At 67.1% G+C, this 226813-nt stretch carries 196 protein-coding genes, 12 tRNA genes, 1 other RNA gene and 2 pseudogenes (2 of these 211 running past the window's edge); 56 read left to right on the forward strand and 155 right to left on the reverse strand.

Annotated elements, in window-relative coordinates; all coding sequences use genetic code 11:
- Positions 1-1180: the 5' portion of a substrate-binding domain-containing protein gene (locus GA0116996_RS07660; RefSeq protein WP_092308957.1), read on the reverse strand. 8 nt of this gene lie to the left of the window's left edge; 1180 of the gene's 1188 nt are visible here — the first part of the coding sequence; its start codon is at positions 1178-1180; its stop codon lies beyond the left edge, outside the window.
- Positions 1181-1288: 108 nt separating this feature from the next.
- On the reverse strand, positions 1289-1948 hold the full coding sequence (locus GA0116996_RS07665) for a TetR/AcrR family transcriptional regulator (RefSeq protein ID WP_092308960.1): 660 nt from the start codon (positions 1946-1948) through the stop codon (positions 1289-1291).
- A 262-nt stretch (positions 1949-2210) separates the two neighbouring features.
- Here GA0116996_RS07665 and GA0116996_RS07670 point away from each other — a divergent pair, with 262 nt between their 5' ends.
- Positions 2211-3086, forward strand: a complete 876-nt coding sequence (locus tag GA0116996_RS07670) for an alpha/beta fold hydrolase (protein ID WP_141693720.1) — start codon at positions 2211-2213, stop codon at positions 3084-3086.
- On the opposite strand, the gene crcB is transcribed toward GA0116996_RS07670, so the two are convergent.
- From crcB to GA0116996_RS07705, 7 genes are all read right to left on the reverse strand, one after another.
- Positions 3068-3448: a fluoride efflux transporter CrcB gene (crcB, locus tag GA0116996_RS07675; protein ID WP_092308963.1), complete on the reverse strand. Its 381-nt coding sequence runs from the start codon at positions 3446-3448 to the stop codon at positions 3068-3070. The genes GA0116996_RS07670 and crcB overlap by 19 nt on opposite strands.
- Positions 3448-3933, reverse strand: a complete 486-nt coding sequence (gene moaE / locus GA0116996_RS07680) for a molybdopterin synthase catalytic subunit MoaE (RefSeq protein WP_092308966.1) — start codon at positions 3931-3933, stop codon at positions 3448-3450. Before moaE ends, crcB begins: the two co-directional genes overlap by 1 nt.
- A 1-nt stretch (position 3934) precedes the next feature.
- Positions 3935-4192 (reverse strand): molybdopterin converting factor subunit 1, encoded by a 258-nt coding sequence (moaD, locus tag GA0116996_RS07685; RefSeq protein WP_092308969.1) that lies wholly within the window; start codon positions 4190-4192, stop codon positions 3935-3937.
- A 41-nt stretch (positions 4193-4233) separates the two neighbouring features.
- Positions 4234-5472, reverse strand: coding sequence for a molybdopterin molybdotransferase MoeA (locus tag GA0116996_RS07690; protein ID WP_092308972.1), 1239 nt, complete (start codon positions 5470-5472; stop codon positions 4234-4236).
- 171 nt (positions 5473-5643) lie between these two features.
- Positions 5644-7089, reverse strand: coding sequence for a threonine synthase (gene thrC, locus GA0116996_RS07695; protein WP_092308975.1), 1446 nt, complete (start codon positions 7087-7089; stop codon positions 5644-5646).
- 21 nt (positions 7090-7110) lie between these two features.
- Entirely contained in the window at positions 7111-8421 is a 1311-nt protein-coding gene (locus tag GA0116996_RS07700) for a homoserine dehydrogenase (RefSeq protein ID WP_092308978.1), read from the reverse strand.
- Positions 8422-8470: 49 nt separating this feature from the next.
- A complete protein-coding gene (locus tag GA0116996_RS07705; RefSeq protein WP_062802206.1) occupies positions 8471-9706 on the reverse strand; it encodes a pyridoxal phosphate-dependent aminotransferase in 1236 nt (411 codons plus the stop codon).
- A gap of 314 nt (positions 9707-10020) precedes the next feature.
- Here GA0116996_RS07705 and GA0116996_RS07710 point away from each other — a divergent pair, with 314 nt between their 5' ends.
- The 5 genes from GA0116996_RS07710 to GA0116996_RS07730 all read left to right on the forward strand — a co-directional run bounded on the left by GA0116996_RS07710 (position 10021) and on the right by GA0116996_RS07730 (position 14402).
- Positions 10021-10404, forward strand: a complete 384-nt coding sequence (locus GA0116996_RS07710; RefSeq protein ID WP_092308981.1) for an Mth938-like domain-containing protein — start codon at positions 10021-10023, stop codon at positions 10402-10404.
- A 143-nt stretch (positions 10405-10547) separates the two neighbouring features.
- A complete protein-coding gene (locus tag GA0116996_RS07715) occupies positions 10548-11012 on the forward strand; it encodes a peroxiredoxin (RefSeq protein ID WP_092308984.1) in 465 nt (154 codons plus the stop codon).
- A gap of 420 nt (positions 11013-11432) precedes the next feature.
- Positions 11433-13136: a PhoH family protein gene (locus tag GA0116996_RS07720; RefSeq protein ID WP_092308987.1), complete on the forward strand. Its 1704-nt coding sequence runs from the start codon at positions 11433-11435 to the stop codon at positions 13134-13136.
- Positions 13137-13266: 130 nt separating this feature from the next.
- Positions 13267-13674, forward strand: a complete 408-nt coding sequence (locus GA0116996_RS07725; protein WP_092308990.1) for a hypothetical protein — start codon at positions 13267-13269, stop codon at positions 13672-13674.
- Positions 13675-13721: 47 nt separating this feature from the next.
- Complete coding sequence (locus tag GA0116996_RS07730) at positions 13722-14402, forward strand: C40 family peptidase (protein ID WP_092308994.1); 681 nt, start codon at positions 13722-13724, stop codon at positions 14400-14402.
- A gap of 69 nt (positions 14403-14471) precedes the next feature.
- On the opposite strand, the gene GA0116996_RS07735 is transcribed toward GA0116996_RS07730, so the two are convergent.
- The 8 genes from GA0116996_RS07735 to GA0116996_RS07770 all read right to left on the reverse strand — a co-directional run bounded on the left by GA0116996_RS07735 (position 14472) and on the right by GA0116996_RS07770 (position 20516).
- Entirely contained in the window at positions 14472-15479 is a 1008-nt protein-coding gene (locus GA0116996_RS07735) for an inorganic phosphate transporter (RefSeq protein ID WP_018007702.1), read from the reverse strand.
- A gap of 13 nt (positions 15480-15492) precedes the next feature.
- A complete protein-coding gene (locus tag GA0116996_RS07740) occupies positions 15493-16119 on the reverse strand; it encodes a DUF47 domain-containing protein (RefSeq protein ID WP_010809517.1) in 627 nt (208 codons plus the stop codon).
- A gap of 190 nt (positions 16120-16309) precedes the next feature.
- Positions 16310-17701, reverse strand: coding sequence for a replicative DNA helicase (locus GA0116996_RS07745; protein WP_018007703.1), 1392 nt, complete (start codon positions 17699-17701; stop codon positions 16310-16312).
- A gap of 172 nt (positions 17702-17873) precedes the next feature.
- Positions 17874-18326 carry a 50S ribosomal protein L9 gene (gene rplI / locus GA0116996_RS07750; protein ID WP_092308997.1) on the reverse strand — a complete coding sequence of 151 codons (453 nt, stop codon included), beginning with the start codon at positions 18324-18326 and terminating at the stop codon, positions 17874-17876.
- A gap of 32 nt (positions 18327-18358) precedes the next feature.
- Positions 18359-18637: a 30S ribosomal protein S18 gene (gene rpsR / locus GA0116996_RS07755; protein WP_006163606.1), complete on the reverse strand. Its 279-nt coding sequence runs from the start codon at positions 18635-18637 to the stop codon at positions 18359-18361.
- A gap of 3 nt (positions 18638-18640) precedes the next feature.
- A complete protein-coding gene (gene priB / locus GA0116996_RS07760) occupies positions 18641-18940 on the reverse strand; it encodes a primosomal replication protein N (RefSeq protein ID WP_092308999.1) in 300 nt (99 codons plus the stop codon).
- Between the two features lie 89 nt (positions 18941-19029).
- Positions 19030-19404: a 30S ribosomal protein S6 gene (gene rpsF / locus GA0116996_RS07765; RefSeq protein ID WP_010809513.1), complete on the reverse strand. Its 375-nt coding sequence runs from the start codon at positions 19402-19404 to the stop codon at positions 19030-19032.
- Between the two features lie 119 nt (positions 19405-19523).
- A complete protein-coding gene (locus tag GA0116996_RS07770; protein WP_092309002.1) occupies positions 19524-20516 on the reverse strand; it encodes an asparaginase in 993 nt (330 codons plus the stop codon).
- A 255-nt stretch (positions 20517-20771) separates the two neighbouring features.
- Here GA0116996_RS07770 and lexA point away from each other — a divergent pair, with 255 nt between their 5' ends.
- Both lexA and GA0116996_RS28230 read left to right on the forward strand, forming a co-directional pair.
- Positions 20772-21425 carry a transcriptional repressor LexA gene (gene lexA / locus GA0116996_RS07775; RefSeq protein WP_092309005.1) on the forward strand — a complete coding sequence of 218 codons (654 nt, stop codon included), beginning with the start codon at positions 20772-20774 and terminating at the stop codon, positions 21423-21425.
- Between the two features lie 114 nt (positions 21426-21539).
- Positions 21540-21710, forward strand: coding sequence for a hypothetical protein (locus GA0116996_RS28230; protein WP_012353085.1), 171 nt, complete (start codon positions 21540-21542; stop codon positions 21708-21710).
- A 51-nt stretch (positions 21711-21761) separates the two neighbouring features.
- Here the strand turns inward: GA0116996_RS28230 and GA0116996_RS07780 are convergent, their stop codons facing one another.
- The 3 genes from GA0116996_RS07780 to GA0116996_RS07785 all read right to left on the reverse strand — a co-directional run bounded on the left by GA0116996_RS07780 (position 21762) and on the right by GA0116996_RS07785 (position 22677).
- The gene (locus GA0116996_RS07780; protein ID WP_244159782.1) at positions 21762-22106 is read right to left on the reverse strand and encodes a hypothetical protein; all 345 of its coding nucleotides are present in this window, start codon (positions 22104-22106) and stop codon (positions 21762-21764) included.
- A gap of 95 nt (positions 22107-22201) precedes the next feature.
- Positions 22202-22270, reverse strand: a tRNA-Ala gene (locus GA0116996_RS28235).
- Between the two features lie 134 nt (positions 22271-22404).
- Positions 22405-22677 carry a hypothetical protein gene (locus GA0116996_RS07785; protein WP_244159783.1) on the reverse strand — a complete coding sequence of 91 codons (273 nt, stop codon included), beginning with the start codon at positions 22675-22677 and terminating at the stop codon, positions 22405-22407.
- A gap of 236 nt (positions 22678-22913) precedes the next feature.
- Here GA0116996_RS07785 and GA0116996_RS07790 point away from each other — a divergent pair, with 236 nt between their 5' ends.
- The 4 genes from GA0116996_RS07790 to GA0116996_RS07805 all read left to right on the forward strand — a co-directional run bounded on the left by GA0116996_RS07790 (position 22914) and on the right by GA0116996_RS07805 (position 25777).
- Positions 22914-23135 carry a DUF2188 domain-containing protein gene (locus GA0116996_RS07790; RefSeq protein ID WP_092309059.1) on the forward strand — a complete coding sequence of 74 codons (222 nt, stop codon included), beginning with the start codon at positions 22914-22916 and terminating at the stop codon, positions 23133-23135.
- Between the two features lie 186 nt (positions 23136-23321).
- Positions 23322-24335, forward strand: coding sequence for a tRNA dihydrouridine(20/20a) synthase DusA (gene dusA, locus GA0116996_RS07795; protein WP_092309062.1), 1014 nt, complete (start codon positions 23322-23324; stop codon positions 24333-24335).
- A 984-nt stretch (positions 24336-25319) separates the two neighbouring features.
- Complete coding sequence (locus GA0116996_RS07800; protein ID WP_183298689.1) at positions 25320-25598, forward strand: hypothetical protein; 279 nt, start codon at positions 25320-25322, stop codon at positions 25596-25598.
- A 103-nt stretch (positions 25599-25701) separates the two neighbouring features.
- A tRNA-His gene (locus tag GA0116996_RS07805) sits at positions 25702-25777 on the forward strand.
- Positions 25778-25861: 84 nt separating this feature from the next.
- Here the strand turns inward: GA0116996_RS07805 and GA0116996_RS07810 are convergent.
- The 3 genes from GA0116996_RS07810 to GA0116996_RS07820 all read right to left on the reverse strand — a co-directional run bounded on the left by GA0116996_RS07810 (position 25862) and on the right by GA0116996_RS07820 (position 29310).
- Positions 25862-26422: an NADPH-dependent FMN reductase gene (locus GA0116996_RS07810; RefSeq protein WP_092309065.1), complete on the reverse strand. Its 561-nt coding sequence runs from the start codon at positions 26420-26422 to the stop codon at positions 25862-25864.
- A gap of 128 nt (positions 26423-26550) precedes the next feature.
- A complete protein-coding gene (locus GA0116996_RS07815; RefSeq protein ID WP_092309068.1) occupies positions 26551-27639 on the reverse strand; it encodes an enoyl-CoA hydratase/isomerase family protein in 1089 nt (362 codons plus the stop codon).
- Positions 27640-27744: 105 nt separating this feature from the next.
- On the reverse strand, positions 27745-29310 hold the full coding sequence (locus tag GA0116996_RS07820; RefSeq protein ID WP_092309071.1) for a methyl-accepting chemotaxis protein: 1566 nt from the start codon (positions 29308-29310) through the stop codon (positions 27745-27747).
- Between the two features lie 232 nt (positions 29311-29542).
- Between GA0116996_RS07820 and GA0116996_RS07825 the strand changes: the two genes are divergently transcribed.
- Positions 29543-30406, forward strand: a complete 864-nt coding sequence (locus tag GA0116996_RS07825) for a sterol desaturase family protein (RefSeq protein ID WP_092309074.1) — start codon at positions 29543-29545, stop codon at positions 30404-30406.
- A 53-nt stretch (positions 30407-30459) separates the two neighbouring features.
- On the opposite strand, the gene typA is transcribed toward GA0116996_RS07825, so the two are convergent.
- A complete protein-coding gene (typA, locus tag GA0116996_RS07830) occupies positions 30460-32280 on the reverse strand; it encodes a translational GTPase TypA (protein ID WP_092309077.1) in 1821 nt (606 codons plus the stop codon).
- A 213-nt stretch (positions 32281-32493) separates the two neighbouring features.
- Here typA and GA0116996_RS07835 point away from each other — a divergent pair, with 213 nt between their 5' ends.
- The 9 genes from GA0116996_RS07835 (at position 32494) to GA0116996_RS07875 (ending at position 42009) form a co-directional block, all read left to right on the forward strand.
- Positions 32494-32985 carry a MarR family winged helix-turn-helix transcriptional regulator gene (locus GA0116996_RS07835; RefSeq protein WP_092309080.1) on the forward strand — a complete coding sequence of 164 codons (492 nt, stop codon included), beginning with the start codon at positions 32494-32496 and terminating at the stop codon, positions 32983-32985.
- A gap of 109 nt (positions 32986-33094) precedes the next feature.
- Positions 33095-34639 carry an AdeC/AdeK/OprM family multidrug efflux complex outer membrane factor gene (locus GA0116996_RS07840; protein WP_092309083.1) on the forward strand — a complete coding sequence of 515 codons (1545 nt, stop codon included), beginning with the start codon at positions 33095-33097 and terminating at the stop codon, positions 34637-34639.
- A gap of 44 nt (positions 34640-34683) precedes the next feature.
- Positions 34684-35934, forward strand: a complete 1251-nt coding sequence (locus tag GA0116996_RS07845; protein WP_092309086.1) for an HlyD/EmrA/EmrK family protein — start codon at positions 34684-34686, stop codon at positions 35932-35934.
- A gap of 2 nt (positions 35935-35936) precedes the next feature.
- A complete protein-coding gene (locus tag GA0116996_RS07850; protein WP_092309089.1) occupies positions 35937-37559 on the forward strand; it encodes a DHA2 family efflux MFS transporter permease subunit in 1623 nt (540 codons plus the stop codon).
- A gap of 181 nt (positions 37560-37740) precedes the next feature.
- The gene (locus GA0116996_RS07855; RefSeq protein ID WP_092309092.1) at positions 37741-38529 is read left to right on the forward strand and encodes an IclR family transcriptional regulator; all 789 of its coding nucleotides are present in this window, start codon (positions 37741-37743) and stop codon (positions 38527-38529) included.
- Positions 38530-38563: 34 nt separating this feature from the next.
- Positions 38564-39280: a dipeptidase PepE gene (pepE, locus tag GA0116996_RS07860; RefSeq protein ID WP_092309095.1), complete on the forward strand. Its 717-nt coding sequence runs from the start codon at positions 38564-38566 to the stop codon at positions 39278-39280.
- Positions 39281-39322: 42 nt separating this feature from the next.
- Complete coding sequence (locus GA0116996_RS07865; protein WP_092309098.1) at positions 39323-40246, forward strand: DUF1177 domain-containing protein; 924 nt, start codon at positions 39323-39325, stop codon at positions 40244-40246.
- Positions 40243-40950, forward strand: a complete 708-nt coding sequence (locus GA0116996_RS07870) for an AroM family protein (RefSeq protein WP_092309101.1) — start codon at positions 40243-40245, stop codon at positions 40948-40950. The genes GA0116996_RS07865 and GA0116996_RS07870 overlap by 4 nt, the downstream gene beginning before the upstream one ends.
- Positions 40951-41016: 66 nt before the next feature.
- Positions 41017-42009: a Bug family tripartite tricarboxylate transporter substrate binding protein gene (locus GA0116996_RS07875; RefSeq protein WP_092309104.1), complete on the forward strand. Its 993-nt coding sequence runs from the start codon at positions 41017-41019 to the stop codon at positions 42007-42009.
- A 59-nt stretch (positions 42010-42068) separates the two neighbouring features.
- On the opposite strand, the gene GA0116996_RS07880 is transcribed toward GA0116996_RS07875, so the two are convergent.
- The 9 genes from GA0116996_RS07880 to GA0116996_RS07920 all read right to left on the reverse strand — a co-directional run bounded on the left by GA0116996_RS07880 (position 42069) and on the right by GA0116996_RS07920 (position 53220).
- Positions 42069-42251 (reverse strand): YgaP family membrane protein, encoded by a 183-nt coding sequence (locus GA0116996_RS07880; RefSeq protein ID WP_092309107.1) that lies wholly within the window; start codon positions 42249-42251, stop codon positions 42069-42071.
- Between the two features lie 191 nt (positions 42252-42442).
- The gene (truB, locus tag GA0116996_RS07885; RefSeq protein ID WP_092309790.1) at positions 42443-43390 is read right to left on the reverse strand and encodes a tRNA pseudouridine(55) synthase TruB; all 948 of its coding nucleotides are present in this window, start codon (positions 43388-43390) and stop codon (positions 42443-42445) included.
- A gap of 81 nt (positions 43391-43471) precedes the next feature.
- Entirely contained in the window at positions 43472-43843 is a 372-nt protein-coding gene (gene rbfA / locus GA0116996_RS07890; protein WP_092309110.1) for a 30S ribosome-binding factor RbfA, read from the reverse strand.
- Positions 43844-43903: 60 nt separating this feature from the next.
- On the reverse strand, positions 43904-46795 hold the full coding sequence (gene infB, locus GA0116996_RS07895; protein WP_092309113.1) for a translation initiation factor IF-2: 2892 nt from the start codon (positions 46793-46795) through the stop codon (positions 43904-43906).
- 90 nt (positions 46796-46885) lie between these two features.
- Positions 46886-48361 (reverse strand): transcription termination factor NusA, encoded by a 1476-nt coding sequence (nusA, locus tag GA0116996_RS07900; protein ID WP_092309116.1) that lies wholly within the window; start codon positions 48359-48361, stop codon positions 46886-46888.
- A complete protein-coding gene (rimP, locus tag GA0116996_RS07905) occupies positions 48358-48846 on the reverse strand; it encodes a ribosome maturation factor RimP (protein ID WP_018007726.1) in 489 nt (162 codons plus the stop codon). The genes nusA and rimP overlap by 4 nt, the downstream gene beginning before the upstream one ends.
- A gap of 303 nt (positions 48847-49149) precedes the next feature.
- Positions 49150-51033 (reverse strand): 23S rRNA pseudouridine(2605) synthase RluB, encoded by a 1884-nt coding sequence (rluB, locus tag GA0116996_RS07910; protein WP_092309119.1) that lies wholly within the window; start codon positions 51031-51033, stop codon positions 49150-49152.
- Between the two features lie 5 nt (positions 51034-51038).
- Positions 51039-51875 (reverse strand): SMC-Scp complex subunit ScpB, encoded by an 837-nt coding sequence (gene scpB / locus GA0116996_RS07915; protein ID WP_092309122.1) that lies wholly within the window; start codon positions 51873-51875, stop codon positions 51039-51041.
- A 586-nt stretch (positions 51876-52461) separates the two neighbouring features.
- Entirely contained in the window at positions 52462-53220 is a 759-nt protein-coding gene (locus GA0116996_RS07920; RefSeq protein WP_092309125.1) for a sulfite exporter TauE/SafE family protein, read from the reverse strand.
- A gap of 77 nt (positions 53221-53297) precedes the next feature.
- Between GA0116996_RS07920 and fnr the strand changes: the two genes are divergently transcribed.
- A complete protein-coding gene (gene fnr, locus GA0116996_RS07925; RefSeq protein ID WP_018007730.1) occupies positions 53298-54023 on the forward strand; it encodes a fumarate/nitrate reduction transcriptional regulator Fnr in 726 nt (241 codons plus the stop codon).
- Positions 54024-54079: 56 nt separating this feature from the next.
- Here the strand turns inward: fnr and GA0116996_RS07930 are convergent, their stop codons facing one another.
- The 18 genes from GA0116996_RS07930 to ugpB form a co-directional block, all read right to left on the reverse strand.
- The gene (locus GA0116996_RS07930) at positions 54080-54325 is read right to left on the reverse strand and encodes a hypothetical protein (RefSeq protein WP_012353116.1); all 246 of its coding nucleotides are present in this window, start codon (positions 54323-54325) and stop codon (positions 54080-54082) included.
- The gene (locus tag GA0116996_RS07935) at positions 54322-54531 is read right to left on the reverse strand and encodes a FixH family protein (RefSeq protein WP_092309128.1); all 210 of its coding nucleotides are present in this window, start codon (positions 54529-54531) and stop codon (positions 54322-54324) included. The genes GA0116996_RS07930 and GA0116996_RS07935 overlap by 4 nt, the downstream gene beginning before the upstream one ends.
- Positions 54532-54575: 44 nt before the next feature.
- Positions 54576-56048 carry a cytochrome c oxidase accessory protein CcoG gene (ccoG, locus tag GA0116996_RS07940; protein WP_092309131.1) on the reverse strand — a complete coding sequence of 491 codons (1473 nt, stop codon included), beginning with the start codon at positions 56046-56048 and terminating at the stop codon, positions 54576-54578.
- A gap of 49 nt (positions 56049-56097) precedes the next feature.
- Positions 56098-57015, reverse strand: coding sequence for a cytochrome-c oxidase, cbb3-type subunit III (gene ccoP, locus GA0116996_RS07945; RefSeq protein WP_092309134.1), 918 nt, complete (start codon positions 57013-57015; stop codon positions 56098-56100).
- A gap of 2 nt (positions 57016-57017) precedes the next feature.
- On the reverse strand, positions 57018-57182 hold the full coding sequence (locus GA0116996_RS07950) for a cbb3-type cytochrome oxidase subunit 3 (RefSeq protein WP_010809472.1): 165 nt from the start codon (positions 57180-57182) through the stop codon (positions 57018-57020).
- 3 nt (positions 57183-57185) lie between these two features.
- A complete protein-coding gene (gene ccoO / locus GA0116996_RS07955; RefSeq protein ID WP_092309137.1) occupies positions 57186-57845 on the reverse strand; it encodes a cytochrome-c oxidase, cbb3-type subunit II in 660 nt (219 codons plus the stop codon).
- A gap of 18 nt (positions 57846-57863) precedes the next feature.
- On the reverse strand, positions 57864-59312 hold the full coding sequence (ccoN, locus tag GA0116996_RS07960) for a cytochrome-c oxidase, cbb3-type subunit I (protein WP_092309140.1): 1449 nt from the start codon (positions 59310-59312) through the stop codon (positions 57864-57866).
- A gap of 151 nt (positions 59313-59463) precedes the next feature.
- Positions 59464-59610, reverse strand: coding sequence for a cbb3-type cytochrome oxidase assembly protein CcoS (gene ccoS / locus GA0116996_RS07965; RefSeq protein ID WP_010809469.1), 147 nt, complete (start codon positions 59608-59610; stop codon positions 59464-59466).
- A 2-nt stretch (positions 59611-59612) separates the two neighbouring features.
- Entirely contained in the window at positions 59613-62204 is a 2592-nt protein-coding gene (locus GA0116996_RS07970; protein WP_092309143.1) for a heavy metal translocating P-type ATPase, read from the reverse strand.
- 104 nt (positions 62205-62308) lie between these two features.
- On the reverse strand, positions 62309-63406 hold the full coding sequence (zapE, locus tag GA0116996_RS07975; RefSeq protein ID WP_092309146.1) for a cell division protein ZapE: 1098 nt from the start codon (positions 63404-63406) through the stop codon (positions 62309-62311).
- Between the two features lie 87 nt (positions 63407-63493).
- Positions 63494-64918, reverse strand: a complete 1425-nt coding sequence (lpdA, locus tag GA0116996_RS07980; protein ID WP_092309149.1) for a dihydrolipoyl dehydrogenase — start codon at positions 64916-64918, stop codon at positions 63494-63496.
- A gap of 102 nt (positions 64919-65020) precedes the next feature.
- The gene (odhB, locus tag GA0116996_RS07985; protein WP_092309152.1) at positions 65021-66271 is read right to left on the reverse strand and encodes a 2-oxoglutarate dehydrogenase complex dihydrolipoyllysine-residue succinyltransferase; all 1251 of its coding nucleotides are present in this window, start codon (positions 66269-66271) and stop codon (positions 65021-65023) included.
- Positions 66272-66358: 87 nt separating this feature from the next.
- On the reverse strand, positions 66359-69211 hold the full coding sequence (locus GA0116996_RS07990) for a 2-oxoglutarate dehydrogenase E1 component (RefSeq protein ID WP_092309155.1): 2853 nt from the start codon (positions 69209-69211) through the stop codon (positions 66359-66361).
- Positions 69212-69539: 328 nt separating this feature from the next.
- Positions 69540-70286, reverse strand: a complete 747-nt coding sequence (ugpQ, locus tag GA0116996_RS07995) for a glycerophosphodiester phosphodiesterase (RefSeq protein ID WP_092309158.1) — start codon at positions 70284-70286, stop codon at positions 69540-69542.
- A 1-nt stretch (position 70287) separates the two neighbouring features.
- Positions 70288-71388 carry a sn-glycerol-3-phosphate import ATP-binding protein UgpC gene (locus tag GA0116996_RS08000; protein ID WP_092309161.1) on the reverse strand — a complete coding sequence of 367 codons (1101 nt, stop codon included), beginning with the start codon at positions 71386-71388 and terminating at the stop codon, positions 70288-70290.
- 10 nt (positions 71389-71398) lie between these two features.
- Positions 71399-72247: a sn-glycerol-3-phosphate ABC transporter permease UgpE gene (gene ugpE, locus GA0116996_RS08005; RefSeq protein ID WP_092309164.1), complete on the reverse strand. Its 849-nt coding sequence runs from the start codon at positions 72245-72247 to the stop codon at positions 71399-71401.
- 11 nt (positions 72248-72258) lie between these two features.
- Positions 72259-73140, reverse strand: coding sequence for a sn-glycerol-3-phosphate ABC transporter permease UgpA (gene ugpA, locus GA0116996_RS08010; protein ID WP_062800547.1), 882 nt, complete (start codon positions 73138-73140; stop codon positions 72259-72261).
- A 160-nt stretch (positions 73141-73300) separates the two neighbouring features.
- Positions 73301-74617 (reverse strand): sn-glycerol-3-phosphate ABC transporter substrate-binding protein UgpB, encoded by a 1317-nt coding sequence (ugpB, locus tag GA0116996_RS08015; RefSeq protein ID WP_092309167.1) that lies wholly within the window; start codon positions 74615-74617, stop codon positions 73301-73303.
- Between the two features lie 194 nt (positions 74618-74811).
- On the opposite strand from ugpB, the gene GA0116996_RS08020 reads away from it, so the two are divergent.
- Positions 74812-75603: an HAD-IIB family hydrolase gene (locus GA0116996_RS08020; RefSeq protein ID WP_092309170.1), complete on the forward strand. Its 792-nt coding sequence runs from the start codon at positions 74812-74814 to the stop codon at positions 75601-75603.
- Between the two features lie 112 nt (positions 75604-75715).
- Here the strand turns inward: GA0116996_RS08020 and GA0116996_RS28645 are convergent.
- The 5 genes and pseudogenes from GA0116996_RS28645 to GA0116996_RS08040 all read right to left on the reverse strand — a co-directional run.
- Positions 75716-75976 (reverse strand): annotated as a pseudogene (locus GA0116996_RS28645) (helix-turn-helix domain-containing protein); the annotation flags it as partial.
- A gap of 161 nt (positions 75977-76137) precedes the next feature.
- Positions 76138-77275 (reverse strand): annotated as a pseudogene (ntrC, locus tag GA0116996_RS08025) (nitrogen regulation protein NR(I)); the annotation flags it as partial.
- Positions 77276-77360: 85 nt separating this feature from the next.
- Positions 77361-78539 carry a nitrogen regulation protein NR(II) gene (glnL, locus tag GA0116996_RS08030; protein WP_092309176.1) on the reverse strand — a complete coding sequence of 393 codons (1179 nt, stop codon included), beginning with the start codon at positions 78537-78539 and terminating at the stop codon, positions 77361-77363.
- A 4-nt stretch (positions 78540-78543) separates the two neighbouring features.
- Complete coding sequence (locus tag GA0116996_RS08035; RefSeq protein WP_167355482.1) at positions 78544-79077, reverse strand: DUF4124 domain-containing protein; 534 nt, start codon at positions 79075-79077, stop codon at positions 78544-78546.
- Positions 79078-79277: 200 nt separating this feature from the next.
- Complete coding sequence (locus GA0116996_RS08040) at positions 79278-80693, reverse strand: 3-hydroxylaminophenol mutase (RefSeq protein WP_092309182.1); 1416 nt, start codon at positions 80691-80693, stop codon at positions 79278-79280.
- A gap of 483 nt (positions 80694-81176) precedes the next feature.
- Between GA0116996_RS08040 and GA0116996_RS08045 the strand changes: the two genes are divergently transcribed.
- A complete protein-coding gene (locus tag GA0116996_RS08045; RefSeq protein WP_092309185.1) occupies positions 81177-81641 on the forward strand; it encodes a rhodanese-like domain-containing protein in 465 nt (154 codons plus the stop codon).
- Between the two features lie 66 nt (positions 81642-81707).
- On the opposite strand, the gene GA0116996_RS08050 is transcribed toward GA0116996_RS08045, so the two are convergent.
- The 6 genes from GA0116996_RS08050 to hrpA all read right to left on the reverse strand — a co-directional run bounded on the left by GA0116996_RS08050 (position 81708) and on the right by hrpA (position 90607).
- Entirely contained in the window at positions 81708-82532 is an 825-nt protein-coding gene (locus GA0116996_RS08050; RefSeq protein ID WP_092309188.1) for a competence/damage-inducible protein A, read from the reverse strand.
- Positions 82533-82544: 12 nt separating this feature from the next.
- Positions 82545-83432, reverse strand: coding sequence for an EI24 domain-containing protein (locus GA0116996_RS08055; protein WP_092309191.1), 888 nt, complete (start codon positions 83430-83432; stop codon positions 82545-82547).
- 149 nt (positions 83433-83581) lie between these two features.
- Entirely contained in the window at positions 83582-84556 is a 975-nt protein-coding gene (locus tag GA0116996_RS08060; RefSeq protein WP_092309194.1) for a sterol desaturase family protein, read from the reverse strand.
- Positions 84556-85404, reverse strand: a complete 849-nt coding sequence (locus GA0116996_RS08065; protein WP_092309197.1) for a polysaccharide deacetylase family protein — start codon at positions 85402-85404, stop codon at positions 84556-84558. Before GA0116996_RS08065 ends, GA0116996_RS08060 begins: the two co-directional genes overlap by 1 nt.
- A 24-nt stretch (positions 85405-85428) precedes the next feature.
- Positions 85429-86415: a YVTN family beta-propeller repeat protein gene (locus GA0116996_RS08070; RefSeq protein WP_092309200.1), complete on the reverse strand. Its 987-nt coding sequence runs from the start codon at positions 86413-86415 to the stop codon at positions 85429-85431.
- Positions 86416-86557: 142 nt separating this feature from the next.
- Positions 86558-90607 (reverse strand): ATP-dependent RNA helicase HrpA, encoded by a 4050-nt coding sequence (hrpA, locus tag GA0116996_RS08075; RefSeq protein WP_092309203.1) that lies wholly within the window; start codon positions 90605-90607, stop codon positions 86558-86560.
- A 23-nt stretch (positions 90608-90630) separates the two neighbouring features.
- On the opposite strand from hrpA, the gene argA reads away from it, so the two are divergent.
- Both argA and GA0116996_RS08085 read left to right on the forward strand, forming a co-directional pair.
- Positions 90631-92103, forward strand: a complete 1473-nt coding sequence (argA, locus tag GA0116996_RS08080) for an amino-acid N-acetyltransferase (RefSeq protein ID WP_092309206.1) — start codon at positions 90631-90633, stop codon at positions 92101-92103.
- A gap of 98 nt (positions 92104-92201) precedes the next feature.
- The gene (locus GA0116996_RS08085; protein ID WP_012353145.1) at positions 92202-92474 is read left to right on the forward strand and encodes an oxidative damage protection protein; all 273 of its coding nucleotides are present in this window, start codon (positions 92202-92204) and stop codon (positions 92472-92474) included.
- Positions 92475-92557: 83 nt separating this feature from the next.
- Here GA0116996_RS08085 and rpiA read toward each other — a convergent pair whose 3' ends face one another.
- Positions 92558-93244: a ribose-5-phosphate isomerase RpiA gene (gene rpiA / locus GA0116996_RS08090; protein WP_092309209.1), complete on the reverse strand. Its 687-nt coding sequence runs from the start codon at positions 93242-93244 to the stop codon at positions 92558-92560.
- 168 nt (positions 93245-93412) lie between these two features.
- Between rpiA and tal the strand changes: the two genes are divergently transcribed.
- On the forward strand, positions 93413-94372 hold the full coding sequence (gene tal, locus GA0116996_RS08095; protein WP_092309212.1) for a transaldolase: 960 nt from the start codon (positions 93413-93415) through the stop codon (positions 94370-94372).
- A 33-nt stretch (positions 94373-94405) separates the two neighbouring features.
- Here tal and GA0116996_RS08100 read toward each other — a convergent pair whose 3' ends face one another.
- The 3 genes from GA0116996_RS08100 to rnr form a co-directional block, all read right to left on the reverse strand.
- Complete coding sequence (locus tag GA0116996_RS08100; protein WP_092309214.1) at positions 94406-95173, reverse strand: SIR2 family NAD-dependent protein deacylase; 768 nt, start codon at positions 95171-95173, stop codon at positions 94406-94408.
- 4 nt (positions 95174-95177) lie between these two features.
- On the reverse strand, positions 95178-95921 hold the full coding sequence (gene rlmB / locus GA0116996_RS08105; RefSeq protein WP_012353149.1) for a 23S rRNA (guanosine(2251)-2'-O)-methyltransferase RlmB: 744 nt from the start codon (positions 95919-95921) through the stop codon (positions 95178-95180).
- Between the two features lie 79 nt (positions 95922-96000).
- Positions 96001-98595, reverse strand: coding sequence for a ribonuclease R (rnr, locus tag GA0116996_RS08110; protein WP_092309217.1), 2595 nt, complete (start codon positions 98593-98595; stop codon positions 96001-96003).
- Positions 98596-98665: 70 nt separating this feature from the next.
- Here rnr and GA0116996_RS08115 point away from each other — a divergent pair.
- The 3 genes from GA0116996_RS08115 (at position 98666) to GA0116996_RS08125 (ending at position 100205) form a co-directional block, all read left to right on the forward strand.
- Positions 98666-98752 (forward strand) — tRNA-Leu (locus GA0116996_RS08115).
- Between the two features lie 342 nt (positions 98753-99094).
- Positions 99095-99529, forward strand: a complete 435-nt coding sequence (locus GA0116996_RS08120; RefSeq protein ID WP_092309220.1) for an Rrf2 family transcriptional regulator — start codon at positions 99095-99097, stop codon at positions 99527-99529.
- Between the two features lie 64 nt (positions 99530-99593).
- Positions 99594-100205: an NAD(P)-dependent oxidoreductase gene (locus GA0116996_RS08125; protein WP_092309223.1), complete on the forward strand. Its 612-nt coding sequence runs from the start codon at positions 99594-99596 to the stop codon at positions 100203-100205.
- An 11-nt stretch (positions 100206-100216) separates the two neighbouring features.
- Here the strand turns inward: GA0116996_RS08125 and GA0116996_RS08130 are convergent, their stop codons facing one another.
- The 16 genes from GA0116996_RS08130 to ndk all read right to left on the reverse strand — a co-directional run bounded on the left by GA0116996_RS08130 (position 100217) and on the right by ndk (position 117709).
- A complete protein-coding gene (locus tag GA0116996_RS08130) occupies positions 100217-100786 on the reverse strand; it encodes a phosphoribosyltransferase (RefSeq protein ID WP_092309225.1) in 570 nt (189 codons plus the stop codon).
- Between the two features lie 126 nt (positions 100787-100912).
- Entirely contained in the window at positions 100913-102253 is a 1341-nt protein-coding gene (locus tag GA0116996_RS08135) for an adenylosuccinate synthase (RefSeq protein WP_092309228.1), read from the reverse strand.
- Between the two features lie 85 nt (positions 102254-102338).
- Entirely contained in the window at positions 102339-103490 is a 1152-nt protein-coding gene (locus GA0116996_RS08140) for an ATP phosphoribosyltransferase regulatory subunit (protein ID WP_092309231.1), read from the reverse strand.
- A 186-nt stretch (positions 103491-103676) separates the two neighbouring features.
- Positions 103677-104585: a protease modulator HflC gene (gene hflC / locus GA0116996_RS08145; RefSeq protein ID WP_092309234.1), complete on the reverse strand. Its 909-nt coding sequence runs from the start codon at positions 104583-104585 to the stop codon at positions 103677-103679.
- Positions 104586-104595: 10 nt separating this feature from the next.
- Positions 104596-105954 carry an FtsH protease activity modulator HflK gene (gene hflK, locus GA0116996_RS08150; RefSeq protein WP_092309237.1) on the reverse strand — a complete coding sequence of 453 codons (1359 nt, stop codon included), beginning with the start codon at positions 105952-105954 and terminating at the stop codon, positions 104596-104598.
- Between the two features lie 175 nt (positions 105955-106129).
- Positions 106130-107395: a GTPase HflX gene (gene hflX, locus GA0116996_RS08155; RefSeq protein WP_092309240.1), complete on the reverse strand. Its 1266-nt coding sequence runs from the start codon at positions 107393-107395 to the stop codon at positions 106130-106132.
- Positions 107396-107626: 231 nt separating this feature from the next.
- Entirely contained in the window at positions 107627-107866 is a 240-nt protein-coding gene (gene hfq, locus GA0116996_RS08160; RefSeq protein WP_012353158.1) for an RNA chaperone Hfq, read from the reverse strand.
- Between the two features lie 210 nt (positions 107867-108076).
- Entirely contained in the window at positions 108077-109420 is a 1344-nt protein-coding gene (gene der, locus GA0116996_RS08165) for a ribosome biogenesis GTPase Der (protein ID WP_092309243.1), read from the reverse strand.
- Between the two features lie 218 nt (positions 109421-109638).
- The gene (gene bamB / locus GA0116996_RS08170) at positions 109639-110814 is read right to left on the reverse strand and encodes an outer membrane protein assembly factor BamB (protein ID WP_092309246.1); all 1176 of its coding nucleotides are present in this window, start codon (positions 110812-110814) and stop codon (positions 109639-109641) included.
- Positions 110815-110881: 67 nt separating this feature from the next.
- Positions 110882-111514 carry a tetratricopeptide repeat protein gene (locus GA0116996_RS08175; protein WP_092309249.1) on the reverse strand — a complete coding sequence of 211 codons (633 nt, stop codon included), beginning with the start codon at positions 111512-111514 and terminating at the stop codon, positions 110882-110884.
- A gap of 58 nt (positions 111515-111572) precedes the next feature.
- Positions 111573-112943: a histidine--tRNA ligase gene (gene hisS / locus GA0116996_RS08180; protein ID WP_092309252.1), complete on the reverse strand. Its 1371-nt coding sequence runs from the start codon at positions 112941-112943 to the stop codon at positions 111573-111575.
- A gap of 38 nt (positions 112944-112981) precedes the next feature.
- Positions 112982-114274, reverse strand: coding sequence for a flavodoxin-dependent (E)-4-hydroxy-3-methylbut-2-enyl-diphosphate synthase (gene ispG / locus GA0116996_RS08185; RefSeq protein WP_018007774.1), 1293 nt, complete (start codon positions 114272-114274; stop codon positions 112982-112984).
- 48 nt (positions 114275-114322) lie between these two features.
- Positions 114323-115324, reverse strand: coding sequence for a RodZ domain-containing protein (locus tag GA0116996_RS08190; RefSeq protein ID WP_092309255.1), 1002 nt, complete (start codon positions 115322-115324; stop codon positions 114323-114325).
- A complete protein-coding gene (pilW, locus tag GA0116996_RS08195; protein ID WP_092309258.1) occupies positions 115317-116096 on the reverse strand; it encodes a type IV pilus biogenesis/stability protein PilW in 780 nt (259 codons plus the stop codon). The genes GA0116996_RS08190 and pilW overlap by 8 nt, the downstream gene beginning before the upstream one ends.
- Positions 116093-117247, reverse strand: a complete 1155-nt coding sequence (gene rlmN, locus GA0116996_RS08200) for a dual-specificity RNA methyltransferase RlmN (protein WP_092309260.1) — start codon at positions 117245-117247, stop codon at positions 116093-116095. Before rlmN ends, pilW begins: the two co-directional genes overlap by 4 nt.
- Before the next feature lie 36 nt (positions 117248-117283).
- On the reverse strand, positions 117284-117709 hold the full coding sequence (ndk, locus tag GA0116996_RS08205; RefSeq protein WP_012353167.1) for a nucleoside-diphosphate kinase: 426 nt from the start codon (positions 117707-117709) through the stop codon (positions 117284-117286).
- Between the two features lie 373 nt (positions 117710-118082).
- Here ndk and GA0116996_RS08210 point away from each other — a divergent pair, with 373 nt between their 5' ends.
- The gene (locus tag GA0116996_RS08210) at positions 118083-118787 is read left to right on the forward strand and encodes a Bax inhibitor-1/YccA family protein (RefSeq protein WP_012353168.1); all 705 of its coding nucleotides are present in this window, start codon (positions 118083-118085) and stop codon (positions 118785-118787) included.
- Positions 118788-118854: 67 nt separating this feature from the next.
- Here GA0116996_RS08210 and rlmD read toward each other — a convergent pair whose 3' ends face one another.
- The gene (gene rlmD / locus GA0116996_RS08215; RefSeq protein ID WP_092309263.1) at positions 118855-120183 is read right to left on the reverse strand and encodes a 23S rRNA (uracil(1939)-C(5))-methyltransferase RlmD; all 1329 of its coding nucleotides are present in this window, start codon (positions 120181-120183) and stop codon (positions 118855-118857) included.
- A gap of 233 nt (positions 120184-120416) precedes the next feature.
- On the opposite strand from rlmD, the gene GA0116996_RS08220 reads away from it, so the two are divergent.
- Positions 120417-121271 carry an endonuclease/exonuclease/phosphatase family protein gene (locus GA0116996_RS08220; protein ID WP_092309266.1) on the forward strand — a complete coding sequence of 285 codons (855 nt, stop codon included), beginning with the start codon at positions 120417-120419 and terminating at the stop codon, positions 121269-121271.
- 22 nt (positions 121272-121293) lie between these two features.
- On the opposite strand, the gene GA0116996_RS08225 is transcribed toward GA0116996_RS08220, so the two are convergent.
- Genes GA0116996_RS08225 through surE form a run of 5 tightly spaced genes read right to left on the reverse strand, consistent with a single transcriptional unit; the run spans position 121294 to position 125954 of the window.
- Positions 121294-122133, reverse strand: coding sequence for a 3'-5' exonuclease (locus tag GA0116996_RS08225; RefSeq protein WP_092309269.1), 840 nt, complete (start codon positions 122131-122133; stop codon positions 121294-121296).
- The gene (rpoS, locus tag GA0116996_RS08230; protein WP_092309272.1) at positions 122130-123317 is read right to left on the reverse strand and encodes an RNA polymerase sigma factor RpoS; all 1188 of its coding nucleotides are present in this window, start codon (positions 123315-123317) and stop codon (positions 122130-122132) included. The genes GA0116996_RS08225 and rpoS overlap by 4 nt, the downstream gene beginning before the upstream one ends.
- A gap of 6 nt (positions 123318-123323) precedes the next feature.
- Entirely contained in the window at positions 123324-124205 is an 882-nt protein-coding gene (locus tag GA0116996_RS08235) for a peptidoglycan DD-metalloendopeptidase family protein (RefSeq protein ID WP_092309275.1), read from the reverse strand.
- Between the two features lie 8 nt (positions 124206-124213).
- Entirely contained in the window at positions 124214-125149 is a 936-nt protein-coding gene (locus GA0116996_RS08240) for a protein-L-isoaspartate(D-aspartate) O-methyltransferase (RefSeq protein ID WP_092309278.1), read from the reverse strand.
- Between the two features lie 52 nt (positions 125150-125201).
- The gene (surE, locus tag GA0116996_RS08245; protein WP_092309281.1) at positions 125202-125954 is read right to left on the reverse strand and encodes a 5'/3'-nucleotidase SurE; all 753 of its coding nucleotides are present in this window, start codon (positions 125952-125954) and stop codon (positions 125202-125204) included.
- Between the two features lie 221 nt (positions 125955-126175).
- Between surE and GA0116996_RS08250 the strand changes: the two genes are divergently transcribed.
- Positions 126176-127150: an NADPH:quinone oxidoreductase family protein gene (locus tag GA0116996_RS08250; RefSeq protein ID WP_092309284.1), complete on the forward strand. Its 975-nt coding sequence runs from the start codon at positions 126176-126178 to the stop codon at positions 127148-127150.
- 223 nt (positions 127151-127373) lie between these two features.
- Here GA0116996_RS08250 and GA0116996_RS08255 read toward each other — a convergent pair whose 3' ends face one another.
- Positions 127374-128432 (reverse strand): porin, encoded by a 1059-nt coding sequence (locus GA0116996_RS08255; RefSeq protein WP_092309287.1) that lies wholly within the window; start codon positions 128430-128432, stop codon positions 127374-127376.
- A gap of 230 nt (positions 128433-128662) precedes the next feature.
- On the opposite strand from GA0116996_RS08255, the gene GA0116996_RS08260 reads away from it, so the two are divergent.
- Both GA0116996_RS08260 and GA0116996_RS08265 read left to right on the forward strand, forming a co-directional pair.
- Positions 128663-129337 carry a response regulator gene (locus GA0116996_RS08260; protein ID WP_092309290.1) on the forward strand — a complete coding sequence of 225 codons (675 nt, stop codon included), beginning with the start codon at positions 128663-128665 and terminating at the stop codon, positions 129335-129337.
- Positions 129334-130737 (forward strand): sensor histidine kinase, encoded by a 1404-nt coding sequence (locus tag GA0116996_RS08265; protein WP_092309293.1) that lies wholly within the window; start codon positions 129334-129336, stop codon positions 130735-130737. Before GA0116996_RS08260 ends, GA0116996_RS08265 begins: the two co-directional genes overlap by 4 nt.
- Before the next feature lie 50 nt (positions 130738-130787).
- On the opposite strand, the gene GA0116996_RS08270 is transcribed toward GA0116996_RS08265, so the two are convergent.
- The 11 genes from GA0116996_RS08270 to GA0116996_RS08320 form a co-directional block, all read right to left on the reverse strand.
- A complete protein-coding gene (locus GA0116996_RS08270; RefSeq protein ID WP_092309296.1) occupies positions 130788-131579 on the reverse strand; it encodes an ABC transporter permease in 792 nt (263 codons plus the stop codon).
- 40 nt (positions 131580-131619) lie between these two features.
- On the reverse strand, positions 131620-132432 hold the full coding sequence (locus tag GA0116996_RS08275; RefSeq protein WP_092309299.1) for an ABC transporter ATP-binding protein: 813 nt from the start codon (positions 132430-132432) through the stop codon (positions 131620-131622).
- A gap of 130 nt (positions 132433-132562) precedes the next feature.
- Complete coding sequence (locus GA0116996_RS08280; protein ID WP_092309302.1) at positions 132563-133606, reverse strand: ABC transporter substrate-binding protein; 1044 nt, start codon at positions 133604-133606, stop codon at positions 132563-132565.
- Between the two features lie 230 nt (positions 133607-133836).
- Positions 133837-134862, reverse strand: a complete 1026-nt coding sequence (locus GA0116996_RS08285; RefSeq protein ID WP_092309305.1) for a Bug family tripartite tricarboxylate transporter substrate binding protein — start codon at positions 134860-134862, stop codon at positions 133837-133839.
- A 51-nt stretch (positions 134863-134913) separates the two neighbouring features.
- The gene (locus GA0116996_RS08290) at positions 134914-135897 is read right to left on the reverse strand and encodes a hydroxymethylglutaryl-CoA lyase (RefSeq protein WP_092309308.1); all 984 of its coding nucleotides are present in this window, start codon (positions 135895-135897) and stop codon (positions 134914-134916) included.
- Positions 135894-137090 carry a CaiB/BaiF CoA transferase family protein gene (locus GA0116996_RS08295; RefSeq protein ID WP_092309311.1) on the reverse strand — a complete coding sequence of 399 codons (1197 nt, stop codon included), beginning with the start codon at positions 137088-137090 and terminating at the stop codon, positions 135894-135896. The genes GA0116996_RS08290 and GA0116996_RS08295 overlap by 4 nt, the downstream gene beginning before the upstream one ends.
- Before the next feature lie 177 nt (positions 137091-137267).
- A complete protein-coding gene (locus GA0116996_RS08300; protein ID WP_012353186.1) occupies positions 137268-138173 on the reverse strand; it encodes a LysR family transcriptional regulator in 906 nt (301 codons plus the stop codon).
- A 74-nt stretch (positions 138174-138247) separates the two neighbouring features.
- Positions 138248-138862, reverse strand: coding sequence for a recombination mediator RecR (gene recR, locus GA0116996_RS08305; protein ID WP_010814257.1), 615 nt, complete (start codon positions 138860-138862; stop codon positions 138248-138250).
- A gap of 7 nt (positions 138863-138869) precedes the next feature.
- Positions 138870-139202 carry a YbaB/EbfC family nucleoid-associated protein gene (locus GA0116996_RS08310; protein WP_092309313.1) on the reverse strand — a complete coding sequence of 111 codons (333 nt, stop codon included), beginning with the start codon at positions 139200-139202 and terminating at the stop codon, positions 138870-138872.
- 68 nt (positions 139203-139270) lie between these two features.
- Positions 139271-141589, reverse strand: a complete 2319-nt coding sequence (locus GA0116996_RS08315) for a DNA polymerase III subunit gamma/tau (RefSeq protein WP_092309316.1) — start codon at positions 141587-141589, stop codon at positions 139271-139273.
- Positions 141590-141709: 120 nt separating this feature from the next.
- Positions 141710-144196: an adenosylcobalamin-dependent ribonucleoside-diphosphate reductase gene (locus tag GA0116996_RS08320; protein WP_092309319.1), complete on the reverse strand. Its 2487-nt coding sequence runs from the start codon at positions 144194-144196 to the stop codon at positions 141710-141712.
- Positions 144197-144363: 167 nt separating this feature from the next.
- Here GA0116996_RS08320 and ffs point away from each other — a divergent pair.
- Positions 144364-144462, forward strand: an RNA gene (gene ffs / locus GA0116996_RS08325) — signal recognition particle sRNA small type.
- 197 nt (positions 144463-144659) lie between these two features.
- On the opposite strand, the gene GA0116996_RS08330 is transcribed toward ffs, so the two are convergent.
- The 3 genes from GA0116996_RS08330 to GA0116996_RS08340 form a co-directional block, all read right to left on the reverse strand.
- Positions 144660-148265: a UvrD-helicase domain-containing protein gene (locus tag GA0116996_RS08330; RefSeq protein WP_092309322.1), complete on the reverse strand. Its 3606-nt coding sequence runs from the start codon at positions 148263-148265 to the stop codon at positions 144660-144662.
- Complete coding sequence (locus GA0116996_RS08335; protein WP_092309325.1) at positions 148262-151135, reverse strand: PD-(D/E)XK nuclease family protein; 2874 nt, start codon at positions 151133-151135, stop codon at positions 148262-148264. Before GA0116996_RS08335 ends, GA0116996_RS08330 begins: the two co-directional genes overlap by 4 nt.
- 151 nt (positions 151136-151286) lie before the next feature.
- A complete protein-coding gene (locus GA0116996_RS08340; protein WP_092309328.1) occupies positions 151287-151559 on the reverse strand; it encodes a hypothetical protein in 273 nt (90 codons plus the stop codon).
- Positions 151560-152032: 473 nt separating this feature from the next.
- Here GA0116996_RS08340 and trxA point away from each other — a divergent pair, with 473 nt between their 5' ends.
- The 6 genes from trxA to GA0116996_RS08370 all read left to right on the forward strand — a co-directional run bounded on the left by trxA (position 152033) and on the right by GA0116996_RS08370 (position 158714).
- Positions 152033-152359, forward strand: a complete 327-nt coding sequence (gene trxA, locus GA0116996_RS08345; protein ID WP_029046118.1) for a thioredoxin TrxA — start codon at positions 152033-152035, stop codon at positions 152357-152359.
- Between the two features lie 180 nt (positions 152360-152539).
- Entirely contained in the window at positions 152540-153802 is a 1263-nt protein-coding gene (gene rho / locus GA0116996_RS08350) for a transcription termination factor Rho (protein ID WP_012353193.1), read from the forward strand.
- A gap of 75 nt (positions 153803-153877) precedes the next feature.
- Complete coding sequence (locus tag GA0116996_RS08355) at positions 153878-154729, forward strand: M90 family metallopeptidase (RefSeq protein ID WP_092309793.1); 852 nt, start codon at positions 153878-153880, stop codon at positions 154727-154729.
- Positions 154730-154925: 196 nt separating this feature from the next.
- Entirely contained in the window at positions 154926-155186 is a 261-nt protein-coding gene (locus GA0116996_RS08360; protein ID WP_012353195.1) for a type B 50S ribosomal protein L31, read from the forward strand.
- Between the two features lie 252 nt (positions 155187-155438).
- Complete coding sequence (locus tag GA0116996_RS08365) at positions 155439-157226, forward strand: ArnT family glycosyltransferase (RefSeq protein ID WP_092309331.1); 1788 nt, start codon at positions 155439-155441, stop codon at positions 157224-157226.
- A gap of 135 nt (positions 157227-157361) precedes the next feature.
- Positions 157362-158714, forward strand: a complete 1353-nt coding sequence (locus tag GA0116996_RS08370; RefSeq protein ID WP_092309334.1) for an MATE family efflux transporter — start codon at positions 157362-157364, stop codon at positions 158712-158714.
- A gap of 233 nt (positions 158715-158947) precedes the next feature.
- Here the strand turns inward: GA0116996_RS08370 and GA0116996_RS08375 are convergent.
- The 7 genes from GA0116996_RS08375 to gltX all read right to left on the reverse strand — a co-directional run bounded on the left by GA0116996_RS08375 (position 158948) and on the right by gltX (position 161604).
- Positions 158948-159024, reverse strand: a tRNA-Asp gene (locus GA0116996_RS08375).
- Between the two features lie 69 nt (positions 159025-159093).
- Positions 159094-159169 (reverse strand) — tRNA-Glu (locus tag GA0116996_RS08380).
- Between the two features lie 105 nt (positions 159170-159274).
- Positions 159275-159350: transfer RNA gene (locus tag GA0116996_RS08385), tRNA-Ala, on the reverse strand.
- A gap of 196 nt (positions 159351-159546) precedes the next feature.
- Positions 159547-159623, reverse strand: a tRNA-Asp gene (locus tag GA0116996_RS08390).
- Between the two features lie 69 nt (positions 159624-159692).
- Positions 159693-159768 (reverse strand) — tRNA-Glu (locus tag GA0116996_RS08395).
- A gap of 66 nt (positions 159769-159834) precedes the next feature.
- Positions 159835-159910, reverse strand: a tRNA-Ala gene (locus GA0116996_RS08400).
- A gap of 293 nt (positions 159911-160203) precedes the next feature.
- On the reverse strand, positions 160204-161604 hold the full coding sequence (gene gltX, locus GA0116996_RS08405; RefSeq protein ID WP_092309337.1) for a glutamate--tRNA ligase: 1401 nt from the start codon (positions 161602-161604) through the stop codon (positions 160204-160206).
- Between the two features lie 261 nt (positions 161605-161865).
- Between gltX and GA0116996_RS08410 the strand changes: the two genes are divergently transcribed.
- The gene (locus tag GA0116996_RS08410) at positions 161866-162795 is read left to right on the forward strand and encodes a patatin-like phospholipase family protein (protein ID WP_092309340.1); all 930 of its coding nucleotides are present in this window, start codon (positions 161866-161868) and stop codon (positions 162793-162795) included.
- 74 nt (positions 162796-162869) lie between these two features.
- Here GA0116996_RS08410 and GA0116996_RS08415 read toward each other — a convergent pair whose 3' ends face one another.
- The 5 genes from GA0116996_RS08415 to GA0116996_RS08435 form a co-directional block, all read right to left on the reverse strand.
- Complete coding sequence (locus tag GA0116996_RS08415) at positions 162870-163550, reverse strand: C40 family peptidase (RefSeq protein WP_092309343.1); 681 nt, start codon at positions 163548-163550, stop codon at positions 162870-162872.
- 408 nt (positions 163551-163958) lie between these two features.
- Entirely contained in the window at positions 163959-165620 is a 1662-nt protein-coding gene (locus GA0116996_RS08420) for an ABC transporter ATP-binding protein (protein ID WP_373861786.1), read from the reverse strand.
- On the reverse strand, positions 165617-166753 hold the full coding sequence (locus tag GA0116996_RS08425; protein ID WP_062800670.1) for an ABC transporter permease: 1137 nt from the start codon (positions 166751-166753) through the stop codon (positions 165617-165619). The genes GA0116996_RS08420 and GA0116996_RS08425 overlap by 4 nt, the downstream gene beginning before the upstream one ends.
- Positions 166750-167799 (reverse strand): microcin C ABC transporter permease YejB, encoded by a 1050-nt coding sequence (locus tag GA0116996_RS08430; protein ID WP_092309346.1) that lies wholly within the window; start codon positions 167797-167799, stop codon positions 166750-166752. The genes GA0116996_RS08425 and GA0116996_RS08430 overlap by 4 nt, the downstream gene beginning before the upstream one ends.
- A 51-nt stretch (positions 167800-167850) precedes the next feature.
- The gene (locus GA0116996_RS08435; protein WP_092309349.1) at positions 167851-169752 is read right to left on the reverse strand and encodes an extracellular solute-binding protein; all 1902 of its coding nucleotides are present in this window, start codon (positions 169750-169752) and stop codon (positions 167851-167853) included.
- Between the two features lie 209 nt (positions 169753-169961).
- Here GA0116996_RS08435 and fabI point away from each other — a divergent pair, with 209 nt between their 5' ends.
- Positions 169962-170750 carry an enoyl-ACP reductase FabI gene (fabI, locus tag GA0116996_RS08440; protein ID WP_092309352.1) on the forward strand — a complete coding sequence of 263 codons (789 nt, stop codon included), beginning with the start codon at positions 169962-169964 and terminating at the stop codon, positions 170748-170750.
- 92 nt (positions 170751-170842) lie between these two features.
- Here the strand turns inward: fabI and GA0116996_RS08445 are convergent, their stop codons facing one another.
- The 8 genes from GA0116996_RS08445 to GA0116996_RS08480 form a co-directional block, all read right to left on the reverse strand.
- The gene (locus GA0116996_RS08445; RefSeq protein WP_092309355.1) at positions 170843-172084 is read right to left on the reverse strand and encodes an MFS transporter; all 1242 of its coding nucleotides are present in this window, start codon (positions 172082-172084) and stop codon (positions 170843-170845) included.
- Positions 172085-172275: 191 nt separating this feature from the next.
- Positions 172276-172725, reverse strand: coding sequence for an ion channel (locus GA0116996_RS08450; protein WP_092309358.1), 450 nt, complete (start codon positions 172723-172725; stop codon positions 172276-172278).
- Positions 172726-172736: 11 nt separating this feature from the next.
- Positions 172737-173786 carry a DUF2955 domain-containing protein gene (locus GA0116996_RS08455; protein ID WP_092309360.1) on the reverse strand — a complete coding sequence of 350 codons (1050 nt, stop codon included), beginning with the start codon at positions 173784-173786 and terminating at the stop codon, positions 172737-172739.
- Complete coding sequence (locus tag GA0116996_RS08460) at positions 173776-174921, reverse strand: HlyD family secretion protein (protein ID WP_092309363.1); 1146 nt, start codon at positions 174919-174921, stop codon at positions 173776-173778. The genes GA0116996_RS08455 and GA0116996_RS08460 overlap by 11 nt, the downstream gene beginning before the upstream one ends.
- Complete coding sequence (locus tag GA0116996_RS08465; RefSeq protein WP_092309366.1) at positions 174918-176474, reverse strand: efflux transporter outer membrane subunit; 1557 nt, start codon at positions 176472-176474, stop codon at positions 174918-174920. The genes GA0116996_RS08460 and GA0116996_RS08465 overlap by 4 nt, the downstream gene beginning before the upstream one ends.
- A gap of 14 nt (positions 176475-176488) precedes the next feature.
- The gene (locus GA0116996_RS08470; protein ID WP_092309368.1) at positions 176489-177592 is read right to left on the reverse strand and encodes an AI-2E family transporter; all 1104 of its coding nucleotides are present in this window, start codon (positions 177590-177592) and stop codon (positions 176489-176491) included.
- Positions 177593-177909: 317 nt separating this feature from the next.
- A tRNA-Arg gene (locus tag GA0116996_RS08475) sits at positions 177910-177986 on the reverse strand.
- 51 nt (positions 177987-178037) lie between these two features.
- Entirely contained in the window at positions 178038-179306 is a 1269-nt protein-coding gene (locus GA0116996_RS08480; RefSeq protein WP_092309371.1) for a GGDEF domain-containing protein, read from the reverse strand.
- A gap of 413 nt (positions 179307-179719) precedes the next feature.
- Between GA0116996_RS08480 and GA0116996_RS08485 the strand changes: the two genes are divergently transcribed.
- A tRNA-Pro gene (locus tag GA0116996_RS08485) sits at positions 179720-179796 on the forward strand.
- 103 nt (positions 179797-179899) lie between these two features.
- On the opposite strand, the gene GA0116996_RS08490 is transcribed toward GA0116996_RS08485, so the two are convergent.
- Together GA0116996_RS08490 and GA0116996_RS08495 are read right to left on the reverse strand one after the other, a co-directional pair.
- Positions 179900-180640: a DNA polymerase III subunit epsilon gene (locus GA0116996_RS08490; RefSeq protein ID WP_092309374.1), complete on the reverse strand. Its 741-nt coding sequence runs from the start codon at positions 180638-180640 to the stop codon at positions 179900-179902.
- Between the two features lie 114 nt (positions 180641-180754).
- A complete protein-coding gene (locus GA0116996_RS08495; RefSeq protein WP_092309377.1) occupies positions 180755-181282 on the reverse strand; it encodes a cyclin family protein in 528 nt (175 codons plus the stop codon).
- A 593-nt stretch (positions 181283-181875) separates the two neighbouring features.
- On the opposite strand from GA0116996_RS08495, the gene infA reads away from it, so the two are divergent.
- The 3 genes from infA to GA0116996_RS08510 all read left to right on the forward strand — a co-directional run bounded on the left by infA (position 181876) and on the right by GA0116996_RS08510 (position 183772).
- Positions 181876-182097: a translation initiation factor IF-1 gene (infA, locus tag GA0116996_RS08500; protein WP_008641674.1), complete on the forward strand. Its 222-nt coding sequence runs from the start codon at positions 181876-181878 to the stop codon at positions 182095-182097.
- Between the two features lie 198 nt (positions 182098-182295).
- A complete protein-coding gene (locus tag GA0116996_RS08505; RefSeq protein WP_092309379.1) occupies positions 182296-182772 on the forward strand; it encodes a SixA phosphatase family protein in 477 nt (158 codons plus the stop codon).
- Between the two features lie 157 nt (positions 182773-182929).
- Positions 182930-183772: a GNAT family N-acetyltransferase gene (locus GA0116996_RS08510; RefSeq protein WP_092309382.1), complete on the forward strand. Its 843-nt coding sequence runs from the start codon at positions 182930-182932 to the stop codon at positions 183770-183772.
- A gap of 69 nt (positions 183773-183841) precedes the next feature.
- On the opposite strand, the gene ppx is transcribed toward GA0116996_RS08510, so the two are convergent.
- Entirely contained in the window at positions 183842-185374 is a 1533-nt protein-coding gene (gene ppx / locus GA0116996_RS08515; RefSeq protein ID WP_092309385.1) for an exopolyphosphatase, read from the reverse strand.
- A gap of 154 nt (positions 185375-185528) precedes the next feature.
- Here ppx and ppk1 point away from each other — a divergent pair, with 154 nt between their 5' ends.
- Positions 185529-187655, forward strand: coding sequence for a polyphosphate kinase 1 (gene ppk1 / locus GA0116996_RS08520; protein ID WP_092309388.1), 2127 nt, complete (start codon positions 185529-185531; stop codon positions 187653-187655).
- Positions 187656-187709: 54 nt separating this feature from the next.
- Here the strand turns inward: ppk1 and phoR are convergent, their stop codons facing one another.
- The 11 genes from phoR to GA0116996_RS08575 all read right to left on the reverse strand — a co-directional run bounded on the left by phoR (position 187710) and on the right by GA0116996_RS08575 (position 199888).
- Positions 187710-189092 carry a phosphate regulon sensor histidine kinase PhoR gene (phoR, locus tag GA0116996_RS08525; protein ID WP_092309391.1) on the reverse strand — a complete coding sequence of 461 codons (1383 nt, stop codon included), beginning with the start codon at positions 189090-189092 and terminating at the stop codon, positions 187710-187712.
- A 112-nt stretch (positions 189093-189204) separates the two neighbouring features.
- Positions 189205-189912: a phosphate regulon transcriptional regulator PhoB gene (phoB, locus tag GA0116996_RS08530; RefSeq protein WP_012353221.1), complete on the reverse strand. Its 708-nt coding sequence runs from the start codon at positions 189910-189912 to the stop codon at positions 189205-189207.
- A gap of 28 nt (positions 189913-189940) precedes the next feature.
- Positions 189941-190645, reverse strand: coding sequence for a phosphate signaling complex protein PhoU (phoU, locus tag GA0116996_RS08535; protein ID WP_018007821.1), 705 nt, complete (start codon positions 190643-190645; stop codon positions 189941-189943).
- A gap of 47 nt (positions 190646-190692) precedes the next feature.
- Positions 190693-191481, reverse strand: a complete 789-nt coding sequence (pstB, locus tag GA0116996_RS08540; RefSeq protein ID WP_018007822.1) for a phosphate ABC transporter ATP-binding protein PstB — start codon at positions 191479-191481, stop codon at positions 190693-190695.
- Between the two features lie 51 nt (positions 191482-191532).
- Positions 191533-192435 (reverse strand): phosphate ABC transporter permease PstA, encoded by a 903-nt coding sequence (pstA, locus tag GA0116996_RS08545; RefSeq protein WP_092309394.1) that lies wholly within the window; start codon positions 192433-192435, stop codon positions 191533-191535.
- Positions 192432-193400, reverse strand: a complete 969-nt coding sequence (pstC, locus tag GA0116996_RS08550) for a phosphate ABC transporter permease PstC (RefSeq protein WP_092309397.1) — start codon at positions 193398-193400, stop codon at positions 192432-192434. The genes pstA and pstC overlap by 4 nt, the downstream gene beginning before the upstream one ends.
- Positions 193401-193517: 117 nt before the next feature.
- Positions 193518-194549, reverse strand: coding sequence for a phosphate ABC transporter substrate-binding protein PstS (gene pstS, locus GA0116996_RS08555; RefSeq protein WP_092309400.1), 1032 nt, complete (start codon positions 194547-194549; stop codon positions 193518-193520).
- A 230-nt stretch (positions 194550-194779) separates the two neighbouring features.
- Positions 194780-196123: a phosphoglucosamine mutase gene (gene glmM / locus GA0116996_RS08560; protein ID WP_092309403.1), complete on the reverse strand. Its 1344-nt coding sequence runs from the start codon at positions 196121-196123 to the stop codon at positions 194780-194782.
- Between the two features lie 61 nt (positions 196124-196184).
- The gene (gene folP / locus GA0116996_RS08565) at positions 196185-196976 is read right to left on the reverse strand and encodes a dihydropteroate synthase (protein ID WP_244159790.1); all 792 of its coding nucleotides are present in this window, start codon (positions 196974-196976) and stop codon (positions 196185-196187) included.
- Between the two features lie 205 nt (positions 196977-197181).
- Positions 197182-199065, reverse strand: coding sequence for an ATP-dependent zinc metalloprotease FtsH (gene ftsH, locus GA0116996_RS08570; protein ID WP_012353229.1), 1884 nt, complete (start codon positions 199063-199065; stop codon positions 197182-197184).
- A 157-nt stretch (positions 199066-199222) separates the two neighbouring features.
- On the reverse strand, positions 199223-199888 hold the full coding sequence (locus GA0116996_RS08575; RefSeq protein ID WP_092309409.1) for an RlmE family RNA methyltransferase: 666 nt from the start codon (positions 199886-199888) through the stop codon (positions 199223-199225).
- Between the two features lie 263 nt (positions 199889-200151).
- Here GA0116996_RS08575 and GA0116996_RS08580 point away from each other — a divergent pair, with 263 nt between their 5' ends.
- Complete coding sequence (locus tag GA0116996_RS08580; RefSeq protein ID WP_092309412.1) at positions 200152-200655, forward strand: YhbY family RNA-binding protein; 504 nt, start codon at positions 200152-200154, stop codon at positions 200653-200655.
- 84 nt (positions 200656-200739) lie between these two features.
- Here the strand turns inward: GA0116996_RS08580 and GA0116996_RS08585 are convergent, their stop codons facing one another.
- The 15 genes from GA0116996_RS08585 to gloB all read right to left on the reverse strand — a co-directional run bounded on the left by GA0116996_RS08585 (position 200740) and on the right by gloB (position 220279).
- Positions 200740-201243 (reverse strand): DUF4149 domain-containing protein, encoded by a 504-nt coding sequence (locus tag GA0116996_RS08585; protein ID WP_092309415.1) that lies wholly within the window; start codon positions 201241-201243, stop codon positions 200740-200742.
- A 55-nt stretch (positions 201244-201298) separates the two neighbouring features.
- Positions 201299-201775, reverse strand: a complete 477-nt coding sequence (gene greA, locus GA0116996_RS08590; protein WP_092309418.1) for a transcription elongation factor GreA — start codon at positions 201773-201775, stop codon at positions 201299-201301.
- A gap of 247 nt (positions 201776-202022) precedes the next feature.
- Complete coding sequence (carB, locus tag GA0116996_RS08595) at positions 202023-205271, reverse strand: carbamoyl-phosphate synthase large subunit (protein WP_092309421.1); 3249 nt, start codon at positions 205269-205271, stop codon at positions 202023-202025.
- An 89-nt stretch (positions 205272-205360) separates the two neighbouring features.
- Positions 205361-206035, reverse strand: a complete 675-nt coding sequence (leuE, locus tag GA0116996_RS08600) for a leucine efflux protein LeuE (protein WP_092309424.1) — start codon at positions 206033-206035, stop codon at positions 205361-205363.
- Between the two features lie 37 nt (positions 206036-206072).
- On the reverse strand, positions 206073-207209 hold the full coding sequence (gene carA, locus GA0116996_RS08605; protein ID WP_062800720.1) for a glutamine-hydrolyzing carbamoyl-phosphate synthase small subunit: 1137 nt from the start codon (positions 207207-207209) through the stop codon (positions 206073-206075).
- Between the two features lie 357 nt (positions 207210-207566).
- On the reverse strand, positions 207567-207977 hold the full coding sequence (locus GA0116996_RS08610) for a RidA family protein (protein ID WP_062800722.1): 411 nt from the start codon (positions 207975-207977) through the stop codon (positions 207567-207569).
- Between the two features lie 46 nt (positions 207978-208023).
- Positions 208024-208449 (reverse strand): acyl-CoA thioesterase, encoded by a 426-nt coding sequence (locus GA0116996_RS08615; protein WP_062800724.1) that lies wholly within the window; start codon positions 208447-208449, stop codon positions 208024-208026.
- Positions 208446-210134, reverse strand: a complete 1689-nt coding sequence (locus tag GA0116996_RS08620) for an AMP-binding protein (RefSeq protein WP_092309427.1) — start codon at positions 210132-210134, stop codon at positions 208446-208448. Before GA0116996_RS08620 ends, GA0116996_RS08615 begins: the two co-directional genes overlap by 4 nt.
- A 69-nt stretch (positions 210135-210203) precedes the next feature.
- Positions 210204-211373 (reverse strand): acyl-CoA dehydrogenase family protein, encoded by a 1170-nt coding sequence (locus GA0116996_RS08625; RefSeq protein WP_092309430.1) that lies wholly within the window; start codon positions 211371-211373, stop codon positions 210204-210206.
- Positions 211374-211379: 6 nt separating this feature from the next.
- Complete coding sequence (locus GA0116996_RS08630) at positions 211380-212231, reverse strand: enoyl-CoA hydratase family protein (RefSeq protein WP_092309433.1); 852 nt, start codon at positions 212229-212231, stop codon at positions 211380-211382.
- 34 nt (positions 212232-212265) lie between these two features.
- Positions 212266-213069, reverse strand: coding sequence for an SDR family NAD(P)-dependent oxidoreductase (locus tag GA0116996_RS08635; RefSeq protein WP_092309436.1), 804 nt, complete (start codon positions 213067-213069; stop codon positions 212266-212268).
- Positions 213066-215420 (reverse strand): bifunctional salicylyl-CoA 5-hydroxylase/oxidoreductase, encoded by a 2355-nt coding sequence (locus GA0116996_RS08640; protein ID WP_092309439.1) that lies wholly within the window; start codon positions 215418-215420, stop codon positions 213066-213068. The genes GA0116996_RS08635 and GA0116996_RS08640 overlap by 4 nt, the downstream gene beginning before the upstream one ends.
- 177 nt (positions 215421-215597) lie before the next feature.
- Positions 215598-217541 carry a propionate--CoA ligase gene (locus GA0116996_RS08645; RefSeq protein WP_092309442.1) on the reverse strand — a complete coding sequence of 648 codons (1944 nt, stop codon included), beginning with the start codon at positions 217539-217541 and terminating at the stop codon, positions 215598-215600.
- Positions 217542-217666: 125 nt separating this feature from the next.
- The gene (locus tag GA0116996_RS08650; protein WP_092309444.1) at positions 217667-219337 is read right to left on the reverse strand and encodes a transglycosylase SLT domain-containing protein; all 1671 of its coding nucleotides are present in this window, start codon (positions 219335-219337) and stop codon (positions 217667-217669) included.
- Positions 219338-219478: 141 nt separating this feature from the next.
- On the reverse strand, positions 219479-220279 hold the full coding sequence (gloB, locus tag GA0116996_RS08655; protein WP_092309447.1) for a hydroxyacylglutathione hydrolase: 801 nt from the start codon (positions 220277-220279) through the stop codon (positions 219479-219481).
- Positions 220280-220291: 12 nt separating this feature from the next.
- Between gloB and GA0116996_RS08660 the strand changes: the two genes are divergently transcribed.
- The 4 genes from GA0116996_RS08660 (at position 220292) to GA0116996_RS08675 (ending at position 222574) form a co-directional block, all read left to right on the forward strand.
- Complete coding sequence (locus GA0116996_RS08660) at positions 220292-221092, forward strand: methyltransferase domain-containing protein (protein WP_092309450.1); 801 nt, start codon at positions 220292-220294, stop codon at positions 221090-221092.
- 81 nt (positions 221093-221173) lie between these two features.
- The gene (rnhA, locus tag GA0116996_RS08665; protein WP_092309453.1) at positions 221174-221611 is read left to right on the forward strand and encodes a ribonuclease HI; all 438 of its coding nucleotides are present in this window, start codon (positions 221174-221176) and stop codon (positions 221609-221611) included.
- Between the two features lie 57 nt (positions 221612-221668).
- Positions 221669-222457 (forward strand): DNA polymerase III subunit epsilon, encoded by a 789-nt coding sequence (dnaQ, locus tag GA0116996_RS08670; RefSeq protein ID WP_244159786.1) that lies wholly within the window; start codon positions 221669-221671, stop codon positions 222455-222457.
- Positions 222458-222499: 42 nt separating this feature from the next.
- A tRNA-Val gene (locus GA0116996_RS08675) sits at positions 222500-222574 on the forward strand.
- A 3-nt stretch (positions 222575-222577) separates the two neighbouring features.
- Here the strand turns inward: GA0116996_RS08675 and GA0116996_RS27935 are convergent.
- Complete coding sequence (locus tag GA0116996_RS27935; RefSeq protein WP_141693721.1) at positions 222578-222811, reverse strand: hypothetical protein; 234 nt, start codon at positions 222809-222811, stop codon at positions 222578-222580.
- Positions 222812-222833: 22 nt separating this feature from the next.
- Between GA0116996_RS27935 and GA0116996_RS08680 the strand changes: the two genes are divergently transcribed.
- Positions 222834-224810 carry a diguanylate cyclase domain-containing protein gene (locus GA0116996_RS08680; RefSeq protein WP_165835125.1) on the forward strand — a complete coding sequence of 659 codons (1977 nt, stop codon included), beginning with the start codon at positions 222834-222836 and terminating at the stop codon, positions 224808-224810.
- A gap of 107 nt (positions 224811-224917) precedes the next feature.
- Here GA0116996_RS08680 and GA0116996_RS08685 read toward each other — a convergent pair whose 3' ends face one another.
- Positions 224918-226657, reverse strand: coding sequence for an ABC transporter substrate-binding protein (locus GA0116996_RS08685; protein WP_425248309.1), 1740 nt, complete (start codon positions 226655-226657; stop codon positions 224918-224920).
- A 120-nt stretch (positions 226658-226777) separates the two neighbouring features.
- A protein-coding gene (locus GA0116996_RS08690; protein ID WP_092309459.1) for a DUF2160 domain-containing protein crosses the window boundary here: on the reverse strand, positions 226778-226813 show its final stretch. 273 nt of this gene lie beyond the right edge of the window; the window shows 36 of its 309 coding nt (coding positions 274-309); its start codon lies off the right edge, out of view — the gene reads right to left on this strand; it ends in the stop codon at positions 226778-226780.

The raw sequence follows: 226813 nt of genomic DNA on the forward strand, positions 1-226813 counted from the left end.
GGTTGCGCACGGGCACGTTCATCTCCTCGGGCCTGATCTCGCGCACGAGCTCGGGCACGCCCCAGGCAAAGGCCGGGTCCACCTTGATCTTGAAGTGGTACATCGACTGCATCGCCTGGTGGTCTTCCTTGCGGAAGGTCATCCTGCCCTTGGGCGTGTCGAACGACATGCCTTCCATCGCCGCGATCAGCTTCTCGGTGCCGGTTTCGCCATGGGTCTTCTTCAGGGCCTCGACCAGAGCGATGCCCGCGCTCATGCCGCCGGCGGTGAAGAAATCGGGCGGTGCCTTGAACTTGCTGTAGTGGTTGGACACCAACCATTCGTTGGCCTTGTTCTTGGGGATGCCGAAATAGTAGTACGTGGCCCCTTCCATGCCCGGGAAGTTCTTGTAGCTGGCCATCGCGGGCAGGATGTTGCCGCCGGTGGCGATCTCGATGCCGTAGCGCTTGGGGTCCAGGTCGGCGATCTTGAACGGGTTGCCGGCGCCGGCCCAGATGATGAAGATCACCTTGCGGCCGGGCTTGTCCTTGAGCGAATCGAATAGCCGCTGCGCGCCCGCGGTGAAGTCCGTGGTATTGGTCGGCAGGTATTCCTCATGCACGATTCTGGCGTGCTTGAGCGCGCCCTTGAAGGCCTTGACGCCGTCGCGGCCGAAGGCATAGTCCTGCGCCAGCGTGGCGATCTGCACGCCCGGCTTGTCCAGCGCCACCGCATTCGAAATCGCGTCCTGCGACGAGTTGCGGCCGGTGCGGAAGATATAGCGGTTCCACTTGTCGCCGGTGATGGAGTCGGCCACGGCGGGCTCGACCAGCAGCACCTTCTTGTATTCCTCGGCCACCGGCAGCATCGCCAGCGCCGTACCGGAGGACGTCGGGCCCACCGCGATGTCGGCGCGGTCGTCGCTGTAGGCCGCGGCCAGCTGAGCCTTGGCCACGTCCGGCTTGCCCTGGGTGTCCTTCTCGATCACCACCAGCTTGTTGCCGTTGACGGTCATGGTGCCGTTGGTGGCGTATTCCAGGCCCATCATCAGGCCGGTCTGGGTCTGCTTGGCATAGGCCTCGAGCGCGCCGGTCTTGTCGTAGACATGGGCGATGCGGATGTCCTTGGCCTGCGCGGCGCCGGCGCCGAGCAGCGCGGCGGCCAGGGCCAGGGCGCGCAGGGCGTGGGGGTTGCGATGCATTGCGGTCTCCTGGGTTCGGTCTCGTTTGTGTTTGTAGGGATGAAACCTGCTGCAACTGCGTGGCATGCCGGCTGCCGGCGCACGCGGGCCGGTACTGCGCAATCGCGCCTATCGCGTTTGGCGCGGTTGCAGGCCATGCGCGATCAAGTCGAACGCGGTGTCGACCACCTTCTCCATCGATGGCGGACGCTTCCAGCGCGCATAGCGCATGCCGAGAAAATTGCTGATGCCGATCAGGCACCAGGCGCGCACCTCGGCATCGCCGGGCACGATTTCGCCCTGCTCTTCGGCGCGGGTCAGGCGCCGGCTGTAGAGCTCGGCGAATACCTGGAAATAGCTGCTGTAGATGGTCTCGTCGACCGAGTAAGAATCCAGCACGATCCGGTACAGGTTCTTATGGCGCGAAACGAAGGACAGGAACGCCTTCAGGCCCAGGCGCTCGGCCTCCATCTGGGTTTCGGCGGCGCCGACGTGCTTGCGCAGGTGCCCGCGCACCAGTTCCAGCATGTGGGCGACCAGCGCGCGGAAGATGTCTTCCTTGTCCTTGAAGTACAGGTAGAAGGTGCCCATCGCCACCTTGGCTTCCTGCGTGATCTCGGAGATCGACGCGGCGTAGTAGCCCTTCTCGCCAAACACTTTCTCGGCGGCGCGCAGCAGCGCCTCGCGTGTCTTCTGCCCGCGCGCGGTCTTGGGCGGGCCCATGCCGCCGGCCGGGCCGGTGGCGTCGACGTCGGCTATGCCGGTGTCGCCAGTCTGGGTGGTGGACATCTTGTCTCCGGTGGCGCTGCGCGCCTTGTCATGGAAATGCCGACCGCTACCTGTATTGCCGGCGCCGGCGGATCGTCGGCAGGCGCCTCCTCGCCCCTGCCGCCGACTTGCCGTCGCCCGGAACCGACATTCAGGCAAAACCTGATATCTGATTCATGTTTCATCGTATAAATTGCCAGGCGTGGATGTCAATAGAGGGGCACCCTCACCCCGGGCGGCATCCGGGACATCCTTTACCCCTCCAGCCAGCCGAGACACGCCGTTGGACGCTTCCGATCCGGTACCCGCCAGCCCCGCCGCGCCCCCCTATGCGCTTTATCCGGCGCGTGGCGCCCTGCCCGGCTGGCGCGAGGCTGGCCAGGGAAGGCCCCTGCTGCTGCTGCACGGCTGGTCTGTCAACGGCGCGGCCTTTGACGGACAGCGCGCGCTGGCGCTGGCCGGCTTTCGCGTGATCGCCCCGGACCATGCCGGGCATGGCCTGTCGCGGCAGCGCGCGGGCGCGACCATCGCGGCGCTTGCGCGCGACGTGGCCGCGCTGGTCGCGCACCTCGGGCTGGATGACGTGGTGGTGGCGGGCTGGTCGATGGGTGCGATGGTGGCCTGGGCCCTGCTCCGCGACCAGCCGCAGCTGCCGCTTGCGGCGGTCGGCAGCATCGACATGACGCCCCGCATGATCACTGACCAGGGCTGGCCGCATGGGCTGCACGGCCATTACGACCTGGCGCTCGCGAGGCAGATGGCGGACCGGGTTCGTGCCGACTGGCTACGGCTGGCGCCGTCGGTGGCTTCGGGCCTGTGGGCGGCGGGACGGCGCCCGGAGGCAGCGGCGACGCAGCGCGTCGCGCACATGGCGCAGCAGTGCGATGCCGCGGCGCTGGCCAGCTTGTGGGAAGACATGGCGCGGCAGGATTTTCGCGACACGCTGCGCGCGGCGCGCTTGCCGCTGTTCCATCTGTACGGTGAGTCCAGCCGGCTGTACGCGCCGGCGGTGGGCATTGCCACGCGGGCCTTGTACCCGGAGTCAGGGTTCAGCGTGGTGGCCGGTGCCGGCCACAGCCCGCATATGGAGCAGGCACCGGCTTTCAATGCCGCGCTGCTGGCCCTGATCCGCGACGCCGATCAGGCCAGCATGCGATAGGTCCAGAGTCCCAGCGCGGTCAGCAGCAATGAGCCGCCGAGATGCAGCAGCAAGTGCATCGCCGCCCAGCCGTAGTCGCCGGCCATCAAGTTCGCCACGACCTCGCTCGAAAACGTCGAGAACGTGGTCAGCCCGCCCAGGAAGCCGGTAATGGCAAACAAGCGCCATTCCGGCGGCAGGCCGGCATGGGTATCGAAGAAGCCGACCGCCAGCCCGATCAGGTAGCCGCCCACCAGGTTGGCCGCGAGCGTGCCGTACGGCAGCGCCGGATTGATGGCATTCCACAGCACCGAGAACCCCCAGCGCAGCCAGGCCCCCGCCGCGGCGCCGACACCGACGGCGACAAACCCCAACGCGCCCATCAGGGCTGGTCCTCGCCGCTGGCGTTGATCGACTCGATGCCCCAGCGCTTCAACGCGTCTTCATCGGTCACCCGTGCATCGACCCAGCGCGCCCCCTCCGGCGTTTCTTCCTTCTTCCAGAAGGGCGCTTCGGACTTGAGGTAATCCATGATGAATTCGCATGCGGCGAAGGCGTTGCCGCGGTGCTTCGATGCCACCGCGACCAGCACGATCTGGTCCAGCGGCAGCAGCGGGCCGACGCGATGGATGACGGTGACGCCCAGCAGCTCCCAGCGCGCGCGCGCCGCCGCCTCGATCTGCGCCAGCGCCTTCTCGGTCATGCCCGGGTAATGCTCCAGCTCCATCGCGCTGACGGCGCTGCCCTCGCTGACGTCGCGCACGGTGCCGATAAAGCTGGCCACTGCGCCGACCTGCGGGTTATCGGCGCGCAGTGCCGCGACTTCGGCGCCGAGATCGAAATCCTCACGCTGCACCCTGACGCTCATCTCAGCCTCCGGTCACGGGCGGGAAAAACGCGACTTCGCAGCCGTCGGCAAGCGCGGTATCGGCGCGGGCAACGGCATGGTCAACGGCCATGCGCAGCGCGCGGCCCTCGGCCAGGGTCTCGGCCCAGGCGCCGCCACGCTGGCGCAGCCACTGGCGCAACTCGCCGACGGTGCGCACCTCGGGCGGCACGTCGGCGCGCTCGGCGGACACGCCGAGCTGCTCGCGCACGCTGGCAAAGAATCGGAGTTCGATGATCATTGCTGCCTTCTATATCCTGGGCATCCTGGTCATGCCGGCCGCTACGCGAGCAGGCCGTCAAACGGAATGAACTGCACAGTGTCGCCGCGCGCGATCGCCTGGTTGGGCGGATTGTCGATCAGGCCGTCGCCCCAGACGGTGGAGGTCAGCACGCCCGAGCTCTGGTTGGGGAACAGCTCCAGCCCGCCCTCGGCATTGAGTCGCGCGCGCAGGAATTCGTTGCGGCGGTCGCCCTTCTTCAGCTCGAAATCGGCGCGCAGCGGCAGGCGCCGCGGCGTCACGTCAGCCACGCCCTGCAGGCGCAGGATGAACGGGCGCACGAACAGCAGGAAGGTCACGAAGCTGGACACGGGGTTGCCCGGCAGCCCGAGGAAAAACGCCGGCTCGCTGCCGCTGCCGACCTGTCCGAATGCGAGCGGCTTGCCCGGCTTGATCGCGATCTGCCACATATCGAGCCGCCCTTCGGCCTCGACCGCGGGCTTGATATGGTCTTCCTCGCCGACCGAGACGCCGCCCGAGGTAATGATCAGGTCATGTCCCTGCGCCGCGCGGCGCAGGGTTTCGCGCGTGGCCGCCAGCGTATCGGGCACGATGCCGAAGTCGCTGACCTCGCAGCCCAGGTTTTCCAGCAGGCCGCGCAGCGTGAAGCGGTTGGAGTTGTAGATCGCGCCCGGCTTGAGTGGCTCGCCGGGCATCGCCAGTTCATCGCCGGTGAAGAACACCGCGACGCGCACGCGGCGCACCACATCCAGCTTCGCCTGGCCGACCGACGCGGCCAGCCCCAGTGCCTGCGGCGTCAGCCGCGTGCCGGCCGGCAGGATCACGCTGCCGGCTTCGATATCCTCGCCGGCGCGCCGCACCCACTCGCCGGATTGCGGCACGTGGTTGACGATCACGTCGTCGCCCTCGGCCGTGCATTGCTCCTGCATCACCACGGCATCGGCGCCGGGCGGAATCAGCCCGCCGGTGAAGATGCGCGCCGCGGTGCCGGGCTCCAGCGCGGTGCCGACATGGCCGGCGGGAATCCGTTGCGACACGCGCAGCCGCGTGCCCGCGGCCGGCACCTCGGCGGCGCGCACGGCGTAGCCGTCCATCGAGGTATTGTCGGCCGGCGGCACCCGCAGCGTGCTCGTTACCGGCGCCGCCAGCACGCGGCCGTTGGCGGCGAGCGTGTCGATCGACTCGGCCTGCGCCAGCGGGCGAGCGGCGCCAAGCAGCGCGTCGAGCGCCTGGGCCATGGTCAGCATCGGGGGACGGGAAGGTGCTGCGGCTTGGGTCATGGTGCGATGTGGGAAAGGGTTGGCCCACGAAAAACGGCCCGCGCATTGCCGGCACCCGCGCGCGGGGCTGGCAATCCGGGGACCGTGGATCGGGCCCGCAGCCTGATTGTAGCGAGTTGGGCCGGACCCGGCACGCGGCGGCGCCGCAGCCACGTGGGCGGCCCCGCGCGCTTACAGGCCGGTGTGGCGGGCGATATAGGCCTTCACCTGCGCGGCGTCGGCCGGCATCACCTCGAAGCGCTGCGGCAGGCTCTCGATGCCCTCGAACTTCGCCGGGCGCTCCGGCTCGTGGCCGAGCGCTTCGCGGATGGTGTCGGCAAACTTGGCCGGCAGCGCGGTTTCCAGCACCACCATCGGCACGCCGGCGCTGAGATGCTCGCGCGCCACCTTGATGCCGTCGGCGGTATGGGTATCGATGGTGACGCCATAGCGCGACGACAGGTCGCGGATGGTCGCCAGCCGGTCCTGGTGCGTGCTGCGTCCCGAGACGAAGCCGAACTGGCGGATGCGGTCGTATTCCGGCGTGCCCGCCAGGTCGAAGCCGCCCTTCTCTTCCACGTCGCGGAACAGCGCCGCCAGCTTGCCGGCGTCCTGGCCCAGCAGGTCGAACACGAAGCGCTCGAAGTTCGAGGCCTTGGAGATGTCCATGCTGGGGCTGGAGGTGTGGTAGGTCTCGGCCGACTTGCGCACGCGGTAGGCGCCGGTGCGGAAGAACTCGTCGAGCACGTCGTTCTCGTTGGTGGCGACCACCAGCTTGTCGATCGGCAGGCCCATCATGCGCGCGATATGGCCGGCGCAGACATTGCCGAAGTTGCCCGACGGCACGCAGAACGAGACCTTCTGGCCGGGACCGGCGGTCGCCAGCAGCCAGCCCTTGAAGTAGTACACCACCTGGGCCACCACGCGCGCCCAGTTGATCGAGTTGACCGTGCCGATCTTCCGGCGCGCCTTGAAGGCGTGGTCGTTCGAGACCGCCTTGACGATGTCCTGGGCGTCGTCGAACACGCCATCGATGGCGATGTTGAAGATGTTCGGGTCCTGCAGGCTGAACATCTGCGCGGTCTGGAACGCGCTCATCTTGCGGTGCGGGCTCAGCATGAAGACGCGGATGCCACGCTTGCCGCGCATCGCGTATTCGGCGGCGCTGCCGGTGTCGCCCGAGGTGGCGCCCAGGATGTTCAGCTCCTGCCCGGCGCGCGCCAGCGCGTACTCGAACAGGTTGCCGAGCAGCTGCATCGCCATGTCCTTGAAGGCCAGCGTCGGGCCGTTGGACAGGCCCAGCAGCTGCAGCCTGGTGCCCCCTTCCTCGCCCAGCGTGCGCAGCGGCGTGATGTCGGCGGTGTTGTCGCCTTCGCGCGCGTTGCAGTACACCTCGGCGGTGTAAGTCTTGCGCGTCAGCGCGCGCAGGTCTTCGGCGGGAATGTCGTCGCAGAACTTGCGCAGGATCTCGTAGGCCAGGTCGGCGTACGGCAGCTTGCGCCACGCCTCCAGCTCATCGGCCGTGACCTGCGGATACTGCGCGGGCAGGTACAGGCCGCCGTCCGGCGCCAGGCCGCCAAGCAGGATCTCGGAAAACGATTGCGGCATCTCGTGGCCGCGGGTCGACTGGTATTTCATGACAATGGTCCGGTCCGGCCCTTAGTTCAGTTCTTCCATGCGCAGGCGCGTCACTGCAGACAGCACGGTGGGCAGTGCCTCGATCTTCGCGATGGCGGCGTTGACGTGCTTCTCGCGCGTGATATGGGTCAGGATGATGATGTCGGTCTGCGGCTCGCCTTCACGCGATTCCTTCTGCAGCATGGCGTCGATCGAGATGCCGCCCTCGGCCAGGATGCGCGTGATCTCGGCCAGCACGCCGGTCTCGTCGGACACGCGCATGCGCAGGTAGTACGAGCTGTTGATCTCTTCGATCGGCAGCACCGGCACGCTCGACAGCTCGTCGGGCTGGAACGCCAGGTGCGGCACACGGTGCCCGGGGTCGGCGGTGTGCAGGCGGGTCACGTCGACCAGGTCGGCGATCACCGCCGAGGCGGTCGGCTCGGCGCCGGCGCCCTTGCCGTAGTAGAGCGTGGCGCCCACGGCGTCGCCCTGCACCAGCACCGCGTTCATCGCGCCTTCCACATTGGCGATCAGGCGCGTGGCCGGCACCAGCGTCGGATGCACGCGCAGCTCGACGCCGTCGTCGCGCCGGCGCGTGATGCCCAGCAGCTTGATGCGGTAGCCCAGCTCTTCGGCGTACTTGATGTCGGTGGCCGACAGCCTGGTGATGCCTTCGACGTGGGCGCGGTCAAACTGCACCGGCATGCCGAAGGCGATCGCGCTCATCAGCGTGACCTTGTGCGCGGCGTCGACGCCCTCGATATCGAAGGTCGGGTCGGCCTCGGCGTAGCCCAGCTGCTGCGCTTCCTTCAGGACCGCGTCGAAATCCAGGCCCTTGTCGCGCATCTCGGACAGGATGAAGTTGGTGGTGCCGTTGATGATGCCGGCGATCCACTGGATGCGGTTGGCGGTCAGGCCTTCGCGCAGCGCCTTGATGATGGGGATGCCGCCGGCCACCGCGGCCTCGAACGCGACGATCACGCCCTTCTTGCGCGCGGCCTCGAAGATCTCGTTGCCGTGCACGGCCAGCAGCGCCTTGTTGGCGGTGACCACGTGCTTGCCGTTCTCGATCGCCTTGAGCACCAGTTCGCGCGCGATGCCGTAGCCGCCGATCAGTTCGATGACGATGTCGACGTCGGGGCGGTTGACCACCGCGTTGGCGTCGCTGACGATCTCCACTTCCCCGTTGGTCAGTTCGCGCGCGCGTTCGGTGTTGAGATCGGCCACCACGGCAATCTCGATGCCGCGGCCGGCGCGGCGACGAATTTCTTCCTGGTTGCGCTTGAGCACGTTGAACGTGCCGCTACCGACGGTACCGATGCCGAGCAGGCCAACTTTGATGGGGTTCATGGACAATCTTCTGAGTTGCTAAGGATGGGTTGCGGCGCGGCCGGAGGAATCAGGCCGCTGCCTTGCCGTGGCGTTTTCGGTACGCCTCGAGGAAGCGCGCGATGCGGCCGATGGCCTCGCGCAGGTCTTCCTCGTGCGGCAGGAACACGATGCGGAAATGGTCGGGCCTGGCCCAGTTGAAGCCCGAGCCCTGCACCAGCAGCACCTTGGACTCCTGCAGCAGTTCATAGATGAACTCCTGGTCGTCCTGCACCGGGTACATCGACAGGTCCAGCTTCGGGAACAGGTACAGCGCCGCCTTGGGCTTGACGCAGGTCACGCCCGGAATCGCGGTGATCAGCTCATAGGCCAGGTCGCGCTGGCGGCGCAGGCGCCCGCCTTCGGCGACCAGGTCGTTGATGCTCTGGTAGCCGCCCAGCGCGGTCTGGATCGCCCACTGGCCCGGCACGTTGGCGCACAGGCGCATCGACGACAGCATGTTCAGGCCCTCGATGTAGTCGATGGCCGGGCGTTTGTCGCCCGACACCACCATCCACCCGGCGCGGTAGCCGCACGAGCGGTAGTTCTTCGACAGGCCGTTGAAGGTCACCGTCAGCACGTCGGTCGACAGCGAGGCGATCGAGGTATGGGTGTTGCCGTCGTACAGGACCTTGTCGTAGATCTCGTCGGCGAAGATGATCAGCCCATGCTCGCGCGCGATCGCGACAATCTCCAGCAGCAGCTCGTCCGAGTACAGCGCCCCGGTGGGGTTGTTCGGGTTGATGATGACGATGGCCTTGGTATGCGGCGTGATGCGCGCGCGGATATCGGCCGGATCGGGCATCCACTCGTTGGACTCGTCGCAGATGTAGTGCACCGGCGTGCCGCCCGACAGGCTCACCGCAGCGGTCCACAGCGGGTAGTCCGGCGCCGGCACCAGCACTTCGTCGCCGGTATTGAGCAGCGCGTTGACGGCCATCACGATCAGTTCGGAGGCACCGTTGCCCACATAGATATCGTCCAGGCCGACGCCTTCGATATTTTTTTGCTGGGTATAGTGCATGATCGCCTTGCGCGCAGCGAAAATGCCCTTGGAATCGGAATAACCTGCCGAATTCGGCAGGTTTCGCATCATGTCCTGCTGAATTTCCTCCGGCGCATCGAAGCCGAACACGGCCAGGTTGCCGATATTCAGCTTGATGATCTTGTGCCCTTCTTCCTCCATCTGCTTGGCCTTTTCCAGCACCGGCCCGCGGATGTCGTAGCAAACGTTATTGAGTTTGTTGGATTTCTGGATGGGTTTCACGGCGATGTCGGGCAAGCGTGGCGTGCCGCGTCGGCGGCACCGGACTGGGAATCGGGGCGATCTGACAGATTCTGAAAGAATGCGGAGGCGCCGTCCGCTGCGATGCAACGCAAATGTGGCAGACAGGGAGGCAAAAGCTATAATTTATCGGATTATGACAGACTTCGGCAGGGATTCTTGCATTGCAGCGTGCGCTGTCCGCGCGCACCGCGGCCGCCTGCCGCTGTCGTCCATCCATTGCCCGCCCGGCCCGCCGGCCCTCCGCTCCGCGGACCCGCCCGCCAGCCCGCGCCGGCCATCGCCGAGATCCCCAAGTGAAACTCCACGCCGACCAGCCCCAGTCGCTCAACACCGTCACGGCCTACGGGCCCGGGTATATCGAAATCAACCTCGTGCGCCACACCAACTCGGTGCTGGTCATGCCAGAGGGCGAAGTCCGGCCCTGGCCGGTCGACCGCTTCGAAGACCTGGAGCCCGCGCATTTCGAGCAGCTGTCCGAACTGGGACCCGAAGTGGTGCTGCTCGGCACCGGCTCGCGGCTGCGCTTTCCGCACCCGCGCCTGACCGCATCGCTGGCGCGCCGCCATGTCGGCGTCGACGCCATGGACATGCAGGCGGCGTGCCGCACCTACAACATCCTGATGGCCGAGGGACGCAAGGTGGCAGCGGTGCTGCTGATCGAGCCCGAGGCCGCCTGACGCGGCCCCCGGCGAAAGTTGAGCAGTCGCCACGCTTGAAGTCCGCGCGAGGCGCCCCAATCTGCTCGCGCTGAGGCGGCAGCCCCTCTCCCGATTCCAACGATCTCACCGATCCCCTGCCCCTCCCCCAAGGAGCCACAAGCATGACCGTCAGTCTCAACAAGGCCATCCCCGACTTCAGCGCGCCGATGACCGGCGACGCCACCTTCCGCCTGGCCGACTACCGCGGCAAGACGGTGGTGCTGTACTTCTACCCGAAGGACAACACGCCGGGCTGCACCACGGAGGCGATGAACTTCCGCGACCAATACGAGGATTTCGAGAAGGCCGGCGTGCAGGTATTCGGCATCTCGCGCGACAGCCTGCGCTCGCATGAAAACTTCAAGGCCAAGCTGGAACTGCCGTTCGAACTGATCTCCGATGCCGACGAAAATGTGTGCACATTGTTCGATGTCATCAAGATGAAAAAGCTGTATGGCAAGGAGCACCGCGGCATCGAGCGCAGCACCTTTGTCATCGACGGCAAGGGCATCCTGCGACACGACCTGCGCGGCATCAAGGTGCCCAACCACGTCGACGAAGTGCTGGAGATCGTGCGCGGCCTCTGACGCATCGCCCGCGCGCCGTTGCCCGTAACGGCTTCGATCCGGACGCGCCGTGGCAAACGTTGGCTGACCCAATTGCCAAACCCAAAACCTTCGGATACATTGGCCCGTAATGAGTTCAGATTCCGGATGCCACGCTGTTTCGACTCCCCGGCCCAGGCGCTTCCTGCCACAGGCCGGTAGCGGACCTGCCATGTCGGCAGTCCGCCCAAGAGCCGCCAACCCTGTTCCGCAGGCATGGCGGCTTTTTTGTTTGCAGCCACGTCTGTCCTCGTCCTTGTCCGTGCCGGGCGCCTCGCGCATGCATGCCCCGGCCCGGGTCCGCCACGCCGCCTTGAACATGTCGCGCTCTGCCGCAGTCGCGCGGCGCCGCGGACCGGACCTTCCCGCCCCCTTCTTGTCCCCCTGAAAGGAAAGCCAAGCATGCCGCTGCCTACCATGCCCGCCAAGCCTGCCCAATTGCTGGACCCGAGCGAGTTCGCTCCGGTCTCCGCGGTGCCTAAGGCCAAAGCCGCCACACAGGGCAAGAAACCTGTGCCGGCGCTCGAGCGCGTGGCATTGCTGGAAACCGGCGACACGCAGGTGCCTGAAGTCAAGGCCCGCGCCGCCGGCGGCACCCGCGCCCGCAGCACCGAGACGCCCGCCGTATCCACGCCGGCCGTCACCGCCGCGCCGGTGAGCCTGGTCAAGCCGTCGACCGGCACCACGCGCCGCGCGCGCAAGGCCGACGGCCCGAGCAAGCTGTTCGTGCTGGACACCAACGTGCTGATGCACGACCCGGCCTCGCTGTTCCGCTTCGAAGAGCACGACATCTATCTGCCGATGATGACGCTCGAAGAGCTGGACAACCACAAGAAGGGCATGAGCGAAGTCGCGCGCAACGCGCGCATGGTCAGCCGCACGCTCGATTCGCTGGTCGGCGGCACCGACGGCGTGCTCGACGAAGGCCTGTCGCTGGCCAGCCTGGGCAACCGCGATGCGCAGGGCAAGCTGTTCTTCCAGACGCGCCTGAACGACATCAAGCTGCCCGAAGGCCTGCCGCAGGGCAAGGCCGACAACCAGATCCTGGGCGTGGTCAGCGCGCTGCAGCAGCAGTATCCCGAGCGCCAGGTGGTGCTGGTGTCGAAAGACATCAACATGCGCATCAAGGCGCGCGCCCTGGGCCTGCCGGCCGAGGACTACTTCAACGACCAGGTCCTCGAGGACAAGGACCTGCTCTACGCGGGCGTGATGCAGCTGCCCGGCGACTTCTGGGCCAAGCACGGCAAGGGCGTCGAAAGCTGGCAGGACCCCAAGTCCGGCGCCATGTTCTACCGGCTCACCGGGCCGCTGGTACCGACCTTCCTGGTCAACCAGTTCGTCTACCTCGAACCCGTGGACGGCAGCCTGCCGCTCTATGCGCAGGTCAAGGAGATCAACGGCAAGACCGCGCTGCTGCAGACCCTGAAGGACTACACCCACCACAAGAACAACGTGTGGAGCGTGACCGCGCGCAACCGCGAGCAGAACTTCGCGCTCAACCTGCTGATGAACCCGGACATCGACTTCGTCACGCTGCTGGGCCAGGCGGGTACCGGCAAGACGCTGCTGGCGCTGGCGGCCGGGCTGGAGCAGGTGCTGGACCAGAAGCTCTACAACGAGATCATCGTCACCCGCGCCACCGTGCCGGTGGGCGAGGACATCGGCTTCCTGCCCGGCACCGAGGAAGAAAAGATGCAGCCGTGGATGGGGGCGTTCGACGACAACCTCGAGGTGCTGCAGAAGAGCGACGACAGCGCCGGCGACTGGGGCCGCGCCGCGACCCAGGAGCTGATCCGCTCGCGCATCAAGGTCAAGAGCATGAACTTCATGCGCGGCCGCACCTTCGTCAACAAGTTCGTCATCATCGATGAGGCGCAGAACCTGACGCCCAAGCAGATGAAGACGCTGGTGACGCGCGCCGGCCCGGGCACCAAGATCATCTGCCTGGGCAATATCGCGCAGATCGACACGCCCTACCTGACCGAGGGCTCGTCGGGCCTGACCTACGTGGTCGACCGCTTCAAGGGCTGGAGCCACAGCGGCCATATCACGCTGGCGCGCGGCGAACGCTCGCGCCTGGCCGACCACGCCGGCGACGTGCTCTGACGCGGACCGCGGGCCCGGGCACCCTTCCATGCGCAAGGGGCCCGGGCCCGCTGTCGTGAGCGGCAAGCGCAATGCGGCTATGATGTCCGCACGTCCGCTCGTTGTCCCGCATCCCCACCTGGAGGCGTCGATGTACCCACAGCATCTCCGCCTGGCCGCGCTGATCGGCGCCGCCATGGCCCTGGCCGGCCCGCTTCAGGCGCGCGCCGCGGCTGACGAACTGGTGATCCGCACCATGGGCCCGGTCAGCTATGTCTGCGGCGGTGTCGCCGAAGACGAGCGCCAGGCCCTGGCCGCGCGCGAGAAGGATTTCAATATCGGCATCCTGTTCACGCAGGGCGCCGCGGGCGAGTTCCTGTCCGATGTCGCGGTCAAACTGGTGCGCGACGAGCAGGAAGTCGCGACCTTTCGCGCCGCCGGGCCCCGCTGCCTGATACGTGCGCCAGAAGGCAGCTACAATATCGAGGCCAGTTACAAGGGCCAGGCCAAGTCGATCAAGGTCAGCACCGGTACGCGCAACGCCCAGCTACGCTGGTAGCGGCAAGGCCTCCGGTGCGCCGGCAGGCTGGCGACCGGAATCCAGCGATGCCATTGCGCCGTACCCGTAGTTCTTACAGTCCTTCCGCACTGCCCGGCCCGCTTGCCCGGGCCGGCCTGCCGCTGCTGTGCGCCGCCGCACTGCTGCTGGCAGCGTGCGCCAGTTCCCCACCCCCTCGCCATGGCAGCTTGCCGCGTACGCCCGGCAAGCCCATGACCGATCCCAGCGCTGGCCTGGAAGAAATCTCGATCCAGGCGATGTCGCTGGTCGGAACGCCCTACCGCTACGGCGGCAACACACCGGATGCCGGCTTCGACTGCAGCGGCCTGGTGCGCTATGTGGTCTCGCGCGCGGCCAATGTCAGCTTGCCGCGCACCACCGAGGCCATGGGCACGCGCGGCAGCTCGCTCGACCGCAGCGAAGTCGCTTCCGGCGACCTGGTGTTCTTCAATACCACCGGACGCACCAACTCGCATGTCGGCATCTATGTCGGCCAGAACCGCTTTGTCCATGCGCCATCGTCCGGCGGCACGGTGCGGCTGGAGGACATGAGCAAGCCCTACTGGGCCTCGCGCTACAACGGCGCCCGGCGCGTGGTTGCCGGTGCGGTCAACCTGCCGCCGACGCCGGCGACACCGGTGCCCGCCCCCGCCCCTGCGCCGCTCGCGCCGGAACCGGCCCCGCTGCCCGACGACGACGATCCCATCGCCGCCTTCGCCAACCGCTGAGCGACCGGCGCGGGCAAATAAAAAAGCCAGGCATTTGCCTGGCTTTTTGCATCAACGGCCAATGCCGGCTTACAGGATATGGCGCCCGATCCACCATGCGATCGCCGCCATGAAGGCCGAAGCCGGAATCGTCAGCACCCAGGCCCAGACGATATTGCCGGCCACGCCCCAGCGCACCGCCGACATCTTCTGCGACGAGCCGACCCCAACGATGGCGCCGGTGATCGTGTGCGTGGTCGACACCGGCACGCCCAGCGCCGAGGCAAAGAACAGCGTCAGCGCACCGCCGGTCTCCGCGCAGAAGCCCCCCACGGGCTTGAGCTTGGTGATCTTCTGGCCCATGGTGCGCACGATGCGCCAGCCGCCGAACAGCGTGCCCATGCCGATGGCCACGTAGCAGCTGACGATCACCCAGGTCGGCGGCGGGTCGCCCGCGAGCACATGGCCGCTGGCGATCAGCAGCATCCAGATGATGCCGATGGTCTTCTGCGCGTCATTGCCGCCATGGCCCAGGCTGTACAGCGACGCCGATACCAGTTGCAGGCGCCGGAACCAGCGGTCGACGCGCGATGGCGGCGTGCGGAAGAAGGTCCAGCCGACCATGACCATCATCAGCGAACCCAGCAGGAAGCCAAGGAACGGCGACACCAGGATGAACGCCACCGTCTTGAGCAGCCCGCTGGCCACCAGCGCGCCGGTGCCGGCCTTGGCCACCGCGGCGCCCACCAGCCCGCCGATCAGCGCATGCGACGACGACGACGGAATGCCGTAGTACCAGGTGATGACGTTCCACGCGATCGCCCCGACCAGCGCGCCGAAGATGACATAGTGGTCGACGACCCCGCCCTGGATGGTGCCGGTGCCGACCGTGGCCGCCACCTTCAGGTGGAACACGAAGATCGCGACGACGTTGCACATCGCCGCCATCGCCACCGCATGGTGCGGCTTGAGCACGCCCGTGGACACCACCGTCGCAATCGAGTTGGCCGCATCGTGGAAGCCGTTCATGAAGTCGAACAGCAGTGCCAGCGCCACCAGCAAGGCGATCACCCACAGGCTCATTTGTATGGTCTGCATGCCGATTGCCGCCTCAGGCGTTTTCCAGGACGATGCCTTCGATGATGTTGGCGACGTCCTCGCACTTGTCGGTGATCGTCTCGAGCTGCTCGTAGATCGCCTTCAGCTTGATCAGGCGCTTGACGTCGGTCTCGTCGCGGAACAGCTTGGACATCGCCGAGCGCATCACGCGGTCGGCCTCGGATTCCAGCTGGTCGATCTGTTGCGCGGTCTTCAGGATGGTGCTGGCGTTGCCCATGTCCTCGAGCAGGCCCACTGCGATCTTGACCTGGTCGCAGCACTGCACGCAGATCGCGGCCAGGCGCAGCGCCTCGTCGGTCAGGTTGGTCACGTCATACAGCGAGATGGTCTCGGCCACGTCCTCCATCAGGTCCAGGATGTCGTCCATGGTCGTGATGAGCTTGTGGATCTCGTCGCGGTCCAGCGGCGTGATGAAGGTCTTGTGCAGCAGGTCGATGGTGTCGTGGGTGATCCGGTCGGCCTTCTTTTCGGTGGCCTGGACGCGCCGGGCATGGGCCTCGGCGTTGGGCAGGTCGTTGACCAGGGCCTGCAGTTCATGGGCGGCGGTCACCGCGCAGTCGGCGTGCTGGTTGAAATATTCGAAGAACTTGCCCTCGGTGGGCATGAATCGGCCGAACATGGAATGTTCCTTGTGGCAGCGTGGTGTCGCTGCGGATGGTGTTGCGGGATTAAGCGGACGCGAGCATGACGGCCGCGGATGGCGGCTGTCATCAAAGCGCAATATTTTACAGGGTTAGCGGGACATTGCCCGCGTATTTGGCACAAACGAGACGGGCAGGCACAGCAAATGGCCGCCCCGCTTGACTTCGTCAGGTGTCGTTGTCGAAGAAGGCCGGGCCGCCGCTGAAGTTGTCGAACTTCGTGAACTGGCCGAGGAAGGTCAGGCGCACGGTGCCGATCGGGCCGTTACGCTGCTTGCCGATGATGATTTCGGCGGTGCCCTTGTCCTGCGAGTCGGCGTTATAGACTTCGTCGCGGTAGATGAACAGGATCACGTCGGCATCCTGTTCGATAGCGCCGGATTCGCGCAGGTCGGACATCACCGGGCGCTTGTTGGGACGCTGTTCCAGGCTTCGGTTCAGCTGCGACAGCGCGATCACCGGGCAATTCAGTTCCTTCGCCAGGCCCTTCAGGGAACGCGAGATTTCCGAAATTTCCGTGGCGCGGTTCTCGCCGCCGCCGGAGCCCGACATCAGCTGCAGGTAGTCGATGATGATCAGGCCCAGCTGCCCGCACTGGCGCGCCAGGCGCCGCGAGCGCGCGCGCAGTTCCATCGGGTTCAGCGCCGGGGTTTCGTCGATGAACAGCTGGGTGTCGTTCATGCGCTGGATCGCATGCGTCAGCCGCGGCCAGTCCTCGTCGAGCAGGCGCCCGGTACGCAGCCGGTGCTGGTCAAGCCGTCCGACCGAGCCCAGCATACGCATGGCCAGCTGCGTGCCCGCCATTTCCATCGAGAACACCGCCACCGGCAGGCCCTGCTCCACCGCCACGTGCTCGCCGATGTTCAGCGAGAACGCGGTCTTACCCATCGACGGGCGGCCGGCGACGATGATCAGGTCGCCCGGCTGCATGCCGCTGGTCATCTTGTCCAGGTCGATGAAGCCGGTAGGCACGCCGGTGACATCGGTGGTCGAATCGCGGTGGTACAGCTCGTCGATGCGCTCCACCACCTGGGTCAGCAGCGGCTGGATTTCCTGGAAGCCCTTCTGCCCGCGCGAGCCCTCTTCGGCGATCGCAAAGACCTTGGATTCAGCTTCGTCGAGCAGCTCGCGCACCTCGCGCCCCTTGGGCGCGAACGCGGCCGAGGCGATATCGTCGGCCACCGTCACCAGCTTGCGCAGCACCGAGCGCTCGCGCACGATTTCCGCGTAGCGGCGGATATTGGCCGCGCTGGGAGTGTTCTGCGCCAGCGAATTCAGGTACGCGAGCCCTCCCACCTCTTCGGCCTTGCCGGCCACCTGCAGCATCTCGTAGACCGTGATCACGTCGGCCGGCTTGGTGGCCGAGATCAACCGGGCGATGCTCTGGAAGATCATCCGGTGGTCGAAACGGTAGAAGTCCGCCTCGGAAAGGAAGTCCGCGATGCGGTCCCAGGCGGCATTGTCCAGCAGCAAGCCACCGAGCACCGATTGCTCGGCTTCGATGGAGTGCGGCGGGACCTTGAGGTTATCGAGTTGGGGGTCGGCGACGGGCGCGTTCATGGGGAGGGATTATAACGGCGGGTGGACACACTTCGCCGGACATTTGGCGACAGCGCCGTCCAGGGCAGCCGGGCAACCGGGCAACAAAAAAGGCAGGAGCCGGGGCTCCTGCCTTCTTGCAATGCCTGCGGGGCTTTGGCCGGCGCCGTGCACCGGCCGGGGCGGCGCGTCCTTAGACGCTCTCGCCCACCACCGACACGGTCACGTCGACCACGACGTCCGTGTGCAGCGCAACGCTGACCGGGTGGTCGCCAACCGTCTTCAGCGGACCGTTCGGCAGGCGAACCTGCGCCTTTTCCAGCTTGTAGCCTTGGCCAGCCAGGGCTTCAGCGATGTCGGCGTTGGTCACCGAACCGAACAGGCGGCCGTCCACACCCGACTTCTGGGCGATCTGGACGTTCAGGCCGTTCAGCTTCTCGCCTTCGGCCTGCGCGGCGGCCAGCTTCTCGGCAGCGGCCTTTTCCAGCTCGGCGCGCTTGACTTCGAATTCGGCGATCGCGCTTTGCGTGGCGCGGCGGGCCTTCTTGCCCGGGATCAGGAAGTTACGGGCGTAACCGTCCTTCACCTTGACGATGTCACCCAGGTTGCCCAGGTTGACGACTTTTTCCAGCAGAATGATTTGCATCGTGTTCTCTCCTTGACGGACCTAGGGCCTGATCAGTTCTTGTGCAGGTCGGTGTACGGCATCAGCGCGAGGAAACGCGCGCGCTTGATGGCCGTATCCAGCTGACGCTGATAGTGAGCCTTGGTACCGGTCAGGCGGGCCGGCGTGATCTTGCCGTTGTCGCCGATGAAGTCCTTCAGGGTGTCCAGATCCTTGTAGTCGATCTGTTCGACGCCAGCCACGGTGAAGCGGCAGAAGCGCTTGCGCTTGAACAGCGGGTTCTGTTGCTGGAAGCGCTTCTTGTTCTTGTTGTCACGTTTGACGAATGCCATGATTCAATCCTTTTCGAATGCTTTACATCCAGTGATGTGAAAGACGAGAGCCTTGCTGTTGCGGTGCTTGCGGGCCAGGAATCCTTCGCAGTCGAGCAACGTGCCGAGCGGTAGCCGCTCCAGACGCTGTCCAACCTGGCCGATCCCCATCGCAGCGATTGCAAACTCGACCTGTCTCGGCGTTTGCGCCTCGACGGCCTCGCCGCTGTACTGCAGGATGCAGTTCACGACGGGGACCCCGGCCGGGGTATAGCGCAGGGCATCGCGTTCCGCCAGGATGGCGGCAAGCCTAAGCTGGTTCAACGCGAGGCCTCTTGCTGGTTGCAATCGTTGCGGTTTCCGCTCGTGCCCCGGCCAACGCTGTCAGCCACGGCGCGCACCGCAGTCCGCACTCAGGCGGCCTGGCCTTCGGTGGTCGTTTGCGCGGCCTTGCGGGCTTCTTCGCGCTGCACTTCCTTCATCATCGGCGAAGGTGCGGTCTCGGCCTTCTTGGTCTGCACGATCAGGTGGCGCAGGACGGCGTCGTTGAACTTGAACGCGTGTTCCAGTTCAGCCAGGGTTTCCTTGCCGCATTCGATGTTCAGGCAAACGTAGTGAGCCTTGGCCAGCTTCTGGATCATGTAAGCCATCTGGCGACGGCCCCAGTCTTCCACGCGGTGAACGTTGCCGTTCTGCGAGGTCACGAGCTGCTTGTAGCGCTCGATCATGGCCGGCACTTGTTCGCTCTGGTCCGGGTGGACGATGAAGACGATTTCGTAATGACGCATTGACGCTCCTTTTGGGATTAGCCACCCGGGCGTCACGAGTCCGGTGTGGCAAGGTTGAATAGCCTTAAATTATAGCCCGCCGAGCGCCAACTACGCAAGCCGCTGATTTCACGGGCAAATCAGGCGCTGGCAAAGACCGCCTGCAGCCGCGCCGGGTCGCGCGCGAGCCCGGCATCCGCCGACAGGGCCAGCGCCAGCAACACGCGCGCCTTGTAGGGATTGAGATCCGCAGCAGACACGAACACACCGTCGGCAGGACTGGGCTGCGGCGGGATCGCCACATGTCCCGCACCGGTACGCGAACTGCGCACCACCGCCACCCCGGCCGCCGCCGCATCGGCGAGAGCCGCTGCCAGCGCTTCGTGGACCGAGCCATTGCCGGTCGCAGCGACGACCAGCCCGGCGGCGCCGGCCTGCACCAGCGCATCCACCACTGCCCTGCCCGGCTGGGCGTAGCTGGCCACGATCTCCACCACCGGCCACGCTGCCGGCATCGGCCCGATTGGAGCAGCCGCCCGCGGCGCACGGGCAAAGCGCACGTAGTCGTCCTGCACGAACCCCAGCGGCCCGCACGGCGAGACAAAGGCATCGACCGCCGACGTATGCGCCTTGGCCACGTCCCGAGCCGCGTGGATCTGCTGGTTCAGTACCACCAGCACACCCTTGCCGCGCGCATCCGGGTGGGCGGCGACGCGCACCGCATCCAGCAGGTTCAGCGGCCCGTCGGCCGACAGCGACGTCGACGGACGCATCGCGGCGGTCAGGACCACTGGCACCGGACACGATTGCGTCAGGTGCAGCGCCATCGCGGTTTCTTCGAGCGTGTCGGTGCCGTGCGTGATCACAATGCCCGCGACTTCGGGCTGCGCCGACCAGTGTTCCACCCGGGCCGCCAGTGTCTGCCACAGCGCGAAGGTCATGTCCTTGCTGTCGACCTGCGCCACCTGCTCGGCCTCGATGCGGGCCAGCGACTGCAAGGGCGGCACCGCCGCCAGCAATGAGGACACCGGCACGGTCGCCGCCTGGTAGCGGGCGCTGCTGGCGGCGCTGCCGGCGGCGCCGGCGATGGTGCCGCCAGTGGCCAATACGACGATGCGAGGCAATTGGGTCATGGGAGCGCGCAACGATTTTGTTCTGGATAAAGGAAAGGCGATTGTAGCGGGCGCACACGCCCCACCGCAGCCGGGATCAGGCGCCTTGGCCGGTGTCCATGCGACACACCTCAAAATTCTGCTTGCACTGACGCCGATACTGTATAAAATCACAGCATACTGTTTAAACATACAGTGCCCGGCCCGCCGGGTGCTGGATAACGGACCAGAGCCTCCATCATCCAGCCCAGCGGCCCTGCACGGAACGGCGATCCCATGGCGACCCTGACACCCCGGCAGCAGCAGATTTTCGATCTGATCCGCAACACGATCCGCCGTACCGGCTTCCCCCCTACCCGCGCCGAGATCGCGGCGGAGTTCGGTTTCTCGTCGCCCAATGCCGCGGAAGAACATCTGCGGGCGCTGGCCCGCAAAGGCGTGATCGAACTGACGCCGGGCGCGTCGCGTGGCATCCGCCTGAAGGTGTCGCGCAGCGATTCGGAAATGCCGGACCAGTTCTCGTTGCCAATGGCCGGCGTATTGCAGCTGACGCTGCCGCTGGTGGGCCGCGTCGCAGCCGGCAGCCCCATCCTGGCCGCCGAGCATATCGACCGCCAGTACCAGGTCGATGCCTCGGTCTTCGATGAGCGTCCAGATTACCTGCTGCGCGTGCGCGGCCTGAGCATGCGCGACGCCGGCATCCTCGATGGCGACCTGCTCGCCGTGCGCCGCGCCAGCGAGGCGGCCAACGGCAAGATCGTGGTGGCGCGACTGGGCGACGACGTCACCGTCAAGCGCCTGCAACGGCGCGGCGGCCATATCGAACTGATTGCCGAGAACCCGGACTTCACCAACATCATCGTCGAGCCCGGTGAAGAGTTCTCGCTGGAAGGCATCGCCGTCGGGCTGATCCGCTCTTCCGGCTTCTAGCCGGGCACCATCGCAGGCGCTTTGCCTGCGCGGGCCTACCCGCTTCCATTGCTTTGCAGACGCCGCCCGGCTTGCCGGGTGTTGACCCCGCTTTGCCTAAAAAGAGGTGCCACCATGCCGCAAATCCACCACGTCGCCGCCCGCCGTCCGGTCAAGCCCGTGCCGTTTCGCCAGAGCAAGGGCGTACGCGTCTACCAGGGTACGCAGCGCCGTACCATGGTCGGCAGCATGGCGGCCATCTGCCGCATGCTGGAACTAGAAACCACCGAAAAGCTGGCCGCCTGACTGTTATTTACGGACGCGGACGCTTGCAGCGTCGCCGGACTTCTGTCGCGCTCAACTACGCGCGCACGCCTTGGCTTCGGCCTCGAGTTCCGTCGGCGTCAGCTGGGGAAACCAGGTATCGGTCTTGCGCAATTCCAGCGCCGTGCCGTCGGCCTGTGGCGTCAGAGAGATCAGGTAGGCGTATTGATATTCACCGCTTGCCGCGCTCTGGCCGATACGGATTTCGATCTGGTTTTTCGCCGGCAACTGGACCAGCGTAGCCTCATCGCCAAGATTGTTGCGCAGGCATTTCGCGACCTCCGCCATCTTGACCGGCGTATACAGGCGCATCGGCGGGCGAGCGCGGACGTCCTTCTCCGAAGTGCCAGTGGCACACCCTGCCACCATGGTTGCCATCGCTGCGCCAATCAGTGCCGTTCGAACCAACATACCACCCCCGGGGAATGCAAAACGGCGCCCTTGGGAGGCACCGTCCTGGAGAATGCATGGGGTGGCTGGATGGGACTCGAACCCACGACGACGGGAATTTGCCATCCCGGCGTCCATCGCCATTGACCCCATTGAAATCAACGCTTTCGGCTTCGCATTGCAGTTTTGCGCGGAGCCGGGTGCGGATTTTAACCCGCGCACGCGCCACGCGCCATCTCGATCTTTGCGCGATTGACCAGCAGCGGCGTTTGGCCCGGCAGGCGGCTTACCAGCGCTTGCACTCGATCTTCTCTTCGAATTCCCCGTCGCGCTCCCACTCGCGCTCGATCAGGCAAGGGCCTTCGCGGTATTTCTGCTTCTGTTCGTAACCGCGCGGCCCACCCTTGCACTTGCGCTCTTCCTTGTATTCGCCATCGCGCTTCTGCTCGCGCTCCACCTCGCAGCCGCCGCTGCGGAACTTCTCCTTGTATTCGCCACCGCCATGGCGATAGCCACCCGGATAATCGCGATCATCGGCCTGCGCCAGCGATGGCGCCATCAAACACAGTAGCAAGGAGACAGCGGCAGCGGGCGTCCGGAGCATGGAGGAAGAAGCAGGAGGGAAATTGCGGCGAGCATAGCAACCGGAGTCGCTGGCCGCTGTATCAAAGCGTTACGCCGCGGCGATCAGCGGAATTCCTCCGACAACGCCCCCGCGCAACGAGGGGTGATAGGCCTCCGACACGGGGTGGCGTCTGCCGCCGCAGCTTGCTTGCGGCGACCTGGGAGCTACCGATGGCAGTATCGAGCATTAGCGTCGTGCCCGCCGAACAAGGCTGGGCACTCGAAATAGACGGCACTCCCGAGCCGCGCGAGTTGTTCCCTACCCTTGAAGCCGCGATCAGTGCGGGCTGGGCACGCGCCCGAAGCGAACGCGTCGAGCTTCATATCCAGCCACTGGCTGGCGGCGTACGCCTGCGCGCGGAGGACAGCAGTCCGGCGAATTTTGCCGCCTAGCCGCTATGGCTCCGGTTATATCGTGGCGCAGCAGACCTTGGCGCGGTAGCCTATACTCACGTCTTCTCGCTGGCCCGCCACGCGCCAGGCCCATGCCGGGGTGAAGTGACCTGCATATGCCACCACGCCAGCCTCCGGGGCCTGCCGACGCTGCCGCATCCGGCCCGCACCCAATTGCCGTATTCCATGAACGTAAATCCCCGCCGCATTTCGGTTGCGCCGATGATGGACTGGACCGACCGTCATTGCCGCATGTTCCATCGCCAGCTCAGCCGCCACACCTGGCTGTATACCGAGATGGTGACCACCGGCGCGCTGCTGCATGGCGACGTGCCGCGCCACCTCGACTTCGATGCGGCCGAGCATCCGGTCGCGCTGCAGCTGGGCGGCAGCGAACCGGCCGACCTCGCCATGGCGGCGAAGCTTGGCCAGCAGTGGGGCTATGCCGAAATCAACCTGAACTGCGGTTGCCCGTCCGAGCGCGTGCAGCGCGGCGCCTTCGGTGCCTGCCTGATGGCGGAGCCGGAACTGGTGGCGGACTGCGTGAAGGCGATGCGCGATGCGGTAGAGGTTCCGGTAACCGTGAAGCATCGCATTGGCATCGACAAGGTCGAGCACTACGATTTCGTTCGCGATTTTGTCGGCAAGGTGGCGCAGGCGGGTTGCGGCACGTTTATCGTGCACGCGCGCAATGCGATCCTGAAGGGCCTGAGCCCGAAGGAAAACCGCGAGATTCCGCCGCTGCGCTATGAGGTGGCATACCAGCTCAAGCGCGAATTCCCGGAGCTCGAGATCCTGATCAACGGCGGCATCGTCAGCCATGATGAAATCGCCGCCCATCTGGAGCACGTCGATGGCGTCATGATCGGACGCGAGGCGTATCACCAGCCGTACATCCTCGCGGAAATGGACACGACGTTTTATGGCGATGACAGTGCGCCGGTGCCGTCGCGGCTCGAGGTCGAACTGGCAATGCAGCGTTATATCGGCGACTTCGTTGAGCAAGGCGGATATATGGGTGCCGTGACACGGCACATGCTCGGCCTGCATCGGGGCATCGCCGGCGGACGTGGCTGGCGCCGCGTGCTATCCGATGCGAAGCGCATGCATGCGGCGCGCACGCGGGCCGACGTCGAGGCACTGTTCGAAGAAGCCCGCACGCATCTGCACCCACACGCGCACGAGCCGCTGGCCGCGTAAGCGCGCATGGCCTCGTGCCGTGCCGAGGCTGTGCTCTAACTTCGAATCGTGAAAATATGCATGGCGGCGCGCGGGTTCCCCGCGCCGCACATGAAGTGCCCGATCGCCTGGAAACCGGCGTCCGGAAAGGGATTCCCCTAATTCGCTGAGTCAGGGCACTTTCTTACACTGTGCCTGCCCTCGAATACAGGGCTTTCTTCAACTGATTATTAGCCCGCTCCGGCGGGCTTTTTTTTCGTCGGCGAGCTCGTGCTTGCGGCATCGCTCTTCGTTTACCCGAATGGTGCATTCCCCCCATGGCAGTTACAGTGCAACGGCCTTCAGGGCATTTGAGATCGCTAAAGTTAAGAGTCCGCGCTGCGGACTCTTTTTTTGCGCGCTCGCCTGGCACCACCCGGACAAACCGATTTGACCAGCCTTCCGGGCAAGCGTTCCATCGGTCACGCAAAATAGATTCCGCTGGCAGCGCATCGCCGCGGCTATCGCGTATGGCTGACGCCGATGTCGAGCGTGCCGTAAGTCGTGATGCCCGATTCCCCGCCGTGGGCCCCGCCGCCCGCTGCGCATCCGCCCAGCAAGGCCGCCAGTGCGGCTACCGCCAGAAACCTCGTCGTCCATCTACACTTGTTCTGCATGGCCCGTTCCCTGCATTCGATCACGTCGGTTGGGCTCGCGCGTGGCCGAGAGGTTCCGTCGCAGGCATGGTGCGGCATGGAAACGTAAGCTGCCTAGGGGAAGGAAAAAGAGGCAGGCGGCCCATGGGGCGGGCCGCCTGACGGGAAGGTCGAGGGGGGTCAATGTCCCTCGGACTCGAGTATCGCTTCGGGCACGTGCCGCATGAACCCTGCAGAGGTAGGGGCTGTGCGCAGCATATTTGGCTGGCGGGCGTGGTCGGAAGTCATCCAGAAGCCGTGATACGATTTCCGCACGCTCCCCAGGCGAGATCAGGCACGGTATGCGGACCGTGCCGGCAGGGGAGGCAGCATGGACAATGACAACGTGGAAAACGAAGCGCCGTTCGGCGTCGTCTATGAAGACTTCAGGGTGATCTGGGTAGCCGAGCAACTCCAGGACGGCAAATGGACCGCGCGCTACTGCTGGTACCCCGGCACCTCGGAAGCCGCGGGCAAGGCGTTGCAGGAAGCCGTGCTGAACGGCAAGTCGCGCCGGCTGCTGGGCCAGTTCGATACCGAAGCCGAGACCATCGCCGCGATCAAGCAGGCGGTGCTGCTCGAGGCCAAGTGGAGCCCGCCCCGCTCATGAGCGATGCTCCTCAAAATTTTTTGTGCGGGATACTAGCCATCTCGAAAATCTGTTTGTATAATCTTGTTTTTCGTCGATCAGCGCTTCGCTGATGACCTCTACGGTGGCTGTAGCTCAGTTGGTAGAGTCCAGGATTGTGATTCCTGTCGTCGTGGGTTCGAGTCCCATCAGCCACCCCAAAATTCCCTGCAAAACGGCGCCTGATCCAGGCGCCGTTTTGCATTTTGGACTCGGCTTTCGCAGGCTGACGCTGCGCGCGGCGCTCAGCGCGGCGCGTTCCGCTCGATCCAAACGCCGAACGTGGTCATGAACTTGCCAAGGAAGCCCTTGGTCGACTCGTTGGCAATGCCGCCCTGCTCGTCGAACAGCTTGTCGACGCCGCTGATATAGGCTTCGGGCTGCTGCAGGATGGGAATATTCAGGAATACCAGCGACTGGCGCAGGTGATGGTTGGCACCGAAGCCGCCGATGGCGCCGGGCGAGGCACTGATGATAGCGCCGGGCTTGCCGTCCCAGACGCTGCTGCCATACGGGCGCGAGCCCACGTCGATGGCGTTCTTCAGCGGCGCCGGCACCGAGCGATTGTATTCCGGGGTCACGAACAGCACGGCGTCGGCGCGGCGGATGCGGTCGCGAAATGCAGTCCAGGCCTGCGTCGGCTTGTCGTCGAGGTCCTGGTTATACAACTCCAGATTGCCGATCTCGACGATTTCCGGCCTGAGCTGTGCCGGCGCAAGCGCGATCAGCGCCTTGGCCAGCTTGCGGTTGTATGACTCCTTGCGCAGGCTTCCCACCAGTACAACGACATCACGAGGTTCACTCATTGCGGCTCCTTTCACGGTGTAGACGGAATGGCACGGGCGGCGCCCGCGCGCGGCATGGCCGTGCGGGGGCGCCAGACCCTGCCCGTCACTCTACCTGAGTCGGCGCCGGCGCGTTCCGTGCAGCGATGTCAGGCAGGCTTGCCCAGTGCCGCCAGCGGGTGCTCCTCCTGGCGCCAGGGGCTGTCGAAGAACGACAGCGCCTTCTCGCGGCTGACTTCGTCGAGCCGCGCGTATTGCCAGCGCGGCTTGTGGTCCTTGTCGACCGCCAGCGCACGGATGCCTTCGACGCCGTCGCCCTTGCGGAACACGTAGTACATCATGTCGAGCTCCATGCGCAGTTCATCTTCCAGCGACATGCTGCGCGCGCGGCGGATCTGCTCCAGCGTCACGCACAGCATCAGCGGCGAACGGCTGCGCAGCATGGCGGCGGTCTGCGCGGCCCAGTCGCCGGGCGCATCGCTGACGGCGGCAAGGATATCCAGCGCGGTGTTGCCGGCGAACAGCTGGTCGATCTGCGGCGACAGCCCGGCCAGCGTGCTTTGCGCGGGCACGCAATCCTCGCGGTGCGCGGCGGTGAAGGTTTCGATATGCGCCAGCACCGCATCGCCGCTGGCAAACTGCTGCGCGCGCAGGGAATCGACCAGTTCCGCGAGACGGTTGCCGGGCAGGTAAGCGTCGGCCAGGCCGGCGTACAAGGCGTCGGCGGCATGGATCACGGCGCCGGTCAGCCCCAGGTATTCGCCGATGCGTCCGGGCGTGCGCGCCAGGAACCAGCCGCCCCCCACATCCGGAAACAGTCCGATATTGGTTTCGGGCATGGCCATCTTGGTGCGATCGGTGACCAGCCGCAGGCGTGCGCCCTGCGAGATGCCCATGCCGCCACCCATCACTACACCGTCCATCAGGGCGATATAAGGCTTGGCGTAGCGGTGGATCAGGAAATTGAGCGCGTATTCCTCGACGAAGAACTGGTCGAGCAGCGGATCGCCGGCATGCGCGGCCTGGTGGAAATAGCGGATATCGCCGCCGGCGCAGAACGCCTTGCCACCGGCGCCGGCCACCACCACGGCGGCGACCTCGGGCGCTGCGGCCCAGTCCTGCAGCGCCCGCGTGATGGCGCGGATCATGTCGAGCGACAGCGCGTTGAGCGCTTGCGGGCGGTTCAGCGTCAGGTATCCGATGCCACCGCGGACCTCGGTCGTGACGAATTCAGTCATGTCGTACTCCTCCAATGCAACTGGCAATTTTACGCCAGTCACCTTGGCAAGCGCACGCTCGTGAGCCGCTTGCGGCGCATGCCGGCACGCATGCGCCCTGCCCGCTCAGGCCAGTCGGAACGTCGCCACCAGCGAGGTGAGCCGCTGCGCCTGCTCTTCCAGCGATGCCGCGGCGGCCGCGGCCTGCTCCACCAGCGCCGCGTTCTGCTGCGTCATGCTGTCCATCTGCGACACCGCCACGTTGACCTGCTCGATGCCGTTGGACTGCTCGTCCGAGGCCGCGCTGATATCGCCGATGATGGCGCTGACGCGCTGCACCGCATCGACGATGTCCTGCATCGCGCGCCCCGCCTCATCGACCAGTCCCGAGCCCTCGCGCACGTTGGCCACCGAGGCACCGATCAGCGCGCGGATCTCCTTGGAAGCGCTGGCGCAGCGCTGCGCCAGGTCGCGCACATCGCCCGCGACCACAGCGAAGCCGCGGCCGTGCTCGCCGGCGCGCGCTGCTTCCACCGCGGCGTTCAGCGCGAGGATATTGGTCTGGAACGCGATCTTCTCGATCACCTCGATGATGTCGACGATCTTGCCCGAGCTGGCGTCGATCGATTGCATGGTATTGACCACGCGCAGCACGGCATCGCTGCCGCGCCCGGCCAGGGTGGCGGCATCCGTGGCCAGCGCGCGGGCCTCGCGCGCGCTGTCGGCATTCTGGCGCACGGTGCTGGTCAGTTCCTCCATGCTCGATGCCGTCTCTTCCAGCGAGGCCGCCTGCTGCTCGGTGCGCTGCGACAGGTCGGCATTGCCGCTGGCAATCTGCTTGCTGGCCGCGGCGATCGAGTCGGCACCGCCGCGCACATCGCCCACCATCGCCACCAGGCTGGCCTGCATCCGGCCCAGCATGCCCAGCATGCGCGCGGTCTCGCTGCGTGCCGCTTCGTCGGCCATCGCTTCGCCGCCGGACGCGGCAACGCTCAGGTCGCCGCCGGCAATCTTTTCGAAGCGCGCAATCGCCGTATCCAGCGGCTGCACGATCGAACGGCGCAGGCGCCATGCCACCACGGTGCTGAACGCCAGCCCCACTGCCAGCACGCACACGGATAGCGTGAACAGGTTGCGATAGCGCTGCTGCGACGCCTCGTAGACCTGCTTCGCGCTGGCCACTTGCAGCTTGTTCAGCTCGGTGTTGACGCTGGTGAAAGCAATATCGAGCTGCGGGATGGTTTCCAGCACGGCCTTCATCACGCCGTCGCGATCGCCGGCATGCAGGGCCGCAATCATGGGCGCCACCCCTTGTTTGAACAACGCATCGCGCTTGGCGGTAACGTCTTCGACTACCCTGGCCTCGTCGGCCGAACGCGGCAGCGCGAGATAGGCCTTCCAGGCCTTCTCCGAATCGCGCGCAAAACCCTCGGCGGTCGCGGCGCGCGCCTTGGCGTCGGCCGGATCGGCGGCAAAGGTGGCCTGGTCCAGCAGCACGCGAACCAGCAACTGGTTCGAACGCGCCTCGGCCAGGTTGACCGCGGCCGACAGCTGCTGCCCGTAGATCTGGTGCGTGGCCTCATTGCTGCGCGACATGCCAAGCCAGCCGACGGCACCGACAATCAGCAACAACAAGTTTGTGACGATCGTGAGAAACCACAATCTGGCGCCGATAGTCGTGTTTTTGAACATGGATGAGGCTCCGCGAGGAAAGAGAGAACTGGAATAAGGCGGCGCGCCGCGCCGTTGCCCTGTCCAACTACGGCGCGCGCGCCGCATCCTTTACCCGTATTGATCGCCTTCACACGCGTGACAGAACTGCATGGCAGTACAGCATCGCCACCAAGTGATGGATTCGGCGCGCCCCCCGCCGTTTGGAGGAAGCCCTCGTGGCAATTTCGCGGCGAACAGGCACACTGCCGGGATGAACACCGCTTCGCTCGATCCCGGACTCGTGCTGCTGGCCTTCGCGCCGGTCTTCGTGCTGACCATCGGCGCCGAAGCGTGGTACTGGGCGCGGCGCGACCCTGCCGTCTACAGCCTGCGCGACACGCTCTCCAACGCCGCGCTGGCGCTGATGCACCAGGCCTCGGATGCATTCTTCCTCTGGCTGATGGTCCGCACCGTCTATACGTGGTGCTACCACCACGGCCTGCAGGCCATGCCGCAGACGCTGTGGTCGTTCGCACTGCTGCTGTTGCTGCAGGACTTCCTCTACTACTGGTTCCATCGCGCCAGCCATCGCGTGCGCTGGCTGTGGGCCTCGCACGTGACGCATCATTCGTCGGAAGGCATGAATTTCTCGACCGCGTTCCGGCAGAGCCTGACCTACCCGCTGTCGGGCATGTGGCTGTTCTGGATTCCGCTGGCGTATATCGGCTTCACGCCGGACTGGGTGATCCTGGCCGTGGGCCTGAACCTGGGCTTCCAGTTCTTCGTCCATACGCGCCTGGGGCAACGCTGGCCGCTGGTCGAGCGGCTGCTGAACACGCCTTCGGTCCATCGCGTGCACCACGCGAAAAACCCTCACTACATCGACCGCAACTATGCCGGCGTGCTGACGGTCTGGGACCGCCTGTTCGGCACCTTCGTCCCCGAGCACGAGGCGCCGGTCTACGGCATCACGCGCCAGGTGCGCAGCCATGACCCGCTGACGCTGACCTTCCACGAATGGCGCGACATGCTCGCCGATGCCTTGCGCGACCGCGACCTGCGCTATCTGTGGAAGCCGCCGGAATGGCGCAGCCCGCGTGCCGCGGTGCCGGCGACGCTGCCGGGCACGCAATAAAAAACCGCGCCTGCAGGCGCGGTTTTTTGTGAGCAGCGTCAGCGTCCGGGCGCTTATGCGCCTTCGCGGGCGGCACGCTTGCGCTCGTGCTCCTTCAGGTGGCGCTTGCGCAGGCGGATGCTCTTGGGGGTGAGCTCGACCAGTTCGTCGTCGGCGATGAATTCCACCGCGTATTCCAGCGACATCTGGATCGGCGGCACCAGACGCACCGCTTCGTCGGTACCCGACGCGCGCACGTTGGTCAGCTGCTTGCCCTTGATCGGGTTCACGACCAGGTCGTTGTCGCGGCTGTGGATGCCGATGATCATGCCTTCATACAGCGCATCGCCCGGCTTGACGAACATGCGGCCGCGGTCCTGCAGCTTCCACAGGGCGTAGGCCACCGCGTCGCCGTCGTCCTGCGAGATCAGCACGCCGTTGTGGCGCTCGCCCAGGCCGCCTTCGCGCACCGGCGCGTAGTCGTCGAAGATATGGCTGATCAGGCCGGTGCCGCGCGTCAGCGTCAGGAACTCGCCCTGGAAGCCGATCAGGCCGCGGGCCGGGATGCGGTACTCGAGGCGGGTGCGGCCCTTGCCGTCCGACGCCATGTCGAGCAATTCGCCCTTGCGGCGGCCCAGCTCTTCCATGATGCCGCCCTGGTGGCTGTCTTCGACATCCACGGTCAGCAGCTCATACGGCTCGCACTTGACGCCGTCGATTTCCTTGAACACCACGCGCGGACGCGACACCGCCAGCTCGTAGCCTTCGCGGCGCATGTTTTCCAGCAGGATGGTCAGGTGCAGTTCGCCGCGGCCCGACACTTCGAAAATGGTGTCGTCGCCGGTATCGGCCACGCGCAGCGCCACGTTGGACTTCAGTTCGCGGTCCAGGCGCTCGCGCAGCTGGCGGCTGGTGACGAACTTGCCTTCGCGGCCGGCCAGCGGCGAGGTGTTGACGCAGAAGTTCATGGTCAGCGTCGGCTCGTCCACCTTCAGCATCGGCAGCGCGTCCTGCGCCTCGGGCGCGCACACGGTGCAGCCGATGCCCAGTTCTTCGATGCCGTTGATCAGCACGATGTCGCCGGCTTCGGCTTCCTGCACGATTTCGCGCTCCAGGCCCTGGAACTTCAGCACCTGGTTGATGCGGCCCTTGATCGGGTTGCCTTCCGGGCCGAACTTGACCACCACGTCCTGCAGCGGACGGGCACGGCCACGCGAGATGCGGCCCACGCCGATCTTGCCGACGTAGCTGGAGTAGTCCAGCGAGATGATCTGCAGCTGCAGCGGGCCGTCGCGGTCGTCGTCGCGCACCGGCACCTTGTCGAGCACGGTCTCGAACAGCGGCTTCATGTCGCCGTCGCGCACGTCTTCGGTCAGGCCGGCAAAGCCGTTCAGGCCCGAGGCGTAGATCACCGGGAAGTCGAGCTGCTCGTCGGTGGCGCCCAGCTTGTCGAACAGGTCGAAGGTCTGGTTGATGACCCAGTCCGGGCGCGCGCCCGGGCGGTCGATCTTGTTGACCACCACGATGGGCTTCAGGCCCAGCGCCAGCGCCTTGCGCGTGACGAAGCGGGTCTGCGGCATCGGGCCCTCGACCGCGTCGACCAGCAGCAGCACGCCATCGACCATCGACAGCACGCGCTCCACTTCACCGCCGAAGTCGGCGTGGCCCGGGGTGTCGACGATATTGATATGGGTGCCGTTGTACTCGACGGCACAGTTCTTCGCGAGAATCGTGATCCCGCGTTCCTTTTCCAGGTCGTTCGAGTCCATCACCCGTTCGGCGACTTGCTGGTTGTCGCGGAAGGTGCCTGCCTGGCGCAGGAGCTGGTCGACCAGGGTGGTCTTGCCATGATCGACGTGGGCGATGATGGCGATATTTCGGATGGCGCGGGTCATTGCTGCGTCTCGCTAAGAACGGGGCCCTCGCATGGAGGGCCGGAGAATCTGAGGTAACCCAACATTCTAGCATGTTGCGGCGCAAGAAGCGTTGACCGGAACCGCCGCTGCCATAGGGAAAATATTTGCGGATTTCGCAATAACCAATTTCCGTTCTTGCGGATCGTTAAACGTGAACATATATTTGCCTCAGCAAACATTGCAACGGCAAAGATGTCACAACCACCCGCTTCCGTCCCGCCCGCCTCGCCCAACCCTCCGGCCGGCTCGTTCGACCCCGCCCAGTACCAGATGTGCGACAGCGTCGGTTACCTGATGCAGCGCGCGAAGAACATGCTGGCGCACGGCGTCGAGCAGGAGGTCAGCAGCCTGGACATCACCCAGGCCCAGGCCAGCTGCCTGATGATGCTGGCCACCGGCCGCGCCTCGACCGTGACCGACCTGGGCCGCGAACTGAACACCGACATGGGCTCGGTCACGCGGCTGCTCAGCCGCATGGAAAAGCGCGGCCTGATCGAGCGCCGCCGCCGCGATGCCGACCGCCGCGTGGTCGACCTGTCGGTGACGCCGCAGGGCCAGGAGCTGGTGCAGCAACTGCCGGCGATCTTTTGCAAGGTCCTGGCGCACCACTTTCGCGGTTTTTCCGAGGACGAGATCCAGTTACTGCGCGGCATGCTGCGGCGGGTCATCGACAACAGCGGGTAGCAGGCTTCGCGCCGGACTTCCGGCACGCCAGATCGTCCGCGCCGGCCATCCCGGCCGGACACCGTCAGCAGCCCGTAGACCCCGTATGGCTCCGCCACGGAGCAACACCATGAAACCAGATTTTTCTTTCCGTTTTTCACAGTCGACCAGTTCGCGCAAGCTGGCGCGCCGTGCCGGCACGCTGGCGCTGACCGCGATCGCGGCCGCGGCGCTGGCCGGGTGTGCCGCGCTTGGCGATTCGCACAGCACCCAGACCATGGCCGGTCCGGCCACCATGGCGACTTCGCAAACCCTGCCCGGCGAACACGGCCAGTGGCCGTCGCAGGACTGGGTCAGCCAGTTCCAGGACCCGCAGCTGAACGCCCTGGTCGACGAGGCCATCCAGGACAGCCCCAACCTGCAGGCCGCATTTGCCCGCGTCGAGGCCTCGCGCGCGATGGCCGAGGCCACCCGCAGCGCGCTGTATCCGCACCTGGAGTTCGAAGGCAGCCTGCTGCGCCAGCGCTTTTCCAACAACGACCTGTTCGAGGGCACGCCGCTGGCGGGCTCGTGGCAGAACCAGTCGCGCCTGCAGGTGGGCCTGTCCTATGACTTCGACTTCTGGGGCAAGAACCGCGATGCGCTCGAAGCCGCGCTCTCCGACGACCGCGCCGCCGAGGCCGAAAGCCAGGCCGCGCGCCTGATCCTGGCAACGTCGATCTCGCGCAATTACGCGCGCCTGGCCGCGCTCTATGCGCAGCGCGACGTGGCCGAGCGCGCCATCGCCCAGCGCCGCGACCTGACCGAGCTGTCGCGCCAGCGCCTGGCCGCCGGCCTGGACACCCAGGTGGAAACCACCCAGGCGCGCGGCACGGTGGCGGCCTCGCAGACAGACTTGCAGCGCGTCGATGAAGAAATCGCGCTGGCCCGCAACCAGCTCGCGGCGCTGCTCGGCAAGGGCCCGGACCGAGGCCTGCAGATCCAGCGCCCGGTGCTGCTGGCGCAGGCCACGCCGACGTTGCCCGACAACCTCACCATCGGCCTGCTGGGCCGCCGCCCGGACCTGGTGGCGGCGCGCTGGCGGGTCGAGGCCGCGTCGAAGGACATCAACGTCGCCAGGAAGGAATTCCTGCCCGACGTCAGCCTGAGCGCGTTCGCCGGCCTGGCCGCGCTGGACCCGTCCAAGCTGCTGATGGGCATCAGCCGCACGTTCGGCATCGGCCCGACCATCCGGCTGCCGATCTTCGAAGGCGGCAGGCTGCGCGCCAACCTGAAGGGCAAGTACGCCGGCTACGACATTGCCGTGGCCAACTACAACCAGGCGCTGGTCGATGCGCTGCGCGAGACCGCCGACACCATGACCAGCATCCGCAGCGTCGACAAGCAGATCCAGACCCAGCGCGAAGCACTGGACCTGGCCGAGCACGCCTACGCGCTGGCCACCACGCGCTACAAGGCGGGACTGGGCACGCAGCTGACCGTGCTCAACGCGGAAAGCAACGTGCTGCAGCAGCGCCGACTGGCGACCGACCTGCAGGCGCGGCGCCTGGACCTGCAGATGGGCCTGATGAAGGCACTCGGCGGCGGCTACCAGGAGCCGGCCGAAGGCCACGGCAGCATCGCCCATGGCCCGGCGCAGCAACCGGACAACACCCAGGCGGGCGCCCGCGGCTGATCCGCGCACCCGGTGATCGCAGACAAAAGTATCCAGAAGACATCATGAGCAACAACCAGCAAGCGGCCGGCACCAACACTCCCCAGCAGGCCACGGCCACTCCTCCCAACGGCAAGCGCAAGCGCCTGCTGCTGTCGCTGAGCGCCGCGATCGTGGTCGCCGGCATCGGCTACGGCGTCTACTGGGGGCTGTATGCCCGCCATTTCGAAAGCACCGACGACGCCTACGTCGCCGGCAACGTGGTCCAGGTCACGCCGCTGGTGGCCGGCACGGTGGTATCGATTGCCGCCGACGACACGCAGCTGGTCACCGCCGGCCAGCCGCTGATCCAGCTCGACCGCGCCGACACGCAGGTGGCGCTGGAACAGGCCGAGGCCCAGCTGGCCCAGGCCGTGCGCGAAGTGCGCACGCTGTACGTCAACAACGGCTCGCTCGCCGCCAACGTGGCGCTGCGCGAAGCGGACGTGGCCAAGGCCCGCGACGACCTGCGCCGGCGCCAGGCCATTGCCGGCTCGGGCGCGGTATCGAATGAAGAGATCTCGCACGCGCAAGCCGCGCTCAAGGGCGCCGAGTCGGCGCTGCTGGCCGCGCGCGAGCAGCTGGCATCGAACAAGGTGCTGACCGACCAGACCACGGTCGAGAACCACCCCAACGTGCAGCGCGCCGCCGCCAACCTGCGCTCGGCCTACCTGTCGTTCGCGCGCTCGGCGCTGCCGGCGCCGGTGACCGGCTACGTCGCCAAGCGCTCGGTGCAGGTCGGCCAGCGCGTGGCCGCCGGCGCGCCGCTGATGGCGGTGGTGCCGCTGGACCAGGTCTGGGTCGACGCCAACTTCAAGGAAGTGCAGATCACGCATATGCGCATCGGCCAGCCCGTGACGCTGGAAGCCGACGTCTATGGCTCCAAGGTCGAATACCGCGGCAAGGTCGCGGGCTTCTCGGCCGGCACCGGCTCGGCGTTTTCGCTGCTGCCGGCGCAAAACGCCACCGGCAACTGGATCAAGGTGGTGCAGCGCCTGCCGGTACGCATCGCGCTGGACCCGCAGCAGCTCAAGGACCATCCGCTGCGCGTGGGCCTGTCGATGACGGTCAAGGTCGACGTGCGCCGCGAGGAAGGCGCCGCCATGGCCGCCGCCGCGCCGGCCAGGCCGATGCAGACCGACGTCTATGACAAGGTGGCGCAGGATGCCGACCAGCTGATCGCGCGCATCATCGCCGCCAACAACGGCGGCCGCGGCGCCGGCCTGTCCTCGGCCAGCGCCGCCCACGCCAAGTCCGGCAAGCCCGCCAATACCTGATCATGGCCACCTCCCCTTCCGCCGCACCGGCCGCGCCCGGGGCGCAGCCAGGCGCCGGCCCGGCGCCGGCGCGGGCCCTGCCGCAGCAGCCGCAGCCGCTGACCGGCGGCAAGCTGGTGCTCGGCACCATCGCGCTGTCGCTGGCCACGTTCATGAACGTGCTGGACTCGTCGATCGCCAACGTGTCGATCCCGGCGATCTCGGGCGACCTGGGCGTGGCGCCCAACCAGGGCACCTGGGTCATCACCTCGTTCGCGGTGGCCAACGCGATCTCGGTGCCGCTGACCGGCTGGCTGACCACGCGCTTCGGCGCGGTGCGGCTGTTCATCACCTCGATCCTGCTGTTCGTGCTGGCGTCGTGGCTGTGCGGCGTCGCGCCCAACCTGGAGACGCTGCTGGCCGCGCGCGTGCTGCAGGGGGCGGTGGCCGGGCCGATGATCCCGCTGTCGCAGTCGTTGCTGCTGTCGAGCTATCCGCCCGCGAAGAGCACCATGGCGCTGGCGCTGTGGGGCATGACCACGCTGGTGGCGCCGATCATGGGCCCGCTGCTGGGCGGCTGGATCTCCGACAACATGACGTGGCCGTGGATCTTCTACATCAACGTGCCGGTGGGCATCGTCACCGCCTACGCCACCTGGGCCATCTACAAGGATCGCGAGACGCCCACCAAGATGCTGCCGATCGACCGCATCGGCCTGGCGCTGCTGGTGATCTGGGTGGGCTCGATGCAGCTGATGCTCGACAAGGGCAAGGAGCTGGACTGGTTCCATTCGACCGAGATCGTGGTGCTGACGCTGGTGGCGATCGTCGGCTTCCTGTTCTTCCTGGCCTGGGAAACCTATGAGAAGCATCCCATTGTCGACATCAGCCTGTTCAAGGGCCGCAACTTCAGTTCCGGCGTGGTCGCGATCTCGGTGGCCTACGGGCTGTTCTTCGGCAACCTGGTGATCCTGCCGCTGTGGCTGCAGACCATCGTCGGCTATACCGCGACCGACGCGGGCATCGTGATGGCGCCGGTCGGCATCTTCGCGATCCTGCTGTCGCCGGTGATCGGGCGCAACCTGCCGAAGATGGATGCGCGCTGGGTGGCCACCGCGGCCTTCATCACCTTCGGCATCGTCAGCCTGATGCGCGCAGGCTTCACCACGCAGGTGGATACCTGGACGCTGATGGTGCCCACGCTGATCCAGGGCGCGGCCATGGCGATGTTCTTCATCCCGCTGACCTCGATCATCCTGTCGGGCCAGCCGCCGGAGAAGATTCCGGCCGCCTCGGGCCTGTCGAACTTTGTGCGGATCACCTTCGGCGGCATCGGCGCGTCGGTCTCGACCACCGTCTGGGAGAACCGCTCGGCGCTGCACCACGCGCAGCTGGTCGAGCAGGTCAACCCCTACAACCCGGCCTACCACGACCAGCTCAACCACCTGATGCAGATGGGCATGAGCCAGGCGCAGGCGGTCGGCGTGATCGAGCGCAACATCACCCAGCAGGCGGCCATGCTCGGCGCCAACGACATCTTCTGGATCTCGGGCATGCTGTTCTTCGTGCTGATCGGCTTTGTCTGGCTGACGCGGCCGGCCAAGGGTGGCGGTGGCGGCTCTGCGGACGCGATGGCGGCGCATTGAGCCTCCGGTTCAGCGATGCATGGAATGGTCCCGGTTTCGGGGCCATTTTTTTTGCCCGTATCCGGCAAGGGAAATTTCCCCTTGTGTTCCGCCATCCATCGCCCTATGATTTGCCGACCGAATTACGGAACCTTGGTTCCAAAAAACGGAACCAAGGCAACGAACGTAGCGGAGAGGCGAAGTGAGCATTCTTGAAGGCGTGGAGAGCGTGCTGGACTTGTTCGGGCACGGCCGCCACGAGATCACGTTCAACGATGTGCTGGATGAGCTGGGCCTGGCCAAGAGCTCGGCGTCGCGCCTGCTCGCACAGATGGTGCGCTACCGGCTGCTGGAGTTGCAGCCATCGACGCGACGCTATCGCCCAGGCGCACTGGTGATCCGCGCGGCACAGGCCGCCACGCAGGCGCACCCCTTTGACGACCAGTGCCGCGAGATCCTCGCCGCCTTGTCGGATTCGACTGGCTTCACGGCCTACCTTTCGATGCTCGACGGCACCGACACCGTGGTGCTGCAGCGCCTGAATGGCAGCAACCCGGTGCAGGTGCTGTCGCCGCCGGGCGCGCGCCGCCCGGCCTTCACCACGGCCATGGGCCGCGTGCTGCTGTCGCGCCTGTCCGAGACCGAATTCAGCGCGCGCTACGGCGCCACCGGCGCCCGCAAGCTGCCCGACGCACCCGCCGGATGCCCCGCCACCGTAGCCGAGCTGCGCGAGCGCGTCGCCACGGCCCGCGCCGAGCGCAGCGCCATCGCCGTCAACGAAGGCATGCCGGGCATCGGCGCCGTTGCCACCACGCTTGCGGATCCGCTCTCTGGCGACGTGCGCGGTCTGTGTCTGTCCTTCACCGCGATGCAGGTCAGCCAGGCCCAGGCCCGCGCGCTGCGGGAAACGCTGGTGCAGGCGGTGGCGCCGCTCGGGCAGCGCCTCGGCGATCCGCTCTGGCTCCATCCCGGCGACGCCGCCGCCCACTAGTCATCCCGGCAGCTCAAACCGCCAGCTCGAACTCATGGAACTCCTGTTACTCAGCAACTCCTCCAGCGACGCGGGTTACCTCGTCCATGCCCACGACGCGATCCGCGAACTGGCCGACGGGCGCACCCGTGCCTGCTTCCTCCCGTTCGCCGGTGTCACGCGCGACTGGGACAGCTACGAAGCCCTGGTGCGCGAGGCACTGGCCCCGGCCGGCATCGCCGCGCACTCGCCGCACCGGCTCGACCATGCGGATTGCGTGCGGGCGGTGGCAGCGGCCGAACTGATCGTCATCGGCGGCGGCAACACCTTCCGCCTGCTGCAATGCCTGCGCGCGCGCGGCCTGCTGCCGGTGATTGCGCGCCAGGTGGCCGCGGGCGCCGCGCGCTATATCGGCTGGAGTGCCGGCACCAATGTCGCCTGCCCGACCATCCGCACCACCAACGACATGCCGGTCGCCGACCCTGGCGGCCTCGACGCGCTCGGGCTGGTGCCGTTCCAGATCAACCCGCACTACTTCAACCTGGTGGTGCCCGGCTTCCGCGGCGAAACGCGCGACCAGCGGCTGGCCGAGTTCACGGTGCTGCAGCCGCAGACGCCGGTGCTGGGCTTGCCCGAAGGCAACTGGGTGCGCGTCTCGGGCGATCGCATGGAGATGGGCGGCGCGCATCGCGCACGCTGGTTCCTTGGCCGGCAGATAGTGGACGTCGCCCCCGGCGCACTGTCCGTGCCGGCCTGTACCGCTGCCATCTGATCCATCGCCATCCCGTAACGCAAGCAAGGAACCCCAAGCAAGATGTCCATCAAGCAGGTGATTGAATCGATCGAGCTGCTGTCCGCGGCCAACGTCGACGGCGCAGCCGTTGCCACTTTGCTGCGCGCCCGCGGCATCCGCGACGTCACGGTGACGCGCGTGGAAGAGAACGGCCTCTACACCGACTTCCTCGCCTGCACCCTGCCGGGCCGCGACCCCGATGCGCCCGCGCTGGGCGTGGTCGGCCGCCTCGGTGGCGTCGGCGCGCGCCCGGCCGTGACCGGCCTGGTGTCCGATGCCGACGGCGCCATCGTTGCCGTCGCCACCGCGCTCAAGCTGGCCGACATGGCCGCCGGCGGCGATGTGCTGGCCGGCCCGGTGCGGATCCATACCCACATCTGCCCGCACGCCGCGACGCGGCCGCACCAGCCGGTGCCGATGATGAAATCGCCCTTCGCCATGCGCACGATGATGTCGCACGAAGTGCATCCCGACATGGCAGCGATCCTGTCGGTCGACACCACGCGCGGCAACCGCTTCGTCAACCGCCGCGGCGTGGCGCTGACGCCGGTGGCCAAGCAAGGCTGGCTGTTGCGCCTGCCGGAGCGGATGCTGGACCTGCTGGGCTGGGTCAGCGGCGAACTGCCGTCGGTGCTGCCGCTGACCACGCAGGACATCACCCCGTATGAGAATGGCCTGTGGCATGTCAATTCGATCATGCAGCCGGCCATCGTCACCGCGGCGCCGGTGGTGGGCGTGGCAATGACCGCGCAGACCACCGTGCCGGGATGTGCCACCGGCGTCACCAACGCCTTCGACATCGATGTGGCGACACGCTTCTGCATCGAGGTTGCCAAGCAGTTCGGCGAGGGCCAGTGCGCCTTCTTCGATGCCGAGGAATGGGCCGAGCTGCAGCGGCGCTACGGCTCGCTCGCGCACCTGCAGACCGTCGGGACCGAAGCATGACCACAGCCGCCCCACGCCTGCCGCGCGTGGCCTTCGTCACCATCGGGCAGTCGCCGCGAACCGACGTGGTACCGCAGATGATGGCCGACCTGGGCCTGCCGGCCGAAGTCGAAGAATTCGGCATCCTCGACGCGCTGGGCCCCGACGAGATCGCCGCGCTGGCGCCCGCCGCCGGCGAGTACCGCTTCGCCAGTCGCCTGCGCGACGGCACGCAGGCGGTGATGGGCAAGCCGGTGGCCGAGGCCATGCTGGCGCGGCTGATGGCCTCGCTCGACGATGGCCGCTTCGACGCGCTGGTGCCGCTGTGCACCGGCACCGCGCTGCCGCCGATGCGCACGCTGGTGATCGAGCCGCAGCAGGTGGTCGATCACCTGACGGTCGCGCTTGGCCAGGGATGCAAGCGGCTCGGCATCGTGCTGCCCCTCGAGGGCCAGGCCGACAGCTTTCATCTGATCAAACCGGTGTCCTGCGAACTGCGCGTTACGCATGCCTCGCCTTATACCGATCCTGGCACCGGCGGCTTCGCTCGCGCCGGCCAGGCCCTGCGCGGCTGCGATCTGGTGGTGATGCACTGCATGGGCTACACCGAGGCGATGCGTGCCGAAGTCGCGCACCATGCCCGCGCCCCGGTGCTGCTCTCTAACCGGATGGTGGCCACGCTGCTCGGCCAGGTGCTGGATGGCCGCGGCCGAAATGGCCTGTGAAATTGCTTACGGGTAAAGGCAAGCCCGCTGACAGATTGCCTGTGACACAGCTGGAGTGGAAGTAACATGGAAAAGGTGGCGAAGTGGATGGGACCGCTGCTGCGCGGCATGGCTTGCATGAGCCTGGTTGCGGTGGCGGCGTCGGGCGCGCATGCGCAGGAATGGAAGCCCGCGAAGCCGGTGCGGCTGCTGGTCGGCTTTGCCCCGGGCGGCTCCGCCGACCTGCTGGCACGGCTGGTGCAAGGTCCTTTGTCAGAAAGCCTCGGCGTGCCGGTGGTAGTCGAAAACGTGCCGGGCGCGGGTGGCAATATCGCCGCCGACAAGCTGGCCAAGGCCTCGCCGGACGGCTATACCATCGGCATGGGCGCAGCTGGCGCGATGGCGGTGACCCACGTGCTCAACCCGAAGGGCACGCCGTACAAGGCCGATGACTTTACCCCCATTGCCATGCTGGCGACGCAGCCCAACGTGGTGATCATCAACCCTGCGCTACCGGTCAAGACGATGGCGGACTTCACCGCGTACGTGAAAAAGACACCGCAGGTCACCTATGGCACCGCGGGCGTCGGCACGTCGAACCACCTGATCGCCGAGACCATGCTGCATCGCCTCGGCATCGACATGGTCCACGCGCCGTACAAGGGCGCCACCCCGGTGATCACCGATCTGATGGGCGGCCATATCGCCATGACCGTCGACAACATCACCACCGCCGCGGCGCTCGCCAAGAGCGGCAAGGTCAAGGCGCTGGCGGTCACGGGCAGCAAGCGCTCGCCGTTGCTGCCCGACGTGCCGACGCTGGCCGAAAGCGGCCTGAAGGATTTCAACATGCCGACCTGGCAAGGCATCTTCGGGCCCAAGGACCTGCCGAAGGCGATCGTGGCCCGCTACAACCAGGCCCTGGTGAAGGCGCTGGCGAATCCGGAAGTCAGGAAGAAGATGGCGGAGTTCGGCTCGGAACCGGTCGGCGACACCCCGGAACACTTCGCCGGCTTCCTGGCGCAGGACCGCAAGATGTGGACCGAAGTGATCAGGACGGCGAAGATCACGCTCGAGTAATCGCCGCAAGGGAAACGGCGCGCAAGCGGCCCCGTCTCCTGGCTCCCGGTCTGTCTACGCTAGCAGCCCTTGCCGAACAACCGATAGGCGGGGCAATAGCCCATCACGCCGGTCAGCAAAGGCACCAGCCCGATCCAGCCCCACAGCGTCCCTGGCCTGATAAAGACCAGTGTGATCAGCGCGGCGCCAACCAGGATCCGGATCGACCGATCCACAACACCAAGGTTCTTGCAGAACAACATGCTTTGCTCCTGTTTGCCAAGTAAACAGAGCGAGCTTGCGCCGCGTCTCGACGGAAGTCCTTGACCAGACCACAACTGGCGCATCATTCGATGCAGGCTTGGACGCGTCCCGGAGCCGCGGAAAAACAAAAAGGCCACGTACCCCGATCGATCCGGGCGCACGTGGCCTCCTGGCTCAGGCAGGACGCTGCCTATAGCTTCACCAATCGTTCAGGGCGCAACGCGCCCTCGCGCATGCGCGCCACGCCCAGCAGCCGCGCGGGCTCGCCGGCATAGACGCGGGCCAGCGCTTCCTCGGCCACGTCGGTACCCGCCGGCAGGTCGCGCCAGGCGATCCGCTGGCCCTGCAGGAAACGCCCCGCCGCGGCTGCGTCCAGATGCACCGGCACACACTTCTGCAGCAAGGCGTCCACCGGCGCAAGCATGGCAGGGCGCTGCGCGTCATCCTGTTGCTCGATCTGCTCCAGCGTGACGGCGCCGTCGAGCGTCAGGTCGCCCACGGCAATCCGGCGCAGCCCGGTCAGGTGCGCGCCGCAGCCCAACGCTTCGCCGATATCCTCGGCCAGCGTGCGGATATAGGTGCCCTTGCTGCAAGTCACCCGCATCGTGAACGACGGGGCCTCGGGCAAGGCGCAGTCCAGCAGCGCGATCGAACGGATCGTGACACGCCGCGCCGCGCGCTCCACGGTCTGGCCGGCGCGCGCGTATTCGTACAGCGGACGGCCGTCCTTCTTCAGCGCCGAATGCATCGGCGGCACCTGCTCGATCTCGCCGACAAAACCTGCCACCACACGCTCCACCGCGGCGCGGTCACAGGTGACCGCACGCACGTCGAGCAGCTCGCCTTCGGCATCGCCGGTGCTGGAACGCGCGCCCAGGCGCACTTCGGCGTCATAGGTCTTGTCCGCTTCGAGCAGGTCCTGCGAGAACTTGGTGGCTTCGCCGAAGCACAGCGGCAGCAGCCCGGTGGCCAGCGGATCGAGCGTGCCGGTATGACCGGCCTTGGCCGCGCGCAACAGGCGCTTGGCGCGCACCAGCGCGTCGTTGGACGACAGCCCCAGCGGCTTGTCGAGCAGCAGCACACCATGGACCTCGCGGCGCGGCAGGCGCGGCGGACGGTTGGCGTTGGAATCGGTCATCGGGAACAAGCGGAAGGCGGGTGCGCAACGCGCGGCGACCGCGCCAGGAAAGCCCATGCCGGCCGGCACGGGCACCCGGCATCAGTCTTCGTCTTTCGAACGCGTGGCGTTCGCTTCGTTGATCAGCCTGGACATCTCGATCGCGTGTTCGACCGAGGTATCGTGATGGAAATGCAGCGTCGGCACGGTATGGATGTGCAGGCGCTTGAACAGCAGCGAGTGCAGGTAGCCGGCCTTCTCGTTCAGGATGGCTTCGGCTTCGGCCGCTTCGGCGCCCAGCACGGTGAAGTACACCTTGGCGTGCGCGTAATCGGGCGTCAGCGTGACGGACTGCAGCGTGACCAGGCCGAGGCGCGGGTCGCGCAGTTCGCGCTGGATCATCTCGGCCAGGTCCTTCTGGATCTGGTCGGAGATGCGGAGATTGCGGGAGGAGATATTGCCTTTCTTGGCCATGCAATACAGTCTGGTCGAGATGACAACGGCAGGCCGAAGCCTGCCGTTGCTTGCGACGCCTTACAGCGTGCGCGCCACCTCTGTGATTTCGTACACCTCGAGCTGGTCGCCTTCCTGAACATCGTTGAAGTTCTTGATCGACAGACCGCACTCGAAGCCTTGCTTGACTTCCTTGACGTCGTCCTTGAAGCGCTTGAGCGAATCCAGCTCGCCGTCGTGGATGACCACGTTGTTGCGCAGCACGCGCACCAGCGAATTGCGCTTGACCACGCCGTCGGTGACCATACAGCCAGCCACCGTGCCGACCTTGGGCACGCGGAACACCTGGCGCACCTCGACCGTGCCGGTGGTGGTTTCGCGCTTCTCCGGCGCCAGCATGCCCGACATCGCCGCCTTGATCTCGTCTACCGCATCGTAAATGATGTTGTAGTAGCGGATATCAATGCCGTTGTGCTCGGCCAGCTTGCGCGCGCCCGCATCGGCACGCACGTTGAAGCCGATGATGACCGCCTTCGAAGCCGTCGCCAGGTTGACGTCGGACTCGGAGATGCCACCCACGCCGCCGTGCACGATCTGCACCCGCACCTCGGCGGTCGACAGCTTCTGCAGCGACTGCACCAGCGCTTCCTGCGAACCCTGCACGTCTGCCTTGACGATCAGCGGCAGCGTCTGGACTTCGCCTTCGGCCATCTGCTCCAGCATGTTCTCGAGCTTGGCGGCCTGTTGCTTGGCCAGCTTCACGTCGCGGAACTTGCCCTGGCGGAACAGCGCGATTTCGCGCGCCTTGCGCTCGTCCGGCAGCACCAGCACTTCCTCGCCGGCGGCAGGCACTTCCGACAGGCCCTGGATTTCCACCGGAATCGACGGGCCGGCTTCCTTGGTCGCCTTGCCGTTCTCGTCCAGCATGGCGCGCACGCGGCCGTAGGCGCTGCCAGCCAGCACCACATCGCCACGCTTGAGCGTGCCGCTGCTGACCAGGATGGTAGCGATCGGGCCCTTGCCCTTGTCGAGCTGGGCTTCCACCACCAGGCCCTTGGCCGGGGCGTCCACCGGTGCCTTCAGTTCCAGCACTTCGGCCTGCAGCGACACCTGCTCCAGCAGGTCTTCGATGCCGGCGCCGGTCTTGGCGGACACCGGCACGAACGGCGAATCGCCGCCGTATTCTTCCGGCACCACCTGCTCGGCCACCAGTTCCTGCTTGACGCGGTCCGGGTTGGCTTCGGGCTTGTCGACCTTGTTGATCGCCACCACGATCGGCACGCCGGCAGCCTTGGCGTGCGCGATCGCTTCCTTGGTCTGCGGCATCACGCCGTCGTCGGCCGCGACCACCAGGATCACGATGTCGGTGGCCTTGGCACCGCGGGCTCGCATGGCCGTGAAGGCCTCGTGACCCGGGGTATCCAGGAAGGTGATCACGCCGCGGTCGGTTTCCACATGGTAGGCACCGATATGCTGCGTAATGCCGCCGGCTTCGCCCGCGGCCACCTTGGTGCGGCGGATGTAGTCCAGCAGCGAGGTCTTGCCGTGGTCGACGTGACCCATCACGGTCACCACCGGCGGACGCGGCAGCAGCTCGGCGTCTTCGTGCTCTTCGCCGTCGACCACCAGCAGCGCTTCCGGATCGTCCAGCTTGGCGGCGTACGCCTTGTGGCCCATTTCTTCCACCACGATCATGGCGGTTTCCTGGTCCAGCACCTGGTTGATCGTCACCATCTGGCCGAGCTTCATCATCTGCTTGATGACCTCGGAAGCCTTCACCGCCATCTTGTGGGCCAGGTCGGCCACGGAGATGGTTTCCGGCACGTGCACTTCGCGCACCACCGGTTCGGTCGGCGCCTGGAAGTTGCTGCGGCTGTCGTCATGCTGCTGCTGACGGCCGCCACGGCCACGCGGGCCGCCGCGCCAGCCGCCCACGCCGCCCGACGAATCGCCGCGCGTCTTCAGGCCGCTGCCCTTCTTGCGGCTGCCTTCGTCCTGCCACGTCGACGAAGTGCCGGCCTTGACGACCTTGCCCTTCTTGTCGGTGGTGGTGGTCGCGGTGGCGGTCACCGGCTTTTTCTCGCCCGGCTTGGCTTCGGTGCCGGCCGGCTTGACCGGCTTGTGCAGGGTACCGGTCTGCTCGGCCTTCTTTTCCTCGGCCTTGCGCTCGGACGGCGCCTTCAGCACGCGTGCCGGCGCGTTCAGCATCTGCTGGATCGCACGGGCTTCGGCTTCGGCAGCCTCGCGGCGCTTGCGCGCGGCGACTTCCTGCTCGGCGCGGGCCTTGTCGGCGGCAGCCTTGGCCTCGTCGGCGGCCTTCTGCGCCTCGGCGCGTTCGGCGGCGACGCGGGCCTTCTCGTCCTCGGCCTTCTTGCGCGAAGTGTCCTCGTTGGCTTCGGTCACGGCGCGCGACGCGGCAGCCTCTTCCTCGGCCTTGCGGGCGGCGAGTTCGGCCTGGCGGCGCTGTTCGGCCTCGAGTGCCTCCTGGCGCGCGCGGCGCTCGGCTTCCTCGCGCTCGGCGGCCTCGCGGGCGGCCTTGGCCTCGGCTTCCTGGCGCGCCAGCAGTTCGGCCTGGCGGCGCTCTTCCGCTTCGCGGCGCGCCTCCTCGGCGGCGTCGACGACCTGGGCTTGCGCCTCGGCGCCATCGGCCTGCTGTTCGGGCGCAGCGTCGTCGCGCTTGATCAGCACGCGCTTCTTGCGCACTTCCACCTGGACCGTGCGGGTCTTGCCGGTGGCGTCCGACTGGCGGATCTCGGAGGTTTCGCGCTTGGTCAGTGTGATCTTCTTGCGGGCGCTGTCGTCGGACTGGCCGTGCGAGCGCTTCAGATAGTCCAGCAGCCTGGTCTTATCCGATTCCGTGATGATGTCTTCTGGCGTCGCTTTGCCCACCCCAGCCGCCTGCAATTGTTCCAGCAGGGCAGCTGCGCTGCGACTCAGTTCTGCGGCCAGTTGGGCAACTGTTGTGCTTGCCATTCAAACCCTTTCAATGCTTGGTTTCTACGTCGGGACAGATTGATGCGGAAAGCGCGCCCGGGCTGGCGTTGGCCGGCCCGGCCGTGTCCCTCAGTTGAACCAATGTTCCCGTGCTTTCATGATCAGCGACTTGGCTTCTTCCTCGCTGACACCGGTCATCTCGACCAGCTCGTCCACGGCCAGTTCGGCCAGGTCGTCACGCGTATGGATATCGCCTTCGGCCAGCTTGCCGATCAGTTCCGGGTTGAGGCCGTCGAGCGAGCGCAGATCCTGCGACACCTCTTCCACCTTTTCTTCCCGGGCCAGTTCCATCGTCAGGAGCGCATCACGCGCGCGATTGCGCAGCTCGTTGACGGTGTCTTCGTCAAAGGCCTCGATCTCCATCATTTCACTGATGGGGACATAAGCCACTTCTTCCAGCGTGGAGAAGCCTTCCTCGATCAGGATGTCTGCGACTTCCTCGTCCACGTCCAGCTTGGACATGAACAGCTTGCGCACGACATCGCTTTCTTCGGCCTGCTTCTGCGCCGATTCTTCCTGCGTCATGATGTTGATCTGCCAGCCGGTCAGCTCGGACGCCAGGCGCACGTTCTGACCACTGCGGCCGATGGAGACGGCGAGGTTCTCCTCGTCGACAACCACGTCCATGCTGTGCTTCTCTTCATCGACCACGATCGACTGCACCTGCGCCGGCGCCAGCGCGCCGATCACAAACTGCGCCGGGTCTTCCGACCACAGCACGATGTCCACCGCCTCGCCGCCGATCTCGTTGCGCACCGCGGTGACGCGCGTGCCGCGCACGCCCACGCAGGTGCCGATCGGGTCGATGCGCTTGTCATGCGCCACCACCGCGATCTTGGCGCGAACGCCCGGGTCGCGGGCAGCCGCCTTGATCTCCAGCAGGCCTTGTTCCATCTCGGGCACTTCGTTTTCGAAGAGCTTGATCAGGAAGTCAGGGGCGGTGCGCGACAGCTCGATCTGCGGGCCACGCGCGGCGCGGTCCACATTCAGGATATAGGCGCGCACACGATCGCCGGTGCGCAGGTTTTCCTTGGGGATGATCTGGTCGCGGGCCAGCAGCGCCTCGACGCGGCCGGACTCGACGATCAGGCCCTTCTTGTCGGCGCGCTTGACCGTGCCGGTCATGATCTTTTCGCCGCGATCGAGGTAGTCGTTCAGGATCTGCTCGCGCTCGGCATCGCGGATGCGCTGGAGGATCACCTGCTTGGCGGCCTGCGCGCCGATGCGGCCGAACTCGACCGACTCGATCTGCTGCTCGATATAGTCGCCCAGCTCGATGCTGGGGTTTTCCTCGCGGGCCTCGAACAGCAGGATCTGCTTGTCCGGCTCCTGCAGGCCCAGTTCGTCGGGAACGACCAGCCAGCGGCGGAAGGTTTCATGCTCGCCCGACTCGCGATCGATCGCGACACGGATATCCACGTCTTCCTCGAAACGCTTCTTGGTGGCCGAGGCGAGCGCCGCCTCCAGGGCACCGAATACCACATCCTTGTCGACGTTCTTCTCACGCGCAAGCGCATCGACGAGCAACAGAACTTCGCGGCTCATTGCTTGTTCCCTTTTCTTTGATTTCCTTTGAAGTCGATCACCGGCACCAGGCGTGCCTTGTCGACATCGGATACGGCAAATTCCAGCAGCGCCGGGCCATCCTTGCCCTCGAACTCCAGGCCGATCTTCTCTTCGCCCGCGGCGCCGGTGGGCTCGCGCAGGATGCCTGTGAAGTTCTTCTGTCCATTGACGGGCAGGCGCAGCGTCACGCGCGCCTCCGCGCCGGCAAAGCGGATGAAGTCGGCCAGCTTCTTCAGCGGCCGGTCCAGTCCGGGCGACGAGACCTCGAGGCGTTCATAGTCGACGTTCTCGACCGTGAACACGTGGGTGAGCTGGCGGCTCACCTTTTCGCAATCCTCGATGGCAATGCCGGTTTCAGGCTGATCGATATAGACACGCAGCAATCCGGCCGGGGCACGCTCGAGCTCGACCAGCTCATATCCCATGCCGCTTAGGGTGGTTTCGATCAAATCTGCCAGATGCACTGTTATCCCGAGTAATGGCCATCAACACCGTGGCAGGCAAACCCGCCGGTGCCGTCCGGGACGACCCTGTTGCAGCGCTGCCTGTCCGCCACCCCTTCCGCCCATGCGGAAGCACCGAAAAACGGGCGAACCAAAAAAAAATGGGCGCAATGCCCATCATTCGCCCATCCTCGGACGAGGATGGCTTTTTGAATAGACTTGAATTATACGCGGATTATGTCGAAAAGGCAAAAGCCAGACATTTACCGCGGGCCGCACGCGGCACCGGCAGGCGCTCCGCCCGCCATGCGCCGCATACGGCGCTTAACGATTGCCGCCGCGGTTGCCACCGCGATTGCCGCCGCCGCCACGCGGCGAACGGTTGCCACCCGACTTGGCTGCCTTCGGCATCACGTTGCCATTGGCTTCGCCGCCGCGGCGGGCCTTGCCCTGCCCCTGGCCGGCCTGGCCTCTCGCACCGCCCATGCCGCCCATGCCGGCGCCACCACCACGTCCCTGGCGCGCACCGGTGCCGCGCCCACCGCCGAGGTTGGCGGCGTGGGAAGTCAGCAGCGTCGGCCCGTGGCTGATATAGCCCATCGACGTCTTCATCGGATCCGGCTGGCTGCTGCGGCTGCCGCCGCCGCGGGCGCCGCCCTGCTCGAAGCGCGGCAGGCCGTCCATGCCGGTATGCATCGGCATGCCTGCAATCGCCGCCTCGGTGCGCTGCTTGCGCCCGCCCACCTTGGTGGCACCCTTGGGCGCCTGCTCGCCCTTGCCCGGCACCTTCAGGCCGACGCTGGTCATCAGCGCCTTGACGTCATTCGGCTCCACTTCCTGCCAGCGGCCGCGCTTGAGGCCGCGCGGCAGCAGGAACTGGCCGTAGCGGGTGCGGATCAGGCGCGACACGGTCAGGCCGACCGCCTCGAACATGCGGCGCACTTCGCGGTTGCGGCCTTCGGTCAGGGCCACGTGGTACCAATGGTTGGCACCTTCGCCGCCACCGTCGGCAATGCGCAGGAAGTTGGCTTCGCCGTCATCCAGCTTGATGCCGTGCAGCAGGCGCTGGCGGTCGGCTTCGGCCAGCTCGCCCAGCGTACGCACCGCGTATTCGCGCTCGACGCCGTAGCGCGGATGCATGAACCGGTTGGCAATGTCGCCCGAGGTGGTGAAGATCAGCAGGCCTTCGGTGTTGAAATCCAGGCGGCCCACCGCGACCCACTTGCCGGTCTTGATGCGCGGCAGGTTGTCGAACACGGTCGGACGACCTTCCGGATCGGACTGGCTGACAATCTCGCCGGCAGGCTTGTGATACAGCAGCACGCGCGGCGGCTTGGTCGACACCTTGCGGTGGATCAGCTTGCCGTTCACGCGGACCTGGTCGGCCGGCAGGATGCGCTGGCCGATATGGGCGGGCAGCCCGTTGACCGAGACGCGTCCCTGCAGGATCAGCTCTTCCATCTCGCGGCGCGAGCCCAGGCCGCCGTCGGCCAGCACCTTGTGCAGCTTGGGCGCGTCGTCGTCGGCGGTCAGCTCGCGCACCGGCTTGGCCTTGGTGCGCGGGATGACGGTGTCTTCACTGTCGTACTGCTCGGAGATGACGAAGCGGAACAGGTCTTCGCTGCTCGCCGCGGCCTTCTCGGCACCGCCCTGGCCCTGGCCCTGGCCCTGGCCCTTGCGCGCAGCCTGCGGCTTGCCGCCATCCTTGCGCCGGCCCTGCTGGCGCGCACCGGTGCCCTGGTTCTCGCCGGGGGTGGCGGGCTTGCCGCCGCGCTGGCCCTGCTTGCGCTTGCGGGCCGGCTGCTCCGGCTTGTCGGCACCTTCGGCGCGGGCTGCGCGGTCGATCTTGTCTGCCTTGCTGCCTCCCTGGCTGCCCTGCCCGCCTTCGCCCTGGCCCGTCTTGCGCTTGCCGCGGCCGCGCTGGCCGCCGCGCCCGGCACCGGCGGCGCCCGCGCTGGCGGCGGCACCCGCCTCGCCGGCATCGCCCTGGCCGGCCGCGCCGGCGCCTTCGGCACCCTCACCGCGGTCCTGCGCCGCCTGCCGGCGCGAAGCCACCAGGTTCCTCAGACCGCGGCGCAGCCCCTTGCGGCGGGGCGCGGCGTCGCTGCCCGTTCCGGGTTCTGCGGCGCCGGTGTCGGCGGATGCGCCCGCATGGCGGGCGTCTTGCTCAACGGAATCAGACAAGATATTCACTATCGGATGTTGCATGTTGTTCAGTTCGGCACGCGCTCGTCGTGCTCGCTCGGGTGCGGCGGGGTGCCGTCGTCAGGCAGCAGCTCGCGCGCCCCGTCCGGAGGGGGTGCAGCCGGTTCGGTGGCATCGCCCGTACCCGCCTCAACCACCGTCTCGGCGGCCGGCTGCGCATCAACGCCATCGGCGCCGTCGTCGCCCACGGGCGCAGGTTCGGCCGCTGGCGATGTGTCGGCCGGCGTGACCGGTTCGGCAAAGGCTTCCTCGTCGGCGCTGGCAGGCTTGTTCGCCGCCAGGTCTTCGAAATTGATCGCCTGCTGCTCCAGCAAGGCGGCCTGCGCCTGCGCCTGGGCGTCTTCCAGCGGCGGCAGCTCGTCCAGCGTGCGCAGCCCGAGGTCGTCCAGGAAGGCCTTGGTGGTGGCATACAGCGCCGGGCGGCCCGGCACGTCGCGATGGCCGATGACCTCGATCCAGCTGCGGTCCTCTAGCTTCTTGATCACTTCGGTGCTCACCGTCACACCGCGGATTTCCTCGATATCGCCGCGGGTCACCGGCTGGCGGTAGGCGATGATCGCCAGGGTTTCCATCACCGCGCGTGAGTATTTTGGCGGTTTTTCCGGATTCAGGCGGTCGAGGTATTCCCGCATTTCGGGCCGGCTCTGGAACCGCCAGCCGCTTGCCAGCGCTACCAGCTCCACGCCGCGCGGGCGCCAGTCCTGGCGCAGCTCGTCCAGCAGCACGCGGATGGTGTCTGCGCCGACGTCATCGTCGAACAGGCGGCGCAGATCGTTGACGCGCAACGGTTCCTGCGCGCAGATCAGCGCCGTCTCGAGGACGATCTTCGCCTCTTGGGTATTCATGTTGATGGTGTGCAGCCTGTCTTTGCACCTGCTCCCGGACGGATCCGGGGCACCGGAGATTTTGGATACAGCGGTGCCAAAGCCACCGCCATCTCATTGCGCAGCGAGCCGGATACCTGCTGTACCCAGGCCGTGCGCTTCCCTTTCTTTGCATCGAGTTGCCGGGGCTTCCGGCAGGAGATCGTCCGCATGCCGTCATGGACCGGCCAGCGAACCTCTTGCGTCGCTCGTCCGCACAAACGGACATCGCAATCGGCGAACTGAACGCCTCGGACGCAAGAAAATACGGGTATCGGGAGCAAGGCCGGCATCTACCACGCCGCAGCGCCAACCGGACTTTTGAACCAGATCTTTTGAACCGGATGGACCGCGGGGACTGGCGCTCATCGAAAGCCTTCCGCTTCCCGCGTCCCGAGCGCGCCTTCGGATAGGAAGACCGCCAGGCGCTGTTCGCCGCTGCTTACCGCAGCCTGTCTGACTCCGCGCGATACCGCAATGCTGGCGATTGTATGGCATTCCCGCCTCCGGCTGCAACCATCATCCTGCTTGCGCGGGGTGCCGGCGCCGCAGGATGCCGCGTGCGGCATCAAAACACCAGACAAAAGCCCTGTTCTGCCAGCGAATGTGGCAGCAGCACCGCACGCGCAATGCCAAGTCCGCCGAACGCCATCACGGCGAGGCCCGCGCCCAGGCGCACGCCGGGCCGCCGCGACCACAGCCTGAGGTAGCCGGACAGCCCGGACAGCACCAGCAGGTTCGGCAGCGTGCCAAGTCCGAACACCCCCATCACCAGCGCGCCCGAGCCGGCATTCCCTGCCAGCAGCGCCAACGTCAGCGCACCGTAGACCATGCCGCACGGTACCAGCCCCCAGGCCAGGCCCACGCCATAACGCCCAGCCAGCCCTCCGCGCGCCCGCACGAAAGCCGGCAACGCGCCAGCAAGGCCGCCGGCCCGGCTGGCCACCGCCGTGCCGGCACGCGCCGCCAGCCGCTCCAGCCAGTTCACGGTAAAGGTACTGCCACGCATCAAGCGCCATCCCGACCACAGCAGCATCAGGCTGCCTGCGCCGAACAGCCAGCGTTGCACCGGCAGATAGTCCTGTTTCCAGGCCGTGGCGCCGGCGGCGCCCAGCGCGGCACCGAGCAGCATATAGGTGCTGATCCTGCCAAAGTGCATCACCAATAACTCGCCAAGCCAGGCAGTCCGGCTGCGCACCAGGCTCACCGGTGCCCCCACACCGCGCCGCTGCTCCACGGCCAGTGCCACTCCGCCGCACATGGCGGCGCAGTGCACCCCGCCCAGCAGAGCGAGCAGGAAAACGCTGATCAATACACCAAATGTCAATTCTGTCTCCCTGCCGGATCACATCGCACGGTAAAATGCTTGTATCGTGCCCCGCTGCCATTTCTAGCAGGTTCCAATTGCTCACTTCCATCCCCATTACCGAGATGTCGCCCCGCTGCTCCACCTGTGCGATGGGACAGCTGTGCCTTCCGGTTGGCATGTCGCAGCAAGACCTTGCCAAGATCGACACGCTGGTGCAGGAACGCATCCGCGTGCACAAGGGGGAAACCCTCTACCGCATGGGCGACCCGCTCACCGCGGTATACGCTATCCGCTTCGGTACGCTGAAGACACATGTCACAACCGAAGACGGACGCTCGCAGATTACCGGGTTCCACCTGCCCGGTGAAATCGTCGGCCTCGACGGCCTGGGCGAAATGCAGCATGCGTCCGATGCGACCGCGCTCGAAGACACCGAGGTATGCGTGGTCCGCATGAACGATCTGCAGACGCTGTCGGCCGACCTGCCTTCGCTGCAACAGCAGTTCCTGCGTCTGATGGGCAAGGAAATCACGCACGACCAGCTGATGCTGGTTACGCTCGGCTCGATGCGCGCCGAAGAACGCCTGGCTGCCTTCCTGATCAATCTGTCGGAGCGGCTGTCGGCACGCGGTTATTCGGCGTCCGAGTTCGTGATGCGCATGAGCCGCGAAGAGATCGGCAGCTACCTGGGGCTGAAGCTCGAGACCGTCAGCCGCCTGTTCTCGCGCTTTGCCGAGGCCGGGCTGATCCAGATTCGCCAGCGGCATGTCAAGCTGATCGACATCGACGGCATCAAGCAACTTTACAGCCGTTCCTGCTGAGCCACCGCGGCGTTGCCGCGCCGACTGCGGCGCCGGCAACGCGCGGCGGTCCTTCCCTATTCCAGTTCGTCCGTATCCGCCAGCCGCGTCGGCATGGTGTACAGCGTCAGCCCGCTGGACAACGCACAAAACACCCACGCCAGCAGGAAGCCGACGGTATAGACCGACTCGCGCGACGATTCGATCGGATGGCCGAAGAATTTCAGGTCGCCCGGATCGACGACGGAAAAAACCGTCGCCGTCGCCAGGCCCGCCATCAGAAAGCCCGGCCACAGCACCCACATCAGCCAGCGCAACCTCATGGCTGCCTCGCTGCCGCGGACTTGGGCGCCACCGCTTCCACCTTCTCGACCACCAGGCCATGCCGCGTCGCACCCTGCACCGGCATGTCGGGGTGCGCCGACGCCAGCCAGATCGTCACGCCGCACGCCACCATGGCCACCAGCGGACCCGCCATCAGCAGCCATGGCCACGGTTCCTTCCACCACGGATTGCCTTGCTGACTCATTTTGCCCCCTTCGTCCTGGCGACTACGCCAGTAGTCGCCTAGCTTCACAAATCGCGCGGCACGATAAAACTGGTGGATTGCCGGATTTCGGCATGCCCCTGCCCCGTGCCTTCGCTCGTTACCGTTACGTTGATCTTGTGCGTGCCCTGGCTGGCGGCCTCGATCGGCACGCGGATGCGGATCGGCAGCAGCCGGTTGGAGGTTGGCGCCAGCGATTCGGCCTGCTTGTCGTATTCGACCGTCAGGTCCTTCAGTTCATCGCTGTCGGCCCGCACGCGGATCTGCATCGGCGCTTCGGTGGTGTTGATCAGCTGCAGCCGATAGACGTTTTCGATCCAGCGCCCTTCCACCTCGCGGCCCAACGCACCGCGGTCGCGGATGATATCGACCTTCAGCGGCGTGCGCAGCATGATCGACGCCATGAACCCCGCCAGCAGCGCCACCCAGATCACCGAGTAGATGATGACGCGCGGACGCAGCAGGCGCTTGCGCGAGGCCACGGCGGACAGGCCCTTGCGCATCGCGTTTTCCGAGGTATACCGGATCAGCCCGCGCGGGTAGTCCATCTTGTCCATGACCTGGTTGCAGGCGTCGATGCAGGCGCCGCAGCCGATGCACTCATACTGCAGGCCATCGCGAATGTCGATGCCGGTCGGGCACACCTGCACGCAGATGCTGCAGTTGACGCAATCGCCAAGCCCCGCCTGGTGATGGTCGGTCTTGCGCGAGCGGCTGCCGCGCGGCTCGCCGCGGCCGACGTCATAGGTCACGACATAGGTGTCGCGGTCCACCATCACGCTCTGGAAACGCGCATAGGGGCACATGTACTTGCACACCTGCTCGCGCATGAAGCCTGCGTTGCCCCACGTGGCGAACGCATAGAACAGCATCCAGAACGCCTGCCAGGGGCCCAGCGACAACGCCAGCACCTCGCCACCCAGCTCGCGGATCGGCGCAAAGTAGCCGATGAACGTGAAGCCGGTCCACAGTGCGATCAGCACCCACAGGAAATGCTTGGTTGCCTTGATGCGGAATTTGCGCAGGCTCCACGGATCCCCGTCGAGGCGGATGCGGGCGATGCGGTCGCCTTCGACCCGCCGCTCGATCCACATGAAGATCTCGGTGTAGACCGTTTGCGGGCACGCGTAGCCGCAAAACAGGCGTCCCGCGATTGCCGTGAACAGGAACAGCGCCAGTGCGGAGATGACCAGCAGCACCGCCAGGTAGATGACGTCCTGCGGCCACAGCACCAGCCCGAAGATATAGAACTTGCGCTCGCCAAGGTCAAACAGCACGGCCTGGCGTCCATTCCATTGGAGCCAGGGCGTGCCGTAGTAGATCAGCTGGGTCAGGATCACCAGCCAGACCCGCCAACTGGAGAACGCGCCCTTCACCGAGCGCGGATAGATTTTGCGGCGGACCTCGTAAAGGGTTTCCTCCGAGGTCTCGCCTGGCGCAGCGGCCGACCGTTGCAGGTCGGCCGCCCGGGCCACTTCTTCGGTCCCGGGCGCGTTCATGGGCGAGTTCTCCCGCGAGCCACGAGCGCTCGCTCACATGAGTCGTCGATCATTGCCCGGCTCCGCCTCCCGTATTGGACAACCCCCACACGTAGGCCGTCAGCATGCGGATGCGTTCGGGCGTCAGGATTTCCTCGTGTGCCGGCATATGGTTGTTGTGGCCCTTCAGGATGGCCTCGACGATGCTGGCCTCCGAGCTGCCATAGAGCCAGACGTTGTCCGAAAGGTTCGGCGCACCGAGGGCCTGGTTGCCCTTGCCGCCGGCGCCGTGGCATGCCACGCAGGTGGTCTTGAACGCGCCTTCGCCGCGCGATACACGGATCGGATCCGACGACAGCCCGGACAGCGAACGCACGTACTGCGCCACGTCGCCCGCCTGCTTGGCATCGATGGCAGCGCCAAACGGCGGCATCACGCCGTTGCGGCCCTTGGCGATGGTCTGGCTGATGGTCTCGGGCTCGCCGCCGTACAACCAGTCGTTATCGGTCAGGTTGGGGAAGCCCCGGCTGCCACGCGCGTCCGAGCCATGGCACTGCGCGCAGTAGTTCAGGAACAGGCGCTGGCCGATCTCGCGCGCCTGCGGGTCCGCCGCTACCTGCTTGACGTCCATCTTCAGGTACTTGCCGTAGATCTCGTTCTGCATGCGTTCCTGCGCCGCGCGATGCGCGGCCAGTTCGCCCTGCGTGGAGAACTTCAGCACGCCGGCGTACGAGCCCAGGCCCGGATACAGCACGAGGTAAGCAAGGCCGAAAATGCAGGCCAGCAGGAACATCCACATCCACCAGCGCGGCAGCGGGTTGTTCAGTTCACGCAGGTCGCCGTCCCAGACATGGCCGGTATCTTCCGTGCCTCCGGGGGTCTTGGTGATCTTGCGTTGGGAGAACAGCAGCCATACGCACCAGACGATGCCGATGAGCGCGATGGCGGCAATGTAGTAACTCCAGAAATCGGAAATGAAATCGCTCATGGCTAGGTGTTCCGGCTCGATGTTGTCGTAGTTTCGTCAGGCAACGCGAACGGCAGCATGGCGGATTCGCGGTTGGCGGCCTGGCGGCCGGCGGACCAGGCCCACCAGCAGATGCCGAGGAAGACGACCATGGACACGACGGTCGCAATGGCGGTGATCATGGCCATGGCTTACTCCTTCGGTGCCGCTGCGGCGGCATCGACTCGCACGTTGCGGCGGTTGGTGCCAAGGGCCTGCAGATAGGCAACCAGCGCGTCTTCTTCGGTCTTGCCTTTCAGCTCTTCCGGCGCCTTTGCGATTTCGGCGTCGGTGTACGGCACGCCCAGCTTGACCAGCGCGCGCATGCGCGCCTGGATATCGTTGGTGGGCAGCTCGGCCTTCTCCAGCCACGGGTACGACGGCATCACCGATTCCGGCACCACGTCGCGCGGGTTGCGCAGGTGGATGCGCTGCCAGTCGTCGGAGTAGCGTCCGCCCACGCGCGCCAGGTCGGGGCCGGTACGCTTGGAGCCCCACAGGAACGGATGGTCGTAGACCGATTCGCCGGCGGTGGAGTAGTGGCCGTAGCGCTCGGTTTCGGCCTGCAGCGTGCGCACCTGCTGCGAGTGGCAGCCGACGCAGCCTTCGCGGATATAGATATCGCGCCCCATCAGCCGCAGCGGCGAATACGGCGTGATGCCCGGATCCGGCTCGGTGGTGGAGTGCTGGAAGAACAGCGGCACGATCTGGACCAGACCCGCGATGCTGACCACGAGGATCGTGCAGATGATCAGCCAGCCGATGTTCTTCTCCAGCGTTTCGTGGGAAAAGAAGCGTTGTTTGTCGGACATCTTTCTATCCTGGATTGATCAGTGGGCAGAGGCGGCGATGCTGGCCGGGATCGGCGCATCCACGGCGGTCTTGCCGGCAATGGTCTTGGCGATGTTGTAGGCCATCAGCAGCATGCCGGACAGGAAGCACATGCCACCCAGCAGGCGAATCAGATAGAACGGGTACTTGGCCTTGACCGCTTCGACGAAGGCGTAGGTCAACGTGCCGTCAGGCTGCGTGGCGCGCCACATCAGGCCTTCCATCACCCCCGCGATCCACATCGAGGCGATATACAGCACCACGCCGATGGTCGCGATCCAGAAGTGCCATTCGATCAGGCGCACGCTGTACATCTGCTTCTCGCCGAACAGCCGCGGGATCAGGTAGTACAGCGAACCGATCGAGATCATCGCGACCCAGCCCAGCGCGCCGGAGTGCACGTGGCCGATGGTCCAGTCGGTGTAGTGCGACAGCGCGTTGACGGTCTTGATCGACATCATCGAGCCTTCGAACGTTGACATGCCGTAGAACGACAGCGCCACTACCAGGAACTTCAGGATCGGGTCGGTGCGCAGCTTGTGCCAGGCACCGGACAGGGTCATGATGCCGTTGATCATGCCGCCCCAGGAGGGGGCCAGCAGGATCAGCGAGAACACCATGCCCAGCGACTGCGCCCAGTCGGGCAGCGCGGTGTACTGCAGGTGGTGCGGGCCGGCCCACATGTAGGTGAAGTTCAGCGCCCAGAAGTGGACGATGGACAGGCGGTAGGAAAAGATCGGGCGCTCGGCCTGCTTGGGAATGAAGTAGTACATCATCCCCAGGAAGCTGGTGGTCAGGAAGAAGCCGACCGCGTTATGGCCGTACCACCACTGGATCATTGCGTCCTGCACGCCGGCATAGGCCGAGTAGGACTTCCACAGCGACACCGGCATCTCGACGTTGTTGACGATATGCAGGATGGCGATGGTCAGGATGTAGGCGCCGAAGAACCAGTTGGCGACGTAGATATGCCGGGTCTTGCGCTTGACGATGGTGCCGAAGAACACGATGGCGTAGGCCACCCAGACCGCGGTGATCAGCAGGTCGATGGGCCATTCGAGTTCGGCGTATTCCTTGGAGCTGGTGATGCCCAGCGGCAGCGTGATGGCGGCCGCGACGATGACCAGTTGCCAGCCCCAGAACGTGAATGCGGCCAGCGGGCCGCAGAACAGGCGCGCCTGGCAGGTGCGCTGGACCACGTAGTAGGAGGTGGCAAACAGCGCGCTGCCGCCGAAGGCGAAGATCACCGCATTGGTATGCAGCGGACGCAGCCGGCCGAACGACAGCCACGGTGTATTGAAATTGAGCTCGGGCCAGATCAGCTGTGCTGCCAGCAGCACGCCGACGGCCATGCCGACGATCCCCCAGACTACCGTCATGACAGCGAACTGTCTTACGACGCCGTAATTGAAGGTGTCGACGCGTGAAGACGCGGCAGTGACATCCATTCAGACCCCCAAAGCTTAGAGAAAATAAAAAACCTACTGACAGTGTGACTTTAGAAAAACCATGCCACGGGTGCGTTGATCTTTATCAAGCCGCTCCGGGCACGTCCTGAACCTGTGCGCGCGGCTCCGGTCCGAGGCACGCGCCGCGGGCTCACGGCTTGTCGTTGTCCAGCAGGATCGATTCGGCAGGCCGGTCCAGGTCGTCGTACTGCCCGGCATGAAGCGCCCACCACAGCGCGCCCGCGATGACCACCACGAGCACCAGGCTCATCGGCACCAGCAGGTAAAGCGTTTCCATCGTCAGGCTCCGTTATGCCGCGAGGTGCGCCGCGTCGTACGCCGCGGCTTGCCTGCGCGCAGCAGGCGCCAGGCATTGGCGACCACCAGCAGCGACGACAGCGACATGCCGATGCCGGCCATCCAGGCCGTCACCAGCCCCGTCGCCGCGAGCGGAATGGCGACCACGTTGTAGAAAAAGGCCCAGCCCAGGTTCTGGCGCACCACCCTGCGCGTCTGGCGCGATACGGCCAGCGCCGTCGCGATCTCGGCCACGCGGCCGTGCGTCAGCACCGCGTCCGCGCCGGCCTGGGCCAGCGGCGCGCCGCTGCCGATGGCAATCGAGACCTGCGCCTGCGCCAGCACCGGCGCGTCGTTGATGCCATCGCCGACCGCCAGCACCACGGCCCCGCCCTGCTGCAGCTGCGCCACGTAGTCGCGCTTGCCTTCGGGCGTGACCTCGCCGGCCATGCGCTCGATGCCGAAGTGCGCGGCCCACCAGTGCACCGCCGCCATGTTGTCGCCCGATACCAGGTGGCAGCGCACGCCCAGTTCGCGCAGGCGCGCCAGCAGCATCGGGGTTTCCTGGCGTTCGACGTCGGCCAGGACGAAGCGCGCTAGCGGACCGGTCTCGGCGCCGAGCCAGACCACCGTGGCCCCCGGATGCACCAGGCTGTCGACAGCGGCAGGCGCAGGTCGGGCCTCGCCGGCCAGCGCAAAGACAAAATCGGCACGGCCGAGGCGCAGGCGGCGGCCCGCGACCACCGCCTCGAGGCCATGCCCGGGCACGTTGCGCATGTCGCTGACCTGCAGCGGCTGGCCGGCGGTGGCCGGCGCTGCCGCCACTAGCGCGCGCGCGATCGGATGCTCGCCGCCGCGCTCCATCGCCGCGGCCAGGGACAGGCATCGGGCGGAATCGGCTTCACCCAGCGGCTCGACCGCCGCCACGGCAAAGCAGCCCTCGGTCAGGGTGCCGGTCTTGTCGAGCACCACGTCGGTGACGCGGGCGAGTGTTTCCAGCGCGTGGCCCCGGGTCAGCAGCATGCCGCGCCGCGACAACGCCGCGCCGGCCGCGGCCAGTGCCGCGGGCGTGGCCAGCGACAATGCGCACGGACAGCTGACCACCAGCACCGCGATCGTCACCAGCAAGGCCCGCGACGGATCGATCCAGAGGCCCCAGACCATGCCGGTCAGTGCTGCCAGCACCAGCAGCGTCGCCACGAACCAGCCCGCAACGCGGTCGGCCAGCGTCGCCAGTCGCGGCTTCTCCGCCAGCGCGCGGTCCAGCACCGCGACGATCTCGGCCAGGCGGGTGCCGGCGCCGACGCGGGTAACGCGCAGTTCCAGCGGGCTGGCGGTATTGAAGCTGCCGGCCAGCACGGTGTCGCCGGCGCAGCGGCGCACCGGGCGGCTTTCGCCGGTCAGCATGGATTCATCGAGTTCGCTGGTGCCAGAAGTGACCGCGCCGTCCGCCGGGACGATCTCGCCCGCCTTGACGCGGATCAGGTCGCCCGCGCGCAGCCGCGCGACCGGGATACGCTCTCCCGCCGCGCCGGCCGCAGCCAGCCGCTCGCACGTGGCGGGCAACTGGCGCGCCAGCATTTCGGCACCGCTGCGCGAAGCCTGGCGCACGCGCAGTTCCAGGTAGCGCGCCAGCAGCAGGAAGGCGACGAACATCGTCACCGAATCGAAATAGACCTCGCCCACGCCGCGCACCGTGGCCAGCGCACTGGCGGCAAAGCCCGCCGCGACGCCGATCGCCACCGGCACGTCCATGCCCATATGCCGCTGGCGCAGGCTGCGCCAGGCGCCGGCAAAGATCGGCGAGGCGGCATAGCACACCACCGGCAAGGTCAGTGCGAAGCTGGCCCAGCGCATCAGCTGCAGCTGGCCGGGATCGATGCTGGCCTCGTGGGTGTAGATCGGCCACGCGTACATCATCACCTGCATCATGCCGAGCATGGCCACCGCCATGCGCATCAGCAGGCCGCGGCGCGCGCGGCGGTCCTGCTGGTCGGTGCGCGAGACTTCGAAGGGCCAGGCCATGTAGCCGATGCCGGCCAGCGCGGCCAGCAGCCCCGAGACCGTCTGGGCGCCGTCGCGCCAGCGCACCACCACACGCCGCGTGGCGACGTTGGCGACCGCCGATTCCACGCCCGGCTGGCGGGACAGATGCTGTTCGATCAGCCAGGCGCAGGCGGCGCAGCGGATATTCTCGGGAGCCAGCGTAATCTCGGCGCGGCCGCCGTCGAGCGGGCGGACAAACTGCGCGCGCAGTTCCGGGGCATCGTAGGCAGCCCAGATCGGCTCGGCCTGGCGCCGGGCGTCGTCGTCGATGGGCCGGGCGAAGCGGGCTTCGTCGCCGTACAGGTGGGCAAAGCCGGCGGCATGGAGGGTCTGCGCCAGGGCCTGGCAACCGCCGCAGCAGAATACGCGGCGGCTGCCGTCCAGGTCGGCGGCGAGCGGTTCGGCATCGGTGACCGTCAAACCGCAATGGAAGCAGGCCAGCGCCGCGCCGGCGCCGCGCGCGGCTGCGTCGGCGCCATCGCGCCCGACGGGCGGCGAAAATGGCGCCAGCATGCTGGCGGAAGGAATGGTGGCTGGGGGCGGCGACATGGGAAGCTTTTTTTACCCAGTCGAGGATATAGGCCGGCCCCCGATTCCAACTTGATATAGATCAAGGCGGCCCGGCTATGGCTGCGCCGGGCCTGAAATACCGCTCAGGTAAGCGTCGTATCCATGGTGCGGCGCTCGGATTCCAGGTACTCGCGCGACTGCATCTCGATGATGCGGGACACGGTGCGATGGAATTCGTTGGCCATCTGGCCTTCGGTATAGAGTTCGTCGGCCGGCACTTCCGCCGACATCAGCAGCTTGACCTTGTGATCGTAGAAGACGTCGATCAGCCACGTGAAGCGGCGCGCCTCGGACGACATCCGCGGCGTCATGCGCGGCACGTCGGACAGGATCACCGTATGGAACTGCGAAGCCAGTTCCAGGTAGTCGTTCTGCGAGCGCGGGCCGCCGCACAGCGTGGCAAAGTCGAACCACACCACCCCGTTGGCCTTGCGCAGCGAGCGCAGTTCGCGGTGCTCGATATGCAGAAGCGGCGACTCGTCGGCGACGCCGGCAATCGAAGTGAAGGCATCCCGCAGCGCCGAGTTGGCCTTGGCGTCCAGCGGGGTGTGGTAGGCCTGCACCTGTTCCAGCGCCCGCTTGCGATAGTCGATGCCGGCATCGACATTGAGCACGTCCAGCTTCTGCTGCAGCAGCGCGATGGCGGGCAGCACGCGGTCGCGGTGCAGGCCATCGGTGTACAGCAGGTCGGGCCGGTAGTTGGAGGTCATCACGAACTGCACGCCGTTGTCGAACAGCTGCTGCAGCAGGCGATGCAGGATCATCGCGTCGGCGACGTCGCTGACATGGAATTCATCGAAGCAGATCAGGCGGAAACGGCGCGCGATGCGCCGGGCCAGTTCGTCGAGGGGGTCGGGACGGCCGCGCAGCTCTTCCAGCTGGCGGTGCACCTCGCGCATGAATTCATGGAAATGCAGCCGCGTCTTGCGCACCACCGGCACGCAGGTATAGAAGCTGTCCATCAGGAACGACTTGCCGCGCCCCACCCCGCCCCACATATAGACGCCCTGTGGCACATCGGGGCGCACCAGCAGCTTTTTCAGCGCGTTGTTGCGGCGCCCCTTGTAGGCGACCCATTCGTCGTAGCACTGCTGCAGCCGGGCCACGGCACGCAGCTGGGCCTCGTCGGACTGGTAGCCGCGCTCCTTCAGTTCCTTCTGGTAGTACTCGGTGACGTTCATGCTCGGGGCTCACGCGGCATGGCCGCAAGTGAAAACGGCGCGCCGCAGAACGGCGCGCCGGTACTCAGGCAACGGCGGACACGCGCCTTACATATTGAGTTGGCGCTTGTCGACGGCCAGCGCAGCTTCGCGCATGACTTCCGACATCGACGGGTGCGGATGGCAGACGCGGCCGATATCTTCGCTGGCGGCCTTGAACTCCATCGCCACCACGGCTTCGGCGATCAGGTCCGAGGCATTGGCGGCAACGATGTGCACGCCCAGGATCTCGTCGGTCTTGGCATCCGCCAGCATCTTGACGAAGCCGTCGGCGTGGCCCATGCCCAGCGCACGGCCGTTGGCCATGAACGGGAACTGGCCGGCCTTGTACTCGCGGCCTTCGGCCTTGAGCTGGGCTTCGGTCTTGCCGACCCATGCGATTTCCGGGAAGGTGTAGATCACCCACGGAACGCAGTTATAGTCGATATGCGGCTTCTGGCCGGCGATGCGCTCGGCCACGGCCACGCCCTCGTCCTCGGCCTTGTGCGCCAGCATCGGGCCGCGCACCACGTCGCCGATGGCCCACAGGCCCGGCACCTTGGTGGCGCAATGGTCGTCCACTTCGATAAAGCCGCGCTGGTCGACCGCCAGGCCGACTGCGTCCAGGCCCAGGTTGTCGGTGTTCGGCACGCGGCCGACCGACACGATCAGGCGATCGACTTCCAGGATCTGGGCAGCGCCGTCCTTGTCGGTGTACTTGACGGTCACGCCCTTCTTGCCGGTCGTGACTTCGTCCACCTTCACGCCGAGGCTGAACTTCAGGCCCTGCTTGGTCAGCTGCTTCTGCGCTTCCTTGGCCACGCCTTCGTCGGCGGCGCCCAGGAAGGCGGGCAGCGCTTCCAGCACGGTCACGTCGGCACCCAGGCGGCGCCACACCGAGCCCAGCTCGAGGCCGATCACGCCGGCGCCGATCACGCCCAGCTTCTTCGGCACCGAGGGGAACTTGAGCGCGCCTTCGTTATCGCTGACCAGGTCGTTGTCGACGGTGATGCCCGGCAGGTGGCGGGCCTTCGAGCCGGTGGCGATGATGACCTGCTTGGCGGTCACGACTTCGCCGGCAATCTCGACCTGGAAGCCTTCGGCGCTCTTGCCGACGAACTTGCCGTAGCCCTTGAGCAGCGTCACCTTGTTCTTGCGGAACAGGAACTCGATGCCCTTGGTCATCTTGCCGACGATATCGTCCTTGCGCTTGAGCATCTTGGCCACGTCGACCTTGACGTCGCCGACGGTGATGCCGTGGTCGCCCAGGTGGTGCTGGACGTTCTCGAACTCTTCCGAGGACGCCAGCAGCGCCTTGGAGGGGATGCAGCCCACGTTCAGGCAAGTGCCGCCCAGGCGGGCTTCGCCCTTGGGATCGTCATACGCATTGCCTTCGCAGCAGGCCACGTTCAGGCCCAGCTGGCCGGCACGGATGGCGGCGATATAGCCGCCGGGGCCGGCGCCGATCACCAGCACGTCGAATTGTTTGCTCATGGAAATTCCTTGTTGGGCGCCGGCGGCAACTTGTGCCGGCGCGCCGTGATCACGGGAGTGCGCTCCCCGCGCACGCCTGGGCGTGCGCGGAGGGACCGGCTATTACAGGTCCAGCAGCAGGCGCGCCGGATCTTCCAGGGCGTCCTTCATGGCGACCAGGCCCAGCACGGCTTCGCGGCCGTCGATGATGCGGTGGTCGTAGGACATCGCCAGGTAGTTCATCGGGCGGATCACGATCTGGCCGTCTTCCACCACCGGGCGGTCCTTGGTGGCGTGCACGCCCAGGATGGCCGACTGCGGCGGGTTGATGATCGGGGTCGACAGCATCGAACCGAACACGCCGCCGTTGGAGATCGAGAAGGTGCCGCCGCTCAGCTCTTCCAGCGACAGCTTGCCGTCACGGGCCTTGACGCCGAACTCGGCGATCTTCTTCTCGATGTCGGCCAGGCTCATCTGGTCGGCGTTGCGCAGGATGGGCACCACCAGGCCGCGCGGCGAGCCGACGGCGATACCGATGTCGAAGTAGCCGTGGTAGACGATGTCGTTGCCGTCGATCGAGGCGTTGATCAGCGGGAACTTCTTCAGCGCGTGCACCGCGGCCTTGACGAAGAACGACATGAAGCCCAGCTTCACGCCGTGTTCCTTCTCGAAGCGGTCCTTGTACTTGTTGCGCAGGTCCATCACCGGCTTCATGTTGACTTCATTGAAGGTGGTGAGGATGGCGTTGGTGGCTTGCGACTGCAGCAGGCGCTCGGCGATGCGGGCACGCAGGCGGCTCATCGGCACGCGCTCTTCCGGACGGTCGCCCAGGGCGGCAAAGTCGACCGGCGCCGAAACCTGCTGCAGTGCCGGCTTGGCGGCCGGGGCCGGAGCGGCCTTGGCGGCCGGGGCCGGCGCGGCGGCCGCGCCCAGCACGTCGCCCTTGGTAATGCGGCCGTCCTTGCCGGTGCCGCCAACCTGGCCAGCCGACAGGCCGGCTTCGGCCATCAGCTTGGCGGCCGACGGCATCGCCACGGCGCCGGCGGCAGCCGGAGCGGCAGCAGCGGCCGGGGCCGGAGCGGCAGCAGCCGGAGCCGGGGCAGCGGCTGCGGGAGCGGCGGCGCCAGCAGTGGCTTCGGTGTCGATCTTGGCGATGATTTCATCGGCCACGACGGTGTCGCCGTCGTTCTTGACGATCTGCGACAGCACACCAGCCGACGGGGCCGGCACTTCCAGCACGACCTTGTCGGTTTCGATTTCGATCAGGATCTCGTCCTGGGCAACGGCTTCGCCTGGCTTCTTCTTCCAGTTGAGCATGGTCGCTTCGGCGACCGATTCGGAGAGTTGCGGAACCTTGACGTCAACGATAGCCATGGTGGTGAATTCCTCGTGTTATGCGTGTTGTCTTGATGCTGGCGAGGCCACGGGGCGCCTGCGCGCGCCGCCGTGGCTGCCGACTGATTACTTGGTCAGAACAAAGCCCTTGAGCTTGGCGAAGGCCGCGTCCAGCAGTGCCTTCTGTTGCTCGTTGTGCTTTGCGTAGTAGCCCACCGCCGGCGAAGCCGAGGCGGGGCGACCGGCATAACCGAGCTTCTGGCCGTCCGTCATGTTTTCCATGATGTAGTGCTGGACGAAGAACCAGGCGCCCTGGTTCTGCGGCTCGTCCTGGCACCACAGGATTTCGTTGGCGTTCGGGTACTTCTTCAGTTCCGCGGCCAGCGCCTTGTGCGGGAACGGGTACAACTGCTCCAGGCGGATGATGGCGGTGTCGTTGGCCTCGCGTTCCTTGCGCGTGTTGACCAGGTCGTAGTAGACCTTGCCCGAGCACATGATGACGCGCTTGACCTTGCCGGCGTTCAGTTCTTCGTGGTCGCCGATAACGGTCTCGAAGTGGCCCTTGGCCAGGTCGGACAGCGGCGACACCGCGTCCTTGTTACGCAGCAGCGACTTCGGCGTCATGATCACCAGCGGCTTGCGGAACAGGCGGATCATCTGGCGGCGCAGCAGGTGGAAGATCTGTGCCGGCGTGGTCGGCTGGCAGACCTGCATGTTGTGGTCCGCGCACAGCTGCAGGAAACGCTCGATACGGGCCGAGCTGTGTTCCGGACCCTGGCCTTCGTAGCCGTGCGGCAGCATCAGGGTCAGGCCCGAGGCACGGCCCCACTTCACTTCACCCGACGAGATGAACTGGTCGATCACCACCTGGGCGCCGTTGACGAAGTCGCCGAACTGGGCTTCCCAGATCACCAGCGCGTTCGGTTCGGCGGCCGAGTAGCCGTATTCGAAGCCGAGCACGGCCTCTTCGGACAGCACCGAGTCGATCACCGTGAACGGCGCCTGGTTTTCCGACACGTTCTGCAGCGGCACGTAGCTGCCGGCATCCCAGCGCTCGCGGTTCTGGTCGTGCAGCACGGCGTGGCGGTGGGTGAAGGTGCCGCGGCCGGCGTCCTGGCCGGTGATACGTACCGGATAGCCCGACGACACCAGCGAGGCGAAGGCCAGGTGCTCACCCATGCCCCAGTCCAGCGGCTGGTCGCCGCGGCCCATGTTGGCGCGGTCCTTGACGACCTTCTCGACCAGCGGGTGCAGCTTCAGGTGTTCGGGGATGGCGGTGATGCGTTCGGCCAGGCGCTTGAGCTCGGTCACCGGCACGGCGGTGTCGGCGGCGTCGGTCCACTTGCGGTTCAGGAACGGCATCCAGTCGACCGCGAACTTGTTCTTGAAGTTCGACAGCACCGGATCGGCGGTGTGCTTGCCGGCGTCCATCGCGGCGCGGTATTCCTTGACCTTCTCGTCGCCGAAGTCGGCCGGGACCAGGTTCTGCGCGGCCAGCTTGTCGGCGTACAGCTTGCGCGTGCCGGGGTGCTGGGCGATCTTCTTGTACATCAGCGGCTGCGTGACCGCGGGCGTGTCCTGCTCGTTGTGGCCCAGCTTGCGGAAGCAGATGATGTCGACCACGACATCCTTCTTGAACTCCATGCGGAAATCCACGGCCAGCTGCATGGCGTACACCACGGCTTCGGGATCGTCGCCGTTCACGTGCAGCACCGGGGCCTCGATCATCTTGACCACGTCCGTGCAGTACAGCGTCGAGCGTGCGTCGCGCGGGTCGGAGGTGGTGAAGCCGATCTGGTTGTTGATGACGATGTGCATCGAGCCGCCCGTGCCGTAGCCGCGGGTCTGCGCGAGGTTCAGCGTCTCCATCACCACGCCCTGGCCGGCAAAGGCGGCGTCGCCGTGCACCTGCACCGGCAGCACTTCCTTGTGGCCGACTTCGCCGCGGCGTTCCTGGCGGGCCTTGGCCGAGCCTTCGACCACCGGGTTGACGATTTCGAGGTGCGACGGGTTGAACGCCAGCGACAGGTGGACCGGACCGCCTTCGGTCGAGACATCGCTCGAGAAGCCCTTGTGGTACTTGACGTCACCGGCCGGCAGGTCGTCGACGTGCTTGCCTTCGAACTCGGCGAACAGGTCGGCGGGCATTTTGCCCAGGGTGTTGACCAGCACGTTCAGGCGGCCGCGGTGGGCCATGCCGATCACGATTTCCTGCACGCCCTTGCTGCCGGCGTGCTGGATCAGTTCGTCCATGGCAGCAATGAAGCTCTCGCCGCCTTCCAGCGAGAAGCGCTTCTGGCCGACATACTTGGTGTGCAGGAAGCGCTCGAGGCCTTCGGCCGCGGTCAGGCGGTCAAGGATGTGCTTCTTCTTTTCCAGCGTGAACACCGGCTTGGAACGCGTGGTTTCCAGGCGCTCCTGCCACCAGCGCTTCTGCGCCTGGTCGCTCACGTACATGAATTCGAAGCCGATGGTGCCGCAGTACGTTTCGCGCAGGTTGTTGAGCAGCTCGCGCAGGCTCATCGACTCCTTGCCGAAGTAGGTATTGCTGGCGTTGAAGACGATATCGAGATCGGCTTCGGAAAAACCGTAGAAGGCCGGGTCCAGATCCGGCAGGGGCGGACGCTCCTGGCGCTTGAGCGGGTCCAGGTCGGCCCAGTGCGAACCGATGTTGCGGTAGGCGGCGATCAGCTGCGTGGCAGCGACGCGCTTGCGGCCCATGTCGGAATCGGCCGACGCAACGATGGTGCGGATGGGGCCTTGCTTGGCGCGCTCGGCGAACGAGGCAACGATGGGAGCGTGGGCGATATCCCGGCCGTTCGAGCCGTCGACGGCGGGAACGTTCTGCATGGCGTCGAAATACGCGCGCCAATTGTCGGGAACCGAGGCGGGGTTCTGGAGGTAGGCTTCGTACAGTTCTTCGACATAGGGGGCGTTACCGCCGAAGAGGTACGAATTGCTCTGATACTGCTGCATCATGGGACGCTCACTTTTCTCCGGGTCTGCCGGAGTTCAGCGGGTTATTCAACCTTCCGCGACACGGCTTGACCGGTTAGCGGATCGCAAACAACTCTTGGGAGCCAGGGGAGGCACTTACGCAAACGGCACCACCAGGGTGCCGCATGTGATGGCCGCCTCACAAGGCCCGAAAGGGCAAGTTGTGCGGGGAAGGACCTTAAGTCTTCACGGCGGTAAGGATAGCACGGATTGCGTTTGATCAATGTGGACTTTTCGCGATACGAAACACAACCGCGCGACAATTCCAACCGTGTTCAGCGAATTCGCAACAGCCTCACAACAATCCGGATCAGGGGGCGATCTGGTCGACGGCGTCGGTAATCACCCCATCGAGCCCCCATTCCAGCAATTGCGCCGCCCGCGCCGGATCGTTGACGGTGTACGCCAGCACGCGCAGGCCGGCCGCATGTGCGGCGGCAATCACGCCGGCATCCAACTCGCGATGGTTGGCATCGAGCGCGACGCAGCCGAGCCGGCGCACCCGCTCCAGCCAGTCACCCGGTAGTTTGTCCAGCAGCAACGCGCGCGGCAGGCCGGGCGCGACACGCGCCGCGGTGGCAAGCGCTTCTTCCGAAAACGAGGACAGCAGCGGCGGCACCTCGGCGCCGGCCCACAGCGACTGGGCATCGAGGGCCACGGCGGCGCCGGTGCGCGCCTCGGTGCCCGGCACCGGCTTGATCTCGATATTGACCTGGAAGCCGTTGGCGCGGGTGTAGCGCGCGATCGCCGCCAGCGTCGGCACCGGCTCGCCGGCGAAGGCCGGGCCGTGCCAGCCGCCGGCATCGAGCAGCGCAAGTTCGCCCAGCGTCAGCGTGTCCACCCTGCCCTGGCCGCTGGTGGTGCGGTCCAGGGTGGCATCGTGCATCAGCACCGGCTTGCCGTCGGCCGACAGCTTCACGTCGAACTCGAACATGCGGTAGCCAAAGCCGGCGCCGTGGCGGAACGCCGCCAGTGTGTTCTCCGGCGCCAGCTTGCCGGCGCCGCGGTGCGCAATGTGGCTGGGATAGCGCCAGGGGTGGTCGGTTGCCGTGGTCATGTCAGGCCTCGATGCGCTTGCCGGTGTCCGGCGCAAAGAAATGCAGGTGCTCGGCCGACGAGGTCACCGGCAGGCGGTCGCCGGCGCGCACGCGCGCATGGCTGTCCAGCCGCACCACCACGGCCTGCCCGCCGAGCGAGCCATAGGCGAAGGAATCCGCGCCCAGCGCCTCGACCACGCGCACATCGACCTCGGCGATCGCCTCATGCGCGGCGCACGGCTCGATATGCTCGGGGCGCAGCCCCAGCAGCGCCTGTTCCGGCAGGTGCAGCCCCATCGGCAGGTGGCCGAGCGTGGCATTGGCGGCTTCGCCCTCCTTCGCCACCACGCGCATCTGCGCGCCAGTGTCGCCGCCGGCATTGCGCACCACCGGGATCAGGTTCATCGGCGGCGAGCCGATAAAGCCGGCCACGAAGGTGCTGGCCGGGCGTGCATAGACTTCCAGCGGCGTACCGATTTGCTCGACCCGCCCGGCGTTGAGCACCATCATGCGGTCGGCCAGCGTCATGGCCTCGACCTGGTCGTGCGTCACATAGAGGCTGGTGGTGCCCAGGCGCCGGTGCAGCTCCTTCAGTTCCAGCCGCATCTGCACCCGCAGCTTGGCGTCGAGGTTGGACAGCGGCTCGTCGAACAGGAACACCGCCGGCTCGCGCACGATGGCGCGGCCCATGGCGACGCGCTGGCGCTGCCCGCCGGAGAGCTGGCGCGGCTTGCGCTCGAGCAGCGGCGCCAGCTCGAGAATGCCGGCGGCGTGGTTGACCCGCTGCGCGATCTCGGCCTTGCCCATGCCGCGGATTTTCAGGCCGTAGGCCATGTTGTCGTACACGCTCATATGCGGGTAGAGCGCGTAGTTCTGGAACACCATGGCGATATCGCGCTCGGCCGGCTCCAGCTGGTTGACCACCTTGTCGCCGATATGGATCTCGCCGCCGGTGATGGTTTCCAGCCCGGCCACCATGCGCAGCAGCGTGGACTTGCCGCAGCCCGAGGGCCCGACGATGACGATGAACTCGCCGTCGCGGATCTCCATGTCGATGCCATGCACGACCTGGGCGCCGCCGGCGTAGGTCTTCTGAACGTTGCGTAGTGACAGTTTTGCCATTGTGTTCCGCTTATTTCTCGGTTTCTACCAGGCCCTTGACGAACCACTTCTGCATCAGCACCACCACCACCGCGGGCGGGATCATCGCCAGCATCACCGTGGCCATCACCAGGTTCCAGTCGGTGGCGGCGTCGCCCGAGCGCGAGATCATTTGCGTCACGCCCACCACCACCGGCGTCATCGACTTCTGCGTGGTGATCAGCAGCGGCCACAGGTACTGATTCCAGCCGTAGATGAACTGGATCACGAACAGCGCGGCGATGCTGGTACGCGACAGCGGCAGCACCACGTCCCAGAAAAAGCGCAGCGGCCCGGCGCCGTCGATGCGCGCCGCTTCCGCGAGTTCATCGGGAATCGTCAGGAAGAACTGGCGGAACAGGAAGGTCGCGGTCGCCGACGCGATGATTGGAATGGTCAGCCCGAAGTAGCTGTCGAGCAGCCCGAGGTCCGACACCACCTTGTAGGTCGGCAGGATCCGCACCTCCACCGGCAGCATCAGGGTAATGAAGATCAGCCAGAAGAAGGTCTTGCGCAGCGGGAACTTGAAATAGACGATGGCAAAGGCCGAGATGATCGAGATCGCGATCTTGCCCAGCGCGATGCCCAGCGCCATGATCAGGCTGTTCTTCATCATGGTCGAGACCGGCGAGGCGGCCTCGCCCACGCCCTGGAACAGCACGGTGCGATAGTTGTCGATCAGGTGGCTGCCGGGGATCAGCGTCATCGGCGCGTCGAGCACTTCTTCGGCGGTCAGCGTCGACGCGACGAAGGTCAGGTACACCGGGAACACCACGATGACGATGCCGAGGATCAGCACCGCGTGGGTCAGGAAATCGAGGAAAGGACGACGTTCTACCATGGTTGCCTCTGTCAGTACTGGACCTTGCGTTCCACATAACGGAACTGCACCACGGTCAGAGCGATCACGATCACCATCAGCACCACCGACTGCGCGGCCGAGCCGCCGATGTCCATGCCGCGGAAGCCGTCATGGAAGACCTTATAGACCAGCGTGTTGGTCGAGTTGAACGGCCCCCCATGCGTGACCGCGTCGATGATGGCAAACGTGTCGAAGAACGCGTACACCACGTTGATCACCATCAGGAAGAAGGTGGTCGGCGACAGCAGCGGGAACACGATCGACCAGAACCGGCGCCACGGGCCCGCGCCGTCGATGGCGGCGGCCTCGATCAGCGAGCGCGGAATGCTTTGCAGCCCGGCCAGGAAGAACAGGAAGTTGTAGCTGATCTGCTTCCAGGCCGCGGCCAGCACCACCAGCAGCAAGGCCTGGTTGCCATTGAGCAGGAAGTTCCATTCGACGCCGAGCTTGCGCAGCGCAAATGACACCACCCCGAGGGTCGGGTTGAACATGAACATCCACAGCACGCCCGCCACCGCCGGCGCCACCGCGTACGGCCAGATCAGCAGGGTCTTGTAGCCCACCGCGCCGCGGATCACGCGGTCGGCAAAATAGGCCAGCGCCAGTGCGGTGGTCAGCCCCACCACCGTGACGCCCACGGCAAAGATGGCGGTGACCTGGAACGACTCGACATAGAGCGGGTCGTTCCACAGCATGCGGAAGTTGTCCAGGCCGACGAACTCCAGGTTGATGCCGAAGGCATCCTGCTGCAGCATCGACTGGTACAGGGCCTGCCCGGCGGGCAGGAAAAAGAAGATCAGCGTGATCGCGATCTGCGGCAACACCAGCAGATACGGCAGCCACGGCGAGCGGAACACGACGCGTTTTTCCATGAACGGATTCCGGCGGATGCCGCGGATGGCGGCATCGGACAAGGTAAGGATCAGGTACGAAGCGGCGGCCGGCACCGATCGGTGCCGGCCACAAAGCAAGCGGGCGGAGGTTTCGCCGCCGCCCGCCTGTCACGTCAGCCTGCTGGCAAGGCCCTGCGCCTTATTCGCGCGCGGTCTTCTGGAAGCGCTCCAGCAAGTCGTTGCCGCGTGCCACGGCCGAGTCCAGCGCCGCCTTGGGCTCCTTCTTGCCGGCCCAGACGGCCTCCAGCTCTTCGTCGACCACGGTGCGGATCTGCACCATATTGCCCAGGCGCACGCCGCGCGACTTGTCGGTGGTCTTGACCACCATCTGCTGCACCGAGACGTCGGCGCCGGGGTTCTTGTCGTAGTAGCCCGATTTCTTGGTGGCCTCGTAGGCGGCCATGGTCACCGGCAGGTAGCCGGTGGCCTGGTGCCAGTCAGACTGGATCTCCGGGCGCGACAGGTAATTGAAGAACTTGGCGACGCCCTTGTACTCTTCAGGCTTCTTGCCGCCCATCACCCACAGCGAGGCACCGCCGATGATGGTGTTCTGCGGCGCACCCTGCACGTCCGGGTAGTACGGCAGCTGCGCCACCGCGAACGCGAACTTGGCGTTCTTGCGGATATTGGCCAGCGACGCCGACGAGCCGGTGAACATGGCGCATTCGCCGTTGTAGAACTTGGCCTGCGACTCGGCCTTGCGCCCGCCATAGCTGAAGTAGCCCTTCTTCACCATGTCCTGCAGGTTGGTGACGTGCTTGACGTGCAGCGGGCTGTTGAAGATCAGGCGCGTATCGGTGCCGCCGAAGCCGTTGTTCTTGGTGGCGTACAGCGTGTTGTGCCAGGCCGAGAAGCTCTCGAGGTGGACCCAGCCCTGCCAGTCGGTGGTATAGGCGCAGTTGGTGCCCGAGGCCTTGAGCTTGGCCGAGTACTGCATCACCTCGGGCCAGGTCTTGGGCGGCTTTTCCGGATCCAGGCCCGCCTTCTTGAAGGCGTCCTTGTTGTAGTAGAACACCGTGGTCGAGCTGTTGAACGGGAACGACAGCATCTCGCCCTTGGACGAGGTGTAGTAGCCCGCCACGGCCGGGATGTAGGCCTTCTGGTCGAACTTCTCGCCGGCGTCCTTCATCACCGTCGACACCGGCTTGATCGCACCCTTGGCGCTCATCATGGTGGCGGTGCCGACCTCGAACACCTGCAGGATCGCCGGCGCGCCGCCGGCGCGGAAGGCGGCGATGCCCGCCGCCATGGTTTCGTCGTAATTGCCCTTGTTGACCGGCACCACCTTGTATTCGGACTGGCTGGCGTTGAACTTGTTGGCGATCTCGTTCACCTTGTCGTTCAGCGCGCCCTGCATGGCGTGCCACCACTGGATTTCAACGGCGGCGTGCGCGCTGCCGGCCCCGGTCAGGGCGGCCAGCGCGGCGAGTTTGAGCACGGTACGGGATACGGACATCGAGGCTCTCCTTGGCTTGTCTTGTTGCGGTCAGTCGAAAATCCGACAGCATGTGATTTTTTTGTGACAGCGGCATGTTACGCCGGTCGCACCTGCGCAAGCAAATCAGCAGATTCACCAGTATGGCCGTGCCGCGGCGTTTTGCAGTGCAATAAACGAATTTGGCCGCAGATCCACGGTTACAATGGCCCGCCATGCAATCCCTGAACAAGCTCTCTAATACGGCGCTGCGCAACGTGCGCGGCGTGCTGACCGATATCGACGGCACCCTGACCACCGACGGCCGGCTGCCGGCCTCGACCTACCTGGCCCTGGACGGCCTGCGCCGGGCCGGCCTGCATGTGATCCCGGTAACCGGGCGCTGCATCGCGTGGGCCGAGATCCTGACGCGGCTATGGCCGGTCGATGCCATCATCGGCGAGAACGGCGCGTTCTATTCGCACCTGCACAACGGCCGGCTGCAGACCCGCTTCCTCGACGATGCAGCCACGCGCGCACGCAACCTCGAGCGCATCCAAGCGTTGGGGCAGCGCATCGTGCGCGAGGTGCCCGGCTGCGCGCTGGCTTCCGACCAGGCCTGGCATGCCGCCGACCTGGCCATCGACCACGCCGAGGACGTGGTGCCACTGCCGGAGGACGCCGTGGCGCGCATTGCGGAGCTGATGCGCGAGGCCGGCATGACCGCCACCGTCAGCTCTATCCATGTCAACGGCTGGTTCGGCCAGCATGACAAGCTGTCGATGAGCAAGCTGTGCGTGGCCGAGCTGCTGGGCGAGGACGTGGACGCGCGGCGCGACCAGTGGCTGTTTATCGGGGATTCGGCCAACGATGCGTCGATGTTTGCGCATTTCCCGCTGTCGGTGGGCGTGGCCAATGTGCGCGATATCCTGCCGCAGCTGCCGGTGCCGCCGGCTTACATCACCGCGGCCGCGGGCGGCGAGGGTTTTGCGGAGATGGCGCAGCGGCTGATCGAAGCGCGCGGCTAGTGCCGCGGCATGTGCAAAGGGAAGATTTGTCCCCTCTCCCGCCGGCGGGAGAGGGAGAGAGAGGGGCAGCAAACAACGGGAGTCGGCCAGGGCCGTAGTGCCCTGCCCCGCTTCAGTCGAAGCCCAGCTCCTGCAGCTTGCGCGTGATGGTGTTGCGCCCGATCCCCAGCCGGGTCGCGGCTTCGACGCGGCGGCCGCGGGTGACGCCCAGCGCGGCTTCCAGCACCGCCTTTTCGAACCGGCGCGTCAGCAGGTCCATCACTTCGGGCTGGCCGGCTTCCAGCATGGCGCGCGCCTCGCCAGCGAGCAGGGTTTCCCATCCGGCGGCCGCCGCTGACTGCTGCGGGGCCTGGGCCACCGCTGCGGCCGGCGCGGCCCGGACCACCGTGGCCGTATCGGCCTCGGCCACCGGCACCGCAAACCCGCCATAGTCGGCCAGTTCCTGGGCGCCTTCATACTCGGCCACGCGCAGGTCGGGCGCGCGCTCCGGGCGCGGCGCATTGACCGGCTCGCTGGTGCCCGCCTCCAGCATCTCGCGCGGCAGGTCCTTGACCTCGATGGTCTGCGCCGGCGCCATCACGGTGAGCCAGTTGCACAGGTTTTCCAGCTGGCGCACGTTACCCGGGAATGGCAGCGTGCTGACGTAGGCCAGCGCCTCGTCCGACATGCGCTTGGGCTCGACGCCAAGCTCCTTGGCACTCTTCTGCAGGAAATGGCGCGCCAGCAGCGTGATGTCCTCCGGCCGCTCGCGCAGCGGCGGCAGGCGCAGCCGGATCACGTTCAGGCGGTGGAACAAGTCCTCGCGGAACAGCCCTTCCTTGACGCGCAGTTCCAGGTTCTGGTGTGTGGCGGCAATCACGCGCACGTTGGCGCGCAACGGATTGTGGCCGCCGACGCGATAGAAGTTGCCGTCGGACAGCACGCGCAGCAGCCGGGTCTGCAGGTCGAACGGCATGTCGCCGATTTCATCGAGAAACAGCGTGCCGCCCTCGGCCTGCTCGAAGCGCCCGCGCCGCATGGTCTGGGCACCGGTAAAGGCGCCACGCTCGTGGCCGAACAGTTCGGACTCCAGCAGGTCCTTGGGTATCGCGGCGGTATTGAGCGCGATAAACGGGCCGTTGGCGCGCGGGCTGTGCTTGTGCAGCGCGCGCGCGACCAGCTCCTTGCCGGTGCCGGACTCGCCGGTGATCATCACCGTGACGTTCGACTGCGACAGCCGGCCGATGGCGCGAAAGACGTCCTGCATCGCCGGCGCCTGGCCGAGGATCTCGGGCGCGTCGACCAGGCGGTCGTCCATTTCTTCCTCGCGCAGGCTTTCTTCCAGCGCGCGGCGGATCAGCTCGACCGCCTTGTCGACATCGAAGGGCTTGGCCAGGTATTCGAAGGCTCCGCCCTGGAACGCCGCCACCGCGCTGTCGAGGTCGGAGTACGCCGTCATCACGATGACCGGCAGGCCCGGATGCCGCGCCTTGATCGCCTGCAACAGGTCGAGGCCGGAACCGCCGGGCATGCGGATATCCGATATCAGCACCTGCGGCTGGTCTTCCTCCAGCGCGGCCAGCGCGTCCCGCACATTGGTGAAGCTGCGCGAGAGCAGGCTTTCACGGGCGAGGGCCTTTTCCAGGACCCAGCGGATTGATTGATCGTCGTCGACTATCCAGATCGGCTTCATGTGCGTCGCTTGTCTGCTCGGTGTCAGTTGGTCTTCCGCATGCCCTGGCCACGTCGGTGCACGCGCTTGCGGACGCCGGCAAAGGCTAGTGCAGCGGCAGCAGGATACGGAAGTCGGTACAGCCCGGCCTGCTCTCGCATTCGATCAAGCCCTCGTGCTGCTGCACGAAGGTTTGAGCGAGTGTGAGACCCAGTCCGCTGCCGCCATCCCTGCCCGATACCAGCGGATAGAAAATGCGTTCGCGGATGTCTTCGGGGATTCCCGGGCCGTTGTCGATCACATGCAAGTCCAATGCCAGCTTGAACAGGCGCTTGGCAATGGTGACCTGGCGCGCGATGCGCGTGCGCAGCACGATCTGCGCGTCGCCGCGCGCGATGCGCTCGGCCAGCGCCTGCGCGGCGTTATGGACGATGTTGAGCACGGCCTGGATCAGCTGCTCCATGTCGCCCCGCAATTCGGGCAGGCTGGCATCGTAGTCGCGCACGATCTCGAGCCCGTTGGGAAACTCGGCCAGCACCACCGAGCGCACGCGCTCGAGCACCTCGTGGATATTCAGGCTCGATACGATATGCGGGTGCCGGTGCGGCTCAAGCAGCCGGTCGACCAGCGTCTGCAGCCGGTCCGACTCCTTGATGATGACCTGGGTGTATTCGCGCAGCGAGCGTTCGGGCAGCTCGAATTCCAGCAGCTGCGCCGCGCCGCGGATGCCGCCCAGCGGATTCTTGATCTCGTGGGCGAGGTTGCGGATCAGCTCCTTGTTGGCCGAGGTCAGGTCCAGGATGCGCTCTTCGCGGTCGCTGCGCACCTTCTGCTCGTTGGGCAGGATCTCGACCACCACGGTGTCGCCGACCGCCTCGAGCGCGGCGATCACCACGTGCACATGGATCGGTTCCTGCAGCGGCGGATGCAGGATCAGGTCCTGCCGGCGCACGTCGAACTGCCGCGTGACCACGGTGTCGAGCATGCTGTGCAGTTCATCCGATTTGCCGAACAGGTCGGGCAGCGTCAGCTCGACCATGCCCTTGCGCGACACGCCGAAGGTGGCCTCGGCGGCCGCATTCGCGTAGACCACGCGCAGCCCGGGCTGGCGTACCAGCAGCACCGGGTTGGCGACCACGTCCAGGCCGGCATGAAACGCCGCCGCGCCGATGCTGAGCACGCGCGCGCCGGTTTCGGACGGTGCCGGGTCCGCCGCGGGCGGCTCGGCCCGCGCGCCGTCGGCATTGCCGGCCTTGCGTGAGACTCCGCGAATCAGGCGACGCATAAGACTAGTCCTTCAGGTTGCCGAGCTCGCGCCGCAGCGACGCCGCGTTGGCCTCGCTGCGGGCAATGTCGTCGCGCAGCGCCGCGGTGCGGTCGAGGTATTTCTGGTAGTTGCGCTCATTGCCCTGGCGCTCCGGCTGGCCGTTGTTGTATTCGGCGCGCAGCCCCTGCAGCTTGGCCTCCTCGGCCTGCAACTCCTGGGTCAGCACGGTGCGGCGCTCGCTGTCGCGGCTGCGCTGGGTGGCGCTGTCCACGCGCGGGAAACCGGTGCTGGCGGCGGTGGTGGCGCTGCTGCCGGCACTCTTGGCCGGTGCGGCAATGCGCCCGCCCGGCACGGTCACGACTTCGGGCAGGTTCAGCTTCTTGCAGCCCTTGCCGGCATTGCCGTTGCGGTACTCCGGCACGCCGTTGGGCCCGGTGCAGACATAGACATCCGAGGACTGCGCCAGCGACGGCCCGGCCCACGCGCCCAGTACCAGCGCCGCGGCGCTCACCAGAACGGGGAATTGGCGTCGGATTTGGTGCACGGAACGGGGCATGGCATGAGTCCGGCGGACCGTGCGGGAAAAGGCATCCATGGCGTGGCGTCAGGTTAGAACGGGGGTGGATCGGGACAGAATCGGATTCCCCATTCTAGCGAGCAAAGCAAAAAGGGACAGCCGAAGCCGCCCCCTTGTGGTGCAACTGTTGCCCGGTCACAACCTGCGTGATGGCCGGAGAAGGGCCGGGCAAGGGCCGCTTACAGCGAGTAGTACATTTCGAACTCGACCGGGTGCGTGGTCATGCGGAAACGCGTGACTTCTTCCATCTTCAGTTCGATGTAGGCATCGATCATCGAGTTCGAGAACACGCCGCCGCGGGTCAGGAACTCGCGGTCGTTGTCCAGGTACTCCAGCGACTGGTCCAGGCTCGAGCAGACGGTCGGGATCTTTGCATCCTCTTCCGGCGGCAGGTCGTACAGGTTCTTGTCGGCGGCTTCGCCCGGGTGGATCTTGTTCATCACGCCGTCCAGGCCGGCCATCAGCAGCGCCGAGAAGCCCAGGTACGGGTTCATCAGCGGATCCGGGAAGCGGGTCTCGATGCGACGGCCCTTCGGGTTGGCCACATACGGGATACGGATCGAAGCCGACCGGTTGCGGGCCGAGTAGGCCAGCTTGACCGGAGCCTCGAAGCCCGGCACCAGGCGCTTGTACGAGTTCGTGCCCGGGTTGGTGATGGCGTTCAGCGCGCGGGCGTGCTTGATGATGCCGCCGATGTAGTACAGCGCGAATTCCGACAGGCCGGCGTAGCCGTTGCCAGCGAACAGGTTCTGGCCGTCCTTCCACACCGACTGGTGCACGTGCATGCCGGAACCGTTGTCGCCAACGATGGGCTTCGGCATGAAGGTCGCGGTCTTGCCGTAGGTGTGGGCGACGTTCTGGATCACGTACTTCTGCAGCTGGGTCCAGTCGGCGCGCTGCACCAGCGTGCTGAACTTGGTGCCGATTTCGTTCTGACCCTGGCCAGCCACTTCGTGGTGGTGGACTTCAACGGGGATGCCCAGCGATTCCAGGATCAGGCACATCTCCGAACGCATGTCCTGGAAGGTGTCGATCGGAGCAACCGGGAAGTAGCCGCCCTTCTTGCCCGGACGGTGGCCGCTGTTGCCGTGCTCGAATTCCTTGGCCGACGACCACGGAGCTTCTTCGGAGTGAATCTTCACGAAGCAGCCTTGCATGTCGACGTTCCAGGTCACGCCGTCGAAGATGAAGAATTCGGGTTCCGGACCGAAGAAGGCGGTGTCGCCCAGGCCGGTGCTCTTCAGGTAGGCTTCGGCGCGCTTGGCGATCGAACGCGGGTCGCGGTCATAGCCCTTGCCATCCGACGGCTCGATCACGTCGCACGACAGCACCAGCGTCGGCTCTTCATAGAACGGGTCGATGTGAGCCGTGTTCGAATCCGGCATCAGCAGCATGTCCGAAGCTTCGATACCCTTCCAGCCGGCGATCGACGAGCCGTCGAAAGCGTGGCCGCTTTCGAACTTGTCTTCATCGAAGTGCGACACGGGCACGGACACGTGTTGCTCCTTGCCTTTGGTATCGGTGAAGCGGAAATCGACGAACTTGACGTCGTTTTCCTTCACCAGCTTCATCACGTCTGCAACGCTGTGGGCCATGCCAATCTCCTGGGTATTCGGCAAATGTCTGTGAAAGCCAATTCTTGGGACTGTCGCCAGCGGCGCCGCTGCATCGTTGCCGCGCCTGACTGGCCTCGCCGCGAAAGGACGACGGATGTTAGCAGAAAGCGTGCCAACCAAACGTCCCACGCGGCGCCGGGCCCGAAAATTGTGCAACTCCGGCGAATCGCGCACCATGCTGGCCGGCAACGAAAACACCGTCCAGCGGGCGGGGGGACCATGTGGCGCTCACGCGACACGGGCAACCAAGATTGCCAGCGTCATGGAACACCATCATGGTGCAAACTTCAAGCGACAGCACCGTCTTAGTGCATTCGCACCAAAATCGATCCACTTTCGCCCTGCGGCGGCGCTTCCCGGGCCCTCCCGGCCAGCGCAGCCACCGCCCCGCAACCGCGGCGCTATAGAATAACGGGTTGCGGCCCTTGCGCCACGATTCCACCCATTCAATTTGTCACGCCGATGACCACCCGAGACGATCTCCTCCAGGCCGCCCGCCAGCGCCAGGAACAAAACCAGTTGCCGTACTTCGGCGCGCTGTCGCCGCAGGAAGCCTATGCCCTGCTGCAGAACGACCCTTCCGCCGTGCTGGTGGACGTGCGCACGCAGGCCGAGCTGGACTGGGTCGGCGGCGTCGACGTGCCCGACGCGCAATTTGCCCATGTCGAATGGATGTCCTACCCGGGCGGCGCGCAGAACGCGCGCTTTATCGAGGAACTGCGCGCACGCGTGCCGTCCGACGTGCCGGTGCTGTTCCTGTGCCGCAGCGCGGCGCGCTCCAAGCATGCGGCGCGGGTGGCCACCGAGGCCGGCTACCACTTCGCCATGGACGTGCTCGAAGGTTTCGAGGGCAACCGCGACGATCACCACCACCGCAAGACCGTCGAGGGCTGGTGCGTGCGCGGCCTGCCCTGGCATGGCGCCTGATTGCGCCCGGACCTGATGAAAAGGGGCAGCCAAGGCTGCCCCTTCTTTTTTGGCCTGCCGCAACGACTAGACCGGTGACGCCTGCCGCGGCGGCTGCTCCACGGTCTCGTACCCCATCGCCTGCACGCCTTCCAGCAGCATCTCATAGGCCGGGGCCACCAGCTCGGCCGGGCCCTTGACGCCCAGATCGATATGGCGGCGCGCGAAGCGGTCGCCGCGCTGCACGTCGCCGACCGACGGCAGGCTGAACACGCGGATGCCCGGATGCGCGGCCTCGACCTTCTCCATCAGCGGCGTCAGCGTCGACTCCGGCGCCTCGAACACGTAGAAGGCCCGCTCCTGCTGCGACACCTGGTGGAACAGGTGCGCATAGTCGTGGTCCAGCACCCACTCCATCATCGGCCACGCCATCACCGGAAAGCCGGGCATGAAGTGATGGTGGCCGACCGAGAAGCCGGGGATGCGATTGTAGCTGTTGGGGATGATGCGCGCGCCCTCGGGGAACTCGCCCATCTTGAAGCGGTGCTGGTTCTCCGGCAGGGTCAGGTCGCCCTTGGCGGGGTCGCCGCCGGCGGTCTCGGCGATGCGCAGCGCAATCAGTTCGCGCGCCTCGGGATGCAGCACCAGCGGCACGCCCAGCGCCGCGGCCGCGCACTGGCGCGTGTGGTCGTCGGGGGTGGCGCCGATGCCGCCGGTGCAGAACACCACGTCGGGGCCGGCCAGCGTGCGCCGCAGCGTGGCGGTGATGCGGGCGCGGTCGTCGCCGACATACTCGGCCCAGTCCAGCGCCAGGCCGCGCGAGCCCAGCAGTTCGATGGTGCGGCGCAGGTGCTTGTCTTCGCGCCGCCCCGACAGAATCTCGTCGCCAATGACGATCAGGCCGAAACCCATATTGCCCTCGCTTCAGGAGTTTTCGATGCGGCGCACTTCGTGCGGCGCCAGGTCGATGACGTCGCCGCCCGACGACGGCGCGGCCGGCGGCTGGGCCGGCACGGCTACGCGCTCGGCCCGCAGCTGCGCCAGCGCGCGCAGGCAGAAATGGCCGAACCACAGCGCCGAGAAAATGAAGATCAGCACATAGAGCCACAGCGTGCCGGCCAGCACGAACGGGAACAGGAAGATCACCGCCGCCGACGACACCCACAGTATCGTCGGCGCCGAGCCTAGCAGCCCTACCGCCACGCCGATCACCAGCAGCGGCGTGCGGTGGCGGCGGACCAGGGTCTTGCGCTCTTCGGCGCTGGCGTGGTCGGCGAGCGCGTCATACGTCATCACGCGGTAGGTCAGCCAGCCCCACAGCACCGGCGGAATCAGCGCAAAGAACGGCGGGATCAGCCACAGCGGCAGCGTCACCAGCACCAGCGACAGGAACACCAGGGTACTGCCGAGCGAATGGAACACGCTGCCCAGCACGCTGCCGCCATGGGCCTTGGCCAGGTCCGGGTAGTTGCGCTCCAGGTGGCGCACCACCGCCGGCACCGAGAACACGCCGATAAACATCAGCATCGACGCGATCACCAGCGGGATCGCCAGCGCCGCCACGAACAACGGCGCCACCACGGAGCGCAACGATTGCAGCCCGAACCAGTCGAGCGCGCTGTAGATCCAGCTGGTCAGCACCGAGGTTTCCAGGAAGCTGCGCGTGGCGCCCATGATGGGGTCCCAGCCCCACCAGAGCAGCCCGCCCCACAGCAGCGTGGCCAGGACGAAAGGCAGCACGGTCAGCATCAGCATGCGCGGATGCAGCTGGCTGACCAGCGCGCGGCCAAACGAGCGGAAGATATCGTTCATGCAGTCGAAGGCAAAACAGGAAAGTCGCGGGGAACCGGCCACGTCAGCAGAGTGACGTGCCGGCGGCAACCCGGAACACTAGCATACGCCGCTTGCCGCCATGGCGCGGCGGCGTCCGCCGCGGCTGGAGGATGGCCTCGAATGCGCCGTCAGCGCAGCCGCAGCAGCCGCTTGACGCCGTACCACTGGTGGGCCAGGAAGCCCGTGCCGTAGTCGTGGCCCTTGCCCACCGGCGGCGGCAGCTGGTCGCGGATGCCGGTGGGGTGGTAGGTCTCGGTGAAGACCGCGGTGCCGAACAGCATGTCCCACCAGGGGAAGATCACGCCGTAGTTGCAGCCGCCCAGCTTTGCCGGGGCACCGTCGGCTTCATGGCCGATGCCGACCGCGTGGTGGGTGCGGTGGAAGCGCGGCGAAATCAGCAGCCGCTCGCCGATGGTGCCGAAGTGCAGCCGCAGGTTGGCATGCTGCAGGCTCTGCAGCAGCTGCGACAGCGCCACCAGCAGCACATACTGCGACGGCTCCACGCCCACGCCCAGCGCCACCAGCGCAAACACCAGGTCGCGCAGCATGTCGTCGAGCAGGTGGTTGCGGTTGTCGCTCCACAGCGTCATCTGGCGCTGGCTGTGGTGCACCGCATGCAGGTGCCACCACCAGCGGAACGAGTGCGACAGCCGGTGGTACCAGTAATCGAGCAGGTCGAACAGCAGCAGGTAGACAAAGAAGCTGACCAGCGGCACCGAGGTCACGCCCGGCCACCAGTCTTCCACGTTGATGCGGTGCCACCCCATCAGCCGCAGGTGGCCTTCCAGCGCGTCGGTCAGCGGCGCCAGCAGGAAGAACATCGCCAGCCGGAACAGGCCGAGGCGGTGGATCACGGTGTAGAGGACGTCGGTGCGGATGGCGGCCCGGTCGGCCACGGCCTCGACCGGACGCCATTTCTCCAGCGGCCCGAGGATCAGCGCCATCACCGCGATCTGCACCAGTCCGACCAGCAGCCATTCCGTGCCGGTGAAGGCTTCCTCGGCATAGCGCCCGAAGCCCAGGTCATAGACCACGGGCAGCACCACGTCCTGGAACAGCGTGCCCTCGATCTGGCCGATCCAGCCGTTAAGCGTGTCCCACATCAGCGTGCACCCTCCTGTTGTCCGATGGGCCGCGCGATCCAGTCGCGATAGGTCGGGTGTTCGCGCAGCGTCGCGAAGCAGAAGCCCTTGCGTTCCAGACCGGTAAGCAGCGGCTCGAGCACCGCCGGCGCCCAGGGATCCTGCCGCGACCAGATGCCGAGGTGCGCCATGGCGATGTCGCCGTCGCGCAGGCCGGCCAGCGCGCGCTGCAGCAGCACGGCATTGGGATAGCGCTCCGACGACAGCTCATCGCCCAGGAAGCCGGCCGGCGCCCAGCCGACATGCCGGTAGCCGCATTGCTCGGCCCACTGCAGCGTCTGCGGCGCGGTGCGGCCGCCCGGGGCGCGCCACAGCGGCACCATGTCGGCACCGGTCATGCCGCGCAGGGCCTCGGCGCTGCGCCGCAATTCCTTGCAGAAGCCGGCCTGGTCCATGGCCACGTCCTGGCCCGCCCGCGCGCCGAACTGCGGCCGCATGGTCACCTGGCCGGCGCGCACGCTGCGCAGGTAGACATGGTCGAAGGTATGCGTGCCGAAGGCGTGGCCGTCGGCCACCAGCGACTTCCAGTAAGGGGCCCACGACGGGTCGAGCGAACTATCCTTGCGCACCGTCGGCTCGTTGGCCAGGAAGAAGGTGGCGCGGATATGGTGGCGGCGCAGGGTGGCGGCGATCAGCTGCGCCTGGCTCATGCTGCCGGTGTCGAAGGTCAGGTAGAGCGTACCGGCCGGACACGCCTTGGCGGCCGGCGCGGCGGCCGCGTGCTGGGCCAGCGGCAGGCCGCACGCCAGCACCAGCGCGGCCAGCCGCTTGTTGATCGTCGCCGAGCGCAATGCCCTGATCCGTGCCATGGTCCCTGCCCTGCCCGCCTTGCGTCAGTACAGCGGCGCGCGCGTGCGGAAATAGATGCCGTGCGGCGAGCGCCCGACCCGCACGGTCTTGACCAGCTTGCGGCTGGCCACGTCGACCAGCCCGACCGAGCGCGCCCAGCGGAACGTCACCCACAGGGTCTTGCCGTCGGCGGTCAGTTCCATGTCGTCCGGGCCCGGCGGCAGGCCGGTGATGTCGCCGACCTTGCTCAGCGTCTGCTGGTCGATGATGCTGATGCTGCCGGTGACGCGGTTGCTGAGGAACAGGTGGCGCCGGTCGCCGACGGCGCGGAAGTTGTGCGCGCCCTTGCCGGTCTGGATCTGCTTGACCACGGTGCGGGTGCGCCAGTCGATCACGGCCACGTAGTCGGCCCCCGTCATGCCGACCAGCAGGAATTTCTGGTCGGGCGTGACCCAGATCCCCGCCGGCGCCGAACCGGTTTCCATGCGCCACATCACGTTCTGCGTGACCAGGTCGATGGCGGCCACTTCGTTGGAATCCTGCAGCGTGATGAAGGCAATGCGGCTGTCGGCGGTGAACGCGATATGGCTGGGGGTCTTGGCCAGGGGATATTGCTTGGCCAGCTTCAGCGCCTTGCCGTCCCAGCGGTACACGTCGACGCGGTCGAGCCGGTTGCCGGTGGCGACAAACCACTTCTGGTCCGGCGAGAAGCCGATCTGGTACGGGTCGTCGATATTGGGCACGCGCTGCTGCACCTTGCCCGTGACCGGGTCGAGGAAGACCAAGTCGTTGCCGACCGCATTGGCGACGATCAGCGATTTGTCGTCGGGCGTGGCGATTAGGTGGTGGGGCTCCTTGCCGATCGGGAAGGTCTCGAGCACCTTCTGCGTGTCCTTGTCGATCAGCGTGACGGTGGCATCACCCGAATTGAGGATCACCACCACCTCCGCCCGAGCCGGTACCGCCATCAGGCCCAGCGCGAACGCGCCCACCGTGATCCCACCAGCCACCCACCGCCGCAATGCGAACATAAGACCCGCTACCAGAAGAACTGAATCGGCGATTCTAACGTTTGGCCGGCTAATTCCGCTGACGTCGCGGCTGGCGGCGGACAAGTATTTGGCAGATTGTTGCGCCGGCACGACCATTTGCCGCCATGCCGGCGCGCGGCCCTCAGCGCTGCATCGATTCCCACACCTTCTGCAGGCGCTTGACCGACATCGGCACCGGCGTGCGCAGCTCCTGGGCGAACAGCGCGATGCGCAGTTCTTCCAGCATCCAGCGGAATTCGTCCAGCCGCGCATCCTCCCCGCCGCGGCCCTGGGTGCGCAACTGCTTCTCGGCCCGCTGCCACTGCTGCACCAGCGGCGCCATCTCCTGCATGCGCTGGCTGTCGCGGGCCGGATCACCCTTGAGCTTGTCGACCCGCATGGCGATGCCCTTCAGGTAGCGCGGGAAATGGACCAGTTGCGTGTACGGGGTTTCGTCGATAAAGCGCTTGCCCATCAGCCGGCCGAGCTGGGCCTCCATGTCCGCATGGGCGCCGGGGAACGGCTTGGCCTGCAGCAGCTTGCGCGGCAGCCCGGCGTACTCGGCCAGGATGACGCCCGCCAGCCGGGCGATTTCCTGCGCCAGCAGTGACAGCCGGGTACGGCCTTCGTCCTTGCGGGCGCTGAACTCGGCGTCGTTGCGCGGCAGCGGCGCCTGCATGCAGGCGCGCTCCAGCGCCAGCATCACGATCTGCTCGCGCAGCATCTCCTGCGTGCCCAGGGTCATGTACTGCATCGCCATCTGCTGCAGCCCGGGGATGTTCTTCTCGATGAACTTGACCTGCTCGCGCAGCTGCAGCGCGAACAGCCGGCGCAGCCCCAGATGGTGGATGCGGGCGGCTTCCTGCGGGTCGTCGAAGACTTCGACGTCGCAATGGGTGCCGCGGTCGACCAGCGCCGGATAGCCGAACAGGGTCTGGCTGCCCTTGCGGATCTCGAGCAGCTCCGGCAGCTCGCCGAAGCTCCAGCCGGTCAGGCCCTCGTACTTGCCGGGTTCGGCCGCGGCCAGCGCCGGCGCCTGTTCCGGTGCCTGCCCCGGGGGCTGGGTGGCGGCGGCCTGGGCCGCGGCCTGCGCGGCCACGCGCTGGAACGACTGCTGGGCCTGCCCGCCCAACTCGGCGCGCAACTGGGCCAGGTTGCGGCCCATATCGAGCTGGCGCCCGTGCTCGTCGATCACCTTGAAGTTCATCGCGTGGTGCGCGGGCAGCGTTTCGAGCTTGAAGTCGGCACGCCGGACCATGGTGCCGGTCTGCTCGCGGATATCGGCGATCAGCACGTCCAGCAGCTCGCCTTCGCCAAACGGCTGGCGCGCAATGAAGCCGGCGGCATAGTCCGGCAGCGGCACGCAGTGGCGGCGCAGCTTCTGCGGCAGCGACTTGAGCAGCAGGTGCACCTTCTCCTTGATCATGCCTGGCACCAGCCAGTCGGCACGCTCGGGACGGACCTGGTTGAGCGCGTACAGCGGCACGGTCAGGGTCACGCCGTCGCGGTGGCTGCCTGGCTCGAAATGGTAAGTCAGGCCCATGTCCACGCCGGCCACGGCCATGGTCTTGGGAAACAGGTCGGTGGTGATGCCGGCGGCCTCGTGCCGCATCAGCTCGTCGCGATTCAGGTACAGCAGCTTGCGGTCTTGCGCGCTTTCGGTCTGGTACCACTGCTCGAACGCGACCTGCTGGCAAATGTCGGCCGGGATCGCGCGGTCGTAGAAGGCGTAGATCAGCTCATCGTCGACCAGCACGTCCTGGCGCCGCGACTTGTGCTCCAGGTTCTCGATCTCGCGCACCAGGCGCTGGTTGTGCGCGTAGAACGGCAGGCGCGTGTCGAACTCGCCCTCGACCAGCGCGCGGCGGATAAACAGTTCGCGCGCCTCGCGCGGGTTCATCGGGCCGTAGTGCACGCGGCGGTGCTGGTACACCACCAGCCCGTACAGCGTGGCGCGCTCCAGCGCCAGCACCTGGCCGGCCTTCTTCTCCCAGTGCGGATCGCTCCAGCTGACCTTGAGCAGGTGGCGGCCCACTTGCTCCAGCCATTCGGGCTCGATGCGCGCCAGCGTGCGCGCGAACAGCCGGCTGGTCTCGACCAGCTCGGCCGCGACCACCCAGCGCCCGACCTTGCGCGCGATCAGCGAGCCCGGCCACAGGTGGAACTTGATGCCGCGCGCCCCAAGGTACTCGCGGCCCTTGCCGTCGCCGTCCTCGATGCGGCAGCCGACGTTGCCAAGCAGGCCGGTCAGCAGCGCCTTGTGCACCTGCTCGTAGGTCGGCTCGCTGTCGTTCAGGCGCCAGCCCTGCTCGGTCACCGTGGTCAGCAGCTGGGAATGCACATCGCGCCATTCGCGCAACCGCAGGTGCGACAGGAAGTGCGCGCGGCACTGGTCCTGCAGCTGTCGGTTGGACTTCTTGTGCGCGACCGCGTCCTCGAACCACTTCCACAGCCTGACCCAGCCGAGGAACTCGGACTTCTCGTCCATGAACTTGCGGTGGGCCTGGTCGGCGGCCTCCTGCGCTTCCTGTGGACGGTCGCGCGGGTCCTGCACCGACAGCGCGCTGGCGATGACCAGCACCTCGCGCAGGCACTGGTGCTCGCGCGCGGCCAGGATCATGCGCGCCACGCGCGGGTCGAGCGGCAGCTTGGCCAGCTGGCGGCCGATGCCGGTCAGCTGGTTGGCGTCGTCGACCGCGCCCAGCTCCTGCAGCAACTGGTAGCCGTCGGCGACCGCGCGGCCCAGCGGCGGCTCGATGAACGGGAACGACTCGATGTCGGTCAGCCGCAGCGCCTTCATGCGCAGGATCACCGCGGCCAGCGACGAGCGCAGGATTTCCGGGTCGGTAAAGCGCGGCCGGCCGGTGAAATCCGATTCCTCGTACAGCCGGATGCAAATCCCGTTGGCGACCCGGCCGCAGCGGCCGGCGCGCTGGTTGGCGGCGGCCTGCGAGATCGCCTCGACCTGCAGCTGCTCGACCTTGTTGCGGTACGAATAGCGCTTGACGCGCGCCAGCCCGGTATCGACCACGTAGCGGATGCCCGGCACCGTCAGCGAGGTTTCGGCGACGTTGGTCGCCAGCACGATGCGCCGCGCATTCGACGGCTTGAACACCCGCTCCTGCTCCTGCACCGACAGCCGCGCGAACAGCGGCAGGATTTCGGTATGCGGCGGGTGGTGCTTGCGCAGCGCCTCGGCGGCTTCGCGGATCTCGCGCTCGCCGGGCAGGAACACCAGCACGTCGCCGGGGCCGGCGCGGCACAGCTCGTCGACGGCATCGACGATGCCGTCGTACAGGTCGCGCTCGCGCGCCTGCGGGCTGCGCGGCGCGCCGGCGGCGGGCGCGTCGTCGGCGATCGGGCGGTAGCGCACCTCCACCGGGTACAGCCGGCCGCTGACCTCGATCACCGGCGCCGGCTTGTCCCCCGTGGCGAAATGCTGGGCAAAGCGCTGCGCGTCGATGGTGGCCGAGGTGATGATCACCTTCAGGTCCGGCCGCTTCGGCAGGATCTGGCGCAGGTAGCCGATCAGGAAGTCGATGTTGAGGCTGCGCTCGTGCGCCTCGTCGATGATCAGCGTGTCGTAGGCGCGCAGCAGCGGGTCGTTCTGGGTTTCGGCGAGCAGGATGCCGTCGGTCATCAGCTTGACCGACGCGCCCGACGACATGGTGTCGTTGAACCGCACCTGGTAGCCCACGTGCTCGCCCAGCGGCGTGCCCAGCTCCTGCGCGATCCGCTTGGCGGTCGAGGTAGCGGCGATGCGGCGCGGCTGGGTGTGGCCGATCAGCCCCCCGCTCATTTGCCCCGGACCGCGCCCGATCGACAGGCAGATCTTGGGCAGCTGCGTGGTCTTGCCGGAACCGGTCTCGCCGGAAACGATCACCACCTGGTTGGCCAGCAGCGCCGCGGCGATCTCGTCGCGGCGCGCGGATACCGGCAGCGCTTCGGGGAACGTGATCGGCGGCAGCGGGTTGACCTGGCGCGGGGGCCGCGGCGGGCGAGCGCCGCGAGGCTGGCGCTGGCCGCCCTCGGCGGCGGGCCGCGCGCCGGCCGGCCTTGCCGGGCCGGCCTGCTGCGGCCGGGCCGGGCCGGGCGCCGGGCGGGACTGGGTAGGGGAAGCAGGCTGGCCGGCACCGGCGCGCTGGCGCGGCGACGCCGGTGGTTTGGGCTTGACGGGGCGTTGTTCTGACATTGGCCGGGATTATAATCCGCGGCATGAACGCCAGAACCGACACGCCGCAGACGGCGCCCGCCTCCGCTCCCGCTGCCCCCACCGCCCCGGCCGCGCCGGCGCAGGCGGAGCCACCCGCCGCGGCCGAGCTCCCCGCCCCCGCCCCGACCTCGCCCGTGCCGGTCACGGCCGATCCCGATCGAAGCGGTCCCGACCACCAGCAGTTCGTCGACTGGCTGCGCATGGTGGCGCCGTATATCCATGCCTTCCGCGGCAAGACCTTCGTGATCGCCTTCGCCGGCGAACTGGTCAAGTCGGGCGTGCTGAATGCGCTGGTCAATGACGTCGCGCTGCTGCACGCGATGGGCATGCAGATCGTGCTGGTGCACGGCTCGCGTCCGCAGGTGGAAGAGCAGCTGGCGCTGCGCCATGTCGAGTCGCAGTTCGTCGACGGCGTGCGCGTCACCGACAACGCCGCGCTCGAATGCGCCAAGGAAGCCGCCGGCGAACTGCGCCTGGACATCGAGGCCGCGTTCAGCCAGGGCCTGCCCAACACGCCGATGGCGGGCGCCCAGCTGTCGGTGATCTCCGGCAATTTCGTCACCGCGCGCCCGGTCGGCATCGTCAACGGCACCGATTACCAGCACACCGGGCTGGTGCGCAAGATCGACGCCGAATCCGTGCGCATGTCGCTGTCGCACGGCAAGGTGGTGCTGCTGTCGCCACTGGGCTTCTCGCCCACGGGCCAGGCCTTCAACCTGTCGATGGAAGACGTGGCCAGCGCCACCGCCACCGCGCTCAAGGCCGACAAGCTGATCTTCATTACCGAGGTGCCGGGCGTGCCCGACCCGGTCGGCAAGATGATGCAGGAAATGTCGCTGCGCACCGCGGTGGAGCGGCTGCAGAACAACCACCTGCCTCCCGACGTCGCCAACTACCTGCAGCACCTGGTCAAGGCGCTCAAGGGCGGCGTGCCGCGCGCGCACCTGATTCCCTACTCGCTCGACGGCGCGGTGCTGCTGGAACTGTTCCTGCACGACGGCGTCGGCACCATGCTGTCCGACACCGACCTGGAAAGCCTGCGCGAGGCCACGCTGGACGACGTCGGCGGCATCGTGCAGCTGATCGCCCCGCTGGAGCAGGACGGCACGCTGGTGCCGCGCGGGCGCCACCTGATCGAGCGCGATATCGGCAACTTCTCGGTGATCGAGCACGATGGCGTGCTGTTCGGCTGTGCCGCGCTGTACGACTATCCGCGCGAGAACATGGGTGAGATGGCGTGCCTGACGGTGTCGCCCGAGGCCCAGGGCACCGGCGACGGCGAGCGCCTGCTCAAGCGCATCGAGCGCCGCGCCCGCGCGCTCGGGCTGGAGCGCCTGTTCGTGCTCACCACCCGGACCGAGCACTGGTTCCTCAAGCGTGGTTTCGTCCACGCCAACGTCGACGACCTGCCCGAGGACAAGCGCAAGCTCTACAACTGGCAGCGCAAGTCGATGGTGCTGATGAAAAAGCTGTGACGGCGTAGGGACAATCGCCGCCGCGCCGCGGCCCCTCGCCCTGCTTGGCTACAATAGCGCCAGCGCCGAAGCTCTCACGAACATACCAAGGAGTCCCCATGGCCCGCACGGTCCATTGCATCAAGCTGAACAAGGAAGCCGAAGGTCTCGACTTCCCGCCGCTGCCCGGCGAACTGGGCAAGAAGATCTGGCAGAGCGTGTCCAAGGAAGCCTGGGCCGGCTGGCTCAAGCACCAGACCATGCTGATCAACGAAAACCGCCTGAACATGGCCGATGCGCGTGCGCGCCAGTACCTGCTCAAGCAGACCGAGAAGTACTTCTTCGGCGAAGGCGCCGACCAGGCCCAGGGCTACGTGCCGCCGCAGTCCTGATCCGGGGCATGCGATCATGAAAAATGGGGTGCGTCGGGCACCCCATTTTGCTTGGTGGCAAACGCCGGCGCCGTGGCGCGCGTTCAGTAGTCCGTGCGCTGCACGCCGTCGCCGGTGCCGAGCAGCAGCACGTCGGCGCCGCGCAGCGCGAACAGGCCCACCGTGACCACGCCGGGCACCTGGTTGACGGTCTGCTCCAGGCCCCGCGGATCGTCGATCTTCAGGCCGGCCACGTCGAGGATCACATTGCCGTTGTCGGTCTTGTAGATGCCGCCTTCCTTGGTCATGCGCAGGCGCGGCTGGCCGCCCAGGGACTGCAGCTTGCGTGCCACCGCGGCACGTGCCATCGGCACCACCTCGACCGGCAGCGGGAAGGCGCCCATGGTCTGCACCAGCTTGCTGCCGTCGGCGATGCAGACAAAGCGCCTGGCCACCGAAGCGACGATCTTCTCGCGCGTCAGCGCCCCGCCGCCGCCCTTGACCATGGCACCGCTGGCATCGATCTCGTCGGCGCCGTCGACATACACCGGGATCTCGTCGACCTCGTTCAGGTCCAGCACCTTGAAGCCGTGCTGCTGCAGGCGCCGCGTGGAAGCCTCGGAGCTGGACACCGCACCCGCGAAGCGCTCCTTGAACGCCGCCACGGCGTCGATGAAGAGGTTGGCGGTAGAGCCGGTGCCCACGCCGAGCACGGCTCCTTCGGGCACTTCCTGCTTCACGTAGTCGGCGGCGGCTTGCGCGACCAGCGCCTTGAGTTCATCCTGAGTCATGACAACAGCCAGATTGCGTTGGGGAAAGGCGTAGTGTAGCGGATTGCGGTGGCGCGACGCGCGAGCGGCGGCGACCGCGCAGGTACAATGGACCGCACCGGTGCCGCATGCGCCCCTCACAGCCCGCGAACGCTTTTTGCAGACGCTCAAGCAGACGACCTAGCGACCATGAACCAGCTCGAACAACTCAGGCAGTTCACCACGGTGGTGGCCGATACCGGCGACTTCCAGCTGATGAAGCAGTACACGCCGCAGGACGCGACCACCAATCCGTCGCTGATCCTGAAGGCGGTGCAGAAACCCGAATACCGCCACCTGCTGGAGCGCGCGGTGCAGGACCACCACGGCAACGGCGGCGTCGACGCGGTGATGGACGAAGTGCTGATCGCCTTCGGCTGCGAGATCCTGGCGATCGTGCCGGGCCGCGTCTCGACCGAGGTCGACGCCCGCCTGTCGTTCGACACCACCGCCACGGTGAACAAGGCGCGCCACCTGATCCAGCTGTACGAGCAGCGCGGCATCGCGCGCGAGCGCGTGCTGATCAAGATCGCCTCCACCTGGGAAGGCATCCGCGCCGCCGAGATCCTGCAGCGCGACGGCATCCGCTGCAACATGACGCTGCTGTTCTCGCTGGTGCAGGCGGTGGCCTGCGCCGAGGCCGGCGCCCAGCTGATCTCGCCGTTCGTCGGCCGCATCTTCGACTGGTACAAGAAGCAGGCGGGCGAGCAATGGGACGCGGCCGCCAACGGCGGCGACAACGATCCGGGCGTGCGCTCGGTGCGCCAGATCTACGACTACTACAAGAAGTTCGGCTATGCCACCGAGGTGATGGGCGCCAGCTTCCGCAGCACCGCGCAGATCCTGTCGCTGGCCGGATGCGACCTGCTGACCATCAGCCCCGAGCTGCTCGAGCAGCTCGCCGGCGGCGAGGGCGCGGTGGCGCACAAGCTCTCGGTGGACCAGGCCCAGGCCGCCAACATCGCCCGCATCACCGCCGACGAGCCGTCGTTCCGCTGGCAGCTCAACGAAGATGCGATGGCGACGGAAAAGCTGGCCGAAGGCATCCGACTGTTTGCCGCGGATGCGGTCAAGCTGGAAAAGCTGATCGCCGGGCTGGCGCAGCAATAAGCACTGCGGCGTGCCGGCGCGCTGCCCCTCGCCTCAGCCGGCCGATGGCGCCCGCTGCGGCCACAGCCGCGGCAGGCAGGCGCCGGCCGCGGCCGACAGCACGATGTCCGCGGTCTGGTCCAGCGCCGACGGCTGCGGATTGACCACGATCACCGGTGCGCCATGCTCGCGCGCCACGCCCGGCAGCCCCGCGGCCGGGTACACCAGCCCCGAGGTGCCGACCACCAGGCAGAGGTCGCAGGTCTGCGCCGCATGCTCGGCGCGGTAGCGCGCCACGCGCGGCAAATCTTCGCCGAACCACACCACGCCCGGCCGCATCAGCGCGCCGCACAGGTTGCAGTGCGGCGGCATGCCGGGCAGCGCGGTCGCCTCGCTGCAGCGGCCGCAGCCATCGAGCCACTTGTTGGCGAACAGGTTGCCGTGCAACTCGATCACGCCGGCGCTGCCGGCACGCTGGTGCAGGCCGTCGACGTTCTGCGTCACCAGCGTGACCGGTTTCTGCGCGGCCAGCGCCACCAGCGCGTGGTGCGCCGGATTAGGATGTACCGCCGCCACCAGTTCGCGCCGGTGCTGGTACCACTGCCACACCAGCGCCGGCTGGCGGCGGTAGGCGGCCTCGCTGGCCAGCTCTTCCGGATCGAACTGTTCCCACAGCCCCGTCATGGCGTCGCGGAAGGTCGGCACGCCGGACTCGGCGGAAATACCGGCGCCGGTCAGCACGAAGATATTGCTGGCGCCGTCGATCAGCCGACGCGCTTCCTCGAGCCCCGGGAGCGCCGGCAGACTGGAATCGCCGGCCATGGCCTCAGCGCGGCAGGCGCCGCTGGCGCACAGCCTCGTACAGGCACACGCCGCTGGCCACCGACACGTTCAGGCTTTCCACGCCCCCCGCCATCGGGATGCCGACCAGCTCGTCGCAGGTCTCGCGCGTCAGGCGGCGCATGCCCTCGCCTTCGGCGCCCATCACGATCGCGGTGGGTCCCTTGAAATCGATGTCGTACAGCGATTTCTCGGTGCCGTCGGCGGTGCCGATCACCCAGATGCCGCGCTCCTGCAGCTCGCGCAGGGTGCGGGCCAGGTTGGTCACGGTGATATAGGGCACGGTCTCGGCTGCGCCGCTGGCGACCTTTGCCACGGTGGCGTTCAGGCCCACGCTGCGGTCCTTCGGCGCGATCACGGCGTGGGCGCCGGCACCGTCGGCCACGCGCAGGCAGGCGCCCAGGTTGTGGGGATCGGTGACGCCGTCCAGCACCAGCAGCAGCGGCGTGCCTTCGATGCCGTCGAGCAGCTCGTCCAGGTTCAGCGCCAGCGCCACGTCTTCGGCACGCGCCACCACGCCCTGGTGGCGGTCGGTGCCGGCCATGCCGCGCAGGCGCTCGGCATCGACCGGGTGCAGGCGCACGCCCAGGCTTTCGGCCAGGCGCACGAAGTCCTGCATGCGCCGGTCGCGGCGGGCGGATTCGATGTAGATGTCGGACACGCCCTTGGGATCTTGCCGCAGGCGCGCAGTCACGGCGTGAAAGCCGATCAGGAGTTTTTGTTTAGCCATGGGCGCGATTGTACCCGCCCGGGCGCCGTCCCCGCGTGGGGCGGGGACGGCAACCCGACGGCAATCCGACGCCGGTCCGCTAGCGCTTGCGCGGCGTGCGCTTGGCGGCGGTCTTGCCCGCCGGCTTGGCGGGGCGGGCCTTGGAGGCCGGCTTGCGCGGCTTTTCCAGGTGCGCGGGCTTGGGCTTGGCGGCGCGCTTGCCCGGCTTGCCGGTCTTCAGATGCGGCTTGAGCGGCGTGATCACCGCCTCGAACACCGGTTGCTCTTCGATCACCCGGTCCAGGGTCTCGTCGAACGACTCTTCCGGCTTGGACGAGCCGCCCAGCAGCGCCGCCAGCTGGCGTCCCTTCTTGCGTGCCGGCACCGCATGCGCGGCCGGCACGCGCGGCTGGGTCTCGACGCCCGTAACACGCGCGCGCAGCGTTTTCGCCGACGGCTCCTGCACCAGGCGGAAATCGATCTTGCGCGCATCCAGGTCGACGCGCGACACCTGCACGCGCACGCGGTCGGTGAGCCGGTAGCGGATGCCGGTGCGCTCGCCGCGCAGCTCGTTGCGGGCCTCGTCGAACTGGAAGTAATCGCTGCCCAGCTCAGTCACGTGGACCAGGCCTTCCACGTACAGCTCGTCGAGCTGCACGAAGATGCCGAACGAAGTCACGGCGCTGACCGTGCCGGCATAGTCGCTGCCCAGCTTGTCGCGCATGAAGTAGCACTTGAGCCAGGCCTCGACATCGCGCGAGGCCTCGTCGGCGCGCCGTTCGTTGGCCGAGCAGTGCAGCCCCAGCTCGTCCCAGATGGCCTCGTTGCGGCGCGCGCGCGCCGCGGCCAGCTCGGCCTTCTGCTCGGCGTCCTTGGCCTGCAGCCTGCGCGCCTTCGGCGAGATCGCCGTATTCAGCTCGGTGCCGTGGGCAAAGGCCGGCTGGTACTTGGTGTGCGCCAGCACCGCCTTGATGGCGCGGTGCACCAGCAGGTCGGGATAGCGGCGGATCGGGCTTGTGAAGTGCGCGTAGGCCTCGTACGCCAGGCCGAAGTGGCCGATATTGTCGGGGCTGTACACCGCCTGCTGCATCGAGCGCAGCAGCATGGTCTGCAGCATCGGCGCGTCGGGGCGGGACTTGATCTTGTCCATCACCTCGGCGTAGTCCGACGCCTGCGGCTTGTCGCCCCCGCCCAGCGACAGGCCGGCGGTGCGCAGGAAGTCGCGCAGGTTCTTCAGCTTCTCGTCGCTGGGGCCCGCGTGGATGCGGTACAGCGCCGGGTGCTTGAAGCGCTCGAGGAAGTCGGCCGCGCACACGTTGGCGGTCAGCATGCATTCCTCGATCAGCCGGTGCGCATCGTTGCGCGTGCGCGGCAGGATCTGCTCGATCTTGCCCTGGGCATTGCAGACGATGTAGGTCTCGGTGGTGTCGAAGTCGATCGCGCCGCGCGCGCGCCGCGCCTTGAGCAGGACCTGGAACAGTTCATACAGGTTCTGCAGGTGCGGCACCAGCTCGCTGCGCTTGTGCGCCTCGGGGCCCTTGGTGTTGGACAGCACCGCCCAGACCTCGTTGTAGGTCAGCCGCGCGGTCGAATGCATCACAGCCGGGTAGAACTGGTAGCCCTTGAGTTCGCCCTTGGCGGTGATCACGGCATCGCACACCATGCACAGCCGGTCCACCTGCGGATTGAGCGAGCACAGCCCGTTGGACAGCTTCTCCGGCAGCATCGGGATCACGCGCCGCGGAAAATACACCGAGGTGGCGCGGTCGAGCGCGTCGGCATCAAGCGGCGTGCCCGGACGCACGTAGTGCGACACGTCGGCGATCGCCACGATCAGGCGCCAGCCCTTGGCGCGGCCGATCTTGACCGGCTCGCAATAGACCGCGTCGTCGAAGTCGCGCGCGTCTTCGCCGTCGATGGTGACCAGCGGGATGTCGCGCAGGTCGATGCGGTGGTCCAGGTCGGCCTGGCGCACCTCATCGGGCAGCCCGGCGGCTTCCTGGGCGGCCGCCGGCGAGAACTGGTGCGGCACGCCGTACTTGCGCACCGCGATCTCGATCTCCATGCCGGGATCGTCGATGTCGCCGAGCACTTCCACCACGCGGCCCACCGGCTGCACATAGCGGTCGGGGAATTCGGTCAGCTCGACGCTGACCACCTGCCCCACCCGGGCCTTGCCCTGTGCCTTGGGCGGGATCAGGATGTCCTGGCTGATGCGCTTGTCTTCGGGCGCCACCACCAGCACGCCGCCCTCGCTGAGCAGCCGGCCAATGACATAGCGGTTGGCGCGCTCGATGATCTCGACGATCTGGCCCTCGGGGCGCCCGCGCCGGTCGTAGCCCACCACGCGCACCTGCGCGCGGTCGTTGTGCATGGCCTTCTGCAGCTCGCGCTCGGGCAGGAAGATGTCGTCCTCGCCGTCGTCGCGGATCAGGAAGCCGAAGCCGTCGCGGTGGCCCTGCACCCGGCCGGTGACGAAGTTGGGCTGGTGCGCCAGCTCATAGCGGCCCTTGCGGTTGAGCTCGATCTGGCCGTCGCGCTCCATCGCGGCCAGGCGCTTCTGGAAGCCGTCATGCTCCTTGCGCGTGACCGCCAGCGCCTTGGCGATATCGCCTGCCGACTGGGGGGATCCCGACGTTCTCAGCACGCCCAGGATTTCTTCCCGGCTGGGGATCGGATAGTTATTCTGATTCAATTTTTTCTGGAAACTATTTGACAAAATTCTCGCGCTCTCTATAATGAGCGCTTCGGTTGTTTCGACACCTGCCCAGGTGGCGGAATTGGTAGACGCACTAGGTTCAGGTCCTAGCGGTGGCAACACTGTGGAGGTTCGAGTCCTCTCCTGGGCACCAGATCACCGGAAAACCCGCAGCGCTTTCGAGCCCTGCGGGTTTTTTGTTTTTGACGCCTGTTTCGCGCATCAGATCCGGCAACTTGCACTCCTTGCTTGGCGGCACTGCCGCGATGTCATTACCTGCGAGCGTACGGGTTTTTTCCCGTCCGTGAAACCGCGCACCGTACCCTGCGCGGCAGCCGCACCACAAGGTTACGGCAATGTCGGGGAGTGTAACAGCTTCAGTGGCGATTCCGGCATTCTGCGGCCAGTGCAAACCATTTCGCCGCCACCGCTTCACGCCGACGCTTGACCGCACCTCAATGTGTAACTATCATGGTTTCACATCGTACCCGACATCATGAGCACAAGCAGCCGGTTTGCCGTAGCCGTCCATATCCTCACCCTGCTGGCCAGTTCCGCCGAGCCGTTGCCGTCGTCGCTGATCGCCGGCAGCGTCGGCACCAATCCGGCGCTGATCCGGCGCCTGGTCGGCCAGCTGGCTGAAGCGGGCCTGGTGGCCACCACCATGGGCAGCACCGGCGGCGCCACGCTGGCGCGTCCGGCCGCGTCGATCACGCTGCTGGAGGTATTCCGCGTGGTCGAAACCACCGCGCTGATCACGCTGCACCAGAGTGCGCCCAATCCGGCCTGCCTGGTCGGGCGCGAGATCACCGGTGCGCTGCGCAAGGTCGCCGACCGCGCGCAGGCGGCCATGGACGAGACCCTGGCCGGCACCACCATCGCCAGCATGCTTGCCGATGTCGAGCGCGGCAGCCAGCGCCGCAAGCGCTGAATTTTTTTACCTCGATGTGTAACCACATCAGTTTCATATCCACTGACTGAACCAAGGAGTGACCATGAAGATCGCCATCATTGGAGCCACCGGCCGCGTTGGCACGCGCCTGACCGACGAAGCCGTGCGCCGCGGCCACCAGGTGACCGCCATCGCGCGCCAGGCCAGCCGTTTGCCGGCGCGCGCAGGCGTGACCGGCAAGGATGTGGATGCGACCGACAGCGCAGCACTGAGCGCCGCCCTCGCCGGCCATGATGCCGTCATCAGCACCGCGCGCTTCGCGCAGCTGAACGCACAGCAGGTGACCACGGCGGTGCGCCAGGCTGGCGTGCCGCGACTGCTGGTGGTGGGCGGTGCCGGCAGCCTCCATGTCGGGCCGGGCGTGCAACTGGTCGACACCCCGGACTTTCCCGACGCCTACAGGGCCGAGGCGCTGGCGGGGCGCGACTTCCTGAACGCGCTGCGTAGCGAGCAGCAGATCGACTGGACCTTCCTGTCGCCGTCCGCGCTGTTCGAGCCCGGCGCGCGCACCGGCCATTTCCGCGTGGGCCAGGAAGACCTGCTGAGCGACGCAGCAGGCAAGAGCTGGATCTCGATGGAAGACTATGCCATCGCGATGCTCGATGAAATCGAGCAGCCGGCGCATTCGCGCCAGCGCTTCACGGTAGGCTACTGAGCCGGGCGCGCTCAGTCGCGAGCGCCGTCGTCCAGCAGGCTGGCGCGCTTGCCGCGCTTGAGCCACGCGGCGAGGTTGTGCGGGCGCAGCGTGTCGTACTCTTCGAACGGCTGGTGGATCCAGGGGTTCGACTCCAGGAAGGTGACGTGGTAGTCCGGCTCCACCTTGGAGCAGGCCTTGTACCACAGCACCGCCGAGCGCACTTCGGTCACCGCCGGGTAGCGTTCCTTGAGGTGGCGGCCCACGCGCTCGAGCGTGATGCCCGAGTCCACCAGGTCGTCGACCAGCAGGATCTTGCCGCTCAGCTCGCCCCGGGTCATGGTGATGTACTGCGCGATGTCGAGGTCGCCCTGCTGCGTGCCGGCGGCCTCGCGGTAGCTGCTGGTCGCCAGGATGGCCAGCGGCACGTCGAAGATGCGCGACATCTGGTCGCCGACGCGCAGCCCGCCGCGCGCGAGGCACAGGATCTTGTCGAACTTCCAGCCCGACTCATGCACGTTCAGCGACAGGCGTGCGATCAGGCGATGGTATTCGTCCCAGGAGACCCACAGGTTCTCGTCATCGTTGGTAGGCAGGTTCATCGTTTTACTCGTGATATCGTGCGGTCGCTTGACCGTATATGGCTCGGCCCGCTTGCGCGGGCCGATTTATTTCTGGCAGGCCGCGGCGCTCGTGGCGCGGCGGCCCTGCGGGTAGTGCGCAGGCGCTCAGGCCTTGTACGGATGGCGCAGCAGGATGGTCTCGTCGCGGTCCGGGCCGGTCGAGATCATGTCGATCGGGATGCCGACCACTTCTTCCACGCGCTTCAGGTAGACACGGGCCTGCTCGGGCAGGGCGTCCCACGTCTTCACGCCGAAGGTGGACTCGTTCCAGCCCGGGAATTCCTCGTAGACCGGCTCGCAGCGCGCCACGGCATCCGAACCGCGCGGCAGGATGTCGACGGTCTTGCCATCGAGCGTGTAGCCGACGCACAGCTTGATGCTTTCGAGGCCGTCGAGCACGTCCAGCTTGGTCATGCACAGGCCCGACACGCCGTTGATCTGCACCGAGCGCTTGAGCGCGGCCGCATCCAGCCAGCCGGTGCGGCGCGGACGGCCGGTGACCGAGCCGAACTCCTTGCCGACATTGGCCAGGCGCACGCCCACCGCATCCTGGCGCGAGGGGTTGTCGTTGTCGTACAGCTCGCTCGGGAACGGGCCGGCACCCACGCGGGTGCAGTAGGCCTTGGTGATGCCGAGGATGTAGTTCAGGCGGCCCGGGCCCACGCCCGCGCCGGCGGCTGCGGCACCGGCCACGCAGTTGCTCGAGGTGACGAACGGATAGGTGCCGTGGTCGACGTCGAGCAGCGTGCCCTGCGCGCCTTCGAACATCAGGTTGCCGCCGTCGGCGTTGACCGCGTACAGCTCGGCCGATACGTCGGCGACCATCGGTGCCAGGCGCGGTGCGTAGGCCAGCGCTTCGTCCAGGGTCTGCTGGAAGTCGACGGCTTCGGCGCCCAGGTACTGGGTCAGCATGAAGTTGTGGAAGTCCAGGTTCTCGCGCAGGCGTTCGGCGAACTGCTGCGGGTCGAACAGGTCCTGCACGCGCAGCGCGCGACGTGCCACCTTGTCTTCATAGGCCGGACCGATGCCGCGACCGGTGGTGCCGATCTTGGCGGCACCGCGGCGCGCTTCGCGCGCCTTGTCGATGGCGACGTGGTACGGCAGGATCAGCGTGGCCGCTTCGGAAATGCGCAGGCGGCTCTGCACCTGCAGGCCGGCGCCTTCGAGTTCTTCGATTTCACGGAACAAAGCTTCGGGCGACAGCACCACACCGTTGCCGATGTAGCAGACCGTGCCGGCGCGCATGATGCCCGAGGGGATCAGCCGGAGAATGGTCTTCTTGCCGCCGATGATCAGCGTGTGGCCAGCGTTGTGGCCACCCTGGAACCGCACCACGCCCTTTGCATGGTCGGTAAGCCAATCGACGATTTTTCCTTTGCCTTCGTCACCCCACTGGGTGCCGATCACGACGACATTGCGTCCCTGGCCTACTGCGGATGCGGACATATTGCTTTGGTCAATAGGTTAAAAACGTATTCTACTCTTGTTGCCGGGCGATTCCGGGTTTTTGGGCCGCCGCGGCGTCGATGCGTCAGCGCGGCACCACGGCCCAGCCGCCGTCCTTGCGTACCAGCTGCCGGTCGCAGTTGAATTCGTCGAGCTCGTGGGTATGGCCGGGCAACGACTGGATCACGATCTCGCCGCCGGCGCGCAGCGCGGCAATCGCGGCACGAAGTGCCGGGTCCGCATCCCAGGGGGCAAAAATGGCCAGTGCACGCACCTCGACGGGTGACAGTGCCGCCACTTCACGCAGATCCAGCGAGAAACCCGTGGCCGGGCGGGCGCGGCCGAAGGCCTCCCCCACCTTGTCGTAGCGGCCGCCCCGTGCCACGTAGTTGGGCAACCCCGCCACATAAGCCGCGAACATCACGCCACTGTGGTAGTGGTATCCGCGCAAATCCGACAGGTCGATATTGACGCTGGCGCCACGCACCTGCACCGCCAGCGCCGCCAGCTCATCCAGCGCGCGGCCGATGGCCGGGCTGGCCGGCAGCGTCGCGCGGGCGCGCTCGATCACCTCGACGCCACCGTACAGCGTCGGCAGCGCCAGCAGCGCGTCGCGCTCGGTCTGCGGCATGCCCGCTGTCAGCTCGCGCAAGGCGGGCACGTCCTTGGTTTCCAGCGCGGCGAACAACGCGTCCTCGATCTTGCGGATCGACGGCAGGCCGGCCAGCAACGCTTCGAGGATGCCCGCGTGGCACAGGTCGATACGGATCTCCGACAGGCCCGCCGCCGTCAGGGCGGCCAGCATCAGTTCCTGGATCTCGACGTCGGCTTCCAGGCCGGCGTGACCGTAGATCTCGGCGCCGATCTGGATCGGCTCCCGGGTGGCGTGGAACCCTGCCGGGCGCGCGTGCAGCACGTTGCCGGCGTAGCACAACCGGGTCACGCCCGGGCGGTTCAGCAGGTGGGCATCGATGCGCGCGACCTGCGGCGTGATATCGGCGCGCAGCCCCATGGTGCGTCCCGACAGCTGGTCGACCAGCTTGAGCGTGCGCAGGTCGAGGTCATGGCCGGTGCCGGTCAGCAGCGACTCGAGGTATTCCAGCATCGGCGGCATCACCAGCTCGTAGCCGTAGGTGCGGAACAGGTCCAGCATGCGGCGGCGCAGCTCTTCGATCTTGCGCGCTTCCGACGGCAGCACGTCGGCAATGTTTTCTGGCAGCAGCCAATGGTTGGACATGGTGAATCTCTTCTCAGTCATTCAGTTGCCTGCCGGCGCAGCGCCTGCAGGGACCGGGCCTGGCCCGGCATAACCACGGTGCGGGCATCGCGCGCCCGCGCCATCACTCCGCAGCGACGGCTCCAGCCGGACAAAACCCCGGCAAGCCGGGGTTTCGTCAATTCGCCACGCGGACAAGCGACGGTGCTAGCGCTTGCCTCCGCCGTTCCCCGCGGCCGCGCCTGCGGCGCCGCCGCTGGAACGCATGTAGCGGAAGAACTCGGAATTGGGCTCCAGCACCAGCACGTCGCGCTTGTCGCGGAAGGTGTTGCGGTAGGCCTCCATGCTGCGCCAGAACTGCGCGAACTGGGGATCGCGGCCAAACGCCTCGCCATAGATCTGCGACGCCTTGGCATCGCCCTCGCCCTTGATCATCTGCGCATCGCGGTAGGCCTGGGCCAGCACCACTTCGCGCTGGCGGTCGGCGTCGGCGCGGATCTTCTCGCCCTCGGCGGCGCCGGTGGAGCGCAACTCGTTGGCCACGCGCTTGCGCTCGGCCTCCATGCGGCGATACACCGATTCGCTGATGGCGGGCAGCAGGTCGACGCGCTTCAGGCGCACGTCGAGGATCTCGACGCCGACCGACTTGGCGTACTCGCTCATGCCGTTGCGGATGGACTGCATCACCTGCTCGCGCTCGCCGGCGACCACGTCGGCGACGGTGCGCTTGCCGAACTCTTCGCGCGCCACGGAGTCGATGCGCTGCGTCATGCGGTCCTGCGCGCCGCGCAGGTTGCCGCCAAAGGCGACGAAGAACTTGCGCGGGTCGGTGATGCGCCATTTGACGAACCAGTCCACCACCATGCTCTTCTTCTCGGCGGTCAGGAAGCGCTCGTTGGCGGCGACGTCGATGGTCTGCAGGCGGCGGTCCATGAACACCACGTTCTGGAACGGCGGCGGCAGCTTGAAGTGCAGGCCCGGCTCACGCACCACTTCCTTGATCTGGCCGAAGGCGAACACCACGGCGTACTGGCGCTGGTCGACCACGAACAGCATGGACGAGACCACGGCGAGCAGGATGAAGAAGCCGATGGCGAAGGAAATCAGTCGATTCATGACGGTCTCCTCAGCGCGAGTCGCGGTCGCGGTTGCGCAACGCTTCGCGCGACCGGTTATCCGTCGAGGCGTCCGGCACGGGCGCCGGCGTGCCCGCCGCGCCGGGCTGGCCCGGCTGCGGCGTGGCGCGGCCCTCGGCCTGCGCCATCAGCTTGTCCAGCGGCAGGTAGAGCAGGTTGTTGCCCTGGCGCGCGTCGACCAGCACCTTGGTCGAATTGGTGTAGATCTGCTGCATGGTCTCCACATAGATACGGTCGCGCGTCACCTGCGGCGCCTTGGCGTATTCCGCCTGCACCGAACGGAAGCGCGACGCATCGCCCTCGGCCTGCGCCACCACGCGGGCGCGATAGGCTTCGGACTCTTCCTTCAGGCGCGCCGCGGTACCCTTGGCGCGCGGGATGATGTCGTTGGCGTAGGCCTGGCCTTCGCTGATGGCGCGCTCGCGGTCCTGGCTGGCCTTGTTGACGTCGTCGAATGCGGCCTGCACCTGCTCGGGCGGCTGCACGCTCTGCACGTTCACGGACAGCACGCGGATGCCGGTCTTGTACGCCGACAGGATGGCCTGGATCGACTTGGCCAGCTGCTGTGCAATCTGTTCGCGGTTTTCGTACAGCACCGCGTCCATCTTGTTGCGGCCGACGATCTCGCGCACCGAGGTCTCGGCCGCCTGCGTCACCAGCTCTTCATCGCCACCCCGGTCGGTCTTGTTGAAGAACAGGAATTCGCTGGCGTCCTGGATCACGTACTGCACGGTAAAGCGCACGTCGATGATGTTCTCGTCCTGCGTCAGCATCGACGAGTCTTTCAGGTTGCTGTCCTTGATCGAGGTGGAGCGGCCGACCTCGACCGAGCGCACCGCCGACAGGTTGACCACCTCGGCCGACTGGATCGGCCAGGGCATGCGCCAGTTGATGCCAGGGCCGGTGGAGTATTTGAACTTGCCGAACTGCAGGATTACCGCGGTCTGGCCTTCCTGCACCATGAAGAAGCCGCTGGCCAGCCAAATGCCCACCACCGCGGCCACGATCACGCCGGCGCCGACGCCCGAGCCCTTGCCGGGCGTACGCGGGCCGCCAAAGCCCTGGTTGCCGTTGCCGCCGTTGTCCTTGCGGCCGAGCAGGCCGTTCAGGCGGCGGTTGAAGTCGCGCCACAGTTCGTCCAGGTCGGGCGGGCCGCCATCCTGCTGCGGACGCTGGTTTTGCTGGCGGTTGTCGTCGCGGCCGTCCTTCTTGTCATCGTCCTGCCCATCCCGACCCCAGCGCGGATCGTTCAGCGAGAAGATGGCGCGCAGGCGCTGCCAGCCCGCGCGCAGCGCGAGGCGGCCGCCTGGTGTCAGGCTCGAATCAGCATTCCGGGGAAACTGGGGCATGAAGTGCACGGGTCCGGGGAAGTTTGTAACAGGGGGATTCTAGCAGTCATCGGCGCCACATTTGGCCAATTCGCGCAATCCGCGCGGCGACCGCACCGGAATTGGGCAGAACCGGCGCCAAACCGGCACCAAAGCGGCCCGGTGCGGCGGCCAGCCCCTAGGCTGGCTGCCGCGCCTACAGCCGGCGCGGATCCGCCGCATCGGCGTCATCGCCTTCGTCCGCCAAGCCGTCGTCGACGCCATCGTCGATGCCATCGCCGGCGTCATCGGACTGCGCCACATCATCGAGGCGCGGATCGTAGGGTTGCGGCTCGGGCGGACGGCTGGCCAGCCATTGCGCCACCTCGACCACGGCCTCACGCAGCGCGTCCAGGCCCAGCCCTTCGCGCGCGCTGAGGAACACACGGGTGGGGATGCCGTCCGCATCGCGCTCGATGCGCGGGCCATCGCCCATCAGTTCGGGCGCGGCGTCGATCTTGTTCATCACCACGATCTGCGGGATGTCCAGCGCGTCGATTTCGGCCAGCACCCGGTTGACCTGCTCGATCTGCTCGCGGCGCACCGGGCTCGAGGCATCGACCACATGCAGCAGCAGGTCGGCATGCACCGTCTCGTCCAGCGTGGCACGGAACGCCGCCACCAGCTGCGTCGGCAGGTCGCGGATAAAGCCGACCGTGTCCGACAGCACCACGTTGCCCAGGCCGTCCAGGAACAGCCGGCGCGAGGTGGTGTCGAGCGTGGCGAAGAGCTGGTTGGCCGCATACGCGCCGGCCTTGGTCAGCGCGTTGAACAACGTCGACTTGCCCGCGTTGGTGTAGCCCACCAGCGAGATGCTGAGAGTGTCGTTGCGCGCGCGCGCACGCCGCTGGGTGCTGTGCTGGCGCTGCAGCCGCGACAGATCGGACTTGAGCCGCTTGGCACGCTCGTCCAGCATGCGGCGGTCCAGTTCGAGCTGGCGCTCGCCGGGACCGCCGCGCATGCCGATGCCGCCCTTCTGCCGCTCCAGGTGGCTCCATGCGCGGACCAGCCGCGACGCGCGGTACTGCACCTGCGCCAGTTCCACCTGCACCTTGCCGACATGGCTCTGCGCGCGCTGCCCGAAGATATCCAGGATCAGGCCGGTCCGGTCGATCACGTGGCGCTGCAGGAAGCGCTCCAGGTTACGCTGCTGCGCCGGGCTCAGCGCGTGGTTGAAGACCACCACGTCGGCGTCCAGCGCATCGGCGGCCTCCTTCAGCTCCTCGGCCTTGCCCGAGCCGATGAACAAGGCCGGGTCCGGCCGCGAGCGGCGGCCCGTCAGGGTATGCACCGGCAGCGAGCCGGCGGTGGTGGTCAGCAGCGCCAGTTCGCTGAGGCTTTCCTGGAAATCATGCTTGCCGAAGTCGACGCCGACGAGGATGGCGCGCGAAGGGGCGGTATTGGAGGTGGCTCTGGGGTCCAAGGGCGGGCGCGAATGCGCAGGGAAATTCGGGTTCAGGGGGAGGGATGGCGGATCTCGGACACTGTCCCGGCCCCTGCCGGGACAGGCCGCCGCATGATGCGGAACGCGGCGGCGGCGGGCGCATTGGCGAGCGCCGCGCCGCGCGGCACCGGGTGCGTCGGCACGCCGGCGCCGGGCATCGTGGCGGCGCCGCCTGGCGCCCGTACGATGCCCTGGGGCAGACCAGTCAGATCAGGCCTCGGCCGAATCATCCACGCGGAAGTTGACCGCGCGTGCCGGCACGACGGTGGAAATCGCATGCTTGTAGACCATCTGGGTCACGGTGTTGCGCAGCAGGACGACATACTGGTCGAACGATTCGATATTGCCTTGCAGCTTGATGCCATTGACGAGATAGATGGAAACCGGCACGTGCTCTTTGCGCAGCGCGTTCAGGAACGGGTCTTGTAGCAGTTGCCCTTTGTTGCTCATGGCACACTCCAAATTTATAGGTTTAGTGGTGAATGATGGGGATGGAAATCCCCGGTTCAAGTCAGGCGGCGCAAAAACGCGCCAGAAAAAAGATCAAAACGGTACCAAGTTGGCGTCAATGCGCAGGGAACCCCCTGCTACCGTGAATTTAGCCGCAGTTCCAAACGAACGCAAACGAAAACTGGCCCCGCCACGGATCCGATTCCGGACTCACTCCTTCGAGTCCGCGTACGGATTTTTGTTCGTGCGAAATTCGATGCGCAGGGGCGTGCCCTTGAGCTTGAATGCCGCACGGAAACGGTTTTCCAGGTAGCGCCGGTAGGTCTCTGCCACGCCCGACAGCGCATTGCCGTGGATCACGATGATGGGCGGATTGGAGCCGCCCTGGTGCGCATAGCGCAGCTTGGGCCGCGACGCGCCGACGCGCTTGGGCTGCTGGAATTCCACGGCTTCCTGCAGCACGCGCGTCAGTTGCGGTGTCGGCAGCTTGACCATGGCCGCGGCATACGCGTCGTCGACCGAGCGCATCAGCGCGCCGATGCCGGTGCGCTCGCGCGCCGACACAAAGTGAAAGTTGGCAAAGCCGAGGAATTGCAGCTTGCGCTCGAGGTCATGCTTGATGCGGTCGCGCGTGTGGCCGTCCAGTCCGTCCCACTTGTTGACGCCCACCACCAGGGCACGGCCGGACTCGACGATAAAGCCGGCAATATGCGCGTCCTGGTCGGAAATATCCTGTTGCGCGTCGAGCAGCAGGATCACCACGTTGGCGTCCGCGATCGACTGCAGCGTCTTGACCACCGAGAATTTCTCGATCGCCTCGAACACCTTGCCGCGCCGGCGCAGGCCTGCGGTGTCGATCAGCGTATAGGGCTTGCCGCCGCGCTCGAACTCCACATAGATCGCGTCGCGGGTGGTACCGGGCATATCGAAGGCGATCACGCGCTCTTCACCGATCAGCGTATTGACCAGCGTGGACTTGCCCACATTGGGGCGCCCGACGATGGCGATCTTGACGCCCTTGCCCTCGTCCGAGGCTTCCTCGGCAAGCTCGGGGCGCTCCTGGACCGCCAGTTCGATGGCTTCATCGACCAGCTCGCGCACGCCGTCGCCATGGGCGGCGGAGATCGCATACGGATCGCCCATGCCGAGCTCGTAGAAATCCGCCGCCACCGAGGTGTACTTCATGCCCTCGGCCTTGTTGACCGCCAGCATGATGCGCCGGCCGGTCTTGCGCAGGTAATCGGCGATGGCGCGGTCCTGCGGCGCCAGGCCCAGGCGGCCGTCGACGATAAAGATCACCACGTCGGCCTCGACCACCGCCTGCTTGGTCTGCTTGGCCATCTCGGCGACGATGCCTTCCTTGACCACGGGCTCGAAGCCGCCGGTATCGATGGCGATGAACGGACGTTCACCGATGCGGCCTTCGCCATAATGGCGGTCGCGCGTCAGGCCCGGCAGGTCGGCGACGAGCGCGTCGCGCGAGCGGGTCATGCGGTTGAATAGCGTCGACTTGCCCACATTGGGGCGGCCGACAAGTGCGATAACTGGTTTCATGCCATAAACGGAAACGGGGGCCGGCAACTGCCGCCCCCCGGTAACTCCGGAGTCAAGGGTTCCAACGGCAGCCCGCGCCACCTGGGCGCGGATTGCCGCTTGTCCTGTCGGGCGCGGCGCGGGTCACCGACCCGCTGCAATTGCCGCGCCAAGGATCATGCTACCGGATTCGGCGCCGGCCGTACCGACAGGTGTACGGCAGCGCGCATAGGGTCCTGTCAGCCAGGCTGGAAACCGTAGACGTCGCCGTCGCGCGTCTGGATCACCAGGGTCTGCCCCGCCACCACGGGCGCGGCAGTGATGGCGCTGCCATCGGTCTTCATGCGTGCCACCACCTGGCCGTCTTCGCGCGACAGGAAGTGGACATAGCCTTCGAAGTCGCCCATCACCACCGAGCGGCCCAGCGCCAGCGGCGCGCCCAGGCGGCGGTTGCGCAGGTCGGCGTTCTTCCAGCGCTCGCTGCCGTTCTGGCGGTCGAAGGCATGCACCACCGATTGCTCGTCGCTGGCGTAAAGCGCATTGTCATCCTGCGCGAGGCCTGCCGGCGACGAGAAATCCTTGCCCCACTGCGGCTGGCCGCTGGCCAGTTCCAGGCAGGCGACCCGGCCCTGGAAGGTAGTGGCGCAAACCTGGCGGCCGCTGATCATGGGCAGGCCGGTGACGTCGTTCAGGCGCTCGATCTCCGACACGCCCTTCGGGTAGGAAATCGCGCTTTCCCAGCGCAGCACACCGTTGCCCGGCGTCAGCACGCCGAGCTTGCCGCCGGGGAAGCCCATCACGATGCCGTCGCCGGCGAACACCATGCCCATCGCCGCGCGCAGGTTCAGCGGGGTCTGCGAACGCTGGTAGATCCAGCGGCGCTCGCCGGTCTCGGCATCCAGGCCGAACACCCGGGTATCCGTGGTGCGCACCACCACCAGGCCGTTGCCGACCAGCGGCGCCGACAGGACCTCGCCGTTGACCTGCTTCTTCCAGATCTGCTTGCCGCTGGCGTCGAAGGCATAGACCGCGCCCTTCTCGCCCGCCACCGCGGTGACCGAGCCGTCGCTGCCCGGCCCGGAGGTCAGGTCCACGTCGGTCTTGGCCTTCCACAGCACGCGGCCGCTGGCGCCTTCGAGCGCCATCACGTTGCCGTTGTTGGACGACACATAGACATTGTTGCCCGCCGCGGCCGGCTGCATGGAATAGGGGCCGCTCTTGCCGACGTCGGCCTTCCACGCCTGGCGCACCGCGAGCGTGCCCGATACCGGCTTGAGTTCGGCGGGCGGGTGCTTGTTTTCCTTGCTGAACAGCGCGCAGCCGCCCAGCGTGGCCAGGCAGGCAGCCGCCACCAGCGCACGGGAAATCGTGCGGGTGGGCTGGCGATGTACGGCACGGGAAAGCACTGACGTCATAACTTTACGGTCCTGTTGTTCGATCCGCGGGATCAACGGTATGGCAATGGTTCAAGCGGCAGCCGGGTCAGGCCGTGCCCAGCGCATCGAGCTTGAACTGGATGATCTGGCGCATCGCCGACTCGGCCTGGCCCAGCTTGTCCAGCGCCTTGCGATAGGCGGTGCGGGCATCGTCGCGCTTGTCCTGCGCGGCGAGCAGGTCGCCGCGGCGGTCGGCGTAGAGCGCGACGAATGCGGCCGGCGGCTCGTCCTTGAGCAGCGCCAGGCCCTGGTCGTAGGACTTTTCGTCAAGCAGCACGCCGGCCAGGCGCACGCGCGCCAGGTGCGAATACTCTTCGTCGCCATGGTCGATGGCCCATTGCAGCTGGCTCTTGGCGGCAGCCAGGTCGCCCGCATCGTACAGCACGCGGCCGGCGACCAGTGCGCTCATCTGGCCGTAGGCGGTACGGCCGAACTTGCCTTCCAGGTCGGTCGCGGCGCGCTTGATGCGCTCGACATCGCGCGCCTCGGCGGCCTTGAGCACCTGCTCGTACAGCACCGCGGCTTCGCCGGCCTGCTTGCGCTCCCAGTACTTCCAGCCGTTCCAGCCGGCAAAGGCGAGCAGCGCGATGATCAGCGCCCAGGTCAGCGCATTGCCGTACTGGCGCCACCAGGCCTTCAGATTCTCAAGCTGTTCCTGTTCTTCTAGATCGTAAGCCATGTCGAGGCAATCACCTGCGTTGGTTAAATACTCGTGGTGTTGGGGCTGCGGCGCGCGCTTATTCGCTAGCGCCGACCATGGCGTCGATCAGGTAATCGACCAGCCCTTCGGCCGGCACGGTGGCCTGTTGCCCACCGCCTTCGGCCTGCTCGCGCTGGCGAAGTTCCTTGACCTGGACCACGCCGGCGGCCACTTCGTCGTCGCCAATGATAACGGCATAGGCCGCGCCGCTTGCGTCGGCGCGCTTCATCTGCGACTTGAAGCTGCCGCCCTTGCCGTCCGGGCTGGCGTGCAGCACCACGTCGAGGCCGGCGTCGCGCAGGCGCTCGGCGGCCACCATCGCCTGCTGCGCGGCGGCCTCGCCCTGGTGCACCAGGTAGACGTCGCAACCGACCGCCTCGGGCACCACGCCCTCTTCGCGGATCAGCTCGATGATGCGCTCGATGCCCATGGCCCAGCCGCAAGCCGGCGCGGACTTGCCGCCCATCTGCGCGATCAGCGGGTCATAGCGGCCGCCGCCGGCGATGGTGCCCTGCGCGCCCAGCTTGTCGGTGATCCACTCGAACACCGTCAGGTTGTAGTAATCGAGGCCTCGCACCAGGCGCGGGTTGATCTTGAACGGGATGTTGTTGGCCTTCAGCAGGCGCTGCACGCCCTCGAAATGCGCCAGCGATGCTTCGCCCAGGAAGTCGATCAGCTTGGGGGCGTTGGCCGCCATGTCCTGCAGTGCCGGGTTCTTGGTGTCGAGCACGCGCAGCGGGTTGGTGTACAGGCGGCGCTTGCTGTCGTCGTCCAGGATGTCCTGGAAGCCTTCCAGGTACTTGATCAGCTGCTCGCGGTGCGCCGCGCGCTCGTCGGCCTGCCCCAGTGAATTGAGCTCGAGGCGCACGCCGGTCAGCCCCAGGTCGTCCCACAGCCGCTGGCACATCAGGATGATTTCGGCATCCACGTCCGGGCCGGCGAAGCCCAGCGCCTCGGCGCCGAGCTGGTGGAACTGGCGATAGCGGCCGCGCTGCGGACGCTCGTGGCGGAACATCGGGCCGGTGTACCACAGGCGCTTGGGGCCGTCGTACAGCAGGTTGTGCTCGATGGTGGCGCGCACGGCCGCGGCGGTGCCTTCGGGGCGCAGCGTCAGCTGCTCGCCGTTGAGCGAATCGGTGAAGGAGTACATCTCCTTCTCGACGATATCGGTGACCTCGCCGATGCCGCGCACGAACAACTGGGTGTGCTCGACGATGGGCGTGCGGATCTGCTGGTAGCCGTAGGCGCGCAGCATCGCGCGCGCGGCATTCTCGAAATGCTCCCACAGCGGCGCGTCGGCCGGCAGCATGTCGTTCATGCCCTTCACGCCCTGCAGGGCCTTGGCGGGGCGTGCCTTCGGTTCGGTCTTGGCGGCGCCGGCGGCGGCCATGGTCTCGGTTTGCGTCATTCTGTTCTAGTCAGGCTGCTGGCCCCGGCCGGTCCGGCTCAGGCTGCCACTTCTTTGCCGGCCCGCGCAGCGCCCGGGCCGTAATGCGTGCGAACGTATTCGTCTACGATCGCCTGGAATTCTTCCGCGATGCGCTCGCCGCGCAGCGTCTTCACCTTGACGCCATCGACGAACACCGGCGCGGCCGGCGATTCGCCCGAGCCCGGCAGCGAAATGCCGATATTGGCGTGCTTGCTTTCCCCCGGGCCGTTGACGATGCAGCCCATCACGGCCACGTCCATCTCCTCGACGCCCGGGTAGGCGGTCTTCCACTGCGGCATCTGCTCGCGCAGGTAGGCCTGGATGCTGGCCGCCAGTTCCTGGAACACCGTGCTGGTGGTGCGGCCGCATCCCGGGCAGGCAATCACCATCGGGGTGAAATTGCGCAGGCCCATGGTCTGCAGGATTTCCTGCCCGACGTACACCTCTTTCTCGCGCGGCGCGCCGGGCTCCGGCGTCAGCGAGATGCGGATGGTGTCGCCGATGCCTTCCTGCAGCAGCACCGACAGCGCCGCGGTGGAAGCCACGATGCCCTTGCTGCCCATGCCGGCCTCGGTCAGGCCGAGGTGCAGCGCATAGTCGCAGCGGCGCGCCAGCTCGCGGTACACCGCGACCAGCTCCTGCACCTGCGACACCTTGCACGACAGGATGATCTGGCTGCCCGGCAGGCCGATCTCCTCGGCCTTGCGGGCCGAGTCGATGGCCGAGGTGATCAGCGCCTCGATCATCACGCTCTGCGCCGGCCACGGCTCGGCGCGCCCGGCGTTCTCGTCCATGATGCGCGCCAGCAGGTCCTGGTCCAGGCTGCCCCAATTCACGCCGATGCGCACCGGCTTGTTGTAGCGGCACGCCATCTCGATCATCTGCGCGAACTGGGTATCGCGCTTGGCGCCCTGGCCGACATTGCCCGGGTTGATGCGGTACTTGGACAGCGCCTCGGCGCAAGCCGGATAGTCCTGCAGCAGCTTGTGGCCGTTGTAGTGGAAATCCCCCACCAGCGGCACGTCGACACCCATGCGGTCGAGCTGCTCGCGGATCGACGGCACCGCGGCCGCGGCCTCGGGCGTGTTCACCGTGATGCGCACGATCTCGGAACCCGCGCGTGCCAGCTCCTTGACCTGGATCGCGGTGCCGATGGCGTCGACCGTGTCGGTATTGGTCATCGACTGCACCCGCACCGGCGCATCGCCACCGATGGTCACCACATTGTCGCCCCACGCGACCCGCGCCTGGCGGGTCTGGCGGCGCGGCAGCGGGCCCGGCAGGACCGGGAGACAGAGCTGTTGGTTCATAGCGTTACCACCTTGCAAAGACGCACCTTGCCGCACCTCGCACCCGCGTCAGGGCAGCGTCAGGCGCGCCACGTTGTTGCGGTTGGCTGCCTTCAGGTCGACCGGCGTGCCGTTGCGCGTGAGCGATTCGACGCCCTTGACGTTGCCGATCACCACCTTGTACGGGGCCGTGCCGCCGCCAGCCATGGTCTGGCCGGCCCTGGCGGTGCCACCCATGACGACCTTGCCGCTATTGTCGCGAATTTCAAACCAGGTATCGGAGGCAAAGCGGATCTGCAGCTCGCCCTCACCGACCGCCGCGGTGGATGCCGTCGGGGCCGCCGGGGCCGCCGCGGCCGGCGCCGCGGTGGCTGCCGCCGCGGCAGGCGCTGCCGCGGTTGCCGAAGCTGCCGAAGCGGTGGCAGCGCTGGCCGGAACGGTCTCGGCGGACGGGGCCGGCGAGTCGCTGGCGGCCATCACCGGCGGCAGCGCCGCGGTCACGATACCGGCTTCGGTGCTCGCGTTTTCCGCGGCCGGTGCCTCGGCCGCCACGGTCTCGGCGGCGCTGCTGCGCGCGTCGATCCAGGCGCGAATATGGTCGAGCCCGAACCAGATGCCCGCCGCCGCCACCACCGCCACCAGCGCCAGCCAGACCCAGCGGCCGCCATTGCCGCCGGAGCGGAAGCGGTTGCGGTCGTCGAAGGCCGCGTTGATGCCGCCCTCGCGCTGGCGGGCGATTTCCGCCACCTGCGCCACCGCGCGTGGCTGGAAGCGCGCCAGCAGCGGGTCGATATCGACATGGAGCATGCGGGCATAGGCGCGCATCACGCCCTTGGCGAAGGTCACGTCCGGCAGCGCCTTCAAATCGGCCGCCTCGATCGCGCGCAGCTTGCTGGCCGCCACCTTGAGCCGTGCGCTGACGTCCTCGACGGACATCCGCTGCGCCTCGCGCTCGCGCGCCAGCGCCGCGCCGATCTCGCGCGCCGCGGCTTCACGTTCTCCTTCATGCGCGCCTCCGCCGACTGCTTGCGTCGGTACGGCCTGGCCTGCGGCGCGGTCGTGCTCACTCATCCCATGCTCCTTGTTCGTAGGCGGCCACCTCGCGCGAGTCGGGGAAGCGGCTGCGCAGCTGCGCTCCCAGCGCATCCTGCGTGCGGCCGTCGCCCTGACGGTGGGCAATGCGCGCTCCCAGCCAGAGGGATTGCGCAGTGACAAATTGGCTGTTGTTGACGCGCTGGACGTACTGGCGCGCCTGGACGTAATCGCCGCGCCGGTAGAACACCAGCGCCAGGTTGGTGTTCGCCACCGGGTTGTTGCGGTCGTAGCCGAGTGCGGCCTTCAGGTTCTTCTCCGCCTCGGCGCTGTGGCCCCGGCGCAGTTCGCACGCGCCCAGGCTGATCAGCGGCTTGACCGCGCCACCGGCCGACGGCGCCGACACGGCGCGCTGCAGCATGGGCACGGCCTCGCCGTAGCGCCCTTGCTGGCACAGGAACCAGCCGTAGTTGTTGAGCAGGTCGCCGTCATTGGCGCGCATCGACGCCGCGGTGCGGAAGCTGTCCTCGGCCAGCGTCCGCTCGTTCATGCTCATGTAGATCAGCGCCCGCACATGGTAGGCGTCGGCCAGCGACGGATCGATGGCGATGGCCTGCTTGATCTCGTCAAGCGCGACCGCGGTCTGGCCGGCCTCGAGATAATTGGTGGCCAGTTGCAGCCGGATGCCGGCCCGGCGGCTGGCCTCGGTCTGGTCGGAAGCGGTCTGGAGATCCTGCGCCGGCGCATGCGGCAGCTGGCACCCGGACAACATCAGCAGCCCCAGCAGGGCCGCAGCGATCAGACGGATCATGCAGGGCGCGCCTCCCGCGGCTGGCCGCTGGCAGTGACCGGCACCAGCGGCGTGATCTTGCCGAACTTGCCGCGTTCGGCAAGGCGGGTGCGGTCCTTCACTTCCCCGGCCAGCTGGCCGCAGGCGGCGTCGATGTCGTCGCCGCGGGTCTTGCGGATGGTGGTGACGATGCCCGCGTCCATCAGCACCTGCGCGAAACGGCGGATCTGCTCGTTGTTGGAACGCTTCAGGCCCGATTCGGGGAACGGGTTGAACGGGATCAGGTTGAACTTGCACGGCACGTCGGCGACAAGCTTCAGCAGTTCCCGCGCATGCTCGACGCCGTCGTTGACGCCATCCAGCATGCAGTATTCGAAAGTAATGAAATCGCGCGGCGCGAATTCGAGGTAGCGGCGGCATGCCGCCATCAGCTCGGCCAGCGGGTATTTCTTGTTCAGCGGCACCAGCACGTCGCGCAGGGCGTCGTTGGACGCATGCAGCGACACGGCAAGCGCCACCGGCAGGTCTTTGGACAGGCGGTCCATCATCGGCACCACGCCGGAGGTGGACAGCGTCACGCGGCGGCGCGACAGGCCGTAGGCGTTGTCGTCGAGCATCAGCCGCATGGCCGGCACGACCGCGTCGTAGTTCAGCAGCGGCTCGCCCATGCCCATCATCACCACATTGGAGATGACGCGGTCATCCTTGGGGCCGCGGCCCAGTTGCTCGCGCATGGCGAATTCGGCCATCCACAGCTGGCCGATGATTTCACCGGTGCTGAGGTTGCGCGAAAAGCCCTGCTTGCCGGTGGAACAGAACCGGCAATTGACGGCGCATCCCGCCTGCGAGGAAACGCACAGCGTGCCACGCGTTTCCTCGGGGATGTACACCGTCTCCACCGCGTTGCCCTCGCCCACGTCGAGCAGCCACTTGCGCGTGCCGTCGGCCGACAGGTTGTCGGTGATGACGGCAGGCGCGCGGATCTCGGCGCGGGTCGCGAGCTTTTCGCGCAGCGACTTGGCGAGATCCGACATGGTGTCGAAGCGGCTGGCACCGTAGTGGTGGATCCAGCGTTGCAGCTGCCGCGCACGGAACGGCTTCTCGCCGAGCTCGCCGCAATAAGCGGTGAGCGCGTCCGCGTCGAGGTCGAGCAGGTTGACGAGATCGTTCATGACGGCAAACTCGGCTTGGTGTCAGGCAGCAGCCGATCAGCGGCTGTAGACGTTCATGCCCGGGAAGAAGAAAGCCACTTCCACGGCAGCCGTTTCAGCAGCGTCCGAGCCGTGCACGGCGTTGGCGTCGATGCTGTCGGCGAAGTCGGCGCGGATGGTGCCCTTCTCGGCCTTCTTCGGGTCGGTGGCGCCCATCAGGTCGCGGTTCTTGGCAATGGCGTTCTCGCCTTCCAGCGCCTGGATCATGACCGGGCCCGAAACCATGAAGTCGACCAGGTCCTTGAAGAACGGACGCTCCTTGTGAACAGCGTAGAACTGCTCGGCTTCGCCGCGCGACAGGTGCACCATCTTGGCAGCAACGATCTTCAGGCCGGCGGCCTCGAAACGGGCGTAGATCTGGCCAATCACGTTCTTGGCCACGGCATCCGGCTTGATAATCGACAGGGTGCGTTCGATCGCCATGAAAAACTCCGAAAAATGAAGGGGTTACAAATGGATTAAACGTGCAATTCTAGCACGAAGACTATGACCGTTTCGAGGGTCTTGCAGAGCTCCGGACATGCCTGCCCACCCCTCGCGCGCATGCCACAGGCAAGTTGCAAAAACCGCACATTACAACCTTGTCATCCCTGGAACGCAGCGCCGCCGCTAACATCCAATGTGAGCGGCGTCGAACGGACGTGAGCCAGCGCCAGGTGACGATTGAATTACCGCGCCCTTGCAATCCGGCCTGCCCGATGCCACATTGACGATGGTTCCGTCCGGCTGCCATACGAGTCTTCGCATTTGCAGTCTCGCAACGCCGGCGCCTCACCGTTTTGAGACAGGAGTCACCATGGATAACAAGCTGAACACCTACGGTTTCGGCAACAGTGCGTCGACCGTCACTGACGTCGTCGTTCGCAACCGGGTCTTGCGCAACACTTACTGGCTGCTGGCCCTCTCGATGATCCCCACCGTGCTCGGTGCGTGGATCGGCGTGGCCACCGGCTTCAGCTTCATGGCGGGCAGCCCCGGCCTGTCGCTGATCCTGTTCCTGGCGATCGCGTTCGGCTTCTTCTTCGCCATCGAGAAGACCAAGAACAGCAGCATGGGCGTGGTCCTGCTGCTGGCCTTTACCTTCTTCATGGGCCTGATGCTGTCGCGGCTGATCAGCGTCACCTTGTCGTTCTCGAACGGCCCGGCACTGATCATGTACGCCTTCGGCGGCACCGCGGCGGTGTTCGGCGCGATGGCATCGATCGCCACCGTCAGCAAGCGCGATTTCTCCGGCCTGGGCAAGTTCCTGTTCGTCGGCGTGATCCTGCTGATCCTGGCCAGCGTGGCCAATATCTGGCTGCAGCTGCCGGCGCTGATGATCACGGTGTCGGTGATCGCGATCGGTATCTTCTCGGCGTACATCCTGTTCGACGTGCAGCGCGTGGTGAACGGTGGCGAAACCAACTACATCACCGCCACGCTGGCGATCTACCTCGACGTGTACAACGTCTTCGCCAACCTGCTGGCGCTGCTGGGCATCTTCGGCGGCAACCGCGAATGACGGCGAACGACGCGGCATGAAAAAAGCCGGCCTGCGGGCCGGCTTTTCTTTTGGACGCCCGCCGCGATCAGTCGCGGTCGAACACCGCAATCGACTCGACGTGCGAGGTGTGCGGGAACATATTGACCACGCCGGCGCCGCTCAGGCGGTAGCCCGCCTCGTGCACCAGCAGGCCGGCGTCGCGCGCCAGCGTGGCGGGGCTGCACGAGACATAGACGATGCGCCGCGGCAACACGTCGCTGCCCTGCTGCGCCAGCTCGCCCAGCGCCTTGCACACGGCCAGGGCGCCTTCGCGCGGCGGGTCCACCAGCCAGCGGTCGAAGCGGCCCAGCGCGGCGATGTCTTGCGCAGTGACCTCGAACAGGTTGCGACACGCGAACTCGGTCTTCGCGGCCAGCCCGTTGTATTCCGCATTGGCGAGCGCGCGCGTGGTCAGCGCCTCGCTGCCTTCGATGCCCATCACCGACTTGCCCTGCGTCGCCAGCGGCAGCGTAAAGTTGCCGATGCCGCAGAACAGGTCGAGCAGGCGGTCCTGCGGCTGGGCATCGAGCAGGCGCAGTGCGCGGCCGATCAGCACGCGGTTGATCTGGTGGTTAACCTGGGTAAAGTCGGTCGGCTTGAACGGCATGCGGATGCCGAACTCCGGCAGCGTGTAGGCCAGCTCGGCCTCGGCCGGGTAGAACGGATAGACCGTGTCCGGACCCTTCGGCTGCAGCCAGAACTGCACTTTGTGCGCATCGGCAAAGGCGCGCAGCAGGTCCTTGTCGGCATCGGTCAGCGGCTCCAGGATGCGCAGCACCAGCGCGGTCACCTCCTGGCCCACGGCCAGCTCGATCTGCGGCATGCGGTCGCGGATCGACAGCCCCATCACCAGCTCGCGCAGCGGCACCAGCATCGCCGACACATGCGGCGGCAGGATCTCGCAGCGCGTCATGTCGGCAACGTAGCTGCTCTTGCGCTCATGGAAGCCGACCAGCACCCCGCCCTTCTTGGCCACGTGGCGCACCGTCAGGCGCGCCCGGTAGCGATAACCCCAGTCCGGGCCGGCGATCGGGCGGAACACCACGTCGGGCTTCACCTTGGACAGGTGCCACAGGTTGTCTTCGAGCACGCGCTGCTTGATGGCCAGCTGCGCGCGCGAATCCAGATGCTGCATCGAGCACCCGCCGCAGACGCCAAAGTGCTGGCAGCCCGGTTCGACGCGCATCACGGAGGCCTGTCGCACTTCACTCAGGTGAGCCTGCTCGTAGCTGGGCTTGCGGCGATAGCTGCGGTAGCTGACGGTCTCGCCGGGCAGCGCTCCCTCGACGAAGATGACCTTGCCGGGCGTGCCGTCCTCGTTGACCAGCCGGCCGACGCCGCGCGCTTCCATATCGAGGCTGTCGATCGTCACCACGGGGTCGTCCGCGGGCGTACCGCCCTGGGCGGCACCACGGCCACGGGAATTCTTTGCGACTGGGGCAGCACCTTCGACGGCCGCAGCAGCCGGCACGGCCGGCGTTTCTTGTGGGGAGGACACGGCTTGGGACACCAGATCAAACCTGACGTATTGTTTTACGAAAGCGCGATTGTATGCCAGACCGGGCCGGCTCCGTTGGCGTACGTCCGGGCCAACGACGGAGAGCAGGCATGGAACTGATTTCGTGGAACATCCAGTGGGGCCGCGGCGCCGACGGGCGCGTCGACCTGGCGCGGCAGGTGCAGGTCCTGCGCGCCATGGCCGACGCCGACGTGCTGTGCCTGCAGGAAGTGACGCGCGGCTTTGGCGAACTGCGCGGCGAACCCGGCGCCGACCAGGTGTCGGAGCTGACCGCGCTGCTGCCGGGCTATCGGCTGCTCTATGCGCCGGCGGTCGAGCGGCGCGGTCGCGACGGCGCGCTGAAGCAGTTCGGCAACCTGATCGCCACCCGGCTGCCGGTGCGCGAGGTGTTCCGCCATGCGCTGCCCTGGCCGGCGGATCCCGAGGTGGCATCGATGCCACGGGTGGCACTGGAAGCCACCGTGGAGGCCGGCAGCGCGCGGCTGCGCGTGATCTGCACCCACCTGGAATATTATTCGGCGACCCAGCGCACGGCGCAGGCCGAAGCCCTGCGCGACTGGCATGCCGAGGCTTGCGCTCACGCGCGCCGGCCCGGCCGCAGCGAGCAGTGGCCGGGCCCGTTCACGCCGGAGCCCCGGCCCGTCGAAGCCATCCTGTGCGGCGACTTCAACAGCAAACCCGACGACGTCGCCTATCGGCGCATGCTGGAACCATTCGATGACGGCACGCCGGCCTGGCGCGACGCCTGGCTGCATGCGCATCCCGGCCTGCCGCATGCGCCCACTTGCGCGCTGCACGACAAGGAACAATGGCCCGAGCCGCCCTTTGCCTGTGACTTCATGCTGGTGACCGAGCCGCTCGTTGCCCGCATCCGGCGCTGCGAGGTCAACGCCGACACCGATGCCTCGGACCACCAGCCGATCCTGCTGTCGCTGGACTTCTAAGCCGGCATGGCGCCTGTCGTCGTCAATCCTCGAGGTCCTCGGCCTCGGGCGTCAGGCGCTGCAGCCGGAAGGCCTGCAGGTATTCCATCCACTGTTCGCCCGGCAGCTCGGCCAGCGATTCCTGGACGAATTCCATCTCGACGTCGAACTCGCGCGGCGACAGCCCCCCGCGCATCAGCTGGAAGCGGCAGTACATCAGGTAGGTGTTGACGACGTCGGTCTCGCAATAGGCGCGGATCTCGTCGAGCTGCCCGGCCTGGAAGGCCTGCCACACCTTGCTGCCGTCCATCCCCATCTTGCCGGGAAAGCCGCACAGCTTGGCCAGGTCATCGAGCGGGGCGCTGGCGCGCGGCTGGTACATCGCCAGCAGGTCCATCAGGTCCAGGTGCCGCATATGGTAGCGGCTGATGTAGTTGTTCCACTTGAAGTCGCGGCTGTCTTCGTCGCGGCCCTCGCCCATCTCCCAGTAGCGCGGCGCGGTGATGCCGTTGACCAGGCCGCGGTAGTGCAGCACCGGCAGGTCGAAGCCGCCGCCATTCCACGACACCAGCTGCGGGCTGTAGCGCGCGATCAGCTCATAGAACTTCTGGATCAGCGTGGCCTCCCCGTCCTCCGGCGTGCCGAGCGAGCCGACATGGAACACCGCCGAGCCGTCGCGGTGCGTGCGCCGTAGCACGCAGGAAATCGCGGCGACGCGCTGGAGGTAGTGCGGGAGGAAATCGCTGCCCGTCTTTTCCCGGCGGGCGGAGAACGCATGCTCGGCGACTTCGGCGTCGCTCATCGCATCGGGATGGTCATGCAAACGGCGCAGGCCGGCGACATCGGGAATGGTCTCGATGTCGAATACCAGCACAGGGGTCATAGAACGGCGTCCTTCCTGACACCTTGCGAAGCGAAATGCCGCTTGAGCTTGACCAGCGCCTCCTGCTGGATCTGACGTACGCGCTCGCGCGTCAGGCCCATCTCCTCGGCAAGCTCTTCCAGCGTGGCGGGCTCGATATGGTTGAGGCCGAAGCGGCGCTCCACCACATAGCGATGCTTTTCCGACAGGCGCGCCAGCCAGAGCTTCATCAGCCCTTCCAGCTCGCGGTGCGCCACCTCCTGGTCGGGGGCGGCGTTGTGCTCGTCGGAGAGGAAATCCAGGAGGCTCGAGCCAGGATCGAGATCGAACGGCGTATCGAGCGAGGTGGTATGTTCGTTGAGTGCCAGGACGTCCTGCACTTCGTCCGGCGTCTTGCCCAGCAGGTGGGCGATGTCTTCCAGGCTGGCGTCGCGCCCGTCGGTGCCGCCTTTCTCCAGATGGCGCTTGGCGCGCAACACCTGGTTCAGTTCGCGGATCACGTGCACCGGCAGGCGGACCGTGCGCGCCTGGTTCATGATGGCGCGCTCGATGCTCTGGCGGATCCACCACGTTGCGTAGGTCGAGAAGCGGAAGCCGCGCGACGGATCGAACTTCTCGATTGCATGCATCAGGCCCAGGTTGCCCTCCTCGATCAGGTCGAGCAGCGGCACGCCGCGATTGAGATAGCCCTTGGCGATGCTGACCACCAGCCGCAGGTTGCGCTCGATCATGACCTGGCGCGCGGCAAAGTCGCCGTCCTTGGCCAGCGTGGAGAAATGCAGTTCTTCCGGCGCCGACAGCAGCGGCTTGATGCTGATGCGGTTCAGGTAGTGCTGGACGGTGTCGGCCGCCAGCTCGGTATGCAGCACCGTGCGGAAGTCGTCATGCTCGGCGGCAGCGCTTTCGGTGCCGTTTTCCGCGCTGTCTTCGTCCTCGTCTTCCGACTCGTCCTCGTCGTCGTCGCGCAGATGGCGTTCGTTGCGATCATTGTCGTCGCCGAGCAGGTCGGCCTCGCGCAGGCCCACCGAAGCGGACGTGGCGATGGGCTCGTCGGTCACGGGAAGCATCTCGGCGGCGAGATCGGGCTCGAAGCCCTCTGCATCGGCGCGTTCATCGGGATGCGCCACACCAGCCTTCACTTCCGGCTGCTTGGGACGGCGAGCCCTGCTGACGGTTCCGGAGGAGACAGTTTTCTGGCGTGGCATGAACCCTCACTGTGGCGGCAGGTACCGCATCGGATCAACCGGTTTTCCGTTCTTGCGAACTTCGAAGTGAAGCTTCACCCGGTCGGTATCACTGTTGCCCATCTCTGCAATCTTCTGGCCTTTTCGGACCGTGGATTGCTCAGCGACGAGCACCTTGTCGTTGTGCCCGTAAGCGGTAAGAAATGTCTCGTTGTGTTTGATGATGACAAGATTCCCGTAGCCGCGCAAGGGGCCTACGTGAATCACCCGACCGTCATCCGCGGCCAGCACCGAATCGCCCTTCTTGCCCGCAATATCGATGCCTTTATTGCCCTTGTCGTCGAATTTACCGACCATCTGGCCGGTCGCCGGCCAGCTCAGCTTCATCGAGCCATCGGCCATCGGCGCCGAGGCAGGCGCGGTCGCGGCGGGCGCTGCCGCAGGAGCCGAAGCCGCGGCGGAGGCAGCGGCGGGCGTGGCCGGCGGCGGTACCGGCGTGCCGTTCGGACGGGCCTGGTCGATCGGCTGGGCCTGCACCGTGCCCGGCGCCACCGGCATGGTCGCCACGCCCGGCGCAGTGTTGACGTCGGCACCCGGCGGCACGATGCGCAGCAGCTGGCCGACCTCGATCTGGTTCACATTGGTCAGGTTGTTCCACGCCGCGACATCGCGATACGACTGGCCGTTCTCCAGCGCGATACGGTAAAGGGTATCGCCTCGCTTGACCCGATAGTACCCGGGCGGCGCCGGTTCCAGCGTCGCCGCGGTAGTACCGGAAGTGGAGGTACGGTCGACGACCGGCGCCGGCATCGGCGAATTGGCGCAGGCGGCCAGCAGGGCCGCGAGCGACGTCGCCGCAAGAAGTTGTCCGCTGCGTGCGAAATTTTGCGATTTCACGATGTTGTGCATAGTTCGACTCAGATGGTGCCCGATTTTAAGGGCACAAAGAAAACGGCTTCAAGCGCGGTTCGGTGAAAGCGATGGCGGTTGCGCCGCTCGATCAGCAGCAGTTGCTGCGTCACGGTCTGGCCGGGCACGCCTGCCGGCGGCATTACCGCGACCGGGGCAATCAGGCGCCCGCCGATGGCCAGCTGCTCCAGCAGCGCCTCGGGCACCTCCATGCCAGCCGCGGCGAGGATGATGGCCGAGAACGGCGCGGCCTGCGGCAGGCCCAGCATGCCGTCGCCGTAATGCAGGCGCAGGTTGGGCACGCGCAAGGGCCGCAGGTTCGCCTTGGCCTGCTCGTGCAGCGGCCGGATGCGCTCGATCGAGAAGACTTCGCGCGCCACCTGGGCCAGCACCGCGGCCTGGTAGCCACAGCCGGTGCCGATCTCGAGCACGCGCTCCAGCGGCGCCTCGGCGCCCAGGCCCTCGCGCAGCAGTTCGATCATGCGCGCCACCACCGACGGCTTGGAGATGGTCTGCTGGTGGCCGATCGGCAGCGCCGCGTCTTCATACGCCTGCGACGCCAGTCCCGGCTCGACGAACAGGTGGCGGGGCACCGTGGCGATGGCCGACAACACGCGCTCGTCGCGGATGCCCGCGGCGCGCAGCCGCGCCGCCAGTGCCACGCGCGCGCGCGCCGAGGCCATGCCGCCGCCGCCCGCGGTGGCCGCCGAGGCGCGCTGCGCGACCGCGCTGGCGGGCACCAGCGCGGGCGCGGGCGCCGGCGCCGCGGTGCGCGGCAGGCGGGGCTTGGCCGGCGTGGCCGGCGTGGCCGGCGGGGACAGCGGCGCGGCCGGGCGTGGCGCGCCCACCGCGGGCATGCCGGCGGTGCGCTCGGGCGCGGGCTTGCGCTCGACCACCGCATCCAGCGGCAGCGGAAACTTGTTGCGAGGGGGCGTGGAACTCATCGGGGGCGCGGCGCGGCAACTCGGCGGCTGGGGCGGCTCGGGACCGGCGGCCCTACTTCAGCCACTGGTCGAGCGCGTCGAGCTGCCCGCGGTGGGTCAGGTCCAGCTGCAACGGCGTGAGCGAGACGTAGCCCTGCGCGGTCGCGTGGAAATCGGTGCCCTCGCTGGCATCGCGCGCGTCGCCGGCCGGGCCGATCCAGTAATTGGTATCGCCGCGCGGGTTGACCTGCGTGATCACCGGCTGCGACGGATGGCGCTTGCCCAGGCGCGTGGCGCGATAACCCTGGATATGTTCGAACGGCAGGTTCGGGATATTGACGTTGAGCAGGAACGGCTCGGCCGGCGGGGTGCCGATGATGCGCTCCACCACGGTGCGCGCGACGCGCGCGGCGGCATCGAGGTGTTCCCAGCCCTTGTCCACCTGCGAGAAGGCCACCGAGGGAATCCCGAGCAGGTAGCCTTCGATCGCGGCGGCGACGGTGCCGGAGTACAGCACGTCCTCGCCCATGTTCTGGCCCTGGTTGATGCCGGACACCACCAGGTCGGGCTTTTCCTCGAGCAGCCCGGTCAGCGCGATATGCACGCAATCGGTGGGCGTGCCGTTGACGAAGCGAAAACCTTTTTGCACGCCTTCGCGCGCTTCGTAGATCGACAGCGGACGCTGCAGGGTGAGGGAATTGGAAGCGCCGCTATGGTTCTGCTCCGGCGCGATGACCGTGATCCGGCCCAGCGGCGCGAGCGCAGCATGCAAAACGGCCAGTCCCGGCGCGAGATAACCGTCGTCGTTGGCGAGAAGGATATGCATGCCGCGATTGTACCTGAGCGCAGGCGCGCAAGCGGCCTGCGCGCCGCCCTGTCTGAGAGTGCGAGCGTGGCGGCTCAGGCACGGTATGCAGGCCGCAAATGACCGCCTCCACGGCTTCGGCATGAAACAGAACGACCGTGCTATTCCTGCGCTACACTTGCCCCGCCGGCCCGCGTAAGCTTTGACTGGCGCGGCATGCCAACCACACCACCGGAGACAAGATGAAAGCCGTACTGTGCAAAGCCTGGGGTCCGCCCGATTCGCTGACCCTCGAAACCCTGCCCGACCTGGTGCCCGGCAAGGGCGAAGTGGTCATCGACGTCAAGGCGGCCTCGGTCAACTTCCCGGATGTGCTGATCATCCAGAACAAGTACCAGGCCAAGCCCGAACTGCCGTTCACCCCGGGTTCGGAGCTGGCCGGCGTGGTCAACGCGGTGGGCGAAGGCGTCACCCACGTCAAGCCCGGCGACAAGGTCATCGCCTACCTGGGCAATGGCGCTTTCGCCAGCCAGGCCAAGGCGCCGGCGGCGTCGGTGGTGCCGATGCCGCCCAGCATCGACTTCGAGACGGCGGCCGCCTTCACGCTGACCTACGGCACCTCGCACCACGCAGTGATCGACCGCGGCGAGCTCAAGGCGGGTCAGACCATGCTGGTGCTGGGCGCGGCCGGCGGCGTGGGCCTGGCGGCGATCGAGATCGGCAAGGCTATCGGCGCGCGCGTGATCGCGGCGGCGTCGACCGACGAAAAGCTGGCGGTGTGCAAGCAGCACGGCGCCGACGCCTTCATCAACTACAGCACCGAAGACCTGCGCGAGCGCGTCAAGGCGCTGACCGACGGCAAGGGCCCCGACGTGGTCTACGACCCGGTCGGCGGCATCTATGCCGAGCCGGCGTTCCGCTCGATCGGCTGGCGCGGCCGCTATCTGGTGGTGGGCTTCGCCAACGGCGAGATTCCCCGGCTGCCGCTGAACCTAGCACTACTCAAGGGCGCGTCGCTGGTGGGCGTGTTCTGGGGCGATTTCGTGCGGCGCGAGCCCAAGGCCAACCAGGCCAACATGGCGCAGATGCTGGGCTGGATGAAGGAAGGCAAGATCCGCCCGCATATCTCGGCGCGCTACCCGCTGGAGCATGCCGCGCAGGCGCTCAAGGACATGGAAGCGCGCAAGGTCACCGGCAAGATCGTGATCGTGCCGTGATGGTGTCGTGACGGCTGCCCGGCATCGACGCAGCGGCTGTTGCGCTGGTGCCGGGCCCCAAAAAAATCATGGCGCAGGCGGTGCGGCTACACCCTGCGCCATGCGAGGCAAAGCGCCCCCAAGCCGCCTGTTGTCCTGGTTGCGCACACCCCGGCGCAGGCCAACAGGCAGTTCCCAAAACAGCCGCCCCCCCGGCCGGGCCGTATTCCGGAAGTTCCCCTTGTCAGAAGCGATGCTGCAGGCCGGCCATGACGCCCGTCTGGTTGTTGCCAAAACCGACCAGGTCGCGCGACACGCTGACGTCCTGGCCGTTGCGCGCCTTGGCGTAGCCCACTGACAGGTAGGCCAGCGTGCGCTTGGACAGCGCGTACTGCCCGCGCAGCGAGAACAGGATCGGGTCGGCATCGTTGCCACCCTTGATGTTCTGCTTGTAGACCGCGCCGTACAGCGTAAGCGCCGGCGTGAAGGCGTAGCTGGCGCCGCCCCAGTACATGTCGCTGCGGTGGCTGGCCACGCCGGTGGTGAAGCTGCGCTTGTAGTTGCGGTAGCCGGCAAACAGCTTCAGGTCGCCAAAGTCATAGCTGGCCCCGGCATGGATGCCCTGGATGTAGTCGGTGGCGTCGGCGGGCGTGGTGCTGGTGCCGGCGCCGTTCTGCCGGTCCCACGTCGCGGCGGCGGCGAACTTGCCGGCGTTGTAGCCGGCACCCAGCGCATACTTCGACGAACTCTTGAAGTCCCCCGCCACTTCGCCCAGCGCCACCGTCGCGCCGAGCTTCAGGCCGCCGAAACTGCCGTCGTAGCGGATGGCATTGGAGGCGCGCGAGAACAGGCCGTCCTTGCGCCCGCCGGTGGCCGTCGACGACGTCGCCCACGAATAGGCCGGCGCATAGCCCATCGGGTCGAACGGCAGCATGAAGTCGTAGGTGGTGGTGAAGGTGCGGCCCAGCACCACCTGGCCGTAGCGGCTGGACAGGCCCACCGTGGCGCGGCGGTCGAACAGCGTGTTGTCGGTATCGAGCCGGCCGGTGTCGATGGCGATGCCGCTTTCGAGGTTGAAGATCGCCTTCAGGCCGCCGCCCAGCTCTTCGCTGCCACGGATGCCCCAGCGCGAGGTGTTCCTGCCGCCCGAGGTCAGCTTGACCGTCGAGCCGTCCGGCCCGGCGTGGCTGACATACTCGATGCCCGCGTCCACCAGCCCATACAGGGTCACGTTCGATTGCGCGGATGCCGACCCCGCGGCCGCCAGGCCCATCGCGGCCAACGCCATTGCCGTACGCTTCATTGCCATCTCCTTCCTTGTGCTTGTTGTGGTAATCGTCAGCGGCCGGATGGTAGGTGACGCGCACTTTCAGTTCGCTTTCGGACCGCGGGGTTTTCGCGGTCGTGGCGCCTCCGCGCGATCAGTGGTTTCCCTAGCTTCTAAGCCGGCGCGGTTCGCTGTATCAGTCTGGCCTTTGCCGTTTTTGCTGTTGCAGCCGTTTTCCCCGCCTTGCCGCCTGACCGCCCTGCCCCATGCGTATCCTGCTTGCCGAAGACAATGTGATGCTGGCCAGTTCCCTGAGCCAGGCCCTGGGCCAGGCCGGCTTCACGGTCGACTGCATGCACGACGGCCACAGCGCGGACACGCTGCTGAGCACGCAGGACTACGCCCTGCTGATCCTGGACCTGGGCCTGCCCGGCCTCGACGGGCTGGAAGTGCTGCGCCGCCTGCGCCAGCGGCGCAACCCGCTGCCGGTGCTGATCCTGACCGCGCACGGCTCGGTCGAGGACCGCGTGCGCGGCCTTGACCTGGGCGCCGACGACTACCTGGCCAAGCCGTTCGACCTGTCCGAGCTGGAGGCGCGCGCCCGCGCGCTGATCCGCCGGGCCCATGGCCACGACCGCACGCAGATCGCCTTCGGCCCGCTGCACTACGACAGCATCAGCCGCGCCTTCCTGCTGCACGGCCAGTTGCTCGCGCTGACCGGGCGCGAGCGCGCCGTGCTCGAGGTGCTGTTGCTGCGCGATGGCCGCGCGGTCAACAAGGGCGCGCTGTCGGAGAAGATCTTCGGCATCGACGAATCGGTCAATCCGGACGCGATCGAGATCTACGTACACCGGCTGCGCAAGAAGCTCGACGGCAGCGGCGTCGCCATCGTCACGCTGCGCGGCCTGGGCTACCTGCTCGAAACGCGGCCGGCGGCATGATGCGGCCGCGCCAGGCCCCCAGCCTGCGGCGGCAGCTGTCGCTGTGGCTGCTGCTGCCGCTGATGGGCCTGCTTGCCTTCGACGCCTGGCTGACCTACCAGCGCGCGATGTCGGCCGCGCATACCGCCTTCGACCGCACGCTGGAGGCATCGCTGCGCGCCATGCGCGAAGGCATCCGCCTGCACGAGGGACGGCTCGCGGTCGAACTGCCCAACCTCGCGCTCGAGCTGTTCGACGGGCAGGCCGGCCCGCGCATCTTCTACCGCATCCGCGCCGACGACGGCACCACCGTCACCGGCTACGACGACCTGCCGATGCCGGCCGACGCCTCCCTGCAGCTGTACCGCACCGTGTTCTACGACACCCTGTTCCGCGACCAGCCACTGCGCATGGCGGCGCAGCCGCTGCCGGTGCGCGACGTCGGCTCGGCGCGCACGCGGCTGGTGTGGGTGCTGGTGGGCGAGACCATCGAGCCGCGCCAGCTGCTGGCGCGCGACATCCTGATCGGCTCGCTGCTGCAGGAGCTGATGCTGGTGACGCTGGCGCTTGGCATCGTCTGGCTCGGCGTGCGGCGCGGCCTGCGGCCGCTGCACCGGCTCTCCGACACGGTGGCGCGGCGCGGCACGCAGCTCGAGCCGATCGAGCAGAAAGACCTGCCCGCGGAGATGAAGCCGCTGGTGCGGGCGCTGAACCAGTACATGGAGCGGCTGCACGGCATGGTGCTGGCGCGCAAGCGCTTCTTTGCCGATGCCGCGCACCAGCTCAAGACCCCGCTGGCGATCATCCAGGCGCAGTCCGAACTGGCGCTGCGCGAACGCGACGGCGAACGCGTGCGCGAGCATATGCGGCGGCTGCACGGCACCGTGCGGCACGCGTCCAGGGGCGTGCAGCAGCTGTTGTCGCTATCGCGCCTGGAGCCCGATGCCGGCTATGAGCCGGCGCTGAAGCCGCTGCGGCTGGATACGCTGGCACAGTCGGTGGCGCTGGAGTGGGCGCCGGTGGCGCGCCGAGCCGGGGTCGACCTGGGCTTCGAGCAGGATGGTGCGGCGCAGATCGCCGGACAGCCCGAGCTGCTGCAGGAGCTGACCGGCAACCTGATCGACAACGCGATCCGCTATGCGGGGCGCGGCGCGATGGTGACAGTGCGCGTGGCGGGTGAAGACGGGATGGCGCAGCTGCAGGTGACCGACAACGGCCCCGGCATTGCGCCGGCCGAACGCGAGGCGGTGTTCCGGCGCTTCTATCGCGGCGCGAGCGGGCAGGCGGTGGAAGGCACCGGCCTGGGCCTGTCGATCGTGCGCGAGATCGCACGGCTGCATGGCGCGACGGTGGAGCTCGGCGAAACGCCGGGAGGTGGACTAACGGTGTCGGTACAATTCAGCGCCCGGCCATCTCCTTGACCATTTGGGTACTCCCTCTCCCGCGTGCGGGAGCGGGGAGCAAGCCAAACTCACAGCTTCTCCGTCTCCCCGCTCTTCGGCTGCCACTTCATCAGCCGCTTCTCGCCGATGCCGACCATCCAGTCCAGCACCAGCGCAAACGCGGTCAGCACCACGATGCCGGCAAACACGGTATTGATGTCGAAGGTGCCCTCGGCCTGCAGGATCAGGTAGCCCACGCCGCGCGCCGAGCCCAGGTATTCGCCCACCACCGCGCCGACGAAGGCCAGGCCCACCGAGGTATGCAGCGACGAGAACACCCAGCTGGTCGCGCTCGGCAGGTAGACATGGCGCAGCAGCTGCTTCTGGCTGGCGCCCAGCATGCGCGCATTGGCCAGCACCACCGGGCTGACTTCCTTGACGCCCTGGTAGACGTTGAAGAAAACGATGAAGAACACCAGCGTAACCGCCAGCGCCACCTTCGACCAGATTCCCAGGCCGAACCAGACCGCGAAGATCGGCGCCAGGATCACGCGCGGCATCGAGTTCATGGCCTTGACGTAGGGATCGAGGATGGCGGAGGTGAGCGGGCTCAGCGCCAGCCACAGGCCGACGCCCAGCCCCGCCACCGTGCCGATGCCGAAGGCCAGCACGGTTTCGATCAGGGTCACGCCCAGGTGCAGGTAGATATCGCGCTCGACGATAAACCAGTTCCAGATGCGTTGCGCCACCATCAGTGGCTCGCCAAAGAAGAAGGCGACCTGCTGCGAGCGCGTGGCCACGTGCCACACGCCGAGGATCACCACCAGGACCAGCAGCTGCCACACGCGCAGCATGCCCTTGGAATCAGTACGGAATGCCATCGGGATTCAGTTCTTGTTTTGAATTGGGACGCGGGACCGGTCAGGCCACCTTGCGCTGCTGGGCGTAGCCCTTGAGCACTTCCTCGCGCAGCACGTCCCAGATCGCGGCGTGCAGCTCGACAAAGCGCGGATGGTTGCGGATCTCGGCGACATCGCGCGGACGCGGCAGGTCGATCGCGAACTCGCCGATCGGATGCGTGCCGGGACCGGCCGACAGCACCACCACGCGGTCGCTCATGGCGATGGCCTCGTCCAGGTCGTGGGTGATGAAGAGCACCGCCTTGCGCTTGGCGGCCCACAGCTCAAGCACTTCGTTCTCCATCAGCTGGCGGGTCTGGATGTCGAGCGCCGAGAACGGCTCGTCCATCAGGATGATGTCCGGGTCCAGCACCAGCGTCTGCGCCAGCGCCACGCGCTTGCGCATGCCGCCCGAGAGCTGGTGCGGGTAGCGGTCGCCAAACCCGCCCAGGCCCACGCGGCGCAGCCATTCCTCGCCCTGCCGCACCGCCTCGGCGCGCGCGGTGCCGCGGAATTCCAGGCCGGCGACGACGTTGTCGAGCGCGCTGCGCCAGGGCATCAGCGCCTCGGTCTGGAACATGTAGCCGGCGCGCCGGTTGATGCCGCGCAGCGGCTCGCCGAACACGCGCACCTCGCCGCTGGAAGGCTCCAGCAGGCCGGCGCCGACATTCAGCAGCGTGGACTTGCCGCAGCCGGTGGGACCCACCACCGATACGAATTCGCCGGGCTGGATCGACAGCGTGACGTCCTTGACCGCGGTATAGCGCTGGCTGCGGTCATCGCGCGAGACAAAGGTGCAGGTGACCTGCTCGAGTGAAAGTGCGGGAATGCTCATGATGAACCGTCTCAGACCCGCCGTGGCGGCGCGGGGGGCGGCGCGGGCGAGTGATGATGGATGGGCCGTCGCTGCCGCAAAGCAAAGGCCCGCTGCGGGCAGCGGGCCGAGAGCATCGACGGCGGGAAAATTACTTGTACTTGGCGTTGGCCTTCTGCACGAAAGCGTTGGTGTAGGTCTCTTCCAGCTTGATCGGCTTGCCCTTCAGTTCGGCGTCGAACTGGCCGAGCGCATTGAGCGCCGTGCGCGGGCCGTCGGCCGGCATGGTGCCGTCCGGCGAGATCGCTTCCTTGACCTTCTCCCACGCGGCCAGGTACAGCGCACGGTCGCCCAGCAGGTAGCTTTCCGGCACGGTCTTGACGATGTCGGACGGGCCCGCCTTCTGCAGCCACTTGAGCGCGCGCACCATGGCATTGGTCAGCGCCTGCGTGGTGTTGGGATTCTGCTGGATAAAGGCCTGCGACGCATACAGGCAGCCCGACGGCATGTTGCCGCCGAACACCGCCTGGGTGTCCTTGAGCGTGCGGGTATCCGAGGCAATGCGCACTTCGTTCTTCTGCGTCAGCATCGACACCACCGGGTCGAGGTTGGCCATGGCATCGATCTGGCCCGAACGCATCGCCGCCACCGCGCCGGCGCTGGCGCCGACGCCGATGAAGGACACGTCCGACGGCTTCAGGCCGGCCTTGGCCAGCACGAAGTTGGCCATCATGTTGGTCGACGAGCCCGGCGCGGTCACGCCGATCTTCTTGCCCTTCAGGTCGGCAATCGACTTGAAGTTGGGCATGGTCTTGTTCGACACCACCAGCACGATCTGCGGGGCGCGGCCCTGCAGCACGAATTCCTGGTAGCGCTGGCCCTTGGCCTGCAGGTTGATGGTGTGCTCGTAGGCGCCCGAAACCACGTCGGCGCTGCCGCCCACCACCGCCTGCAGCGCCTTGGCGCCGCCGGCGAAGTCGACGATCTCGACATCCAGCCCTTCTTCCTTGAAGTAGCCGAGGCGCTCGGCGATGGTCAGCGGCAGGTAATAGAACAGGTTCTTGCCGCCGACCGCGATGGTGACCTTGGTCTTCTCGGGCTTGCCCTGCGCCTGCGCCTGGCCGAAGGTGAACCAGCCGGCCAGGAACAGCGCCAGCGCGATCAGGAATTGCTTCCAGAATTTCTTGTTATACATGCGAGATCTCCTACCCGTGTGGACTGGCGCCGCGGCAGATGCGAAGGCAAAGGGGCGCTGCGAATGACGCTGCGACTGACGCTGCAAGAGCCCCCGGCGCGGGGGCGCGCCGCGGTGCGGCAAATTGCGATGCTACCGGACGGCACGGCGCGCCGCATCGGTATCAATACCTAGCAAGCCCGCCAGCTTAGCGCCCTTACCTTTCGATCACCTTGCCACCGCCACTGGCCTTATTCGGCGTGGATGTCGGCGGACTTGATCACCTTGGCCCAGCGCGCCAGCTCGGCCTTCTGGTATTGCGCCAGCTGCTGCGGGTTCATGTACTTGGCCTCGGCGCCCAGGTCCTCGGCCTTCTGGCGGAAGGCCTCGGTGCGCATGATCTTGTCGATCTCGCCGGTCAGCTTGTCGACCACCGGCTTGGGCGTGCCCGCCGGCGCGTACATCGCGAACCACGACGATACGTCGAGGTCGGGGTAGCCGGCCTCGGGCGCCGACGGCACGTCCTTCAGGCTGGGCAGGCGGGTCTTGCTGGTCACCACCAGCGGACGCAGCTTGCCGGCGGCGATATGGCCCATCAGCGGCGGCGGCGTGGTGATGGTCAGGTCGACCGAGCCGCCCAGCAGGTCGGTCATGGCCGGTCCGGTGCCCTTGTACGGCACGTGGGTGATCTTGGTGCCGGCCATCTGGTTCAGCAGCTCGGTCGACACGTGCTGCAGCGAGCCGTTGCCCGACGAGGCGTAGTTGAGCTTGTCCGGGTTGGCCTTGGCGTAGGCCACCAGTTCCTTCAGCGACTTGACCGGCAGGCTCGGACGCACCACCAGCACCTGCGGCGCCGACAGGATATTGGCCACCGGGGCAAAGTCCTTGACCGGATCCCACGACAGGTTTTTCACCAGCAGCGGCGTGATCACGTGGAAGCCCGAGTACTGCAGCATCAGCGTGTAGCCGTCGGGCTTGGCGCGCGCCACCAGGCTCGCGGCGATGCCGCCATTGCCGCCGGGACGGTTGTCGACCACCACCGGCTGGCCGAGCGCCTTGGACAGCGGCTCGGCAATCATCCGTGCGGCGAGGTCGGTGGTGCCGCCGGCCGCGGCCGATACCACCAGCGTTACCGGCCGCGCGGGATAGCTGCCGTCCTGCGCGAGGGCCGCCGGGGCGAACCATGCCGCGCCGATCGCCGCGAAGGTAGCCAGCGTCGCGGTCACGGCCTTGCGCCGTGCGGGCATGGCGGGCTGGTGTTGATGGGCTTGTTTCATGAGTGTCTCCGTCTGGTCTTGTGGATACGTTGTTGTGATACGCGTGCAGGCCTACGCCTGCCCGGCAAAATGTTCGGCCAGCCAGGCCGGCGCCTGATGCGTGCGCAGGCGCGGTCCCGCGCTCAGCAGCTGGCTCTGGAGGTCGCGCCCTACCAGTTCCGGCATGCCGGCGACCACGTCGAGCAGCGCGCCCAGGTCGACACCGGTCTGCACGCCCATGCAATCGAACATGTGGACCAGGTCTTCGGTGCTGACGTTGCCGCTGGCACCGGGCGCATAAGGGCACCCGCCCAGGCCGCCGGCGGCCGCGTCGAAGCGCGTCACGCCGGCCTGCCAGGCGGCCACGGCATTGGCCAGGCCCATGCCGCGGGTGTTGTGCAGGTGGATGGTCAGGCCGGTGGCGGGCAGCGCTGCCTGGAAGGCCTGGCACAGCGCCGCGACCTGGTTGGGATAGGCCATGCCGGTGGTGTCGCACAGCGTGATGCCGGCCGCGCCGGCGTCGGCGAAGGCGCTGGCCAGCGCCATCACCTCGGCGCTATCGACCTCGCCCTCGAACGGGCAGCCGAATACCGTCGACAGCGACACGTTGACCGGCACGCCGGCCGCGCCCGCCTCGGCAATCATCGCCAGCAGCTGCTGCCGCGACTGCGCGCGCGTCATGCGCAGGTTGGCGCGGTTGTGGGTCTCGCTGGCCGACATCACCAGGTTGACCTCGTCGGGCCGGCACGACAGCGCGCGCTCGAGCCCGCGCAGGTTGGGCACCAGCGCGGTGTAGCGCACGCCCGGCTGGCGCCGCATGCGGTGCATCAGCGCCTCGGCATCGGCCAGCGCGGGAATGGCGCGGGCCGAGGTGAACGAGGTGGCCTCGATGCGCGCGAAGCCGCAGGCGGAGAGCGCATCGACGAAGGCAACCTTGGCGTCGGTCGGCACCACCACCGGTTCGATCTGCAGGCCGTCGCGCGGCGCGACTTCATTGATCTCGACGCGGGCCGGCCCGCGCAAGAGGGTAGCGGCGGGGCTGGCGGCGGCGCTCATGCGATCACCTTGCGCGCGCGCAGGTCGGCGATGGCGGCGTCGTCGAAGCCGGCCTGCTTCAGCACCGCATCGGTATGCTCGCCCAGCGCCGGCGCGCGGTCATGGATGGCGCCCGGGCTGGCCGACAACTTGGGCACCACGCCCGGCACTTCCACGGTCAGGCCTGCGGCGGAGGTGACCGACTCGATCACGCCGCGGGCGCGGTAGTGCGGGTCTTCGGCGATGTCCTTGACGGTATAGATGCGGCCCGACGGCACCTGCGCGTCGCGCAGCACCGCCAGCGCCGACTCCACCGTCTGCGTGCGGGTCCAGTCGGCAATCGCGGCATCGATCTCGTCGACGCGCGCGACGCGGCCGTCGTTGCGATCCAGTGCGGGATCGTCGGCCAGATCGGCACGGCCGATGGCGAGCATCATGCGCTTGAAGATGGCGTCGCCGTTGGCCGCCACCAGCACGTATTCGCCGCTGGCACAGGGATAGGCATTGGACGGCGCGATCCCCGGCAGCGCGCCGCCGGCGGGCTGGCGCACCGCGCCGAAGGCCGAGTATTCCGGCAGCAGGCTTTCGCTCAGGTTGAACAGCGACTCGTACAGCGCCACGTCGATCACCTGCCCTTCGCCGCCGCGCGCATCGCGCTGGTACAGCGCCAGCAGCACGCCCATGGCACCGTGCAGGCCGGCGATGGTGTCGCCCAGCGACAGGCCGGCGCGCACCGGCGCGCGGCCGGGCTCGCCGGTCAGGTGGCGCAGGCCGGCCATGGCCTCGGCCACGGCGGCAAAGCCGGGCTCGTCCTTCTTCGGTCCGGTCTGGCCGTAGCCCGACACGCGCAGCATGATCAGGCGCGGATTGTCGGCATGCAGCACGTCCCAGCCCAGGCCCCACTTCTCCATGGTGCCGGGGCGGAAATTCTCGATCAGCACGTCGGCCTCGGCGGCCAGCTTGCGCACCAGCGCCTGGCCTTCCGGCTGGCGCAGGTCGATGCAGACCGATTCCTTGTTGCGCGACTGCGCCTCCCACCACACCGAGGTGCCTTCATGCAGCATGCGCCATTTGCGCAGCGGGTCGCCCTGCCCGGGCGGCTCCACCTTGATGATGTGGGCGCCGAAGTCGGCCAGGGTCTTGGCAGCAAAGGGGCCGGCGATAAGTTGTCCGAGTTCGAGGACGCGAATGCCCTCAAGGATCTGTTGCGCCATGGGTGTCTCCGTGCGATGCGGCAATCTTGTTGCAGTGCGGCAGCGCCATTGACTGGCTTGCCATACATTGCGTTCGGACGGAGTTTGCCCCAGCGCGGGGCCTGCCAGGAATCGGCAATCGGAGAAGCGGGCTTTCTCGGAACGCGAAAGGCTGCGCAGAGCCTCGGCGCAGGCGCGTCAGAACGGCGCCCGGTCCCCGCACAGGTGGGTGATCAGCAGCCGTGCCGACACCGTCAGCCCGGCCGGGTCGCGCAGCCCGATCAGCAGCGAGCGGCGCGCCCACGCATCCTGCAGCGTCACCAGCGACAGCCCCATCGACTTGACATGCGGCTCGGCCGCGATGCGCGGCAGCACGCCCACGCCCAGTCCGGCCATGACCATGCGGCACATGGCGTCGAAGCTGCGCACCTGGATGCGCAGCCGGAACGGCCGGTCGAGCCGGCTGCTCTCTTCCAGCAGGCGCGCCGCCAGCGAGGTTTCCTGCGGCAGGCTGACGAAATCGAATTCGAGCGTGTCGGCGTAGTGCACCGGGCCGCGCGCGGCCAGCGGATGGTTGGGCGGGGTGATGATGACCAGCTCGTCCTGGCGGTACTCGACCGTCATCAGCCCGGCGGCCGGAGTACGGTCGGCGAAGATGCCGACGTCGGCACGGTTCTCGACCAGCGCGGCAACGATATCGCGCGAGTTCTGCTCTTCCAGCTCGATACGGATGGTCGGATGGCGCTGCATGAACGAGGCCAGGTCATCGGGCAGGAACTGCGTGATCGCCGAGGTATTGGCGCACACGCGCACCTGCCCGCGCACGCCGGAGGCATAGTCCGACATCACGCCGGCCATGCGCTCGACGTCCTGCAGGATGGTCAGCGCATGGTGGAAGCAGGCCTGGCCGGCCTCGGTCAGCTGCACGCCGGCGGCATGGCGAAAGAACAGCGGCGCGCCGACCGCGGTCTCGAGGTCCGAAATGCGCTTGCTCGCCGCCGCCACCGCCAGGTGCGACTGGCGCGCGCCGGCCGAAATGCTGCCCTGCCGGGCCACGGCAACGAACAAGCCGAGCGTGACGAGATCGAAGCGGGCCAGGTTCATGGGAGCGGACGGGAAATGAAAGCGCGCGCCGGTGGCAGTGCCTGCGACCGGCACGCCGGCCGGCGCAGCGGCGCTCAGAGGTTGCGGCGGTCCATCACCGCGCGGGCAATGGTGCCGGCGTCGACATATTCGAGCTCGCCGCCCACCGGCACGCCGCGCGCCAGGCGCGACACCTTGAGCCCGCGCGCCTTGAGCATCTCGCCGATGTAGTGCGCGGTAGCCTCGCCTTCGCTGGTGAAATTGGTGGCCACGATGACCTCGCCGACCGGGCCGCCCAGCTCGGGCTCGGTGGCGCGCGCCAGCAGCCGGTCCAGGTGGATCTCGCGCGGGCCGATGCCGTCCAGCGGCGACAGCCGGCCCATCAGCACGAAATACTTGCCGCGGTAGGTCAGGGTCTGCTCGATCATGACCTGGTCGGCCGGCGTTTCCACCACGCACAGCACCGAGGCGTCGCGGCGGTCGTCCAGGCAGGTCTCGCAGATTTCCTGCTCGGTGAAAGTGTTGCAGCGCTGGCAGTGGCGGATATGGTCCGCCGCGCCGCGCAGCGCATCGCCCAGCTTGCGCGCGCCCTCGCGGTCGTGCTGCAGCAGGTGGTAGGCCATGCGCTGGGCGGACTTGGGCCCGACGCCGGGCAGCACCCGCAGCGCCTCGACCAGCGCCTGCAGCGAAGTCGGCGAAGACGCTTTCACAATGGCCTTAGAACGGCAGCTTGAAGCCCGGGGGCAGCGGCAGGCCCGAGGTCATCGAGCCCATCTTTTCCTGCGTGGTGGTCTCGGCCTTGCGCACGGCGTCGTTGAAGGCCGCCGCGACCAGGTCTTCCAGCAGGTCCTTGTCCTCGCCCTCGGCCAGCAGGCTGGGGTCGATGGTAACGCGCTTGACATCGTTCTTGCAGGTCATGACCACCTTGACGAGACCGGCGCCGGACTGGCCCTCGACCTCGATCAGGGCCAGCTGCTCCTGCATCTTCTTCATGTTTTCCTGCATCTGCTGGGCCTGCTTCATCAGCCCTGCGAGTTGACCTTTCATCATGATGGAATGCTCCTGGATTCGGTAAGAGTTCGGTGACGGAAATTCGGTAACGCCAGCCTGGCCGCCGGTCAGGCGGCGCGCGGCTGGATCGAGCCTGGCACGATCTGGCCGCCGAAGTCGCGCAGCAGCCCCTGCACGAAGGGATCGGCCTCGATCGCGGCCTCGGCCTGGCGCTGGCGTTCGGCACGGGCCTCGGCGTCGGCGGCGGCGGCGGTGACCGTGACCCCGCCGACTTCGCAGACCACGCGCACCGGCTCGCCGAAGTGGTCGCCCAGTGCCTGCTGCAAACGCTCGGCAACGCCGTTCTCGCCCAGCGCCGCAACCGGGATGCGCAGGTGGAAGGTTCGCCCGACCACCTGCGTCAGCTCGCTCTGGTACGCCAGCTGCTGCGCCAGGCCCTTCAGCGGCAGGCCGGCGGCCAGCACCGGCCAGTCGCCGGTGAAGGCCGGCGGGGTGCCGTCCTCGCCTGCGGCAGGCGGGCGCGGCGCGACGAATTTGGCGGACTCCGCTGGCGGTGACGGTACGGCAGCGGCCTCGCGGGCCGGCTCGGCCTCGCGAGCCGGGGCCTGGCGGGCGGCGCCGTTGCGCGGTGCCGTGGCGCGTGCTGCCGGTTCGCTGAAACCGTAGTCGTTATAGCCCGGGTCGCTGTCATAGGGGCCGATGACCGGCAGGTCCGGTGGCAGTTCTTCCCACGGCGGCACATCGCTGCCACCGGCGACTTCCCAGGGCGGCACGGATTCTTGTTGCGGCTTGGCGGCCACGGGGCGTGCCGCGGGCGCTGCCGCCGGTGCGGGCGGCTGCGGCGCCGCCGGCCGTGCAAGCGGGGCCGATGCCGGTGCCGCAGCCGGACGGCTCGCGGCAGCGGCCGCGGGGGCGCGCAGCGGCTGTGCCGGCGGCCGCTGCGCAGCGGCCGGCGCGGCAGGCATGGCCGGTGCCGGCGCCTTGCGGGCGCCGCCGCGGGCAGCGGAAGCCTGGCGCGCGGCGGCCAGCGCCGCGGCCGCGGGCGACATGGCCCCGCCTCCGGCGCGCGCCGGCGCGGGCTCTGCTGCCGCAGGCGCAGCAGCCGGTGCAGCGGCGGGCGCAACCATGGACGGCACCGCGGCCGGCACCGGTGTGGATTCGATAACGGATGCTGCCGGTGCAGCGGAGCCAGCCGGGAGAGCCGGTGCAGCGGCGGCAGTCGCCGCCTGGCGTGCCTCGGCCGGGCGCGCCGCGGCCGGCGTGCCGGCACTGCGCGGTCGCGCGGGCGCTGCTCCGCCGCCCTGCCCCGCCGTGGCGGCCGGCTCCGACGACGGCCGGAATGCCAGCATGCGCAGCAGCGTCATGGTGAAGCCGGCGTACTCGTCCGGGGCCAGCGCCAGTTCGCTGCGGCCCAGGTTGGCGATCTGGTAGAACAGCTGGACTTCCTGCGCGTCGAACACGCCGGCCAGGCGCCGCACCTCGTCGGCTTCGGGCCATTCGTCCTGCACCGAAGCCGGCACCGCCTGCGCCAGCGCCACCTTGTGCAGCAGCGAACCCAGGTCCTGCAGCGCGCCGGCAAACGACAGGCTGCGGTCGGCCATGGCATCGGCGATCGCCAGCATCGCGGCGCCGTCCTCGGCGGCCAGCGCGTCGAGCAGCTGCACCAGGTAGCCCTGGTCGATCGCGCCCAGCATGCCGCGCACGGCTTCCTCGGACACCTGCCCCGCGCTGTAGGCGATGGCCTGGTCGGTCAGCGACAGCGCATCGCGCATCGAGCCATGCGCGGCCTGCGCCAGCAGCCGCAGCGCGTTGCCGTCGTGGGCAATGCCTTCCTGCGCCAGGATATGGTCCAGGTGCGAGACGATATGTCCCGGCGGCATCTGCTTCAGGTTGAACTGCAGGCAGCGCGACAGCACCGTGACCGGGATCTTCTGCGGGTCGGTGGTGGCGAGGATGAACTTGACGTGCCCGGGCGGCTCTTCCAGCGTCTTCAGCATGGCGTTGAAGGCGTGGTTGGTCAGCATGTGCACTTCGTCGATCATGTAGACCTTGAAGCGCCCGGCGGTGGGAGCGTAGACGGCCTTGTCGAGCAGCTGCGCCATCTCGTCGACACCGCGGTTGGACGCGGCGTCCATCTCGATGTAGTCGACGAAGCGGCCGCTGTCGATTTCCTGGCAGGCCTTGCACTGCCCGCAGGGCTCGGCGGTAATGCCGCCGCTGCCGTCAGGGCCGGTGCAGTTCAGGGCCTTGGCCAGGATCCGCGACAGCGTGGTCTTGCCGACCCCGCGCGTGCCGGTGAACAGGTAGGCGTGGTGCAGCCGCTGTTGTTCCAGCGCGTGCGTGAGCGCGCGGACCACGTGCTCCTGGCCGACCAGCGTGGTGAAATCCCTGGGGCGCCATTTGCGCGCTAGAACTTGATAACTCATGGCGGCGATTGTAGCAAAAGGCGGCCCCGCTCCGGCCGCCCCCGCGCCGGTCCCGGCGTCTTTATCCGGGGCCGGCGCCGGCGGCCCTGGCCAGCGGCCGCCGGCGCCGCCGGGCGCGGCTCAGCCGCACTCGCCGACGTAGCCGCAATTGGCACACTTGGCGCAGCCATCGACCTTGTGCAAGGCGTGCGCGCCACACTCCGGGCAGGGCTTGCCGGTGCCCACGCCGGGCGCGCCCGGCGCCGCGCTGGCCGGCCCGGCAAGGTCGGCCCCGGCCGCCAGCGACAGCGCGCCGCCGTCGCGCTGCGCCAGCCGCGCGGCCAGCGCCGCCACCGGCACCTGGCCGCCGTCGGCGTCGAGGAAGCCGCGCTTGATCAGGATGCGCTGCAGCGCATAGCCCAGCGCGGCGACCTCGGAGTCATGGAAGCGCGGCACCTCGGTGCCGTCCTGGCGCACCAGCGTGCCGTAGCGCACTGTGCCCTTGTCCCATACCACGTTGCGCATGTCAGCAAGCGCCTTGGCCACCGAGCCGCCCGAGCGCGCCACCATCGACAACAGCCGCATGGTCGAGGTGATCCATTGCTGGCCCTCGCTGCGCTGGCCCGCCGGCATGAAGAATTCAACCGGGCGCTCGATCTCCAGCGGCTGGCCGTCGGCCACGCCGGCGACGCGCATGAAGTTGACGGTCAGGTAGACGGTCTTGTGGCCCTCGTAGGTCAGGTATTCGACCTTGGAGGTCACCCCCTCCAGGTCGCCCACCGGCCGGCTGCCGAACGGGCGCACCAGCGGGTTGTCGTCGGCCGCGGGCACGGACGGCGCGGCGGGCGCGTCGACCGACAGCACCGCGCCCAGCACCGAATTCGGCCGATAGGTGGCCAGCCCCTTGAGCCCGGCCTTCCAGGCCTCGAGGTAGAGGTTGCGGAAGGCTTCGTACGGATAGTCTTCCGGCACGTTGACGGTCTTGCTGATGCTGGTGTCGATATACGGCTGCACCGCTTCCAGCATCCGCATATGGTCCAGCGCCGACATCTGCAGCGCGGTCACGAACGCGTCCGGCAGCTGCGCCATGTCGGCCCCCATGTGACGGTAGAGCCGCCAGGCATGGTCCGCCACCTCGAAGCTGCGATAGCTGTTGTCCGGCATGCGCTTCTTGCGGTTGTAGGTCCACGAGAAGGCGGGTTCGATGCCATTGGACGCATTGTCGGCAAAGGCCAGCGTGATGGTGCCCGTGGGCGCGATCGACAGCAGGTGCGAGTTGCGCAGCCCATGGCGGCCGATGGCCTCGCGCACGGGCCCGGGCAGCCGGCTGGCGAAGCCGCTGTTCAGGTAGGCGCCGGCATCGAACAAGGGGAAGGCACCCTTCTGCGCGGCCAGTTCGGTCGACGCCAGGTAAGCCTCATCGCGCATGCGTTCCGAGATCCGCGCCGCCAGTTGCCGCGCCGGCTCGGTGTCGTAGCGCAGGCCCAGCATCACCAGCGCGCTGCCCAGCCCGAGGAAGCCCAGCCCGACGCGGCGCTTGGCGTGGGCCTCGGCCTGCTGTTCGGGCAACGGCCAGAAGGTCACGTCGAGCACGTTGTCGAGCATGCGCGTGGCCACGCGCACCACCTCGGCGAAGGCGTCGAAATCGAACCCGGCCTGCGGCGTGAACGGCTGGCGCACGAAGCGGGTCAGGTTGATCGAGCCGAGGCAGCAGCAGCCGTAGGACGGCAGCGGCTGCTCGGCGCAGGGGTTGGTGGCCTCGATGCGCTCGCAGTAATAGAGGTTGTTGTCGGCGTTGATCTGCGACAGGAACAGGATGCCCGGCTCGGCATGGTCGTAGGTGGCCTGCATGACCTGGTCCCACAGGTTGCGCGCCGGCACCCGCCGGTAGACCCACTGCCCGTCGTCGCGGCGGTACGCGCCGGCGGCGATCATGTCGGCGCCCGGCTCGGCCTCGTGCACCAGCTCGACCTCGGCATCGGCCTGCACCGCCTGCATGAAGTCGTCGGTGACGCCGATGGAGATATTGAAGTTGCTGAGCTCGCCCTTGTCCTTGGCGTGGATAAAGCTCTCGATGTCCGGATGGTCGCAGCGCAGCACGCCCATCTGCGCGCCGCGGCGCGCGCCGGCCGATTCCACCGTCGCGCACGAGGCGTCGAACACCTTCATGAACGACACCGGCCCCGAGGCGCGCGAATGCGTGGCGCGTACCAGCGCGCCGGCCGGGCGGATCGCGGAGAAGTCATAGCCCACGCCGCCGCCGCGGCGCATGGTTTCGGCGGCCTGAGCCACCGCGGTATAGATGCTGGGGCGGTCGTCGCGCGGCTCCGACACCGAATCGCCCACCGGCTGCACGAAGCAGTTGATCAGCGTGGCCTGGATGCCCGTGCCCGCCGCCGAATTGATGCGCCCGGCCGGCACGAAGCCGTTTTCCTGCGCCCACAGGAAGCGCGCGCTCCAGGCTTCGCGCTGGTCCTCGGGCTCGGCCTGCGCCAGCGCGCGCGCCACGCGCTGCCTGACATCGGCGATGCTGCGCTCTTCGCCCTTGGCGTATTTCTCGAGCAGGACTTCGGTGGAGATTTCCTGCGGCGCCAGCGCGCCGCGAATGATCTGGTCGTTTGCGTTCATGTATTGGTTCACCACGTGTGCGGGTTGGTGAATGGTCGGGCCAGCGCGGCACGCATTGCCTGCGCCAGATCAACCCGGCGCCATGGCGCCGGCAATGACCCGCGCCCGCCAAGGGCATTCGATGCAAATCCTGCGCGCGCCCGCGCTCTGGGGTACAATGCCGCTCGGACGGGCCTCCTCGCATGGTGGCGCGGTCAACCTGGTCAGGTCGGGAACGAAGCAGCCACAGCCGTTTTCCGCCAGTGCCGAGGGTCAGGCTCGTCCACCTCACACTTCCCTTCCGTAGTACCCCTTCCTGTAGTCCCCCTTCCCTCAGCCTGTCTACTCCAGACTGTCTATCGCGCGCGCCAGCTGCTCGCAGGGCAGTCCCTGTCACTTTAGTACAGCCAGGCCACCATCGCGCGCGCCATGCGTCCCATTTTGCGCCGATTCCGCTGCCCTTGCCGGCGCGCCGCGCCGGCGTTCAGAACAGCGACCCTTGTTGCGGAACCTGCGGCGCCAGGCGCTCGGCGGGAATCCATTCGCCTTCGGCGGTGGCCACGCCCGCCTCGATGCGCTTGCCCGGGAACATCGGCGCGATCGCCGCCGTGTAGCGGCCAAGCTGTGCGCGATAGGCGGCGTGCTCCTGCGGCAGCAGGCGCAGCTTGTAGTCGATCACGACGACGCGGTCGTCGAATTCCACCAGCCGGTCGATACGCAGCAGCCGGCCGCGCGCGTCATACAGTTCGACCTCGTTGCGCGCGCTGCGCGCCTCGTCCGCGGACAGCAGCGGCGCCAGCGCCGGCGCCCGCAGCATCGCCGCCACTGCGGCGATCGCCTCTTCCACCTGTTGCCGCCAGGCCGACCGTGCCGGCGCGGTGTGCGCGCCGGTCAGCGGGAACCACCGCAGTACCGTATCGAGCGCGGGCACGCCGGCAAAGGCTTCGGGATAGCGCGTCAGGCGTTCCAGCAGCGCGTGCACCAGCTCGCCATGGCGGGCCGCGGCGGCGTTGAAGACGATGCCCTCCGGTTCGTCCGTGGCTTGCGCGTCGTCGTCAGCAAAGGCGGCCTGCCGCGGATCATCGACGGCATCGCGGTAGCGCAGCCGGAAATCGGTGAAGCGCACAGGCTCGCTGAGTCGCGCCGGAAGCAGTGCGTGCGCATCGGCCGCATCGCCCTGGGCGTCCGGATAGGCCGGCACCATTTCGCCGACACCCGCGGCCTGCAGCCGCACATACCAGCTGCCGGCGATCTCGGCGTTGCCGTCCCCCGCACTGGCGCGGCTGGCGCGGCCCTTGACGCCGCTGACCAGCAGGCCCTGCTGCGCGCGCGTCATGGCGACGTACAGCAGGTTCCAGTTCTCGCGCTCGCCCAGCGCCGCCTCGGCGTCGAACAGCGGCGCGCGCGCCAGCCCGCGCTCGCTGCGCTTGCCGTACGCGGAGAAATGGCGCGGCACCGGCGACGACGGCGGCCAGTCGACCAGGATGCCGCCGCGGTCCGCGGCCGGCTCGCTGTGGTTGGCATCGAGCAGCACCACGAACGGCGCTTCCAGTCCCTTGGCGGCATGCACGGTCAGGATATGGACCGCGTCGAGGCCGGCATAGGCCGGGTCGTCCTCGGCCGGCTCGAGGTCTTCGGCGCGCTCGCCCATGCCGCCTTCGTCAGGGCTTTCGCCTTCGTCGCCACGGCGGATTTCCTGCAGCTCGTCGATAAACTTCGGCAGGCTCGGATAGCGCCCGCCGTCGAGGTCGAGCGACAGCTTCAGGAAGGCGTCGAGGTTGGCCAGCACCTGCTCGCGGATATCCGGCGGCGCGGCCTCGGCGTAGCGGCGCCGCACCTCGCCGCCATGGAAGATCTGGTCGATCAGGTCATGCACCGGCTGGTGCGGCGCGATGCGCAGCCACTGCCGCAGCCGCGGCACGCCTTCGCGCAGCGCGTCGGAAACCTGCGCCGGCAGGCCACCGGCCTCCAGGCGCGCCCACCAGCCGCCCTCGCCCTCCATCTGCGCGAGTGCCAGCAAGTCGTCGTCGCTCGCGCCCACCAGCGGGCTCTTCAATACGTGCGCCAGGTCCAGGTCCGACTCGGGCGTCATCAGGAACGCCAGCAGCGCCGACAGGTCGAGCGCCTCGAGCGTGGCCAGCAGGCCGCCGCGACGCGGGCTCAGGCATGGAATGCCGGCCTCGCGCAGGGCGCGCTCATAGTCGGCCAGATGGGTCTTGCGGCGCACCAGCAGGTGCATGTCGCTCCAGCGCGCGGGCCGCTGGGTATTGCCTTCGTGCACCGGCACGCTGTCGCGCACCAGCCGCAGCCACGCCGCCACGCGCCGCCCTTCTTCCAGCCGCAGCGAATCGCCGGCCTGCCGGCGCGGCTGCAGCAGCGTGTCGCGATGCCCGGAGGCGGCTTGCGCCGGTTCGTCATCCGCATCTTCCGCCGCGTTTTCACTGGCGTCATCGGGCTCCACCAGCGGCAACAGCCACACCGGCCCGCCGCAGCCGCCCAGCGCCGTGGTCTGGGTCGAGTACAGCGGATAGCGGCCCTCGGCGCGCGCGCTGTCGAACACGGCGTTGACCCAGTCCAGCACTTCGGCGCGGTTGCGCCGGGTCCGGTTGGTGCGCAGCACGGTGGCGCCAAACGCGTCGCGCAGCATCTCGCCGGCGGCGCCGAAGAGCCTGGCGTCGGCGCGGCGGAAACGGTAGATCGATTGCTTGGGATCGCCCACCAGGAATACCGTCGGGCGTTCGCCCAGCCCCGCATAGCCGGCCAGCCAGCCCTGCAGGATGCGCCATTGCAGCGGGTTGGTGTCCTGGAACTCGTCGAGCAGCAGGTGGCGGTAGCGCGCATCGAGCCGCACCTGCAGGTAGGTGGCGGTCTCCTCGTCCGACATCAGCCGCGCGGCCTGCCATTCGAGGTCGGCGAAATCCATCGCGCGCTGCTCGTCCTTGTGCTGCTGGTAGCGCGTCAGCAGCGCATCGCCGATGCGGAACAGGGCCCGGTTGATCGCCAGCACCGCGGCTTCGCAGCAGCGCGCGCTGATGTCGTCGAGCATCGCGCAGATCGCGGCATGCTCGTCCAGCAGCGCATCGACCATGCCCTCGCCGCCGGCGGCCTTGGCCAGTGCCGCGGTGCGCCGCAGCGAGCGCGGCCCGCCGGTAGTGGTAAAGAACGCCGCGCGCAGCTGCGCGAACACGCGTTCGGCGGGCTTGCCCGGCGCGGCGCCGGCCTCGCGCCAGGCGGCGATCGCCATCAGCGCCTCGGTGATGCGGCCGGCGTGGGCCTGCTCGCTCTTGCCCGCCGCGCTCAAGCGCGCCGCGAGCGCTTCGCAGGCATCGCGCCAGCCTTCGTCGGCCAGCGCCTGCAGCAGCACGTCGCCCTGCGCGTCCTCGCCCAGGCAGTCGGACAGCGCCTGCAGCGGGTCGCCGCCTTCCTGCATCGCCCACCATTCGCTGCGGGCGTGGAACATCGCGTCGAGCAGCGCGCGCGCCTGGAAGTCGCCGACGGTATCGACCAGCGTTTCCCACGCGGCGCGCAGCTCGGCGTAGGGCGGCGTGGCCAGCGCGCGCCATACCGGCGCCCAGGCCTCGCGCTTCATGCGCAGCGCATCCTCGCGCAGCGCCGCGCCCGGCACGATGCCCGACGCCAGCGGCGCGCCGCGCAGCAACGTGCCGAACCAGCCGTGGAAGGTGTCGATCGCCATGCGCCCCGGTGCGGCCAGCACCTGCGCATGCAGCCGGCGCGCGCGCGGCAGCGCCTCGCGCGCGGCTTCGGCCGACAGGCCGCGCTGCACCAGCGCGGCGATCACGTCGTCATCGCTGTCGCGCGACAGTTGTGCCAGCACCTCGAGCAGGCGGTCGCGCATTTCTTCGGCGGCCTTGCGCGTAAAGGTGATCGCCAGGATCTCGTGCGGCGCCGCGCCGGCCAGCAGCAGGCGCACCAGCCGCGCCACCAGCAGCCAGGTCTTGCCGCTGCCGGCGCAGGCTTCGACCACCACCGAACGCGCCGGATCGCAGGCCGCGCGCGTGAATTCGGCTTCGGAAACCGGCGCGCCATCGCGCTGGTAAGGCTGGACTTCGTGCAGGTCGTGAGGCGTCATGATGTCAGCGCCGGCACGGCGGTGGAGTCCCAGAAACCCTTGCGGCACAGGCCGCGGGCAGTGCAATAGACGCAGGCCGAGGCGTCGCCGAAGGCCGGCAGCCGGGCGCCCTGGCGCAGGCGCATCACGTCGTCGCGCATCTGGCGTTCCAGCCAGGTGACCGCGGCCTCGAAGTCCGGCAGGCCGACCTCGCGCTGCGCCGCCGGCGCACCCTCGCGCGCACCCTCGAGCGAAACCCAGCTGCCGGCCGCGGCATCGGCGCGCAGCAGGCCGTAGAACGGCAGCTGGCAGTCTTCCTCGACCTCGGCCAGCTTGCGCTTCAGGCGCGTGGTGCTCTGGGTCTTGTAGTCGAGCACGGCATGCGCGCCGCCCGGACCCTGGTCGAGCCGGTCGATGCGCCCGGTCAGGCGCAGCGGCTGGCCGTCCGGCATCGGCAGGTCGATGCCGGCGTCAAGCTCGCCGCCGCGCCAGAACCAGCCCTCGGCCTCGCGCGCGGACTGCCATGCGACATACGACGGCAATACCTCGCGCCAGCGCCGGTAGTAGGCAATGGCATTGCCGTCCTCGGCCATGAGCGCGCCGAAGACCTCGTCGGAGATCTCGCCCAGGCGCGCCAGGCACTGGTCTTCGGTCAGCGTCTCGCCGCGCTCGCGCCGCGCCTGCAGGTCCTTGTGGTAGGTCAGCAGCACGCGGTGCAGGGTCTCGCCGATCTCGCGCTTCTCGAGCTCGTCGCTGACCGCTTCCAGCCCGGCCAGGCCCAGCATGCGGCCGGCGAAGAACTGGTAGGGACAGCGGCGCAGCGTGTTGTACGTCTGCGCACTCCAGCGCACCGGCACCAGCGCGGGCTCGGCCGCGGGGGCCGGCATGCCGCGCACATCGGCGAAGGTCTCGTGCGCCTGCGGCGCGGCAGCGCCTTCGATGCTGACCCCGGCGCGCGTGCAGCACGCCGCCAGCCGCTCGATCCAGCCCGACACGTGGTGCGGCTCGCCGCGGCTGCCGTAGCGCTGCCAGGTCAGCACCACGTCGTCGTTGTTCAGCAGCACCTCGGCCAGGTCGCGCGCCTGCTGCGCAAAGCGCGCCTCGCGGTCTTCCAGGTCCAGCTCGCGCCGCATCTGGTTGGAGAAGAACATCAGCTCGGCGGCGCTGGACGGCAGCTGCGCGTCGTCGCAGCCGACGATCACCACGCCCTTGAAGCGCCGCATGCGCGCACCGTTCAGCGGCAGGATGGTGATGCGCGCGGCCCCGCTCGCCGACGGCTCCTTGTAGGCGACCGATTCCAGCAGCGCCGACAGCATCGCGCGGAACTCCCCCTGCGACAGCGTGGCATGGCCGCCGGTCTCGTCGCGCGGCAGCTCCTGCAGCCGCGCCAGTGCGTCGAGCAGCTGGCTGCCGGCATCGTCGGCGGCCAGCGCGGCGCGCATGCCCAGGCCATCGAGCATGCCATCGAGCCGCTCCAGCCACGTCGCCAGCGGATGCTGGGCGAAACCGCGCGGCCAGCGCGCGGCCTCGTCGGCAAGCACGGCGATCAGGGCATGGGCCGCGCGGCGCGGCGCCTGATCGGCATCCTCGTCGTCGCCGGCGGCCTGCTGCAGGTTGGCCGGTGCGTGCGCGAACATCTGGCGCAGCCGCGTCCAGCCGCCGGTGATGCCCTCGCGCCGCACCTGGCGCTCGAGCAGCGCGATGGCCGCGCCGCGCGCGGCCACATCCGGCAGGCAGAACGGGCTCTTGAGCAGGTCCAGCAGCGCCGCGGTATCGCCATCGCGCACCAGCAGGTCGAACCAGCGCATTAGCGCGGCGGCGGCACGCGTGGTCGAGAGCTTCCAGCCGGTCTCGTCGCGCACCGGCGCGCCGGCGCGCGCCAGCAGCGCGCGCGCGCGGCGTGCCACCACGCGGTCGTGCGCGACCAGCGCCACCTGGCGGCGGCCCGCATTGAGCCACTGCACCAGTTGCGCCGCCGCGGCGGCGGCCTCGTCCTCGAAGCGGGCGCAGCCGACCACGCGCACCGACGGGCGCCGCGGCGGCAGCACGGGCATCGCCGGCGCGGTCGCGTGGAGTGCCCCCTCATCGTCGCCGGCGATCCTGGCTTCCGGCCACAATGCCAGCAGCGCGTGGTACCAGCCGGCTTCGCCCTGATCCTGCCCGCTCCAGTCATAGCCCACCTGCAGCACCGGCACCAGCTCGGCGGCATCGCGCAGGAACGCGGCCTCGAGCGGCGTGGGCGGGGTCGGCGCAATCCAGACCACCGGGCCGCGCAGCTGCTGCGACAGTTCGCGCAGCGCGCGGCGCTTCGCCGGCAGCGGATCGTCGGGCCCGGACAGCGCCTGCCAGAACGCCAGCACGATGCGGGCCTCCTCGCCCAGGAAACGCTCCGACAGGTGCGCATAGCTCCGCGCCAGCGCGCCCTGCAGCAGGCCCGCGCGATCGTCGCCGTCGACCTCGTCGTCGTCGCGGATGGCGGCGTCTTCGAGCCAGCGCGCGCTGAGCTCGTCGCAGATCGCCAGCAGCGTCTGCGACAGGCCCCATGCCGCGGTTTCGTTCTGCGCGCCGAAGGCACGGCGCAGCCAGTCCTGCCCGCGCACCGCCTGCTGCACCGCGAGCAGGCGCGCGGCCGGGCTGCGCGCCGGCGTGCCCTCGGGCGGCAGGTCGAGCAGCCAGTGGCCCAGCGTCAGCACGCGCGGCAACAGCCGCGGCCGCCCGGCCGCACGCGCCGCGGCGTCCAGCGCCTGGCGCACGCCCGGAATCTGCGCGGCGGTCGGCACCACCACGTGCGCAGCCGCCTCGGACGCGCCGCAGCGGTCAAGGAAATACCAGGCAGCGGTGGCTGCCTGCTCGAGAAAATCAGGACCGGGGCGAAAGCTTAGCGACGTCATGGACCGTCATTGGGGCGTTGGCCGCAAGGATGCGGGAACGGCGTCGGGTTGGAACGACTCAGGAAGCAACGAATGGCAACAATGACGCGGCGCCGCCAGCCGGCACGCCCGGCGGCGAAGGCACCGCGGTACAGGGACAGGCCGTGCCGCTTCAGTCGGATCCGCCTTCCAGGCGGGCGCGAATTTCGCGCGCGGTTTCGAGCAGGCCTTCGTAGCCCGAGCGCGCATGCTCGGGCAGGTCGGGGTCGCCCACCAGCGTGCCAAGCGTTTCGATGATGCTGTAGACCAGCCCGCGCGCGGCGCCGGTGGCGATGCTGTTGGTCTCCACGGCGCTGCTGAGATGGTCCAGCGCATCGCTCAGGTGGTCGACGTCCGGCGCCTGGCCGGGCTCGGACTGCGAAGGCTTGCGGGGATCGGTGTTCATGTCGATGACCTAGTCAGGGGCCGCGGGTACATGGATGGTGCGCCGCGATTCGCCCGGCGGGCGTCGTGCGGACCGCTTCTATTCTACGCGCACGCCGCACGCATCCGGCACCCCGCCGCGGCGAAGTGCGTTGCATGACACCCAGCCACTGGCCGGGGGCGCGGCGATTGGGCAAATCTCTCGCCGCCATTGAAAATAAGCATTTCAACGAATTAAACCTTTGCACCAGAATGACGGCATTGTTTGCGGGCCCATATGCCTGGTTGCCGCAGCTTTGCCGGATGTGCCGGCGGCCGGTCTTGAAAATCGGCAAACTGGTAACATATCGGCAGCACCGGGCGCGGTAGCGGCCTCCACCGCCTGCTTCAGGCGTAAAGAGAGGCGGCCCGACGGGTCCGCGCAATCTCGTGTAAGGTAACGGTTCGGCCGTCCAGCCTTCAACATAAACAGAGCGAAACCAGAGGTTTTCCGCCATGAGCGAACAAATCAAGTATGTGAGCGACGCCTCGTTCGACGCTGACGTCCTCCAGTCCGACAAGCCCGTCCTGCTCGATTTCTGGGCGGAATGGTGCGGCCCCTGCAAGATGATCGCGCCGATTCTGGACGAAGTCGCCAAGGACTACGGTGACAAGCTGCAGGTGGCCAAGATCAATGTCGATGAAAACCAGCAGGTGCCGGCCAAGTTCGGCATCCGCGGCATCCCGACGCTGATCCTGTTCAAGAACGGCGCGGTCGCGGCCCAGAAGGTCGGCGCGCTGTCCAAGTCGCAACTGACTGCCTTCCTCGACGGCAACCTGTAAGCTGCGCGCCGGGACCCGACCCGCGGTCCCGGTTTCGTCACGATCCGACGTGCGTGCGCCACACCCTGGCGCGCCGGTCGGATTGTGCTAAGATGCCACCAACAACTCCCCGAGCGTTCGCTCATTTTTCCCCCCTTCCTTTACGTCTCGCCCGTCCGGGCCCATCTGTACCCCTCGTCTATGCACCTGACAGAACTCAAATCGCTTCACGTGTCTGCGCTTCTCGAAATGGCGGCTACGCTCGAGATCGACAACGCACAGCGGATGCGCAAACAAGAACTGATGTTTGCGATCCTGAAGAAGCGCGCCAAGATGGGCGAAACCATCTACGGAGACGGCACCCTGGAAGTTCTGCCTGACGGCTTCGGTTTCCTGCGCTCGCCCGAGACCTCCTACCTGGCCAGCACCGACGACATCTACATCAGCCCGTCGCAGATCCGCCGCTTCAACCTGCACACCGGCGATTCGATCGAGGGCGAGGTGCGCACGCCCAAGGACGGCGAACGCTATTTCGCGCTGGTGAAGGTGGACAAGGTCAACGGGCAGGCGCCCGAAGCGGTCAAGAACCGCATCATGTTCGAGAACCTGACGCCGCTGCATCCGAACCGGCCGCTCACGCTCGAACGCGACATCAAGGCGGAAGAAAACATCACCGGCCGCATCATCGACATGATCGCGCCGATCGGCCGCGGCCAGCGCGCGCTGCTGGTGGCGTCGCCCAAGTCGGGCAAGACCGTGATGCTGCAACACATTGCACACGCGATCGCCAACAATCATCCCGAAGCCGACCTGTTCGTGCTGCTGATCGACGAGCGTCCGGAAGAAGTGACCGAGATGCAGCGCTCGGTGCGCGGCGAGGTGGTGGCATCCACCTTCGACGAACCCGCCATCCGCCACGTGCAGGTGGCCGAAATGGTGATCGAGAAAGCCAAGCGCCTGGTCGAGCTGAAGCGCGACGTGGTGATCCTGCTGGACTCCATCACCCGCCTGGCGCGCGCCTACAACACGGTGGTGCCGGCCTCGGGCAAGGTGCTGACCGGCGGTGTCGACGCCAACGCGCTGCAGCGCCCCAAGCGCTTCTTCGGTGCCGCGCGCAACCTGGAGGAAGGCGGCTCGCTGACCATCATCGCCACCGCGCTGATCGAGACCGGCAGCCGCATGGACGACGTGATCTACGAAGAGTTCAAGGGCACCGGCAACATGGAAGTGCACCTGGAACGCCGCCTGGCCGAAAAGCGCGTCTATCCGTCGATCAACCTGAACAAGTCGGGCACGCGCCGCGAAGAGCTGCTGATCAAGCCGGACATCCTGCAGAAGATCTGGGTGCTGCGCAAGTTCATCTCCGACATGGATGAAGTGCAGGCGATGGAATTCATCATGGACAAGATGAAGGCCACGAAGAACAACGCAGAGTTTTTCGATATGATGCGCCGAGGCGGCTAAGCCTCGCTGCGGCCGTGCCGCAACGCAGACAGGAAGGCGTGCCGCGGCACGCCTTTTTTGTTTTTCGACGATGTCATGCTCGGCAAACTGACCACATTCCTGCGCTCACGCTCGCGCGCCCGCAAGCTCGAGCATTACGCCATCCCCGACGCGCTCTGGTCGCGCACCGTGGCCACGCTGCCGTTCGTGCAGCGCTACGGCAGCGCCGACCTGGCGGCGCTGCGCGAGCTGGCCACGCTGTTCATCGCCGAAAAGGAATACTCCACCGCGCACGACCTGCCGCTGGACGACGAGATGGTGGTCAGCGTCGCGGTGCAGGCCTGCGTGCCGATCCTGAAACTGGGGCTGCCGTGGTACCGCGGCTGGCATGGCATCGTGCTCTACCCGGGCGAATTCATCATCCGGCGGACCGTGCAGGACGAGATCGGCCTGGTCCACGGCGTGGTCGAGGAAGCCAGCGGCGAAGCGTGGGAGCACGGGCCGGTGATCCTGTCGTGGCCTGATGTGCACAGCCCCGGCGCCGGTATCGACAGCGACCATGAACTGCCGGCGGACACCTACAACGTGGTCATCCACGAATTCGCCCACAAGCTCGACATGCTCGACGGCGAGCCCGACGGCGTGCCGGCGTTCTCGCGCGTGCTGCACCCCGAGGTCGACGCCGAGGCCTGGGCCGAGACCTTCCTGAACGAGTACGATCGCTTCGCCGCAGCCTGGGATGCGCGCGACGAGGCCGACTGGGAGCACCCGGAGCGTTTGCCCGCGGCGCTTCGCATCATCGACCCGTACGGCAGCGAGGCGCCCAGCGAATTCTTTGCAGTGACGTCGGAGGCATTTTTTGTCGAGCCTGCCGGACTGGCGCGGCATTGGCCATTGGTTTACCAGTCATTGGCGGCCTTCTATCGACAGGATCCCGCCGCGATGTGAAACAAGGGCCCTTTATCCGGCACAACACTTTGTTGGGCCGGTGCCCTACCCGCTTCCCCAAGTATTTGTTTTTCTGCCATAATCCCGGTTTGCCCGTAATCGGCAAGTGGTTCGTTCGTCGCCGCGCCATGCCTTCTCCCTGGCGGAGAAACTGCGGATTGCAACGGACTGGCTACCCAACCAGAAAGGACTCATCATGAAAGAAGGCATTCACCCGAATTACCGCGAAGTCGTGTTCCAGGACATGTCCAGCGACTTCAGCTTCATCACCCGCTCGACCATCCAGACCAAGGACACGATCGTGAAGGACGGCAAGGAATATCCGCTGGCCAAGATCGAAGTCTCGTCGGAATCGCACCCGTTCTACACCGGCACCCAGAAGATCATGGACACCGCCGGCCGCGTGGAAAAGTTCCGCCAGAAGTTCGGCAACAAGCTGGGCAAGGCTGCGAAGTAATCGCTTTCAGCGACCCCGCGTCGCGCATGCCGAGGATAGTTCCGGGCGTGCGCGAACCAGCAAAGAGGCAGCATCGGCTGCCTCTTTGCATTTGTGCCGGAGCGCCGCAGGCAAGCCCTGCCGGCACTGCCCGCCATTCGGATTTACCCCCACATTCCGTGAGGCTTCCACGCCATGCCACGGCCACGCGGCCGCCGCATGCGCGATACTGTGGCCTTCGCGCCATGGCGCCACGGCCCGACCTGAGCATCGATGCGTCAAGCCAACACCTCACCCGTCCAGTTGACCGCAGCCGCCACCGGCGCCCTGCCACGCGCGCTGCTGCTGGCCATCTGCATCATCTACGGCCTGGTCGGCCTGTTCGGGCGCGACCCGTGGAAGAACGAGGACGCCGCCGGCTTCGGCGTGATGTGGCAACTCGCCACCGGCAGCACGCACGACTGGCTGATGCCGAACATCGTCGGCCGCCCGTACAGCGAGGACGGCCCGCTGGTGTTCTGGATCGGCGCGCTGATGATCCGAGGCTTCGGCGGCTGGCTGGGCGCGACCGACGCGGCGCGGCTGGCGACGGCGCTGTTCTTCTTCGCTACCTGTGCCTGCATCTGGTACACGACCTACCTGCTGGGCCGGCGCGATGAGGTCCAGCCCTTTGCCTATGCCTTCGGCGGCCAGCCCAACGCGCGCGACTACGGCCGCACGCTGGCCGACGGCGCGCTGCTGATCTTCCTCGCCTGCGTGGGCCTGGCCATGCGCGGGCACGAGACCACGCCGCAGGTCGGCCAGGTCGCGTTCATCGCGCTGGCGCTGTACGGCATGGTGCGCAGCCTCGACAAGCCCACCCAGGGCAGCCTGATCTACGGCGCCGCGCTGGGCGGCCTGACGCTGGCCAGCGGGCCGCTGCTGGCGCTGGCGCTGCTGTTCGGCACGGCGGTGTGCGCGCTGGTGTGCAAGCCACTGCCATGGCGGCGGCTTGCCGTGGTCGCGATTCCGCTGGCGCTGCTGATCGTGGCGGCGTGGCTGGCGGCCGCGTATTTCGGCGCGGCCGACCGCAACGAGGCCGTGACCTTTATCCGCGAATGGTCGCGCTATGACCGCCGCAGCTACGGCTCGCCCAATATGGCGACGTTCGGCTTCAACATGCGCAACCTGTTCCTGTACACGTGGCCGGTTTGGCCGATCGCGGGCTGGGCCTGGATCGCCTGGACCGGCATGCGCCGGGCGCCCCATGTCGCGGCGCCGCTGGCGCTGCTGCTGCCGGTGCTGGTCCTGCTGTTCCTGCAGCGCAGTGCCGGCGACGTGCAGTTCATCCTGCTGCTGCCGCCGATGGCCGTGCTGGCCGCCTTTGCCCTGCCGACGCTGGCGCGCGGCGTGATCAACGCCATCGACTGGTTCGCGCTGCTGTTCTTCACCATCTTCGGCGGCACGGTCTGGTTCATGTGGATCGCCAAGACCACCGGCTGGCCACCGCGCATCGCGCGCAACGTGTTCCGGCAGCTGCCGGGCTACCAGCATGAATTCACCATCACCGCGGTGGTGTTTGCGCTCGCGGCGACCTTGGCATGGGTGCTGATCGTGCGCTGGCGCCTGTCGCGCGCGCCCAAGCAGATCTGGCGCCCGGTGGTGATTTCCGCCGCCGGCACCACGCTGATGTGGGTGATGGCGATGACGCTGTGGCTGCCGTCGATCAATTACGGCAAGACCTATCGCGACGTGGCCCAGGCGGCGTCGATGGCGCTGCCGCCGGCCTACCAGTGCGTGCAGCCGATCCGCATGGGCGATGCGCAGCTGGCGTCGTTCGCCTACTTCGGCCATATCCGCTTCGGCGGGCCCAACGACGGCTGCGACGTGCTGCTGCGCCACGATTCGGTCGACTACGGCGAGCCGGGCAATATCTCGCACTTCGAGTGGCGGCTGATCTGGGAAGGCCGGCGCCCGGCCGACCGCGACGAACGCTTCCGCATGTACCGCCTGGTCGATACCGCCCGCGCGGTCCACCCGCGCCCCGACCTGCCGCGACGCCGCCTGCCGCGCCAGCCCTGAGCGTGGCCTCGTGACAGTCACCACGGGTCGCAACTAGCCGCCACCCCGACACACCGCAGCGCCTACGCGCCCATTGACCATTCCGGCCGCAGGCGGCTGCGGGGCTGGACTTCCAGCCCCCCTGCCGAGCCCTGAATGACACTGTTCCAAGACCTTCGCCGCATTGCCGCCCTGGCCGCCCCTGTGCTGGCCGGGCAACTCGCCGTGATCGCCTTCGGCGTGATCGATACCGTGATGGCCGGACGCGCGTCCGCTACCGACCTCGCCGCCGTGGGCCTGGGCGGGTCGATCTACGTGACCATCTATATCAGCCTGATGGGCGTGCTGCAGGCGCTCTCGCCCATCGCCGGCCAGCTCTACGGCGCCGGACGCCTCGAGGCCATCGGCGCCGAGGTGCGGCAGGCCGCCTGGCTGGGCGCGGCGCTGGCGCTGCCCGGCGTACTGCTGCTGGCATTTCCCGGCCCGCTGCTGGCCTTCGCCAAGGCGCCGCCGGAACTGGTCGAGAAGGCCACCGCCTACCTGCATTTCGGTGCCTTCGGCCTGCCGGCGGCACTGGCCTTCCGCATCTACTCGGCGCTGAACAATGCGCTGTCCCGGCCGATCATGGTGACGGTGCTGCAGGTCGCGGGGCTGGCGCTGAAGGTGCCGCTCAATGCCTGGTTCATCCACGGCGGCCTGGGCGTGCCGGCGATGGGCGGCCCCGGCTGCGGCCTGGCCTCGACGCTGATCAGCTGGGCCTGGTGCATCGCCGGGCTGCTGATCCTGCGCCATGGCAGCGCCTATCAGCCGCTGCGCATCTTCGACACCTGGAGCTGGCCCGCCGCCGCGCCGCTGCGCGCACTGTTGCGCCTCGGCGTGCCAATGGGGCTTACCTACCTGATCGAGATCACGTCGTTCACGCTGATGTCGATCTTCATTACGCGCCTGGGCACGGTGACGCTCGCCGGCCACCAGATCATCGCCAACCTGGGGGCGGTGGCCTACATGCTGCCGCTGTCGCTGGGGATTGCCACCTCGACGCTGGTGGCGCAGCATCTCGGCGCGCGCGACCGGGCCGGCGCCAGCCGCCTCGCATGGCGCGGCATCCGCATGGCGGTGGTGCTGGCAGTGCTGACCGGCGCGCTGCTGTGGCTGCTGCGCAAGCCCGTGCTGGACGCCTATGCCAGCGATCCCGCGGTAGTCGCCGCGGCGCTGCCGCTGGTGCTGTTCGTGGCGTTCTACCAGGCCTTCGACGCGGTGCAGGTGATGACGGCCTTTATCCTGCGTGCGTACAAGATTGCGCTGATCCCGACGGTGATCTACGCCGGCTCACTGTGGGGCATCGGGCTGGGCGGCGGTTATGTGCTGGGCTTTGGCCTGATCGACGGCATGCCTGCCATCACGCGCGGCGCGAGCGGCTTCTGGCTGGCCAACAGTATCAGCCTGGCGCTGGCAGGCGTGCTGCTGGTGCGATATTTCAGCCGGGTCAGCAAGGATCCGGCAAGCTGAGTCCCGCACCGAGTCGCCACCCGCGGGTGGCCAGCAGTTTTGGATCACGAGAAAAGAAAAAGCCCGCTTGCGCGGGCTTTTCAAAATTGGCGGAGTGGACGGGACTCGCCTACGTGTCGCAGGCCGCTGCTGCGCCTGCAGGCGCAGCCCTTCTCGTCCCGCCGCGAGCCGCGCAGGCGGCTCGCTCCACTCCGTACAAAAGAAAAAGCCCGCTTGCGCGGGCTTTTCAAAATTGGCGGAGTGGACGGGACTCGAACCCGCGACCCCCGGCGTGACAGGCCGGTATTCTAACCGACTGAACTACCACTCCTTAGTCGGCTGCCATCTCAAGCTATTGCTTGAGACGACATGCTGGACGTCTGATTACGCCCTGCTGTTATGGCGTCCCCTAGGGGATTCGAACCCCTGTACTCACCGTGAAAGGGTGATGTCCTAGGCCTCTAGACGAAGGGGACAGAAACTTGTTCTTCAACGCGTTTTCTGTCTTGCGCTGGAAAGACCGCCATCATAGCAGACTTTTTCGCGCTTGGGAAGCTTCTTTTTAGACGCTTCCCAGATTCTGGTGGAGCTAAGCGGGATCGAACCGCTGACCTCTTGCATGCCATGCAAGCGCTCTCCCAGCTGAGCTATAGCCCCGTATCCGGTGTTCTGGACGGTTACTGCTGGATTCTTCTACCGCCGCCGCTTGCGCAGCGTTTGCAGCGAAGACAGGATTATATAGCGATTTCGACAACGAATGCAACACATTTTATTGCATTTACCGCGATTCACAACATAATCCCTCACCCAAAAGAAAAACCCGCATGGTGGATACACCATGCGGGTTTAGTTTTGGCGGAGTGGACGGGACTCGAACCCGCGACCCCCGGCGTGACAGGCCGGTATTCTAACCGACTGAACTACCACTCCTTAGTCGGCTGCCATCTCAAGCTATTGCTCGAGACGACATGCTGGACGTCTGATTACGCCCTGCTGTTATGGCGTCCCCTAGGGGATTCGAACCCCTGTACTCACCGTGAAAGGGTGATGTCCTAGGCCTCTAGACGAAGGGGACAGAAACTTGTCTTTCAACACGTTCCGTCTGGCACCAACCGGTACTGCATGGCTGGAACCTGAATCTTGGTGGAGCTAAGCGGGATCGAACCGCTGACCTCTTGCATGCCATGCAAGCGCTCTCCCAGCTGAGCTATAGCCCCATGGTACTTCCATTTACCGCAACTTGCTGCGTTTCACTTGAATTAACTACCGTTTCAAGCGAAGCCAAGATTATATATCAATCATTAATCTTTGCAAGTTCCCGTTTCAGCTTTTTTTCGCTTGCTCTGTACTTCAATAATCCGCTCAGAGAAAACGAAAGATCCTTTCGGATCCGCCGGCCCGCTTGGTCGCTTTGTAGCTGCCGCGCTGCAGGGAGAACGAGATTATGCGCAAGTCCTGGCCGAAGCGCAAGCCCCGGCGCGGACTTTTTTTGCGTCTTTTTAGGCAGCGCTCAGGCCGCGGCGGCCAGGCGCCGCAGCACCGTGTCGCGGCCGAACAGTTCGAGTACCGCGTCGATGCTCGGCGTCTGCAGCTGCCCTGCCACCAGCAGCCGTACCGGCATGGCCAGCTTGGGCATCTTCAACCCGAACTCGGCCAGCACGGCCTTGAAGGCGGCGCCGATCTCTTCGCGGGTCCACGCGGGCAGCGCGGCCAGCCGGGCCGACAGTGCCGCCAGTGCCGGCTGGATCTCCGGGGTGAGATGTTCGGCCTTGAGCGCGGCATCGGCCCGCGGCTCGCCGCGATAGAACAGCAGCGCGGCCTGCGCGACTTCCTTCAGCGTGTTGGCGCGGTCCTTCACCAGCGCGATCACGCCGACCAGGTCGGCCCCTTCCACCTTGCCGCCCAGCGCCTCGATAAAGGGCTGCGTCAGCGTGGCCAGGCGCTGGTTGTCACCAGCCTTGATGTAGTGGTTGTTGAGCCAGGCCAGCTTCTCAGGGTTGTACTGGGCCGGCGACTTGCCCAGGTGCTCAAGGTCGAACCACTCCACGAACTGCTCGCGCGAGAAGATCTCGGCATCGCCGTGCGCCCAACCCAGCCGCGCCAGGTAGTTCAGCACCGCTTCCGGCAGGTAGCCCTCGTCGCGATACCCGGTCACGCTCATCGCGCCATGGCGCTTGCTCATTTTCTCGCCCTGCTCGTTGAGCACGGTCGGCAGGTGCGCGTAGACCGGAGGCGTGCCGCCCAGCGCGCGGATGATGTTGATCTGGCGCGGCGTGTTGTTGACGTGGTCGTCGCCGCGGATCACGTGGGTGATCTGCATGTCGAGATCGTCCACCACCACGCAGAAGTTGTAGGTGGGCGTGCCGTCGGGGCGCGCGATCACCAGGTCGTCGAGCTCGTCATTGGCAATCTCGATGCGGCCCTTGACCGCGTCGTCCCACACCACGCTGCCGCCGATGGGGTTCCTGAAGCGGATCACCGGGTCCACGCCGGCCGGCGGCTCGGGCAGGACCTTGCCCGGCTCAGGCCGCCAGAAGCCGTTGTAGCGCGGCTTCTCGCCGCGCTCGCGCTGGGCTTCGCGCAGCGCGTCCAGTTCTGCCGTGCTCATGTAGCAGCGGTAGGCCAGCCCGGCCTCCACCATCTGCGCCACCACCTCGCGATAGCGGTCCATGCGCTGCATCTGGTAGAACGGCCCCTCGTCGATATCCAGCTCGAGCCAGGCCATGCTTTCGAGGATCACGTCGACCGCCTCCTGCGACGAGCGCTCGACGTCGGTGTCCTCGATGCGCAGGATGAAGTCGCCCTGCATGCGGCGGGCAAAGGCCCAGGGATAGAGCGCGGAGCGGATATTGCCGAGATGGATGAAGCCGGTCGGGCTCGGCGCAAAGCGGGTGCGGACGCGTTGAGTCATGGTCAGGGGAAAAACAAGAAAGCCCGCGCGCGGCGGCGCGCAGGCTGGTGTATGTGCGGGCCCTGCATTATACCAACGCGTATTGCCCAGCTTCGCCCCGCCCCCGACCCATTGCGCGCACCGGCCCCGCGCGGAATCATTTATGCTTGCGCCGGTCTGAGCTGTGGCCGGCAGCCAGGCCGAGCGATCGGAACGTGGATGGAGAAGCACCCGCATCGCATCGCCGCCGCTGGTCCCTCCTTGTTACCGATCCCCCGCTGCATGCAACGACGTCATTTTCTCGGCATCTCCGCCGCCGCCCTGCTGGCGGGCTGCGCCTTCGGCCCGCGCTCCGCGCCACCGGTCGCGACCACGCCGCCCTCCCCGCCCACGCCGCGGCCCATCAAGATCGGCCTGGCGCTGGGCGGCGGCGCCGCGCGCGGCTTTGCCCATATCGGCGTGATCAAGGCGCTCGAGGCCCAGGGCATCCACGCCGACCTGGTCACCGGCACCAGCGCCGGCGCGGTGGTGGCGGCGCTGTACGCCAGCGGGCTCAATGGCTTCCAGCTGAACAAGCTTGCCCTGACCATGGACGAGGCCGCCATCGCCGACTGGGCGCTGCCGTTCGGCACCCGCTTCGGCGGCTGGCTCAAGGGCGAGGCGCTGCAGAACTACGTCAACCGCCTGGTGCAGAACCGCCCCATCGAATCCATGAAGCTGCCGCTGGGCATCGTCGCCACCGACCTCAAGAGCGGCGACAAGATCCTGTTCCGCCGCGGCAACACGGGCCAGGCCGTGCGCGCTTCCAGCAGCGTGCCGGGCGTGTTCCAGCCGGTATCGATCCAGGGGCACGACTATGTCGACGGCGGCCTGGTCGAACCGGTGCCGGTGGATTCCGCCCGCAGCATGGGAGCGGACTTTGTCATTGCGGTCAATATCTCGGCCGATCCGTCGGCGCAGCAGCACGCCGGCCAGAGCGGCGTGCTGCTGCAGACCACCGCGATCATGGGCCAGTCCATCAACAAGATGGCGCTGGCGCGCGCCGACGTGGTGATCCGGCCCGAGCTGCCCGACATGGGCGGCAGCGACTTCAATGCGCGCAACCGCGCCGTACTGGCGGGCGAACAGGCGACCGCGGCGGTCATGGCAACGCTGCGGCAGCGGCTGGAACAGGCCCGGCTGGCGCCCGCCGGCAAGGTCGCGGCGCAGTAGCCGCGCCGCCGCTGCATCGGAAAACAAAAAGGACTGCCGCAGCAGTCCTTTCTTGTTTAACGCGTCGCCAGCCGTCAGCCGCCGTACATCGACGCGCGAGCCGCCTTGGGATCGTAGCGCTTGAGCGTCTCGACCATGTCGCCCAGGCCCTCGGCACTGCGTTCCTTGCCTTCGTCGATGCGGCGGGCGCCGTTGTAGCGGGTCACCCAATAGGCCGCGCGCATGTCGTCGACGCGGATCTTGCTGCCGGTGGACGGCGCATGCACGAACTTGTTGTCGCCGATATAGATGCCGACATGCGAAAAAGTCTGGCGCATGGTGTTGAAGAACACCAGGTCGCCCGGACGCAGGTCGCTGGTCGCCACGGTGGTGCCGACGCGGCTGATTTCGACGGAGCGGCGCGGCAGCATGAAGCCGAAGGTGTCATGGAACACGTAGCGGACGAAGCCGCTGCAGTCCAGGCCGGATTCGGGCGTGTTGCCGCCGAAGCGGTAACGCACGCCGATCAGGCCCAGCGCATTCATGACCAGGTCGCCAGCCTTGCTGGCAACGTTGCTGGTGGAATTCACCACCGACGACAGCAAGCCGCGCCTGCCTTCCGGATGCGAATCCACGGCCTGGGCCGCGGACTCGATACGGGTGTCGGCATCCTTGAATACCGTATCCGCCAGCACTCCATTCGACACAGTCGCACCGCAGGCAAGGGCAAATCCGACGGCGGCGCGCGCCAGGGAATGAAGCACCGATCGCTGCATTGGCTCTCCTGTTGATCGTTCCAAAGCAAGCCCCGGCACAGAGTCCGGGGCAGCTGGGTATTGGGTGGATGTCGCGCGAACGTTTCAGTGACGTCGGGCGATCATCGTGTGAACTCAGGGGGCAAACCTTACGCAACCTCCGCGCCAGGGCCTCGGCTCGGCTCCCGCACCGCAAGCGTGCACGGCGGGCGCAAATGCGCCGGACGCACCACCCCCAAAACTAGTTCTGGCGGGATGGTAAAGGGTTGTCATTCACATGTCAAAGTTCGTTACAAATTCGACGGATTTGGCTTCCGAATCAACGATATAGACCGTTTTTCGCATCTTCTTTATCGGATTAATCCCATGGCTCGATGCTAGCTGCGCGGTCGGCATTGCCCTCGCATTGCAACAGCAAACCCTGCCGAATTACGCCGCACCGACCTGCGCCGCCGCCATCAGCTTGCGCGTATAGGGATGTTGCGGTGCCCCCAGCACCGCTTCGGTCTCGCCCGCCTCGACCACCTCGCCCGCCTTCATCACGATGACCCGGTGCGCCATGGCACGGATCACCGCCAGGTCATGGCTGATAAACAGATAGCTGAGGTTGTACTTGTGCTGCAGCTGAGACAGCAGCGCCAGCACCTGCTGCTGGATCGAGACATCCAGCGCCGAGGTCGGCTCATCCAGCACCAGTATCTGCGGCTTGAGGATCAGCACGCGGGCGATGGCAATGCGCTGGCGCTGCCCGCCGGAGAATTCATGCGGATAGCGGCCCAGCGCGGTACGGTCGAGGCCGACCTCGCGCAACGCCTCGATCACGCGCTGTCGCGTGGCCTCGCGCGACAGTCCGGGCTGGTGCAGCGCCAGGCCTTCGCCCACGATCTGCTCGATGGTCATGCGCGGCGCCAGCGACCCGAACGGGTCCTGGAACACCACCTGCATGCGCGCGCGCAGCTTGCGGCGGTCGTCGCGCGTGGCGGTGTCGAAGCTGCGGCCCAGGAAATGGATGGTGCCAGCGCTCTTGCGCTGCAGCGCCAGCACGGTATGCGCCAGCGTGGTCTTGCCCGAGCCGGACTCGCCGACGATGCCCAGCGTCTCGCCCTCGCGCAGCTGGAAATCGACATCCTTGACCGCCGCGAACTGGTCCTTGCCGAACCACCCTGCCAGGCCGCGGCGCTTGCGCGCATAGCTGACGCCGAGCTTGTTCGCCTCGAGCAGCACCGGCGCCAGCGGCACCAGCGGCAGCACCTCGCGCCGCGGGCGGCTGTCGATCAGCTTGCGGGTATAGGGGTGCTGGGGCGCGGCGAACACGCTGGCGGTCTCGCCGGTTTCCACCAGCACGCCCTTCTCCATCACGCCGACCCGTTGCGCGAAGGCGCGCACCAGGTTGAGGTCGTGGGTGATCAGCATCACCGCCATGCCGAACTCGGCCTGCAGGTCGCGCAGCAGGTCGAGGATCTGCGCGCGGATGGTGACGTCCAGCGCCGTGGTCGGCTCGTCGGCCAGCAGCAGCTTGGGCCGGCACGCCAGCGCCATCGCGATCATGGCGCGCTGGCGCTGGCCGCCCGACAACTGGTGCGGGAAGCTGTCGAAGCGATGTGCGGCGTCGCTGATGCCGGTGCGCTCCAGCAACGCGATGGCGCGCTCGCGCGCGGCGCGGCGGTCCAGGCCTTCGTGCAGTGCGAGGGTCTCGACGATCTGGTTGCCGATGGTGTACAGCGGGTTCAGCGCCGTCATCGGCTCCTGGAAGATCATCGCGATCTCGGCGCCGCGGATCGCGCGCATCTCGCGGTCGGAGACCTCCAGCAGGTTCTTGCCCTCGAAACGGATCGCGCCATCGTAGTAGGCGTCTTCCACCAGCCGTAGCATGGCCAGCGCCGTCACGGTCTTGCCCGAACCGGACTCGCCCACCAGCGCATAGCGCTCGCCGGCGCGCAGGTCGAAGCTGACGTCGCGCACCGCGCGGGTGGCATGCTCGCCATGGCCGAAGGTGACCGACAGCTTGTCGACGCACATCAGCGTGGATCCCGGCGCGGGCATCGGTGCCGGCGCCACGTCCGGCAAGGTCATCGGCGACACCGCGGTCATGGCGTGGCCTCCGGCGCCGCGCCGGTGGGCGCGCCTGCGGGCACCTTGGGCTCGACGCGGCCGCGCAGCGCGGCCAGGCCCAGCCGGGTATCGAAGGCATCGCGCAGCGCGTCGCCCATGAAGGTCAGCAGCAGCAGCGTCACCACCAGCACCGCGAAGGTCGACAGCGAGATCCACCACGCATCGAGGTTGGCCTTGCCCTGCGCCAGCAACTCGCCCAGGCTCGGCGTGGTGGGCGGCACGCCCAGGCCGAGGAAGTCGAGGCTGGTCAGCGCCAGGATGGCCGCGCTCATGCGGAATGGCAGGAAGGTGATCACAGGGGTCAGGCTGTTTGGCAGGATGTGGCGCCACATGATCTGCACGTTGGACAATCCCAGCGCGCGCGCGGCCTTGACGTAGTCGAGCGAGCGGTTGCGGTAGAACTCGGCGCGCACGTAATCGGACAAGCCCATCCAGCCGAACAGCGACAGCAGGATGATCAGCAGCGCCAGGCTGGGCTCGAAGATCGAGGCGAAGATGATCAGCAGGTAGAGCTCGGGCATCGAGCTCCAGATCTCGATGGCGCGTTGCGAGAACAGGTCGAAGCGCCCGCCGAAGAAGCCCATCAGCGCCCCGGTCAGGGTACCGACCAGCACCCCGATCACGGTCAGCGCCAGCGCGAACAGCACCGACACGCGGAAGCCATACAGCAGCCGCGCCAGCACGTCGCGGCCGCGGTCGTCGGTGCCGAGCCAGTTCTCGGCCGAGGGCGGCGCCGGGTTGGGTTCCTTGGCGAAGTAGTTGAGCGAGTCGTACGAATACCGGTTCAGCGGAAACACCGCGAAATTGCCGTTGGTGGTGATGCGATCGCGGATATACGGGTCCAGGTAATCGGCCGGCGTGGCGAAATCGCCGTCGAAGGTGGTTTCGGGATAGACCTTGACGATGGGGAAATACCATTCGCCCTTGTAGTGCACCACCAGCGGCCGGTTGCTCGACAACAGTTCCGCGCCCAGGCTGAGCACGAAGATGACGACGAAGATCACCAGGCTCCAGTAGCCGCGCCGGTTGCGGCGAAAGCGCTGCCAGGCGCGCTGGCGCGGCGAAGGCGAATGCGGCAGGCCGTTGGGCGCCGCGTGCGAGAACGGTTTCATCGGTGCAAGCCCTCGAAATGGATGCGCGGGTCCACCAGCACGTAGCAGACGTCGGAGATCAGGCGCGTGACCAGCCCGATCAGCGTGAACAGGTAGAGCGTGCCGAGCACCACCGGATAGTCGCGCCGCAGCACCGCTTCATACGAAAGCAGGCCCAGCCCGTCGAGCGAGAACAGTGTCTCGATCAGCAGCGAGCCGGTGAAGAAGGCGCCGATGAACGCCGCCGGGAAGCCGGTCACCAGCGGGATCAGGGCATTGCGAAAGACGTGCTTCCACAGCACGCGGCGCTCGCCCAGGCCCTTGGCGCGCGCGGTCAGCACATACTGCTTGCGGATTTCCTCGAGGAAGGCGTTCTTGGTCAGCATGGTCACCACCGCGAAACTGCCCACCACCGACGCCGTGATCGGCAGCACCAGATGCCACAGGTAGTCCATCACCTTGCCCATCAGCGACAGCTGCTCCCAGTTATCGGAAGTCAGCCCCCGCAGCGGAAACCACTGCACGAAGGTGCCGCCGCCGAACACCACCAGCAGCAGCACGCCGAGCACGAAGCCAGGGATGGCATAGCCGACCAGCACGATGACGCTGGTCACCACGTCGAAGCGGCTGCCCGCCCGGATCGCCTTGGAGATGCCGAGCGGCACCGATATCAGGTAGGTCAGGAAGAAGGTCCACAAGCCGAGGCTGACCGATACCGGCAGCTTGGACTTGACCAGCTCCCACACGCTGCGGTGCTGGAAATAGCTCTGGCCCAGGTCGAACTGGGCAAAGCGCTTGAGCATCAGCAAGTAGCGCTCCAGCGGCGGCTTGTCGAAGCCGTAGAGGGCCTGGATCTCCTTGATCTTGTCGGGGTCGACGCCACGCCGCCCGCGGTATTCGGCGCCACCGCCGCTGGCTTCGCCAGCGCCGCCGCGCCCTTTCAGCTCCATCATCATCTGTTCGACCGGGCCGCCCGGCACGAACTGGATCACGACAAAGGTCAGCGTGATGACCCCGACCAGCGTCGGAATCATCAGCAGAATGCGTTTGAGCAGATAGGCAAGCATGGGGGCCGTCTCTTTCCTTGTCCGCGCTGAACCTGCCAGCGCCTGAGTGCCTCAGCGGGCTTGCGCCTGCACGTCGGTGCGCCACCAGTGGCTGAGGATCCAGCCTTCCGCGGTGTAGAAATACGGCAGCCGCTCCGGGTACGCCAGCGTCTTGCGGTAGGCCACCCGGTGCGACGCGCTGTACCAGTTCGGCACGATGTAATAGCCGTGCATCAGCACCCGGTCCAGCGCGCGGCCGGCAGTGACGAGCTCCTGCCGGGTATCGGCGCGCAGCACGTTGTCCACCAGCTTGTCGACCACCGGCGACTTCAGCCCGAACAGGTTGTCCGAGCCCGGCGTGCCGGCGGCCTCGCTGGAGAAGCGGTCGCGCAGTTCATTGCCCGGGCTTTGCGAATCGGGGAAGCGGATCGACACCATGTCGAAGTCGAAGTCTTCGAGCCGTTTCTGGTACAGCGCGAAATCCGTGGTGCGCTGGTGCACCTGGATGCCGAGCTTCTCGAGGTTGCGCACATAAGTGGTGATCACCCGGCTCATGGCGCCGCCGTCGTCGAGGAACTCGAATACCAGCGGCTCGCCCTTGGCGTTGCGCAGCGCGCCGTCGGTATAGGTCCAGCCGGCCTGGGCCAGCAGGCGCCGCGCCAGGCGCAGGTTGTCGCGCAGCGAGCGCGGCGGCGCGGTGCTGGGCTGGACCACGTCGGGGCCGAACACCTCCGGCGGCAGTTGCGCGCGCAGCGGTTCGAGCAGCTGCAGTTCGCCGGGACCGGGACGGCCGTCGAAAGTGGCGCTGGCCGACAGTTCGCTGTTGGAGAACCAGCTGTCCAGGCGCTTGTAGGCGCCGTAGAACAGCTGCCGGTTGAGCCATTCGAAATCCAGCGCCAGGATCAGCGCCTGGCGTACGCGCACGTCCTGGAACACCGGCTTGCGCAGGTTCATGACATAGCCCTGCATGCCGGCGCCGTTGCGATGCGGGAACTCGGTCTTGAGCAGTTCGCCGTTGCGAAAGCGCGTGCCCTGGTAGCTCTTGGCCCAGTTCTTGGCCTTGTATTCGACGATGGCGTCGAACTCGCCGGCCTTGAAGGCCTCCAGCCGCGCGGTCTCGTCCTTGTACAGGCGGTAGACCACGCGCGCGAAGTTGAAGGTGCCGCGCCGCACGGCGAGGTCCTTGCCCCAGTATTTCGGGTCGCGCTGGAAAACGATGCCGCGGCCGGCGTCGAAACGCTCGATCAGGTAGGGACCGCTGGTCACCGGCGGCTCGAAGGTCAGCTTCTCGAACGGAACCTTGGCGGTCCACTTGCGCGAGAACACCGGCAGCGAGCCCACGATCAGCGGCAGTTCGCGGTTGCGCTGCTTGAAATCGAAGCGCACGGTGCGCTCGCCGGTCACGACCACCGCCTTCACGTCGGTGCACATGCTGCGATAGCCTGGGCTCGAGGCCTTGCTCATCAGCATGTCGTAGGAGTACTTGACGTCCGAGGCGAGCACCGGGTCGCCATTGGAAAAGCGCGCCTGCGGGCGGATCGTGAAGGTGACCGACAACTCGTCGGGCGCCACCGTGACGTCCTCGGCCAGCAGGCCGTAGGCGCTGGCGCTTTCGTCGGCGCTGCTGATCAGCAGCGACTCGAACATCAGCGCGTTCAGGCCCGGGGCCGAGGTGCCCTTCAGCGTGAACGGATTGAACTTGTCGAAACTGGTGCGCCGGTCTGGATTGGCGAGCGTCAGCGTGCCGCCGACCGGTGCGTTGGGATTGGCGTATTCGAAGTGCGAGAAATTCGGCTGGTACTTGAGGTCCCCATGCAGCGCAAAGCCATGCGCCGCCCATGCCGGATCAGAAAAGAGCGAGACCCCCGCCGCCAGCGCCAGCGCCAGCTTCATTGCCGCCCAACCACGCAGTACTGCATCCCGCCGGAAGCACTGCCATGCCGCCTGAAGCGGCCAACGTGCTTGAATAGGCATCCTGTTGGATTCCTCCACTGTCACCTGTCGGGCCCGGCGTTCTGCGGCCGGGCCAAGTATGAGACAATTTTACATGCGTCCGGGGTGGCCCCAGCCATCCGGACATTCCCTCTGCGCGGCGCAATAAAAGGGCCGCAAGACAGCCCGGCACCCGCACGGCCGCATGGCGGACGCACGAAGCGTGCCTGATACACCACCTTGGAGAATTTATGGGATTTCTGGCAGGTAAGCGGATCCTGATCACCGGCTTGCTTTCGAACCGCTCGATCGCCTATGGCATTGCCTCGGCGTGCAAGCGCGAAGGCGCCGAACTGGCCTTCACCTACGTCGGCGAACGGTTCAAGGACCGGATCAGCGACTTTGCCAAGGAATTCGGCAGCGACCTGGTTTTCGAATGCGACGTCGGCAGCGACGAGCAGATTGCCGCCACCTTCGCCGCGCTGGGCCAGCGCTGGGAAAAGTTCGACGGCCTGGTGCATTCGATCGGCTTCGCGCCGCGTGAAGCGATCGCCGGCGATTTCCTCGACGGCCTGTCGCGCGAAGGCTTCCGCATCGCCCACGACATTTCCGCGTACAGCTTCCCGGCGCTGGCCAAGGCCGCCCTGCCGCTGCTGTCGGACAAGGCCTCGCTGCTGACGCTGACTTACCTGGGCGCCGAGCGCGTCGTTCCCAACTACAACACCATGGGCCTGGCCAAGGCATCGCTGGAAGCCAGCGTGCGCTACCTGGCCTCATCGGTCGGCCCGCGCGGCATCCGTGCCAACGGCATCTCGGCCGGTCCGATCAAGACCCTGGCCGCCTCGGGCATCAAGGGCTTCGGCAAGCTGCTCGGCCACTTCGAGGAAGCCGCGCCGCTGCGCCGCAATGTCACCATCGAAGAGGTCGGCAACGTCGCCGCCTTCCTGCTGTCGGACCTGGCCAGCGGCGTGACCGGTGAGATCACCTACGTCGACGGCGGCTTCAACGTGGTTGGCGCAAGCGTGGCCGACGCGGAGTAAATCCTGCGCCGGCAGCACGCGCAATAAAAAAAGGGGTGCCGGTATGGCACCCCTTTTTGCTTCGGGATTCCGAAGGCGCGCACGCCAGCGTGCTACGCCGCGGCGGGCACGCGCCGCTCCATGCTCAGCATCGACCAGGCATAGATCACCAGCCCGCCAAGCGCCAGCAGCAAGCCGACCCAGCCGGTCGACTCCCAGCCGAAGCCTGCAGCGATGGTCAGCCCGCCCAGCCAGGCGCCTAGCGCATTGGCCAGGTTGAAGGCCGAATGGTTGAGCGCAGCGGCCAGCGTCTGGGCGTCGCCGGCGACGTCCATCAGCCGGATCTGCAGCGCCGGGCCCAGCGCCACCGCGGTACCGACCAGCAGCACATTGAACGCCGCCAGCCATGCATGCGACGCGGTCAAGGTAAAGGCGCCCAGCACCAGCGCGGTCCAGACCAGCACGCCGCCCACCGTGGGCATCAGCGCCTTGTCGGCCAGCCTGGCACCGGCCAGGTTGCCCGCCACCATGCCGATGCCGAACAGCGCCAGCACCACCGGGATGCCAGCCGCCGGCATATGCGCCAGCTCCAGCATGGTCGGCTTGATATAGCTGAACACCGAGAACATGCCGCCAAACCCGATCGCGCCGATACCCAGCGTCAGCCAGACCTGCTTGCGCCCGAGCGCCGACAACTCGCGCAGCGGGCTGGCACGCCGGTCAGCCGGCACGAACGGCACCCAGCGCCATACCAGCAGCGCCGTCAGCGCACCGAGCGCACCGACGATCACGAAGGCCGAGCGCCAGCCCAGCCACGTGCCGACCGCCGCGGCGATGGGCACGCCGACCAGCGTGGCGGTGGTCAGGCCCAGCATCACCAGCCCTACCGCCTGCGCGCGCCGCTCGCGCGGGACCAGGCTGGCGGCAACCAGCGCCGCCACGCCGAAATACGTGCCGTGCGGAAAACCCGTGAGCAGACGCGCCACCATCATCGACAGGTACGACGGCGCCAGCGCGCTGGCGATATTGCCGGCGGCAAACACCGCCATCAGTGCGATCAGCAGGTTGCGCCGCGGCCAGCGCGCGCCCAGCACCGCCAGCAGTGGCGCGCCGACGACCACGCCGAGTGCATAGGCACTGATCAGGTGGCCGGCTTGCGGGATCGAGATGCCGAGGTCGGTTGCGGCATCGGGCAGCAGGCCCATGATGACGAACTCGCCGGTGCCGATGCCGAAACTGCCGACGCCAAGCGCCAGCAGGGGCAGCCGGCCGGCTGGCTTGTGATCGCGGGAAGACAGGGAAGCGTCGGCGCCGCGGTCTGGATCCGCGGCGGATTGTGCATGTGGAGCGGCCATGTACAGGATGCAGGAAGTTCAACGAAATGCCGCCCGCTGACGGGCGAGGTAGGGTCCTCGCCTCTGATCGATCCAGCGTGCTCCTGTGCGGCGCGCAGGCCGTATTGTGCGTCAAAAACGCGAATCGTGCCGGCGCCGCCGGCACCCCGCCAGGACCGCGACGCGCCCGCGCCGGGCGCGGCATCCTTGCGCTAGGGCTCGGCGTCCTCGCCCAGGCTGGCCACGTTGAACTTGGTCACGTCCAGCACCGCCGCGGTCATCACGGAACTGGAGACGCCCAACATCAGGATGCCGTTGGCCGCTTCCAGCGGCCCCAGCAGCCGCCACGTGGGCGACATGACGATATCCCCATAGCCCAGCGTGGCAAAGTTGACGCCCGAGTGATACAGCGCGGTGGTGAAATCGGCGAACTCGCCCAGCAGCATGAACAGGATGGCCCAGATCGCCATCTGCACGAAATTGCCGAACAGGGTCATCACCATCACCACCGACAGCAGCATGATCTCCTGACCCAGCGATACGCTCCCCTGCCGCGCGTGCTTGAAGCGCACGTAATAGCGCAGGCAGATGGCCACAAAGACCGCCTGCAACAGCAGGCAGACCAGCATCACGGGAAGGCCGACCGCCAGGTTGCGCAGCATGATCGCCCGCTTCAGCCGGAGAGCTGCCGTGCGCCGCGCGGCTGATCGAGCCATGCGACCATCAGCCAGGCATACAGCGTGACGCCGACAAACAGGCCCATGCGCACGGCAAAGGCGGTATAGACGTCCTTCCCGGCGGCGCTGTCCTGCACGGACTGGCCCAGCAGGATAATCAGCGTCACGAGGGTATTGACCCAGAAGCCCGGCGGGTACCGCGACGGGCTGAGGCCATATAGCTTGCGCGCCACCAGCAGGCCGAACAGCAGCATCCACAGGAAATACATCCACAGATGCACGAACAGGCTGAGCGCGGCCCAGAACAGAATTGCCAGCACACCGCCAAGCAGGGTCGAGCCAAGCAGTTCGCGCCCCGCGCCGCGTGCCGAGACGGTGCAGCTTTGCCGGCCCAGCGTGGCCGCTTTCATGATGATCGGCAGGTACGCCGCCGGATCGTTCAGCGCCAGCAGGAACGCCGGCATGACCACCAGCGCGGCGCGCAGCGCGATCCGGGCAGCCTGGACGTCCGGCAGGGCCGCCGGCGCAGGCGGTGCCCCCGCGCCAGCAGGCTCGGGAAACAGCCAGTGGCCAAGCCCGAGCGCCATCACGGCGACGAGCAAGCCCTTGACCAGCGCTTCGATGACCGTGACCGCCAGCCCGAAGTCGAAGGTGCCCGCCGCGGAAATCATGGTCAGTCCTACCACCAGGAAGGTCGACACCAGGCCGTTGCCGCCGCGCAGGCCATAGCGAAAGGCGAAGAACAGGCACAGGCTGACCAGCAGCACGCCGCTGGCGGGGTAATAGCGCAGGATCGGGACCAGCAGCAGGCCGGTGCCCGTGGTCAGCATCACGACCAGCGCCAGGCCCAGCGCGGCGCCGGGCGACATCGGACGGTTGAGGCTGGTCAGCAGGAACACGCCGAGCACCGGCGTCACCATGGGCACCGGCAGGCCCAGGCCAAAGCTGACCGCCAGGCACAGCGCGGTCCCGCTGGCCAGCCGCAGCGAGCGCCGCGCGCGTGGATCGGGCGCGGGCAACGGCAGTGCCCGGAGGTCAGTAGACATAGGACAGCCAACTCATCAGGTACAGGAACAGGCGGCCCAGCGGATTGAGCGGATTGCCCTCGGTGGGAAACGCCATCACCTCGGCCTGCCCGCCCACGCGAATGCCGCGAAGCGCCGCCAGTTCTTTCCGGTCAATCTCGACAATGACCGGGAAGCGTTGCGCCGGACGCAGCCAGTCACGGCTGTTTTGCACCGTCGGCAGGCTGCCCGGCGGCGTGCCCGGCCCCACGTTGACGCCGTAGCCGACACTGCGCACGCGGCCTTCGAAGACCCGGCCCGGCAAGGCATCCAGCACGACTGCAACCGGCGTGCCGGGCTCGACGCGGCCCAGGTTGTTCTCGGTCATTTCGGCGCTGACCCACACATCGTGGATGGCGATCAGCGTCATGACGGGATTGCCGGCAGCGGCAAACTGTCCGACGTCGGTGCGCAGGTCGGTGACCAGCCCGGCGGCGCGCGCCCGCACCTGCGTATTGGCAAGGTCGAGCTCGGCTTTTTCCAGCGCCGTGGCGGCGCTGCGCAGCTTGGCGTTGTCGTCCTCGCTGCCGCCCTGCTGCTCGCGCGCCCGCTGCACCTCGGCCCGGGCAGCGGCGACCTGGCTGACGGCCTGCTCGAGGCCGGCCCGCGCCACCTCCAGGCGCCGCAGGGAAATGGTGCCCGCGTCTTCGCGGTACAACCGCTCGAGGCGCTCGCTATCCTGGCGCGCCTTGACTTCGTTGGCGCGGGCCGCGCGCAGCGATGCCTGCGCCGATTCGATGCCCGCGGTGCCGGCGCCGACCTGCCGGCGCGTGGACTCAAGGTCAGCGCGGGCGCGGTCCACGGCAATCTTGTAGTGCTGGGGATCCACCTCGAACAGCACCGTGCCCGCGGCGACGTCCTGATTGTTGCGCACATTCACCTTGGTCACGCGCCCGGACACCTCGGCGGCAACCGGCACGACGAAGGCCTGCACCCGCGCCTGTTGCGTGTAAGGGGTCAGGCGGTCGGCCAGCAGGTACCAGGCGAGGCTGATCACGATCAGCAGCAGGATCCAGCGCACGCCCTTTCTTGACGCGTCGGCAGCGGGCGCCGGCGCTGCGGGGGCAGCGGCAGGCGCAGCCGGGGATGCGGCGGAAGGTTGCGGGGTGTCGCTCATCGGCGCTCGCTCAGTGGGTTACCGTTGACTGTCACGGAGGCTGGGGCCGGCGCCGGCTCATCCAGCAGGGTCCCCCAGTCGGTGCGTTGCTGCATCTGCCGGCGGGTGGCGGGGTCAAGCAGCGGCGGCGCGCCCGACCAGCCGCCGCCGAGCGCCTTGTACACGGCGATCAGGTCGCTGACCGCATTGCTGCGGTTGACCACGTAGGCGTCCTGCTGGGTCGCCAGCGCGCGCTGTGCATCGAGCACGCGCTGGAAGTCGGAGTAGCCCTCGCGGTAAAGCGCGCTGGCCAGCGTCAGGGAACGCCTCGCGGCCAGCGCGCTGTCACGCAGGATCTGCTCGCGCTCCAGCGCCTTGAGCAGCGCACTCGCGGCGTCGTCCGCTTCGCGCGCCGCCTGGCGCACGGCCTCCTGATAGGCGACGATCAGTTGCTGCAGCCGGGCGTCCTGCACGCGCACCGTGTTGCGGATGCGCCCGTAGTCGAAAATGTTCCAGCGCAGGCTTGGGCCGCCGACCAGCGCCAGGCTGTTGGGCGTGCCTGCCAGCGTGCTGGCGGACCACACAATGCTGCCCAGCAGCGTCAGCGACGGATACAGATCGGCCTCGGCCACGCCGACCAGCGCCGATTGCGCGGCGATCTGCAGCTCGGCGGCGCGGATATCCGGACGGCGCTGCAGCAGGCTGGCCGGCACGTCCTGCAGCACGGCGCGATCGATCAGCGGAATCACGCCTTCCTGGCCGCTCAGTTCCGGCAACTCCGGCAATGGCCCCGGCGGGCGGCCCATCAGCACCGCCAGGGCATTGCGGGTGCGCGTGATCTGGCTTTCAAATTCCGGGATAGTGCCGAGGGTGCCCAGATACTGCGTCTTCGCTTGCTGCAGGTCGAGCTCGTCGGTCTCGCCGCTCTTGAACAAGCGTTCGGTGATTTCGAGGCTGCGCCGCTGCAGCGCCGCGTTGTCGCGGGCGATGCGCAGGCGAGCCTCGGCTGTGCGCAACGCAAAGTAGGTTTCCGCCACCTGCGCGCGCAGCAATACCAGGCCATCGTCGCGGTTGGCGCTGGCGGCAAAGTAGGCGGCATCGGCAGATTCGATGGCGCGGCTGAAGCGCCCCCAGAAATCCAGCTCCCAGCCGATGTCGAAGCCGGCGCTGTATTGCCAGAAGCGATTATTCTGCGGATTGCGGCCGCCGGCCTGCCGTCGGTCGGTGTACAGGACATCGGCGCTGGCCTGCTGCAGTTGCGGATAGCGCCCGCTCTGGGCGATGCCCAGCTGCGCGCGCGCTTCCATCACGCGCAGGCCAGCGATCTTCAGGCCGGCATTGTGGGCATCGGCTTCGGCGATCAGGCGTTCGAGCACCGGGTCGCCGAAGACCTGCCACCACTCGCGGATGTCGGGCAGCGCCCCCTGCACGGTTGCCTGCTCGAGCGCCGGGCTGCGCCACTGCTGCGCCCAGGGCTCAGCCTGCGGCTGGAAGTCAGGCCCCAGGCGCGCGCAGCCGCCAACGCAGCAGGCGCAGGCCAGCAATGCGCGCAAAGGAGGCTGCCAGCGCGGCATGGGGCCGTATCGCTTCAGGTCTGTGGCTGGTTGCCTGCCCCGCTCTGATGCGGCGGATCTTCCACCCATTGCCAGAACAGCTGATAGCCGACCGCCAGCACCACCGGGCCGATGAACAGGCCGATCACGCCGCCGGTCACCATTCCGCCCAGCGCCCCGACCAGCACCACCGGCATCGGCACGTCGACGCCACGCCCCAGCAACAGCGGCTTGAGCACGTTATCGGCCAGCCCCGCCACGAACACATAGATAGCGAAGACGATGGTGGCCACGCTGGCCCCTTCGCTGGCAAATACATAGATGATCACCGGCACGGTGATCAGCGTGGCCGGCAACTGCGCAATGCCCAGCAGCAGCACCGCCATGGCCAGCAAGCCCGCGGCCGGGATCCCCTTGATCACGAAGGCCACGCCGATCAGCAGCATCTGGATAAAGGCGATGCCGACCACGCCCTGGGCCACCGCGCGTATGGTCGCCGTGCACAGCGCGGCGATGCGCTGCCCCCGTTCCGGACCAAACACGCGCGCGGCAATCTGCACGGCGCTGCGGTGGCCGGCCTCGCCGTACGCCATGAAGATGCCGCCGATAATCAACGCGAAGACAAAAATCAGCAGCCCCTTGCCAATGCCCGCGGCGGCGCCCAGCACGACCAGGCTGACTTCCTTGACCTGCGGCGCGTGCGCCTGGATCGCCCCGGTCAGGTCGGAAGCGGCCTGCAGCCAGACGTCGTACACGCGCTGGCCCACCAGCGGCCAGGTGGCGACGGACTCGGCCGGTGGCGGGATATGCATGCCCTCTTTCTTGACCATGGCCATGGCATTGCCGACCGAATCGACCATGGCGGCGCCCAACAGGTATGCCGGCAGCGCGATGATGGCAATGGAGACCAGCACGATCAGCGTGGCGGCGCGTCCGTCCTTGTTGCCCAGCCGGCGCCGGAGCCTGACCTGCATGGGATAGATGGTTACCGCGAGGATCACCGACCAGACGATGAGATCGAGAAAGGGCTGGAATATGCGGAAGCAGAAGATCGCAAGCACCGCGATCAGCCCGGCGCGGATCAGCACATCGAGTAGTCCGCGCGACAGCACTCTCTCTGAAGTTGGCGTGGGCATCATCGCTTGTCTCCCTGCAGATCATTCTCAAGACCCAGGACCGGCAAACCTCGCCGCCGCGCATTCGCCAGGCCAGGTTAAGTACTGGTCGCATGGACGGATGAAATCCAGTCTAGATGAGGGCTGAGGCCGGAACAACCTCAAAAGGTATGCTTATCGCTACATGGACCATGACGGCCAGATGCCACAACGATTGGCTTTGTACGTCCGCAGGGATAACGGCGTTGGCGAGGGGGAAGCGGAGGGTCAGCGACCGGCAAGCGGCGGAAGTGACAAGGACTGTTGCGGCGGGGCGAAGCCATGGCCCGCCCTTGCAAGACTGGCGCGTCCTAGAGGATTCGAACCTCTGACCGCTCGCTTAGAAGGCGAGTGCTCTATCCAACTGAGCTAAGGACGCGAAGGCGTGCATTCTACCGCAGCGCCCGGCCGCGGTGACAAGCCGTGCGCGTCAGGAGGCAATGCGCGGCTGGCCGCGCGTGACATAGCGGCCAGCGCCTTCAGCAGCATCGGCGGCCGGCGCTGCATTATCGCCGCCCACCGGGTGCAGCGACACGCAGTTGCGCCCCTTCAGCTTGGCGTCATACAGGGCCCGGTCGGCGCGGCGCATCAGCGCGTCGGCACCCTCGCCAGGCTGCCGCGCCGCCACGCCGATGCTGACGGTATAAGCGATCGGATCAGGTTCCGACGGGCAAGGCGTGGCGCGCACCGCCGTGGCGAGCCGCAGGCAGGCAAGCCGCCCGGTTTCCAGCGCGGTATCGGGCATCACGATGGCGAATTCCTCGCCGCCCAGGCGTCCCGCCAGGTCGCCGTGTCCGAGCGTCTTGCGCAACAGGCCGGCAAAGTGCCGCAGCACGCTGTCGCCGGCCAGGTGGCCATAGACATCGTTGATGGCCTTGAAGTGATCGAGATCGACAAACGCGACCGTCATCGGCTTGCGCTGCCGCTCGGCCTGCAGGCAGGCGGCTTCCAGTTCCTCCCAGAAGGCGCCGCGCAGCAGCACATCGGTCAGGTCGTCGTGCCGCGCGCGCCGCTCCAGCATGCGGCGCAGCCGGTCGTGCGCCATCAGCGCAAAGCTGACCGATACCCCGACCAAAGCGAAGACGTTGAACATGGCCAGCTCGCCATCCCACGGCATCGGCCGCGGCCAGGCGCCGCCCTGCGCCATCGCCGCCAGCGGCCGCAGCACGGTCCAGGCGTTGATGGCCGCGGCGGAGATCGTAATCGCCGCCAGCGACCACGCCGCCAGCCGGCCGGTGCCGCGCGTGGCCGGCACCGACGGCACCACGCTGCGCGCGAGATCCAGCAGCAGCACGATATGGCAGGCGCTCAGCACCGGCGCCAGATCGGGCAGCGCCGCGGCCGTGGCGAGGTAGCGCGGCGCCAGGTCGCCCCAGGCCACCGCTGCCGCGGCCGCAAGGTTCAGCCCCAGCAAGCCCGCGGCACGGCCCGGCCGCTGCGCAAAGTGCCGCGCGCCCACCGCCATTACCGAAAGCGCGGCAAGCAGCGCCAGGTCCGTCGACTCCGGCACCAGCCACATCGGCCGCAATGCCTGCACCGCCGCCAGCGCCGCGGCAAAGGCCGCCAGCACGCTGCCCAGCGCCCAGGATGTCAGGCCGCTGCGCTCCATGCCCGACGACCGGCGCAACACCACGCAAACCACCGCCATCTGCAAGGCAAACAGCCCCGCGATGAGCACAACCACGTGCGACTGAAACATCTTTATTCCCGTCCAAGGCAAGCAGCGGCGCTCCGCGTGCCACTGCGCTTCCCTGCTTCTTTGCCGATCCTGTGCCGGATCGTTGTTATCGAATGCCGCACCTCCTGCTTCAGGCCGCCCTTGACGCCTTTTGGCGAACGAAGGCAGACCGAGCCGCTCGCCCAGGGCGGGGAGCGCCGTTCTTGTTGTGGTGATCAGGTCAGTCCGGAAGGAACTACGCAAAACCGGGCGTTCCCAACAGCACGCCGGTCGGACTGGAGCGGTGTGCGGATTATCGCAGCGCGCAAACCCAAGTCAAGACAAAGCGCCCCCGCCAGAAGGGGGAGCAGCGCGGCTCGCCCGGGGCGGCCCGAACGCGCTGGCATCGACGCACATTGACCTTGGCTCGCGGACGCGGCTACAATGGCCGGCTTCGGAGCGTAGCGCAGCCTGGTAGCGCATCTGATTTGGGATCAGAGGGTCGTAGGTTCGAATCCTATCGCTCCGACCAGAAATACCCAATGGAAACAACGGCCTGGATCGCAAGATCCAGGCCGTTTTTCTTTTGCCGGCGCGCCCGCGCAAGGCAGCCATGCGCGCTTGCAAGCGCCCTGTCACCACGGGAACAAGTCCGGCCAGATCACCGCGCCGGCGCACAGCAGCAGTATCACGGCCGCCATCACCAGCCCCCGCCCGGGGCCGTGCTGGCTGGCTTCGACTTGCGGCATCCAGGAAGACGCGGCTTCCGGCGGCGGCGCCAGGGGCGGCGCAGCCGGCGCGCTGCCGGCGTGCGGTGCGGTGCTCATCGCGAAATCGGCCTCCGCCAGCAGGAAGCCCATCGGCGTCGCGTGCTGGGTGGCGCCGATCGGCCGGAACAGCAGCTTGGACAGCGCCAGGCAATCATCCAAAGCCACCTGCGGCCGGGGACGGAAGATGTTCAGGTGCTCGCACAGCGTATCGAGCTTGTGGTTGGCGGCGTGGAAATACTGGGACCAGCGCACCTGCCGCACCGAGCAGCGCCAGCGCTTGTGCTGGATGCCGGGCAGCACTTTTTCCAGCATCCTGGCGTTGAAAGCGGCGCCGTGGGCCACCAGCACCTCGGCCTCGTCGACAATGGCGCGGATGGCGCCGAGGTCGAAGCGGCGCCCGCGCAGCATGTCGGCGGTCAGGCCATGGGTATCGGTGGCCGCCGCGCTGATCGGCACGGTCGGCTCCTGCGAACCGTAGTACTCCGCCACTTCGCCCAGCAGGCCGCCGGCGCGCGGCGACACCTCGACCAGCAGCAAGCCGATGCTGACGGGCTCATCGGCTGGCGTGAGCCCGGTGGTTTCGGTACTGACGATTGCGACCCGCATGGGCACTCCGGTGTGGCTGTGCGCGGACCTGCCAGGCGCCAGCCGCTATGATCGTTTGCCTCTAGCGTAGTGCGAGCGCGTTAATCGTCATATCCGCCAGATGGGCTAAACGGTTCAGGCGGGGGGCTGCGCCTGCGCCTGCGCTTCGCCGCGCCGCCGCTCCAGGTTGCAGTACACATCGGCCGCGACCAGCCCGAACAGCGCATGCGCGAACAGGCTCTCCCAGCCGCGCGCTTCGTCGAACCAGTTCATATAGCGCCCCAGCACATAAAAGTTGATCAGGTACACCACCACGCCGAATACGATCCCGACCACCGAGGCCAGGCCCAGGCTGGTGTCGAGCCGGAACGACGACAGGATCAGCGCCAGCGCCGCCGCCAGGATGATCGACAAGGCAAAATGCACCGTGCCCGCGGCCAGCACGATGGTCCAGTTGAAGGCATCGGCCGACAGCGCCTCACGGCCCAGGATGATGGCTGCAACCATCTTCACGGTGCCCCAGGCGCCCTGGTACAGCAGAAAGCGCGCGGTCAGCAGCTCCAGCACCATGTAGACCGCGCCCGCAATCAGCCCCGCCAGCACCGCGGCGCGCCAGTCGGGGCGACAGCGGACAAAGCGGTGCGATTCCAGATGGAGTTCCATGGCAGTCTCCTTGCGAGATCCGGCCCGGCACGGCCGTACGCGTTAGTTCTAGCTCATATGGCTCAAATACCAAGCGGACCCCGAGCCGGTTTGCGCCTTTATCGCCATTTTGTAGCGCCGTGCCCGCCACGGGTGCAACCGACGCGCCGGCAATGCTGCATCTGCGTACGTGATACAATGTCGGAGTAGCCCCCGGGGTGTCCGAGCATCCCTGTAACCGGGCGTTCTCACCAGCGCGCTCCTGCGAGCGAACAGCAGCCGCCGGCGCGGGCCATCCGCGACGACACCGAACTGGCGAACCACCGGGTACACCTGCCCGCCTGCTCCGCGAAGCACACGGCCTCTCCGGCTGTCAGCGACCAGGTTTTCGCCCAAAGCAATCCGCCCCCGCAGGGCGACACCGCTGACGCCGCCGGTTGATCCGGTCATGCAGGCGCCAGCCGCAGCATGCGCGCCCTGCCCCCGACCGCCTCAGGCGCGAATGGCCGTATCGGCGCAAGGTGCCGCGGTGGGTTGACGTTGCGGCTGAAGCGAACAGATTTTTTGAAAACGTAACCATGCAGCCTTCGCTGGCTGCCGAAAAGGAAGACAGATTGGCTAAGGAAGAACTCATTGAATTTGGCGGCGTGGTGTCGGAAGCCCTGCCTGACAACCGCTATCGTGTCACGCTGGAAAACGGCGTTGAAATCTGGGCATACGCTTCGGGCAAGATGCAGAAGCACCGCATCCGCATCCTGGCCGGCGACCGCGTGACCCTGGAAATGTCGCCCTACGACCTGACCAAGGGGCGCATCAACTTCCGCCACAAGTCCTGAGTTTCCCGACGGCGCCGATGGCAACACATTGCCATCGGCGCCGCCGCTGTATTGCGCCGACGCGCTGTCACGCCGCTGACACCGCGCCCGGATACGCTTGCGGGCTGCCCTGACCGGCAGCCCGCTTTTGTTCGCGCCGCGCTTGCGCCGGTCGGGCCGCTTCACCATACTCGAAGCAAGCTCATTGCCCCGTCCGACATGAACCTGATCCTGTGGCGCCATGCCGAAGCCGAAGACCTCCCCGACGCCCTCAGCCTTAGCCGCCATGCCGATCTGCAGCGGCCGCTGACGCGCCGCGGCCGCAAGCAGGCCGAGGCCTCGGCCAAATGGCTGCGCGCCCACCTGCCAGCCGATACCCGCATCGTGTGCAGCCCCGCCGTGCGCGCCCGCGAAACGGCGGCGGCGCTGACCGGCGACGCACAAATCCTGGATGCCCTGGCCCCCGGCGCCGACGTCAGCGCCGTGCTGGCCGCGGTCGAATGGCCGGAGCGCACCGAGCACGTGGTGGTGGTCGGTCACCAGCCCTGGATCGGCCGCGTCGCCAGCCTGCTGCTGGCGGGCACCGAAATGGACTGGAGCGTGCGCAAGGGCGGCGTCTGGTGGCTGACCGGCCGTACCCGCGAAAGCGAAGCCCAGACGGTGCTGCGAGCGGTCATCAACCCCGAATTCCTCTGAGACCTGCGGGGGTGCGGCACCGACCGGTGTGCCCCTGAAGCCCTCCCGGACCGGCCCGGCTGTCGAAGTCACGCAACCGTCATCGCCGGGTCACGGCATTGTCACCTGCCCTCACTACATTGCATCGCAACAGTTTCGTCACCAAAAGGACATACTGATGCGAGATCTGCCGACGCCTACCCAGCCGCTCTTCGACTCTCTGCCCAATGGCCTCGGCGGCCAGACGGCGCGGAGGCGTCTTCATCGCCCATCGGATACAGCGGCACATGAGTCGCCTGTTCTCAGCGTGGCGTGGGCGCGCCACCAGGATGAAGTAATCGAGGCCCAGCGCCTGCGCTACAAGGTCTTTGCCGAGGAAATGGGCGCGCGCCTGACGTCTTCGGTGCCCGAACTGGACATCGACATGTTCGATGCCTACTGCGACCACCTGATCGTGCGCGACATGGCCACGCTGCGCGTGGTCGGCACCTACCGCGTACTGCCGCCGCACCAGGCCAAGCGCCTGGGCTGCCTGTACGCCGAATCGGAATTCGACCTGGTGCGCCTGTCGCACCTGCGCCCGAAGATGCTGGAACTGGGCCGCTCGTGCGTGCACCGCGACTACCGCTCCGGCAGCGTCATCATGGCGCTGTGGGGCGGGCTGGGTGAGTACCTGCAGCGCTGGGGCATCGAATCGATGCTGGGCTGCGCCAGCGTGCCGATGAGCGACGGCGGCCACTATGCGGCCAGCCTGCACCGGCTGTTCACCGAGCGCTCGCTGGCACCGATCGAGTACCACGCCTTCCCGCGCCTGCCGCTGCCCGTGGAAGACCTGAACCAGCAGCTGGCGGTCGAGCCGCCCGCGCTGATCAAGGGCTACCTGCGCCTGGGCGCGAAGATCTGCGGCCAGCCCGCCTGGGACCCGGACTTCAACGTGGCGGACTTCCTCACGCTGCTGCGCGTGAACGACATGAATCCGCGCTACGCCCGCCACTTCCTGGGCCTGAACAACGCCGCCTGAGCGGCGCGCCCGCCAGGAAACCCTTCCGGTAACGGCCGCCGCATCGGCGGCCGGCCGCCCCCTTCCCTCTCACTCGTAGACCACCTTGTAGCGCTTGCCGATGCGCTGCCATTCGTCGGCTTCCTGCGCCAGGCTGTATTCGATCAGCGGATTGGCGTCGATCCACGCCTTCGGCAGGCGCACGGTAAAGCCTTCGTCCAGCGCTTCGGCCAGTTGCGTGACACGGATGTCCGGCAGCGCCACGTCGGAGCGGCGCCGGCACAGCACAAAGGCCAGGCGCAGGCTGAACAGCATGCGCCAGTCGACGAACTTGCCGCTGCCCGACAGCTTGCCCAGCTTGCCCGCATGGCCCAGCAGCAGCGTCGCCAGCCGCGCCTGGTCGGTCTTGGAAAAGCCCGGCATGTCGGCATGCGTGGCAATGTAGGCGGAATGCTTGTGGTAGCCGCTGTGCGAGATCGACATGCCGATCTCATGCAGGCTGGCGGCCCAGCCCAGCAGCGCGAGGTTGTCCTCGCGCCGTTCGTTGGCCGGCTCCGGAAACTGTGACAGCAGCGTCTGCGCGGTGCGCCGCACGCGGCTGGCCTGCGCGCGGTCGACACCATAGCGGCGCATGAACTGATCCACCGTGACCGTGCGCATGTCCTCATGGTGGCTGCGTCCGAGCAGGTCGTACAGCACGCCCAGCCGCAGCGCGCCGTCGGTCACGTCCATGCGCTCGATATCGAGTTCGGCGAACACGCCCAGCATGATCGACAAGCCGCCCGGCAGCACCGGGATGCGGTCCGGCTTGAGCCCGGTCAGCTTGACGCGATTGGTGTTCTCGGCCTTGATCAGCGCACGCTTGAGGCGCTCCAGCCCTTCGCGCGTGATGCCGTGCTCGGCATTGCTGTCGTTCATGCCGTTGAGCTCGATCAGCTCGGCCAGCGCGCGCGCGGTGCCGGACGAGCCCACTGCCTGCTCCCAACCCGCGGCACGGTACTGGCGCACCAGCACCTGGATCTCGCGGCGCGCCGCCAGCTCGGCCTGCTTCATCGCGTATTCGTCGACATTGCCGCTGGGGAAGAACTGGCGGCTGTGCGAGACGCAGCCGATATACAGGCTTTCCATCAGCTTGGACTGGTAGCCGTTGCCGATGATGAATTCGGTCGAGCCACCACCGATATCGACCACCAGTCGGTTGCCCTGGCAGGCCGGCGCATCGTGCGAGGCGCCCAGGTAGATCAGCCGCGCCTCCTCGCGCCCGGCGATCACTTCGATCGGGAAGCCCAGCGCGCCTTCGGCCTCGATCAGGAATTCGGAAGCGTTACGGGCCACGCGCAACGTATTGGTGGCAACCGCGCGCACCTGCCCTGGCGCGAACTCGCGCAGGCGGTCGCCGAAGCGGCGCAGCGCATCGATGCCGCGCCGCCGCGCGGGCTGGTCCAGGTATTTGTCGGGGGTAAGCCCGGCCGCCAGCCGCACCGGCTCGCGCAGCGCGTCCACCTGGAAGATCTGGCTGGCCGGGCCATTGGCCGTCGGGGTTTCGTCCACCCGCCCGATCATCAGACGGAAGCTGTTCGAGCCCATGTCGACGGCGGCCAGCAGGCGTGGAGTGTTGTTCATCGTGTGCTTGGAGGGCAGGTTCGCATTGGCGTTGCGAAGCGCGGCAGGGACACGCTGGTGCCTGGACCTGCCGCGATTCGCGCCCGGGAAAAATATGTCGTGGTCATGTCGGCATCATGACAAAATCAAACTGTCATGAAAGTGACACGATTCTATGAAAAAGTCGCCACATTACCAAAAGAAGGTCATGACCATGTCGACGACTCCGTCCAGTACGCTGCTCAATCGCGAACTGGGCATCCTGGAATTCAATGCCCGCGTGCTGGCGCAAGCCGCGGACCCGAAAGTCCCGCTGCTGGAACGGCTCAAGTTCATCTGCATCGTGTCCAGCAACCTGGACGAGTTCTTTGAAATCCGCATGGCGGGCCTGAAGGAACAGATGCGCGACAATGCCTCGGGCCTGACGCCGGACGGTCTTTCCTTCCAGCAGACCTACCAGCTTGTCACCGAGCGCACGCAACGGCTTGTGGCCTCGCAGTATGACATGCTGCAGAACACCATTTTTCCACTACTTGAAAAAGAAGGGGTCTTTTTCCACCTGACCACCACCTGGACCGACGGCCAGCGTGAATGGGCGCGCGAGTTCTTCCAGCGCGAACTGGCGCCGGTGCTGACCCCCATCGCGCTGGACCCGGCCCACCCCTTCCCGCGCGTGCTCAACAAGAGCCTGAACTTCGTGGTGGAACTGTCCGGCAAGGACGCCTTCGGGCGCGACGCCGATCTCGCCATCGTGCAGGCGCCGCGCGCGCTGCCGCGCGTGGTCAAGATGCCGGAGAAGCTGTCGGGCTATCCGTACGGCTTTGTCATGCTGTCGTCGTTCATGCAGGGCTTCGTGCACGAGCTGTTTCCCGCCATCGCCGTGCATGGCTGCTACCAGTTCCGCGTCACGCGCAACTCGGACCTGTTCGTCTCGGAAGACGACATCACCGACCTGCGCGAAGCGCTGCAGGGCGAGCTGCCCGCGCGCCATTTCGGCGACACGGTGCGGCTGGAAATCTCGTCGGATACGCCGGCGCCGCTGGCGCGCCGGCTGCTGCTGGAATCGGGGCTGGCCGAACAGGACCTGTACCGCGTCTCCGGCCCGGTGAACCTGGTGCGGCTGATGCAGATCCCCGACATGGTCGACCGGCCGGCGCTCAAGTTTCCGCCGTACGTGCCGGCGCCGGTCAAGGCCTTTTCCGGCGGTGCGTCGATGTTCGACGTGATGCGCCAGCAGGACATACTGCTGCACCATCCGTACGAGAGCTTCAGCTCGGTGCTCGACCTGCTGCAGCTGGCCGCGGCCGATCCCAACGTGGTCGCGATCAAGCAGACGGTCTACCGCACCGGCAACGAATCGCTGGTGATGGAAGCGCTGATGACCGCGGCGCGCAACGGCAAGGAAGTGACGGTGGTGGTGGAGCTACTGGCGCGCTTCGACGAGGAAACCAATATCAACTGGGCCGAGCGGCTCGAGTCCGCCGGCGCGCACGTGATCTACGGCGTGGTCGGGCACAAGTGCCACGCCAAGATGCTGCTGATCGTGCGGCGCGAGCCCACCGGGCCCAAGGCAAAGCAGGTCAAGCTGCGCCGCTATGCCCACCTGGGCACCGGCAACTACCACCCGCGCACGGCCCGGCTCTATACCGACTTCGGGCTGCTGACCGCTGACGAGGCCATCTGCGAAGACGTGCACCATGTGTTCCAGCTGCTGACCGGCACCGCCGGCACGATCCGGCTGAACCACCTGTGGCAGTCGCCGTTCACCATGCAGAGCAACCTGGTCGACCATATCCGCGCCGAGGCCCGCAACGCGCGCGCAGGCAAGCCGGCACGCATCATCGCCAAGATGAATGCGCTGCTGGAACCGTCGATCATTGACGAGTTGTACAAGGCCTCGCGCGCCGGCGTGAAGATCGACCTGATCGTGCGCGGCGTGTGCGCGCTGATGCCGGGCGTGCCGGGCATGTCCGAGAACATCTCGGTGCGCTCGATCATCGGGCGCTTCCTCGAACACCACCGCGTCTATTACTTCCACGCCACCGGCGAAGAGGTGCTCTACCTGTCCAGCGCCGACTGGATGGACCGCAACCTGTTCCGCCGCGTGGAAGTCGCGTTCCCGGTGCTGGACAAGGCGCTGAAGGCGCGCGTCATCAAGGAAAGCCTGCAGGTCCACCTGCGCGACAATGCCTCGGCGTGGATCATGCAGTCCGACGGCAACTACGTGCGCACGCAGACGCGCTCCAAGCATCCACACGTCAGCCAGAACGATCTGCTGGTGATGTTCGGCGGCACGCCCTGAACCGCGCCTCGCAGGCAAGGAAAAACCCCGCCGCGGCGGGGCTTTTCTTTGGGATCAGGCTGCGCGCCGGGAATTTTCCGGTGCCTGCGGCGTTACCGTCGGACCCGCGCCCGGCACCGGGCTGTCCGCGCTGGCGGCAGCGGAACGCAGGCTGCGCTCGAGCGGGAACACCACGCGGAACACGCTGCCCCGGCCCTCCTCGCTGGTGACGCGCAGTTCGGCATGGTGGCGCGACAGCACGTGCTTGACGATGGCCAACCCAAGGCCGGTACCGCCGGTGTCGCGCGAACGGCTGCGGTCGACGCGGTAGAAGCGCTCGGTCAGCCGGGGAATATGTTCGGCCGCGATGCCCAGGCCGGTATCGGCCACCGAGAACACCGCGTGGCCGTCTTCCCACGCGAGCCGCATGGTGATGCGCCCGCCTTCCGGCGTGTAGCGCACCGCGTTCGATACCAGGTTGCCCAGCGCCGACATCAGCTCGGTTTCCGCGCCACGCATGCCCACGGTCGGGTCGATCTCGGCCGCGACGTGGTGCCGGCCCTGCGACAGCGCCTCGGCGTCGTGCATCAGGTGCGCCACCATGGCGCGCATCGGCACCACGTCATGTCCCGGCGGCTGCGCGTCGCTTTCCAGCTTGGCCAGCGCCAGCAGGTCTTCGACGATGCTCTGCATCCGCACCGACTGCGCCAGCATCATGTCGATGTAGCGGCGCCGATCCTCCTCCGACACCGGCAGGTCGCGCACGGTCTCGAGGAAGCCGGTCATCACGGTCAGCGGGGTCTTCAGTTCGTGCGAGACATTGGCGACGAAGTCGCGCCGCATCGCCTCGGTGTTTTCCAGCTTGGTGATGTCCTGCGTGATCACCAGCTTGCGGTTGTCGCCATACGGCAGGATCTGCACCGCGATCGCGCTGTGCTTGTGCTCGCCCATGTCGCGCATCACCAGCGGGTCGTCGAACTGTTGCCGGGTCAGGTAGTGGACGAACTCCGGCCGGCGGATCAGGTGGGTAATGCGCTGGCGCACGTCGCGCCGCGCGTTCAGGCCGAAATGCTGCTCGGCGACGTCGTTGCACCACTCGATCTGGTCGGCGTCATCGAGCATCAGCACGCCGTTGGGCGAGGCCTGGATCGCCTGGATAAAGCGCGTGTGCTGCTGCTCCACCTGCAGCACCTGGGTGCGCCAGCGCTTGACCAGTCGGTGCAGGCGGTAATACACCTCGCCCCACAGGCCGAGCGCGCTCGGGATCTCGCCGTAGACGGGCGCGTCCAGCACCTTCCACAGCCGGTTGATCTGGTACAGGTAGTAGAACAGCAGGCCGAGCAGGGAAACGCAGGCCAGGGCCAGCGCCGGCACGGGGCCGGCGACCAGGTAGACGCCGGCGGACAGCACCAGCAGGCTGATCAGGATGGCCGCGGAACGGGCCCAGATGACATTCATGCGCAGGGTTCAGGCTCGCAGCCAGCCATGGAAGCGGCTGCCTGCAGGGTTGCGACGGAGTGTGCCACGATTTCGCCGCGCCCTGCCAGCGGCTTGAGACCCGTGCGGCGGTTCAGGCGCCAGGGGTGCGCGCCAGCCGGTAGCCGCTGCCACGCACGGTTTCGATCATGTTGCTGTAGCCGCCCGGCGTCAGCGCGGCGCGCAGGCGCTTGATATGGACGTCGACCGTGCGCTCCTCGACAAAGACGTGGTCGCCCCAGACCTGGTCGAGCAGCTGCGAGCGGCTGTGCACGCGCTCCGGATGGGTCATCAGGAAGTGCAGCAGGCGGAACTCGGTGGGCCCCAGGTCCAGCTTGATCGGACCGCTCTCGTCCTGGCCGGTCACGCGGTGCGTGGCCGGGTCCAGGCGCAGGCCGTTGATCGCCACCACGTCGTCGGTCAGCTGCGGCGCGCGGCGGCGCAGCACGGCCTTGATCCGCGCCAGCAGCTCCTTGGGCGAGAACGGCTTGGTGACGTAGTCGTCGGCACCGGCTTCGAGGCCCATCACCTTGTCCTGCTCCTCGCCGCGGGCGGTCAGCATGATGATGGGGATCTGGCGGGTGCGGTCGTTGGCGCGCAACTCCTTGGCGAAGTTCGCGCCTGACTTGCCCGGGAGCATCCAGTCGAGCAGCACCAGGTCGGGCAGCACATCGCTCATCAGCGACAGCGCCTGCTCGGCGTTATAGGCCCGGATCGGATAATGCCCCGCGTGCTGCAGGTTCACGGCGATCAGTTCGGCGATCGCCGGTTCGTCTTCGACAACGAGAATACTGCTTGGCATGTGTATGGTTCTCCGTGGGCGGCTGTACTCAGCTCAGCGCTTCGCGCTCCATGTCCTCGCGCGAGACATGGCGGACGTCCGTCCCCTTGACAATGTAAATGATAAATTCCGCGATGTTCTTGGCGTGATCGCCGATGCGCTCAACGGCCTTGGCGATGAACAGGAAATCCAGCGCCACCGAAATCGTGCGCGGGTCTTCCATCATGTACGTGATCAGCTTGCGCACGAAGCCGCGGAATTCCTCGTCGATGGCCTTGTCGTCCTTGACGATGCGCGCCGCCGCGACCGTATCCAGCCGGGCAAAGGCATCGAGCGCCTGGCGCAGCAGCGAAATCGCCATCTCGCCCGAGAGCTTGACCTCGGCGTAGTTGATGCTGTGCGCCGATGCGTCTTCCATGATGTGCTTGGTGCGCTTGGCGATCTTCTCGGCCTCGTCGCCGGCGCGCTCCAGGTTGGTGATGGTCTTGGAGATGGCCATCACCAGGCGCAGGTCGCGCGCGGTCGGCTGGCGCCGGGCGATGATGTTGCCGCAATCGGCATCGATCTCGACTTCCAGCGCGTTGAGCTGGATCTCGCGGGCGATCACCTGGTCGGCGATCTCGGCGTCGAAGTCGGTCAGCGCGCGCATGGCCAGCTCGATCTGCGACTCCACCAGGCCGCCCATCTGCAGCAGCTTGGTGTTGATGGCGTTGAGGTCTGCGTCGAACTGGGTCGACAGGTGCTTGTCAGTCATGGGATTCTCCTGGGCGCTTATGGATATGCTAGTCCCTGCCCTGCCTGTCAGCCGAAGCGGCCGGTGATGTAGTCTTCCGTTTCCTTGCGGTGCGGCTTGATGAAGATCTTCTCGGTCTCGCCGAACTCGATCAGCTCGCCCAGGTACATGTAGGCGGTGTAGTCCGAGCAGCGCGCCGCCTGCTGCATGTTGTGCGTCACGATCACCACGGTGTACTCGTCCTTCAGCTCGGCGATCAGCTCTTCGATGCGGCCGGTGGAAATCGGGTCGAGCGCCGAGCACGGTTCGTCCAGCAGCAGCACTTCGGGGCGGATGGCGATGCCGCGCGCGATGCACAGGCGCTGCTGCTGGCCGCCGGACAGGCCGTAGCCCGACTGGTGCAGTTTGTCCTTGGCCTCGTTCCACAGCGCCGCCTTGGTCAGCGCCCACTCCACGCGGTCGTCCATTTCCGAGCGCGACAGCTTCTCGAACAGGCGCACGCCGAAGGCGATGTTGTCATAGATCGACATCGGGAACGGCGTCGGCTTCTGGAACACCATGCCGACCTTGGCGCGCAGCAGCGCGATGTCCTGCCTGGCGGTCAGCAGGTTGTCGCCGTCCATGTTGATCTCGCCCTCGGCGCGCTGCTCGGGGTAGAGCGCGTACATCTTGTTGAAGGTGCGCAGCAGCGTCGACTTGCCGCATCCCGACGGGCCGATGAAGGCCGTGACCTTGCGGTCCGGGATCGACATGTTGATGTTCTTCAGGGCATGGAACTGGCCGTAGTAGAAGTTCAGGTTGCGCACGTCGATCTTGGCGCGAACCGAATCGGGAATGTCGATGACGGTGGAGGTCATTGCGTTTTCTCGCTTGCAGTCTTGGGGCGGTCCGGATGACGGGCGCGCCGCTTATTTCTTGAACAGGATGCGCGCCAGGATATTCAGGGCCAGCACGCCGATCGTAATCAGGAACACACCCGCCCAGGCCAGTTGCTGCCATTCGGTGAACGGGCTCATGGCAAAGCGGAAGATCGTCACCGGCAGGTTGGCCATCGGCTTGTTCAGGTCGGTGGTCCAGAACTGGTTGGACAGCGCGGTGAACAGCAGCGGCGCGGTTTCGCCGGCGATACGGGCCACGGCCAGCAATACGCCGGTCACAATTCCCGCGTACGATGACTTCACCGTGATCGACAGCACCATCTTCCACTTGGGCGTGCCCAGGGCGAAGGCGGCCTCGCGCAGCGCGTTGGGCACCAGGTTCAGCATGTTCTCGGTGGTGCGCACCACGATCGGCACCTGCAGCAGCGCCAGCGCGCAGATGCCGGCCCAGCCCGAGAAGTGGCCCATGCGGGTCACCACCAGCGCGTAGACGAACAGGCCGATCACGATCGACGGCGCCGACAGCAGGATGTCGTTGATAAAGCGGATAAAGCTGGCCAGCGGCGAGCTCTTGCCGTACTCGGCCAGGTAGATGCCCGCCAGGATGCCCAGCGGCGTGCCGAACAGCGTGGCCATGCCGACCATCACGAAGCTGCCGAAGATGGCATTGGCGAGGCCGCCGCCGGCGGTATTAGGGGCCGGCGTCATCTGCGTGAACAGGTCCAGCGACAGCCCGCCGACGCCCAGCGTGACGGTGGTCCACAGGATCCACGCCAGCCAGAACAGGCCGAAGCCCATCGCCACCAGCGAGGCGCTCAGCGCGTACAGGTTGACGCGGCGGCGGCGGCCCTGCAGGCGGGCGCGCACGGCATCGGCATCGGGACGGACGGCGGGAATCGATACGGAAGACATGGCTTGGCTCGCTTGGCTCATTTTGCGCCCTCATTCTTGGCCAGTCGCAGCAGCAGCAGCTTGGACAGCGCCAGCACCACGAAGGTGATGAAGAACAGGATCAGGCCCAGCTCCATCAGCGCGGCGGTATGCAGGCCTGCGCCGGCTTCGGCGAACTCGTTGGCGAGCGCCGAGGTAATGCTGTTGCCCGGCGAGAACAGCGAGGCGCTGTCCAGCAGGTTGGTGTTGCCGATCACGAAGGTGACGGCCATGGTCTCGCCCAGCGCGCGGCCCAGGCCCAGCATCACGCCGCCGATCACGCCGGCGCGGGTGTAGGGCAGCACCACGTTCCACATCACTTCCCAAGTGGTGCAGCCCACGCCGTAGGCGGATTCCTTGAGCAGCACCGGGGTGACTTCGAACACGTCGCGCATCACCGAGGCGATGTACGGAATGATCATGATCGCCAGGATCACGCCCGCGCACAGCAGGCCGATGCCCAGCGGCGCGCCCTGGAACAGCTTGCCGACCACCGGCAACTGGCCCACCGTGGCGGCCAGGGGCTTCTGGAAATATTCGCCGAAGATCGGCGCGAACACGAGCAGGCCCCACATGCCGTAGACGATCGACGGCACCGCGGCCAGCAGCTCGATGGCGGTGCCGAGCGGGCGGCGCAGCCAGGCAGGCGACAGCTCGGTCAGGAACAGGGCGATGCCGAAGCTGACCGGCACCGCGATGATCAGTGCGATCAGCGAGGTCACGATGGTGCCGTAGATCGGCACCAGCGCACCATAGACATCGGCGGGGGGATCCCACTCCGCGGACCACAGGAAGCGCGCGCCGAAGGCCTCGATCGAGGGCCAGGCGCTGATCGCGAGCGAGACGATGATGCCGCCCAGCAGCAGCAGCGTCACGATCGCGGCGCCCCGCGTCAGGCCGCCGAACAGGATGTCGCCCATGCGGCTCGGGGGCTGGACGTTGCGGGTGTCGGAGGGGATAGTCGCCATGTCGGGAATTCAGGGTGGATCGCCGCTCGCGCCTGGGCGCGAGCACGGTGGCCGGGCCGGTTTCGGGCTGCCCGGCCACCGCCGCCGCGCACACGCGCGGCCGGCGATGCCGTCAGATCAGTACAGCGCCTTGCCCGAAGCGTCCTTGACGCTGGTCTTCCAGGTCGAACGGATCTGGTTGACCACGTTCTCCGGCAGCGGCACGTAGTCGAGTTCGGCGGCCATGTTGGCGCCGCTCTTGTAGGCCCAGTCGAAGAACTTCAGCACTTCGGTGCCCTGCGCCGGCTTTTCCTGGTTCTTGTGGACCAGGATGAAGGTGGCGCCGGCGATCGGCCAGGCGTCCTTGCCCGGCTGGTTGGTCAGGATCTGGTAGTAGCTCTTGCTCCAGTCCGCGCCGGCGGCGGCGGCCTTGAAGGCGTCGTCACCCGGCTTGACCACGGCACCCGACGCGTTCTTCATGTTCACGTGGGTCATCTTGTTCTGCTTGGCGTAGGCGTACTCGACATAGCCGATCGCACCGTTCAGGCGCTGCACGAAGGCGGCCACGCCCTCGTTGCCCTTGCCGCCGGTGCCGCCGCCCGGCCAGTTGACCGTGGTGCCCTCGCCGACCGTGCCCTTCCAGTCAGCGCTGACCTTGGACAGGTAGTTGGTGAAGATGAAGGTAGTGCCCGAACCGTCGGCACGACGCACCGGCAGGATGTCCTGGCTCGGCAGCTTGGCTTGCGGGTTCAGCGCCTTGATGGCGGGATCATCCCACTTCTTGATCTTGCCCAGGTAGATGTTGGCCAGCACCTCGCCGGTGATGGTCAGCTCGCCCGGCTTCACGCCTTGCAGGTTGATCACCGGCACCACACCGCCGATCACGGTCGGGAACTGGACCAGGCCCTGCTTGTTCAGCTCCTCGTCCTTCAGCGGCGCGTCCGAGGCGCCGAAATCGACCGTCTTGGCACCGATCTGCTTGATGCCGCCGGACGAGCCGATGGATTGATAGTTGACCTTGTTGCCCGTTGCTTTGTTATATGCGTCGGCCCACTTGGAATACACGGGCGCCGGGAAGGAAGCGCCTGCACCGGTAATTTCCGCCGCGAACGCAGTGCCCGCCACCACCATCGAAACGATGCCTGCCACGGCAGTCTTGACCAGCTTCATATGTCCTCCAGAGAACATTGGTTGGGAATGACAAATTTTTGACAAGACGAACTTTATGCTGCCTGTATGACAATTCCGTGACATCTTTAAATCTTCTTGAAACTGGCCTGCAGCAAGGTAATGACGGGATGGTGCCGCCTTGCGGTGTGGGAAATATGACGGCGGTTAATTGCGCAGTTAGATAAAAAAACGCCGGGCGGGCCCGGCGTTCGTTTCTGGGATGGGCGCTGTCAGGCACCCAGCGCGTCCGCCAGCATCCTGGCCGCGCGCTCGGCCATCTCGGCCTGCTCCGCTTCAACCATCACGCGCACCACGGGCTCGGTGCCGGAGGCACGGATCAGCACCCGGCCGCGGCCTTCCAGTTCCGGCTCCACCGCGGCACGCGCCGCCTGCAGGCCAGCATGGGTCTGCCAGTCGAACCCCTTCTGCACGCGTACATTGATCAGCGTCTGCGGGAACAGCTTCACGCCGTCGAGCAGTTGCGCCAGGGTCTTGCCGCTGCGGCGCAACGCGCCCAGCACCTGCAGCGCCGACACGATGCCGTCGCCGGTGCTGTGGCGATCCAGGCACAACAGGTGGCCCGAGCCCTCGCCGCCCAGCGTCCACTTGCGCTTGTTCAGTTCTTCCAGCACATAGCGGTCGCCCACCTTGGCGCGCACGAAGTCGACGCCCTCGCGCTTGAGCGCCAGCTCCACCGCCATATTCGTCATCAGCGTGCCGACCGCGCCGGGAACCGCCTGCCCGACGGCCTGGCGGTCGCGCACGATCAGGTAGAGCAGTTCGTCGCCGTTGTAGAGGCGGCCATCGGCGTCCACCACCTGCAGCCGGTCCGCATCGCCATCGAAGGCCAGGCCCAGGTCCGCGCCGTTGGCCTTGACCGCCTCGATCAGCTTTTCCGGCGCGGTGGCGCCGTAGCCGGCGTTGATATTGCGGCCGTTCGGCTGGTTGCCGATGGCGACCACGTCGGCGCCCAGCTCATGGAACACCGGCGGCGCAATGTGATAGGCCGCGCCATGGGCGCAGTCGACCACCAGCTTCAGGCCATGCAGGTCCTGCTCGTACGGGAAGGTGCTCTTGCAGAATTCGATATAGCGGCCGGCTGCATCGTCGATGCGGCGGGCGCGTCCCAGGTCGTCGGAGGGGGCGCACACCATGGGCTCGTCCAGGGCCGTCTCGATCGCGGCCTCGACTGCGTCGGGCAGCTTGTCGCCGCTGGCCGAGAAGAACTTGATGCCGTTGTCGTAGTAGGGATTGTGGCTGGCCGAGATCACCACGCCGGCCGACAGCCGCAGCGCCCGCGTCAGGTAGGCGATGCCGGGGGTTGGGAGCGGGCCGGTCAGCAACACATGCACGCCCGCCGAAGTAAAGCCGGCTTCCAGCGCGGCTTCCAGCATGTAGCCCGAAATGCGGGTGTCCTTGCCGATCAGCACGGTCGGCTTGCCCTGCCCGGTCCTGGCGCCGTGCGCGAGCACCTTGCCCGCGGCATGCCCCAGCCGCATCACGAAGTCCGGCGTGATCGGCGCATCGCCGACCTTGCCCCGCACGCCATCGGTCCCGAAATACTTGCGTGTCATTCTTTGTTTCCCTTTCTCTGCTGTGTTCTGTCTTGGTGGCGCCGACCGGGCGTCGCCTGGCTCAGCCCGCGCTGACGGATTCGTTGCGCACGGCCCACCAGGTCTTCACGGCATCGACGGTCTGCTCAACATCATGCACGCGTACGATCCACGCACCGCGCTCCACCGCACATACCGCCGCGGCAATGCTGGCGGCGACACGCTGCTGTGGCGGCCGGCCACCAAGGATGGCGCCCAGCGTGGACTTGCGCGAGATGCCTGCCAGCACCGGCAGGCCGTCGAGCGCCAGCTTCGGCAACTGCCCGAGCAGGCGCAAATTATGATCCGGTGTCTTGCCGAAGCCAAATCCCGGATCGAGGCAGATCCGGGCCTCGTCGATCCCGGCGGCGCGCAGCACGGCGACGCGCTCTGCCAGGAACTGCGCGACCTCGGCGACCACATCGTCGTAGTGCGGGTTCTCCTGCATGGTCTGCGGATCGCGCTGCATATGCATCACGCACAGGCCCGCCTGCCCGCCCGCTACCGCCTCGACCGCGCCTGGCATGCGCAAGCCCCAGATATCGTTGATGAGATCGGCTCCGGCCGCAAGCGCGGCGCGCATGACCTCCGGCTTGTAGGTGTCGATCGACAGCGGCTTGCCGCAGTCGCGCAGCGCTTCCACCACAGGGATCACGCGCGCCAGCTCGTTTTCCAGCGGTAGCGCTGCCGATCCCGGCCGGCTGGATTCCCCGCCGATGTCGATGATGTCGACGCCTTCGGCAATCATCTGCTCGGCATGGCGCAGCGCCGCGTCGCGGCTGGCGTGCTGGCCGCCGTCGGAAAAGGAGTCGGGCGTGACGTTCAGGATGCCCATCACCAGCGGACGCTGGTCCAGGGCAAAGCGGAAACGGCCGCACTGGAAGTGCCGGGTCTGGGTCGTCTGCTGCAAGGTAGGAAGGCTTTGGCGATGCGCGCGGCTCGGCCGCGCAAAAAGGAAAAGCCGGTGCACCAGGCACCGGCTTCAGGGACAGGCACTACACAGCCATCGCTACAGCGTCGTCAGTGGGACGAGCGCCGGGTCAGGCCGTGGCGGGCGCGTTGGTCGGGGCCACCGGCGAGCCACCCGAAGGCGTGCTGCCGCCACCGTTCGGGCCCGACGCGCTGCGCGGCGGACGCGGCGGCTTGCCGGCCATGATGTCGTTGACCTGGTCGGCGTCGATGGTTTCCCATTCCATCAGCGCATTGGTCATGGCTTCGACCTTGTCGCGGTTCTCTTCGAGCAGGCGCTTGGCCAGCGCGTATTGCTCGTCGATGATGCGGCGGATCTCGGCGTCGACCTTCTGCTGCGTGGCTTCCGACACGGTCTTCGACGACAGCTTGCCGAACATGCCGTCCTGCTCGGTATCGACGTAGACCATCGCACCCAGCGAATCGCTCATGCCGAAGCGGGTCACCATGTCGCGCGCGATCTTGGTGGCACGCTCGAAGTCGTTGGAAGCGCCGGTGCTCATGGCGTTGAGGAAGACCTCTTCCGCCGCGCGGCCGCCGAACAGGATGGCGACCTCTTCCAGCATGCTGTCCTTGTACTTCGAATACTTGTCATGCTCCGGCAACTGCCAGGTCACGCCCAGCGCCCAGCCGCGCGGCATGATGGTGACCTTGTGCACCGGGTCGGCCTTGGGCAGCAGCTTGGCCACCACCGCATGGCCGGACTCGTGGTAAGCCGTGGCGCGGCGCTCTTCCTCGCGCATCACCGTCGACTTGCGCTCCGGACCCATGTAGATCTTGTCCTTGGCGTCCTCGAAATCCTGCATGTCGACCACGCGCTTGTTGCGGCGGGCGGCAAACAGCGCGGCCTCGTTGACCAGGTTGGCCAGGTCGGCGCCCGAGAAGCCCGGGGTGCCACGCGCGATCACCGAGGCGTCGACGTCGTTGCCGATCGGCACCTTGCGCATATGGACCTTCAGGATCTGCTCGCGGCCGCGGATGTCCGGCAGGCCCACGTAGACCTGGCGGTCGAAACGGCCCGGACGCAGCAGCGCCTTGTCCAGCACGTCGGCACGGTTGGTCGCGGCGATCACGATCACGCCCGAGTTGGCCTCGAAGCCGTCCATCTCGACCAGCATCTGGTTCAGGGTCTGCTCGCGCTCGTCGTTGCCGCCGCCCATGCCGGCGCCACGATGGCGGCCGACGGCGTCGATTTCATCGATGAACACGATGCAGGGAGCTTGCTTCTTGGCGTTCTCGAACATGTCGCGCACACGGGCCGCGCCCACGCCGACGAACATTTCAACGAAGTCGGAACCCGAGATGCTGAAGAACGGCACCTTCGCCTCGCCGGCAATGGCGCGCGCCAGCAGCGTCTTGCCGGTACCCGGAGGGCCAACCAGCAGCACACCGCGCGGGATGCGGCCGCCCAGCTTCTGGAACTTCTGCGGGTCCTTGAGGAAGTCGACCAGCTCGACCACTTCTTCCTTGGACTCGTCGCAGCCGGCGACGTCCTGGAACGTGACGGCGTTCTGGTTCTCGTCGATCAGCCGCGCACGCGACTTGCCGAATGAGAACGCGCCGCCTTTTCCGCCACCCTGCATCTGACGCATCATGTAGAACCAGAACACGATGATCAGCAGGGTCGGCCCGAGGTAATACAGGGCCTGGACCAGCACGTTGGGTTCGTCGTCCGCCTTGCCGGTGACCTGCACGCCGTACTTCATCAGATCGCCGACCATCCAGATGTCGCCCGGCGAGATGATGGTGTACTTGGCGCCCTCCTTGGGCGAGACCACCAGGTTGCGGCCCTGCACGTCGACGCGCGACACCTTGCCGTTCTTGGCGTCATCCATGAACTGCGAATAGGTGACGCTGTCCTGCGCACGGGGCTTGTCGAACTGCTTGAAGACGGTAAACAACACCAGCGCGATCACGAGCCAGATTGCCGCCTTTTGAAACAGGTTGTTATTCAAGGCCGAACTCCTTTGCAATTGCCTTGCCAACGGATAGCTGCATTGTAATGCAGCCCCCGCCCTCGAGGGGAAACAGAGAAACTATGATGCCGATAGCACCGGGTGAGGGTATTTCCCTCTACATTTCTTCTTCCGCCCTGGCTTGTATCGAGATCGGTCAATCCACTGCCTTGAGGTAGCGCCCAAGGATAAAGGTTTCGGAAGACTTGTCGCGCGACGCCTTGGGCTTGCGCTTTGCGACCACTTTGAACTGCCGCTTGAACTTTTCCACGATCTGGCTGTAGCCGCTCCCGTGGAAACACTTTACCAGCAATGCTCCCTCCGGCTTAAGGTGGGCCTGCGCGAATTCAAGCGCCAGGTCGCACAGGTACTCGATCCGGGCAGCATCGGCGGAGGCCACACCGGACAAATTGGGGGCCATGTCGGACAAAACAAGGTCAATCTTGTTGCCGCCGGAAGCGTCCAGCACCACACTTTCGAGCTCGCGGAAAACCGATTCTTCGCGGAAATCCCCCTGGATGAAAGTGACGTCGGCGACAGGCTCCATCGGCAGCAGGTCGATTGCCACGACCGCGCCGTCAATCCGGCCGTCCTTGGCGCGGGGCGAGTCGGCCAGCTTGTTGCGGGCGTACTGGCTCCAGCTGCCGGGCGCCGCGCCCAGGTCCACGATGACCTGGCCCGGGCGGATCAGCTTATCCTGCTCGTCGATCTCCTTGAGCTTGTACGCCGCGCGCGCGCGGTAGCCCTCGCGCTGCGCCATTTTGACGTACGGATCGTTGATGTGGTCGTGCAGCCACGAATGGTTGAACTTGTTCTTTGCCATGCCAGATACCAGCCTGTTCCCTGCCCGCGCGCGCCGGCCGGGCCGGCGGCGCAGGTTTTCCTACTGTTTTGATGATTTTGCTGCCCGACAGTGCCGGATTGACGGATAATACGCGCCAATCCGCATCCCGGCTTGCCGCCCTTCCGGCGGCCGTCGGCAGCCTGTTCCCGTGCGCCGTGTCACGACCGGCGCGGGCGGCAGCGCCCGATTACCAGCGCCACGCGCTCTATCACTATTTCAAGCGCCTTATCCGGCGCCAACCTATGCCCGCTCTACAACTCGTCCCCGCTCAGCGCTCCGACCTGCGCTCCCGTGCCCATGCCCTGAACCCGGTCGTGATGGTCGGCGCCGAAGGCCTGACCCGCGCCGTGCTGGCCGAAATCGACCGCAGCCTGGCGGCCCACAACCTGATCAAGATCCGCGTGTTCGGTGACGACCGCGAAGCGCGTATCGCCATCTACGAAGAAATCTGCGACCAGCTCAGCGCCGCGCCGATCCAGCATATCGGCAAGCTGCTGGTGGTCTGGCGTCCGGGCGAAGCCCGCCTGAAGGAAAACCAGGCCGATGACCTCGGCCGGCACACGCCCGCGCGCCGCGGCGGCGCCGCCCCGCGCACGGTGACGGTGAAGAAGCCCAGCGCCGCGCCGAACCGCCGTCCGACCCGCAAGGAAGTCACGGTGCTCGGCAACGAGCGCGTTACCGCCGGCGGCAATGTAAAGCGCTCGCGCGCGCGCCCGACCAGCCAGAAGAAGAAGGCGCTGGGCTGAAGCCCCGGCAGCCATAAACAAACGGGCGCCGCCAGGCGCCCCGATGCCGGCACGCCGCGGCAGCGGCCGTGCCGGCGGCCGGCCTCACTCCCCGGCCGAACGCGGCGCCGAAGCGCGCCACACCAGCGCCAGCGCCAGCAGGCTTTGCAGCAGGTAGAAGGCGCTGGACACGCCGTGCAGCATGCCGAATTGCGCCTTGTACGGCGACTCCGACACCCCCACGCCCAGCGCCAGCGCCTTTTCCTTCAGGTTGCCCATGAAGGGCTGGGTACCGAAGTAGCCGACCAGCACGCAGCACAGCATGCCCAGCACCAGCCAGCGCAGGCCGCGGTAGCGGTGGGCGCCGCGCCGGATCATCACGTTGCACAACACCAGCTGCAGCACGCCGATGGTCACCCCGACGATGGCTTCGGTATGGAACAGGTGACCGGCGATCATGCCCGCCATCTCGCGGCTAGGCAGCACCGAAAACAGCGTCGGTGCCACCATGTAGCCCACGGTCCACAGGCTGCCCGCCCACACCACCGTCAGCAGCAGGAATATGCGGTGCGGCAGCGGCGGCAGGTTGTTATAGGAACTGGAGAACACAAGCCGGCCTTTCCGGTGGCCGGCGCAGGCACAAGCCCGCCCGGCCGGGCCGGCATCAGATGTAGCGAACCGTAATGACTTCGTACTCGCGCTCGCCGCCCGGGGCCAGCACGGTGGCGACGTCGCCTTCGAACTTGCCGATCAGCGCGCGCGCAATGGGCGAGCTGACCGAGATCTTGCCGGCATCGAGGTCGGCCTCGTCATCGCCGACGATCTGGTAGCTGACCGGGCTGCCCGACTCCAGGTCCTCCAGGTCCACGGTCGCGCCAAAGACGATGCGGCCATCGGTATCCAGCTGGGTCGGGTCGATGATCTGCGCGGCCGACAGCTTGGCCTCCACTTCCAGGATGCGGCCTTCGATAAAGGCCTGCTTTTCCTTGGCGGCATCGTACTCGGCGTTTTCAGACAGGTCGCCCTGGGCGCGCGCTTCCGAGATGGCATTGATCACCGCCGGACGCTCGACAGCCTTCAGGCGCTGCAGCTCCTCCTTCAGGAGCTCTGCGCCACGCTTGGTAATCGGAATGGTGCTCATGTCTTCGTTCAACAAAAAAATGAGCCGCAGCGGAGCTGGAGCCATCCCCGGCAAACCCCGCCAGGGCACTTCCGCTCAACCGCGGCTTTCAGACAGGATCGAACGCGGGCACGCCGGTTCGATCGACGAATTTGACGTAGTTTAGGCCAGGAAGCCCGCCGGCAGCAACTGCGGCGGGCTTCCCGGGCGCGGCCGCCGCAAGACGGTCGGCCCTGTTGCCATGTGTTGCCTGCTTACCTTGACGGCATCAGGCCAGCGAGGCATGCAGGCCTTGCAGGTCGTAGACCTCCAGGCTTTGCATGTGCTTCAGGCCTTCCACCGCGGCGCGCGCGCCGGCGATGGTGGTGTAGTAAGGAATGCGATGCGCCAGCGCCGAGATCCGGATCGAGCGCGAATCGGCGATCGCGCCGCGGGTTTCGTCCACGGTGGTGAACACCAGCGCCAGTTCGCCGTTCTTGATCATGTCGACGATATGCGGACGGCCGTCCTTGACCTTGTTGACCACCTTGACCGGGATGCCGGCGGCCTCGATCGCCGAGGCGGTGCCGCGCGTGGCGACGATCGGGTAGCCCATGTCGTGCAGCATGCGCGCCACGGCCACGGCGCGCGGCTTGTCGCTGTCCTTCACGGTGATCAGCACGGCGCCCTTCTCCGGCAGGCGCGAGCCCGCGGCCAGCTGGCTCTTGAACAGGGCCTCGCCGAAGCTCTTGCCCACGCCCATCACTTCGCCGGTCGAACGCATTTCAGGTCCGAGGACCGGATCGACGCCCGGGAACTTGTTGAACGGGAACACCGCTTCCTTGACGCTGTAGTACGGCGGGATGACCTCGTCGGCGACACCCTGCTCATCCAGCGACTGGCCGGCCATGCAGCGCGCGGCGATCTTGGCCAGCTGCATGCCGGTGGCCTTGGACACGTACGGCACGGTACGCGAGGCGCGCGGGTTCACTTCCAGCACGTAGACGGTATCCACGCCATTGTTCTGCTGGATCGCGAACTGCACGTTCATCAGGCCGACCACGTTCAGGGCCTTGGCCATCGCCGCGGTCTGGCGCTTGAGCTCGGCCACGGTCTCGGCCGACAGCGAGTACGGCGGCAGCGAGCAGGCGGAATCGCCCGAATGCACGCCAGCCTGCTCGATGTGCTCCATCACGCCGCCGATGAAGACGCGCTTGCCGTCGCACAGGGCGTCGACATCGCACTCGATGGCGTCGTTCAGGAAGCGGTCGAGCAGCACCGGGGAGTCGTTGGAGACCTTGACGGCCTCGCGCATGTAGCGCTCGAGGTCGCGCGGCTCATGCACGATTTCCATGGCGCGGCCGCCCAGCACGTACGACGGGCGCACCACCAGCGGATAGCCGATTTCCTCGGCCAGGCGCAGCGCTTCGTCCTCGGCACGCGCGGTGCGGTTGGGCGGCTGGCGCAGGCCCAGGTCCTGCAGCAGCTTCTGGAAGCGCTCGCGGTCTTCGGCCGCGTCGATCATGTCGGGGCTGGTGCCGATGATGGGCACGCCGTTGCGCTCCAGGTCCAGCGCCAGCTTCAGCGGGGTCTGGCCGCCGTACTGCACGATCACGCCGACCGGCTTTTCCTTGTCGACGATCTCGAGCACGTCTTCCAGCGTCAGCGGCTCGAAGTACAGGCGGTCCGAGGTGTCATAGTCGGTCGACACGGTTTCCGGGTTGCAGTTGACCATGATGGTCTCGTACCCGTCTTCGCGCAGCGCCAGCGCGGCGTGCACGCAGCAGTAGTCGAACTCGATGCCCTGGCCGATCCGGTTCGGGCCGCCGCCCAGCACCATGATCTTCTTCTTGTCGGTCGGCGCGGCCTCGCACTCGCCATGCTCGGCCTCGTAGGTCGAGTACATGTAGGCGGTGTTGGTGGCGAATTCGGCCGCGCAGGTGTCCACGCGCTTGTACACCGGGCGCACGTTCTGGGCGATGCGCGCCTCGCGCACCGCGCGGGCGTCGGTCTTCAGCAGCCGCGCCAGGCGGCGGTCGGAGAAGCCCTTCTGCTTCAGGAAGCGCAGTTCGGCGGTCGACAGGCTGTCGAGCGTGCGCGACTTGACCAGGCCTTCGGTGCGGACGATGTCCTCGATCTGGGCCAGGAACCACGGATCGATGGCGGTCTCGTGATAGACCTCTTCCAGCGACATGCCCAGGCGGAAGGCGTCGCCCACGTACCAGATGCGGTCCGGGCCCGGCTCGCCGATCTCCTCGACGATCTCGTCGCGGTCGGTGGACTTCTCGTCCAGGCCGTCGACGCCCACTTCCAGCCCGCGCAGGGCCTTCTGGAACGATTCCTGGAAGGTGCGGCCCATTGCCATCACCTCGCCCACCGACTTCATCTGGGTGGTCAGGTGGCTGTCGGCCTGCGGGAATTTCTCGAAGGCGAAGCGCGGCACCTTGGTGACGACGTAGTCGATCGAGGGCTCGAACGACGCCGGGGTGGCGCCGCCGGTGATCTCGTTCTTCAGTTCGTCCAGCGTGTAGCCGACCGCCAGCTTGGCCGCGACCTTGGCGATCGGGAAGCCGGTGGCCTTGGAGGCCAGCGCCGACGAGCGCGACACGCGCGGGTTCATCTCGATGACGATCATGCGACCGTCCTTCGGGTTGATCGAGAACTGCACGTTGGAGCCGCCGGTGTCGACGCCGATCTCGCGCAGCACCGCCAGCGAGGCGTTGCGCAGGATCTGGTATTCCTTGTCGGTCAGGGTCTGCGCCGGAGCGACGGTGATCGAGTCGCCGGTGTGGATGCCCATCGGATCCAGGTTCTCGATCGAGCAGATGATGATGCAGTTGTCCTGCTTGTCGCGGACCACTTCCATCTCATACTCTTTCCAGCCCAGCAGCGATTCCTCGATCAGCAGCTCGCGCGTGGGCGACAGGTCCAGGCCGCGCTTGCAGATCTCTTCGAACTCTTCGCGGTTGTAGGCGATGCCGCCGCCGGTGCCCCCCAGCGTGAACGACGGGCGGATCACGATCGGGTAGCCGCTGGTGCCGGTGTCCTGGGCGATGCGGGCCTGCACGGCCACGGCCTCGTCCATCGAGTGGGCGATGCCGGACTTGGCCGAGCCCAGGCCGATCTTGGTCATCGCGTCCTTGAACTTCTGGCGGTCCTCGGCCTTGTCGATGGCTTCGGGCGACGCGCCGATCAGTTCCACCTTGTACTTGTCCAGCACGCCATGGCGGTGCAGGTCCAGCGCGCAGTTCAGCGCGGTCTGGCCGCCCATGGTCGGCAGGATCGCATCCGGGCGCTCCTTCTCGATGATGCGTTCGACCACTTCCCAGGTGATCGGCTCGATGTAGGTCACGTCGGCCGTGTTGGGGTCGGTCATGATGGTCGCCGGGTTGGAGTTGACCAGGATGACCTTGAAGCCTTCCTCGCGCAGGGCCTTGCAGGCCTGGGCGCCGGAATAGTCGAACTCGCACGCCTGGCCGATGATGATGGGGCCCGCGCCGATGATCAGGATGCTCTTGATGTCTGTGCGTTTTGGCATTGCACGCTCTCTTTATGGGCCGGCCCGCCTTGCCTGCGGACCGCGCCGGTAATCAGGGAATCCGTCCGGATTCGAAAATGTGGTCTGGCTCAGTTCATCGTGGCCGTGGCCAGCTTGGCGCCGAAACCGATGAACATCGCCCCTACCCCGCTGGCCATGCCGGCCGACAGCCGGCGGCGGCGGCGGAACGCCTCGGCCAGCTTCGCGCCCACGAAGATGATCGTGGTCAGGTAGGCAAAGCTGCAGATCTGGCACACCAGCCCCAGCACGCCGAACGACAGCACCGGGTAAGCGAAGGCCGGGTCGACGAACTGGATGAAGAACGAGATGAAGAACAGGATCGCCTTCGGGTTCAGCAGGCTGATCAGCAACGCCTTGCGGAACGGGTCGGACTGGTCCGGCGTGGCCGCCGGTACCGCCGCCCCGGCGGCATCGCCGCGCGCGGCCCAGCTGCGCAGCGCGCCGCGCAGCATGTTGAAGCCGATCCACGCCAGGTAGGCCGCGCCGACGTACTTCACCACGTAGAACAGCGCCGGGCTGGCCTTGAGCAGCGAGGCCACGCCCGCCGCCGACAGCACCATCAGCACGAAATCGCCCAGGAACACCCCGCACGCGCCCTTGTAGCCGGCGCGCACGCCGCGCTGCGCCGCCACCGACAGCACGTACATCGAATTCGGGCCCGGCAGCAACACGATAAAGATCGTGCCCAGCACATAGGTCCAGAAGTCGGTGATGCCGAAAGCGGTATGCATGAAGGCGTTCATGGGATGTCCCTGTATCTCTCTCGCTGTGCCCGCGCGCCTACTTGCGCGCGTCGGTCATCAGCTGGATGAAGCGGTCGAACAGGTAAGCCACGTCGTTCGGGCCGGGCGAGGCTTCCGGGTGGCCCTGGAAGCAGAACGCCGGCTTGTCGGTCAGCGCGAAACCCTGCAGCGAGCCGTCGAACAGCGACTTGTGCGTGACGCGCACGTTCGCCGGCAGCGTGTCGGCGTCGACCGCGAAGCCGTGGTTCTGCGACGTGATCACCACGCGGCCGTCGTCCAGGTCCTTGACCGGATGGTTGGCGCCGTGGTGGCCGAACTTCATCTTCAGGGTCTTGGCGCCGACCGCCAGGGCCATGATCTGGTGGCCCAGGCAGATGCCGAAGGTCGGGATGCCGCGCTCGATGAACTCGCGCGTGGCAGCGATGGCGTAGTCGCACGGCTCGGGGTCGCCGGGGCCGTTGGACAGGAACACGCCGTCCGGATTCAGCGCCAGCGCGTCGGCCGCGCTCGCCTGCGCCGGCAGCACCGTGACCTTGCAACCGCGCTCGGCCAGCATGCGCAGGATGTTGTACTTGACGCCATAGTCATAAGCGACCACATGGAACTGCGGCTGCTGCTGCTTGCCGTAGCCCTCGCCCAGCTTCCATTCGGACTGGGTCCATTCGTACGGCTCCTTGACCGACACCACCTTGGCCAGGTCCATGCCGGCCAGGCCGGGGAACGAGCGGGCCAGGTCGATGGCCTTCTGGACATTGTCCTCGCCGGCCAGGATGCAGCCGTTCTGGGCGCCCTTCTCGCGCAGGATACGCGTCAGCTTGCGCGTATCGATGCCGGCGATCGCCACCACCTTTTCCTGCTTCAGGTAGTGGGCCAGGGTGTGTTCCTTGCGGAAGTTGGAGGCCAGGATCGGCAGATCCTTGATGATCAGGCCGGCGGCATGGACTTTCGTGGCTTCGACATCCTCAGGATTGACACCGTAGTTGCCGATATGCGGATACGTCAGCGTGACGATCTGCCGCGAATAGCTCGGGTCGGTGAGGATTTCCTGGTAACCGGTGATGGCGGTGTTGAACACCACTTCGCCGATGGTATGGCCGGAAGCGCCAATGGAATAGCCACGAAAGACCGTGCCGTCTGCTAGCGCGAGAATGGCGGACGGAAAAGACGGTAACACGGGTAGGCTCCTGCTGGACTCACCCCGTGACCGACCAATCGACGCCTCGTGCCTCCCAGGCTGGATCCGTGACGGCGGCAGCGGCATTGCGCCGATGCGGTCGGATCCGGTCGCGGTGTGCTCATTGCGTCACATCTGATGCAGACGGCAATGGCGGCGCGGATGGGGGCGGCGGAAGGTGGAAAGCGGTAGGCGCTAGGGTGAAGGGTTCTGAAAGCGAAACTTTCGAATTATATCCCGAGCCACCCAATTTCTCAAGTTTTCAAGGACTTGCGCGCGGCAGGCGGCAATCCCGCCGCGCCGGCCGCCGCCGCGCTGCCCGTTCCCGCATGCGCGGTTGCACCTGCCGCCGGCGGATTACCGCGGCGGCGGCACCACCGCCGTGACCTCGATTTCGACCTTGGCGCGCGGCTCGACCAGGTCCGCGACCTCGACCGCGGTCATCGCCGGAAAGTGGCGGCCGATGATGGCCCGGTAATGTTCGCCGATCGCCCCATAGGCGCCGACATATTCGGCCTTGTCCTTCACATACCAGGTCATGCGCGCGATATGTTCCGGCCGCGCATCGCCGGCTGCCAGCACCGCGACCACGTTGCGCAACGTCTGCGCCACCTGCAGGCCGAAGTCGTCGGTCTCGAATTCGCACTGGCTGTTCCAGCCGATCTGGCCGCTGATGAACAGCAGCCGGCTGCCGGCCTGCATCTCGGTCATCATGCCGTTGGCGTAGCCGCGCGGCGGCGCCCAGTCGGGCGGCTGCAGGATCTTCATGTCGTTTCCCTGTGGTTGCTTGGTATGGGTGGATGGAAATCCGGGTTCAGGCCGCGGCGACCAGATAACGCGCCATGGCTTCGCGCACGGCTTCGGGCAGCGGCTGCGGCGCAATCGCGCCGGTATCGACGCAGACCAGCCGTTGCGTCACTTCCATGCGGGTATCGTCGTGCGGGCCGGCGAAACGGATCGCCAGCGTGAAGCTGGACTGGCCCAGCTTCAGTACGCGCAATTCGCGCGTCAGCACCTCGCCCAGCCGGCTTGGCGCCAGGAAGCGGCACTCCAGCTCGGCCGTGGGCACGCCGGCGCGGCCCTCGCCGTGCATGGCATCGAATGGCCAGCCCAGCGCCTCGCCGAACCAGTCCTCGATCAGGTCGTTGAGCATCTCGAAGTAGCGCGGGTAAAACACGATGCCGGCGGCGTCGCAGTGCTTGAAGCGCACCAGCACGGTGTTGCGGAACACGTCGCTCATGGCTGCCCCTGCTGTGGCTTGCCGCCATTGCCCGCGCCCGGCCCCTGCTCCGCCATCTGGCGCAGCCGGAAGCGCTGCAGCTTGCCGGTCTCGGTGCGCGGCAGCGCCGGCACGAATTCGATGCGGCGCGGGTACTTGTACGGGGCGATCTGGCGCTTGACGTGGTCCTGCAGCGCGATACGGGTCGCTTCGTCAGCCGCCACGCCCTCGCGCAGCACCACGTAGGCCATCACCACCTGGCCGCGCCCGTCGTCCGGCGCGCCGACCACGCCGCATTCGGCCACCGCCTCGTGCTGCATCAGCGCACTCTCCACCTCCGGCCCGGCGATGTTGTAGCCGGCCGAGATGATCATGTCGTCGGAGCGCGCCTGGTAGAAGTAATAGCCGTCGGCGTCGGCGACGAAGGTGTCGCCCGGCAGGTTCCAGCCGGCCTTCACATAATTCGCCTGACGGGGGTCGTCCAGGTATCGGCAGCCGGTCGGCCCCTGCACCGCGAGCTTGCCGACCTGGCCCGGCGGCAGCGGCCGCATCTCCTCGTCGACGATCTGCGCCACGTAGCCGGGCACCACCTTGCCGATCGCGCCCGGCCTGACCTCGGCGCCGGCGCTCGAGATAAAGATGTGCATCATCTCGGTGCCGCCGATGCCATCGGTCATCTCGATGCCGGTGGCGGCCTTCCAGCTCTGCCGCGTGGCATCGGGCAGCGCCTCGCCGGCCGACACGCTGTGCCGCAGGCTCGAGATATCGAAGCGCGGCGCCAGCGTCGCCATCTGCCGGTAGAAGGTGGGCGCGGTGAAGACGATGGTGGCGCGGAAGTCGTGGATCAGTTCGAGCAGCGTTTCGGGCGTGAGCTTCTCCGCCAGCACCGTGCTGGCGCCGATGCGCAACGGGAAGCACAGCATGCCGCCGAGCCCGAAGGTAAAGGCAATCGGCGGCGTACCGCAGAAGATGTCGTCCGGCGCGGAGCGCAGCACATGGCGCGGGAACAGGTCGCACATGGCCAGCACGTCGCGGTGGAAATGCATGGTGCCCTTGGGCTGGCCGGTGGTGCCGCTGGTAAAGGCGATCAGGCAGACATCGTCGCTGGCGGTGTCGCAGGCGTCGAAGGTCTCCGGCTTGCCGGCCAGCGCCGCCTCCAGCGAGCCCTCGCCTTCGCCGTTGAAATGCAGCGTTTGCGCCAGGCTCGGGCAATGGCAATCGCCGCCGGCCTGCTGGTTGGCGTCGAGTTCGTCGCGCAGCCGCACATCGCACAGCGCGGCGCTGACCTGGGCCTTGTCGATGATCTGCTTGAGTTCCCTGGCGCGCAGCAGCGGCATGGTCGGCACCGCCACCAGCCCGGCCTTCAGCGTGGCCAGCCAGCTGGCCGCCATCATCAGGTTGTTGGGGCCGCGCAGCAGCACACGGTTGCCGGGCACCAGCCGCATGTCCTCGACCAGCACATGGGCGATCCGGTTCACCAGCGCGGCGAGCTGTGCATAGGTCACGGTCTCGATGCGGCCGTCGCGGCGATGGCGGATGGCGATGCGCTCGCCGCGTCCTTCGCGCACGTGGCGGTCGACCAGCTCCACCGCGGCATTGATCCGCTCGGGGTAGTCGGTGTCGGCATTGAAGCGGAACACCGGCCACTGGTCCCGCGGCGGCAGGCGGTCGCGCGCAAAGGTGTCGAGGTGGGCTGTGGTCGCCATGGCTTGTCTCCTGTCTGCTCTGTATCGGTACGGCAGTTCTTGGGTGGCGCGGGGGCGCAAGGTCCGGGCTCAGGCCTGCTGCCCGGCCAGCGTCTCGCGCGCGATGATCAGCTTCTGCACTTCGGTGGCGCCTTCATAGATGCGCAGCGAGCGGATCTCGCGGTACAGGCTTTCCACGCGCGTGCCGACCTTGACGCCGAGGCCGCCGAACATCTGCACCGCGCGGTCGATCACCTGCTGCGCGTTTTCGGTCGCGACCATCTTGGCCATGGCCGCCTCGCGCGTGGTGCGCTGCCCCTTCACATCGCGCAGCCAGGCCGCACGGTAGGTCAGCAGCGCGGCGGCGTCGATGGCGGTGGCCATGTCGCCGATCGCGGCCTGGGTCAGCTGCAGGTCGGCCAGCACGCCGCCGAACATCGGCCGCGCGCGGGCACGCGCCAGCGCATCGTCCAGCGCGGCGCGGCCGAAGCCCAGCGCCGCCGCCGCCACCGAAGCGCGGAAGATATCGAGCGTCATCATCGCCACCTTGAAGCCCTGCCCCGCCTCGCCCAGCCGGTTGCCCACCGGCACGCGGCACTGGTCGAAGCGCAGCGTCGCCAGCGGATGCGGCGCCATCACGTCGATGCGCTCGGCGATGGTCAGGCCCGGCGTGTCGGCGTCGACCACCAGGGCGGTTATGCCGCGCGCGCCAGGGGCCTCGCCGGTGCGCACGAACACGCAGTAGAAGTCGGCAATGCCGCCGTTCGAGATCCAGGTCTTGGCGCCATCGATCACATACTGGCTGCCGTCTTCGGACAGCCGCGCGCTGCATTGCAGCGCGGCCACATCCGAGCCGGCATCGGGTTCCGACAGCGCGAACGCGGCGATCGCCTCGCCGCGGGCCACGCGCGGCAGGTAGCGCGCGCGCAGCGCGTCGCTGCCCGCCAGCGAGATCGCCCCCGAGCCCAGCCCCTGCATGGCAAAGGCAAAGTCGGCCAGGCCGTCATGGCGCGCCAGCGTCTCGCGCAGCAGGCACAGCGAGCGCGAATCCAGCGCCGGCAGCGCGCCGCCATGCGCGGCCGGCACGCAGTAGCGCAGCCAGCCCGCCTCGCCCAGCTGCCGCACCAGCGCGCGGCAGGCGGCGTCGGTATCGCTGTGGTCGACCCGCAGGTGTTGCCCGCACCATGCGTCAAGTTCGCGCTCCAGCGCGCGGTGGGCATCGTCGAACAGCGGCAGATCGAGGTAGGTCTTGTCGGACATGGCGGCTCAGTCCCCTTCGAAGACCGGCTTGGTCTTGGCGACGAAGGCCTCATAGGCGCGGCGGAAATCGCGCGTCTGCATGCAGATCGCCTGCGCCTCGGCCTCGGCCTCGATGGCTTCGTCCAGGCCCATGTTCCATTCCTGGTGCAGCAGCTTCTTGGTCACGCCGTGGGCGAAGGTCGGTCCGGCCGCCAGTTGCGCGGCCAGCGCCTGCGCCTGCGCCAGCACCGCTTCGGACGGGTGCAGCGCGTTGAAGAAACCCCACTGCAGCCCTTCCTCCGCGCTCATCGAACGGCCGGTGTACAGCAGTTCGCTGGCCCGGCCCTGCCCGATCACGCGCGGCAGCAGCGTGCACGCGCCCATGTCGGCACCGGCCAGGCCGACGCGCGTGAACAGGAACGCGGTCTTGGCCTGCGCCGTGCCCAGGCGCATATCGGAAGCCAGCGCCATCATCGCGCCGGCGCCGGCGCAGATGCCGTCAATCGCGCTCACCACCGGCTGCGGGCACGCGCGCATCGCCTTGACCAGGTCGCCGGTCATGCGCGTGAAGTCGAGCAGCTCCGGCATCGACATGCGCGTCAGCGGGCCGATGATCTCGTGCACGTCGCCGCCGGAGCAATAGTTGCCGCCGGCGCCCGTCACCACCACCGCCTTGATGTCGCTGGCGTAGCACAGGCCGCGGAACAGGTCGCGCAGCTCGGCGTAGGAGTCGAAGGTCAGCGGGTTCTTGCGTTCAGGCCGGTTCAGCGTCACGGTGCCGACCTTGCCGTCGGCGGACACCGACCACAGGAAATGCTCGGGCTGGTATCCGGCAAAGCTGCGCTTGTGGTGGCGCATGTCGAGTGCGATCTCTGTCATGGGTTCTCTCGTTGTCTGCTGCAGTCAGTGTGCTTCAGCCTGCCATCACTTCGCCACCGGCGACGGGGATCGCCTGGCCGGTGATCGCCGCCGCGGACGGCTGGCACAGCCAGGCCACCGCGTCGGCCACCTCGTCGGGCTGCACCAGCCGGCGCTGCGGATTGCGCGCGGCCAGTTCGGCGCGCGCCTGCTCCTCCGTGCGGCCGGTCTTGCCGACGATATTGGCCACCGCGTCGCGCACGATGTCGGTTTCGGTATAGCCCGGGCATACCGCGTTGACGGTCACGCCCCTGGCCGCGGTTTCCAGCGCCAGCGCGCGGGTCAGGCCGATCACGCCATGCTTGGCCGCGCAATAGGCGCTGACGTAGCCATAGCCGATCAGCCCCGCGGTGCTGGCCACGTTGACGATGCGGCCCCAGCCCGCGTCGAGCATCGCCGGCAGCGCCGCCTGCGTGCACAGGAAGGTGCCGGTCAGGTTGACGTCGAGCAGGCGCTGCCACAGCGCGGCATCGGTCTTCAGGAACGGTGCGCTGTGGGCCTGCCCGGCGTTGTTGACCAGCATCGCGACCGTGCCGGCCTGTTCCGTGGCCGTGGCAAAGGCACGCGCCACGCTGTCGGCATTGACTATATCGGCCGTGACAAACGAAACGACAGCGCCCGCCGGCGCCTGCCCGTGCAGCGCCTGTACCGTCGCCTGCAGCGTGCCGGAATCGCGCCCCAGCAGGGTCACGCTGGCGCCATCGGCCAGCAGCCGCCGCGCGATCGCCGCGCCGATGCCGCGCCCGCCGCCGGTAACCAGCGCGTGCCGGCCGGCCAGTGTTGCCGTGCTGCCCGTCATGCCTGCTTCTCCTGCGCCGCGGCGCGTTCGAGATTGGTTTCCAGCTGCCGCTTGCCCGCCAGGTACTGCTTGGGCCAGGCGATATCGCGGTAGCCGATGCGCGCGGCTTCCTGCAGCGTCCACGCGGGGTTGGCCAGGTGCGGGCGCGCAATCGCGCACAGGTCGGCGCGGCCGGCGGCGATGATCGAGTCGACGTGGTCGGCTTCAAAGATAGCGCCGACCGCGATGGTAGCGATGCCGGCCTCGTTGCGGATGCGATCGGCGAACGGCGTCTGGTACATGCGGCCATACACCGGCGCCTGGTCCGGGCTGACCTGCCCCGACGAGCAATCGATCATGTCGGCGCCCGCGGCCTTGAAGGCCCGGGCGATCTCGACCGCGTCGTCGGGCGTGATGCCGCCTTCGACCCAGTCGTGCGCCGAGATGCGCACCGACATCGGCTTGTCCTGCGGCCATACCGCGCGCACGGCCCCGAACACTTCCAGCGGATAGCGCAGCCGCGCCGCCAGCGGGCCGCCGTATTCGTCGTTGCGCGTATTGGTCAGCGGCGAGATAAAGCTCGACAGCAGGTAGCCGTGCGCGCAGTGCAGCTCGAGCCAGTCGAAGCCCGCTTCGGCCGCGCGCCGGGCGCTGGCCACGAAGTCGTCGCGCACGCGGTCCATGTCGGCGCGCGTCATCTCGCGCGGGGTCTGCGATTCGCCTGGCAGGTACGGCAGTGGCGAAGCCGACATCACCGGCCAGTTCCCCTGCGGCAGCGGGTGGTCCATCGCTTCCCAGCCGAGTTGCGTCGATCCCTTGCGGCCGGAGTGGCCGATCTGCATGGCGATACGGGCATCGCTGTTGGCATGGACGAAATCGACGATGCGCTTCCACGCGTCGCGCTGTTCATCGCTCCACAAGCCCGGGCAGCCCGGCGTGATGCGCGCGTCGGGCGAGACGCAGGTCATCTCCGCCACCACCATGCCGGCGCCGCCAAGCGCGCGCGAGCCCAGGTGGACCAGGTGGAAGTCGCCCGGCACGCCATCGTTGCAGGAGTACATTGCCATGGGCGACACCACCACGCGGTTCTTCAGCGTGACGCCGCGCAGCCGGAACGGCGTGAACATCGGCGGCAGCGGCTGGTGCGCCTGCAGTCGCAGGCTGTCGGCCGGCACCCCGGCCTGCTGTGCCAGCCAGTGCTCGAACTGCGCGACATAGCCGGCATCGCGCACGCGCAGGTTTTCATGCGAAATCCGCTGCGAACGCGTCAGCAGCGAGTAGGCGAACTGCTCCGGCGGCAGGCTGCCGGCATAGCGCTCGACGTTCTCGAACCACTCGGTCGAGTTGCGCGCCGCGTTCTGGATCTTCAGCACCTCGACCCCGCGCGTGGCTTCATAGCGCGCCAGCGCGTCGGGCAGGCCGTCGTGGCCGCTGCCACGGATCTCTTCGGCCAGGTCGATGGCATCCTCGAGCGCCAGCTTGGTACCGGAGCCGATCGAGAAATGCGCGGTGTGCGCGGCATCGCCCATCAGCACCACCGGCACGCGGCGGCCGTCGGGCAAGGTGTTCCAGTGCACCCATTGGCGGCAGATCACGCGCGGGAAGCGGATCCAGATCGCCGAGCCGCGCAGGTGCGCCGCGTTGCTCATCAGCTTGTTGCCGTCGAGGTAGCGCGCGAACAGCTTCTCGCAGTAGGCCACGCCCTCTTCCTGGCTCATCTGCTCGATGCCGGCGGCGCGCCAGACCGCTTCCGGGGTCTCGACGATAAAGGTCGAGGTGTTGTCGTCGAAGCGGTAGGCATGCGCCTGGAACCAGCCGTGCTCGGTCTTTTCAAAGGCAAAGGTGAAGGCGTCGAACAGCTTGTGCGTGCCGAGCCAGACAAAGCGGCACTGGCGCGTATCGATATCCGGCCGGAAGGTGTCGGCATAGCGGGTGCGGATGCGGCTGTTCAGGCCGTCCGAGGCGATCACCAGGTCGGCCTGGTATTGCATCGCCAGCGCCTGGTCGTCGGATACATCGGTCTCGAACACCAGCTTCACCCCGAGCGCTTCGCAACGCGCCTGCAGGATGTTCAGCAGGCGCTTGCGGCCGATGCCGATAAAGCCATGGCCGCCCGAGCGGATGGTGCGCCCGCCGATATGGATGTCGATATCGTCCCAGTGGTTGAAGGCGGCGTTGATCTCGCTGGCGCTGGCCGGGTCGGCTTGCTTCAGGTTGTCCATGGTGGCGTCCGAAAACACCACGCCCCAGCCGAAGGTGTCGTAGGGTCGGTTGCGCTCGACCACGATGACCTCGTTGGCCGGATCCTGCAGTTTCATCAGCAGGCCGAAGTACAGGCCGGCGGGGCCTCCGCCAATACAAAGCACGCGCATCTGTTGCCTCCTGCCGGCTGTGCCGGGCGCGCCGCACATACGTGCACCGAATCCCCGACGACACCGCCATCTAGATCAAGATTAAATATTTTATACTTCAAATATTAGACTGCATCACGACCGATGGCAAGGCGACGATGCGGTGTGCCGCGTGCGACACCCCCATCGCCCTGCCGGCTAGCCTTTCAACGCGGCCTGCAGCTGTTCCAGCGCGCCCGGATCTTCGATCGTCGTCAGGTCGCCCGGGTCGCGGCCCTCGGCCACGGCCTGCATGGCGCGCCGCAGCAGCTTGCCGGACCGCGTCTTCGGCAGCGCATTGACGAACAACACGCGCGCCGGGCGGGCCACCGCGCCCAGTTGCTGCTCGACCGTCTTCATCAGCTCGCCCTCCAGCGCCAGCCGCGCCTCCGGCGTGGCGGTGCGCGCCGGATCGCGGGCGATGCAGAACGCCATCGCCACCTGCCCCTTGAGCGCGTCCTGCACCCCCACCACGGCCACCTCGGCCACCGCGGCGCTGGACGACAGGCTTTCCTCGATCTCGCGCGTGCCCAGCCGGTGGCCGGCGACATTGATCACGTCGTCGGTGCGACCCAGGATAAAGACGTAGCCGTCGGCGTCGCGCACGCCCCAGTCGAAGGTGGAATAGCACAGGCGGTTCGGCACCGCCTGCCAGTAAGTGCGCACGAAGCGGTCATCGTCGCCCCAGACCGTGCTCATGCATCCCGGCGGCAGCGGGCCGTCGATGGCAACCACGCCCTTCTGACCCGGCGGGCATTCCGCGCCGGTGTTTTCGTCGACGATCTTCAGGTCGTAGCCGTAGGCCGGCACGCCGGGCGAGCCCAGCTTGGGCGGCAACGCCTCCAGGCCGCGCTGGATCGCGATGATGGGCCAGCCGGATTCGGTCTGCCAGTAGTTGTCGACCACGGGCTTGCCCAGGCCGTCCTGGATCCAGCGCGCGGTGGGCTCGTCGAGCGGCTCGCCGGCCAGGAACAACAGGCGCAGGCTGGACAGGTCGTAGCGCGTCAGCCACGCCGGATCCTGCTTTTTCAGCACGCGGATCGCGGTCGGGGCGCTGAACATCAGGTTGACCCGGTATTGCTCGACCAGGCGCCACAGGATGCCGCCGTCGGGCCGGATCGGCGTGCCCTCATACATCAGCGTCGCCATGCCGGCCAGCAGCGGGCCATAGACGATATAGCTGTGCCCCACCACCCAGCCGATGTCCGACGCGGTGAACATGGTGTCGCCGGCCTTGCCGCAAAAGATGTATTCCATCGACGTGGCCAGCGCCACCGCATAGCCGCCGGTATCGCGCTGCACGCCCTTGGGCTTGCCGGTGGTGCCCGAGGTATAGAGCACATAGGACGGCTCGCCCGACTCCAGCCACACGCACGGCACCTGCACGCCGGCGACGCGCTCGCGCCACGCCGCGTAGTCTTCATCGCGGCCTGCGGTGCGGGGCATGTCCGCCAGCTGCCGGTCCACCAGCAGCACCTTCTCGGGCTGGTGCGACGACAACCGGATGGCCTCGTCCAGCAGCGGCTTGTAGGGCACCACCTTGCCCGCGCGCGAGCCGGCGTCGGCGCTGACCACCACGCGCGGGCGGGCATCCTCGATGCGCGCGGCCAGGCTGACCGAGGCAAAGCCGCCGAACACCACCGAATGGATGGCGCCGATGCGCGCGCACGCCAGCATCGCGAAGGCCGCTTCCGGGATCATCGGCATGTAGATCAGCACGCGGTCGCCTCGCTGCACGCCCAGCCCCTGCAGGGTCGCCGCCATGCGGCTGACCTCGTCGTGCAGTTCGGCGTAGGTGAAGCTGCGGGCCTGGTCGGTCTCGGTCGAGACCCAGTGCAGCGCCGGCTGGCTGGCGCGGGCCGCCAGATGGCGGTCGACCGCGTTGTGGCACAGGTTGGTGCGCCCGCCGACGAACCAGCGCGTGAAGGGCGCGCGGCTGTTGTCGAGCACCTGGCTGAACGGGGTTTCCCAGTCGATGCGTGCCGCCTGTTCGGCCCAGAACCCCTCGGGGTCGGCCAGCGAACGGGCATGCACGGCATGGCTTGCCGTCATGTCTGTCTCCTCCGCGTCTGCGGTCGTTGGGTTATGCCCGTAGTTTGCCACCGGCCCGCACGCTCGTGGCTACGGTTTCCGCGCGCTGCCGCACGGGGCGGCGCCGGCACATGAAAAAAGGGGCGTGCCGCCGGCATCGCCCCTTTTGCTGTGCCACCGTCGCGCCGGCGACTGTGTCAGCGCGCCTTGACGCCCTTGGCGCTGGCCTTGGTGGTGGTCTTGGCCGACACCTTGGCCACGGCCGGGGCCTTGCCAGCGCGTCGCGGCGAGGCCTCGACCACCACACGCTGGCGCGTGTCGGCCTTGCCCTTGGCGGAGACCCGCACCACCTTGCCGCCCTTGCCGGCCGGTTCCTTGCGGCTGGCATGCTCGACGCGTTCGGCCCGCTCGGCCCGGTCCGCGCGCTCGGCACGGGCCGCGCGCACGGCGCCGGCGCCGCGCACCGGCACCATCAGCACCAGGCTCTGCCCGGCCACCAGCTTGGTGCCGGAGAGCTTGTTCCAGGACTGCACCTGCCCCGCCGAGACGCCATAGCGCCGCGCCACGGTCGCCACGGTATCGCGCCGGCTGGCACGCACCACCACGCGGCGCGCATCGGGCAGGTCCGGCTCCATCGCCAGCATGGCGCTGTCGGCGAGGGTGGCGCTGATGTCCTGGTCATGCCGGCCCGAACGCGGGATCATCACGGTCGAGCCCGCCTTCAGGCGCATGCCCTTGGGGATGCTGTTGATCTCGCGCAGCGTGTCGGCATCGACATTCAGGCGAGCCGCCAGCGACTCGACGCGCTCACGGCTGTCCACCGTCACCGCGGCCCAGCTCGACAGCCCGCCGCGATAGGTGTTCAAGTTGTACTGGAAGCGCTCGGCGTTATCGAACGGCAGCAGGATCTGCGGGTTCGATGCGCCCAGGATCACCGGCCGGTTGAACGACGGGTTCAGTGCCTTGAACTCCTCCACCGACATGTCGGCCAGCTTGGCGGCCAGGTTCACGTCGATGTCGCGCGAGGTGGTGACCGTGACGAAGTACGGGTGGTCCGGGATCTCGGGCAGCTTGACGCCGTACGCGGCCGGGTTGGCGATGATGTTCTTGACCGCCTGCAGCTTGGGCACGTAGTAGCGCGTCTCGTTGGGCATCGGCAGGCTGGCATAGTCGGTCGGCAGCCCGCGCGCCTGGTTGCGCGCAATCGCCCGCGACACCGCGCCCTCGCCCCAGTTGTAAGCCGCCAGCGCCAGGTGCCAGTCGCCGAACATGTCGTAGAGCCGCGCCAGGTAGTCGAGCGCGGCGTCGGTCGAGGCCAGCACGTCGCGGCGCTCGTCGCGGAACATGTTCTGCTTCAGGTTGTACGACTTGCCCGTGCTCGGAATGAACTGCCACATCCCGGCCGCCTTCGCGGTGGACTGTGCCTGCGGATTGAACGCGCTCTCGACGAACGGCAGCAGCGCCAGCTCGGTCGGCATCTTGCGCTGCTCCAGCTCCTCGACGATGTGATAGAGGTAGCGGCTCGAGCGCCCGACCATCCGTTCCATGTACTCCGGCCGCTGCGCATACCACTGGGTGCGATCGTCGACCAGCGTGCCCTCCAGGTCCGTCATGGCAAAGCCGCGCCGGATGCGGTCCCAGATATCGCTGGACGGGCCGCGCAGCCAGTCCAGGCCGCCCTGGTCGACATTGATGGTGGAAGTGGAAGAGAGCGCGGACTTGTCGCTGAGGGTGTTGAGCGGGTCCTGGCGCCTGGCAGTCTGGGCGGTCGCGGCACCGTCGGCGCCTTCAGGCGGCGTGGGGGTGCTGGCGCACGCTGCAAGCAGCGCGGCGCACGCGACCACCGCCAGTAATCGACCAATTTTCATTAAGTTCTCAAATCGTGACGCTAAAAGGTTGCGTGATGCTAAAAAAAACCGCGTATCGCGTCAATCAGATTTTCCACATAGACAGTATCCGGCCGCCGGCCGCCATGCCTTGTGGCACAAGCCATGGCGACCTGCGCGCGGTCAGCGGAAATTGTCCTTCCAGCCGCGCAGCGCGCCGAACGCCTGCGCATCCCCCGCGGTGGTGCCCCCATGGGCCGACACCGCGGCGCGCACCGCCGGTTCGCGCGAGCGCAGGAAAGGGTTGACCTGGCGCTCGTGGGCGATGGTGGTCGGCAGCGTCGGCTGGTCTGCGGCGCGCAGCACCTCGACGCGCTGCTCCCATGCCTCGAGCGCGGCATTGCCGGGCTCCACCGCGCGCGCGAAGCGCACATTGCTGCGCGTGTATTCGTGCGCGCAATAGACGCGGGTGTCGCCGGGAAGCGCCGCCAGCTTGTCCAGCGACGCCAGCATCTGCGCCGGCGTGCCTTCGAACAGGCGCCCGCAGCCGCTGGCGAACAGCGTATCGCCGCAAAACACTGCCGGGCCGGCTTCGCCGAGGTCGGCGACATAGGCGATGTGGCCGGCGGTGTGGCCGGGCACGTCCAGCACGCGCAGCGTCAGTGCCGGCGCGTCGAGCGTCGCCACGTCGCCCTCGCGCAGCGCCCGGGTGCGCCCGCCGATACGCTCGCCCGCCGGCCCCAGCACCGGCAGCGGTTCGCCCGAGGGTGCGCGCGGATGCGCCGCCAGCAGCTCGGCCACGCCGCCCTGGTGATCGCCGTGGTGATGGGTGATTACAATAGCGCCCAGAGCCAGACCGCTTTGCGCCAGGAAGCGCTCCACCGGCGCGGCCTCGCCAGGATCGACCACGGCGGCGCTGTGCCCGTCGTGGATGGCCCAGATATAGTTATCCTGGAACGCCGGGATCGGCTCAACCTTCAACATGCGCATGCTCCTATGTCCAATCGTCCCAATCACCCGATTGTAAGCTGGGAAGACTGGCTGGCCTCGCCGCCCGGCGAGTACATGCTGCGCTGGGAGGCGCAGCAGTACGACCGGACCGTGGCCGACATCTTCGGCTATCACGCAGTGCAGTTCGGCCTGCCCTATATCGATACCCTGCGCGAGAACCGGATGCCGTTCTCGGCGCTGGCGCTGGATCCGTCCAGCGGCCCGCACGGGCCGCGTGCCGCACATCCGGATGCGCGCCAGCTGCTGTGCCGCTTCGACGAACTGCCGTTCGACACCCAGAGCATCGACCTGGTCACCCTGCCCCACATCCTGGAGTTTGCCGAAGACCCGCATGAAGTGCTGCGCGAAGTCTCGCGGGTGCTGATGCCCGAGGGCCGCGTGGTGGTCACCTGCTTCAACCCGATGAGCCTGTGGGGCGCGCGCCAGGGCATGAACCGGCTCGGCGCCACGCCGTTCCTGCCGACCGACGCGCAGCAGATCGGCTTCGTGCGCATCAAGGACTGGCTCAAGCTGCTCGGCTTCGATATCATCCGCGGCCGCTTCGGCTGCTATTGCCCGCCGTACCGCACCGACCGCTGGCTGCAGCGCGCGGCCTTCATGGAAAAGGCCGGCGACCGCTGGTGGCCGATCTTCGGCGCGGTCTATATGATTTCGGCGATCAAGCGCGTGCGCAATATCCGGCTGGTCGGACCGGCGTGGAAGAGCAAGCCGGCGCTGGCGCCGGTGTCGGCGCCGGTGGCCACCCCCACCGGCACCCATGGCAAGGCTCCGGGCAGAGAGCACTGACGCGGTCCGGCCGCGCGCGCTATCCGCCTGTCCCGCCCCACAATGCGCCACCCGCCCCGCGGGTGGCCACCACGGAATCACATGCAAGAAGTCACGATCTACTCCGACGGCGCCTGCAAGGGCAATCCCGGCCGCGGCGGCTGGGGCGCGGTGCTCGTCGCCGGCACCAGCGAGAAAGAGCTGTTCGGCGGCGAGCCGAACACCACCAACAACCGCATGGAAATGACCGCGGTGATCGAAGCGCTGCGCGCGCTCAAGCGGCCCTGCGTGGTGCGCGTCTATACCGATTCCCAGTACGTGCAGAAAGGCATCAGCGAGTGGCTGCCCGGCTGGAAGGCGCGCGGCTGGAAGACCGCCGACAAGAAGCCGGTCAAGAACGCCGACCTGTGGCAGACGCTGGACACCCTGGCGCAACCGCACCAGATCTCGTGGCACTGGGTGCGCGGCCACAACGGCCACCCCGGCAACGAGCGCGCCGACGCGCTGGCCAACCGCGGCGTCGAATCGATCGGCCGCTGACCGCAACCTGCAGCACCACCAACAACAAGCGCGGAACGCCCGCCCCGCTCCGCTAGAATGCCCGCCATGCGACAAATCGTTCTCGATACCGAAACCACCGGCCTGAATGCCGCCACCGGCGACCGCCTGATCGAAATCGGCTGCGTCGAGCTGATGAACCGCCGCCTGACGGGCCGCCACCTGCACTTCTACGTCAACCCCGAGCGTGATATCGACGAGGGCGCGATCGCCGTGCACGGCATCACCGTGGAATTCCTGGCCGACAAGCCGCGCTTTGCCGAGGTCGTTCACGACATCCGCGAGTTCGTGCAGGACGCCGAGCTGATCATCCACAACGCACAGTTCGACCTGGGCTTCCTCGACATGGAATTCCAGCTGCTGGGCCTGCCGCCGTTCCGCCAGCATGTCGGCAACGTGATCGATACCCTGCGCGAGGCCCGCCAGATGTTCCCGGGCAAGCGCAATTCGCTGGATGCGCTGTGCGAACGCCTCGGCGTCAGCAACGCCCACCGCACCCTGCACGGCGCGCTGCTGGATGCCGAACTGCTGGCCGAGGTCTACCTGGCCATGACGCGCGGTCAGGATTCACTGGTGATCGACACGCTCGACAGCGCCAGCGGCCAGGGCGGCGTGGTCACCACCGCCGACCTGTCCCGGCTAGCCCTGCCCGTGCTGCGCGCCACCGACGAAGAACAGCAGGCCCATCTCGCCCTGCTGAAGGGACTGGACAAAGCCAGCGGCGGCAAGACGGTATGGCAGGACGACCCGGCCGAAGCCCCCGGGAACGTTGGCCGCCTAAAGAAAATTCAAAAAAGGGCTTTACAAGATACAAGAAGCTCTGCATAATCTCATTTCTCTGCTGCACGACGGCAACGACGACGCAGACAGGGGTGGTTAGCTCAGCGGTAGAGCACTGCCTTCACACGGCAGGGGTCACAGGTTCAATCCCTGTACCACCCACCAGTTTCAAAAAGCCAGCCTTGCGCTGGCTTTTTTCATTTCCGCATCCGACTCCTTCACCCTTTGCACAAGCACCTCGCGTCGGCGGAATTGCACTCCACTGCTGTTGCAAACAGTTTCGAAATGTTGCTTGACTTCTGCTAACCTTCTTACCGCGTCACCGAACTGGCGATTCTGATCGCGAGCCGGTCGATGAACGCGGAACACCGGGTCAGTGCGCACAAGAAAAAAGTCAATCATGCAGCACTCTTTGAAGTATCGGATGGCGTTGGCCACGGCGGGGGTGGTAACGCTCATCATCGTGCTGCGCGCGCTCTACGCCCAGTATTACGCCTATGACAGCCTGAAGAACCTGCTGCAGGCGCAGCAGGATACGCTGGTCGAGATGGTCGCCGAGCAGCTCGATGAAAAGCTGCAGGGCCGCGCCGCCGTGCTGCACCGGCTGGCGCGCCAGTTCTCTGCCGCCCATGCCGCCAGACCGGCCGACTTGCGCCGCGCGGCGCAGGGGCTGGTGGAAATTCCCGAGACCTTCAATGCCGTGTTCCTGGCTTCGCCCGATGGCGAACTGATATTCAGCACCGCCGTGCCGGACGGCGTGCGCCTGCGCGTCAACGACCGCGACTATTTCCGCGATGTCCTGCATGGCCAGTCATTCGTGGTGTCGGACCTGATCCAGGGCAAACAGACCGATGCCCCGGGCGTGGTGCTGGCGGTGCCGATGCTGGGCCCCGCAGGCGAACTGCGCGGCGTGGTCGGGGGCGTGCTGAATCTGGCGGACAGCAACTTCCTGCGCGAGCTGTCGCACAGCCGGGTCGGCACTACCGGCAGCTTCTGCCTGGTGTCTTCCGGCACCAACCCCCGCTATGCGATGCATCCGGACGTGTCGCGCCTGCTGGCGCCGGCGCGCGCCATCGGCGAAGCCTGCGGCGCCGAGCAGCCGCCCGCGCTGCTGGAAATCCTGACGCCGACCCAGCCCATCGTCGCACGCCACCTGCTGGCGTCCAACGGCTGGGAGGTGGTCGCAGTCCTGCCCGCGGCCGAAGCCTATGCACCGCTGCTCAAAGTGCGCAAGCAGACGCTGGTGATGGGGGCGATCACCATGGCGATCACGGCCGGGCTGATGTGGCTGGTGATGTGGCGGCTGCTGGCGCCGCTGCAGCGGCTGCACCGCGCGGTGCGCCAGCTCGGCACCGACCCGAAAGCGGTGGCGGACCTGCCGGTCGGCCGTGCCGACGAGATCGGCGAACTGGCGTCGAGCTTCGCCGAGGTCGTGGCCCAGCTGTCGGAGCGCGAGGCCGCGCTGCAGGCCGCCAAGGACCGTGCCGCCGCCAGCGAGAAGCGCATCGAGGCAATTGCCAACCATGTGCCGGACTTTATCTCCTTCATCGACATGCAGCAGCGCTACGTCTTCGTCAACGAGGCGTATGCACGGCGGTATGGCTTGCCGGCGCAGCAGATCGTCGGGCTGTCGCTGCGCGAGCTGTGGGGCACGCAGGAATACCTGGCCTGCCAGACCTACCTGCAACAGGCCGGCACCGGCCAGGCCGTGACCTTTACCCGCGAAAGCGCGGACGGCACCGAATACATCGAGATCACCTGCCAGCCGGCGTGGAACGATGCCCAGGACACCGTGGTCGGCCTGCACATGTTCGGGCGCAACGTCACGCACGAGCGCGAAAAGCTGCGCAGCCTGGAAGCACAGACCGTCTCTGACTACCTGACCGGCCTGCTCAACCGCAAGGGCTTCGACCGGCGCCTGGCCGAAGCCATGGCACGCGCAGGCGCCGGCGCGTGCCCGCTGGCGCTGCTGCTGGTGGACCTGGACGACTTCAAGGCGGTCAACGACACCTACGGCCACCCGATCGGGGATCAGCTGCTGGTGGCGTTCGCGCAGCGCCTGCGTGCCTGCGTGCGCAAGGGCGATGCCGTCGCGCGCATCGGCGGCGACGAGTTCGCGGTGATCCTGGACGGCATTGCCGACCGCCATGCCATGGCGTCGGTGGCCAACACCATCGTGCAGGCCGCGCGCATGCCCTTCGTGATCGATGGCCAGACGCTGGCGGCATCGGCCAGCGTCGGCGCGGCGCTACGCGATGCGCGACACGCCATGACCGTGAGCGAGCTGTTCCTGCACGCCGACATGGCGCTGTATCAAGCCAAGCGGCATGGCAAGGCGCGCTATGCCGCGCAGGCGGCCGATACGGCAGAGCCGTCCGGCCTGGCATCGCAAGCGGGCTAGCGCCGACGGGATGAATGCGGCGGGGTTGCTGCCCTCTCCCGCGAGCGGGAGAGGAGAGCACCCAATGGGTCATGCTGGGCCGGACGCTTGCCGCAGCCCAAGATCCCTCAGCGCACCTGCCCCTCCTTCCACGCCTGCAGCAGCTTGTCGTACGGAATGGTCTCGCCCTTGGGCTTCTCGTTGGCGAGCTTCTTCCACGGCGCGTGGTCGTTCGACAGCCACTTGCCCGGATCGCCCTTCGCGTTCAGCTTGGGCGCGCAATGGCTCATGCCGGCGCGCTGCAGGCGCGCCATGACCTGGTCCATCTCTTCGGCGAGCGTGTCCATCGCGGCTTGCGGCGTCTTCTCGCCGGTCACCGCGGTGGCCACGTTCTTCCACCACAGCTGGGCCAGCTTCGGATAATCCGGCACGTTGGTGCCGGTCGGGGTCCACGCCACGCGCGCGGGGCTGCGGTAGAACTCGACCAGGCCGCCATACTTGGCCGCGTTCTTGGTCAGGTAGTCGTGATGGATGTCGCTGTCGCGGATAAAGGTGAGCCCGGTCAGCGACTTCTTCAGCGATACCGTCTTCGAGGTCACGAACTGCGCATACAGCCACGCGCCGGCCAGCTTGTTGGGATCGGTGTTCTTGAAGAAGGTCCAGGAACCCACGTCCTGGTAGCCGTTCTGCATGCCCTGCTTCCAGTACGGGCCGTACGGCGACGGCGTCATGCGCCACTTGGGCGAACCGTCGGCGTTGACCACCGGCAGGCCCTTCTTGGTCATGTCGGCGGTAAAGGCCGTGTACCAGAAGATCTGCTGCGCCACCTGGCCCTGCGCGGGCACCGGGCCGGCTTCGGAGAAGGTCATGCCCATGGCCTGCGGCGGGGCGTACTTCTTCATCCAGTCGATGTACTTGGTCAGCGCGTAGACCGCCGCCGGGCTGTTGGTGGCGCCCCCGCGCGCCACCGAGGCGCCGACCGGCGTGCACTTGTCCTCGGCCACGCGGATGCCCCACTCGTCCACCGGCATGCCGTTGGGCAGGCCCTTGTCGGCGGTGCCGGCCATCGACAGCCAGGCGTCGGTGAAGCGCCACCCCAGCGACGGGTCCTTCTTGCCGTAGTCCATATGGCCGTAGACCTTCTTGCCGTCGATCTCCTTCACGTCGTTGGTGAAGAAGTTGGCGATGTCCTCATAGGCGGACCAGTTGGTCGGCACGCCCAGGTCGTAGCCGTACTTGGCCTTGAACTTGTCCTGCAGGTCCTTGCGCGCGAACCAGTCGGCGCGGAACCAGTACAGGTTGGCGAACTGCTGGTCGGGCAGCTGGTACAGCTTGCCATCCGGCGCGGTGGTGAACTTGGTGCCGATAAAGTCCTTCACATCCAGCCCGGGATTGGTCCACTCCTTGCCGGCGCCGTTCATGTAGTCGGTCAGCGGCAGGATCGAGCCATAGCGGTAGTGCGTGCCGATCAGGTCGGAGTCGGAGATCCAGCCATCGTAGATAGACTTGCCGGATTGCATCGAGGTCTGCAGCTTCTCGACCACGTCGCCTTCCTGGATCAGGTCATGGTTGACCTTGATGCCGGTAATTTCCTCGAACGCCTTGGCCAGGGTCTTGGATTCGTACTCGTGCGTGGTGATGGTCTCCGACACCACGTTGATCTGCGTGACGCCCTTGGCCTTGAGCCGGGCCGCGGCATCGATGAACCACTTCATTTCCGCCGCCTGCTTGTCCTTGGACAGCGACGAGGGCTGGAACTCGTTGTCGATCCACTTCTTCGCTTCCGCTTCGCCCGCCAAGGCGGAACCGCAAGCCAGCGCGGCCGCGCAGGCAAGGGCTGACATCCCCAACGTCACGTGCACTTTCATCGGTGTCTCCTCAAGAATCCCCTGCCCCGGTCGTGTCGTGGGTGGCGGCCCCGGGGTGGGGACAAGCCGCGTTTCCCTGTCATGCTTGTTCAATGCCTGTCAATGCCGGCCGCCGCGGCGCTAGCCCTTGCGCAGGATCAGCGCCAGCACCAGCAT

It is taken from the genome of Cupriavidus alkaliphilus (assembly GCF_900094595.1).
In the GTDB taxonomy this organism is placed as follows: domain Bacteria; phylum Pseudomonadota; class Gammaproteobacteria; order Burkholderiales; family Burkholderiaceae; genus Cupriavidus; species Cupriavidus alkaliphilus.

Coding starts and splice junctions, on each gene's coding strand:
- GA0116996_RS07665 (WP_092308960.1), bottom strand. CDS start 1,948: ATGTCCACCACCCAGACTGGCGACACCGGCATAGCCGACGTCGACGCC.
- crcB (WP_092308963.1), bottom strand. CDS start 3,448: ATGGGCGCGTTGGGGTTTGTCGCCGTCGGTGTCGGCGCCGCGGCGGGG.
- moaE (WP_092308966.1), bottom strand. CDS start 3,933: ATGAGCGTCAGGGTGCAGCGTGAGGATTTCGATCTCGGCGCCGAAGTC.
- moaD (WP_092308969.1), bottom strand. CDS start 4,192: ATGATCATCGAACTCCGATTCTTTGCCAGCGTGCGCGAGCAGCTCGGC.
- GA0116996_RS07690 (WP_092308972.1), bottom strand. CDS start 5,472: ATGACCCAAGCCGCAGCACCTTCCCGTCCCCCGATGCTGACCATGGCC.
- thrC (WP_092308975.1), bottom strand. CDS start 7,089: ATGAAATACCAGTCGACCCGCGGCCACGAGATGCCGCAATCGTTTTCC.
- GA0116996_RS07700 (WP_092308978.1), bottom strand. CDS start 8,421: ATGAACCCCATCAAAGTTGGCCTGCTCGGCATCGGTACCGTCGGTAGC.
- GA0116996_RS07715 (WP_092308984.1), top strand. CDS start 10,548: ATGACCGTCAGTCTCAACAAGGCCATCCCCGACTTCAGCGCGCCGATG.
- GA0116996_RS07720 (WP_092308987.1), top strand. CDS start 11,433: ATGCCGCTGCCTACCATGCCCGCCAAGCCTGCCCAATTGCTGGACCCG.
- GA0116996_RS07725 (WP_092308990.1), top strand. CDS start 13,267: ATGTACCCACAGCATCTCCGCCTGGCCGCGCTGATCGGCGCCGCCATG.
- GA0116996_RS07730 (WP_092308994.1), top strand. CDS start 13,722: ATGCCATTGCGCCGTACCCGTAGTTCTTACAGTCCTTCCGCACTGCCC.
- GA0116996_RS07735 (WP_018007702.1), bottom strand. CDS start 15,479: ATGCAGACCATACAAATGAGCCTGTGGGTGATCGCCTTGCTGGTGGCG.
- GA0116996_RS07740 (WP_010809517.1), bottom strand. CDS start 16,119: ATGTTCGGCCGATTCATGCCCACCGAGGGCAAGTTCTTCGAATATTTC.
- GA0116996_RS07745 (WP_018007703.1), bottom strand. CDS start 17,701: ATGAACGCGCCCGTCGCCGACCCCCAACTCGATAACCTCAAGGTCCCG.
- rplI (WP_092308997.1), bottom strand. CDS start 18,326: ATGCAAATCATTCTGCTGGAAAAAGTCGTCAACCTGGGCAACCTGGGT.
- rpsR (WP_006163606.1), bottom strand. CDS start 18,637: ATGGCATTCGTCAAACGTGACAACAAGAACAAGAAGCGCTTCCAGCAA.
- rpsF (WP_010809513.1), bottom strand. CDS start 19,404: ATGCGTCATTACGAAATCGTCTTCATCGTCCACCCGGACCAGAGCGAA.
- GA0116996_RS07770 (WP_092309002.1), bottom strand. CDS start 20,516: ATGACCCAATTGCCTCGCATCGTCGTATTGGCCACTGGCGGCACCATC.
- lexA (WP_092309005.1), top strand. CDS start 20,772: ATGGCGACCCTGACACCCCGGCAGCAGCAGATTTTCGATCTGATCCGC.
- GA0116996_RS28230 (WP_012353085.1), top strand. CDS start 21,540: ATGCCGCAAATCCACCACGTCGCCGCCCGCCGTCCGGTCAAGCCCGTG.
- GA0116996_RS07780 (WP_244159782.1), bottom strand. CDS start 22,106: ATGGCAACCATGGTGGCAGGGTGTGCCACTGGCACTTCGGAGAAGGAC.
- GA0116996_RS07785 (WP_244159783.1), bottom strand. CDS start 22,677: ATGGCGCCATCGCTGGCGCAGGCCGATGATCGCGATTATCCGGGTGGC.
- GA0116996_RS07790 (WP_092309059.1), top strand. CDS start 22,914: ATGGCAGTATCGAGCATTAGCGTCGTGCCCGCCGAACAAGGCTGGGCA.
- dusA (WP_092309062.1), top strand. CDS start 23,322: ATGAACGTAAATCCCCGCCGCATTTCGGTTGCGCCGATGATGGACTGG.
- GA0116996_RS07800 (WP_183298689.1), top strand. CDS start 25,320: ATGGACAATGACAACGTGGAAAACGAAGCGCCGTTCGGCGTCGTCTAT.
- GA0116996_RS07810 (WP_092309065.1), bottom strand. CDS start 26,422: ATGAGTGAACCTCGTGATGTCGTTGTACTGGTGGGAAGCCTGCGCAAG.
- GA0116996_RS07815 (WP_092309068.1), bottom strand. CDS start 27,639: ATGACTGAATTCGTCACGACCGAGGTCCGCGGTGGCATCGGATACCTG.
- GA0116996_RS07820 (WP_092309071.1), bottom strand. CDS start 29,310: ATGTTCAAAAACACGACTATCGGCGCCAGATTGTGGTTTCTCACGATC.
- GA0116996_RS07825 (WP_092309074.1), top strand. CDS start 29,543: ATGAACACCGCTTCGCTCGATCCCGGACTCGTGCTGCTGGCCTTCGCG.
- typA (WP_092309077.1), bottom strand. CDS start 32,280: ATGACCCGCGCCATCCGAAATATCGCCATCATCGCCCACGTCGATCAT.
- GA0116996_RS07835 (WP_092309080.1), top strand. CDS start 32,494: ATGTCACAACCACCCGCTTCCGTCCCGCCCGCCTCGCCCAACCCTCCG.
- GA0116996_RS07840 (WP_092309083.1), top strand. CDS start 33,095: ATGAAACCAGATTTTTCTTTCCGTTTTTCACAGTCGACCAGTTCGCGC.
- GA0116996_RS07845 (WP_092309086.1), top strand. CDS start 34,684: ATGAGCAACAACCAGCAAGCGGCCGGCACCAACACTCCCCAGCAGGCC.
- GA0116996_RS07850 (WP_092309089.1), top strand. CDS start 35,937: ATGGCCACCTCCCCTTCCGCCGCACCGGCCGCGCCCGGGGCGCAGCCA.
- pepE (WP_092309095.1), top strand. CDS start 38,564: ATGGAACTCCTGTTACTCAGCAACTCCTCCAGCGACGCGGGTTACCTC.
- GA0116996_RS07865 (WP_092309098.1), top strand. CDS start 39,323: ATGTCCATCAAGCAGGTGATTGAATCGATCGAGCTGCTGTCCGCGGCC.
- GA0116996_RS07870 (WP_092309101.1), top strand. CDS start 40,243: ATGACCACAGCCGCCCCACGCCTGCCGCGCGTGGCCTTCGTCACCATC.
- GA0116996_RS07875 (WP_092309104.1), top strand. CDS start 41,017: ATGGAAAAGGTGGCGAAGTGGATGGGACCGCTGCTGCGCGGCATGGCT.
- GA0116996_RS07880 (WP_092309107.1), bottom strand. CDS start 42,251: ATGTTGTTCTGCAAGAACCTTGGTGTTGTGGATCGGTCGATCCGGATC.
- truB (WP_092309790.1), bottom strand. CDS start 43,390: ATGACCGATTCCAACGCCAACCGTCCGCCGCGCCTGCCGCGCCGCGAG.
- rbfA (WP_092309110.1), bottom strand. CDS start 43,843: ATGGCCAAGAAAGGCAATATCTCCTCCCGCAATCTCCGCATCTCCGAC.
- infB (WP_092309113.1), bottom strand. CDS start 46,795: ATGGCAAGCACAACAGTTGCCCAACTGGCCGCAGAACTGAGTCGCAGC.
- nusA (WP_092309116.1), bottom strand. CDS start 48,361: ATGAGCCGCGAAGTTCTGTTGCTCGTCGATGCGCTTGCGCGTGAGAAG.
- rluB (WP_092309119.1), bottom strand. CDS start 51,033: ATGCAACATCCGATAGTGAATATCTTGTCTGATTCCGTTGAGCAAGAC.
- scpB (WP_092309122.1), bottom strand. CDS start 51,875: ATGAATACCCAAGAGGCGAAGATCGTCCTCGAGACGGCGCTGATCTGC.
- GA0116996_RS07930 (WP_012353116.1), bottom strand. CDS start 54,325: ATGAGGTTGCGCTGGCTGATGTGGGTGCTGTGGCCGGGCTTTCTGATG.
- GA0116996_RS07935 (WP_092309128.1), bottom strand. CDS start 54,531: ATGAGTCAGCAAGGCAATCCGTGGTGGAAGGAACCGTGGCCATGGCTG.
- ccoG (WP_092309131.1), bottom strand. CDS start 56,048: ATGAACGCGCCCGGGACCGAAGAAGTGGCCCGGGCGGCCGACCTGCAA.
- ccoP (WP_092309134.1), bottom strand. CDS start 57,015: ATGAGCGATTTCATTTCCGATTTCTGGAGTTACTACATTGCCGCCATC.
- GA0116996_RS07950 (WP_010809472.1), bottom strand. CDS start 57,182: ATGGCCATGATCACCGCCATTGCGACCGTCGTGTCCATGGTCGTCTTC.
- ccoO (WP_092309137.1), bottom strand. CDS start 57,845: ATGTCCGACAAACAACGCTTCTTTTCCCACGAAACGCTGGAGAAGAAC.
- ccoN (WP_092309140.1), bottom strand. CDS start 59,312: ATGGATGTCACTGCCGCGTCTTCACGCGTCGACACCTTCAATTACGGC.
- ccoS (WP_010809469.1), bottom strand. CDS start 59,610: ATGGAAACGCTTTACCTGCTGGTGCCGATGAGCCTGGTGCTCGTGGTG.
- GA0116996_RS07970 (WP_092309143.1), bottom strand. CDS start 62,204: ATGTCGCCGCCCCCAGCCACCATTCCTTCCGCCAGCATGCTGGCGCCA.
- zapE (WP_092309146.1), bottom strand. CDS start 63,406: ATGAACGTCACCGAGTACTACCAGAAGGAACTGAAGGAGCGCGGCTAC.
- lpdA (WP_092309149.1), bottom strand. CDS start 64,918: ATGAGCAAACAATTCGACGTGCTGGTGATCGGCGCCGGCCCCGGCGGC.
- odhB (WP_092309152.1), bottom strand. CDS start 66,271: ATGGCTATCGTTGACGTCAAGGTTCCGCAACTCTCCGAATCGGTCGCC.
- GA0116996_RS07990 (WP_092309155.1), bottom strand. CDS start 69,211: ATGATGCAGCAGTATCAGAGCAATTCGTACCTCTTCGGCGGTAACGCC.
- ugpQ (WP_092309158.1), bottom strand. CDS start 70,286: ATGACCACGGCAACCGACCACCCCTGGCGCTATCCCAGCCACATTGCG.
- GA0116996_RS08000 (WP_092309161.1), bottom strand. CDS start 71,388: ATGGCAAAACTGTCACTACGCAACGTTCAGAAGACCTACGCCGGCGGC.
- ugpE (WP_092309164.1), bottom strand. CDS start 72,247: ATGGTAGAACGTCGTCCTTTCCTCGATTTCCTGACCCACGCGGTGCTG.
- ugpA (WP_062800547.1), bottom strand. CDS start 73,140: ATGGAAAAACGCGTCGTGTTCCGCTCGCCGTGGCTGCCGTATCTGCTG.
- ugpB (WP_092309167.1), bottom strand. CDS start 74,617: ATGTCCGTATCCCGTACCGTGCTCAAACTCGCCGCGCTGGCCGCCCTG.
- GA0116996_RS08020 (WP_092309170.1), top strand. CDS start 74,812: ATGCAATCCCTGAACAAGCTCTCTAATACGGCGCTGCGCAACGTGCGC.
- glnL (WP_092309176.1), bottom strand. CDS start 78,539: ATGCGTCGCCTGATTCGCGGAGTCTCACGCAAGGCCGGCAATGCCGAC.
- GA0116996_RS08035 (WP_167355482.1), bottom strand. CDS start 79,077: ATGCCCCGTTCCGTGCACCAAATCCGACGCCAATTCCCCGTTCTGGTG.
- GA0116996_RS08040 (WP_092309182.1), bottom strand. CDS start 80,693: ATGGCCCACAGCGTTGCAGACGTGATGAAGCTGGTGAAGGAAAACGAC.
- GA0116996_RS08045 (WP_092309185.1), top strand. CDS start 81,177: ATGACCACCCGAGACGATCTCCTCCAGGCCGCCCGCCAGCGCCAGGAA.
- GA0116996_RS08050 (WP_092309188.1), bottom strand. CDS start 82,532: ATGGGTTTCGGCCTGATCGTCATTGGCGACGAGATTCTGTCGGGGCGG.
- GA0116996_RS08055 (WP_092309191.1), bottom strand. CDS start 83,432: ATGAACGATATCTTCCGCTCGTTTGGCCGCGCGCTGGTCAGCCAGCTG.
- GA0116996_RS08060 (WP_092309194.1), bottom strand. CDS start 84,556: ATGTGGGACACGCTTAACGGCTGGATCGGCCAGATCGAGGGCACGCTG.
- GA0116996_RS08065 (WP_092309197.1), bottom strand. CDS start 85,404: ATGGCACGGATCAGGGCATTGCGCTCGGCGACGATCAACAAGCGGCTG.
- GA0116996_RS08070 (WP_092309200.1), bottom strand. CDS start 86,415: ATGTTCGCATTGCGGCGGTGGGTGGCTGGTGGGATCACGGTGGGCGCG.
- hrpA (WP_092309203.1), bottom strand. CDS start 90,607: ATGTCAGAACAACGCCCCGTCAAGCCCAAACCACCGGCGTCGCCGCGC.
- argA (WP_092309206.1), top strand. CDS start 90,631: ATGAACGCCAGAACCGACACGCCGCAGACGGCGCCCGCCTCCGCTCCC.
- GA0116996_RS08085 (WP_012353145.1), top strand. CDS start 92,202: ATGGCCCGCACGGTCCATTGCATCAAGCTGAACAAGGAAGCCGAAGGT.
- rpiA (WP_092309209.1), bottom strand. CDS start 93,244: ATGACTCAGGATGAACTCAAGGCGCTGGTCGCGCAAGCCGCCGCCGAC.
- tal (WP_092309212.1), top strand. CDS start 93,413: ATGAACCAGCTCGAACAACTCAGGCAGTTCACCACGGTGGTGGCCGAT.
- GA0116996_RS08100 (WP_092309214.1), bottom strand. CDS start 95,173: ATGGCCGGCGATTCCAGTCTGCCGGCGCTCCCGGGGCTCGAGGAAGCG.
- rlmB (WP_012353149.1), bottom strand. CDS start 95,921: ATGGCTAAACAAAAACTCCTGATCGGCTTTCACGCCGTGACTGCGCGC.
- GA0116996_RS08120 (WP_092309220.1), top strand. CDS start 99,095: ATGAGCACAAGCAGCCGGTTTGCCGTAGCCGTCCATATCCTCACCCTG.
- GA0116996_RS08125 (WP_092309223.1), top strand. CDS start 99,594: ATGAAGATCGCCATCATTGGAGCCACCGGCCGCGTTGGCACGCGCCTG.
- GA0116996_RS08130 (WP_092309225.1), bottom strand. CDS start 100,786: ATGAACCTGCCTACCAACGATGACGAGAACCTGTGGGTCTCCTGGGAC.
- GA0116996_RS08135 (WP_092309228.1), bottom strand. CDS start 102,253: ATGTCCGCATCCGCAGTAGGCCAGGGACGCAATGTCGTCGTGATCGGC.
- GA0116996_RS08140 (WP_092309231.1), bottom strand. CDS start 103,490: ATGTCCAACCATTGGCTGCTGCCAGAAAACATTGCCGACGTGCTGCCG.
- hflC (WP_092309234.1), bottom strand. CDS start 104,585: ATGAATCGACTGATTTCCTTCGCCATCGGCTTCTTCATCCTGCTCGCC.
- hflK (WP_092309237.1), bottom strand. CDS start 105,954: ATGCCCCAGTTTCCCCGGAATGCTGATTCGAGCCTGACACCAGGCGGC.
- hfq (WP_012353158.1), bottom strand. CDS start 107,866: ATGAGCAACAAAGGGCAACTGCTACAAGACCCGTTCCTGAACGCGCTG.
- der (WP_092309243.1), bottom strand. CDS start 109,420: ATGAAACCAGTTATCGCACTTGTCGGCCGCCCCAATGTGGGCAAGTCG.
- bamB (WP_092309246.1), bottom strand. CDS start 110,814: ATGACGTCAGTGCTTTCCCGTGCCGTACATCGCCAGCCCACCCGCACG.
- GA0116996_RS08175 (WP_092309249.1), bottom strand. CDS start 111,514: ATGGCTTACGATCTAGAAGAACAGGAACAGCTTGAGAATCTGAAGGCC.
- hisS (WP_092309252.1), bottom strand. CDS start 112,943: ATGACGCAAACCGAGACCATGGCCGCCGCCGGCGCCGCCAAGACCGAA.
- ispG (WP_018007774.1), bottom strand. CDS start 114,274: ATGAACCAACAGCTCTGTCTCCCGGTCCTGCCGGGCCCGCTGCCGCGC.
- GA0116996_RS08190 (WP_092309255.1), bottom strand. CDS start 115,324: ATGAGTGAGCACGACCGCGCCGCAGGCCAGGCCGTACCGACGCAAGCA.
- pilW (WP_092309258.1), bottom strand. CDS start 116,096: ATGATCCGTCTGATCGCTGCGGCCCTGCTGGGGCTGCTGATGTTGTCC.
- rlmN (WP_092309260.1), bottom strand. CDS start 117,247: ATGAACGATCTCGTCAACCTGCTCGACCTCGACGCGGACGCGCTCACC.
- ndk (WP_012353167.1), bottom strand. CDS start 117,709: ATGGCGATCGAACGCACCCTGTCGATTATCAAGCCGGATGCCGTGGCC.
- GA0116996_RS08210 (WP_012353168.1), top strand. CDS start 118,083: ATGGATAACAAGCTGAACACCTACGGTTTCGGCAACAGTGCGTCGACC.
- GA0116996_RS08220 (WP_092309266.1), top strand. CDS start 120,417: ATGGAACTGATTTCGTGGAACATCCAGTGGGGCCGCGGCGCCGACGGG.
- GA0116996_RS08225 (WP_092309269.1), bottom strand. CDS start 122,133: ATGACCCCTGTGCTGGTATTCGACATCGAGACCATTCCCGATGTCGCC.
- rpoS (WP_092309272.1), bottom strand. CDS start 123,317: ATGCCACGCCAGAAAACTGTCTCCTCCGGAACCGTCAGCAGGGCTCGC.
- GA0116996_RS08235 (WP_092309275.1), bottom strand. CDS start 124,205: ATGCACAACATCGTGAAATCGCAAAATTTCGCACGCAGCGGACAACTT.
- GA0116996_RS08240 (WP_092309278.1), bottom strand. CDS start 125,149: ATGAGTTCCACGCCCCCTCGCAACAAGTTTCCGCTGCCGCTGGATGCG.
- surE (WP_092309281.1), bottom strand. CDS start 125,954: ATGCATATCCTTCTCGCCAACGACGACGGTTATCTCGCGCCGGGACTG.
- GA0116996_RS08250 (WP_092309284.1), top strand. CDS start 126,176: ATGAAAGCCGTACTGTGCAAAGCCTGGGGTCCGCCCGATTCGCTGACC.
- GA0116996_RS08255 (WP_092309287.1), bottom strand. CDS start 128,432: ATGAAGCGTACGGCAATGGCGTTGGCCGCGATGGGCCTGGCGGCCGCG.
- GA0116996_RS08260 (WP_092309290.1), top strand. CDS start 128,663: ATGCGTATCCTGCTTGCCGAAGACAATGTGATGCTGGCCAGTTCCCTG.
- GA0116996_RS08265 (WP_092309293.1), top strand. CDS start 129,334: ATGATGCGGCCGCGCCAGGCCCCCAGCCTGCGGCGGCAGCTGTCGCTG.
- GA0116996_RS08270 (WP_092309296.1), bottom strand. CDS start 131,579: ATGGCATTCCGTACTGATTCCAAGGGCATGCTGCGCGTGTGGCAGCTG.
- GA0116996_RS08275 (WP_092309299.1), bottom strand. CDS start 132,432: ATGAGCATTCCCGCACTTTCACTCGAGCAGGTCACCTGCACCTTTGTC.
- GA0116996_RS08280 (WP_092309302.1), bottom strand. CDS start 133,606: ATGTATAACAAGAAATTCTGGAAGCAATTCCTGATCGCGCTGGCGCTG.
- GA0116996_RS08285 (WP_092309305.1), bottom strand. CDS start 134,862: ATGAAACAAGCCCATCAACACCAGCCCGCCATGCCCGCACGGCGCAAG.
- GA0116996_RS08290 (WP_092309308.1), bottom strand. CDS start 135,897: ATGAGCGCCGCCGCCAGCCCCGCCGCTACCCTCTTGCGCGGGCCGGCC.
- GA0116996_RS08295 (WP_092309311.1), bottom strand. CDS start 137,090: ATGGCGCAACAGATCCTTGAGGGCATTCGCGTCCTCGAACTCGGACAA.
- GA0116996_RS08300 (WP_012353186.1), bottom strand. CDS start 138,173: ATGAACCTGGCCCGCTTCGATCTCGTCACGCTCGGCTTGTTCGTTGCC.
- GA0116996_RS08310 (WP_092309313.1), bottom strand. CDS start 139,202: ATGATGAAAGGTCAACTCGCAGGGCTGATGAAGCAGGCCCAGCAGATG.
- GA0116996_RS08315 (WP_092309316.1), bottom strand. CDS start 141,589: ATGAGTTATCAAGTTCTAGCGCGCAAATGGCGCCCCAGGGATTTCACC.
- GA0116996_RS08320 (WP_092309319.1), bottom strand. CDS start 144,196: ATGAACGCAAACGACCAGATCATTCGCGGCGCGCTGGCGCCGCAGGAA.
- GA0116996_RS08330 (WP_092309322.1), bottom strand. CDS start 148,265: ATGACGCCTCACGACCTGCACGAAGTCCAGCCTTACCAGCGCGATGGC.
- GA0116996_RS08335 (WP_092309325.1), bottom strand. CDS start 151,135: ATGACGTCGCTAAGCTTTCGCCCCGGTCCTGATTTTCTCGAGCAGGCA.
- GA0116996_RS08340 (WP_092309328.1), bottom strand. CDS start 151,559: ATGAACACCGATCCCCGCAAGCCTTCGCAGTCCGAGCCCGGCCAGGCG.
- trxA (WP_029046118.1), top strand. CDS start 152,033: ATGAGCGAACAAATCAAGTATGTGAGCGACGCCTCGTTCGACGCTGAC.
- rho (WP_012353193.1), top strand. CDS start 152,540: ATGCACCTGACAGAACTCAAATCGCTTCACGTGTCTGCGCTTCTCGAA.
- GA0116996_RS08355 (WP_092309793.1), top strand. CDS start 153,878: ATGCTCGGCAAACTGACCACATTCCTGCGCTCACGCTCGCGCGCCCGC.
- GA0116996_RS08360 (WP_012353195.1), top strand. CDS start 154,926: ATGAAAGAAGGCATTCACCCGAATTACCGCGAAGTCGTGTTCCAGGAC.
- GA0116996_RS08365 (WP_092309331.1), top strand. CDS start 155,439: ATGCGTCAAGCCAACACCTCACCCGTCCAGTTGACCGCAGCCGCCACC.
- GA0116996_RS08370 (WP_092309334.1), top strand. CDS start 157,362: ATGACACTGTTCCAAGACCTTCGCCGCATTGCCGCCCTGGCCGCCCCT.
- gltX (WP_092309337.1), bottom strand. CDS start 161,604: ATGACTCAACGCGTCCGCACCCGCTTTGCGCCGAGCCCGACCGGCTTC.
- GA0116996_RS08410 (WP_092309340.1), top strand. CDS start 161,866: ATGCAACGACGTCATTTTCTCGGCATCTCCGCCGCCGCCCTGCTGGCG.
- GA0116996_RS08415 (WP_092309343.1), bottom strand. CDS start 163,550: ATGCAGCGATCGGTGCTTCATTCCCTGGCGCGCGCCGCCGTCGGATTT.
- GA0116996_RS08420 (WP_373861786.1), bottom strand. CDS start 165,620: ATGACCGCGGTGTCGCCGATGACCTTGCCGGACGTGGCGCCGGCACCG.
- GA0116996_RS08425 (WP_062800670.1), bottom strand. CDS start 166,753: ATGAAACCGTTCTCGCACGCGGCGCCCAACGGCCTGCCGCATTCGCCT.
- GA0116996_RS08430 (WP_092309346.1), bottom strand. CDS start 167,799: ATGCTTGCCTATCTGCTCAAACGCATTCTGCTGATGATTCCGACGCTG.
- GA0116996_RS08435 (WP_092309349.1), bottom strand. CDS start 169,752: ATGCCTATTCAAGCACGTTGGCCGCTTCAGGCGGCATGGCAGTGCTTC.
- fabI (WP_092309352.1), top strand. CDS start 169,962: ATGGGATTTCTGGCAGGTAAGCGGATCCTGATCACCGGCTTGCTTTCG.
- GA0116996_RS08445 (WP_092309355.1), bottom strand. CDS start 172,084: ATGGCCGCTCCACATGCACAATCCGCCGCGGATCCAGACCGCGGCGCC.
- GA0116996_RS08450 (WP_092309358.1), bottom strand. CDS start 172,725: ATGCTGCGCAACCTGGCGGTCGGCCTTCCCGTGATGCTGGTCTGCCTG.
- GA0116996_RS08455 (WP_092309360.1), bottom strand. CDS start 173,786: ATGTCTACTGACCTCCGGGCACTGCCGTTGCCCGCGCCCGATCCACGC.
- GA0116996_RS08460 (WP_092309363.1), bottom strand. CDS start 174,921: ATGAGCGACACCCCGCAACCTTCCGCCGCATCCCCGGCTGCGCCTGCC.
- GA0116996_RS08465 (WP_092309366.1), bottom strand. CDS start 176,474: ATGCCGCGCTGGCAGCCTCCTTTGCGCGCATTGCTGGCCTGCGCCTGC.
- GA0116996_RS08470 (WP_092309368.1), bottom strand. CDS start 177,592: ATGATGCCCACGCCAACTTCAGAGAGAGTGCTGTCGCGCGGACTACTC.
- GA0116996_RS08480 (WP_092309371.1), bottom strand. CDS start 179,306: ATGTTTCAGTCGCACGTGGTTGTGCTCATCGCGGGGCTGTTTGCCTTG.
- GA0116996_RS08490 (WP_092309374.1), bottom strand. CDS start 180,640: ATGCGGGTCGCAATCGTCAGTACCGAAACCACCGGGCTCACGCCAGCC.
- GA0116996_RS08495 (WP_092309377.1), bottom strand. CDS start 181,282: ATGGAACTCCATCTGGAATCGCACCGCTTTGTCCGCTGTCGCCCCGAC.
- GA0116996_RS08505 (WP_092309379.1), top strand. CDS start 182,296: ATGAACCTGATCCTGTGGCGCCATGCCGAAGCCGAAGACCTCCCCGAC.
- GA0116996_RS08510 (WP_092309382.1), top strand. CDS start 182,930: ATGCGAGATCTGCCGACGCCTACCCAGCCGCTCTTCGACTCTCTGCCC.
- ppx (WP_092309385.1), bottom strand. CDS start 185,374: ATGAACAACACTCCACGCCTGCTGGCCGCCGTCGACATGGGCTCGAAC.
- ppk1 (WP_092309388.1), top strand. CDS start 185,529: ATGAAAAAGTCGCCACATTACCAAAAGAAGGTCATGACCATGTCGACG.
- phoR (WP_092309391.1), bottom strand. CDS start 189,092: ATGAATGTCATCTGGGCCCGTTCCGCGGCCATCCTGATCAGCCTGCTG.
- phoB (WP_012353221.1), bottom strand. CDS start 189,912: ATGCCAAGCAGTATTCTCGTTGTCGAAGACGAACCGGCGATCGCCGAA.
- phoU (WP_018007821.1), bottom strand. CDS start 190,645: ATGACTGACAAGCACCTGTCGACCCAGTTCGACGCAGACCTCAACGCC.
- pstB (WP_018007822.1), bottom strand. CDS start 191,481: ATGACCTCCACCGTCATCGACATTCCCGATTCGGTTCGCGCCAAGATC.
- pstA (WP_092309394.1), bottom strand. CDS start 192,435: ATGAGCCAAGCGAGCCAAGCCATGTCTTCCGTATCGATTCCCGCCGTC.
- pstC (WP_092309397.1), bottom strand. CDS start 193,400: ATGGCGACTATCCCCTCCGACACCCGCAACGTCCAGCCCCCGAGCCGC.
- pstS (WP_092309400.1), bottom strand. CDS start 194,549: ATGAAGCTGGTCAAGACTGCCGTGGCAGGCATCGTTTCGATGGTGGTG.
- glmM (WP_092309403.1), bottom strand. CDS start 196,123: ATGACACGCAAGTATTTCGGGACCGATGGCGTGCGGGGCAAGGTCGGC.
- folP (WP_244159790.1), bottom strand. CDS start 196,976: ATGGGCATCCTGAACGTCACGCCCGACTCCTTTTCCGACGGCGGCCAG.
- GA0116996_RS08575 (WP_092309409.1), bottom strand. CDS start 199,888: ATGGCAAAGAACAAGTTCAACCATTCGTGGCTGCACGACCACATCAAC.
- GA0116996_RS08580 (WP_092309412.1), top strand. CDS start 200,152: ATGCCCGCTCTACAACTCGTCCCCGCTCAGCGCTCCGACCTGCGCTCC.
- greA (WP_092309418.1), bottom strand. CDS start 201,775: ATGAGCACCATTCCGATTACCAAGCGTGGCGCAGAGCTCCTGAAGGAG.
- carB (WP_092309421.1), bottom strand. CDS start 205,271: ATGCCAAAACGCACAGACATCAAGAGCATCCTGATCATCGGCGCGGGC.
- leuE (WP_092309424.1), bottom strand. CDS start 206,035: ATGAACGCCTTCATGCATACCGCTTTCGGCATCACCGACTTCTGGACC.
- GA0116996_RS08610 (WP_062800722.1), bottom strand. CDS start 207,977: ATGAAGATCCTGCAGCCGCCCGACTGGGCGCCGCCGCGCGGCTACGCC.
- GA0116996_RS08615 (WP_062800724.1), bottom strand. CDS start 208,449: ATGAGCGACGTGTTCCGCAACACCGTGCTGGTGCGCTTCAAGCACTGC.
- GA0116996_RS08620 (WP_092309427.1), bottom strand. CDS start 210,134: ATGGCGACCACAGCCCACCTCGACACCTTTGCGCGCGACCGCCTGCCG.
- GA0116996_RS08625 (WP_092309430.1), bottom strand. CDS start 211,373: ATGTCCGACAAGACCTACCTCGATCTGCCGCTGTTCGACGATGCCCAC.
- GA0116996_RS08630 (WP_092309433.1), bottom strand. CDS start 212,231: ATGACAGAGATCGCACTCGACATGCGCCACCACAAGCGCAGCTTTGCC.
- GA0116996_RS08635 (WP_092309436.1), bottom strand. CDS start 213,069: ATGACGGGCAGCACGGCAACACTGGCCGGCCGGCACGCGCTGGTTACC.
- GA0116996_RS08640 (WP_092309439.1), bottom strand. CDS start 215,420: ATGCGCGTGCTTTGTATTGGCGGAGGCCCCGCCGGCCTGTACTTCGGC.
- GA0116996_RS08650 (WP_092309444.1), bottom strand. CDS start 219,337: ATGAAAATTGGTCGATTACTGGCGGTGGTCGCGTGCGCCGCGCTGCTT.
- gloB (WP_092309447.1), bottom strand. CDS start 220,279: ATGTTGAAGGTTGAGCCGATCCCGGCGTTCCAGGATAACTATATCTGG.
- GA0116996_RS08660 (WP_092309450.1), top strand. CDS start 220,292: ATGTCCAATCGTCCCAATCACCCGATTGTAAGCTGGGAAGACTGGCTG.
- rnhA (WP_092309453.1), top strand. CDS start 221,174: ATGCAAGAAGTCACGATCTACTCCGACGGCGCCTGCAAGGGCAATCCC.
- dnaQ (WP_244159786.1), top strand. CDS start 221,669: ATGCCCGCCATGCGACAAATCGTTCTCGATACCGAAACCACCGGCCTG.
- GA0116996_RS27935 (WP_141693721.1), bottom strand. CDS start 222,811: ATGATTGACTTTTTTCTTGTGCGCACTGACCCGGTGTTCCGCGTTCAT.
- GA0116996_RS08680 (WP_165835125.1), top strand. CDS start 222,834: ATGGCGTTGGCCACGGCGGGGGTGGTAACGCTCATCATCGTGCTGCGC.
- GA0116996_RS08685 (WP_425248309.1), bottom strand. CDS start 226,657: ATGAAAGTGCACGTGACGTTGGGGATGTCAGCCCTTGCCTGCGCGGCC.